The sequence below is a fragment of the Methylovirgula sp. 4M-Z18 genome (genome assembly GCF_037890675.1).
Classification (GTDB): domain Bacteria; phylum Pseudomonadota; class Alphaproteobacteria; order Rhizobiales; family Beijerinckiaceae; genus 4M-Z18.
This window is the reverse complement of sequence record NZ_CP149574.1, coordinates 2,648,331-2,879,016: the sequence shown is the minus strand read 5'-3', so window position 1 is coordinate 2,879,016 and position 230,686 is coordinate 2,648,331. Positions and strand designations below refer to the sequence as shown.

The window sequence follows — 230,686 nt, the reverse complement described above, 5'->3', positions numbered from 1 at the left end:
GAGAAGCCAGATGGCGCCTGCCGCCAAGACGAGATTGGGCAAGAAAATCAGCCGCCAGTTCAGATTGTCGGTGATATAGCCGCTCGCCAAGAGCCCGATGGCGCTCGACAGATAAAGGATCATGGAGACACGCATCAAAGAGGGGCTTCGCTGCGGCTTGGACAGCAGGAGATAGATGCTGGCGCGCCACCAGACATAGAGGCTGCCGCCGGCAAAACCCTGGATCGCGCGCCAGAACAGCAGGGTTGGAAGATCGGGCGCCAGGGCACAACCGATCGAGGCCGCCGCGAACACGACAATGCTGGCGAGCAGGAAGCGCTTGTAGCCGAAATGCCCCGCCATCCAGATCGACACGGGCACGCCGAGGAAGAGCGCGCCGCTGTAGACGGTCAGGATCCAGCTTGCCTCGTCTGTGGACAGTCCCAGCGTTCCGGCAATATCCGGCAAAATCAGGTTCATGCTGTCGCTGGTGTAGAACTCCATGCCGGTCGCGAGGCCAAGGCCGAACAGCAGCGCGGGCGCCGGCGCTGCGCTTTTCGTTGCGGGTGCCAATGCGACGTCGCTCACGCGGAATCCTTTCCGGGCACGCCATGATGTTTCGCGAGTGCGAGAAAATGATGCAACGTCTCGCGCGTCAGCGGACGATCCTCCACACTCAAGGGTCCGGCGCCGAAAATCAAGACCATCAGGAAGCCGCCGATCAGGCCGAGATTGGAGAGGAAGTGGTTGAGTTCCTCGACGAAATTCGTGCCGGAGAATTGCCAGAACGGATGGTAGAGCACCGTGACCGGAACGAGCAGCGCGCAGAGCATCAGGGCGCCAAGCCGCGCCTGGATGCCAAGCAGGACAGAAAGCCCCGCGCCAAGCTGAATCGCCACTGTCACGATATGCAGGACCGTGACCATCGGCAGGCCGCTCGCAGCAATCTCCTGCTGCCCCGCCGACCAATGCACGAGCTTGTCGACACCGCTGTAAAGAAAGGCCGGCGCAAGAAGGATGCGCGCCAGCAGCATCAGAACAGAGTGAAGCGAGACGATTGAGGTCGAGGTCCGCTGGTCCAACATTTCTTTTTCTCTTTCCTTTTTCGCTCAAGCATCTTCAACCGCCTGGAAATCTCCTGATCGTGTTCGTTAGGTCAGGAGGTGAAGAGCCGCGCGAATGGCATAGGCTATGGTTGCCACGCTCATGACCGAGGCAACATAGAGCCCCACGAACCAAAGCAGCTTGCTGTTCATGTTTCCCACCCTTTTTCAGGGATCTTGCCGCGGAACACGCGATAGGCGAAAGCCGAATAGCCGAGCACGACAGGTGTCACGACGACGGCGCCGACCAGCAAGAAGACATGGCTCAGCGTCGCGGACGCAGCGGCCCACAAGCTCAGCCTGAAAGGCACGATATCAGGAAAGATCGCGCAGCCGAGGCCGATCACTCCCAGCGCAAACAGACAAATTCCCGACGCGAAAGGCCCGGCGTCCGAGTCGCCGATCAAACTGATGAGTCCGCCCGCCACACCGAAAAACAACACGGCGATCAAAGTTAGCAGCAGATAATGATCCATCCATGTTGCGCGGATGCCGGGTTGAACGAATGCGGCGGCGACGCAGACAGCGATGGCAAGTGCAACGAAAACTGGCGTCGCCAAGCGTAGCGCGCGTTCCGCAAACTTTCGCAACTGGAACGTCGCCTTCAAATGCAGCCAGCCCGCGCCAAGCACCACATAACCGGCGAGCATGGCCAGCGCGGTGAGGAGGGCGAAGGGTTGGAAGACATCGAAGACGCTCCCCGTGAAACGTTCGTTATCGACGGAAACGCCGGCGATCAAGCCGCCGACGATGAGGCCCTGCATCATCGCCGCGAGGATCGAGCCAAGGCCGAAGGCCACGTCCCATACACGACGCCATTGAACGGTCTGAACCCGAAACTCGAACGAGACGCCGCGCAAGCCAAGCGCCAACAGCATGATGATCAAGGGCAAATAAAAGGCAGGCAGCAGAATGCCATAGGCGATTGGGAAACCCGCGAGCAAAGCGACGCCCGCCATGATCAGCCAGGTTTCGTTGCCATCCCATGTCGGGGTGATCGAATCGACCATCCGGTCACGGAGCTCTTCATCGGGTTGGACGAGCAATATCGCTCCGACACCAAGATCGAAGCCGTCGAGCAGGACATAGAGGGAGAGAGCAAACGCGGTGAAAAGAGCGGAGAGCAGCGGTAGATCCATCTTGGTTACTCCGCTGGTGATGAGGAACGAGTAACGGGACTGTTCATCACGGCAGGCTTCAAGGCGTGCTTGAGCGAGCCGGACGCCTCCGCTTGCGCCGGCGCGGCCTGCGGGCCGCGCCGGATCATCCGAAACGTGAAGATTAGGAACGCCGTCATGAACAACGCGTAGACGCATATGAAGGCGATCAGCGTCGAGAGCAGCACATTGGCCGGAACCGGCGACACGGCGTCCACGGTTCGCAGGAGTCCATAGATTACCCATGGCTGGCGGCCGGTTTCGGCAAGATACCAGCCGCCGAGCGTGGCGACGACTCCCGATGGTGTCATGATCACGAGCGCGCGCAAGAACCAGCGTGCCGTGAAGAGGCGGCCGCGCCAGCGCAGCCAGAGCGACGCGACGGCGAGGCTGAACATGATGATCGCGATGCCGTACATCACGCGAAAGCCGTAGAACACCCAACCCATTTGCGGCTGCCGATCAACCGGCGTGTTCTTCAATCCCGCGACACGGCCATACAAACTATGTGTGAGCCAGATGCTGCCGAGATAGGGAGTGCCGAGCGTGAAGACATTGCGCTGGTTCTGCTGATCGGGAACGATGAACCAATAGTAGGGCGCGGGCGATTGCGACTGTTCTTCCCAAAAGCCTTCTGCCGCCTGCATTTTAGAGGGTTGGACCTCCAGCATCTTGCCATAGAGAATATCGCCGAGGAAGACTTGGACCGCGATGAGAATGGTTGCAAAGGCCGTTCCCAGCGAAACGGTGCGACGGCCGAAGGCCACATGCTCGCCGCGTAGCAGATACCAGGCGCCGACGCCGGCAACGAGAAAGGAACCGGTGATATAGGCCGCGGCCAACATGTGGGGCAGGCGATAGAGCCAAGTTGGATTCACGACGACCTTCAGCCAATCGGTCACGATCACATGGCCGTTCTCGATGGTGATGCCGTCGGGCGTCTGCATCCAGCTGTTGGCCGAGAGGATCCAAGATGCCGACATCAAGGTTCCAAGCGCGACCATGCAGGTTGCGAGAAAATGCAGCTTGGGCCCGACCCGATGCAGACCGAAGAGCATGATTCCAAGGAAGCCGGCCTCCAGGAAAAACGATGTCAGGACTTCTAGGGCGATCATCGGGCCGATTGCCGGGCCGGCCATCTGCCCAAAATGCGCAAAGCCAAGTCCGAATTCGAACGACAACACAATGCCGGTGACGACACCGACGCCGAAGGCCATGGCGAAAATGCCAAGCCAGAAGCGATAGATTTGAAGATAGAGAGGGTCTTTCGTGCGGAGCCACAATCCCTCGATGATCGCCAGGAACATGGCGAGCCCGATCGAGATCGTCGGGAAGATGATGTGGAAACTCACTGTGAACCCGAATTGGATGCGGGCGAGGATGGTTGGGTCAAGAGTCATGATGCGGCATCCTCCGTCTGCGCGCGGCGGAAGATCATGACCGCGAGCACCACGAATAACAGGAGCGCGACGACTGACGTTGTCAGACCGAAAACGCCGACGATCGTGAAGAAAAAAGCGATCCCGATAAGTGTTGCAAGGATGCCGCCAAAGACATGATTCATTGCGTTTCCTTTAAGTCTGCGCGGGGCTCGTGTGCAGGTTGGGGACGTTGCTCCGACCTGCACGGAAAATACCGAAGGCGAGCATCGATCACACTGCCCAGCATGCACAACCGAGGGCGCCCCAGAAGGATTTTAGGTCGCTAACTGGGAGGGTGCTGGACCAGGCGGTGGCATGCTCATGGCCGTGAACGGTGCAACTGCGCGCGCAGCCGCATTGGCTCGCCATTTGCCGCCGCAGAGCCGATGTCTCGGACTTTTGGGCCTCGCCCCAAGCAGCATAGCCGCCGAACCGGCGGACCGGCGACCAGTCGGGCATCGCGGGCGGCGGCACCGGTTGATCGAGATCGGCAAATGGGCCAGCCGCATAGACGACCTTGCCGCCGACAATCGTCAGGTTCGACGTCGTGTCGGCGATGTCGCTCTCGGCACAGGCGAAAAAATCGCGATCGGGCACGATCACATCGGCGAACTGGCCGATCTCGATGCGACCCTTCTTACCTTCCTCGTTGGAGAACCATGTGACATTTTCCGTCCACATGCGCAGCGCCGTCTCGCGGTCGAGGCAATTGCGTTGCGGATAGAGGCGCAAGCCTCCCACCGTCCGCCCCGTGACGAGCCAGGCGAGCGACACCCATGGATTGTAGGATGCGACCCGCGTCGCATCGGTGCCGGCCGAGACCTTGACGCCCTTGTCGAGCATGCGAGCCACGGGCGGCGTCGCTTCCGCCGCGCCGATCCCATAGCGTTCGACGAAATATTCGCCCTGATAGGCCATGCGATGCTGCACGGCGATGCCGCCGCCGAGCGCCGCGATCCGGTCGATCGATTGATCGGAAATCGTTTCGGCATGGTCGAAGAACCAATTCAAACCCTGCAGCGGAATGTCCTGATTGACCTTTTCAAAAACATCCAGCGCGCGCGAGATGGTTTCGTCATAGGTCGAATGCAGACGCCACGGCCAGCGGTTCTCGGCCAGGATGCGCACCACCGCCTCGAGTTCGCCTTCCATTTCCGGCGGCATGTCGGGGCGCGCGACACGGAAATCCTCGAAATCGGCGGCGGAGAACACCAGCATTTCGCCGGCGCCATTGTGCCGGAAGTAATCGGTCCCCTGCTTGTATTTCGACGTCTTGGTCCAGTTGAGAAAATCTTCCTTCTCGCTCTTCGGTTTCTGGGTGAAAAGATTGTAGGCGAGGCGAATGGTCAGTTGGTCTTCGTCCGCGAGCTTTTGAATGACGGCATAATCATCCGGATAATTCTGGAATCCGCCGCCGGCATCGATCGCGCCGGTCACGCCAAGCCGGTTCAATTCGCGCATGAAATGCCGGGTCGAATTGACCTGGTAGTCGAACGGCAATTTGGGCCCTTTGGCGAGCGTCGCATAAAGAATGCCAGCATTGGGGTTGGCGAGCAGCAGCCCCGTCGGCTCGCCGTTCGCGTCGCGTACGATTTGGCCGCCGGGCGGCTCGGGCGTCGCCTTCGTGTAGCCCACGGCCCGCAAGGCCGCGCCGTTGAGGATGGCGCGGTCGTAGAGATGCAGCAGGAACACTGGCGTCTCCGGCGCCACCGCATTCAGCTCTTCGATCGTCGGCAAGCGCTTTTCGTCAAATTGGTGTTCGGTGAAGCCGCCGACGACGCGCACCCATTGCGGCGGGGGCGTGATCGCCACCTGTTGCTTCAGCATCGCCATGGCATCGGCCAGGGAGCGCACGCCATCCCAGCGCAATTCCATATTGAAATTGAGGCCGCCGCGGATGATGTGGAGATGATTGTCGATCAGCCCCGGCAACACGCGCCGGCCCTTGAGGTCGATGATTTTCGTCGTCTCGGCGGCGAGCGGCATGATCTCCCGCTCATGCCCGACGGCGACGAATTTGCCGTCTTTGATCGCGACTGCATTGGCGGTCGGATTGGCGCGGTCGAGCGTGGTGAAGAGGCCGTGATGCAGAATGAGGTCGGGGGCAGAAGCAGCGGTGCTCATGTGGACGTCTCCGAGGTTTTCGTCGATGCGGCCGCGTCGGTGTCCGCATGGCGGCCGGGCAACGGGCCGAAGATATGGGAGGCGGATTTCGCGTGCTGCCAGGCGAGCGTGAAGGCGGAACCCGCCAGCATCTGTTTCCCGACCGGGATGATCTGCTCGCCGACGAGAATGCCAAGCAGCCCTATCAGCGCGACGAGCGGCGGCGCGGGCGAGCGCACGTTGAGAAGGGAATAGATCACACCGACCAGCAGGCCGGCGCCGAGCGAAAACAAATACATCTTCATGGCGTTCGATCCCGGAAGTTCAGCGGTTCGACGCGGCGCGGCCTCCCGCAAGAAAAGGCCGCGCCGCGACGGATAAGCGATCAATGTCCTTCGGACGCACCGAACATGGTCTTGGCATAGGTGATGCCGAGGCCATAGGCACCGCCGTAGCGCCGGGCGATTCCGGTCGTCATGTCGTAAGTTGCCGTGCGCGCCCAATCGCGCTGGAGTTCGAGCAGATATTGCACCGACGTCATGGGCCGTGCGCCCGCCTGCACCATGCGGTCCATGGCGCGGTCATGCGCCTCGGTGGAGACGTCGCCGCATCCGTCCGCGATGACATAGACTTCGAAGCCCTGGTCGAGTGCCGACAAGGCGGGGCCGACGATGCAGACGCTCGTCCACAATCCGGCCAAGACGATGCGTTCCTTGCCGATTGAGTTCACCTTCGCGATGACGTTGGCATCTTCCCAGGTGTTCATCGACGTGCGATCGAGCATCTTCTGGTCGGGAAATGCTTCGGTGATTTCGCTGAACATCGGTCCGGAGAAGCTTTTTTCCGCGACCGTGGTCAGAATCGTGGAAACGCCGAAGCCGGCCGCGCCATGGGCGATCAGGCCCGCATTGTTGCGCAGCAGGACGGCATCGATCGATTTGGTCGCAAAGGCCATTTGCGATTGAAAGTCGATCATGATCAGCGTGTGATCGGTCGGAGAGAGTAAGAGTTTGCCTGGGGCGGCAGTTGCATGCGGCATGATGGTCACTCCTTTGACGTTGCATTCTCACAGCGCGTTGTTTCGCCCTGCGTACTTGGGATCGTGTGCTCTGCTCGTCGGAATAGAGTCGTGATGGCAGCAGGCTTTCATGCCACCTCCTTCGTCGGTCTATTGAGATAGCTATGGATCTGAGCGATGGCTGCGGCACCGTCGCCAACTGCGGCCGCGACTCGTTTGGTCGAGCCGGCGCGGACGTCGCCGATTGCAAAGACGCCCGGCATGCTGGTCTCGAGTGGCGAGGCCGAGCCGCCCGTCAGGATGAAGCCTTTGTCGTCAGTTGCAATTGAGCCGCAGAGCCAACGGGTGTGAGGCGTTGCGCCGATGAACAGGAACAGGTGATTGATCGCGTGCCGCGTGGTTACGCCGCTCGCGCGATCGCGCGCGACGGCACCGGCGAGTGTGTCGCCATCGCCGTCGAGATCCACAACATCCGTGCCGACATGAATCTCCACATTGGGCAGTGCCGCGATGCGGTCGATAAGGTAGTGCGACATCGTTTCCGATAGGGCCCGCCGGACGAACACGTGCAGCCGCTTCACATGCGGTGCCAGAAACACGATCGCTTGGCCCGCCGAATTGCCGCCGCCGACAAGAGCGACGTCCTTGCCGGTGCACAAGCGGGCTTCGATCGGGGATGCCCAATAGGAAATCCCGGCTCCCTCGAAATGCGCCAGACCGGGAATGGCGGGTCTTTGATAGGTGGCGCCCGAGGCGATCACGGCGGTGCGGGCGGCAATGGCCGAGCCGCCCGAAAGCGCGAGCGTCAGGCGGTCGTCGATCCGTTCGAGCCGCTCCACGCCGATCGGGATGGCGACTTCGGCCCCGAATTTAAGCGCCTGACTGAAGGCGCGGCCGGCGAGCGCCTGTCCGGATATGCCCGTGGGAAAGCCCAGATAATTTTCAATGCGCGCCGACGCGCCGGCTTGCCCGCCCATGGCGCGCTCGTCGAGAACGATCACCGAGAGGCCTTCCGAAGCGCCATAAACGGCCGCGGCCAACCCGGCCGGACCGGCGCCGACGATGGCGATGTCGTAAAGCTTCTGCGGATCGATCTTGGGGATGATGCCAAGACAAGCGGCCAATTCCCGCTCATGGGGGCGTTTCAGCAGCTTGCCGCTGGGGCAGACGACGAGCGGGAGGTCGACCGGCAGAAGCGCCAAGCGCTCAACGAGGCTGCGACCCTCATCATCGACTTTCGGGTCCATGACGAGATTGGGATAGCCGCTCCGGGTCAGGAAGCCTTGGAGGCGCAGAAGATGGGCGTCGTCCGGCGCGCCAATCAGAATCGTGCCCGAGCCGCCGTGTTCGATCAGTCTGACCCGGCGCAAAATAAGGGCGCGCATCACAATCTCGCCGACTTCCGCCGATCCGATCATCAGGGCGCGCAAATGCGGTGGATCGAAAGGAAGCAGAGTGGCGCCATCCGGGCCGGCTCGCGCCGAAGCGAGCGACGCGCGGCCATCGATCTGGCTGACTTCTCCGGTAAATTGTCCTGTCCGCTGGGTGGTGATCGGCGCTTCGGCGTCAAGCCCGTCCCGCCGCAGAACATCGAGCGAGCCCTCAAGCACAAGCCAAACCGGGACGCCCCGATCACCAGGAGCAAAGACCATTTCGCCCGCGGCAAAATGTTGCGGCGCGCCACTGGCGAAGGGACGTGCCGTTTCGACCTGACGTGGGGTGAGGGCAGGGAACATCTGATGCGCGCGCGCTTCGATACTGCGTGTCGCCCGATCGATCATGCGAAGAGCCTCCGCATCATCCGGAGTGTCGCACTAACTGCCTTGGCGCTCCTGCCGGCGGCCATTGCGAGACTTGCGCCAACGGGCCGGCTACGCTTTGAGCGTTGCAAGAGGACATCGAAATGGCTCAAGAGGCTTGTCACGCTATACCTACTGACGCGGTTGAGGCCTAATCTGACGATATGGGCTGCGTTCGGCTTGTAGATCTTCATCGCGACTTGGACAGAACCGCCATGAACGACATGGCGGACGCTGGCGTGCGATACGGCAAGTCAGAAAGGTACTCCGTCGCTCTGTGAATTTTAACCATTGAACGGGAGTCGCAATCGGGCGAAAATCCAAGACAATCCGGCCGATGTGGGCCTCAATGTGAGATCGAATGGCAGGAGCAGAGAGGACATTTGGCATGCTTGCGAGAACCGAGCCGCAACGCCGGGAAAGGCATAGGCGTTATGGCACGCCTCTGTCCCCTGTTCGGCACGGCAGCAGCGAGTGCGTCCCGTGGCTGAACTAAATGAAACACGCCCGCCGTCACGCGGGCTTCACCATATCACCACGATCATCGGCAACGTGCAGCGCACCGCAGATTTCTATGCCGATGTTCTGGGGCTGAAGCGGGTCAAGAAAACGGTCTGCTATGACGACCCAGGCAGTTACCATCTTTACTATGGAGATAACGTCGGGAAGCCGGGCACCATCATAAGTGCGCTGGCGTGGCAATGCGTCGCGAAGGGATTGGTCGGGGTCGGCGAAGTCGTGCAGACCGCCTTCCGTGTGCCGACAGGATCCTTCGATTGGTGGTCCGAGCAACTCGGGGCCGCGAACGTCGCCTGCAAGTTGGATCATTCTCCATTTGGGGAGCCAATGCTTTGCTTTGCCGATCCCGATGGGACGACGCTTGCCCTCATGGAGGCAAAGCAAGTTCGTGCAGAGGATACATGTGATGCCGTTCACACGGTGCTCGGCCTTAACGAGGTCGTTTTAAACGTCCGACGCGAGGACGCGACAATCGATATTCTTCAAGATGTATTGGGATTCAAACGCGTTGCGCATACCAAGGATTCGATCCGGTTTGCCGCCCACGACGGGCCTGGAGGCACCCTTACCCTGCGAACGATCGGGGCGTCATCGCGCGGCCGCCTTGGCGGGGGCACGATCAGACACGTGGCTTTCCGTGCCGCAGACATCGAAGATCAGTTGGCGATGGTACAGAAGCTCCAGCGGTTTTACGGAGTCGTCGCAACCGAGCCGATTGAGCGAACCTATCTGACCGCCGTAGGTTTTCGTGCTCCGTGCGGCGTTCTTTTTGAGATCGCGACTGACGGACCAGGATTCCTGATCGACGAGGCCCACAATTGCCTTGGCGACGACCTCAAGTTACCGGGGTTCCTCGAAGAACGCCGGCATGAATTGCAGAGCATCTTGCCTCCGCTCAACTAGCCGTTGCTATAAGGTTACTTTGTCGCAATGCCGGTCGGCGACTAAATTTGTTATGTCCCCATAAGCCACGATAAAAGTCTCTCCTCCCCGACTTGAATGAAGGTGGAAATTTTCGCTATTTTGTCTATGGTGCGAAACAGAGCTGCGAAGAGCATCCGACAATCAGTATGGAGGGGGTCCGATGATCGAAAACGGCGATGTCTCCTCCGAAGGCTTTTTTGGCCGTCGCCTCAGCAAACATCTTGGAATGGAAGGCGATTGTATCCTCAAGATCAATCGCAAGGGCAAGCTTGCGCTTGCGGTGACACGGCTGACCTGCTCGCGCTTCATTCGTGAACGAACCGCCGCGATTCCCTCGGAGCCTGCGTTCAGCATCCTCCATCAACTGGGAGATTTGGATCGGCATTCATGCTGGCTTGCAGGCAATAAAAGATATTCCGGATCATTCAGTGCCGGAACGGTGAGCGTCATCGACCTGCGTGACAATCCGCAATGCGAATTCAAAGGCCCGTTTGACGCCGTCCAGTATTACGTCCCGCGCCGCGCACTTGACGATTTCGCCTATGAGAATGATTCAAAGCCGATCTCCACGCTCAAGTGGCCTCGTGATCGTCGCGATCCTTATTTGTCAACGCTTTCAAGCATTCTCTTGAGCGCTCTGGAGGAGGAGAGGGCAAACAATCAGCTCTTCGTCGATCAGCTCGGGCTGAGCTTGCTTGCGCATTTTGCGCACACCTACGGGGATCTTCGTTCACGCGAGGGCGTTCAAGAGGGCGGACTGGCGCCATGGCAGGAGCGCCGCGCGAAGGAGATCATGCGTGTGCGCCTAGCCAGCAGCTTGACGATCGCCGATGTCGCCGCCGAATGCAAGCTGACGCCGAGTCATTTCGCTCGCTCCTTCCGGCGCAGTACGGGTGTCGCCCCACACGAATATCTGTCTCGGCTCCGGATCGAGGAAGCCAAGCGTCTGATGACGACCACTGAGCTGCCGCTGGCGGATATCGCGCTGATCTGTGGGTTCGGCGACCAGAGCTACTTCACGCGGGTTTTCTCCCGCAGCATGGGAACGAGCCCTGGCGCATGGCGCCGGGCTCGTTCTGAAGGGTGAGCGGCTGTATCGAAATCGTCAGGTCGGATGGATCATGTCGCGCGCGTAGGCCAAGCCGATGCCGTATCCGCCGGCATGAGCCTCCACGATTGCCCGCGCGCGGTCATAGGTCTCGTGGCGCGTCCAGTCTCGCTGCAATTCCAACAGGATCTGGATCCAGGATGTCGGCCGTGCTCCGGCCGCCTCCATGCGGCGGAGCGCGAGGTCATGGCCGACGGCGGTGAGACCACCGCAAGCGTCGCCGACCACATAGACCTCGAGTCCCTCTGCCAAGGCGGAGAGAACGGCGAAGCTGACGCACGCCTCGGTCAATAGCCCCGAGACGATGAGGCGGCGGCGCCCGGTCGCGAGGATCGCTTCGCGCGACTTGTCATCCTCCCAGACGTTCATGCTGCGACGGTCGATCGGCACGACGCCGGGCAGGGCTGCGCTAATCGCCGGCATGAGCGGTCCGCTGTAGACTTTCGTCGCGGACGTCGAGGCAATGACCGGGAGGCCGAAGGTCATGGCCGTCTTGGCCAGCGCGACCACATTGTTCAGTAGGACCTGCCGGCCAATCGATTCCACGCCGAAGGCAAGTCCGGCCTGCTGGTCGGCGAACAGGAGTACGCAGTCCTTTGGTTCAAGAAGATGCAAAGCGCCATCTGTCATTTTTGTCGCTCCGGTTGATACCAAAGGTCGCAAAGCGCGACCTTTAGACTGCTCTTCATTTTTCGCTATCGCCTCGAAAGCGAAAAATGAAGAAAGGAACCAACGCTCACTCTTCGTGACCGTTGGTATGAGCTTAAGAATTTACGAATTCGAGCAGATCCGCGTTGAGCTGGTCCGCATGGGTGGCGGCGGTCGCATGCGGAGCGCCTGGATAGACTTTGAGTTTGGCGGATTTGATCATCTCGGCCGCGAGCTTACCGGTGTATTGTAGCGGAACCACCTGATCGTCGTCGCCATGAATCACGAGGGTGGGGACGTCGATCTTGGCCATATCGGGACGGAAATCCGTTTCGGAGAATGCCGTCACGCAGTCGATCGTCGCCTTGATCGAGGCTTGCAAGCCGATTTGCAGTGTCTGCTTGAATATTCCTTGCGAAACGTTCGTGCCATGGTTCGTCCCGTAGAAGAGGGGGCTGAAATCGTCCAGGAATTGCGGACGATCCTTGGCGAGCCCGGCCTTGATTCCATCGAAGACCGATTTGTCGACCCCGTCGTGGTCCGCCGTCTTGACGAACAGCGGCGTGACCGCGCTCACCAATGCCAGTTTCGACACGCGCGAGGCGCCGTGACGCGCGATATAGCGCACGATATCGCCGCCACCCATCGAGAAGCCGACCAGGGTAATTTCTTCAAGTTTCAGATGGTTGATGAGCTCGGCGATATCATCCGCGAACGTATCGTAGTCGTAGCCTGCCCAGGGCTGGCTCGATCGGCCGAAGCCGCGGCGATCGAAAGCAAGCGTACGAAATCCGCGGCTGGCGAAAAACAGCATCTGGGCGTCCCACATGTCCGCGCTGAGCGGCCAGCCGTGGCTGAAGAGGATCGGTTTTCCGCTGCCCCAGTCCTTGAAGTAGAGTTCGGTACCGTCCCGCAGTTTCAACAGCGCCATCGATTACTCCTTTGGTGTGGAGGCGGACAGCGCTTGACGTCACATACGCTATCGGCCCAACAGTGCCGCGCCAAACTCAGGGATGAAATGTTCTTTGGCTTGGACGATTTCGTCGCTCTTTGTACGCCTCACGTTTCTCGGCAGGGGCCGTATGCAAGTCCAGGGCAAGGCGCAATTTTCATTGGAGATATTGTGGCAGCCGCATCGTCGCAGGGTCGCGTTCATCGCGGCTTCGTCCAAGCCGCGATGTACTTGTCCAAGCGCGTACGTTAGCGGGGATCATACACTCCCGTTGCACGGACCTGGGATGTCATTTGCGTCGGCCGGCGATCATCAATTCAAGGGGGTACTCAATGTCCAAACTCGATATGTTGACACCCGATAACAGCGCCATTGCGCTCATCGATTATCAGCCAGCTATGTATCAGGGCGTCCAGTCGCATGATCGGCTCGTGGTGTTCAACAACGTCCAGATTCTGGCAAAGGCCGCCAGGCTGTTCAAGATTCCGACTGTGCTGTCTACGGTTGCGAAAGATTCCTTCTCGGGACCATTCATGCCGGAAGTCGCAGGGCTGTATCCTGATCACGATATCATAGACCGTACCTCGATGAACTCGTGGCTCAATGCCGATTTCCGAAAGGCGGTTGCCGCCACCGGCCGCAAGAAGTTCGTACTTGGAGGTCTCTGGACGGAGGCCTGCGTGCTGTTTCCGGCGCTGGACATGCTCAAGGAAGGTTACGAAATCTATGTGGCAGCGGATGCCTGCGGCGATCTTTCGATGGAGGCGCACAATCGCGCCATGGACCGCTTGGTGCAGGCTGGTGCGGTTCCAATCACGTCGTGCCAATACGTGTTTGAGCTCCAGCAGGACTGGGCGCGTCAGGAAACTTACGAAGGCGTGATGGATCTCCTACGCGCTCACTCCCCGTATGGCATTCAAATCCGCTTCTCGAAGTGGGCTCTCGGCGAACACGCTTCTGAGGCCGGCATCAAAGCAGTGTGATTTGCCCGCACCAGCGTCTTTGAGATAAGCGCAATGAAAATCACTATTCTGTCCCTTGGTGCCGGTTTGACGATCGGGACTTCTCGCCGGCGAGCAGATCATTCCGCCCGCCGCGCATGTCGCAATCTTCTCGGATTCTGCCGAATCCATTTCGCAAAACCTCGGATGACGCCGCCGCGATGAGCCCAGCCAAGGCGTTCCAAACCATCCTGCTACTCATGATGATCGCCGTGGTGCTCGACGCGGTGGCGCGTCGTTTGCGCTTGCCCTCGGCATCGGTGCTGGTCCTTGCCGGCATCGTTCTGGCTTTCGTTCCAGGACTCCCCGATGTAGAATTCGATCCCGATTTCGTCATGGTCCTCTTTCTGCCACCGCTGCTGCTTTCGGGCGCGTACTTCACTGTGTGGCCGGATTTCCGGGCCAATCTCAGGATCATCCTGCAATTGGCCGTCGGCGCCGTCGTGGTGACAACGCTGCTCGTCGGTGTTGTCACCCACTTTTTCTTTCCGGCATTGCCCTGGGCCGCGTGTTTTGCACTTGGTGCGATCATTTCGCCGCCGGATGCTGTCGCCGCGCGGGCTGTGTTGGATCATCTGAATGTGCCGCCGCGCATCGCCGTTCTGCTGGAGGGCGAAAGCTTGATCAACGATGCCTCCGGCCTCGTTCTTTTTCGCTTTGCGGTCGCTGCAGCGCTGACCGGGACCTTTAGCGCCGGTGCGGCCGCGGGCAGTTTCGTCTATGTCTCGGTTGTAGGCGTCGGCATCGGCCTTGCGCTCGGTTGGATATGCGCTTCGGTCGCCGGACGGTTGACGGACGCACGGCTTACTGTGGTCTGGACGTTTTTATCCGCCTGGGCCGCTTACCTGCTCGCGGACAGTCTTCATCTGTCAGGCGTCCTTGCGACGGTTGCATGTGGGCTGGTCCTCGGACGTCTCCAACACCAGGCCATGAATGCCGCGGCTCGTGTCCAGGCCCGGGCGGTCTGGTCCGTCGTCACCTTTGTGATGGAAGCCTTGGTCTTTGTTCTCGTGGGGCTAGCGCTTCGTGGCGTTTTGCATCGGTTCGCGGCGGATTGGGGAACGCTGCTTTCGCTCCTCCCGATGGCGGCGGCCATCTTTGCCGTGCTCGTGCTTGCTCGCTTCGCATGGATTTTCCCGACAGCCTACATTCCAAGAGCACTGATCCCATCGCTCCGCGCGCGCGATCCGTATCCACCGGCTGCCGTTCCACTGGTGATGAGTTGGGCCGGGATGCGCGGGGTCGTCAGCCTCGCCGCCGCTCTGTCTTTGCCGGACCAATTTCCTGGCCGGGATATCATCCTGTTCGTGACCTTCTGCGTCGTTGCCGCCACCATCGTCGCGCTCGGGCTGACACTTGGTCCGGTGGCAAGGACGCTGGCAGGGAAGGAATTCTTGCTGCGCGGAGTGGAGACGCTGTCCGAAGAGGCCGTCCGCGTGGAAATCGCGCGCGCTGAGTTCGATGCCATCCGCATGCACTCGCTCGGAGCCAATGGGGAGCACGCTCATCCGCGGCTGGTCGAGCAGTATGGGCATCGTCTCTCGGCGGCCGAGGAGCATGCCCTCGCCAAGGAATCTCATGGGGAGCGAAGACTTCAGCACTACCGTGCCGTCTTGATCGCGGTGGAGGCCGGCCGCAGGAAGCTCTTGGAGCTCTTCAATTCCGGGCGCATCCACGACAGCGTCATGCATAGGCTCGAAGCTGAATTGGACCGGGAGGAACTTTTTGCCGCTCGGGTGGTCGAGGTGACGGAAAGTGCTTGACGATCTCCCACGGCAAGCACGTCCGTCATGCCACGGCAGCTTCGAGGTCCGGCAGAATGTCTTCGATCTCGGCGCGATGCGGTTCGAGGAAGCTCGGCAGCTTCAGGGCGCGCCCCAGAGTCGCCGCCGGCTCGTCGACCGTAAAGCCCGGGATGTCGGTCGCGATCTCGAATAGGATGCCGCCGGGTTCGCGAAAGTAGACCGACCGGAAATAGTTGCGGTCCATCTGTTCCGTCGGATGCAGCCCGTGATTGTGGATGAGCTTTTGCGCCATCTGGCTTTGTTCGGCGTCATCGGCCGCGCGGAACGCGATGTGGTGCACCGAACCGCTGCCTTGATATCCGCGCGGGAAGCTCCTCGACTCGTAGATGTCGACCACGCCTCCGTTGGCGTCGCCCGCCGCCTTGTAGCGGATCACCGAGCCTTCGCGTGTCGTCTCCGTGAAGCCGAAGACGTCTGTGAGGATGCCAGCGGTTTGATTGGCGTCGTCAAGCAGCAGCGTCACGCCGTGGAAGCCGCGGATCGCGTGTTCGACCGGCACCTCGCCGTTGCTCCAGGCAGGCTCGTTTTCCGCCTCTCGCACGCCGACGAGCGCCAGCGCCGTGCCATCCGGATCCGTGAAGGGCAGAACCGATTCCCCGAAACGCGTTTCGAGCGCGCCGTGACGAATGCCCTTTTCAGCAAAGCGCCGTGTCCAATATGCGAGCGAGTGCAAAGGCACGCGGAAGGCGGTTTGGTGGGTTTCGCCGATACCCTGATGGCCAGGGGAGACGCCCTCGCAAGGAAAGAAGGTCAGGATCGTGCCCGGCCGGCCGGTCTCGTCGCCGTAATAGAAATGATAGGTCGCCGGATCGTCGAAATTGACGGTCTTTTTGACGAGGCGCAGGCCAAGGTCGCGCGTATAGAAGCTGAAATTCGGGATGGGATCGGCCGCGATGGCAGTGATGTGATGAATTCCCGGCATCTCTTCCTCCATATCGAACGAGCGTTTTCGCTCGATGGATGAGATATTGATCGGATTTGTTCTAAGAACAATCACCTGTTTTATGTCAGGTCTGTCCGCGAATTGGAAACAATAGAAGCCTGCATGGACGCCGTGAAACCGTGGTCGCTATGCCAGCGATCATCCCGTTCGTGTCTGGCGTGCCGCGTCGGCAGTCTCCGGAAGCCGTATTACGCGCCTTGATCTCCGATCGGGCGATCATTCAAAAGTCGCACAAAACTGAAAAGACCACGTCTGCAGCCGCCTGATATGCCGCTTCGACTCTCGAAGGGAAGGCGATGAAGCTCAAGTCGATTCTGCTCGCACTGCTTGCCATCAGCGCGATGGGCGGAGCGGCGGCATTCCTTTATGCGTGGGAATCGCCCATTCCGCCGATCGACCCTCGGTCGGCCAGCGCTCCTGATCCGGCCATGGCCCGTCGTGGCGCCAGTCTTGCACTGCTCGGAGACTGCGCCACGTGCCATACCGCGCCAGGCGGTCAGCCCTATGCCGGCGGACTCGCGATGCCGACGCCCTTCGGAACGATCTATTCCACGAACATCACGCCCGATCCGGAGACGGGCATCGGGCAATGGTCGGCGCAGGCATTCATTCGCGCCCTTCGATCGGGCGTGGATCGCGAAGGCCGTCACCTTTATCCGGCATTCCCGTACGATCATTTTACGCGCGTTTCGGATGAAGATGCAAAGGCCCTGTATGCCTTCTTCATGTCGCTCGAACCCGTCAAGGCTTCGGCGCCGCGCAACGAATTTATGTTTCCCCTCAATATTCGTCTGACGCTCGCCGGATGGAAGCTGCTCTTTCTGCGCCAGGAGCGCTTCGTGCCCGATCCTGCGAAAGACGAGAAGTGGAACAGAGGAAAATATTTGGTCGACGGGCTCGGGCATTGCGGCGCCTGTCATTCGCCTCGCAATCTGCTGGGCGCGGAAAAGGCGTCGGCCAGCTTCCAAGGCGGCGAGGCCGAAGGTTGGCGCGCCTATGCGCTCGGTGGAAACTCGCAATCGCCGGTTCCCTGGGACGAGGGCACGTTGGCGGACTATCTCGCCCATGGCTTTCATCCTCTGCATGGAGTGGCAGGCGGTCCGATGGCGCCGGTCGTCGACAATCTCTCTTCGGTCGATCCGGCGGATGTGAGCGCAATGGCCCACTATCTTGCCTCGCTTGGCCAGAGCGCGGGGCGGAAGCATGTGCAGGTGCAGAGCGCATCTGGTCCCCGAAGTAGCCCGCAACTCGCGGGCGCTCAGGCCGCGACGCCGCAGCTCCCGTCCAATCCCGGCGGCGCAATCTATGCTGCCGTGTGCGCATCGTGTCACGCAGCGGGCAGGCCTCTGCCCCTAGGGGGCGTCAGGCTCGATCTTTCGACCGCGGTCGCGGGTGAGACGCCCACCAACTTGATCAGGATCGTGATGCAAGGGGTGCCTGCGCCCGGCGGCGGGTCTGCAGGTCCGATCATGCCGGGTTTTGGCGACGTTCTCAGCGATCAGCAGATCGTGGATCTCGCCGATTATCTGCGTACGCGGGTGGCAGGAAGGCCGCAGTGGGATGGGATCGCTTCAGCAATTGCGAAGGCAAGGGCCAAAAGCGACATGGCACTGGGAACTCAAGCACACAAGGTGCGGTGAAGTATCATGACAACGCTGAGCGTCAATGGCGAGAGCCGATCCATCAAGGCAAGTCCCGACACGCCGCTGCTTTACGTTCTTCGCGACGAATTCGGGCTGAATGCGGCAAAGTATGGTTGCGGACTCGGTCAGTGCGGGGCCTGCACCGTCATCGTCGATGGCAAGGCTGTCCTTTCGTGCGTCACGCCGGTACTGCTGCTGGAGGGGCGGACGATCACCACGCTCGAGGGCCTCGGAAGCCAGGATGCGCCCGGCCCGATGCAGCGTGCATTCATTGCCGAGCAAGCGGCGCAATGCGGCTATTGTATTCCCGGCATGATGATGCGCGCTCAAGCCTTGTTGGATCGCGATCCGCATGCCAGCGATGAGGCGATCAGGGCCGAACTCCAACCCCATCTGTGCCGGTGCGGAACGCATATGCGGATTTTGCGTGCGATCCGGCGTGCCGCGGAAGAGCTGAAGACCACGGCCGAAGCGAGGACAGGACAATGACCTTTGCCATTTCTCGCCGCAGCGCATTGATGGGCGCCGGCGCGCTCGTCGTTGCCTTCCGGTTGTCCCACGTAGATGCGCAGACCGAAACGGGGACCGGAGAAGGTGGCTCCAAGCATGGTCTTCCCGGCAGCCTCGACGATACGCCAAGGCTCGACGCCTGGATTCGTGTCGACGCCTCGGGGGCCGTCACGATTTTGACCGGCAAGGCCGAACTTGGCCAGGGTCTCAAGACGGCGCTTCTTCAAGTCGCGGCAGAGGAGCTCAAGGTGCCATTCGATCGGCTCTCGCTGGTCACGGCGGATACCGCGCGCACGCCCAATGAGGGCTACACCGCCGCAAGCCATTCGATGCAGGATTCCGGCACGGCGATCCGGCACGCGGCAGCGCAGGCGCGAGAAATCCTCCGCGACGAGGCGGCTCGAAGGCTCGGGGTCGATGCCAGGTTGCTGCAGGTCCGCAACGGACGGATCTTTGCGCCGAACGGCGTGCATCTCGGGTACGGAGAGTTGATTGGTGATCAACTGTTGTCCGTCGATGCCAGCCGGACGTCGCGTTTGACCGCGCCCGCGGATTTCACGGTGATGAACCGTCCCGTGCCGCGGATCGACATTCCGGCCAAGGTGACGGGGGCGAGCGCCTACGTGCAGGATCTTCGCCTTGAGGGCATGCTGCACGGCCGCGTGGTCCGCCCACCGAGTTATACCGCCACGTTACGCGACTGTGACACCGGATTGGCCGAGCGGATCAGCGGGATCGTCAAGATCGTGCGCGACGGCAACTTTCTCGGTGTGCTTGCGGACGGGGAGTGGGCCGCCGTTCAGGGCATGCGAACCCTTGCTGCTGCCACGACCTGGAACGAGCAGCAAGCCCTGCCGGACAGCGCGAACTTGCCCGCCGCGTTGATGAATCTGCCTTCGCGCGATACGACGATTCGTGACACCGGCAGGCCGGGCCAGCGCGGGATCGAGGTCGAGGGAACCTTCTCCAGACCGTATCTCACCCATGGTTCGATCGGACCGTCCTGCGCCATTGCGCAGTTCAAGGACGGGACACTCACGATATGGACCCATACACAAGGGGTCTTCTTTCTGCGCAATGCGATCGCCGGCATGTTGCGGATGCCGGTCGAAAGCGTCCGCTGCATCCATGCGGAAGGCGCCGGCTGCTACGGCCACAACGGCGCCGACGACGCGGCGGCCGATGCGGCATTGCTGGCGCTTGCGATACCTGGTCGGCCGGTCAGGGTCCAGGCGATGCGCGAGCAGGAGCACGCGTGGGATCCGTTCGGGCCGGGTATGGTGGTTAAGCTCAGGGCGACGGTTGGAGCGGATGGCGTAGTCGCGGATTGGCACCATGAGGTCTGGAGCCAGTCGCATATGATGCGCCCCGGTCCTCCGGGCACGTTAATCGCCGCGCGCTTGAAATCCGACGCCTCTCCGCCCGCACCACCTGTTGCGTTGGCCCAGCCGGAGGGCGGCGGCGACCGGAACGCGGTGCCGCTCTATGCACTCCCGAATTGCAAGGTGATCAGCCACTTCCTGCCCGACATGCCCTTGCGCGGCTCCTCCATGCGCTCCCTGGGCGGGTACCTCAATGTCCTCTCGATCGAGAGCGTTCTCGATGAATTGGCAATTCGCTCGGATCAAGATCCTGTGTCGTTTCGACTGCGGCACATGACAGATCCGCGTGCGCGTGACGTGATTGAAACGGCGGCATCGCGGTTCGGCTGGGCGGCGCGGGCCAAGTATTCGAAGAGTACGGGATTTGGGTTTGGTTTTGCCCGCTACAAGAATCTTGAGGCCTGGTGTGCCGTAGCGGTTGAGATCGATCTTGCGCGCCCAAGCGGCGTTGTTCGCGTCCGCCGTGTTGTGGCGGCCGTCGACACAGGGCAAGTCGTCAATCCGGATGGCATCCGCAATCAGGTGGAAGGGGGCATTCTACAGTCGATGAGCTGGACGCTTTTCGAGCGCGTGACGTTCGATCGGACTCGCGTGACTTCGGTGGATTGGTCGGCCTATCCGATCTTGCGATTCGATAGCGTTCCCGAGTCGATCGAAGTCCACATCATCGACCGGCCTGGAGATGCCTTCTACGGCGTCGCGGAGGCCGCACAAGGACCAGCGGGGGCAGCGATTGCAAATGCGATCAGGGATGCGGCCGGGGTTCGGATGCAAGATCTTCCATTCACGTCGGCCCGTATCAGGAAAGCGATCGGGGCATGATCCGAATCGGCTATCCGGCCGACGCGGTCTTTGCAGGTCATCTCGTGTCGCCTTAATTCTGCTGGCGAAGGGTCGCGACGTCGGCCGGCGTGACCCGTGCAGGTGCGCTGCCAAAGCGTGCGGTCACGTAGTTGGCGACCGCGGCGATCTCGGCGTCGGAATAGGAATGGCCAAAGCTTGGCATGTAAGGATGTGATGTTCCCCGCCTGCCGCCGCCGAGGATCATCTGAACTACGTTGGCGGCGCTCGGATCATTGACCGCCCGCACCCCGGTGAGTTGCGCTTCTCCGATGACGGCCCCAGCACCGGTCCAGGCGTGGCAGCTCAGGCAATTGCCCTCGAATATGCGCTTGCCAACTGGATTGTCGATTCCCGCAAGATCTGGCGTCGCTGCGGCCGGTCCTGCAAGTTTTGGCAGATCGCTCGCGACCGCCGGCACACTGCGCAGATAGGTCACGATTGCGGTAATGTCGGATTTCGTCAGACTCGACAGGCTGAGCTCAACCGCCTCTCCCATCGGACCGGACGCAACACCGCGTCCCTTGGCATGCGCCGTCGAGAGATAGGCGGCGAGTTCCTCCGCCGACCAATCGCCGATGCCGCTGACCTTATCTGTGCTGATGTTATACGCGTTCCAACCTTCGGCGACGCCGCCGGCGAATTTGCGGCGCTCGTCGAGCGCCTGCATCAGGTTGCGCGGCGTATGGCACTCGCCGCAATGACCGGCCGCCTCGACGAGATAGGCGCCGCGGTTCCATTCAGCGCTTTGCCCGTCCACCGGCCGGAACCGATGGTCGGGATTGAACAGGCCCGCCCAGATCGTCATCAGCCACCGCTGATTATAGGGAAACGCGAAGGTGTTGGCCTTGTTCGCTTGTTTCACCGGTTTCAATGAGAACAGATAGGCTTTGATCGCCAGCACATCTTCGTCGGTCAGCAGCGTGTAGGAGGGGTAAGGAAAGGCGGGATAGTAGCGCGAACCGTCCGGCGCGACACCGCGATGCACCGCGTTGAGGAAGTCGGCGTCGGCCCATTTGCCGATTCCGGTTTCCGGATCGGGCGTGAGGTTCGGCGTGTAGATGGTGCCGAACGGCAGCACGAAGGCACGCCCGCCGGCGAAGGGCGCTCCACCTTTGGCGGTGTGGCAGGCCTCGCAGTCCGCCATGCGGGCGATGTAGGCTCCCTTCGCCGCAGCATCAGCGCTGGCGAGTTCAGCTGGCGCGCCGGTCGGCGAGGTACCTTTGTAGGCGGCAAGTTCAATGGGCGTCCCCGCGGCGAAGGCATAGGGGCCCGGTTGGAATACCATCCAACCGACTACGCCGGCGACCGCCGCGCCCACGACAACCACGATCCCGAGAAGCGTGAGCAATATCGGTTTGATGCGCATGAGTCAGACCGCCTTCGCAATCAGTGTTGCATCGATCGGCATGCGCGTCAGTTGCACGCCCGTCGCCGCGAAGACGGCATTGGCGACCGCGGGTTGCACGATGACAGTACCAGGCTCGCCGATGCCGCCCGAGTTCTCGGTACTCGGCACAATATGCACCTCGATCTGCGGCATCTCGTCGATGCGCAGGATGCGGTAATCATTGAAGTTGCTTTGTTCGACACGTCCGCCGGCGAAGGTGATCTTGCCATGCAGCACCGCAGAGAGACCGAAGACGACCCCACCCTGGATCTGCGCGACGAGGATATCCGGGTTGATGACGTTGCCGACATCCGCCGCGACCACAACCCGGGTGACGCGCACATCGCCCTCGTCGTTCACCGCAACGTCGGCAATTGCGGCGAGATAGCTGCCAAAGGCGTTCATCAGCGCGAAGCCACGACCGCGCCGCGCGCCAAAGGGCGAGGCCGGCCCGGATGTCCCCCAACTCGCCTTTTCGGCAACAAGGTTCAGCACACCAAGGGCGCGAGGGCTCTTGTCCAATAGGCCGCGCCGGAACGCGAGGGGATCGGTGCCGGTTTTGCGCGCAATCAGATCCATGAAGGATTCGATGGAGAAGATGCTGCCGTTCGGACCGACGCCGCGCCAGAAGGCGACAGGCACGGCGCTCTCGTGGCGGATATATTCGACCAGCATATCGCCGACCGTGTAGGGAACTTCCGCCGCCCCGTCGACGGCATCAACGTCGACGCCATCCTGGAAGGCAGGCGGTAGCCAGCGCGCCATGATCGACCCGCCGGTCACGCGATGGTGCCAGGCAGTGATCTTGCCGTTCTCCACACGCGCCTTGAGGCGGTCGTGATAGATCGGGCGATAGAGCTGCTGGCGGATGTCCTCTTCGCGCGACCACACGACCTTCACGGGTCCTTCGACACGGGCGGCGATGCGAACGGCTTTGATCACGCCGTCGACTTCGAGCCGGCGGCCGAAACCGCCACCGATCATGTGGTTGTTGATCGTTACCTTCGCAGGATCGATGCCAAGCACCTTGGCAGCGCCCGCCTGCGCGAAGCCGGGCACCTGCGTGCCCGTCCAGACCTCGCAGGCGCCGTCATGCACATGCACGGTGCAATTCGTCATTTCCATCGGTGCATGCGCCAGGAAGGGAAATTCATAGGTCGCCTCGAACAGCGTTCCGTCCTTCAATCTGGCCGCGGCGTCGCCCTCCTTCTTGGCGATGGCGCCGGCGCCCTCGGACGCCTTCTCGATGTTTGCCCAGAGCTGCGCCTGATTGAGATCGTCATTCGCGCCGGGAGCCCATTCGATCGCGAGCGCGTCGAGCCCTCGCATCGCCGCCCAGGTGTTATCGGCGATGACGGCGACGAGATCGTCGAGCACCACCACTTGTCGCACGCCGGCGACGGTGAGGGCTTTCGACTGATCAACGGAGCCAACCTTGCCGGCGAGCACGGGGGAGGACATCAGCGTGGCAAACTTCATGCCCGGCCGCATCACGTCGATGCCGTAGACCGTCTTGCCGATCGCCTTGTCCGGCGTATCGATGCGATGCACCGGCTTGCCAATCAGGCGGAATTGCGAAGGATCCTTGAGCTTGACGGAACTGGGCGGCCGGAGCTCGGCGGCAGCATCCGCCAGTTCGCCGTAGCGGACTGATAGCCCGCTCGCCGGATCGGTGATGACGCCGTCTCGCGTTGTGAGACCGGCCGCATCGGTAAGCCATCCGACGGCCGCGGCTTGGAGTAGCATCGCGCGGGCGCCCGCAGCCGCCTTTCTCAGCGGGCCACTCCAGGCCATCGTCGTCGTCGATCCTCCCGTCGCCTGCACGACGAAAACCGGGCTGCCGTAATTGGCCTGATCGGGCGGCGCGTGCGCCACGATCACCTTGTCGAGACTGACATCGAGTTCCTCGGCGAGGCACTGCGTTTGCGACGTATAGACACCTTGGCCCATCTCGACTGCGGGCAGCGTGAAAGTCACCGTGTCATCGGGTGCGATGTGGATGAAGGCATTGAAACGAGCCCGTGTCGGCACCGGCTCGTCCGCGTGGGCTGACGCCAAAGGGAATTCGATTCCGATCAGCAGGCCGCCGGCGAGTGCGGCGCTGCCACGCAACAGATCGCGACGCGATGGTCCGATGGCGGGGAAGGTCGGATCAGGATTGCGCAGCATGTTTGATCCCTTCGCGGATGCGCACGTAAGTGCCGCAGCGGCAGAGATTGCCGGCCATCGCGGCGTCGATCGCGGCATCGTCCGGCTGCGGATTGGCGGCGAGCAGGGCGGAGGCGGACATGATCTGACCCGGCTGGCAATAGCCGCACTGGATCACCTCGAGCTCAAGCCAGGCCTTCTGGATTTTCGCGCCGGCGGGGGTTTGCCCGACACCCTCGATGGTCGTGATCGCGCGAGCGCCGACCGCACCGACTGGCAATTGGCACGAGCGCACCGCGGTGCCATCAACATGTACCGTGCATGCCCCGCACTGCGCGATGCCGCAGCCGAATTTGGTGCCGGTCATGCCGAGCACGTCGCGCAACACCCACAGCAGCGGCATCCCGTCGGGGACATCAACACTGCGGCTGACGCCGTTGATTGTAAGGTCCATCGCCGTTCCTTCCTCGCCGCCGGCCGCTGCGGCGTTCGTAAAACCGTTCGGACGATCAAGGCAGCACACAAACGGTAACATGCACGGCGTTGGTTCGTCTACAATCGGTCCGTTGATAAATTGTGTGGGACTCTAAACAGGCGAATATCTGACAAGAAGGTCAAAAAGACTGCTAGTTCGCGACATGGCTCACTTCGTCATACTGATAAGAGAGCTGACGATGAGCCCCCTTCAGAGAACCTCAAACACGTTATAGATTGGACCTTGCGGAAAACGGTGGCCCGTTCCGATCGCGAGGATGCCGTTAAGCCAGGCGAGATCCGCGTCGGCGGCCTCGAAGGTCGGTGCGATGCGGAAATAGTAGCTGGCCGGATCGACGATCTCGCCCCGCTTGAGGCGGTCGATCACATCGGCAGGGCCGTGGCGCACGCCGCGATAGGTCATCGTCACTAGCATTCCCCGATCCGTTTCGATGACGAGACGGACATCGAGCGTTAAGCTCCCGTCGGGTCGTTTCACCTGCCAATCATTGGCCTCATTGAGAACCTTGCCGCGGATCCGCTCACCGACGATCTCCCCGCCGGTGACGAAGCCGACCCGCCGGAAGCCGTTGGGCGTCGATCCGACAGTAACCACGGGCCGCACATCGAGCTGTATGGTGAAGAGATGACGTGTGCGGATCGTCGAAAGAGGCCCTTCATCGACCAGAGCTTTGGTGTCGCGGTCCATTGAGATCGTTCCTTCGGCTTGTGACCCTCTTCGGTACGTGATTGAACCGTGGCTTCCGGGTGGGACACAAGCACGGAGTTTGCATTTCCTAACCAGTCGGCCTTTGCTGGGAGGAAATGGACGGGCACCGAACCTGCGTCCCGTTCTCGCACACATCGGCATTGCAATTATTTTAAACATAAAGTATTTACGTTTGTGCATATGCCAATTGCCGCCGATGGCGCATAAGAAAAGTTCAGCAGGGAGTGCTTCGTGGTGAATAGGCCGTTGACAGTCAAGAAGTTGGTCTGTGCCGCAGCGACGGCTGCGACGCTTTTGGTCAGTGCGGGGGCTGCGTTTCCCACCTTGAAATTCGGTCGCAGGACTGCACCGGTGCGTGAGGAATTCCGCGAATAGAGGCCTACCATGTTTGATTTCAAAGCTTCCAAGGCTTGTTTCCATCTGCCCGAAGGCGTGATCTATCTCGACGGCAATTCCCTCGGCCCGCCGGTGCGCGCAACGGCAGAACGATTGTCCGCCGTGGTCAAGGAGGAGTGGGGTGAACAACTCATTCGCGCCTGGAACACCGCGGGCTGGATGCAGCGTCCCCGCGCCACGGGGGACAGGATTGCCCGGCTGGTCGGCGCACCGCAGGGAAGCGTCGTGATGGGCGATACGCTTTCGATCAAAGTTTTTCAGGCGCTCGCCGCTGGCCTTGCCCTCAATCCCGGGCGCAAAATCATTCTGTCCGACAACGGCAATTTTCCTTCGGACCTTTACATGGCCGAGGGGCTCGTCAGCCTGAAGGAGAACGGGTTTCAGTTAAAGGTGGTCGATCCAGAACAGGTCGAGGAGGCGATCGACGAGACGATTGCCGTGCTCATGCTGACGGAGGTCGACTATCGAACTGGACGTCTGCACGACATGGCCAAATTGACCGCCAAGGCGCATCGGCTCGGCGTGATCACCGTTTGGGATTTGGCGCATTCGGCCGGCGCGATCCCTGTCCATCTCGAGGCGAGCGGGGCCGATTTCGCGGTGGGCTGCACCTATAAATATTTGAACGGCGGGCCTGGCGCGCCAGCTTTCATCTATATCCGCCCCGATCTTGCCGACACGGCGCAGCCTGCGCTGGCCGGCTGGCTTGGCCATGCGAAACCGTTTGCCTTCGATTTGCACTATCGGCCCGGCACCGGCATCGAGCGGATGCGCGTCGGCACACCGCCGATCTTGGGTCTCGCGGCGCTGGATGCGTCGCTGGATATTTGGGACCAGGTCGACATGGGCGAGATCCGACAACGTTCGATCGTGTTGACCGAGCTCTTCATCAGAGAGTGCCTGACATACGTTCCCGGGCTCGAGCTGATGAGTCCGCGCGACCCGATGCAGCGAGGGTCGCAGGTTTCGCTCAGGCATCCCCAGGGCTACGAGATCATGCAGGCTTTGATCGACAACGGCGTGATCGGCGATTTCCGCGCGCCCGATGTTCTGCGGTTTGGGTTTGCGCCGCTCTATCTCGATGAGGACGACATTCGCAAAGCCGTTGCCATTCTTCGGAAAATTATTTCTCAGAAGATTTGGCAGGATCCAAAATACCAGGTGCGGAACGCCGTCACTTGAGCGGGCGCCGTCGGCGCCCGTACCGAAGCCGGAGTTCCCTTATGCAAGGAATGACTGAGGCATGGGCATTTCTGCCGCTTCGCCTGCGCCAGATTCGCCTCGTTCAAACGGTTTATTCTGATATATTTTAGGTATAAAATATCTTGTCCTCAGGGAGAGTTGGAATCGTGAGCAACGAAACGGATCACACGGCCTGGACCGGCGCGGAAATGTCGTTTGAACGGCGCATGTCCTACAGCGACTATTTGCGGCTGGAGCAGGTGCTGACGGCGCAGCAGCCTCTGTCTGACGCGCATGACGAGTTGCTGTTTATCATTCAGCATCAGACATCCGAATTGTGGATGAAGCTCGCGATCCATGAACTCGGCTCGGCGATCGAGGCGATCCGCAAGGATGATTTGCAGCCGGCGTTCAAGATGCTGACACGCGTGGCTAGGATTTTCGAGCAGCTCAACAATGCTTGGGATGTGCTGCGGACCATGACGCCGAGCGAATACACGCAATTTCGCGGGGCGCTCGGTCAATCGTCCGGGTTTCAATCATGGCAATACCGTGCGATCGAATTTATGGCGGGCAATCGCAATCTGGCGATGCTGGGGCCGCATGCGCACCAGCCGGACCTCATGGCAAAGCTCGACGCCATCCTGGCGGAGCCAAGTCTCTACGACGAATCCATAAAATTACTGGCTCGCAACGGTTTTGATGTCGGCGAAGAGGCGCATCGGCAGGATTGGCGGCAATCACGCCAGGAGAGCTCCAAGGTGCGAGCCGCCTGGAAAGCGGTCTATACCGCGCCCGCGACCCATTGGATGCTGTACGAGCTCGCCGAGAAGCTGGTTGATTTCGAGGATTATTTTCGTCGCTGGCGCTTCAATCACGTCACCACGGTGGAGCGCATCATCGGGTTGAAGCGTGGCACGGGCGGTACGGCAGGCGTTTCTTATTTGCGCAAAATGCTGGAGGTTGAACTCTTCCCGGAACTCTGGAATCTGAGAACGGAGCTATAGCTTCTGATCCGAAGTCACATGGAATAAAGGCCAAATGCGATGAGGTTGCCAGCCATCCGATAGGGAGCAGACCATTCACCGGAAAATGACGCACCTTCAAAATTTGGCATCGAACACTTTTTGGGCGATCAGCTCAAAAGCACGCGTGTCAAGGGATGCTCCGCATGCGCGAGGCCGTCGACGACGTTGAAATGATGGCGGTCAGGCTCGACAACCGCCATCGTTTGCGCGCCGAGACCTGTCCACACATTGGCGAGCAACGCATTCTGGCGCAGAAACTCGCTCCGTTCACTCCCGCCAACCCAAGCGATGAGACGGGTTCCAGTAACGGGATAGAGCAGCGCCGGGCTTTCCGCCAGCGCCTCCGGCTCGTCAATCTTGAGCGTGTTGTTCATGCTTGTCTTCATCAACGGTCTGAGATCGTGGAGACCCGAGATCGAGACGACAGTGCGAATGCGGCGCTGCAAAGCGGAGTCGAGCGGTGTCGTGGCCGATACCATCCGACTCGCCAAATGTCCGCCAGCGGAATGGCCGGTCAGCATGATCGGGCCGTTCACGAGTGCTGCCGCCTTCGAGATCGATGCTCCGATCTCGCGCACGATGTCAGAAATTCTGACGTCCGGGCAAAGCGTATAAGAAGGCATCGCGACCGCGTAGCCGCTATCGATGGGGCCGCGCGCTAGATGCGACCAGAAGCTCTTGTCCAGCGCCAGCCAATAGCCGCCATGGATGAAGATCACCAGGCCCTTCGGGGTTCCTTGCGGAAGGAACAGGTCAAGCCGATTCCGAGGCTTCTCGGCGTAGGCAATATCGAGCCTCCCGCGGTCAGCCGTGACGAGATTTTCGCGGTAGGTTTGGGCAGGTTCGACCCAGGCTGCCGGCCAGCGCTCGCCACCTGGAATGTTGATACCGTTAGCGTAGGCGTCGTCCCAGTCAGTGATATGACGTTCGAGCACGAAATACTCCGTTGAAGCCATGATTTATCGGCAAGCAATGGCTGTCGCGACCGCTCGCGTCAATGCCCCATTGTACTCCCATCTCGAAAGCCCGCGAGCTCCGCCTGGGCAAAATATGCGCTTGCCTTACGCAGGATCTCGTCAGCCTGCCGAAGCTCACGGTTTTCCCGCTCAAGAGCCTTCAGCTTCGCGGCCATGTCGGTTGGCATCCCGGCACGCTTGCCGGCATCAATCTCGACCTTCTTCACCCACTCGTTCAGCATCTGCGCCGTGCAGCCGATCTTCGCCGAGATCGAAATGATCGCCGCCCAACGTGAGGGATGCTCATGCTCGTGATCCAGAACCATCCGCACCGCGCGTTCGCGGACTTCAGGCGAGAATTTGTTCGTCGTCTTGCTCATGCAGGCTCCACCTTCTCGGGAGTTGGAGCCTCCAGCAATTCCGGGGCGGTTCAAACCCGGATTCGATCGTCTTTCCCTTGAACGTGTGACTCTTCAGGTCCCGGTTTGTGATGACGAGCTTGCCGTCAACCATCTCCCAATCAGTGGTGAAGCCATAGAGGTAGGCCCAGATCGCTGACTGGGTATAGGTCATCGACCCGAGTTCGCCCTCCGACGCCGGCTTGTGAAAAACGGCCCCAACCGTCATATGTGGGCCATTCCAAAGATCGCAGGCAAGTTAGTCCGCACTCGAGAATCCATAATGTGCGAACTGCCTGTCGCTATAGTACTTGCCCCAATAGCTATCATAGCGCGCCATCGCCTTGATGTCGGTTTTATTGAGAACGGCCCCGATCAAAGAGGCATGCACATTCGGTGCTGAATGTAGGGCATATTGCACAACATCGATCCTGGTGCTCCCCCATTCCACAACCAGGATGAAAGAATCGATGAGTGACGCGGCGGCACGAACGTCGACAAGAGGCGTGAGGGGAGGAAGATCGACGATGATGTAGTCATATGTTTCCCGTAGACGGCCGAACAATTTGCGCATCCCATCAGAGGAAAGGATTTCGCTGGTATGGTATGGCAGTTGTCCCTTGGCAGCTGGAAGGAAGTCCAGCTTTGTCTTCGGATCATGCCAGATGATCTCCTCAACGGAACGCGTGTCGTGAACGACATCAATGATACTCTGGCGGGCGTTCGGGACCAGGCCGGTGGAGAGCGACGGATTTCTCATGTCACAATCGACGATGACAACTCTTTTACCGCTGCCATGGCCGATAAGTTGTGCAAGCGACACTGCGATCGTCGTTTTACCTTCGTTTGGTAATGCCGAAGTGATTCCAATCACCTGACACATGGTGCCGGTTTGACGCATATCGATCGAAAGTTTGATTGCGCGAATAGCTTCGGCAAAGCGAGACCAAGGCATCGCAATAACGGTTCGTTGTCGACCAGGAAAGCGCAAGATGGTTCTTTGCGGAATGCGCCCGTCAACCTGATCGGGCTCACCCTCAGCCTTTGACTTGCGAAGTGCGGGCACCAGTGACAGGCATGGTGTGCCGAGCACTGCCGATATTTGCAGGGGGGTGCGAAAGACGCAATCCATGAGGTCTCTTAGGAGGGCGAGTCCGAGTCCAATACCAATTCCGCCGACCAGGCCAAGTATTGCGACGATGGCTGTTTTCGGCTTACTTTTGCTGAGCGGTGGGGATGCCGGCGAGATCACCCGCGTCTCTGAAACTGGAAACGATTCTTGCTGAACCGAACTCATGTAGCGCTGCAGGAAGGTGTTGTACACGGTGCGCAGTCCTTTCGCACGACTCTCCAGCCCGTGTATGGTGAGCTCGGCCGTATCTGTGGTGTGGCTTCGTGACACGGCATCCGTAAGCTGGTTTTCAATTTCCTGCTGTTTCTGCTTGGCGGCTTCAAATTCGTTTTTGCTCGTCGCCGCGAGCCTTTTCACCTCATCAATAATAGATGCTCGAGTGCTTCGAATTTTGGTCTCAAGCTCGATGACAGCTGAGTGGCTGGGCCCGAGCCGCGTTGACCATTCGCTTTCACGCCTCGTCAGTTCGAGATATTGCTGGCGAAGGGACGTGACGATCGGGCTGTTGAGGACGTCGGTATTGATAGAATCCAGAGCGTTAAGGGAGGGCGAATCCCCAGAATTGGCGCGCAGAACTGCTTCGTAGCGGTCCAGTTTCGCCGCAGCATCGGCGGTTTGTGCGCGGGCCGCGACCAACCGGTTATTGAGTTCCGTCATCTGTTGCTCTTCCATTGGCGTTCCGCTGGAGGAGACAATATTGTTCTGGTATTTGAAGGCGGTTACGGCGCGTTCAGCTTTTAACGCTTCGTCATCAAGATCCCACAGTCGCTGCTGCAGCCATCGCGCGGCGTCTCGATCGGCTTGTACTTTTGCATCTTGCTGATCGGCCATATAGGCGCTGGCAATTGCGTTGGCGATGTCTGCCGCTCTCGTTGGACTGCTGGAACTATAGCTGATCTCGATAACGTTGCTGAAACTGAGCCGTTTGGTCGTCAAGCGGCTTTGAAATGCTGCGACAACATCTTCGGGCGGTTGGTTCGCGGCATCCGAGAGCTCCTTGGTCGAAGGGGAGAAAATCCGCGCGCGAAGCTGTCCCCATAGCGAGGCGATGGATGGTCCGGATCCATTCAAATCTGGGTCGCTGGCGAGTTTGAGCTGGTCGATGACTGTAGCCGCAAGGGCTTTGGAGTTGATTATCTGAAGCTGGGTCTCAATTTGGCTGAGATCCAGCGCGGGTTCCGCGATGAGGGATTGCTGCTGGACGAACTCCGCTCGTTGGTTCGCAAGGAGGACTTGCACTTGAGCCGTATAGGTCGGCGGGACGATGCGCAGATAGGCGAAACATAGTGCCATCACCATTGCGAAGGAAATTAGAATGACGCCGAGTCGCCGGCGCATCACGCCGCGAGCGAAATTGAATAGGTCGCTGAAGCTTCTGCCCGCGGCTTGCATCTTCCCGGCGAAGCCACTCAGCGACTCAGGGAGGTTCTCCAGATTTTGCGCGTCGTTCTTGAACATAGATTTTCTACCTGAACATTTTTGATCCTGTCAGATCGCCGACCCTGCCCCGTACGTCGCATTTCAAGCGGCAGCTCGAGCTCCGGCCAGGAATTGGTAGATTTGAGAATTATATCTCAATATAAAAAATGCTCAAATTAAATAATGGTGGTATTTAAAATTGCAGAAAGAATTTGACGATTGATCGTCACGGCGCGAACTTATTACCATATTTTCCCTGCCGTCTTCCTCCTCTCCCGTGATGGGAACATTTGGTGTTCCAGTTTCTGGCCATCGAGATAAAGTCGCTCCATCGCAAATTAAAGCATTCGCAATTGAAAGTTAAATAAATTCATTGAAGCTGGCACGTTGCATGTCTACCACTTTGGGATTAAATTATTTTATTCTTATTTATGGCGCTGCACATGAATTAAATTCTTATTTTGGTAAGGAGATGGTTGGCGTGGCCGATCAAGCGAGACCGGAGCGACGACATCAGGATTTCCATACGTCCCGGGATGACGAGTCGTTGAGCGTTCGAGAACACGAGCTCCCGTATTCGTAGTGGCTCTTTGGGGCGGGGCGGCGGCGGAACTGGTTGTCAATCTTTAGAGGGCGATTTGGGACTTTTGTTCCGGATTCGCACGGGCGAACCAAAGGCCTTCGCACCGGCGGGAATGTCTCGATTGACCAACGAATTTGCGCCGATGATGGCTCTGTCCCCCACCGTCACGCCCATCTGAATGATCGTGTTGGGTCCAATATAAACACCGTCGGCAATGGTGGTGGGGGCATAGTCGACCGGTTTTTCTCCAAGAGAAATGGAGCGATTGACCGTGTGATGGGTATAGATTTGCGTGCCCGCGGAGATCGAACACCAATCGCCAACGCGCAGCCCTCCGCCAGAACCATCCAGGATGCAACCCGGGCCAATCCAGGTATTTCGACCGACCTTGACGTCGCCGAGCACGAGCACATTGTCATACATCGTCGTGCCCTCGCCAAAACCGTAGGCCGCGGCATTGTCGATCCGTTCGGTGAGAAGATCACCAATGGCCACCCGCCGATTGAACTGCTGTCTCTTGCGCATCGCGAGCAGCCGCAAAAACTCACGGGCGAGTCCCAGCCATTCGTCGACCTGTTCTGGAGATATATGGGGATGAGTATCTGATCGTGTCGAGGGCACGCTTGTTCTCCTTCAAGGCTGGCCATTTTATCTTAATATGCTCGTCATCAGCCATTGGATTTTAGAGGCAACTTGCGGGGACTCTCGAAGGAAACAACGCTCGGCCCCTCCTGCGTTGCGCCGCCGGTCGACCAGATATCCTCGCCCGCGCCGGCGAGCCCCCAACGCGACACATTAATCGGGGATGGGCGGGGAACTGCCCTTTTTCGACTTTTCCGTGTTATGGGGTGGAACTTTGGAAAAATAGGATGGGGCGGGTGCATCGGCGGCGTGGGAAGATCGTGAGCGTTTGCGGTGACTTGTGTCGAAGTTTCGTGAGTGTGGCAAAAATGCCATTGCCTAATCCCGCCCCGAATGGCTATCTGCTTCGCTAAACGAACGTTTGCGACGATTCTGTCGGTGCGGCTGGTTTTCCGGGGTTGGAGTTGATGCGAAGATTGACCGGCTTAGCGTGCGTGTTTTTTGCTGCCGCGTGTTTGGCAGGCTGCAGCACCCTCCCAAAAGCCGGCCCGAATGCCAAGACGATTATCGAACGCGGTGATAGCTCGACGTATGAGCATGGTGAACTGCCCCCCTACACTCTGATTGATATTTCCGGGGACGTTGTCGCAGCCCTTGCCCGACACCGGCCCAGCGGTTTCCGGGGCAGCTTCGGTATGAGCGGCCCCGCACCAGGAGGGCTGCTGGGGATCGGAGACACGGTACAGGTTTCGGTCTACGAATCCGCTCCTGGCGGATTGTTCAGCACCGGGGACGTCGGAACCGGGCTGGGGACGAAAAACGTGCAGCTGCCGCAGCAACAGATTGCGCGTGATGGAACCATAACCGTTCCTTTCGCAGGGCAAATTCAGGCAGCTGGCCGGGCACCAGCCGACGTCTCGAGCGCCATTGTCGCCGCGCTGTCCCGTAAAGCGATCGAACCTCAGGTTCTGGTGTCGCTCATAAAAAATAGCTCGAATACCGTGAGCGTATCGGGCGAAGTGCCGCTGAGCGGTGAGTTCCCCTTGTCGCTCAAAGGGGATCGCGTCGGGGATGTCATCGCGCAGGCGGGCGTGCCGAAAGTCCCCGCGCGGGGCGTCTTTGTGAGGCTGACCCGTGGCCGGCGATCGGCGACGATGCGGTTGTCGGACCTGCTTGAGCAGCCCTCCCAAGATATCTTCGTGCGACCTGGGGATCAGATCTTCCTGTACACCAATCCTGAGAGCTTCACCGTTCTCGGCGCCACAGGCAAAAATGCCGACGTGGAATTCGAAGGCAATCGGCTGACCCTGGCGCAAGCCGTCGGCAAAGCAGGAGGCCTTGACGATCAACGTTCGGATGCCGCCGGTGTATTCCTCTTCCGTTATGAAGATGCCTGCGCCTATGCCGACATTGAAAACCATCACGGCTGCGGAGCATCGGGCGCCCCGGTCCCCGTGGTTTATCGTCTTGATTTGAAAGATCCAAACAATCTCCTGGTTGCGCAGCGGTTCTATCTACGCGACAAAGACGTTCTTTATATTGCCGACGCCCAATCGATGGATGTGTTTAAATTCGCGCAGCTGCTCGGAACTGGCCTCGGGGTTGTGGGAGCCGGGGCGACCATCTCAGGAAGGTAGAATACGCCAAAGCCGTCTTCCAAATTGCATGGCCATTCAAACGGTCACGGCAAGAGAGCGTCTCTGGTTGGGAGAATGGTGCAGAACGGCGCCCCGCGATGCCAGAGAAACGATTTCGCAAAGTATTTAAATGCGCGCCAATTCGAGCTGAAGACGCTACACCTTCCAACCGAAGGTTTGGCAAGGATTTTATCCGCAATTTCAAGATTTATCGCGCGATTCGCGCTGCGCGGCCTCGGCTGTCCGGTTGTCCGCGGCCTCTTAATCGCGGAGGTGAATTAAATTTAATGCGAGATATGGGCTGATATCGCTTAAAACACTTTTGTTGTGCATGGAATGCCACCTCCCTCTTGATTATTCGGCGCAAAACGGCGATATTTTGTGAATTAAAAAAGATAGACATGAGGGCAGAGAGATTTGTAAGGACGGCATGTGGGCTAGGGCATTTGGGTATGGAGAATTAGGGATGTCCACGAAGAAGACTCAATTTGAATCCATGTCGCTCGACGAATTATGGGCATTGTACGAAGACATTTGTCTTGTGCTGTCGACGCGGATTAAGGCGGAGAGGCAGGAACTCGAGAAACGGCTCGCGGTTCTTGGCGGTGGTAGGATTGACATCAGCGAACCGAGTGATGCGCGGGCGCCCGAAAGTTCCAAGGCGAAGCGCAAATATCCTCAAGTGGTCCCTAAATACAGTAATCCACAGACATCTGAGACGTGGTCGGGCCGTGGCAAAGTCCCCCGCTGGATGGCGGACGCCATGAAAGCCGGCCGGAATATGGAGGAATTCCGCATTCGCGAGGCGGGGCCAAAGAGCGCAAAAAGATCCTGATTTCTCGTTGTCGGACTTTGTTGGGCGCGTGGTTTCTGTTTCGCGGTTGGGGGCGAAGATGTCTCCATATTAGGAGCGGACTACAAGAATAGCATATAGATATATTTAATTCGTGAATTTATCGGTAGCGTTGTTATGGAAGCACCCTTCCGTAAGGGGATCTATCAACGGACACTTGCCAATTCTGCCTCACTATTCAGAAGAAGCATCGCTTTTTTTAAATAAGGCGGAGCAATTGATGCTCATCTGCTGAAATGCGAGTGGCCTGGTCATGACCCGCAAGCGATTGGAGGAGCATGCGTTACCTCGCCAGAGATCAAGGACTGGTATTTCGGAAATATCCTGGATACCAATTCCGTTAAATCGTGGACAACGCTGTTAGGCTTCGCGAAATGCGCGGTCACCCGGAAAAAGCCAATATTTTGCCGAAAAAAACTCGCAAACAGGGGCGCCTCATGCGCGTCAACGCGGATGGTCGGCCGCCCGCACCTTCGTTATCGGCAGGCGGCGAACAGTCAAGTGGTCGGATCATGATGATATAAAATAGCCGCAGGAGGGTTAATTGCCGGTGGGGAAATCGGTCGGTCCATCGAATTGTACCGACAAGGCGACGCTGACGGGTGCGACGCCAGCATCCACGGCACCTCGCCTCCCGCTCAGGGCAGCGATTCAAATCCATTATAGGTCCAGGATCGGGGGAGCTGACAATCTCAAGATGCACGTCATAACGCACGAGAGACCCGCGCTTCTGGCGGCCCGTGAGAAGATCCCCGTGACTATACCCAACAGATATTTTGGTGATGCAGTGTCGGCAGCAGCGCACGGTGTCGCAAATTCGCCCGATTTCGCCGCACTCGGAGGGGGCGATTTTCTCACGTCGATCTTGCGACGGCGTGCACCGCAATTAAGCGCAGAGGCGACCAAAGCGGTCGACAGGATCCGTCTTGGAAAAGTCGGGCAAGATGACGTCGTAGCGATTGGAAATGCTCTGCCATCGTCGGCGATTTCGGAGTTGCTCGCATTGCAGCTCAGGGAATTTCCATTTTCTCAAGGCGAATGGCGCGAAAACGCATAGTGAAATTCTAATCCGATGAGGATCATCTTGAAAATGGCAAGATTCAACGGGGGGCGGCGACCATGATTAATTTAGGACGACACGAGCATGTGCCCTACGCTGATGACGGCGACGAATACCAAACAACAGATTTGAGACAATCCTCGCGATGGGGCTCGAAGCTTTGGAGTTTGTTTCGACATAAAACTCCTGCAACCAAATTGACCGAACAATGGTCATCTCTTCGCCAGCCCTCGGCGCAGGGCACAATTGGCGAACCTGGATCCGAAATATCGGCTTTCTTCACATCCTGCCGCAAGATTTTTTTGTGCCTCGCAGTCTTCAGCTGTCTGAGCAATATTTTGATGCTGACGGGCTCGTTTTTCATGCTCCAGGTTTACGACCGAGTACTGCCGGCACGGAGCGTCCCAACGCTCATGGCGCTCTTAATTCTGGCAATCGTACTTTATCTGTTTCAAGGCGGCTTGGACATCGTAAGAAGTCGGATGAGCGTTCGGATTGGTCGCTATTTTGACGAACAGCTTGGGTTGCGCGTGTTCGATGCGCTCGTTCGTCTACCGCTCAAAACGCGCGGTGACGGTGACGGCTTACAGCCGTTACGAGATTTAGATCAGATTCGCAGCTTTCTATCGGGCGGCGGCCCCTTGGCGTTTTTCGATTTGCCTTGGATGCCCATCTATCTGGGAATTTGCTTTCTTTTCCATTTTTGGATCGGGGTTACGGCGTCGATCGGCGCTTTGATTTTGGTTTCAATCGCTCTGGCAACGGAAATGAGAACGCGCAGGCCGACAAAGGCTTTTTCTCGCTTGGCGGTCTCTCGCAGTGCGCTCGCCCTTGAGGGGCGGCGCAATGCCGAAATTCTTCACGCAATGGGAATGCGTCAGCGTGCCGCGCAGCGTTGGCAGGACGTCAATTCGCGATATTTAGCGACATATGAGACGGTCAGCGATATCACGAGCGGATTGGGTGGTCTTTCAAAAACCTCTCGATCCTTTTTACAATCACTCGTCCTGGCTGTCGGCGCGATCCTAGTCATAAACCAAGAAGCGACCCCTGGCATCATCATTGCTGGATCAATTTTAACGGCCCGAGCCCTTGCTCCTGTGGAGGTGGCCATCGCGAACTGGAAAGGATTTGTTGCTCTGCGTCAGTCCATCGGGCGACTCGATCAATTGTTGAAGCTTCTCCCCCAGGACAAAGATCCCTTGCCACTCCCGGCTCCAACCCAAGCGCTTGTCGTGGAGCATCTAGGTGTTGTTGCTCCTAGCTCGGAAATATTGATCCTTAAAGATATCTCGTTTCGATTGCGCACCGGGGAGGCCGTCGGCGTCATCGGGCCGAGCGGCTCTGGCAAATCGACCCTCATGCGCGCGTTGGTTGGAGCTTGGCCAGCGTTTCACGGCAAAGTCAGGCTCGATAGCGCAGCGCTTGACCAATGGACGCCAAAAATGCTCGGCGCGCATATCGGCTATCTCCCCCAGCACGTAGAACTCGCTGAAGGCAGCATCGCCGCGAACATTGCCCGATTTGAACCGGGGGCGCCAACGGGCGCGGTGATCGAGGCCGCACGGGCTGCCGGAGTGCACGATCTCATTCTTTCGCTTTCCGACGGCTATAACACGCAGGTGGGAGAGTCGGGAGCTGTCCTTTCAGCCGGCCAACGCCAGCGCATTGGCTTGGCCAGGGCTTTCTACAAAAGGCCCTTCCTTGTGGTGCTCGATGAACCAACATCGAGCCTTGACGCTGAAGGTGAGGAGGCCGTCTCGAATGCGATCTTAAATGTGCGCCGATATGGCGGTATTGCGGTCGTGGCTTCGCATCGTCCCAAAGCTCTTGAAAGCGTCGATCACGTTCTGGCCCTCAGCGAGGGGCGGGTGCAGGCGTTCGGGCTTAAAAGCAAGGTCCTTGGCGAAGTGCTCAGGGCGCCGGCCGGACTCAACGTGGTAGCCGCAGACAGTACGGGAGGCTGGCGATGGAGCGCAAGATAACTCCGGCGCTGCGGTCCATTCGGCGACACATTTTTGTGGGCATGATGATGGTCGCTTTTGTGACGTTGGGCGTCGGCGGCTGGGCGGCGACGGCGCGCCTGTCGGGCGCCGTGATCGCGCAAGGTGTCGTCGTCGTCGATTCAAATGTGAAAAAAATTCAACATGTGACGGGCGGGATTGTCGGCGAATTGCACGTACGGGATGGAGACCGGGTCAACGCCGGAGATGTTCTAATACGCTTGGACGCAACTCAGACTTTAGCGACCGCAACAGTGGTCACGCAGAATCTAGACGAATTGCTTGCCCGCCAAGCGCGGCTGGAAGCCGAGCGTGATGACGCCGAGGAGATCGTATTCCCCGGTGCGCTCTTGGAACAGGCAACAGACAACAAGTCTGGGGCGGCTCATGCAATGGCTGCAGAACGTACGCTGTTTAACCTTCGTCGGCAGGCTATGGGCGGACAAAAGGCGCAACTCAAGGAACGCAGCGTCCAGTTGCAGGACGAAATAAATGGTTATCTTGGACAAGTGGATGCCAAGCAAAAGGAAGTCGGCCTGATTCATCAAGAGTTGGATGGTGTGCGCGTGCTCTGGCAGAAAAACCTCGCGCCGATCACCCGGTTGAACTCGCTTGAACGCGATGCGGCGCGGTTAGATGGCGAGCGAAGCCAATTGAACGGAGTGATCGCGCAAACCAAAGGCAAGATTTCGGAAATAGAGTTACAAATCATCCAGCTTGATCAGGATAGGAGGACCGAAGTTGGAAAGGACCTCATTGAGACACGATCGAATATCACGGAAATGACCGAGCGTAAGATCGCGGCGTTGGATCAACTCAATCACATTGACATCCGCGCGCCCCAATCTGGGCGTGTTCATGAACTTACCGTTCATACGGTGGGAGGCGTCATCACTCCGGGTGAACAGATCATGTTGATCGTGCCTGATACCGACACTTTGGCGGTCGAGACCAAAATTGCTCCTCCGGATATCGGCCATGTACATGTCGGACAGACCGCAACGATGCGGATCCTTGCGTTCAACCGGAAGACGACCCCCGAGGTCGACGGTGAGATCTCCATGGTTTCGGCAGATCTCAGCAATGATCAGAGAACTGGTGCAAGCTATTTCACCGTACGTATCCCAATAACGTCAGAGCAGATCGAGAAGGTGGGCTTGGGTAAGATCGTGCCTGGTATGCCGGTCGACGTTTATATCAAGACACCGGCCCGAACCGTGCTATCCTATCTCATGCGACCTTTGAAAGATCAGGCTCGGCGCGCCTTCAAGGATCCCTAAGCCTTCTGGGACGCTTAATCGATGTGCCCCTGGTGCTGCGCGGCACCTGGTCGCGCATACGGCGGATGTTCGAGAGGAGACTGACGCTCGATCTCATTAATCACTAACCAGCGGCTGGCTGCCGAAGCGAGATCGCTCAACTTGTGGACATGATTCACTTTACATTGTCGACTCATTGTTGAGTCGATCTCGTCAGACGGGTACGCCAACTCGTCGCACGCGCCGCTCGTCAGAACGACAGCAATTTGCTCGAGTCCACGAAATGCCAGATCAGTCAGCATATTTGTCCAAAGGGCACGATCATCGCCTTCCCCGGACCAAAGCCCTAGCAACACACTTGATCCATCATTCAGCAATCCCAATGCAAAATATGTCGGCCGAGCCCGCTGCCATTTCCACTCACGCGATGTGATCGGGAGACTTGCGAAGAGGGCAACTGGATAGGAAGGGCTCAGCGGCTTTTCATGCCATTCGTGCAACACACGAAATGCCGCATCAATGACATACGGTGTTAGGTCGCGGGTCAATCTCGACTCATACAGCTTGACGAGTATCTTTTTGATCTGTTGCGCTTTTGGCCAACCCACATACATGGCCAGGATGCGGTCGGTAAAACCATAAAAATGTCGCCGGTGATGAGGCAATAATAAAGACTCAAATCGGTTTGCTCGATCCCTCGGTACGCGGATGACGATCTTCGCGTCGTGGCGAGTCGGCATCGTACGCTTCCAATAGCCGTTTCGCATCTCACGTTGACCGGCCAGCGCGTTTAATTCGATATGATGACTGAGTTCAGCCTTTAACAACTCCTCGATCATTGTGATCTCGAGCTGCGCGCATGGCTTGGTCACGGCGAAAAGGGTTCGCCATTCATTTGACAGAAGCTGATCTGTCAACGTTGGAGCTACACTCGTCATCATCGCCATCCTTCGAGATGAGTTTATTAGCTGGGCGAGTTCCAGGCATAACGCGGGGTTGACTCTCTTTCTTTACGAAGCGTTTGCGTGGGAGGAGGGATGCCATCCCGGCGCGTGAGAATGACATGAGGACCGCCGAATGGGTGGACCAGAGACCAAGAGACGAGCGTCCCGATATGGGGCAGGCGCTTATCGGCGACGACGTGCTGCGTGACGTATCGAGCGTGATTGGCTACGTTGCGCAGGATAAACTGCGGCATCGATTGACGGCGCTCGCTCACAATGATTTGCCCGGCATCGAAGTTAAAAGGCATTTCGTCCCCTTAATATCTCCTGCGGAGTCTGCAACAGGATTGCGATATCGCGCCGAAGGCTCCAATTGTCGATGTACCAAAGATCGTATTCCACACGCCGTTCAATCGACGCGGATGTCGGCGTCGGCCCTCGGCATCCATGTATCTGTGCCCATCCGGTCAGTCCTGGTTTTACGCGCTGACGCGACGCATAATTGCGAACGATTTTGTCGAACTCGTTATCGTGTGCAATCGCATGGGGGCGTGGTCCAACGAGAGACATGCTTCCCTCAAGGACGTTGAAGAGTTGGGGTAGTTCATCAATACTCATTCTGCGCAGCCATTTCCCGACGCGGGTGACCCGACTGTCGGTGGGTTGCGCTTGGATGATCGACGATCCGTCCTCGAGGACGGTCATAGTGCGGAATTTGCAAATTGAAAAGTTTCGGCCATTAAAGCCGCAGCGCCGCTGCCTGAAGATGATCGGACCGGAAGAATCGAGTTTGATCGCTGCGGCGGTCAACAAGAGCAACGGCGACAACAGAAATAAAATAACGGCAGCGCCCACGATATCTACAATACGCTTGGCCATGCGCTCCAGTAGGCCGAGAGGACCGCGTTGAATCTCGATGCTGAACGCGCCGCAAAGATCACGCGTCGGGCGCCGTAACATACGGGAAATAGTGCCGACTGGGACAAGAACCACAGGAAACGGCACGATCCTCAATTCTGTGGCAAACGCCTGCATTTCAGGCCATCGACCCGCATCGGCTTCGACGACAATTGCCTCAATATTATCGCACCCCCGAACATTCTCCACGACGCGCGCGCAAAGCCGTTTGCGAAGACCATGCGGGGCGCCAGAAGGGGGCAAGCGAAAAACAGCCTGCACATGGAAGCCGCGGGCTCTCAGCGCCTGTAAGAGCCCCGCCTGCTCGGAGTGGGATTGGTCCGTAATCACGACAATATTGCCGCCGGCAAAGCGTCTACCTTTCAATGCCTTCTGGATAAACTTCTTGATGAAAATCCGCTGCGCAATGAGAGAGCCAAGGCCGGTCACGGCAAAGATCAGTGCTGCGCCGGAAAATTCGTGCGCGATGTTAAGTTCGGCAACGACGACAACAAGGAAACCGAATACCACGATCCATGTCGTACAAACCCACCGTATCTGGTTTCTCAGCACAGTGAGTTCGGTCGGCTGATACATGCCGCGCATTCTCAGCCAGGATACAATAAGCGCCGATACGACGGTCGCAGATCCCAATGCCTTGCCAAAATCGATATCGATCCCACCATAATAAATAAGCGTGGAAAATATGCTTATGGCGTGAATAATAATCACGTCGACACAGATCGCCAACGACCCGACGGACCGATATCGTACCGGCCACGGTCGTCGCGAGCGACCATGTGGCGCAAGGTCATAGATAGTGACCTGCTCCGAGGCCTTTGATGCTAGGCGCGGGTTGACCGAATGCATGGTTGACGAGCCACCGCCTCCGCTGATCATATTTAATTTTATAATAAATTAATTAAATATGGCAAGCTGAAAAATGGATTATTAAATAGGAGGCGTTGTGGCTGGAATCCGCCTTTTTTGTGTAAGAATAAGGACGGGGCGGGTCAGATAACGGTCCGCCCGATACGGTTTTGATGATCAGGGATTGGCGCCTCAATCGCTCACCGCGCTCGCCGCTGCTTTGGGCTCTATTAATGGTATTAGTTGAGGAACAATATAACTATATATGGACAAATTGGATGATTGTCCGCCCGCAGTTGAAAACTTGCACGTCCGCATAGTCGTCGACACGGAGAGGCTTGTTACACTCGGCTCCTGTTCGCATTTTAACGTTTGCTGGCTGAGATGTCGCGTGAGAATAAAAGGCGATGATAGCGCAATTTTATCAGCCATCGCAGCCGTGATGGGGCGTAAAGATAATACTTTGGGATGCGTGCACGACCTAAGCGCGGCTCAGGCCCAATCTCGGTCATGAGGCTGTGGATGGGCTGTGTGGAGCCGACGAATGCAACCTTCGTCGTATGCCGCGGCGTTCAAAAGATCAATTATCAATTAAATCAAAGGGATGACATAGAGTGGCCCGGAAAGCAGAATGCAAGGGTTAATTTAAATGTGGCAATTGACTTCCGTAATTTAATATAGGATTATTTTAATAATTTGAATTTGCGACCTGGTTCGAGGAGATCCCGCCGTGTTGCATCAAAACGTTCTTAATTTCGCCGTTTCCGATAACTCTCTGATCGCGGATACCATCGTCCAGCGCCTTCTTGGGCCGGAACCAGATCCGCAAGAACTCCGCTTGACCATCGGGGCGTTGCCCTCGAACGGCGATATATGGATGCCGGATGGCAGGGCTCGGCTCCGTGTTGGCCAAACCATTCGGGCCGCCCAATTGCGCGAACTGAAATTCAGACCCGCCCCTTCAGGGGCAGGTATTTGGTGTTCGCGGCTGACATTCTCGATCTCTGATTCTTCCGGAGCAATTCTATGTGCTGTCGCGAGCATCGCGATTGCGTTTGCCTGCCTGCGGCCTGCATCGAAGACGGGGGGGGCATCGATCGTTCCGCCATCCGCAGAGCCCATGTCCGATCATAGCGAAGCACCGGTTCGTTTCAGACTTCCCGCATCAGCTCTGAGCCGGCCAAACATCAAATCGTCGGCGACGCCCTCTGTCCTGGTGTTTCAAGAAGAGGCGGTACTGGGGCAAGGGCGGGCGCTCCCTGTTGACCGGTTGGCGTCACTGGTATTCGAGCCAGCCGCGGATTTGGCAAGTCAAGACGCAAATGGCGACGGTCGCATCGCAAGTGCCGCCGACAAATTAGCTTCCCCCGCCGGAACCAGTGCGCCGAACCATCTTAAGACATCCCATGGATCGTCCGAGTTGGTCACATCCGCGGTGAGCAGCGTGACATCGTCGGGTCAAGGTGACACGAGTTCGAGCTTGATTGCCTCGTCGGGGACAACCGTTGGCAGCGGACTCGCTCCAGTCTCGCAACTCGCCGGTATCAGCAATGCTTCCCTTGATTTGTCGGCGATCTCACAAACGACGGCTGCGAGCGGTAACACAACTCTCATCGCCCTCACGCCATCAAGCAGTGCCTCCCCGCAAACGATCAATTCGCCAACGACCGGCACCACGACGACCGGCACTGGGCAAACGCAGCCAGCAATAAATACGGCTAGCCTTGCGACAACGTCAGCACCACTAATCTCCAGGGTCACCTCCGCCGCGAGCGCGAGCAGTTCGGCAACGACGTCGAGCACGACCCCGAATGCGATCGTGTTGGAGAACGAGAAACCCGGAACGCCGCAAAGCGTCTGGCAGATCAATCCCGGTGACGATTCAACGCAAATTCAGGGATTTACCACGCAGATCAGCACCGATGTCGGTGGCACCGTTCAATTCAAGATCGATAACCTTACGGGCAATGCGAACTATCATATCGATATCTACCGGTTGGGGTATTACGGCGGTGATGGCGCTCGCTTAATTACAACTCTGCAGCATCAGGCTTCATCATCCGTCGTGCAACCCGCACCTTTGAAGAATGCCGCGACCGGAGAGGTCGATGCCGGCAACTGGAGCGTGACCGATTCGTGGAGCGTGCCGACCAACGCGGTGTCAGGCGTGTACTTCGCCAACGTCATTGATGGCACTCAGGTCTTTCAGATTCCGTTTGTGATCCGAAACGATGCCTCCCACAGTGCGATCGTATTTCAAACATCTGACGAGACGTGGCAGGCATATAATCCATGGGGCGGGGCCAATCTCTACGCAGGCAACGGACCAGGCATAAACGGCTCGGCCTATGCCGTCAGCTATAATCGTCCCATCACGACGCGCGACGGGGGCCTGTCGGGCACCTCGAACGACATGGTGTTCTCCGCAGAATACCCAGCCATATATTGGCTCGAGGAGAACGGGTACGACGTCTCATACATTTCCGGCATCGATGCGGCGACAAACGGCTCGCTCCTTCTGAATCATCAAGTCTATATGGACGTCGGTCACGACGAATACTGGACCGACAGCCAATTCAACAATGTTCAAGCCGCCGGACAGGCGGGCGTCAATCTGATGTTCCTGAGCGGTAACGAGGCATATTGGCAGACGAGGCTTGCGCCCAGCCTCGATTCCAGCGCCACAGCCAATCGGACCCTCGTTTCCTATAAAGATACACATGCCAACACGCTGATCGACCCGACTGGAACAGCAACGGGTACATTTATGGATGCTCGTTTTACCTCGACCGGAGGACTGTCGGGCACGCCGTCCAACGCCTTGACCGGGACGGTGTTTCAAGTCGACTCGGATCGTACCGATATCATCACGATTCCATACGATATGACTCAGTTGCGGTTTTGGCGGAACACGCCGATTGCCTCGACACAACCGGGACAAACCGCGTCGCTCGTACAAAATCTTCTTGGCTATGAATGGGATTCATCTCCCGACAACGGCTTCATGCCCGGGGGCTTGGTTGATCTGTCTTCGACGACATTGCAGGTCAGCACGGATCTTCTCGACTACGGCAATACGACCGGCAACGGTACTGCGACACACAATCTTGTCGAATTCCGTGATCCGGTGAGTGGTGCGCTTGTTTTCGGGGCAGGGACCGTCTTCTGGTCCTGGGGGCTTGCTTCCGACCACGATCAGAACACGGGGGCGCCGACCCCGACCGATCCGAATGTACAACAGGCCACGGTCAATGTCCTGGCGGACATGGGTGTCCAGCCGCAGACCTTGCAGGCGACCCTTGTCATTGCCTCTCAGACCACAAATCATACGCCACCCGTCTCGAAGATCACCAATGTTTCGGCCGCGAGTGTCGTTGAGGGGCAATCGATCACCGTAACTGGAACCTCCAGTGACGCCCTAGGTGTGATCGGGGGTGTTGAGGTATCCAGCGACAGCGGTAAAACATGGCATCCGGCGACGAGCGGTGTCGGCACTGCGACGGTTACTTGGACTTATACGTTCGATACTGCCGGGCCGGGGACTTTCAACATCGAGGCCCGCGCGGTCGACGATAGTTTAAACTTGGAAACGCCAAGCGCGGGTGTTTCTTATAAAGTGACGCCATCTACAAATCTGACGATCTTCAGCCCCTCAGATACGCCTGCTGTCGTCACCAACAGTGATCCGAACGCCGTGGAACTGGGGGTTAAGTTCGTCTCCTCCGCGTCGGGCTACATCACAGGCATAAGATTTTATAAAGGTCCTCAGAATACCGGAACGCATACAGGCGATCTCTGGAGCTCAACCGGGACGCTGCTCGCAAGCGCGACATTTACCAATGAGAGCGCGAGTGGCTGGCAGCAAGTGAACTTTACGACACCCGTGCATATCCAGGCGGGTGTTACATACATCGCGTCGTATCACACCAATACCGGCGAGTATTCCACGACGGACTACTATTTTGACAATGCGGGGCATAGCAATGGAGCTCTGACGGCAACCGGAAGTGGCCTCAACGGGGTCTATGCATACGGTGCCAATCCGATCTTCCCGAGCAACGTCTCGATTGTCAAAGGAGACAATTATTGGGTTGACGTTGTCTTCAACGATACGAGCCTTCAGCCGCAAGCCAACAATGTCGGCGGCTTTACCGTGACCGAAAACAATGTTCTGACGATTCAGGCGTCCGCCTTACTTTCTCACGACAGCGATCCGTCGGGATTGCCCTTCTCTATCACCAGCGTCAGCAATCCTGTGAATGGCACGGTAAGCTACAATTCGCAGAATCAAACGGTCACGTTCACGCCGAACCAGGGCTATGCAGGCGCCGCAAATTTCACCTACACGATTACCGATTCCAGTGGCGCCAGCGGCTCCGGCCAAGTGTCGCTCAACGTCGCTTATCCAGTCACGGCGCAGAGCTTGTTCGGGACGAACGACACGCCAAGTGTCATCAATTCGGGCGATTCCGGGCCGATCGAGCTTGGCGTCAAATTCACATCGTCTGCGAACGGAGTGGTGACGGGTATCCGTTTCTACAAGGGGGCCTCCAACACCGGCACGCATGTCGCTGACCTTTGGAGTTCGACCGGGACTTTACTCGCCACTGCAACCTTCACCGGCGAAAGCGCAAGCGGTTGGGAACAGGTCAATTTCTCGCAGCCTGTTGCGATAACTGCCGGTACGACCTACGTAGCCGCCTACCGGACAAGTGGAAACTACTCTGATAGTCCAAACTATTTCACCAGTGCGCTGACCAACGGCGAGTTGACAGCGACAGCGAGCACTAACGGTGTCTACGCTTATGGCAGTGGCGCAAACTTCCCGAGTAATTCATACAAGTCGACAAACTACTGGGTAGACGTTGTTTTCGACGGATCGGGCCGGCCGATCGCCAATGCCGACAGCGGCTTTGTGGTCAATCAGAACGGATCGATTTCGATCGCCGCCTCGACGCTGCTTTCGAACGACAGTGATACCTTTGGTCTCCCTATCTCGATCTCAAGCGTTAGCAACCCTATCAACGGAAGCGTGTCCTATTCATCCAGCAACCAGACGGTGACCTTCGTGCCGACTGCCGGCTATAACGGGACGGCCAGCTTTACCTATACAATCGCCGACACAAATGGTGCGACCGCTTCGGCCAATGTCTCGCTATTTGTCAATAATCCGGCCGAGGAGACACTGTTCAGCCTTAGCTCAACGCCAAGCACGTTGACGGTGAACGACCCCAATTCTGTTGAACTCGGGGTGAAGTTCACGGCGGACGCCAACGGAACGATCACGGGTCTGCGATTCTACAAGGGACCCGGAAACACGGGCCCCCATATCGCCGACCTCTGGAGTTCGAACGGGACATTGTTGGCGAGCGCGAGCTTCACCAGTGAAACGGCGAGCGGATGGCAGCAGGTCAATTTCTCGAGCCCAGTCGCGATTACCGCAGGCACGACTTATATCGCTTCCTACCATACGAGCGGCAATTACTCCGTCACATCCAATTACTTTGCTAACCCTGTTGTGAGCGGAGATCTGACCGCGCCGGCGAGCGGGAATGGCGTGTACGCCTACGGTACCGGCAGCGTATTTCCGAACGCCTCGTACAACGCAGGAAACTATTGGGTGGATGTGGTGTACGCGAAGGCTCCGCCGCTTCCAGTCGCCAATAACGACAGCGGTTTCGCAACCAACATGAATACCGCAACGACGATTTCCGCCTCGGCCCTGCTTGCCAACGACACCGATCCAAGCGGTCTGGCACTGTCTGTTACCGGTGTGAGCAACGCGAACAACGGAACAGTCAGCTACAACTCAACAAATCAGACCGTCACGTTTACGCCGAGTGCCAACTATACCGGTTCGGCAAGCTTCACCTATACGATCACCGATACCTCAGGACTTTCCGCCTCAGCAACGGCATCGTTAATGGTTTCGGATCCGACAACCGCGAGCCTTTTCAATCCCACCACGGCCCCCTCGGTGACGAGCGTCAACGATCCAAGCGCCGCAGAGCTTGGTGTGAAATTCCAGGCATCGTCAAATGGGCAGATCACCGGGCTCCGTTTCTATAAAGGGCCTCAGAATACTGGAACCCATGTTGCCGACGTGTGGAGTTCGAGTGGCACGTTATTGGCGAGTGCGACCTTTACAAACGAAACCCCGACTGGATGGCAGCAGGTCAATTTCACCACGCCCGTCTCTGTCACGGCGGGAACTACCTATGTCGCATCGTATCATACAAACAGCGGCGACTATTCTGCGAGCCCGAATTTGTTCGCGACGGCGCTCACGAGCGGCCCGCTGACTGCCCCATCGAACTCGAGCAGCGGTGGCAATGGCGTCTATGCTTATGGGAGTTCAAGTCTGTTTCCAACGAACAGCTACAACTCAACGAGTTATGGCGTGGACGTGGTTTTCAAGCCGCAGCTGGCAGCATAGGAGCAGAGAATGCACGCCGAACTCTATACCGATGGGGTCGAGGAAATCACGGTCGGAGGATCGATCGTACGTATCGATCTTGTCAGTCTTTCTCCGACAGAGCGCGACGCCAGCAACGCCCCGGTGCGCGTCTTTCGTCAACGCCTCATCTTTTCGGTTGAGGCATTCGCCAATTCCGTAGAGGTCATGCAGAATGCGCTGCAAAGCCTGGTGGATGCGGGCGTGGTACGACGCAACGCGCCGTCGGTGACCAATATCTCTGCGAGTGCTAAATCGGACGAGCTTCGCACAGCAATTCCCAACACCTCGCCACGGTCACCAAATGTCTCAAGCAATTTCCGTTGAAGCAGACCGCGTCGAAGACGCCGTGCCGCCGTCCGAGACCTCGGAGGGCCCGTCGGCGGCGGTCTCGGGTACGGCGCTGGATTGTCTATCGAAAGTGGCGGCCCATCATGGCGTCGATATGCCAGTCGAGCGCCTTCGGCACGCTTACGCGCTCGATGGCAGTGCTATTTCGGCAAAGCTTCTGTCACGCATGGCAAGAGACGCCGGCCTGCGCGCGCAAAAGACGCGTATCGATTGGAAAGCGCTGATTCGGCTTGACGAGGCCTATCCGGTGCTTGCCCAGCTGACCAACGGCAATTGGGTTGTCGTGCTAGGATCGGATGGCGTCGACGCCGTCAGCATCTTCGATCCGCTTGCCGTACGTCGTGATGAACCACTGATCGTTGACAGAAGCGCGTTTTGCACGCGATGGGGCGGCGAGGTCATATTGATCAAATGCGCGCAGCCCGCATTGAGCGATCGCAGACCTTTCGGACTCCGTTGGTTTGTGCCCGAACTGCTTCGGCAATGGCGCCTCTTCGCCGATGTTGCAGTTGCTGCCATCCTGCTCTACGCCCTTGGGCTCGGACTGCCGATTTTCTTCCAGCTCGTCATAGACAAGGTCTTGGTGCACGAGAGTTTTACCACGCTTTACGTGTTGACGGGTGGAGCTTCGGTCGTGCTCGCCTTCGACGCGATCTTCGGTTTCCTGCGTCGATATTTGCTTCTGTACGCGACCAATAAGGTGGATATCCGCGTCGCAACCAAGACATTCGGCCACTTGCTTGGCTTGCCGGTCACCTTCTTTGAGCACATATCTGCAGGCGTTCTGGTCAAGCATATGCAGCAGTCCGCTCGAATTCGAGAATTCCTGACCGGACGCTTGTTTCTCACGACGCTTGATACTTTATCGCTTGTCGTCTTCGTGCCGATCCTGGCCCTTTATAGCGTGAAGCTGACGTGTGTCGTGTTGGCTTTTACCGCCGCGAGTGGAGCAGTGGTCACTCTGCTAATGGGGCCATTTCGCCGCCGCCTATACGATCTCTACCAGGCAGAGGGCGCGCGACAGGCGCTCTTGGTCGAGAGCGTACACGGTATGCGCACCGTGAAATCGCTGGCGATGGAGCCGCGGCAGTGCAAAGTTTGGGACGATCGTTGCGCGCAGTCGGTTGCCATGCGTTTCGGGGTGGAGAAGATCTCCGCAGGCGCGCAAGCGATCACCGGATTTCTCGAAAAGATGATGACGCTTGGGATCATCGCCCTTGGTGCGCACTACGTATTCAGCGGGGACATGACGATAGGCGCTCTGGTTGCGTTCAACATGTTGGCCGCACGCGTCTCCGGCCCGCTTGTCCAACTCGTGACCATGGTGCACGAATATCAAGAAGTGGCGCTCTCGGTGAAAATGCTCGGCGAGGTGATGAACCAAAAGCCCGAGCGGGATGGGAATCGAGACGGGCTAATGCCCGCAATCGCGGGTAAGATCGAGTTCGAAAATGTCTCGTTCCGGTATGGACCTGAAGGTGCCCCGGCCCTGGATGATATATCCTTTTCGATCGCGCCGGGATCGATCGTCGGAATTGTGGGGCGAAGCGGCTCGGGTAAGACGACACTGACGCGGCTCATCTCAGGAATGTATCCGGTCCAGCAGGGCTTACTACGCATCGACGGCGTTGATTCTCGCGAACTCGATCTTGTCCATTTGCGGCGAAACCTCGGTTTGGTTCTACAGGACAATTTTCTGTTCCGCGGAACGGTTCGCGAAAATATTGCATGTGTGAAGCGTGATGCAACCTTTGCCGAGGTCGTGCGAGCAGCTCAACTCGCAGGAGCGGACGAGTTCATTGAACGCTTGCCGCGCGGGTTCGACACTCTGCTTGAGGAAAACGCATCAAATTTGTCCGGAGGACAGAGGCAGCGCCTGGCGATCGCCCGGGCGCTGATCGTGAACCCCAGAATCCTCATCTTGGACGAAGCCACGAGCGCCCTTGACTCCGAGAGCGAAATGATCATTCGGCGCAATCTGCGTCGGATGTCAGAAGGTCGAACAGTCATCATTGTCTCGCATCGCTTGTCAATGTTGGCCGACGCAAAGGAAATCCTGGTTATCGACCAGGGCAGGATTGTTGATGTGGATCGGCACGATCGGCTCTTGTCGAAGTGCACCATCTATCGGCATCTATGGACCCAGCAAACGAAGCAGATCGCATGACAAAGGCAGAGCGACCAAGCCCCCACGCGAAGGTTGACGATGGACCCCGCGGTCCGAAGATGGAAAGACGGCCGCGCGCATTGCGTGGACCCAGTGGACGGGCACGGCAGGCTCTTAGAGAGTTCCAATCGGATGCAAGCGAAATCGAGCAGCAAGCACCTCCGCTTTTGGCTCGTGCCACGCTCTATTGTGTTCTCGCCTTGATCGTCGTTGCGGTGACTTGGGCGACATGGGCACAGATTGACACGGTTGTGACAGCACCGGGGAAGTTGGTCACAACCAGGCCAAATCTTGTCGTCCAACCGCTCGAGACATCGGTCATTCGCGAAATCCACGTCAAAGTCGGAGACAGAGTGAATAAAGGGGACCTTCTTGCGACCCTCGACCCTACCTTTTCCCAGGCTGATTTGGATCAGCTGGAAAATCAGGTTGCCGCTTTCGATGCCGCAATTAGTCGTCTTAGGGCCGAACTTGGTGATCGCGAGTATGTCGTTGGTGAAAATGCCAAGCCTGACGAATTACTTCAGCGCAAGGTTTTTTTGCAACGTAAGTCAGCTTACGACGCTCAAGTGCAAAATTTCGATACCCAAATCGCGTCGGCGCAGGCCAACCTCAAAACCGCGCAGGATGAGCAGACAGTGTTGGCCCAGAGATTGGAGACTGTGAAAGCGATCGAGGAGATGCGCAGTACACTCATGGATCGGCAGGAGGGCTCGCGACTCAACTTATTGCTTTCGCGCGATGCCCGTCTTGACGTCGAAAACAATCTGGCTCGCGTTCGCGGGAGTATCGCCGACGACGAGCATCGCGTTGACAAGGCGCGCGCGGATCAAAAAGTGTTCGTAGAGGAGTTTCGGCGCACCGCATACCAGGAGTTGGTCGAAACCCTGGCCAAGCGAGATAGCGCAGCAGAAGATCTCAAAAAAGTTGAACTCCGTCGCCAACTTATCGTGTTGAAGGCTCCAGCCGATGCGGTCGTGCTGGAGATTGCTGATCGTACTGTCGGCTCGGTGGTGCGGGAAGCCGAAACGCTTTTCGTGCTGGTGCCGCGCGATGTGCCGCTGCAGGCCGAAGTCAATGTCGAGGGCAAGGACATTGGCCAACTCGCGGTCGACGAACCGGTGCGGATTAAATTCGAAGCCTTTCCATTCCAGAAGTATGGGACGGGCAAGGGGGTTGTGCGTGTGATCAGCCAGGATTCCTTTTCTCCGGATCCCAAGGTTGATCCGATGCATCGCACCACGGCTCCCTATTATCGTGTCGTGGTCGACTTAACCGACACAAAGCTCCGGCTGCCGCAGGATCGTGTTCAGCTGATTGCAGGCATGGCAGTCACCGCCGAAGTGAAAGTCGGTCGGCGCAGCGTGATGTCATATTTTCTCTACCCGCTACTTCGCGGGTTCGATGAGAGCATTCGCGAATATTAGTCGAGAAGCGGGAAATGGCGGTGGCCCCATGAAGATCCATTACAGCTTTGCCGCACGGCGTGCGATGGCGGCCAATGAGAATGCGCCCATGATGAATTCGCATCTCGTGAACTATGCCCTTAGGGGATTGGGGCAATGCTGGTTGCCAAACCGCGGCTGTTGGTCACATATCTACCACCTCGACGGCCGTGCGGCGCCGAATGAGTCGCAGCCCCCGAGCGATGTCTTCTACACACTTAATGTTTTGCTCGGGATGTCACGTGTTCCAGAACGCCCATCCGAAATCGACTTGTCCGAGGTGTTTTATCGTAACGTAGCTCGCTTATCGGAGCTCCCCGTGCCGAAATATGCGTTCGGCATGGCTCTTTGGGCCGGCGCTGAGCTCGGGCTGGATTTGCCTGCGCATGTCACAGGCGAAATAAGAAAGCTTCTATCGGATCCACTGCAATGGAACACACTCCGCGCGCAGGACCTTGGTATGCTGCTCACCGGTGTAGTCGCGCAGGATCGATGTGGGAACTGCGGGTGGATCGGATTTTCCTGGCCATTATTCCGATTTTTAAAAGAAAGTTTCCACAGCCCGTCAGGGTTGTTCTATGATGCGGCACTCGGTTCACGTCGGCGGTTTGCGTCTTTTGCGACCCAAGTCTACCTATCGATCGCGTGCTATCACTACGGCGCATCGATCGGCGACACAAGAGCCCTCCACATGGCGAATACGTGTGTGCGCAGGCTGCTGAAGCTGCAGGGCCCGCACGGCGAATGGCCATGGTTTTTCGATGCGGCAAGCGGCCGCGTGCTGGACTTTTACGAAATCTATTCCGTTCATCAATACGGCATGGCTCCGGCGCTGCTGGAGTGGGCGGAACGTTATGGGGTTCCAGGCGCCCATGACGCTCTCGTTCGCGGATTCCAATGGGTGCTGGGTGACAATCAACTCGGACGATCGATGCTCGTTCCAGAGCTCTCCTTGAGCATCCGTTCCCAAATTCGTCGGCACGAACTTACGACGAAAATTCCAAGGGTCATGCGCGCCCTGAAGAATGCTGCACTGAGGCGCTCATCTGGCCTGATCGACAGTTCCGGCATTGGACTTCGACTGGAATGTCGGAGCTATGAACTTGGCTGGATCTTATGGTCGTTCGGACGTCGCAGCGATCTGCCCGAACTTACCGCGCATCCGGCTTTCGCCGAGGCGCCGGGATGCAAAGAGAAGTTGCCTCACGCCGTTGCATCGGCCGCTATGAGCGTGCCTGAGCGGGTGGCTGCTTTACGTGAAGCGCGGCTAACCTGAGGATCGTGGCTGGGCAACCGACAGGGCGCTGGGCGCCGTGACGCGCAAACCGCGCCAGATTGCGCCGATTGCCTCCTCTTCGATCGGAATCGCCGGAAATGTTCTGAGAAACGCGCCGTAGTGTATCGGGCCCCAGGCAAATGTGCGCCCTGGCGCTACCGATTCCAGCTAACGGTCCGTCCTTTGCGTATCACGGATAGCATCGTCGTCGCGCGATGCATCCGGACGGCGCAGAGTACTGCGATTGCCTTGAGTCGGTTGGCGACGCCCTTGATCCGATCGCTGGTTAAAACAGTAATGGCGCCGGGTGCGGGAGAAACGAAGACGACGAGTGCTTGAGCGATCCACCGCAGGCGCCATCGGGGTTTGCCATCCGCCATATTTCTGTAATGGACGATTTGCCGGTCCCATTTTTGGTAAAGCTCTTGCAGTGATCGACGAGCCGGGTGAAAGACGATCATATCTTCAACATAGCGAAACGTGAATCCTGCGGCACGGGCGGCGCGGCCCCAATCCATGTCTTCTGCGACCTCAATCCCCGCAAAAGGTCCAACGGCTTCGAAATCGCGACGAAACATCGCCATATTTCCTGTCCCGGCATAGCCGTGTTGCTCAATATAAAGCTTGAAGCGATAGGCGAAGACACTTTCATAGGCCGCTATGGCGTTGAGCGGCCGCTGATCCGAGCCCCAGATCCGGACGTCGCCTCCAAGGATCGTACCCCGCGGATACGCTTCAAGCGCTTGGTGTATCGAGCGCAACCAATCGGGATGGGCCCGGCAATCGGCATCAATGAAGGCGAGGATTTCGCTCCTGACCGCTGCGGCGCCGGTGTTTCGAGCCGGACCAGGTCCGGGCCTAGGTTCGTGCAGCAACCGGACACCCTCGTGACGGGCGATGACGTCGACCGGTGGCGCCGTGGAGCCATTGTCGACCACGACGATATTGAATAGCTGGCGCGGCAGACTCTGCGCGTCCAAGCTACACAAACATGCCTCAAGCTGATCGGCTTGATTCAGATGCGGAATTATTACCGAAATCATGTTCTCATTTAATCCATAGATATTCTAACTGGCTGTTATTACGTGATAAATTTTTCATGTTTACCTCCTTCGGACGAGTTGATGAAAGAGTTTTTGCGGGTATAATTTAAATCATAATAATCTTGAAATTAAATATGCGCCCCGTATTATCGGATTATAAAATCAAATAACAAGTCCCCCAAATGCATGGGGTGCCGCAACATGAAACGTAGAGGTTGAAAAAATGCGTACGTCGTTTCTTGGGTGCCCCATCGACATTCTGACGATGAAGGAGACCGTCGAGCTTGCGCGCGAGGCGATGCGGAGCCGGCGACGCCTCCAGCACGTCGCCTTGAACGTTGCGAAACTGGTCAACATGCGGTCCGACCCGGTGTTGGCCAACGATGTTGTAAACAGCGATGTCATCGGCATCGATGGAATGGGCATTGTTTGGGGTGCGCAGGCGCTTGGGATGCCGGTGTCGAAGCGTGTAACGGGGGTTGATTTACTGACGGAGCTTCTCGCACTTTGCGCGCGCGATGGCTTCAAGCCGTATTTTCTGGGCGCGACGCCGGCAGCTTTGCGGCAAGCAGCGCAACAGGTTTCGAAAAAGTATCCGAATCTCGTTTTTGCAGGCCTCCGGGACGGGTATTTCACCCGGGAGGAGGAGGCGTTGGTTGTCCAAGACATACGCGCGAGCGAGGCAGATTGTCTTTTTATCGGCATGCCGACTCCCCGAAAGGAGCGCTTTCTGGCGGCCTACCGCGATGAGTTGGGTGTTCCTTTTGTGATGGGGGTCGGTGGCTCGTTCGATATTCTGAGCGGCAATGTGCGGCGTGCACCTTGGGTTTTGCAGCAGTGCGGGCTCGAATGGCTGTATCGAATCTACCAAGAGCCTCGACGCATGTGGTGGCGGTACGCCAAGACCAACACGATTTTTGTCGGCCTTATGACGCGAGCACTCCTCAGCCGACTCGCGGGGCCCAAGTTTCGCCCTGGTGGAGTTACGCCGCCTGACGCACACCGTATCGGAGGATGAGACATGCGTAAGCGCTTTCTCATCCTGTTGGGTACCCGTCCGGAGGCAATCAAATTGTTTCCGGTGATTCACCAACTTAAAGCAGAGCAGAAGGTTGATGTCACGGTCTGCGCGACTGCGCAGCACCGCGAGCTTCTGGATCAGGTGCTCAAGCTCGCAAAAGTGGTGCCGGACTTCGACCTTAATGTCATGACGGCAAACCAAACTTTGGATCATCTCACTGCGCGGCTTCTGGGTAGGATCGGCGAGGTCCTTGAGGAAGTGCAGCCGACGCGGGTGATCGTTCAAGGCGACACGGCGACGGCCGTGGCAGGTGCACTCGCGTCATACTACCACCGCGTCCCTGTCTCTCACGTAGAGGCGGGACTTCGAAGCGGCGATATTTACGCACCATGGCCGGAAGAAGTGAACCGCAAGATCGTTACTTCAATTGCGGATCAGCACTTTGCGCCGACCGAGCGCGCGGCACAGGCGCTGCGATCGGAAAATGTGTCAAACGAGCGAATCCATGTGACGGGAAATACTGTTGTCGACGCCTTGATCCTGACGAAAGCCATGGTCGAAGCGGATCCTCTCCTGTCGTCCCGCTGGGATGGCATAAAGAAACATTACGGGAACCGCAAGATCATCCTCGTGACATGTCATCGCCGTGAAAATTTCGGCAGCGGCGTCACCAATATTGTCAGCGCCTTGCGGACGATCCTTAACCGCGAAGATGTCGTTATCGTCTTGCCCACCCATCCAAATCCCAATGTTCGCGATGTCTTCGCCGCGCATTTGGCGAATCATCCACGTGCATTCCTCATTTCGCCGCAGGAATACACGGACTTTGTCAGCCTTCTTTCACTCTCCTACTTGGTCCTGACGGATTCAGGAGGTGTGCAGGAGGAGGCGCCGACATTTGGAAAACCCGTCCTCGTCATGCGTGAGACAACCGAACGCCCCGAAGGTGTGGAGGCAGGGACAGCTCGCCTGGTCGGAGCGGACTACGACAAGATCGTCGGTGAAACATGCCGTTTGCTTGATGACAATGAAACATACGCTGCGATGTCGCGCTCCCACAATCCCTTTGGTGACGGCCGCGCCAGCGAGCGGATAGTGAAAGTTCTACTCGATGCCTGACATCCAAAACATTACGATACTCGGGCTTGGCTACATTGGATTACCCACTGCAGCCTTGATTGCGAGCCGCGGACTGAAGGTGCTTGGCGTCGACACCAAGGAGGATGTCGTGAAGACGGTTGCCTCCGGGGCAATTCATATTTCTGAGCCCGATCTTGATGGTCTGGTCGCCAAGGTTGTGTCAAGCGGCGCACTGACCACCTCAACCGCGCCGCGACCCGCGGATGTGTTCATTATTGCTGTGCCAACGCCCATTGATGAGGACAACCGGCCCGACTTGTCGAGCGTGAATGCCGCCGTTGACAGTATCGTTGAGCTTTTGTCACCCGGGAATCTTGTTATTCTCGAATCGACATCACCGATAGGGACAACCGAGGCGATAGCAAAGAAGATCAGCGATCGGCGGCCCGAGCTGCAGGTTGGCATGAATGGCAAGGACAATAGCGCGGTGCACGTTGCCTATTGCCCGGAGCGCGTTTTGCCGGGGCAAATTCTGACCGAACTTATCAACAACGATCGTTGTATCGGCGGGATCACGCCCAGCTGCACGCGGATGGCTCAACGCTTTTATAAAATGTTCGTGCGCGGGGCATGTGTCGCGACCACGGCTCGCGCAGCAGAGCTAGTAAAACTGACGGAAAACGCATTTCGGGATACCAATATTGCGTTTGCCAACGAGCTGTCCCTGATCTGCGACAGATTCGACATCAACGTGTGGGAAGTCATCGATATCGCCAATCGCCACCCACGTGTGAACGTGCTTCGACCCGGACCAGGTGTGGGCGGTCACTGCATCGCGGTCGATCCGTGGTTCATTATTGATTCGGCGCCAGATCTCGCGCGTGTCATGCGGACGAGCCGCGAGGTCAATACGAATAAGACGGTGAGGATCATTGAGCGTGCCGAAGCGCTGATTGATGATCACCCTTACGCCAATATCGCCTGTTGTGGGTTGACGTTCAAAGCCAATATCGACGATCTGCGTGAAAGTCCTGCTATGGAGGTGGCATTACATCTTGCGACCAAATATGGAGAGCGTATCAAGGTCGTCGAGCCGAACTTGAAACGACTGCCCGACAAATTGGCGAAGCACGGGGTTGGCTTCATGACCATAGATGAGGCGCTCCACGCTTGCGAGATTGCGATCCTCCTCGTCGACCATGACGAGTTTAGGATGATTCCACTGGCGAGCCGCCGCCACCTAGATGTGATCGATACACGCGGAATTTGGCAGGACATGCCAGCGCGAACATAACGAACAAAAAGGTTGAGCGCCGCGCTACCTCGGGTCGCCCCATAGAAGAGACGAAGCCGAATGGTCGCGAAAGAAGAGAGGTAGGCACATGCAAAATGGGCTGATAGGCGTCGGCGTTGTCGGATATGGCTATTGGGGGCCAAACCTCGTCCGCAATTTCGTCAGCAATTCGTCGGCACGCGTTGTTCGTGTCAGTGATCTTGATACGGCAAAGTTGGCGGCGTGTCAGCGTCTTTACCCCGGAGTCGAGACGACACATCATTATGAAGATCTGCTCAAGGATTCCAAAATCGACGCAGTTGCCATCGCCACTCCAGTGCATACCCACTACGGACTCGCTCTTGCCGCGCTCAAAGCGGGAAAACATGTATTGGTTGAAAAGCCGTTGGCACAGGGCACGAATCTGGTGCGCCGTCTGATCGACGAAGCCGACCGACGCGGCTTAACCTTGATGGTCGACCATACCTTCTTGTATACACCCGCCGTTCAAAAGATCCAGAATCTCTTGTCCCGCGATGAACTTGGGGAGATCTACTATTACGACAGTACGCGCTCGAGTCTCGGCTTGTTCCAGAGCGACGTGAACGTGATTTGGGATCTCGCGGTCCACGATGTCGCTATTATCCAATACATCCTGGATGAACTTCCTGTGGCTGTTTCAGCGACAGGATCATCGCATGTGGCAGGTTCTCCTGAAAACATGGCACACATCACTCTGTTCTTTGAAAGTCGATGTGTGGCCCATGTGAATGTCAATTGGCTCTCTCCCATCAAGGTGCGGCAAACATTTATCGGGGGGAGCAAAAAGATGATTGTCTATAACGATCTCGAACCGACGGAAAAAATCAAGGTCTACGACAAAGGGATTACGCTAAACGCACCAGAAGAAAACGCGCATCAAATGCGTATCGGATACCGGGCGGGGGACATGTGGGCACCCCACATTTCAGCGACAGAGGCGCTTCAGATCGAAATTGAGCATTTCCTTGAATGTGTGAACACTGGGGCGACACCTATTTCAAGTGGCCTATCGGGGTTGTGGGTAACAGACGTGCTCGAGGCGGCCTGTCGTTCGATCGCCGATCATGGGCGGCCAGTGCAATTGAAGTTGAGGAAGCAGACGTTGAAGCGGGTGGCGGCCGTTGCCTAAATCGCTCGACGAGGGTTTCCGCAAAAACCCGTCTCTAGCTGTAGCGAAGTCGCAATGAAACCGGTGCCACGTTCCATCCTGTTCTCTGCCATCGAGCGCTACGTAAGCCTCGTCCTCTTTTTTGTGGGAACCGCCGTACTGGCCCGCTTGTTGACACCGGCCGAATTTGGCGTCTACGCAGTGATAAACGCTCTTACCTCCATCATCGCAGCATCGGCGCAGGAACTCGGCGGAGCGAATTACCTTATTCAGAAACAAGACTTGTCGCGCGCGAATATTCATACCACCTTTACCATTACCGTTGCTATTTCGGCATTTATCAGCGTGCTCCTACTTGCCGCGGCTCAGCCCTTGTCCCGGTTCTTCGGCCAAGAAGGATTGGCTTTCGGTGTCGTTGTGTCGGCGCTGAGCTTTTTGCTCCTGCCCGTTTCCAATACTATATCGGCCTTGTTTCGCCGAAATATGGAATTCCGCGAGCTCGCCGTCTGCAATCTCGTGGCGAACGCCTCTGGCATCGTTGTGTCGTGTGTGCTTGCGGCGTGCCACTTTAGTTACATGGCGCCGGTGTGGGGCGCCGTTACGAATACCGCGGCACTCGCAATCATGCTGCTCAGCAGATATGCATCATTTGACATCTTCCGGATATCGCTGGTGGACAGCCGCGAAATCATCAGCTTCGGACTCTACTCAAGCGCGATCAGTATCATCAATATGTTCTACAATCTTTCACCACAATTGTTTTTGGCGAGAGTGCTCGATTTCGCTTCGGTGGGGCTCTACAGTCGAGCCGTGAACCTGACGCAAGTGTTCGACAAGTTAATCACGCAAGTCGTAAATCCCGTACTTATGCCAGCGGTCGTCGCCCAGCGAAAAGTGGGCGCAGATCTTAAAGCGGTCTATCTCGAAACGATGCAGCTGCTTGCGGCGGTGCAATGGCCGTTCCTACTCTTTATTGCCGTGATGGCGCAACCGATTATATTCCTTTGGCTGGGGAGTGGGTGGTTGGAAATTGTGCCGATCGTCCGTCTCCTCTGTATCGCGAATACCGCTTTGTTCGCGGCCTGTTTAAGTTATCCAATGTTCGTCGCGACTGGAAACGTGCGCAGTGCTTTGGTGACCTCGTTGATTTCGCTGCCGCCTTCTCTTCTGGTCATTCTACTTGCGTCGTTTTTTGGCGTCCAGATGGTGGCGGCTTCGGCACTGGTGACGCTGCCGTTCCAGGCAGCCGTTGCAATCTACTATCTTGCGCGGCTTCTGAATATCAAGGTGAGTCAACTGGTCCATTCGCTCACCAAAAGTGTTGTTGTTACGATTTTGACCTCGGTCGGACCGGTCGTATGTGCCACGCTCGTGGATAACGGCACAATGACAGCCCTCCTGGGCTTGATATCGGCAAGCGTGAGTGCGGCCCTGTGTTGGGTCCTTGGGCTGATGCTCGCGGCGCATCCGCTCCTGCGCCGGCTAGGGGAGGCGGCCGAGAGTTTGGCGTTCGTGGTTCCTGGCGTGACTGCCGAACGCTGGGCTGCGTGGTTCCACTATGTGCAAAAGGATAGGTGGTAATATGCCAATAACGAAGGATGTTCGTCTTGGGAGCAACGTTAGGATCTTCCACCCGGATCTCGTCAATCTCTACGGCTGCGATATCGGAGACGAGACGAAAATTGGAACTTTCGTCGAAATTCAGAGCGGGGCGACAATTGGGGCACGCTGTAAAATATCGTCGCATAGTTTCATCTGCGAGGGGGTGATGATCGAGGACGAGGTTTTCATCGGTCACGGTGTCATGTTCACCAACGATCGATATCCAAGAGCGACAACGGTTGACGGGCGTCCGCAAAGTGCCGCCGATTGGACGCTTGAACGGACCCGTGTCGGTTGTAAGGCGTCAATTGGGTCCAACGCCACGATATTGTGCGGTATCACAATCGGTGCGGGAGCAACGGTCGGCGCCGGCGCCGTCGTAACGCGAGACGTGCCGCCGGGTGCTGTGGTCGCCGGCGTACCTGCACGCGTGTTGTCGCCTGGCCAGCAGCCAGGCCCTGCGCGCGCGAGGGAAGATTGCGACGATTTATCGTGATTGATACCGTAGAAAATATTTAATTCGCTGTTCTTAAAGCTTTTCAATAATTAATGTTTGTGATTAAATGTGGGTGTAAAAATTAAATAGATGCGCCGGCATTACGAGAAGGGCGAACGTCTTGATACCTCTCACGGATTTGAAGGCTCAATATCAGCAGATCAAGCCGAGGGTCGACGAGGCGATCTTGCGCGCCGTTGCCAGCACCCAATTTGTCCTGGGACCGGAGGTCGCGAGTTTTGAGGAGCGTTTTGCCGCCTATTGCAATGTCAGCCATTGCCGGGCGGTCAACAGCGGAACCTCAGCACTCCATCTGGCGTTGCTCGCCGCCGGAGTTGGCCCTGGTGATGAAGTCATTACGGTATCAATGACGTTCGTCGCAACGACCGCAGCGATACTCTATAGCGGTGCGAAGCCGGTTTTTGTCGACATTGATCCAGTGACCTGGACGATCAACCCGGCCAATATCGAGGCTGCGATCACGCTGCGGACGAGAGCCATCATGCCTGTGCACTTGCACGGGCTGATGGCAGACATGGATCCGATCATGGCGATCGCGGAGCGCCACGGACTGGTGGTGATCGAGGACGCGGCCCAGGCCCATGGGGCCGCATACAAAGGACGCGCGGCCGGATCGATCGGCGATCTGGGCTGCTTCAGCTTTTATCCAGGCAAAAACCTCGGAGCCTATGGGGAGGGCGGGGCTGTCGTCACCAATCGAGCGGACTTCGCGCGGAAAGTGTCGTTGCTGCGCGACTGGGGCCAAGAGACCAAATATAACCACGTCGTTCCGGGGTACAATTACCGAATGGACGGGATCCAGGGCGCCGTGCTCAACATAAAAATGGATTATATTGAGGAATGGACCGAAGCGCGTCGTGCCGTGGCAGCACGCTATGATGATTTGCTCGCAAAGCTGCCCTTTGTGCGGCCACAGCCGCCAGCCCATTGCCGCCATGTCTACCATGTCTACGCCATTGCTTTGTCGCATCGCAACGAGACATTGAGGCGATTGCAAGAGGCAGGGATAGGAGCGGCGATTCACTATCCCGTTCCGGTTCACCTCCAAAAGGCCTATGCGACCCTTGGCTATCGAGTGGGCGATCTGCCATTGACCGAGGCGCTGGCCCACCAATTCCTGTCTTTGCCGGTTTATGCCGAGCTTGCACCGGAGGACGTCGTCGAGGTCGTTACACAACTCGAAAAGATTGCGTTCGCTGATGCGGCTTAGATCTGGCCGCGATCACGGACAGTCTGGCAGCACGTGATTTCGGCAAAACCGAACGAGAGGAGAGCGTCTTGGCTGATCTTAAAGGAAAACGCATTCTCGTGACCGGAGGAGCCGGTTTTATAGGCTCACATATTGCTGATCTGTTGTGTGACGAGGGCTGCTCAGAAATCATCTGCCTCGACAATATGATCAGAGGCCGTGCGGAGAATCTTCAGCGCACCCTCGAGCGGGGACCCGTGCGGCTGGTGCAGGGCGATATTCGTGACAGGAAACTGATGGCGCAGCTTATCCGAACAGCCGATATCGTCTTTCACCAAGCGGCTTTGCGCATTACCCACTGCGCTGCCGAGCCGCGGGAGGCGATGGGGGTCATGGTCGATGCAACATTCGAGCTTCTAGAATTGTGCATCAAGTATGATATCGAGAAAGTCGTCGCAGCATCATCGGCTTCGGTATATGGGTTGGCGGAGGAGTTCCCGACGACGGAGCGACAAAACCCCTATGGCAACCGAACGCTGTATGGGGCAGCAAAGGCGTTTAATGAAGGTCTGTTGCGCTCCTTCAACGACATGTATGGCCTCGACTACGTAACCTTCCGATATTTTAACGTCTATGGCGACCGGATGGATATTCATGGCCGCTATACCGAAGTCCTCATCCGCTGGATGGAGCGTCTGGAAGCCGGGTTGCCGCCGATCATTTTCGGAGATGGTCAGCAAACAATGGATTTCGTTCACGTGCGCGATGTCGCGCGCGCCAATATTCTGGGGGCAAAATCCAAGGTAACGGACGAAGCGTTCAATATTGCCAGCGGGAAAGAGACGAGTTTGGCACAGCTCGCGACATTGCTCGCTTCGGCGATGGGTCATCGTGGGATGACGCCGGAATTTGCACCCGAACGGTCGGTCAATCCGGTGCCGCGCCGGTTGGCATCAACCGGAAAGGCGGAGCGCCTGTTAGGCTTTCGGGCGACGGTGCCACTCGAACAGGGACTCAAAGATCTCGTGAAATGGTGGCGCGCAAAACGCGGGTCGCTCCCTGCAACTTCCGAGAGGGAGGCGATCGCGCCGTGATTCCTATTGCTTTGCCATTGCTTGCGGCTGACGAAGCCGATGCTGCCCGCGAGGCGGTTTTGTCCGGTTGGGTGTCCCAAGGTCCCCAAGTGGCAGCATTCGAGCGGGATTTCGCCTCGTACATGGGCGCACATTACGCCTGCGCTGTTTCGAATTGCACCACGGCGCTGCATGTTGCCTTGGCTGCTCTCGGCATCGGCCCTGGCGATGAGGTCATCACGGTCAGTCACTCCTTTATCGCCACCGTCAACTGTATTCGCTATTGTGGAGCGATCCCGGTTCTCGTGGACATCGATCCCGCAACCTACAATATCGATCCGCAGCGGGTGGCGGAGGCGATCACGCCCCGCACGCGCGCAATTCTCGCAGTCCATCAAATGGGAATGCCGTGCGATCTTGCGGCTTTGGTTGCTCTTGCCGATCGGCACGCGATTGACTTGATCGAAGACGCCGCCTGCGCGGTCGGTAGTCAGATTTGCATAAACGGAACTTGGAAATTGGTCGGTAAGCCGCACGGACGGATCGCGTGCTTTTCCTTCCATCCACGCAAGGTGATTACGACCGGCGAGGGGGGAATGTTGACCACCGCCGACGCTGATCTGGATCACAAATTTCGACTTCTGCGCCAACACGGCATGAGCGTTCCAGATACCGTACGACATGGTTCATCGCAGGTGATCTTCGAAGACTATCTGATGGTGGGATATAATTATCGAATGACAGATATCCAGGCGGCGATCGGGCGGAAGCAACTCGAACGACTCTCTGATATTGTTTTGCGGCGCCGAGCGATTGCAGCACGCTACGCCGAACTTCTGGGCAACATAGAGGGTCTGCGCCTGCCGGAGGAACCGGAGTGGGCGCGATCGAATTGGCAAAGCTTTTGCGTACGACTCTCAGATCGCCTGGACCAAGGTCGCGTCATGCAAAATCTGCTGGATAAGGGGATTGCGACGCGGCGTGGCATCATGTGTGCACATCGCGAGCCAGCTTACGCGGGAAACAGACCGCGCCATGGCCTTCAACGCTCGGAACACGCGCAGGATCATTCGATCCTGTTGCCGATCTATGCGCAAATGAAGGAGGAGGATATTGAACGGGTTGCACAAGCGTTGCGGGACGAAATCTAAGTCATTCGCGGTGCGCGAAATGGGACGATGGTCGTGCGATGCCTGTGTTCCTGCACTCACAAAGCGTAGATCGACTTCAGATATAAATCCACCCGTCTGCAAAGGGCTGACAATGGCCAGATACCATGGCAGCTTTTTCTTTGCTGACGATCAGCTATTACGTGTCGTTCCACCAATTTGACCAGAAGCAAGAATGGTCGAGATTCGGCCGCGGGCGTTGCTATCATCACGGCTGGCGGTCCCAATCCATCTCTGAAACCTTCGGTGCAGCTTGTAGCCGGTCAGGAGGTGGACCGACCGTGCGCCGTCGATCAGCCGTTGACCGACGGAAGGTTTGTTGCGCATGGCCAACAGGTATGTCTCCTCCATCTTCTGAGCCGCATTGATGAGGCTGAAGCGCTCCTCGACCAACGTCCGGCCAAACAATCCCAGTGATCGGCGGTAGGCCGAAGAAGGAACGGTCGCTTCGAGAGCCGCGTGCAACGCCGCGACGCCGGCACCGCGCGAACCCGATCCGAGCCCGTACCAGCCCTGGCGAAGGAAGGTTGGCGCACTCTCCGGCGTCAGGAGTTCACTGAAACCCTCCTCGCCGATGACAATGAGTGGTTTGCCGAAAGCCATGCCGCGCAATGCCGAGCCGCCCTGGCCGATGACAATGTCGGCGGCAGCATAGCCGGGGCGGGGATCCGGCATCTCGCCCGCAAGTTCAATGATTTTACGCCCTGCAGCGACATTGACCTCGTTTGCGCGGGCCACGACTTGCCCTTTTGCTGGCCCATCACCGATAATCATCAGGCGAAAGGGGGCTCCGTTGAATGCCATTTGGCCAGCTGCGCTGCATGCACTCAGCAGCCCTTCGAGTTTGAGATCAGGGACCAGCCGGCACACCATGACGCCCAAGATGTCGTTCGGAGCAATCCCGTGTCCAATGCGAAACGCATACCCATCAACCGATGGATTATCCGCAAGCGTATCGACCGGCGGCTCAAGCAACGTGACCGATTGATATCCCGCCCTGGTCGCGGCGCTGCGGATCATCTCGGTGCCAACGGTCAACGGACTGCTGCGTGGCAGGAAAGAGACGACCGACATCGACATAACGGTTCCAACCAGAGCGGCATTGCCAAGAAGCCCCGCACCAAGAAACCCTTCAACGATGGGCGGCCATTCGTGCCCGTGCACTACGTCCACGGCTCGTCGTTTGACCACGTCGCGAAGCAGTCGAATGACATGCGGCGACGGGCGTGCCCGGTCGCGTGGAATTTCAATATGTTCGAGCCCGAGCGCCGCCACGCGCGCCACCAGGGGGCCGCGCTCCGAAACGACGATAACCTGGTGACCTCGGTCGCGCACAGCGCCGGCGATCTGCACGGCGTTGAGTTGCGAACCGCCGATTTCCATGGAATGCGGGTAAACGAGAACGTTCATGCGGGCACCGTTGCCAAAGATGCTTCTTGCTGCTTCGAGCGCTTGGCCTGCCAGTGCTCCAAGGGGACCCTTCGCTCGACACAGACCAGACAAAGTCTGGAAAACCCAACTATTTAAATAATAGTCAATTTTCAATGATAACGATTTAAAATGCAAATAAATTATTTTATATTGTTCCATTCAATAAGGAGCCCTTGGGCCAAGGGAAAAGCGCTATGCAGCTGGGTTTGAAAGCCAAAGACGTTCGGGCGGAATCGCTCCGTGTCTTGGTGGCGATCGCAAGCTACGGGACGTCGAACGATCGCTTTCTCGAGCGAATCATTCGCGAGTATCGCTCGATGTCGTTTGATATTGATATTGTGGTTCTGTCTAACATCTACAAATCCGCACCGGGTGTGGAATGTCTTGTTGGGCTGCCCGCCAAGAATCCGTGGTCGTTACCCTTCGGCCACAAGAAACTTTTTGTCGATCGGCGGGATGACTATGATCTGTTCATTTATTCGGAAGACGACATTCTGATCGCTGAGCCGAGTCTTCGGGCTTGGTTGGAGGTGACCACGAGCCTGGAAGAGGACGAAATAGCAGGCTTTCTACGCGTTGAGTTTGGAGGTGACGGCGCGCGAAGCTATCCCGATGTGCACGGGCATTTTCACTGGACCCCATTATCGGTCAGACGACGGGGCGACTATACACTTGCCCATTTCACCAACGAGCATGCCGCTTGCTACGTCTTGAGCCGAACGCAACTTAAGAAAGTACTGGAGTCTGGCGGATTCGATGTCGCTCCGCACGAGGGAAGATACGATCTGCTATGCACGGCCGCGACCGATCCTTATACCCAGTGCGGCTTAACAAAATTGATCCCCGTTTCGCACTTGGACCTATTCACGGTCCATCACATGTCCAACCGTTATGTGGGAAAGATGGGCGTGACAGCGGAGGAATTCAGCCACCAAACGAACGCCTTGTTGCATATCGCCGGGAACGGTTCTCAGGCCAAGCCGCTGCTTCCTACCGAGACACGGCTTTGGCGCGGTGCGTATTCAAAGGACTACTACGAGCCCGTGGACGAGCAGGTGACCGCGCGCATTCCCAAGACGGCACGGAACATCCTTTCCATTGGCTGCGCCGCCGGGGCGACCGAACGATGGATCGCGAAAGACAGGGGTCTGCATGTTGTCGCGATTCCCCTGGACCCGATCATTGCGGGTGGGGCAGAGGCCGACGGTGTCGAGATGATTTACGACGAGATCGCGTGCGTCGTGTCACGTTGCAATGAGCGCTTTGACTGCGTTCTTTGCCTGAACGTTTTGCATCTTGCGCCGAGGCCGCAACAGCTTCTCTCCTTATCGCATGCGCTGATGGATCCAAACGCGACGCTCATCGTCCAAACACCCAATATGATGTCGCTTCGGGCGCTTTGGCGCCGATTCAGAAACGGTTCGCGGCTGCCGCTGCTGAATGATTACAAATCCACTGGAATGCACTTCAGCTCGGCCAGAACCATTCGAAACTGGTGTGCCGAAGTGGGGTTCAGGGTTGACAAGGCGTTCGGAATTGCGACAGACCCTAAAGAGGGGAGAGACCTGATGACGTCAGGAATCGGCGGCTATCTACCTGCATCACTGTCACTTCCGCTCGCCGCTTCGATCATTGTTGAGGCGACACGCGTGGAGCAGGGGGCATGTCACGCCGCTTGAGACGACGGCAGATCCCGATGAGCCCATTCATGCGCGCCGCTCTCGCGATCATTGCAATCGCTGTTTGGGTCAGCACCGTTCCAGGCCCCGCCCCTTGGGCTGGCGACGCTGGTGAAGGTTCGCAACGCGCATTTCACAGTGCTCCGCAACATCCGGCACTTTTGGCAGGCTTTGTGGCGCGTCCCCCATGGCAGGTGGCAGGCGTTGACTATCCGGTCGGGGTTCCTCCGCAAGTCTTGCTCAAGGCCCCAAATGCGGAAAATCTTCCCAAGGGCACAGCATTGCGTCCCGAGGCAATTCACATCATCGGTCCGGATGTCACGCTCGATGGCTATGATCTCACCGATCTTACAGTCATGATCGACGACTCAGCATCCGGGACCGTAACCATTAAGAATTGTGGAGCGTCCAAAGGTGTTGTCATTAGAAGCACCGTCGATGCGACAGCTCAGGTCATTGTCAGCCACTGCACGCTGGACGGAGGAGGAATGGCGAGCGATCCCAATTTCCAGATCATCAAGGTGTGGTGTCCGCTAACCGTCACATATTCCTGGATCAAGAACGGGCCAGGGGGGATCCAGAGCAGTGCTTCCTTGATCGCGCGCTACAATCTCCTGGAAGGCTTCGCCTGGTCGCCTGGGGCACACGCCAACGCCATTTATATCCGGGGGACGCATAACAAGGCCGATCGCGCTATCATTGAATACAATACGATCTACTCACAATCAGCCCGAAACGAGGAGAACCTTCCCGTTGGGATCGGCGCCGCTATCGCTTTCTTTGGTGATGGCGGAAATTTCTACAACAGCACGGTCTCCCGCAACGTTGTCATCGCGGCACTGCCGGGCGCTGCCTCTTATCTCATTGGATTTTATGTGCCAACTCATGCGAGTGCAACGGGCGGCAAGATCACTTACAATTACTTGGCGTCGGTCAACGGGTTTAACCGCACGGACAGCGGCGCGTTTGGTGCATTCTATCCAAGGTCGCCAGGGTTGGAACAAGCAGACTACAGCGCCAACGTTGATATGAATACTGGGCGGACGATTGCGGGGCTGCAAAGTCACAAACGGACGACATCACCGTCCCGGTGATGTGCGGACTGATGAAAGTTGCAGTGCGCGATTTACCCCTTGTTCCCGGCAAGATTTTGCCTGAGTGACGTTTTTATCCCGAGACATAAGGCCCAATAAACCCACATATAATTCCAAAAATGGACAGTCAGGCCGATGAACATGAACATGAGCAGCATAACTGCGAAGCCAGTGTTCATTCGTTTGAGGAAGGCTGCATCATCAAGATCAGGCCGTATCTTACGTGTTGGCCAAATCGCAGCAAGATTGGTCAGAAATAGCCACACAATCATTGGGACCCCAAACCTGAGCGCAGAAGCCAACCACACGCTGTCGATGGTCGTGTCGAGGATGTCGTCGTTCAGGGGGCTGAACGCAAAACCGATGTATGGCGATTCGTGAATTCGCTCCAAAGCGGCATTCCAAATTAAATAACGAAAATAGCCGCTTTCGGGATCCCACGTCATATGTGTAATGATCCACCCGAGGGGCGCGTTCGTGGTCGCAACGATCAAACAGATGAACATGAATGTCGCGCCCCAGAACAAGGTCCAACGGCGAGAGACGGCGCTCAAGAACTGATCATAGAGGTACACGCCCAAAATCATGCACCACACCATCAGCGAAACTGAGGATAGTGACAGATAACTTCCAAATAAGCAGACGAGGAGAAAGAATGCCCGGCTGAGCGTACTCATGTTCGAATAGATGAATAGCGCCGAAGCCAAGGCGAAGAACGCACCAAGCAGGATCGGATGGTCGAGTGTCGCAGTCGCTCGTACGACACCCTCTCTATAATTTGCACCGGCGGGCACAATATTGACGAAGGATGCGAGCGAATTTTCGATGATCCACTGTCCCGAAATCCGATCGGCCAGTGCGCAGAAGAACAGAACAATGATAACGAACTTCAATACGTTAAGGAAATTTCGAAGAGCTGCTGGATGCCAAAGAAAAGCTCGGCCCACCATATAGGCTCCCAGAAACTCAAGACTTTCGCCCCCTGCGGCCGTGAAAAGTGCGTCGGTGCCCTTCGAGAACATAGCCGCCACCGGTATCCACACCGCGGTCGCGAGAGCAAAGAAATCGGCCCAGGAGGTGCGCTGACCGCTGAACAATAAATTGACAAGGGCCGGAATTAACAAAACGATCACGCATATGCGACCGGGAGTAAAATTGACTCCGGCGTCTATATGCAATTCTCGTGGCGGCAAAAGCACGGGGACTAGGGCGAGCCAGGCTACGATGGAATAGCGTGGGCCGAGTAGTGGGCTGTCAGTCGTTAATCCGGCTGTGGGCGGTAAAGTTAGCCCAGAACGATTTGTACTATTGATCACGACGGCGCCTCGCAGGCCGAAATCGGGCGTGAAAATATCGGGAGCGATTTAAAATATCACTATTGAATTTAAATTAATATACTCCAATCTCGTCGAGATACATATATTTCGGCGGATGCCTGCATATCCAAAAGTGGAAGTTGAGGCGCGGATTGGTCAGGGGGAAGCTCTGGCGGGTGACGCCTATTGAGTTCGCGCGGCGTATCGCCAATGAGGAGTAATGTCACGAATAGCGCCCCTGAGGCCGCCGTCACCGATCAAACCCAAATCGCGCCGAAGATATTCCCTTGTTCCTAGGCGCTGCCATTGTCGGTGCCGGACCACGTTCATAATCCGACCCGCATCGGCACGAACGCTTGTGCAGCGCCGTCTGGCCCGCGGTTGCCACTTTCCGGCGCGCACGTGAGCCCGTAGGAGGAAATTAATCCTTTCAAATAAATGGTCAAATAAAGAATTGCAATTATATATTGAGTTCCAGGGGATTTATTATTAGATTAAATGCGCCGCAAATGCCACGACGGTCGCCGCTTTGCGACCCTTTGAACGGCGGGAGAGGCCTCGATGTGAAGACGGTTCGGGAGGTCGGTCTGTGCGGAAATTGCTACTGATTGCACCAACGTGCGACGGCCAGGATGTGGGGGAGGCCTGGGTTGCATATCAGTGGGTCAAGCGGCTTGCTGTTCGTAACGATGTTACTCTCCTGACATACAATAAACGCAGCAAGCTCCCGGCATCAGTCCAGCTTCCGGGGCTGCGCGTTGTGGAGTGGACAGAACCGTCACTATTCAGCAGGGTAGAGCGATTCAATAGCCTGCTCAAGCCGGGTTATATTCCATTCTATATCAAAGCGCGCGGCTGGATTCGGCGCGCATTGGCCCAAGGTGAGAAATTTGATCTGGCCCATCAGATCCTTCCCGTTGCCATGCGTTACCCTTCCCCCCTCGCGGGATTGGGTCTTCGATATCTTATAGGGCCAGTGGGCGGAAGTCTTGATTCCCCAGAAGGGTTCAAAGGTGACCGCGACACGGCTCCCTGGTACGTCGGACTGCGTCGGCTTGATAGGCTGAGAATGCGGTTCGACCCATGGCTGCGGCAAACCTATACGGATGCGTCTTGCGTCGTTGGCATAGCGCCATATGTTCGGTCATTCCTATCAGGTCTACCCGTCCGCAGGTTTGAAATTCTAAGCGAAACGGGTCTCGAGGCGCTTCCTGACGCCGTCGATCGCTCAGGTCGCGTTGGCCCGCTCCGACTTCTTTATGTGGGCCGAGTTATCCGCACCAAGGGGATCCGTGACGCGATCAGGGCCATGGCGCTATTGAAAGATTTGCCTTTGGTGCTCGACGTTGTCGGGGACGGATTTGACCGGGCCATATGCGAAGATCTCGTGGCAAAACTGGGGCTCGCAGAACGCGTGATCTTTCATGGGCGCCTGGCACGCGCAGATGTCGATCGCTTCTATCAATCGGCCGACATTTTTGTCTTTCCAAGCTATCGCGAGCCTGGGGGGAATGCCGTCTTCGAGGCGATGGGCTGGGGCTTACCGATCGTGACCTGCGATCGCGGCGGGCCGGGGGCTGCTGTGGACGAGACAAGTGGGATACTTATAACGCCGGTAGACCCAAATCAGTTCGCGCATGCAATCTCAGACGCCATCCGGCATCTTGCCATGAATCGGGCACTCCGGCTGATGCTCGGTGATGGTGCGCGCCTTCGTGCCGCTACCGTTGCGCTTTGGACTCAAAAGGTCCGCCGCATGGAGGAACTCTACCTCAAGCTTTCGGACGAAGCGACATTGAGCGACGTCGAAGCCCAATCAAACAACTGCGATCTTGGGCTCAATGAACGTCAGAGGTTGCAATGATGAATGCATCGCAGATCGATGTCTCTGTCGTTATCGTCAATTGGAATACAATTGACCTGCTACGCGATTGCATCGACTCAGTTTATTCCACCATCAGCGATGTAAAATTTGAGATCGTCGTCATCGACAATGGCTCTACTGATGGCTCTGTCGCGATGGTGCGTCGTGAATTTCCTGACGTGATCCTCATCGCAAACACTCGGAATGTCGGATTTGCAGCAGCGAACAATCAGGGCTTCGCGATCGCATTGGGGCGTCATATCCTGCTGCTCAACAGCGACACGATTGTATTGGATGGGGCAATTCAAAAAACCGTGGCATATTCCGACGCTCATCCGGATACCGCGGCCCTTGGGTGCCGCGTCTTGAATCCCGATTTAAGTCTGCAGTGCAGCTGTTTTATGTTTCCATCGTTGCTGAACGCGTTTCTGTTCTCGACATACTTATACAAGCTGTTTCCAAAGAGCCGTTTCTTTGGGCGTGAACAAATGACGTGGTGGCCAAGAGACGATGCACGAGAGGTCGATGTCGTCACAGGGTGCTATATGCTGGTTCGACGGGAGGCGATTGACGAAGCCGGTGTGTTAGACGACGGATTCTTTATGTATGCAGAGGAGACAGATTGGTGCTATCGATTTCGGGCGAAGGGTTGGAAGAATCGATTCATGCCCGATGCGCAGATCATCCACTTTGGCGGAGCTAGCGCCGTTAAGCTCGGCGCCCGCCGCGCTCAAATCGCGAATGCATCGTTTGTGCGATATATGCGAAAGCATTGGTCGAAGCCCAAGGCGCTGGTTGGGATCTACATGCTTCTATTATTTTATGTCATCCGGCTGGCTGCACTGTTGCCCAAGCGCGTTGTAAGCGCAGATGAAGTCGATAAAAGAAAGATCGCAAATCATTGGGCCGGTCTCAAAGACATTTGCGCGCGCAGCATTCATGGCTAGTCCCATTGCTCTGTCCTGCCGTTTGGCCCGAAACACGCGGACAACAAAGCTCTGTTGGTGCGTGAGCCATCGCTGCGCCTCTGGTCGACACACGGAGCCATTGCCAGACACGTCCTGCCTACGTGGAAGTATACGTCGGCCGCTTTTGCGAAATTGCAAAATGCCCACTGGGAGAATGAAAAGTTTAGGCCGTCCACGATCGGCGTCGAGTGATTCGGGCAACCGGCAGATTGAACATACGTCGAACATTCTGGCTGATCGGTACAATCGCGCTCCAAATATTTGCTCAGTCGCGCTAATCGGGCGATGTGTCATCGGCCGCACGTAGCCTATTGATAAAGTGGTACTATAGTCGTGGAGCGGAGGGGAAATCTCGCTCTCTCATCCATCGTCCCGGATGGCGAAGCGAGGGCTCGCCTTGAAGAAACCAAAAAATCGCCCTAAAAACGCCGCCGCAAATGTCGCTATTGCCAACTTGACGGGTATTGTAGCGATCAGATTCCGCGCGGGTGCACTTTCGATAAAATTGATGAGTGTCGCTTGCGAAACACGCAACGAGCGGGGCCCGAATTGACTCAGGCAACCAATAGGTCGCCAAGGCGGTGGCACAAGCTGTTTGGAATGGGCGGTTTTTTCGGCATCACGTCGAGAAGCGGGACGGTCGCCGTGAAGAGTTCAAAATTCAGTATAGCATCCGTTGTCACATCGAGCGCGGACGAACCAAAAGCATTTATATCCCTTCAACGACTCGACAGTTGTGCCGATATAAGGGTCGCGCGCAGAGTGGAATATTTTCTGAGGCGTGTTGTGATGGGCGTTGGCGGTTGGCAAATTTTCACGGATCTTGCAGATTGCTACCTATGCGCGTCCAATGGGCGGAACGATACTTACCGCGTCGAAACATCAGCTTATTTCTTAAGTGACGCCTTCTCAGGCTGCGCGCGCTCTGCACGAAATGACGGCGGTACGATCCCACAAAAATGGAATATCCTTGGCTCGAAAGCCACAAGAAGCGAAGCGCGTGCTTCGCCAGCGTTTTCACACGTTGCTGGCAATCGTGCGCACGGAAGAAAACAAAAAGATATGATGAGCGCTTGCAGTTTTGCCCCAACCCAAGATCTCACTTAACGCAACGGAGGCGCCAATGTCGGTAAACACTGCTTACACTGATCCGCTCGGTTTGCCGAATGGTGATGGATCTATAGGAGCAGCCGGAGGTGTCCTGCAGGAGCCTGGTCTTCTGAACAATTATGCGAGCCGCCCGGCGTGGCAAGTTGCGGGCGTAGACTACGCTGTCGGCGTGACTCCCAACACAGTCCTCCAAACACCAACGGTGAATGACCTGCCGGCAGGAGTGACGTTAGGACAAGGTGTGATCTATGTCGACGGCAATAACGTTACACTGAACGGTTACGACCTGACGAACTACACGGTCATGGTCAACAGTGACGCAACTGGCACGGTCACGATCAGTAATTGTGCCGCGACCACCGGCGTGAATATCCGAAGCACGGTGGACGCGACCGCCAATTTGGTTGTCCAAAATTGCACGTTTGACGGCGGCGGGATGGCGTCAGATCCTAATTTTCAATTGATTAAGGTTTGGACACCACTCACTGTCGAATACAGCGTGATCAAGAATGCACCCGCCGCCATCTATGCGGGTGGCGGAGCCCCTTTGACTGTGCTTTACAACGAAATGGAAGGGTTCGCTTGGTCCCCTGGCGCGCATGCGAATGCGATCTACGTAACGGGCGGTAATAACCCGTCCGCCACGACCCTGATCGCTTACAACACCATATACAGTGGCGCGACGCAAAATGCCCAAGGATTTCCGATTGGGTTGGGCGCTGCGATCGCCTTTTTTGATGACGGCGGGAATTTCTATCACAGTACGGTGGCCAACAATACGGTGATCTCCGCTTTGCCGGGAGGTTCATCATATTTGATAGGCTTTTATGTCGGTTCAGGACATAGCGCGACAGGCGGTGTCGTTGAGAATAATTTCGTTGCATCCGTAAACGGCTTCAACAATGCAAATAGCGGTGCATACGGCGCATTTTATACCGGCTCGTCGGGTGTCGTTCAGGCAACCTATACTCATAATGTCGATATGAGTGACGGCTATCTCATTGCGGGAGACAATACCGAAACCCCGCTTGGCGCCGGTTCTCCCCCGATTGTTGGCGGTTCACCGTTGAGTCCGCCCGTGATCGGCGGATTTTCGCCAGATACGGGAATCGTTGGTGATCACATCACCAATGCCAATCAGCTGACTCTTACCGGGACGGCTGCAGCGAACAGCACGCTCGCAGTTTTTGATGGGACGACGCAGGTTGGCACAACAACGGCGGATGCAAACGGCCAGTGGACGTTCACCACCCAAACACTGAGCGATGGTAATCACCATCTGACCGCAACGGATACGACGGCGTCGGGAACCAGTGCGCCATCCGCAGACTTTGCAGTCACGATAGACACGCATGTCCCCGGCGCACCAACGATGATGGCCCAATCGCAGGACGGGTATGCCGTTGGCAGCACGACCACTCTTAAGGATATTGTCCTTCAGGGCACTGCCGAGGTGAACAGCACCGTTAATGTTTTCGATTCCGGCAAGCCCCTTGGCAGCGCGGTCGTGGATGGCACTGGTAAATGGAGTTTCGACACCGGCCAGCTCGCAAATGGACTTCACAACTTCACGGCGGCGGCGACCGATATCGCGGGCACGACCAGCGCGCCCAGTGCGACGCTCAGCGAAACCATCGGCGCGCCGAGTCATGATCCTCATAAGCTCATCATCAAAGGGATGGCTACCGCGGACAGTCATATTCAGATGTATGACGGCCAAACCTATATCGGTACAGTAACTGCGAGCGCTGATGGTCATTGGACGTTTGTCACGCCCTCTGTTCTGTCCGATGATATGCATACCTTCAGGGCTGATGATATCGGCGCCGGGGCACCAAGCTCGGCAAACGTGATTGTTGGCTCGACAGGCGGCAGTGTTCTGGCGGGTGTGTCGGGTAATGATTATTTCTTTGGGAGAGGCCATCCGGATACGTTCGTGTTTGCGCAAAACTTCGGACATGAATCGATCAAGGATTTCGTTCCGGCAGGCGCAACGCATGATGTTATCCAGTTTAGCGCCAGCGAGTTCGACAGCTTTGCTAGCGTGCTCTCGCATGCCGCGCAGGTTGGTCAGGACGTCACTATCGCAACAGCGAACGATGTACTTACCCTGAAGAATACTCAGCTCGGGGCGCTCAACAGCCATGACTTCCATTTTGCGTAAGATGAGACACGCCGGAAATATTGGGCACTGATATGGATGCATCGGACGAGATGCGTCGAAGAGCGATAGAGAACTCTCAGCATGCCCCGATACATTGGACGCGGGAAGTTGAGGATTGAGGTCGCAAGAGGACCTCTGACGCGCAATGTTGGGCAATTTTGCGCATTAAGTGCGCGATTCGAGCCACGCTGCGCATTCTTTCGCCTTACACCCATTGGAGGAATTGACCTCGCGTCACAATTTAGTCAACTTTTCTTACATTGAGTACCTCGTATGATCGGATGACAAGTCATGGCATCCTGCGAACCCATCGATCTGGCTGGCAAAATGAACGTGACATTCCTCCCGCGTGCAGATGGGGGATTGCGGGCCTTCTGTTTGGGGTTTCCAGATTTCGTCCTGTCCGACAGCGACCCAAATGAGGTCTTGGCTAATGTGAAGCCGCGACTCGCCGCATTGTTGACGGAGATATACGGCTGCCCGGTGGTCGTTCGCAGTAACCGGCGGAACCGTACGATACGGATTAGTGAGAAGTTCGTTTATCGAATCTGCGCCGCGAAGTCCGCCAGCTCCCGACAGGTATCTGCCAGACCCGAACAAGTTTCGGAAACTTTACCCGTACGCTCACGGGCGGAGCGGCATTCTATATTATCCTCGGGCCCAAAGAAGGCACTTCCGAGGTAGGGGGTCGAGGGGAAGAGCCCCCCGCCGCTTCTCGACTCCCGCCGATTTTCTCTGCGGCCTATCGCCAGATTTGGCCCGGGACCCCACATATTATCTGGTACTGAGATCCGCCTGCTGATTGGAACGAGCCACGGAAGTCGGTAAAGAGATCCACAAGGTTGAGTAGGGAAGGCGAAACTAGTTCGACCGAACAGGAAGTGTATGCGACAAGGCGCAGGTGTATAAACCCTCAAAATTACTGAGAGGTCGTGCCGATGGTCGGTATTTATCGACGCTTCGCTCTTAGACAATTAAGGCCTTCTCCATCAGCTTTGTCGGTTAAATTGCGCAGGGCGCTTATTTTAAACAATCCGCGCGGGTTGATTCTGAATATTTAAGCGGGCGGGGCCATCCCGCTTCATCCGGAAATCTATGACGTTTGATGAAGGTGCCGGGGTGGTCGGGTTAATCATTAATATTCGAGCTGGCGTCGAGTATTAAACAAAAAGTATATTTTACGGATATCGTTTTTCGTTTTAATATGAGGCATCATGTTATTTAATGCGCCGTGACAGGCGGAATATTGACGAGGAGGTGGAGGTGTTGGACGCCATCGACGTCATTATTGTAGGTGCGGGCCCCTACGGCTTGTCTTTGGCCAGCCATCTCCACGCCAAGGGCGTGCGCTTTCGCATCTTTGGCCGGCTCATGGAGTCCTGGAAAAGCCGCATGCCTCCTGGCATGTATTTGAAATCTCACGTGTGGTCCTCGAGCCTCAGCGACCCGGCCGAGAAGTATACGCTGGGCGCGTTTTGTAAGGAGATAAACTTCCCCCTCGCAGACTCGGATACGCCGCCGCTTGAACAATTTGTTGCCTACGCCGAGGCCTTCCAGCAGCGCGTCGTACCTAACGTTGAGGGTAAATTGCTGACGCATCTGAGAAGCGATCCAAAAGGATTTATTGCAGAATTCGATGACGGCGAACTGGTCTTGGCTAAGCAGGTCATTGTTGCGGTCGGCGTGCACCCGTTCAAACATGTTCCTCGCGCTCTCGGCGGGTTGCCGAAAGAAGTGGTGTCCCATAGTGGCGATTATGGCGCTTTGGGAGGGCTCGAAGGCCGGACTGTTGCGGTTATCGGCGCGGGAGCGTCCGCGACAGATTTAGCAGGCCTGTTGGTCGAAAAGGGTGCGTCCGTTTCACTCATCGCTCGGACCCAAGAACTCAAATTCGCGGAAAAGTCGCGACAGCGAAAATCGACTTTTCACCACGTGGCTTCCGTGATCAAGCCGATCATTCGGCCTGGCTCTGGGATAGGGTCGGGCTGGCTACTGAAATTTTGTGCCGACGCTCCAGGGCTATTTCATCTGCTTCCTCAGCGCTTGCGGACATATGTTGTCGGCTCGCAGCTCGGGCCGCTCGGTCACAGCGGTATGAAAGATCGCGTTATCGGGAAGTCGCAGCTTTTCCTGGGGCGCGAGTTGGAGCGTGCAGAATATCTCGACGGCAACGTGACACTGCATTTGAAATGCGCCGGCCGCCGAGAAATCGTCACAGCAAGTCACGTTATCGCCGCCACCGGTTACAAGATTGATTTACGTCGGCTTGAATTTCTTGACAAAAACCTGTTGTCGCGCGTCGCGACGGTAGAGGGCGCGCCTATTCTGTCGTCAAACTATGAGTCAACCACGCCGGGGCTTTATTTCATAGGACCTGTGGCCGCTAACGCGTTTGGTCCTGTGATGCGTTTCGTGTTCGGCGCCTCTCATCCGTCGCGCCGGCTCGCGGCGTATTTGGCGGAAAGTAAAGTTGCTTGGGCGGCATCGTCCACGGAAACGAAGCCGGCCATCACATCGCGAACCAAAACGGTTGAGCCTAAGGGCCTCACGATGGATCATGAGACGAGCAATGAAACAGCTATTGCCGGAACTTCTGGAGTCGACGCGACACAATCCTGATACGCACACGAGAGGCGAAGTTCTGCGCGTCTTGATTATATCGACCCGGTTCAAATTGCCCTATCGCGTCATGCGATGCGCTCAAGCCACTGGCGCCAAGGTTTTCGTGCTTGGCCGGCAAAACTCGCGTAAGTTAAAATATTCCAAATTTTGCGCGGAGTTTATCACGACCGATCGAGAGATAGATGGCCGGATGGATTTAGATCTGGCCCACGAGATTAACTTTCACTGTGCAAGGTTGAATATTGACCTGGTTTTGGCGGGAGACGCACCAAGCACGCGAAGCCTCATCCAGTTGCGAAGCGCGGTCAATACTCCATGTTTCCCCATGCCCACTCTGTCCGTGTTCGACGAATTGAATGATAAATGGCGCTTCGGCTTGCTGTGCAAGGATCTCGATATCGACTATCCAAAAAGTCAACTGTTTGCAAACGTCGGGGAGTTGCGTCAGGAGCTTAGTGGGCGCGAGGTTAATACGTCCTGGATGGCTAAGCCTCTCTCGATGGACGGAGGAATGGGATGTATCAAGCTCACGCCCGAAGAGTTCGAAGCGCAGTTCGCGCAGATTACCTACGAGCCGATCCTGCTTCAGGAATTTGTCGAAGGGGAGGACATCGGTGCAAGTGTTTTCTGTAAGGAAGGCGAAATTCTAGCATTTATCGCTCACAAATTTGAGCATGACACCTATTTTACATTTTATGATCACGACATATACCGCAGTCTCGCAGCGCTTATGACACGCACTAAGGCCAACGGCGTCTTTAATTTCGATATGCGTCGCACGTCCAAGGGGCGGGTGGTCTTTCTTGAATGCAACCCCAGATTTTATTTTAAAATGGCAATGTCCATGGTCGTGGGAGTCAATTTCGTGGCTTTTGGTTTGACAGACGGACAGAACGCCCGCTTGTCGCCGGGTTGGGGCGCCAAGATTGCACGATTTCCAAAAGCCTTCTTACTGCAAGCTGCATCGTTTCGGAAAATGGAGCGGGAGAGCTGGAATGCGCTGAAGTTTGTTCTCGCGGACCCGATTCCTTATGCGTTGGAGCTGCTGAAGCTCCAAGAATAGAGGAGATGTAGGTCTCGAGGGCGTGGGGCTTCAGGCCCAAATCCTTCTTCGACAAAGGCTCGCCCCGCAGTGCTCCGACCAACATTGCGTTCGGACTATGCCGCCGGTTCGATGCGCCAACTATGCATATTCTTCGAGCTTGGCCTCAGGCGAGCGTATCGCATTGGAGCCGTAACGCGGGTTCATCCTCGACCTGCCCATACTTGCGCGTTCCCGATATCCTGAGCCGCGGGTCGCTCAAGCCCAGGGCACTTGATCGAAAGGGGAGACGACCACCGGCTCCCTCATGCCGAATAGCGCCTACATCAAGACGCTCGACAGGTCGTTCCGCGATAAATGCCTGTACTTGCCGTGGTTCTCCCCGGTCCCCGAAGCAAGGCGGATCGAGGCCTGGAGACCGGAATACAATCATGGCCTTCCGAACACTGCTCTTGGTAATCTGACGCCGGCGGAATACCGTGCCGAATCAGAAACTTGCCCTGTCCCAATCGGGGTAGGCCGAGCCGAAAACGCCCCCTGTGGCTGCATCTGCATGATGCGAAAGAAAATCAACGTCTCAACCGTGCTCGCCGGTCAGAGGCTCGGTATCAAGGAAGTCGACGACGGCATTTGGCTCGTCAGCTTCATGCATTATGATCTGGGATATATCGATCTGGAACAGAAGACCTTGCAAACCATCGACAACCCGTTCGGCTCGAGGTTGTCACCCATGTCTTAGGTACAAACTGTGACCTATGTCTCAAGGTCGGACATTTGGGGTGATGGTAGCGGAGGAGGGACTCGAACCCCCGACACAAGGATTATGATTCCTCTGCTCTAGCCGGCTGAGCTACTCCGCCACACGCCACGACGCGGTGCGCGATGGGCAGCGGGGATATAGGCGGGCCGTCATATCGCTGTCAAGCGTTTCCACACGCCTTGATGATTCCTTCTTCCACAGCCTTGCCGGGGGAGAAGGGTTCAACCTTTCGGCCTAGTTTAGAAATCTTATAAACTATTGATTTTAAATATTTTTTTATTTGACGACACGCGCTTGCGGCGTGTACAGGCTTGGCCGCATGTGAGCCGCTAACCCGGCTCGGTAACTTGTAGTCGGCGCCCTTTCGGCGATCCGGCGGATCTTAAAAAAACCAAGGCGGGGCTTTGACCCCCGATTCTGGAGATTAGAATGGTCGACAAGATTTTTGACGTCACCGCGAAGCTGGCGATGAGCCGCCGCGAGATCCTGCAGCGGACGCTGCTGCTCGGCGGCGCGGCCGCCGCGTCCGCCCTGCCGATGGCCCATGCGCAGGCGGCGGACGAGACGCTCGTGCTCTACAGCGGCGAGCATCGCGAAACGACCGAACAGCTCGTGGCGGCCTTCACCAAGGCGAGCGGCGTCAAGGTCACGGTCCGCAACGGCTCAAGCTCGGAACTTGCGAGCCAGCTTGCCGAAGAGGGCGCCAATTCGCCGGCCGATCTGTTCTGGTCCGAGCAGAGCCCGAACATCGCCGCGCTCGCCGACAAGGGCCTGCTGGCGCCGGTCGATGCCGACACGCTGAACGCCGTCTATCCGAGCTTCAAGGCCGCCGACGGCACCTGGGTCGCTGGCAGCGCGCGCTACCGCGCCGTGCTTTACAACAAGAAGATGATTTCGGACGCCGATCTGCCGGTCCATATCCTGGATTACGCGGACGCGAAGTGGAAGGATAAGATCGCCTTCTGCGTCAAGGACGGCTTCATGGAGCAGGTGACGGCGCTGATGATCCTGGAAGGCAAGGACAAGGCGCTCGCCTGGCTCAAGGCGCTCAAGGACAACGGCCGTCAATATCCCGGCAACGGCGCGCTGGTGAAGGCAGTCGAAGCGGGCGAAATGGCGTTCGGCCTCACGAATAATTATTACTGGGACACGATGGCAAAGGAGCAGGGCGCCGACACACTCAACACGGCGCTGCATCTCGTCGCCAAGGGCGACTCGGGCGCGCTGGTTAATGTGACCGCCGCCGGCGTGTTGAAGAGCACGAAGAAGATGGAACTCGCGCAGAAATTCCTCGCCTATCTGGTGAGCGAAGAAGGGCAGAGCGCGGTCGTCGCCTCGATCGCGGAATATCCCGTGCGGCCCGGCGTGACCTCGCCGTTCAAGCTGCTGTCCTTGAGCGATTACGGCCAGTCCAAGGTGACGCCCGGCGATATCGGCGCCGCGACGGAAGCCTTCGCTTTGTCGCGCGAAGCCGGATTGGTGTGAGCGAGGCGGCTCCTCCTCGCAGGGGGAGGGGCCGTACGCTGGAGTTGCTTTCCTTCATTGCACGATGAATAAGGGATTAGGCCGTGTCATCGAGGTAAGGAAATGCCGGAAGCGATTATTCCCATGCCCCCGACTTGGAGAATAATCGCCGCATTTGTTGTGACACCATTCATCGCGACGCTTCCGTTGGCATGCCTTGCGCCTATGTATTTCGGTCTCCCAATGGGTGAGCGCGTCATACGAACAAACCTTTTGTACGCCGCGATTGGCGGCTATCCGCCTGCCATCATCCTTGGCGTTCCAATATTCCTTTGTTTAATGGGACGTGTAAGAGCGTCCGCGTTGAACTGTGCGGCTGCTGGAGCGGTTGTTGCTGGCATCCCGTGGCTCATCCTCATTCTCGGTTTGGGGGCCAATACGATCGAAAGTTCCACCGGGGACTACGTAACAGTCGAACACGGAGTCCGGACATTCTGGGGTTGGATCGAGCTTTTTGAAGTGAGCGGTGCTATCGCATCGGCCGGAGCCCTAGCGGGCGTCGTGTTCTGGATCATTGCAGCGGCGGGGGGGCGGACCGATGCGCAAGGCGCTTGATGACACGCGCAACTAGTTCACGTCCGCCAATCTGGCTCGCGTTCTGGGGCCTGATCCCAGCCGCGCTTGTGCTGCTGCCGGTCGGCTATGTCGCCGACCGGTCGTGGCAGGCCGGCTGGCACGAAATTGTCGACGAAGTGTTCCGGGCGCGCACGTTCGATCTTCTGGTCAACACGCTGACGCTGGCCTTCTCGGTCACGTTGGGCTGCGTCGTCCTCGGACTCGGCGCGGCCTGGTGCACCGAGCGGTGCGATCTGCCGTGGCGGCACGGCTGGCGGCGGGTCGCGGGCCTGCCGCTCGCTGTTCCCGCCTTTGTCGCGAGCTACGCCTGGTCGTCGCTGGGGCAGGTCTTCGAAGGTATGTTCGGCGCGATTCTCGTGCTGACCGTTGCTTGTCTGCCCCTCATCTATCTGCCGGCCGCCGCCGCCCTGCGTGGCATGGACCCGAGCTTCGAGGATGTCGCCCGCACCCTCGGCATCGGGCCGTGGCGCAGCTTTTGGCGCATCACCTTGCCGCAAGCCTTGCCGGCGCTCGGCGGCGGCGCGCTGCTCGTGATGTCGCACATGTTCGCCGAATTCGGCGCGCTCGCCTTCCTCCGCGTCAACACATTCACGACGGCGATCTTCGATCAATACGAATTGCAATTCGACAATGCGTCGGCGGCCATGCTGTCGGGCATTCTCATTCTGCTCTGCCTGCCCATCGTCTGGGCCGAGATGCTGTTGCGTGACAATTTGCGGCTCGCGCGCACCGGGCCCGGCAGCGCGCGGCGCCTGCCGGTCCGGCGGCTCGGGTGGGCGCGCTGGCCCATCTTCTTGCTCTTCGTCGCGGTGAGCATCGTCGCCTTCGGGGTGCCGCTCGTCACTTTGCTCAGCTGGCTGTTGCGCGGCGCCTCGGCCGGCATGGGCGTCGATACCCTGCTTCCGGCGGCGCTCGGCTCGCTCTCATTGGCCGTCCCGGGCGCGCTGCTGACGACGGTCCTGGCCGTGCCCCTGGTGCTGATGAGTACGCGCTATCGCGGCTGGCTGCCAGCGTTCGCCGACCGTCTGCCCTATGTCGTGCATGGCCTGCCGGGCATCGTCGTCGCGCTGGCGCTCGTTTATCTTGCGATCCATTATTGCGGCTTCATCTACCAGACGACGCCGCTGGTGCTGATCGCCTATGTCATCCTCTTCCTGCCGCAGGCGCAATCGGCGGTGAAAGCCTCGGTGGCGCTCGTGCCGCGGGAGCTCGAATATGTGGCGCGCAGCCTGGGCCGTAAGCCCGTGGCGGCTTTTTTTGCCGTGACCTTGCCGAATATCATGCCGGGCATCGGCTCGGCGCTGTCGCTCGTCGTGCTGCAATTGATGCGCGAATTGACCGCGACGCTGCTGCTCGCGCCCACCGGCGTCGTCACCCTCGCGACGGAATTCTGGTCCTATACGAACGACCGCGCCTATGCCGCCGCGGCACCTTTCGCCGTCGTGCTGGTGCTGGTGTCCGGCCTGCCGGTCTATTTCTTCACGCTCAAGTTTTCGCAGGTGCGCGATCGTTAGGTTGCCGTGGGAGCGATCACCAGAAACGGAACGCGTGCAGGCCGTGGATGACATATTGCGGCGGGATGCCGAGCGCACTGAGGGTGCGGATGACGCCGATCAGGAAATAGCCGCTGAGCACCGGCGATACAAAGAAAACCATGAAGACCAGGATCATCGCGCCTGATGCGAACGGCCGCAGGGCGGCGTCGACCCGGCGCGGCAAGAACGGTTCGATGATGCCATAGCCGTCAAAGCCCGGAATGGGCAGAAGGTTGAAAAAGATCGCCATGATCTGCAGATAGGCGAGATAAGCGAGCGCGCCCCAGAAGGCCGATGCGCCGAAAGATTGGGGCAGGCCGAGCCAGAAGGGCATGGCGAGGATGAGCGCGACCAGGAGATTGGCGAAGGGGCCTGCCGCCGAGACGGCGCTGTCCCACCATTTGCTGCGCAGATAACGGGTCTCGATGAAGACGCTGGCGCCCGGGAAAGCAAAGCCGCCGACGAGGAGAAACAGCAGCGGAAACAAGAGGCTGCGCAGCGGATCCATATAGTGGAGCGGATCGAGCTCGAGATAGCCTTTGGCAACGACGGTCTTGTCGCCGCCGATCAAGCCGATGAGGGCGTGGCCGAATTCATGCAGGCAGATCGAGACGATCCAGCCGACGATGACGAAGACGAAGACGAGCGGCGCGTTCGAAAACACGTCCATGTACAAAGCCGCGCCCACGACGATCAGCACCGTGAGCAGAAAGACGAAATTCAGGCTGACATGGGGTGTCGTTTGAACGGGGGGCTTGCGTAACGGAATGACATTCATCTTGGGCAGGCGCTCTCATTCAATTCGGCGCGGACTCGTTACCGCTTCTTCGCCACTCTCTTATCACTCTTTGGTTCGGGTGCAGAAGAGCGCCGGCGGGTAACGACCTTCTTTTTCTTGGGGGGCTTTTTCGCCGCGACTTTGGCCGCGCGCGCGGTGGGCGCTTCGCTTTGGGCCTGATTGGCCGCGTGATGGTCCGAGACCTTGAAGCGCTCGACGATCTCATGGACGGCGGCGTCGGTCAGAGTGGCGGGTTTTCCGACGCTCAGCGCGTGATGATAGATGCGCGCCAAGGTCTCGAGTTCCGCCGCGCGCCACATGGCTTGGCCCAGCGTGGCGCCGGTCGCCACCATGCCGTGATTGGCCAGCAGCACGCCCTGCCGGTCCTTGAGGCCGGCAAGGACGAGATCGGCCAATTGCTTGGTGCCGAAGGGCGCATAATTGGTGCACCGGACATCCGGTCCGCCGAACAGCGCGATCATGTAGTGGATCGCCGGGATGGGTTTGCGCAGGCAGGCGAGAATGGTCGCGTAAAGCGCGTCTGTGTGAACTATGGCACTGATATCGCTGCGGGCGCGGGCGATGTCGAGATGCATGCGCCATTCGCTCGTCGGCTTCATCGTGCCGTGCCAGGCGCCGTACTCCCCGGCGAGCGGCATGACGGCGATCATTTTGGGCTCGACCTTTTCGAGCGGGACGTCGGCCGGCGTGATGAGCAAATCGTCGAGCAGGCGGAGCGAAAGGCTGCCAACCGCACCCTGACTAAGGCCCAAACGTGCTATTGCCCGGCATTGCGTGACGATCTCGAGCCGGGCGTTTTGTTCTTTCATTCCGTTCATCCCCCGAAAAAAATCAAATGTCTTTATGGATTGGATGACAGTTTTATGACAATGGGATAAATGACCGCAGTACGCCCCGTGCGAATTTCGGTTTTGTCCGGTCGGACCCTGGGCTAGTCTCTCTTCCACCCACGTCTAAATATCCGTATCGGCGGGCGGATGTCGCCGCCGGCGGTGCGGGACCGCGCGACGGAGGCATGATTGGAAACGACCTTCTTTTTGAGCGGGTTGCTGCAAACCGTGGCCGACCGTGGCCGGGCGCTGGTGGGGCTGGCGCGCGAATCGGTCGCCTCGCCAGAGGTGATTCTGCGCCGCGCTGAACAGCTTGTGTCGGGGCGGGGCGAGGCGACGGGCGTTGCGCTCGCCGCCGATGTGCTGGCCGCTTATGGCAATCTCGATGCCGCCGGCAAGATGCGGGTTCTCACCGAATTCAACAGCCGCTTCGGGCCCGATCTCGCCCGGCTCACCATGGCGGCGACCGATTATCTGGCGGAGCCGGACCTCACGCGCGCCGGCGCGCTCAGCGCGGCGGCGGAGCCGCGGCGGCAGGAGCTGATCCGCCGGCTCAATCTCGCGCCCGGCGGGACGCCGGCCCTGGTGCGCATGCGCGAGGATGTGCAGGCGCAACTTGGCGAGCGGCCCGACCTCAAGGCCTTGGACGCGGATTTCGTGCATCTCTTTTCTTCCTGGTTCAATCGCGGCTTTCTTGTGCTGCGGCGTATTGACTGGTCGACCCCCGCCAATATCCTGGAAAAAATCATCCGCTATGAAGCCGTGCACGCGATCGAGAGCTGGGACGACCTGCGCCGCCGCCTGGAGCCGCCGGACCGGCGTCTCTATGGCTTCTTTCACCCGGCGCTGATCGACGAGCCGCTGATCTTCGTCGAAGTCGCACTCACTGACGAAATTCCAGCCGCGATCGCGCCGCTCCTGGCGCCGAAACGCGCGGAATTGCCGATGAACGAAGCGACCACCGCGGTCTTTTACTCGATCTCAAACGCGCAGCGCGGCCTGGCCGGCGTGTCCTTCGGCAATTTCCTGATCAAGCAGGTGGTCGAGGAGTTGAAGCGCGAATTGCCGAAGCTCGACACATTCGTCACCCTCTCGCCCGTGCCGGGTTTCGCGAAATGGCTCGAGACAGTGCGGAAGGGCGAAACGGACCTGCCGAAAGCCGACCGTCGCGCCCTGGCCCTAATGGACAAATCTGGCTGGCAGCAAAAATCCGGCGCGGTCGAGGCGGTCTCGCGCGTTCTGTTGCCGCTCGCCGCCCATTACTTCACCAAGGCGCGGGATGCCCGGGACCGGGTGATCGATCCCGTCGCGCGGTTCCACCTCGGCAACGGTGCGCGGCTGGAGCGGCTGAACATGCTTGGGGATATGTCCAAGAAAGGCCTGCAGCAGTCGCACGGCTTGATGGTCAATTATCTCTATGCGCTGGGCGATATCGAAAAGAATCACGAAGCCTATGCCAACAAGAATGAAGTCGTGACCGCGCCGGCCGTCCGCAAGCTGGCGCGCACGGCGTTCAAGAATAACTGACCAGGATCTTCATGTCGGACAATCTCTTCAATCTGATCGCATCGCGCACGGCTGACCCGCAGAAAATCTTCCTGACGACCCCCGAGGGCCGCGATCTCACTTATGGCGCGCTCTTCGCCCAGTCCGGTCGCTTCGCTAATGTGCTGAGCGCGCTCGGCGTGAAGACGGGGGATCGGGTTGCGGTGCAACTGGAAAAATCGCCCGAAGTGATCGCGCTTTACCTTGCCTGCCTGCGCACCGGCGCGGTGTTTCTGCCGCTCAACACCGCCTATACGCCGCATGAGGTCGATTATTTCGTCGGCGACGCCGAGCCCGCGCTGATCGTGTGTGATCCGACGAAGCGCGAGGCGATCGCGCCGCTGGCGGAAAAGTATCGTGTGCCCGCGCTCGAGACATTGGGAATCGCGCAGGACGGTTCGCTGGTCGAGACGGCGCACGACGCGAGTGCGGATTTCGCCACCGCGCCGCGGTCAAAGGACGATCTTGCCGCGATCCTCTACACGTCTGGCACCACGGGGCGGTCGAAGGGCGCGATGCTGAGCCACGCCAATCTCGCCTCCAACGCGCTGACGCTTATCGACGTCTGGCGCTTCACGAACAGCGACGTGCTGCTGCATGCGCTGCCGATCTACCACACCCATGGGCTGTTCGTGGCGACCAACATCGTGCTGCTCGCGCAGGCATCGATGTTTTTCTTCGGCAGGTTCGACGCCAAAGCGCTGCTGCAGGCGATGCCGCGAGCGACGAGCATGATGGGCGTGCCGACCTTCTACACGCGGCTCCTCGGCGAGCCGAGCCTGACGCAGGACGCGACGCGGCACATGCGCCTGTTCATCTCCGGTTCGGCGCCCTTGCTCGCCGAAACCCACCGCGAATGGGCGGCGCGCACCGGTCACGCCATTCTGGAGCGCTATGGCATGACCGAGACCAATATGAACACCTCGAACCCCTATGACGGCGACCGCATCGCCGGCACGGTGGGCTTGCCACTGCCGGACGTGGCGCTGCGGGTCGTCGAGCCGGAGACCGGAAAGCTGCTTCGCGCCAACGACATCGGCATGATCGAGGTGAAGGGCCCGAACGTGTTTCGCGGCTATTGGCGCATGCCGGAAAAGACGGCCGAGGAATTCCGCGCGGATGGATTTTTCATCACCGGCGATCTCGGCCTGATCGACGCGCGCGGCTATGTCCATATCGTCGGGCGCGGCAAGGATCTGATCATCTCGGGCGGTTTCAATGTCTATCCGAAGGAAATCGAAACCGAGATCGATGCCTTGCCGGGCGTGGTCGAGAGCGCCGTGATCGGCGTGCCGCACAAGGATTTCGGTGAGGGCGTGACGGCGGTCGTCGTGACGCGGCCGGACACCGCGCTCGACGAGGCCACGGTGATTGGCGCGCTGCAGGACCGTCTCGCCAAGTTCAAGCTGCCGAAACGCGTCATTTTCGTCGCCGACCTGCCGCGCAATGCCATGGGCAAGGTGCAGAAGAAGGTTCTGCGCGACGAATATCGGGAGATTTACGCGCAAGGCTGACGTCCCGGCGCTTCCTTCTCCCATGCTTTCCCGCGAGCGAAGGGCGGGCGCCGCGGCGTCGGCGCTTTTGGGCACGCGCCCACCCTGGTTATTTCACCCGCAATACTATATATGGGCCGTTGGTTTTTGCGTTTTTGCGCCCTAAATCCGGGGCCTTGCGTTTTGTTGAATGAGTGCATGATGACCGACCGCCCGCTGTTGAACTCTCTGGATATTGCCAGGCCGCCCGCCGAGACGCGGGTGGTCGTGGCTATGTCGGGCGGCGTGGATTCGTCGGTCGTGGCCGCGCTTCTCAAGCGCGAGGGCTATGACGTCGTCGGCGTCACCCTGCAGCTTTACGACCATGGCGCCGCCATCCACCGCAAGGGCGCGTGCTGCGCCGGCCAGGACATTCACGACGCCCGCGATGTCGCGGCGCGGCTCGGCATTCCGCATTACGTGCTCGATTACGAGAGCCGGTTCCGCGAGAAAGTGATCGACCGCTTCGCCGAGAGTTATGTCGCCGGCGAGACGCCGATCCCCTGCGTCGCGTGCAATCAACACATCAAGTTCCACGACCTGTTCGAGACGGCCAAGGATCTGGGCGCCGACGCCCTCGCCACGGGCCATTACATCGCCTCGCGGCCCGATGCGGACGGCCGGGCCCTGTATCGGGCGCTCGATGCCGGCCGCGACCAGAGCTATTTCCTGTTCGCGACCACGCGCGAGCAGCTCGACCTGTTGCGCTTCCCGCTCGGCGACATGCCGAAGGCCGAGGTGCGCGAGCTTGCGCGCGAGTTCGGCCTGACCGTCGCCGAGAAGGCCGACAGTCAGGACATCTGCTTCGTGCCCGCCGGCAAATATACCGACATCATCGAGCGCCTGCGCCCCGGCGCGGCCGAGGCGGGCGAGATCGTGCATGTCGACGGCCGGGTGCTCGGCACCCATGCCGGCATCATTCATTACACGATCGGCCAGCGGAAAGGCCTCGGCATCGCGACCGGCGAGCCCTTGTTCGTCATCCGTCTCGACGCGGTGCAGAAGCGCGTGATCGTCGGACCGCGCGAGGCACTCGAAACGCGGCGGATCGACTTGCGCGAAATCAATTGGATTGGCCCCGGCGAGATCGAGGCTATTGCGGCGCAAGGCCTCGACATTGCCGTGCGCGTGCGCTCGACTCGAGCGCCGGTGCCGGCGACCCTGCACCGCGACGGATCGGCGCTCTATGTCGAACTCGCTCAGGGCGAGGAGGGCGTGTCGCCGGGCCAGGCCTGCGTATTCTACGAGTCGGCCGAGCCGCGCGCCCGCGTCCTCGGCGGCGGCTTTATCCGCGCCACGCAGCCGGTTCTGACGGGCGCGGCGCCCGGCTTGCGCGTCAGCGCCTGATCTGATGACGTCCAGCGGCGCGCCGGCGCCCACTATCTTCGAGCGCATGAAGACATTCGTCATCAATGTGGAGACGAGTGTCGCGCGGCGCGAGTTCATGATGCGCCAATGCGCGGCGGCCGGGCTCGACGCGACCATCGTCAAGGCCGTCACGCCTGCGACATTGCCGGCGCACCCCTACCGTTACGCCGCGCGCCGTGCCGAGATCTATGCCGGGCGGCCGCTGATGCCGACCGAGATCGCCTGCGCCGCGAGCCACATGCGCCTGTGGCAGCAATTGCTCGACGACCCAGACGTCGACCGCTATTTCATTCTGGAAGACGACGTCCGCATCGAGCCCGGCATCCGCGATATCGTCGCGCGGCTCGATCCCCATGCGCCCTCGCGCATCGTCAAATTGAGCGGCATGAACGAGCGGCCGATGAAGCGCGTGGAGGCGGTTGACGACGCGCATGGGCTCTACCGCATGGCCTATGGTCCGCTCGACGCGGGCGCCTATGTGATCGACAAGCCGGCCGCCAAAAGGCTGCTCGCCTATTGCGCCAAATTGGCGATGCCGATCGATGTGCTGATGGATCGCTGCTACATTCACGGCGTGCCGATCTATTCGGTCATTCCCTATCCGGCGAAGGGGATGGGCGTGTTCGATGCCAACCGGCCCGATTACGATCCGACCGATCCGCTGACCACCAGCATCGGCGTACGACCGGTGAAATACAGCCAGAGCACATCGCGCGTGTGGCGCCTCATGCGCAGTGCGGTTAAGATTCCGGCTTCGCTGCTGAAACGCTGGGCCGCATTGACGTTGCGGTTCCGGCACTGATCAGACCGTCTCAAGCCTTGACGAAATCCGGATAAAACCGCGTCATCACCCGGTTGCCATATGCGGCGAGATTGGCGTGGGCCACGGCCGCGCGCTGGGCACCGGCATCGAAGGTCTTGCATTGCGTGCTGAGTACGAAGGCGCCGACCGTCGCGTCGGCGCCGCAAGGCTCCGTGCCGCCGATCCAATCCTTGTCACCCAGGATCGTTGCGAGCGCATCGATATCCCGGCAGGCGAGTTCTGAAATTTCCGCGTCGGAATGGCGTCCCATGCCCTGGTTATAGAGCGCCGTGCGCACCCGCTTGCGGATCATCGCCATGACCGGCGGGCGTACCAAGGCGGGAATCGTCTTGAAGAATTGCGCCGGGCCATTGGCAAAATTCTGCTCCTTCATCCAGCGGTCGTAGACGATCGCGAAGTAAAGGTGCTCTTCGCACATTTTCTCGACCGCCCAGGCGAGTGCCTTCTGCTCCGTGCTCAAGGTCTTGTCGAAGTCGATGCCATAGGTCTTTTCCAGATAGAAGCGGATGAAGGTAGAATCCGGGATCAGCCTGCCGTTGTCCGAAATGTAGGGCATTTTGCCCTTGGGCCCCATTTTGTTCGGCTTGGTCGGTTTGCGCTCATAGGCGAGGCCACTCAGCTGCAGCAGAAGGTCCGCCTTCATGACGAAGGGGCTTGGGTCGGGCAGGCCAAAAGCCGGGCCAAATGTGTGAAGCGTGATCATGCCGTCGATCCCTCCGAAACGCCGCCCTCGGGCATATCTTGCCACTGCCACGATCCTGACAGATGCTGTCAGCACAATGAGCTTATACCAAAGGTCGCGAGAAGCGACCTTTGGACCGCTCTTCATTTTTCGCTATCGCCTTGAAAAGGCGAAAAATGAAGAAAGGAACCAACGGTCACTCTTCGTGACCGTTGGTATTAATTCAAGCGATCGTTGTGGCCAAGGAACTTAGAAACGTGCGGCGCGCGGAACGGCTTTTCAATCTCGTGGAATATTTGCGGCGGCACCGCCGGCCGGTGACGGCCGAGGCGATGGCCGAGGACATGCAGGTGTCGCTGCGTACGGTCTACCGCGACATGCAGGCGCTCAGCGTCAATGGCGTGCCGGTGCGCGGTGAGGCGGGCATCGGCTATGTGCTCGATCCCGGCTTCGATCTGCCGCCGCTGATGTTCTCGGTCGACGAAATCGAGGCGATTATTCTGGGCATGCAATTCGTCGCGGAACGCGGCGATCCGCGCCTTGCGACGTCGGCCGACAGCGTCATCGCCAAGCTGACCGCGGTGGTGCCGGAAAAATTGAAGCCGCTCATCGCCGACGGCGCCTTCTTCGCGCCGGATTTCGGCAAAAGGCAGGCGGCGCTGATCGATGAAAGCCTTGTGCGCCAAGCGATTCGCGAAGAGCGCAAAGTGCAGATCCGCTACACCGACCAGGCGGGCGAGGAAACCACCCGCGCGATTTGGCCCTTCGCGCTCGCCTATCTCGACCGCGTGCGCATGGTTGCGGCGTGGTGCGAGTTGCGCAACGATATTCGGCATTTCCGCACCGATCGGATTTTGGAAATGAGCGAATTGCGCGAACGTTATCCGCGCCGCCGCACAGCCTTGCTGCGCGATTGGAAACGGATCATGTCCGACAGCGGGGGGTGAATTCGCGCACCGTATCGTGCGGCCGCAATATTTGGAGGTCGCGACAAATTTGAAGCAATCTATACTATTCTATAGTTAAAAAATCGTTCATTTTTGTGTCAAAACTATTGTCGCAGAATTAAGAAAACTTCATTTGTATTAAGGCGTTTCGGCGCGCATATCTGAGGCATCTCAAGGACCGATTAGATGCTTCAAGCCATGTCTTCCGCTCAAGCTTTCGATGCGAGCGCTCCATGCCGTGTTTCTGCCGAGCGGCGCAACAGCCTTGAAGCGATCTTCCTGCATTCGAGCTTTCGCGCCTCCAGCACCTGGGTGTGGTCGCGGTTTCGCCGCATGGACGATGTGCTTGCCTACCATGAAATCTTCCACGAGATTCTCGCCACTCTGACACGGGCCAATTGCGCCGAACTGACGGCGCGCACGTGGCATTCGAAACATCCCGATGGCGCGCCGTATTTTGAGGAGTTCGAACCGCTCATTCAGAGCGAAGGCGGTGTCGCCCATTTTACGCCCGCCATGGCATTCGAGAACTTCGTGCCGCAGGGCGGCTTTACCGGGTCTTTGACGTCGGACGAGAGGACTTACGTGCGCATGCTGATCGATCACGCGCAGAATCTTGCTAGAACGCCGGTGCTAGCTGATACGCGCAGCCTGGGCCGCGTGATCGCGATCAAGGCTGATTTTCCCGGGTTGCATATCGTGCTGTACCGCAACCTCTTCCAGCAATGGTGCTCATACAGCGAGCAATTGGCCCATCACAATCCATACTTCATGGAGACGATCAAGCGCACGATCGAGAGCAGTCCGGAGGACCGCTTTTTCAAGCTGCTGCGCCAGATATTTCCGCTTGGCAGGCCGTCGCTCACCGACGCCAATTATTTCTATTGTTTCGTTCTCCTGCATCTCTACCTCTATGCCCAGGTGGCCGAAGCCGCCGACATGGTGATCGATGTGAATGCGCTGGAGTGCGACCGCTCCTATCGCCGTGCGGTCGAGGGGCAGATCGTCGACAAATCCGGCGTGAACATCGATTTTGCCGATGTGAAGAAATCCATCGCCTTCTCGTTCACGCCGCTCGGTTCAGTGGAATCGGTTTCGACGCGTCTGAGCGCAATGGTCGACGACATCCTTGCGCACGCACCGTCTGCGGCGGGGCGCGCTTTCGTGCAGAAGGCGCTTGGCGAACTGCTCGACGAATATGAGCGCTACATGTTCTACGCCGGCGCGCTCGCGAACTATGCCGCGCCCGACGGCATGTTGGCGCAGGAATTCGACAACGAGTGGCAGCAGTTGAATCGCGAGATGCAGTCGGTGTTGCAATCGACATCCTGGCGCGTGACCGCGCCGCTACGCGGCGTGAAAAACTGGCTCCGCGCATGAAGGGCTTGGGCCGCAGGCGTAAGTATCGCACTGCATGAAGGCCCCGATGTCATCCCGGGCTTGAGCCATGGCTGTCAGAGAACATTTGCGCGATGATCGCGGACAATAGGGCTTTTACGACACGATCAGCGGTGCCACACTCGCCCCGCTCCCTGACTTCACCCGGTTGCCGTCAATTGTGAGCCGCCCTTGCGCGACAAGCTGCAGCGCCAGCGGATAGATCTTGTGCTCTTGCTCAAGGACGCGCTTGCCGAGACTGTCCGGCGTATCCTCGTCGAGCACCGGCACCGCGGCCTGGGCGATGATCGGGCCTTCGTCCATCGCTGGCACGACGAAATGCACGGTGCAGCCGTGAATCTTCACGCCGTCCTGCAGCGCGCGCTCATGCGTGTGCAGACCTCTGTAAGCCGGCAGCAGGGCAGGGTGGATGTTGATCATGCGGTTCTGCCAGCGCGCGACGAAACCGGCGGTGAGCAGGCGCATGAAACCGGCGAGGCAGATGAGCTCGATCCGATGCACGTCGAGCAGCGCTTGCACGGAAGCCTCGAAAGCTTCGCGCCCAGCGTAGATCTTGTGATCGACGGCGGCGGTCGCGATGCCATGGTCGGCCGCGAAGCGCAAGCCCGCCGCATCCGGCCGGTTCGACAGAACGAGCGCGATCTCGGCCGGAAAGTCCGGCGCGCGCGCCGCCAGAATCAGCGATTGCATATTCGAGCCGCGGCCCGAGATGAAGACGGCGGTGCGCAGGCGTTGGGTCATCGAATGCCGCGAATGGTTGGAATGATCGGAGTTGCCTTAGGTCGTTTTAAAGCGCAAGCGCACCCTCGTAAGTCACTTGCGCGCCGTCAGTCACGGTGACGCGGCCGAGCCGCGCCGGCGCTTCGCCGGCCTGCCGCAGGGCAGCCTCCACCTCATTGGCCTTGCCCGCTTCGGCGACGACGATCATGCCGATGCCGCAATTGAACGTGCGCAGCATTTCATGCATGGCGACGCCGCCGGTTTGTGCCAGCCAGCAGAAGACGGGCGGAACGGTTATGGCGTTGAGATCGAGCGCGACGCCGCGTCCCTCGGGCAACACGCGCGGGATATTGTCGGGGAAGCCGCCGCCGGTGATATGGGCGAGCGCGACGATGCCATCGGTCGCTTTGAGGGCCTGTAGCAGAGACTTTACATAGATCCGCGTCGGCTCCAGCAGCGCCTCGGCCAGGGTCTTGCCGGGCGCGAAGGGGGCTGGGTCACGCCAGCCGAGGCCGGAGAGCGCGACGATCTTACGCACCAGCGAGAAGCCATTGGAATGCACGCCCGACGAGGGCAGGCCGAACACCACGTCGCCCGCGGCAACCTCACCCTTCGGCAGCAGCTTGCCGCGCTCTGCCGCGCCGACCGAAAAGCCGGCAAGATCGTAATCTTTTTCGGCGTAAAGGCCGGGCATTTCCGCGGTCTCGCCGCCGATCAGGGCACAGCCCGCCTGCCGGCAGCCCTCGGCAATGCCGCGGACGATATCGACGCCGGCCTTGGGCTCCAATTTGCCGGTGGCGTAATAATCCAGAAAGAACAGCGGTTCTGCACCCTGAACGACGAGGTCGTTCACGCACATGGCGACGAGATCGATGCCGACCGTGTGGTGAATGCCGCTGTCGATCGCGATCTTGACCTTGGTGCCGACCCCGTCATTGGCGGCGACCAGGATCGGATCGGTAAAGCCGGCGGCCTTGAGATCGAACAGGCCGCCGAATCCGCCGATTTCCGCATCCGCACCGGGCCGGCGCGTCGCGCGCACCAGCGGTTTGATCTGATCGACCATGGTATTGCCCGCGTCGATGTCGACGCCGGCGTCGGCATAGGTCAGGCGGTTTTTCTTGGGTTCGGAGGCAGACATGGGGGAACCTTTCTGGCCTTGCGATGTGCAATAAACGTAACGCTCTGGCAAGTGAATCCGGGGAAAACCGTTATGCCGCGCTTTCGCACAGGAGAAAGGGAGCACGATGTGCAGGGCAAAAAGCCGCAATTTTGCATACTATTTAACCGAATCGGCTCCATATAGAGCCGGTTAACTCTCAATTTATGCGTCCGCATGACCCTTTACGCCCTGTTTTCGGCTCTCCCCAATCTCATCACGCTCGGGCGCCTCGTCCTGGTGCCGCTGATCGTCGACATGATCGTCGCGCAGCGCTGGGTCGAAGCCTTCGCCATTTTCCTGATCGCAGGCATCTCGGATGGGGTCGACGGGTTCCTGGCCAAGCGCTTCGATCTGCGCACCGAACTCGGCGCCTATCTCGATCCGGTGGCCGACAAAGCGCTGCTTGTCTCCATCTATGTGACCCTGGCGGTGATCGGCGTGCTGCCGCCGTGGATCGCGATTCTGGCTGTGTCGCGCGATGTCATGATCGTCGGGGCTGTGGTCATCTCCTGGCTGCTTGACCAGCCGGTGCAGATCCGCCCGCTCATCGTCTCCAAGCTGAACACCACGGCACAAATCGTCTTTGCGGCGTCGGTCCTGGCGGCCAAGGCCTTCGGTATTGATCTTGGGGCCTGGTTCGATTGGTCGATCTATACGGTCGCGGCTTTGACAGTGGCTTCCGCCGGTGTCTATTTTGCGCAATGGCTTAAACACATGGGGGTGATGTGACGGCGGCGGTACATCCCGAGACGATCTGGTCGGTCCGCGCGGCGTCCAGCGCCGATTTCCCGGCGATGCGGGAGGTTCTGTCGGCCGCCTGGTGGGCGACTTACGAGCCGGTGTTCGGCGAGCGGGTCGTCGGCGACATGGTCGACGCGCTCGGCTCGCACGATCTTGCCGGCCTGCTGCCGCACAAATCTGACATCGCGCTCGTCATTGAAGGCGAACCGGGGATCGTCGGCACGGTCATCTATCGCGAACGGCCGCCGCTCGCCTATCTCTGGGGCATGTATGTTCATCCGTCTTTTCAACGGCTTGGCCTCGGATCGCAGCTGATCGAACGGGTGTGCGCCGACGTCGTCGGCTGCCGCCGGCTGGAATTGCACGTGCTGAAGACCAGCACCCATGCCTATCGCTTCTACCGCAAACTGGGCTTCCGGGATTTGCGCTTTTCCTTCGTCGACATGATCCCGGCCTGCCGCGCCGAAACGATCGTGATGAGCCGCGATCTGAAGGGAGACGTGGCTTGATGCGGGCGATACCGCGCCTCAGCGTCCGCGGGCGCTTCGTTTAATCTATTGATTTTACATCCGATATTTGCCGCTCTTGCGCCTGTCATGAGACATTGGGATAGGAAGCGGATATTTCAATAAGGATTGCGCCGCATGATTAGCCAGCGTCAGATCATCTTCTGGCTCACCGCACTCGGGATCGCGGTGTTGCTGGTCTATATTCTGCACGGAGTGCTGACCCCCTTTGCCGCGGGCCTCGTGCTCGGCTATCTGCTCGATCCGATCGTGACGCGGCTGCAGAGGCTCGGCCTGAACCGTCTCGGCGCGACCCTGGTGATGCTGCTGCTGTTCACCATCGTCGTCGTCCTGGCGTTCATTCTCGTGCTGCCGATCCTCGCCCATCAGCTGTCCGCTTTCATCGACCGCATGCCGGATTATGCCGTGCGCCTGCAAGCGCTCGCCTCCAACGAGGGCGGCAAACTGACCGATCTCCTGGGCGGCGAGTTTCTGAAGAAGTTCGGTTTCGCCAATGCGATTTCGCCGGATGAGATACAGCGCTACATCGGCGATTTCACCAGCCAGGCGGCCAAATGGCTCGGCGCCTTCGCGACCTCGCTCGTCACCGGCGGCGCGGCGGTGGTCGGGTTGATCTCGCTGTTCATCGTGACCCCGGTCGTCGCCTTCTACATCCTGCTCGACTGGGATCACATGATCAAGACCATCGACGATTGCCTGCCGCGCGACCACCGCGCGACGATTCATCAATTGTGCAACGATATCAACACCGCCCTGTCTGGCTTCATCCGCGGGCAATCGCTGGTCTGCTTGTTCTTAGGCCTGTGGTACGGCATCGGCTTCTCGGTCATCGGCTTGAATTTCGGTTTCCTGATCGGCGTATCCGCCGGCGTTCTGAGTTTCGTGCCCTATGTCGGCTCGCTGACGGCCCTGCTGCTCGGCTCCGCCGTCGCCATCGTCCAGGGCTGGCCGGATTGGACCTTGTTGCTCTTGGCGTTGGCCGTCGTCGGCAGTGGCCAATTTCTCGAAGGCAATGTGCTGTCGCCGAAATTCGTCGGCGATGCCGTCGGCCTGCATCCGGTCTGGCTGATGTTCGCGCTTTTCGCCTTCGGGTCGCTGCTCGGCTTTACCGGCCTCCTGATCGCGGTACCGCTCGCGGCGACCATTGGCGTGTTGATCCGTTTCGCCGTCTCGCGCTATCTTGAAAGCCCCGTCTATCGCGGGCATTCCGGCAGCCATGACCCAGCTCACCTTTGATTTGCCGATTGAACCGCGCTTCGGCCTCGAGGATTTTCTGCGCTCCCAATCGAATGAGGCCGCGCTCGATATGATCTTGCGCTGGCCCGATTGGGCGGCGCGCGTCCTGTTGCTGGTGGGGCCGGGCGGATCGGGCAAGACCCATCTTGCCCATATCTGGGCGTTGCGCGCCCACGCTGAACGGACGGCTGCCGCCACGCTGGCCGAAGCGGATCTGCCGCGCCTGATCGCGCCCGGCGCCGTGCTGATCGAGGATGCCGACAGGATCGGCGCGGCCGAGGCGGAACTGTTCCATCTGCTCAACCTGGCCAAGGAGCACGACACATTCGTGCTGGTGACCGCCCGTTCGCGGCCCGACCATTGGGGCTTGCGTACCGCCGATCTTCTCTCCCGCCTGCGGCAGGCGCCTGCGGTGGAATTGCATGAGCCCGACGAGGCCTTGATGCGAGCCGTGCTGGTCAAACTGTTCGACGACAGACAATTGAGTGTCGATACGCCGGTGGTCGATTATGTCGCGCTTCGCATCGCGCGCTCGCTCGATGCCGCCCGCGCCGTCATCGATGCCCTCGACAAGGAAGCGCTCACGCGCGGCCGCGCGATCACCCGGCCGATGGCGGCAGAGGTGCTGCGTCGGCTCGATGCGGCGGAAGCGATGCACGAATCCTAACAGTCGGAGGCCGATGCCGCCGAATAAAAGTTGGTCACAATTCCGATCTAAGTTTGCGTCGCAGTTGCATAGAGCTGTATGCTGTCAGTCCGCTGTCACAATGTTATACTAGTGTCATATAGGTACATGACTACAGCGTCTTTCCAAGGAGATGGCAGTGAACGAGTTGGTGAAACACGACACCCTTGATCTCGATGCCGATAAGCAGATGGCGCCGGATCCGTTTGCATCGCCGCAACGCTTCATCAACCGCGAATTGTCGTGGCTGGAATTCAACCGGCGCGTGCTTGAGGAGGCCTCCAACCGCAGCCATCCGTTGCTGGAACAGCTCCGCTTCCTGTCGATTTCGGCCAACAATCTCGACGAATTTTTCATGGTGCGCGTCGCGGGCTTGCGCGCGCAGGTGCGCGACAATGTGCAGACGCCATCCGAAGACGGCCTGTCGCCGGCGGAGCAGCTCGTGCGCATCGGCGAGCGTGTGCAGATTCTCGCGAACGACCAGCAGCAGCGTTGGGGCGAATTGCGCCAGGTCCTGCACAGCAACGGCATCGTCCTCGTCGAGCCGCGCGACTTGAGCAAGGCCGAACAGGAATGGTTGAAGGACCATTTCCTGCTCAATATTTTCCCGATCCTGACGCCGCTCGCCGTCGATCCGGCGCATCCGTTCCCGTTCATCCCGAATCTCGGTTTCAGTCTGGCGCTTGAACTCGTCCATTCGAGCGATGGACGGCGGATGAATGCACTCGTGCGCTTGCCGACCAAGATCGACCGTTTCGTGAAACTGCCGGATGCGTTCGGCACGGGCGGCGGGCGCTTCGTCGCGCTCGAAACGCTGATCCTGATGTTCGTCAACAAGCTCTTCCCGGGCTATGACATGCGCGGCTCCGGCGCGTTCCGCATCATTCGCGACAGCGATATCGAGGTGGAGGAAGAGGCGGAAGATCTCGTGCTGCAGTTCGAGACGGCCTTGAAGCGCCGCCGCCGCGGCACGGTGATCCGCCTCGAAGTGGATGCGAATATGCCGGAAGCCTTGCGTGGATTCGTCGCCGAAGAACTCGAAGTTTTGGCCGACGAAATCTTCCTTGTCGAAGGCATGCTGGCGTTGAACGAATTATCCTATCTCGTCGGCCTCGACCGGCCGGAGCTGAAATTCAAGCCCTACAATCCGCGTTTCCCCGAACGTGTGCGCGACAACGGCGGCTCGTGTTTTGCCGCGATCCGGCAAAAGGATCTCGTCGTGCACCATCCGTATGAATCGTTCGACGTGGTGGTGCAGTTTTTGGCGCAGGCCGCGCGCGATCCCAATGTGGTCGCGATCAAGCAGACGCTTTACCGCACGTCGAGCGACAGTCCGATCATCCGCGCCCTGATCGAGGCGGCGGAGGCGGGCAAGTCCGTGACGGCGCTGGTCGAACTCAAGGCACGCTTCGACGAAGAGGCCAATATCCGCTGGGCGCGCGATTTGGAGCGCGCCGGCGCGCAGGTGGTCTTCGGCTTCATCGAGCTGAAGACGCATGGCAAATTGTCGATGGCGGTGCGGCGCGAGGGTGCGGGGCTCGTCACCTATTGCCATGTCGGCACCGGCAATTATCATCCGCAGACCGCGCGCATTTACACCGATATTTCGTTCTTCACCGCCGATCCCTCGATCGGACGCGATGTCGCGCGCATCTTCAATTTCATCACCGGCTATGCCGAGCCGCAGGAATTGGAGAATATGGCGGTGTCGCCGATCTCGCTGAAGCAGCGCCTGCTCGACCATATTGCCGAAGAGACCAAATTCGCCAAGGCGAACAAGCCGGCGGCGATCTGGCTGAAATGCAATTCGCTGGTCGATCCGGAAATCATCGATGCGCTTTATGTCGCCAGCAATGCTGGCGTCAAAATCGAGCTCGTCGTGCGCGGCATCTGCTGTTTGCGCCCGGGCGTGCCGGGTCTCTCGGAAAACATCCGCGCCAAATCGATCATCGGCCGGTTCCTGGAGCATTCGCGCATCTATTGTTTCGGCGCGGGTTATGGCCTGCCGCATGCCAAGTCGCGCGTGTACATTTCCTCGGCCGATCTGATGCCACGCAATTTGGACCGCCGTGTCGAAACGCTGCTGCCGATCCTGAATCCGACTGTGCACGAGCAGGTTCTCGAGCAGATCATGGTCGCCAATATGATCGATAATCAGCAAAGCTACCGCGTGCTACCGGATGGCGGGTCGGAGCGCATTACGCCGGCCGATGGCGAAGAGCCGTTCAACGCGCATTCCTATTTCATGACCAACCCGAGCCTGTCGGGGCGCGGCAAATCGCTGAAGGAATCGAGCCCGAAGAGCCTGTCGAAGCGCTCGGTGGCGAAGGGGTGAGCTTGGCGGAAAGCCGTAGCCTATAACAAGGCCACACTTTCATCCCAGGCTTGAACCGGGATCGAGAGTCGCGCGACGGATGAATCATCTTGGGTGCTGTGAGACAGCCCCTTCTCGCAAGGATGGCGCGGTGGTCTTGGATCCCGGGTCAAGCCCGGGATGACAATCGCGGGTGTCACAAAGAGTCCGAGGTAAGGGCGATTGGTATCAGAAGATTTTCTCGATCAGCCGGCGAATCCGGATGATATCCGCGAAGCGCATCTTTGGCTTACGGGACGTGAGCCGAAAGCGTCCTTGGCCCGTGAAATTTCGCGCGACGCGAAGCCTACCCGTCGCGATCTGCGCGCAAAACTCCTGCGCACGAAAGCCGCTGTCCATGCGGCGCTCGCCGCGCGCTTCGGGGAGGCAAAATGGGTTGCCGCCGAAGTGCTCGATGGCAAGATCCTGTGGCTCAATCTGTGCGACCGCCATGTGTCGATGGGTGCCTTGAGTGGCATGTGGGAAGAGACGGAGACGCAATTCCTGCGCCGCATGCTGCGGCTGGGACATGTGTTCGTCGATGTCGGCGCCAATATCGGTTGGTTCTCGCTCGTCGCAGCCGAATGCGTCGGACGGCAAGGCCGCGTCCATGCCTTCGAACCGCAGCAACGTATCTCCGCCTATCTCGCGCGCACCGTTGCGGCCAATGACCTCAATGACATCATCACGACATACGATTGTGCGCTCTCCGATCGCGCCGGCACGCAGCGAATCGTGTGGGACCGGCACGGCGCCAATATGGGCCGCGCCTGGCTCGCAAGCGCCGGCGACGAGGCGCGCACCACGCTGAACGAGGTCACGCTCGCGACACTCGATGCGCTTCTGCCCGACGCGCATGTGGATGTGATGAAAATCGATACCGAGGGCGCCGAATTGCTGGTGCTGCGCGGCGCGGCAACGACAATTGCCCGCTGCCGGCCGCTGATCATGCTCGAAATCGTCGCGCCATTGTTGCAAAAAGTCTCGAATGCAACGCCCGACGCGCTGCATTCGTTCTTTTCCAAGCAAAATTATCGCGCTTTTGTCTTTGATGACGCAGGAACGCTTGTTCCCTTGCAGGATTCCGCCGTGCCGACGCGTTCGGATGCGAATGCGGTCTTCGTTCCGGCCGAGCGCGCGGATTTGCTACAGACATAATGCGCCATTCCATCGTTTATCCATAATGAAATGCGCAGCGGCCCTTGCTCGTGACTGATTCGATGCGGTAAATAGCCGCGTTTTTATCAACATGAGCCTCACGTGGCAGCACGCACAAAAAAAAGCAGTTCCGTAAAACCGCAGATCCACAAGCCCTCGCGGCTGACCCATCACGAGGCGCCGGGCCGGCTCAATGTGGGTAAGCCGGTGGCGATCATTGATGTGGGCTCCAACTCGGTCCGTCTCGTCGCCTATGAAGGCCTCACGCGCTCGCCGACGCCGATCTTCAACGAGAAGGTACTGTGCGGCCTCGGCAAGGGGCTCGCGACATCCGGCAAATTGCCGAAAGACAGTATGGAGAAGGCGTTGAACGCGCTGCGGCGGTTCCGCGTCCTGTGCGAGACGCTCGGCTGCGACGACGTGCATATGCTCGCGACCGCCGCCGCGCGCGACGCCAAGAACGGCAAGGAATTTTTGCAAGCGGCGGAAGCCGCCGCCGGCGTGAAAGCGGAATTGCTTTCGGGCGCGCGGGAAGCGCATTTGTCGGCGCTTGGCGTCGTCTCCTCGATCTGGCGCGCGGACGGGGTCGTCGGCGATTTGGGCGGCGGCTCGCTGGAGCTGATCGACGTGAAGGGGCACAAGCTCGGGCGCGGCGTCACTTTGCCGCTCGGTGGCCTCGCACTCGCCGACGCTTCGGGCGGGTCGGTGGAAAAGGCCCAGCGCATCGCCCGTTCCGCCTTCGCCAAAGCCATCCCGCTGGAAAGATTGCGCGGCCGCACGTTCTACGCGGTCGGCGGCACGTGGCGCGCGCTTGGCCGGCTGCACATGATGCAGCGCAATTATCCGCTGCATGTGATGCAAAATTACGTGATTCCGGCCGAGGATGCGGCCGATTTCGCCTCGCTGGTGGAGCGCGTCAGCGCCGATCAGCTCATTGCGATCGAATCGGTTAACTCCGCCCGCCGGCCGCTGCTTGCTTATGGTGCGGTCGTGCTCGAGGAGCTGATTCGCAAGGCCAAGCCGAAGGAAGTGGTGATTTCGGCCAATGGCGTGCGCGAAGGCTTGCTGTACGAGCGTCTGAAGGAGCCGGAGCGCCATCAGGATCCGCTGATTTCCGGCGCACGGGAGCTCAACATCCTGCGCTCGCGCTCGCCGCAACATGGCGAGGATCTGTGCCATTGGACCGATTCGTTCATGCGCTCCTTGCCGTTCTCGGAGACGCCGGACGAAAAGCGCCTGCGCCACGCCGCCTGCCTGCTCGCCGATATCGGCTGGCGCGCCCATCCCGATTATCGCGGCGAACAATCGATCAACATCATCGCCAACGCGGACTTCACCGGGGTCGATCATCCGGGCCGCGCCTTTCTCGCGCTCACCACGGCCTATCGGCATATGGGGTTGGAGAACGATATCAATCCACGCTTCCGCAGCCTGCTCTCGGCGCGGCAATTGGATCGCTCGCGCATCATCGGCGCGGCGATGCGCGTCGCCTATATCATCTCTGCCGCCATGCCCCATATCCTGCCGCGCACGCCGATGAAATCACTGCACGGCCGCAGGCTCGTCCTCACCTTGCCGCAGGAGTTGCGCGATCTCGCCAACGAGCGCCTGAACAATCGCCTGAAGCAATTGGCGCGGGTGATCGGCGACGAGTCTGAGGTCAAGATCGTGTGAGAGGTTGGCAAGGCCGGTTAAAGCAACGATAGTACGGCCGACAGCGACGGTTGCGCGCCCTCGCATCCTCATTCTCCAACCTGCGGCGGGACGTGACCGGCGAAGCGATCATCTATTGGCTGCTCAACCTGTTCTTTGACACGGTCGGGCAATTGTCGTTCAAGGCTGCCTCGAGCTCGGCGGATCATCTCGATGGTTGGGCGCATTGGAAGCTGCTGCTCCGCAGCCCGTGGCTGTGGCTCGGCATCGCCTCCTTCGTGCTGGAGTTCGTGTTCTGGCTGTCGTTTCTCTCGCTCGTGCCGTTGGCGATGGGCCTGTTCGTCGGCTGCGCCAATATGATCGGCGTGATGATCGGCGGGCGGCTTTTGTTCGGTGAGACGATCACGCCGCAGCGCGCGGGCGCCATCGGCCTCATCGCCGTCGGCGTCATGCTCGTCGGGTGGGGAGGGCAGGCATGAGAAAGTTCTTTCTCATCGGCTTCTTCGCACTCGTCGTCTTCGATACGATGGGGCAGGTCGGCTTCAAATTGACCGGCGAGGCGAGTGGGCCCATCCGCTTCAGCCTGGATTGGTTTGGCCTCGTGCTGAGGCAGCCCACGTTCTGGATGATTGTCGCGGCCTATCTCCTCGCCTTCTTCACCTATATGAGCCTGCTCAAGGAGGCGCCGATCGGGCCGTTGTTCGCCGCGTCGCATCTCGAATTGGTGACGGTCAGTTTCATTTCGATCTATCTGTTTCACGAAACGCTCGGGACCATGCAGTTTCTGGGCTGCGGCTTGATCGTCGCCGGGGTCGTCATCCTTGGGCTGACTGAAAAGCCGGACAATTCATGAAGCGCGAACTGCCGCCCACGGCCGGCGTGCCGCCGCATTTGCGCGACTTGTTCGCGCGGCCGCGGCAGGCCTTCACCGCCTGGGTGGCGCAGCGGCTGCGCACGCCGGAGGTCATCCTGACCACATCCGGTTCGGCCGCCCTGGTCATCGCCTTCGAATATCTGAAAACCCTGTCCGCCCGCCGCACGGTGATTTTGCCGGCCTATACCTGCCCGCTGGTCGCCTTCGCCGTCGCGAGGGCGGGATTGAAGGTCGCGGTCTGCGACACATTGGCGGACCGATTCGATCTCGACCTCGATCAACTTCGCCACGTCGCGAATGATGACACGCTCGCGCTCATCCCGACCCATTTCGGCGGCCATGTCACGCAGGTTTCGGAGCTATGCGCCTGGCGCGACACCCATGCGGCGGAAACCTTCGTCATCGAGGATGCGGCCCAGGCCTTTGGCGCGAGCGCACAAGGCGCGCCGGTCGGCTTTGCCGGCGATATCGGCTTGTTCAGCTTCGCCGCCGGCAAGGGGCTGACTCTGTATGAAGGCGGCTGCCTCGTCAGCCCGTCGGCGCGGCATCGGCAGGCATTGGCGGCGCTGGCGGCACGCCTGCAGCCTGTCGACAAGCGCATGGAGGCGCGGCGGATCGCCGAGCTGATCGGCTATTACCTGTTCTACACTCCGGCCACCTTGCCTTACGTCTACGGCTGGCCGCGCCGGCGCAAATTGGCGCGCGGTGATGTCATCGGCGCGCTCGGCGACGATTTGTCCGACATTCCGATGCACCAGGTCGGTGCCTGGCGCCAGCGCGTCGCGGCCTGCGCCTCGGAACGCTACGAAGCCAGCCGTGCCATGGCGCGCGGCGCGGCGCAGCGGCTTAAGCAAGCGCTGCAAGCGGTTTCAGCCATCAAGGTCCACACGCCGGAGGAGGGGGATGAGACGGCCGCAACCTTCCTCTTCGTCACCTGCGCCGACAAGGCGATGGCGGAGCGGATTTTCTTTCATGAGGACGCGCAGGCGCTCGGCGTTTCCAAACTCTTCGCGCTGACCTTGACGGATTATCCGGCGCTGAAGGGTATCGTGCCAGACATGCCCGTCCCGCAGGCGGCAGCCCTGGTTGAACGCACGCTAACGATCACCACCACGCCCTTTCTGACCGACGAGCATGTTGAGCGGATCGTGCGGTTGTTTCAGAGCGGATAAAGGGGGTCCGCTGCCGTGGGATCTGACGGCTCCGGGTAAGGATCTGGACCGCGAGCTTTTAGCTCGCAAGCGCCGGTACGGCGCTATCGCGCCATTGCGAACCGCGCTCGCGCGGGTTCGCAACATCTTGAATGTTCAACTCGTGCAAGCCCGAGTTGAATGCGAGCCAAGAGCCCGTAGTCCAGCGATGCTGCTGTCCTTTCGGCTCAAGCCGCGTCCTCGCCCTGGTGCTCCTGCCATTGCAACGTCACGACCTTGCCGCGTTCCACCGTGAGCGCCAGGCGTCCGTGCTTGAGTTCCAGCGCCGCCTGGCCGAACAGCTCGCGGCGCCAGCCCTTGAGCGCCGGCACGTCGGCGTCGTCGCTTTGCGCGATGTCTTCGAGATCGTCGGTCGTTGCGATCATCTTGGCGGCGACGCCATGCTTATCGGCGACCTGCCGCAGCAGCACCTTCAGCAATTCAACGGTCGCGCCCGTCGCATTGTTGCGCCGCTCCCGCTCGATCTTCGGCAAGCTCTTCGGATCGATCGCCAGCGCCCGGTGGATTGCCTCCAGAATATCGGTGCCCGTCTTGGAGCGCTCCATACCGCGCGGAAAGGCGCGCAGCGCGCCCAAAGCCTCTTCCGTTTGCGGCGCGGCCAGCGCGATTTCCACCAGAATGTCGTCCTTCAAAATGCGGGAGCGCGGCACGTCGCGGCTCTGCGCCTCGGACTCGCGCCAGGCGGCGAGTTCCATGAACATCGCCAGATCGCGCGGGCGGCGGATGCGGTTGCGGAACCGTTCCCAGGCTTTTTCCGGATGCTGTTCGTAGGTTGCCGGCGAGGTCAGGGTCCGCATCTCGTCGACCAGCCAGCCCATGCGGCCAGTCTTCTGCAATTGCCCGAGCAGCGCCACATAGATGTCGCGCAAATGGGTGACGTCCTTGATGGCGTAGCTGATCTGCGCCTCGGACAACGGCCTCCGCGACCAGTCGGTAAAGCGCGAGCTCTTGTCCAGGCTGACGTGACAGATCGTCTGAGCGAGTTCGCCATAGGACACTTGTTCGCCAAATCCGCAGACCGAGGCGGCGACCTGCGTGTCGAACAGCGGCGCCGGAATGATCTTCGCCAAATTCCAGATGATCTCCAGATCCTGCCGCGCCGCATGGAACACTTTCACCACGTTGCGGTTGGCCATCAGCGCGAAAAACGGGGCGAGATCGAGGCCTTCGGCCAATGTGTCGACCGCGACGGCCTCCGCATCGGAGGCAAGCTGGATGACGCAGACCTTCGGCCAAAAGGTCGTTTCGCGCAAAAATTCCGTATCGACGGTGACGAAGGCGTGGCCCGCCAGCCGGTCGCAAACCGCGGCGAGGTCTTGGGTGGTGGTGATCATGGTCATAGGGGAGGGCCTATAACGCAACGAAACGCGGCTGGCGAGCCTGAAAAATCCACCGGATTTGCTGATAAATCGGGCAATTTCGGCCACAGTGCCGTTCGCTTGGGTCTGTTGCCCCATAACCGGTCTGTCCGGCGGGCGCGCTTCGCCACGTGGACAAACGCGTTTATTCCTTTGATAACATTTGGAAAAAGGCGGACACCGCCGGTCGTGCCGGGACAAACCAGGAGGTCGGTTGATGCTGTCTATTGATTGGCCGAAAGGGCGACCTCGACCCGGCGGCGCGTCTTTGTCGAGGCAATGTGGAAATTGTTTGCCTGGTCTGTGTCGCGGGATCGCTGCCGAAACTTGGGCTTAGAACCATAGAACGCGAACGCCGCGGCCGTCGCAGGGCAAGTCGGCGATCGCACCAATTTTTCCGTCGAGAGCAATCAACTCAACACGATTGCGTTGTAAATCATGTGAAGGATGACTGCCGGAGCAAGAGAACCGGTTCGTTTGAAAATAATAGCGTTGGCAATGCCGACTGCGCCCACAGGTATCCATGATAGCGCCGGATGATAGATCGCGAAAAAAGCGGCACTACCGAGAATCGCGCGCCACCCGCCCCATTCCTTGTCGAGCGCACGAAACAGCAGTCCTCGGAAGAGATACTCCTCCGCAAAAGGCGCGAAGAATACGCCCACGAATACATAGGCCATGCGAAGATGCGGAATTTCGGCGGCGCGCTTTTGTGCTTCGGCCAATATGTCGGCGGTAAAGGGGATGTGTTGCAGCACATCCAAATAACCAAGCGCCGCGAGGCCCAAAACCGATCCTAGTAGAGCGCCGATCATGATTCCCAGAGCAGATTGCGCCGTCAGGATTGTCCACCGAATATGCGCCGGGGCGCGGTTATCTTTCGGCCAGAACCAGATGTCACGTTGCGCTATACCGCGCTTACTCAAAAACCGACCCATCGCAAGCGCGACACTTACAGACGAAACGCCATAACCGAAGGCCAAAGCCACGCCTGAGCCGTCATGACCAAGAAACACGACGAACATCGCCGCAATCATGGCGCCTATTTCCACCAGCGCGCTGATCGCAATCATCGCATGCATCAGCGTCGGTGGCTGAGGCAGTTTCTCCGACCAGGGATCGTAGAGAAATGGCAAGCGTGCGCGGAAGTTTTGCCACATCGCCGCCGCCGTCAGATAGGAATAGACGATTCCAGCTACCGCTATCACCCATTGCTGCGTGAAGACGCCAACGGCAAAGCTGAATGTTCCTAGCATCGTCGCCATCTGGCGCCCCGTCGGGGTCTTGGTTATCTCGCCGGATTCGGGAGTCACCTTTGCGAGCGTCACAGCTTTTTGGGCTTGGCTGCGGGCGAAGAAAAACCATCCTAAACCTGCTAGGCCAACCTGCCAGCTATTGGCTGGATAGAGCCAAGCGGCATAGAAAAGGAAAGGGAGGACAACGCACGAGGCAATCATGCTCCAGAGGCGCGCTTTGGCCTGCAGGAGGCTCTCGAGCCCACGTGGCCAAGTGAGAGCGACCCAGAGCGCAGTACCGTCGGAAGCCAACGACTTCGGTCCCAGAACCATCAGAAAATACGCGCCAAAGATAGCGGCTCCCCCGCACAACATGTTCCAGGAATTCGCCGCAGAACTGATGAGCCCACGCATATTGAAGAGCTGCACGGCAGCCATGCTCAAGGGAATCAAAAAAGCTTGGATGATCGCGCCGCGGTCGCGCATCAGCCACATCAACTCTTTGCTGTAGGCAGGGTCCTTGCCAAAAAAGGCGAACTTGGCCGCATTTGACCGAGACGGAATACCGGCGGCGTCAAAATTCCCAGCCAAGCCCTTACGCGCGCCCCAAACGCCAAAGCCGACCGCGGCGCCGATGGTGATGATCGCCGCGATCCAACACGCGATGATGCCAGCAATGAAAGACAGACTTCCGTCTGATCGGACCCCAAGGAAAAGACCGAGCCATGGCCACGAAACGGTGGCAAGCGGCGACAAGAATTGCGCCACGGGTATCGCATTGTGCGTCACAGCGCTCAGCGCCGGGAAGGCTAAAAGGGCCCAAGAGCCAAACCAGCTCATAAGGCCGATGATCCCGCCACGCGTGCGCGGTGCAAAGTGCAACATGACCGCTATTTCCAAAGCCTTGCCGAGGCAGGCCGTCGCAATGGTCAAAGGAACGCCGATCAACGGCACTGCCGCAATTCCGACCGACCATCCGTAGGCCATTCCAAACAGAATTCCTGGAACCACCGGGGCACTGTAATAAGCAGGATTGGACGCCATTGCGGCGAGCATCTCTGCCAAGAAAACCGCCCCTGGTGGCACAGGGTGGCTCAGCAACCATTCCCAAGCCGGATGCCGACGACGCTGCGTGTCAAGCTCCATGCCCTCGCCTTGAAAAACGAGCATCGTTGCCCAGAAAATGAGCGCGAGCGAACCGAGCATGGCGGCTATTCGACCGGATGCGCCAAGCGACACGATTCCTTGCGCCGCGTTTCGCTCGTCGATTAAGTCTGCGCTGCCGTGCGCGCGCACAGTGGCGCTGAGTTTGGCCACTGTCACAGTTTCGTTCACGCCAAAATCCCGCGCGAGGCTGGCAGCCTCGGTTCGATAATCCTGCGCCAAGGATTTATCGATATCGTTCAATTTTGAGGACGCGTCTGGCGTGCGCTTTTCGGCATTGCGCACTTCGGCAAGGAACCAGCTCTCGACAACAACTTTGCCCTTTTGCTCAGCTTCAAGGCGCTGCCCGATCGATACGCCACCTAACACAACATATGCCGCGCTGATGTTTATTCCCGCAAAGATAATCACGGGCACGAGATAAAGAATTCCGGACCAATCATCGGATTGCTTCTTTGTTCGCTGCCGAAAAAGCTGCTGCTGGCGGCTCCGTCTGCCCAAGGATCGGACATAAGATATACGCAAGAGCAGGATTAGAGTTGCCCAAAAGCCAGGCTTTCTGGAGACGATGTCGTTCATGACCGTGCCTGGTGCTGCGTCAGCTTGAGAAAAACGTCTTCAAGGCTCGCGCCGCGATAACGGTGTTGCAAATCCTCTAGTAGCCCGCTGGCAACAACGGAGCCCGCATTGATAATCACGACGTGAGAGCATAAGCGTGCGACATGATCCATCAAATGGGTGGAAAACAGCACAGTCGTACCAGCACGCACCTGTTCATCGATGATTTCATAAAAAAGATTTGTCGATTCAACATCAAGGCCGTTGGTCGGCTCGTCCAAGACCAATAGTTTTGGGCCGTGTAGTAATGCCAATAGCAAGCCGAGCTTCTTCTTCATGCCACGCGAATAGTCTTCGGCGAAATTATCGAGATCATCGGCAAGGCGTAGTCGGGCAATGTCGGGAGCGATGCGCGCCATTGCCGCTTTCACATTCAGGCCATGCATCGCCGCGCTCAAATGAAGCGTTTCCCGACCCGAAAGATAGGAATAGAAAATCGGCTCGTCGGGCAAAAAACCGATGAGCCGTTTGACTTCGACGCGATCTTCGAACGAATCCAGGCCATCAATGGTGATCTTGCCCGAGGTGGGCTTCAGGATTCCCATCAGCAGCCGAAACAAAGTCGTTTTGCCTGCGCCGTTAGGACCCAGCAATCCGCAAATTTGACCGGCGGGAACAGTGAAGGAGATCTCTTTCAAGGCAATTTTCTGCCCGAAAGCTTTCGACGCTCCATCTATCCGGACAAGGTCACGTGACATTGTTCTGAGGTGGCCCGATAAATCTTCGTCGTTTCGCAAAAGCTGCATCCTTTGAGGATAAGGTTTCTACGGCAAACTAAACGACGGCAGGCCGATCATCGTCCCAGTGTAAAATGCAATTTCAAACTGACCCGATCGTCGACTCCATATAGCAAATGGCTCTGGAACATATAAAGAACACGCTGAAATATTTTCATTTCCAATACGATCGGAGGTAGGGGCAAAAGGGCAGAGCATCTGTGATGCGCGGAAGTGGATTGGGCGGGACGGGCGAGAGCTCAAAGCCGAGCGGTCCGCCGCAATACTAAAAATCGGGAGCAAACTGACAGAGAAATTTTGCAATATATATCAATATATTATGTCTTATTTGCTAATTGTATACAAACGAATTGAAAGCGCGCGTCGTGCAGGGCGGTGCAAAATCTTGACAATGCGCGGGGCCCATGCGCTTGTCCGGGGCCAAACTCAGGAAAATTTTGAAAGAGTCGAGACTATCCATGCACCGTTACCGTTCGCATACTTGTGGCGCTTTGCGCGAGGCCGATGCCGGCCAGGACGTTCGTCTGTCCGGCTGGTGCCATCGTATCCGGGACCATGGCGGTGTGCTGTTCATCGATTTGCGCGACCATTACGGCATGACGCAATGCGTGGTCGATCCGGATTCGCCCGCCTTCAAGATGGCCGAGACCCTGCGCGCCGAATGGGTGGTGAAATTCGACGGCAAGGCCCGCTTCCGCCCGGCCGGGACTGAGAACAAGGACATGCCGACCGGCATGATCGAAGTCTATGTGCGCGAGATCGAGGTGCTCGGCCCGGCGGCAGAATTGCCGCTGCCGGTTTTTGGCGATCAGGATTATCCGGAAGAGACGCGCCTCAAATACCGTTTCATCGACCTGCGCCGCGAGCGTATCCACAACAACATCATGCTGCGTGGCAAGGTCGTCAACTCCCTGCGCCAGCGCATGATGGCGGCGGGCTTCAATGAGTTCCAGACCCCGATTCTGACCGCATCGTCGCCCGAAGGCGCGCGCGACTTCCTGGTGCCCTCGCGCATCCATCCCGGCACGTTCTACGCCCTGCCGCAGGCGCCGCAGCAATATAAGCAATTGCTGATGATGGCCGGCTTCGACCGCTATTTCCAGATCGCGCCGTGCTTTCGCGATGAGGATCCGCGCGCCGACCGCTTGCCGGGCGAATTCTACCAGCTTGATGTCGAAATGAGCTTCGTCGAGCAGGATGACGTGTTCGCGGCAATGGAACCGGTGATCACCGGCGTGTTCGAGGAATTCGCCCAGGGCAAACCGGTCACCAAGAACTGGCCGCGCATTCCCTATGCCGAAGCCATGCGCAAATACGGTTCCGACAAGCCGGATCTACGCAACCCGCTTATCATGCAGGACGTGTCGGAACATTTCCGCGGCTCGAATTTCAAGGTCTTCGCGCGGATGCTCGAGGTCGAGAAGAACGAGATCTGGGCGCTTCCCGCACCGACCGGCGGCAGCCGCACTTTCTGCGACCGTATGAATTCCTGGGCGCAGAGCGAGGGCCAACCGGGCCTGGGCTATATCATGTGGCGCGATGAAAACGGGGCGACCGTGGGCGCGGGGCCGATCGCCAACAATATCGGGCCGGAGCGCACCGAGGCGATCCGCGCCGCGTTGGGCCTGAAGGCCGGTGACGCGGCCTTCTTCTGCGCGGGTGATCCGGAAAAGTTCGTGAAATTTGCCGGCATGGCGCGCCTCAAAGTCGGCGACGAATTGAAGCTCACCGACAAGGACCGGTTCGAGTTCGCCTGGATCGTCGATTTCCCGATGTTCGAGTGGAACGAGGACGACAAGAAGGTCGATTTCTCGCACAACCCGTTCTCGATGCCGCAGGGCGGGCTCGAGGCGCTGCAGAAGCAGGATCCGCTGACCATCAAGGCGTTCCAGTACGATATTGCCTGCAACGGTTTCGAGATCGCGTCGGGCGGTATCCGCAACCATAAGCCCGAGGCGATGGTCAAAGCCTTCGAAATCGCCGGTTATGGCGAAGAGACTGTAGTCGAGCGCTTCGGCGGGATGTACCGGGCGTTCCAATACGGCGCACCGCCGCACGGCGGCATGGCGGCCGGTGTCGACCGCATCATCATGTTGCTCGCCGGCGAGCAGAACTTGCGCGAAGTGGCGCTGTTCCCCATGAACCAGCGTGCCGAGGACATTCTGATGGGCGCCCCCAGCGCGGCGACGCCCAAGCAGTTGCGCGAATTGCACATTCGCCTCAACCTGCAGGAGAAGTAATCAGGAGCGCGGGCGTCTCGTCCGCATTCTTGAACCTGTAAAATGTCTGGTTTTTTAGAGGGCGAGACGCCCGCGCTCCCAGGGTTCCATGCAAACAGTCGCCTGCATCAAATGGGGCACCGCATTCCCCGCCGAGTATGTGAACCGCCTGTATCGCGGCGTGATGCGGCACGTGATGCGCCCCACCGAGTTCGTGAGTTTCACCGATGACGCGACGGGCCTCGATCCCGGCATCAAGGTCCTCCCAATCCCGCCGATCGATCTGCCGGCGACCGGCCTGCGCGAAGGCCCTTGGCGCAAGCTCGCCCTCTGGTCGCGCGATATCGGTGTCGAAGGCGATATACTTTTCCTCGATCTCGATGTGGTGGTCACCGGCCCGCTCGACGATTTCTTCGATTACGAGCGGGGTAAATTGTGCATCATCCGGAACTGGACCCAGCTCAATGACGGCATGGGCAATTCCTCGGTCATGCGCTATCCGGCGGGCGGTGCACCGCATCTCGTCGACGATTTCGAAAAGGACGCCGTGCGCATGTCCTTTCGCTACGTCAACGAGCAGATGTATCTGACGAAGGAATCGCGGCTGCCCATCGCCTTTTGGCCGGCGCATTGGTGTCAGAGCTTCAAGCACGATCTCCTGCCGCGCTTTCCCCTCAACTGGTTCCGCGACGTGCGCCTGCCGCCGGAGGCCCGTATTGTCGTGTTCACCGGCCCGCCCCGCCCGCACGAGGCGCAGGACGGCAAATGGCCTACAAAATGGTATAAAAGGCATTATAAGAGAGTGCGTCCCGTAACCTGGATGAAAGATCACTGGGTGTGAGTATCGGTTTTGGCATCTTATCCTGGCGCGGCTACGCGAGCCTGAATGCTGCGCTGGAGACCTACCGGGATGCCCAGCTCTTCGACCTCTTCGATCGCACTTTGTTGTTCCTGCCGCAGATGGAAGAGGCCGGCATCGACATCGCCGACCGGTTCAATCTCGATTATGCGGGCGCGCCCAACAATCTCGGCATCCTGGGCGGCTTCAAGGCTCTGGCGCAGACGTTGGAGACCGACGTGCTGGTGCTCGCCGAGAACGATTACATGCTGATCGAGCCGCGCGAAGAGGTGACGAAGCAATTGAGCGTCGCGCGCCGCCATATCGAGGCGGGCACCGCCCATGTCTGGCGCCTGCGCCACCGTTGGTTGCCCGGCCAGACCTGGAACATCGAGAGGGCGCAGAAATATTGGCCTAAGCCCGATGCGTCCGCCGCGCAGCAGCGCACGGCGCAGTGGCGGCGGCTGTTGCGGCCGATGAAGGCCCGGCGCCTCATCGGCTGGAACGTCTTTCTCGACGAGGCGGCCGACGAGCGCTTTCCCGAATATATCCGCCGCACCCAGGAGGGCGATCTCCTAGTCTCGTCGCATTGCCTGCCCTGGGCAAACAATATTTTCATGATCCGGCGGGATTTCTTCCTGAACACGATCATCCCCGCCGCCGAAGCGGCGCAAGGCGGCCGCCTGATCAACGGCCACCCGACCATCGAGACCGAGCTCAACCGCGGCTGGTGGCGCAGGCAGGATTTCTGGATCGGCGTCGGGAAGGGGCTGTTCACCCACGGACGGTTGGGCGACCGGGGGTATTGAGACGCAGGGGCATCTGCCGCCGGTTACGCGCCAGGCCTGAAGCACCCCGTTTCTTTGGCAGAATCGCGCCTCTTAAAAACCGTTGTAACCCCGCAGGGTTATGCACCGTTCTTCCAGTATGTGAAAAATATTATTTGAGATTGTTGCGTACGGCCGCTCGCTCGTGAGAGATGAAGAACCTGGCGCCGGCGAATGGGGAGGAACCGAATGGCTTCGAATATGTCGGAAGATCTACGTAAGGGCGCGCTCGTTTATCATCGCCTGCCCAAGCCCGGCAAATTGGAGATCCAGGCAACCAAACCCCTCGGCAACCAGCGCGACCTGGCGCTTGCCTATTCGCCCGGCGTCGCGGCCGCCTGCGAAGCCATTGTGGAGGATGCCGACCAGGCCGGCGAGTTCACCATCCGGCAAAATCTCGTCGCCGTGCTCTCGAATGGAACGGCGGTTCTGGGCTTAGGCAATATTGGGCCGCTCGCCTCGAAGCCGGTCATGGAAGGCAAGGCGGTTCTGTTCAAGAAATTCGCCGGCATCGACGTATTCGATATCGAAGTCGCGCAGAACGATGTCGACAAGCTCGTTGACGTGATCTGCGCGCTCGAACCCACGTTCGGCGGCATCAATCTCGAGGACATCAAGGCGCCGGAATGTTTCGAGGTGGAAAAGCGCTGCCGCGAGCGCATGAAGATTCCGGTGTTTCATGACGATCAGCACGGCACCGCCATTATCGTCGGCGCAGCGGTCACCAACGGCCTCGAATTCACCGGCAAGAAAATCGACGAGATCAAGGTCGTCGCGTCGGGCGCGGGGGCGGCCGCGCTCGCCTGTCTGAACCTGCTCGTCTCGCTCGGCGTGAAACGCGAGAACGTGTGGGTGAGCGATCTCGAAGGCGTCGTCTACAAGGGCCGCGAGAAGCTGATGGACCCGTACAAGTCCATCTATGCGCAGGAGACCAGCGCCCGCACTTTGGCCGAAGTGATCGAAGGCGCCGACGTGTTCCTCGGCCTTTCGGCGGCCGGCGTGCTGAAGCCCGAGATGGTCAAGACAATGGCCAAATCGCCGCTCATTCTGGCGCTCGCCAATCCAACGCCGGAAATCATGCCGGAGGAGGCGCTGGCCGTGCGGCCCGACGCCATGATCTGCACCGGGCGCTCCGATTATCCGAACCAGGTCAACAACGTTCTGTGCTTCCCCTATATTTTCCGCGGCGCGCTCGACGTGCATGCGACCGCGATCAACGAGGAAATGAAACATGCGGCGGTGCGTGCGATCGCGCAGCTGTCGCATGAGACGCCGTCCGACGTCGTCGCCAAGGCCTATGGCGGCGAAGTACGGACGTTCGGCCCTGAATCCCTGATCCCGTCGCCATTCGATCCGCGCCTCATCCTGCGCGTCGCGCCGGCCGTGGCGAAAGCGGCGATGGACTCGGGCGTCGCGAAAAAGCCGATCGAGGATTTCAGGGCTTACGAGGACTCGCTGTCGCGCTTCGTCTTCCGCTCCGGCTTCATCATGAAGCCGCTGTTCGCGGCGGCCAAGGACGACCCCAAACGCGTCATCTACGCGGACGGCGAGGAAGAGCGCGTGCTGCGCGCCACCCAGGTGGTCCTCGAAGAGGGGCTCGCCAAGCCCATTCTCATCGGCCGCCCGAGCGTGGTCGAGACGCGGATCAAACGCTTCGGCCTTTCGATCCAGCCGGGCCGCGATTTTGAACTCGTCAATCCCGATGACGATCCGCGCTTTCGCGATTACGTGCAGGAATATACGGAAGCCGCCGGCCGGGCCGGCATCACGCCGCAAGCCGCGCGCCAGCTGGTGCGCACCAATCCGACAGTGATTGCCGCGCTTGCCGTGCGCCGCGGCGATGCGGATGCGATGATCTGCGGTCTCGAAGGGCGCTTCCGCTCGCGGTTGCGCTATATCAAGGACATTATCGGCGTCGCGCCCGGTGCGCATGATTTCTCGGCGATGAGCCTGCTGATCACCGCCCGAGGTGCGTTTTTCATCACCGACACCCACATCAACGAAAATCCGACTGCGGAAGAAGTTGCCGAGACTACCGTGCTCTGTGCCGAACATGTCGCGCGTTTCGGCATGAAGCCGAAAATCGCGCTCGTGTCGCATTCCGATTTCGGCGAAATGGATTCACCCTCGGCGCGGAAAATGCGCGAGGCTCTCAGGCTCATCCGCGAGGCAGCGCCGGATCTCGAGGTCGACGGCGAAATGCAGGCCGACACGGCCATGTCGCAGGCGCTGCGCGATCAGCTCATGCCGCATTCGACATTGAAGGGCGAAGCCAACGTCCTGGTGATGTCGGATCTCGACGCCGCGAACACGGCGTTCCACCTCACCAAGGTGGTTGCGGACGCATTGCCGGTCGGCCCGATCCTGATCGGCGTCGCCAAGCCAGCGCATGTGCTCACCCCGTCGGTCACGGCGCGCGGCATCGTCAATATGACAGCGATCGCGGTCGCCGAGGCGCAGGCCGCCCGTTGACAAAAGTCCCGTCATGCCGGCGCAGGGCCGGCATGACGATCATGCCGCTTATTCGTTGGCGGTCAGGTGCAACTCGAGCTTGTCCAGAATGTCGCTCGGATCTTGGGCGTTGTAGAAATCGCTTATGCCGAGCCCGACATCCGATGTCGCAGAGAGATGCAGCGACTTTGGATGGGCGATGAAACTCTCCACGGCCTGGAGGATTTCCGGCAAGTTCTTGTGGCCGCTTAAGACCGATGAGATCGCCATATCGACCGCGCTCGTCCATTCCTTGCGGACCGCAGCCTCGGTCTGATGGCTGTCCTCCACGGTCTTGGCGAGAAGCCGCTCGAATATGCCGTCATTCACGACTTTCACGTCGGCGGCTTTGATCGTCGCGCCCAATCCGGCGACCATGAAATCGGTGACGCCACCCTGGAAGAGATCGCGCCCGACATTCTCGATTGTCAGTGTTGCGTTATAGGAGCCAACGTCGGCGCTGTTGGCGGAGAGTTCTTTGATTTTGAGAATCTGCGTGGCTTCGTCCCAGGCGGCGTCGAGTTTCGCCGACCAATCCAGCCGCTCGTAGCCAAGGTCGATCAGCGGTTGAAAGCCAGGCTGCGAGCTATCGCTCGGCAAAGGCATCGCGAAATGGTCCAGGATCGCAGTCAGTTGCGTGGGGGCGCCGAGGATGTAATGCGAACCATCGAGTTCGAGACGCCCCAGCGACATTTTGATGCGGTCGCCGTGATCGAGATTGCCCTTGTGATCGGTGGAGACCATATCCACATCGACACCGGCGATCACGAATTGGTCGAGCGTCGGCAAGAAGCTGCGGACATCCAGATCCTTCAAATCGTCGGGTACGGCCGCAGCGAATTTCTTGAATGCATCCAGCGTGGATTTCGCGTCGAGGCCGCGAATACCGAAAGAGCCGATCTTGAAATATCCGTCGTCGCCATGCCGCAGTTCCAAGTTCTCATACACATATTCGTCGATGCGTCCGGCAACGAGGCCGCCGAACGCGAAATGGCCAAGTTTCACGGCGATCGCCTTGCCGTTGTCGGTGCCGTCAAAGCTGAGATCATGCAGATCGACGCGCCCGTATTCGACGCTCTCGATGAGATCGGCGATGTTCTTGAAGGTTGCCGCGAGTTGGGCTGGCTCCGGATTGGAGACTTTCAGTTGTCGCGACAGAGTTCTCATCAGCTCGGCGTAGGGAAGGAGAAACGGCCGCGCCTTGATGGGGCCGCTTTCGATGGAGCCGAGCGAAAACGCGCCTTCGCCACCCATCTCGATCTTGAGTCCCGCATCGGAAAAATTTTCGATCAATGTCGTCAGGGGTTCGTCGGGATCTTTGCGCGCTTCTGTTAGAAAGCGTAAGTAAGCGCCGGCATTCACGCCTTTGGCGGTCATGGTGCCGAACGTGCCGCTGATCGGCTTGTTCGCTCTGGTCTGGCCGTTCACATTTGCGCCGGACGCGGAGACGGTTGCGATGCGTCCTTGCTCGATATCGGCCAAGGAGACGTCCTTGACCGTGATCTTCACAGTTTCCGACGCCTCGCCCGAGACGGGCGGCACGTCGATCTCCTCAATGTCGACTTCGGGGATGACGAGCGTTCCATGATCGAGCTTGGCGAGCCGGTCCTGCAGCGGGGTCGTATTGTCCGCCGCGACGAGCGCCGCCAAATCCGCGTCGGTCAGTGCCGTGCCTGTGAGCGTCGCGCTTGGAATCGTGATCTTTGCGCCTTGGACCTGATAGGCGAGATTCTTGACGCTGACGCTGCTTTGGGCGGCGGCGCCGCTTGTGAAGTTTGCGCAGCATGCCAAGAGCATGGCCGCAAAAGTCGCTTCACCGAACGCCTTGCGGCAAGACCCAATGCTCATCGATTCGCTCCTTCACCGCCCGCGGCGCAACGTGCTACTGCCAATCGTTCGAGCCAAGCAGGAAAATATGACAAATGAACCGCCATATGCGTGCCGGCGGCGGTTCATGATAGCCCGCGCCGAAGCTTTGAGGAACGATCTTGCCGTCGGAGCAACTATGCAATCGCGTTTATCGCGCCCAGAAGTTCGGGCTCTTGTTCGTTACAGCGAGAAGCTGGTGCCGCAGCCGCAGGATGCGGTGGCGTTGGGATTGTGAATCTTGAACGATTGGCCGATGAGATCGTCGACGAAATCGATTTCCGACCCCTTCATATATTCGATCGAGACGGGATCGATGATCACGACCGCGCCGTCGCGCTCCAGCGTCAAATCCTCGTCATCCTTGCTCTGCACGATATCGAAGGCGTATTGAAACCCGGAACAGCCGCCGCCGTTGACTGCCACGCGTAGCATCGTGCCGGCTTGCTCCTTGCTCAGGATTTTCGCGATGCGCTGGGCCGCGCGCGCGCTGAGCGTGACCGGGGGGAGAAGGGCGGCGTCATTCATATTTTGTCCTGGCGTATTTTGTCTTGGCGGCGTTGATCAAAGGCGGCAAAAATTGCTACCTGGGCACAAGATAGGTCGAATGGTGTCAGGCTTCAATCCGGCGGGGTGGGAAAGGGACAATATGGCGGTATTTCCCAATGAGCTTGCACCTTATGCCGCTGACGCGTCGGCGGCGCGCGGCCGCCTCATTGCCGAGCCAGCCTCGCCGACCCGGACCGAATTTCAGCGCGACCGTGACCGCATCATCCACACGACGGCCTTTCGCCGCCTCGCCCACAAGACCCAGGTGTTCGTGGCGGAAGAGGGGGACCATTTCCGCACAAGGCTGACCCATACGATCGAAGTGGCGCAGATCTCGCGCGCCTTGGCCCGCTCGCTCCAGCTCGACGGTGATCTCGCCGAGGCGCTGGCCCTTGCCCACGACCTTGGCCACACCTGTTTCGGCCACACCGGCGAAGACGCATTGCAAGAGTGCATGGCGGATTACGGCGGCTTCGACCACAATGCGCAGGCCCTGCGCATTGTGATCGATCTGGAGCGGCGCTATGCCGCCTTCGACGGGCTCAATCTGACCTGGGAGACCCTGGAGGGGCTCGTCAAGCATAATGGGCCTCTGCTCACGGCCGGCGGCACGCCGACGGAGCGCTACCGCACACGCGGCGTGCCCGAGCCGATCCTGGCCTATGACCGTGTCCGCCAGCTCGATCTTGCGACCTATGCCAGCGCCGAGGCCCAGGCCGCCGCGATCGCCGACGATATTGCCTACAATACCCATGACCTCGACGACGGGTTGCGGGCCGGATTGTTCCGCCTCGCGGATTTGAAAGAGGTGCCTTATCTCGCGGCGCTCCTGGCCGAAATCGAGGCGTTGCATCCAGGCTTGCTCGAGTTGCGCGTCGTGAACGAGTTGCAGCGCCGGCTGATCACGCGCTTCGTCGAGGATGTGATTAGGACGACGCAGGAAAAGCTCGCCAAGCTGGCGCCCGAAAGCGTCGAAGCCATCCGCCACGCGGGCGAGACCATGGTAACCTTTTCGCCGGCCATGGCGGCGACGGAACGATCGATCAAAACCTTCCTGTTCGCGCGGATGTATCGTAATCCGGAAGTCATGCGGGTGCGCGCCAAAGCTGATCAGATCGTGCGGGATCTGTTCCGCCTCTTTCAAAAGCATCCCGAGAAGATGCCGGGCGAATGGCGGCGGCAAGCCTTGAACCAAAGCGAGGAGCGGCGCCGCGCCCGAACGATCGCCGACTATATTGCCGGAATGACCGACCGCTACGCGCTCGCCGAGCACAAGAAACTGATCGGCGACATCGAGGATTTGCGGTAGCGACATACCTCGCCGCCCGGCAATTTGGGTGCTTTCGCTGGCGGTAAAGCTTGCGCCCGCACCGATTTTCCCTATACGTCCACGCCTCAAACTCGTTCATAGGCGCTTTCATGTCCCCACGTCTTCGCATCGCTCCCTCGCCCACGGGCGAACCCCATGTCGGCACGGCCTATACGGCCCTGTTCAACATTCTGCTGGCGCGCAAGCTTGGCGGCGAGATGATCCTGCGGATCGAGGACACCGACCAGAGCCGCAGCACGCCGGATTCCGAGCGCAAGGTGATGGAGGCGCTGAACTGGCTCGGCCTCAACTGGACGGAAGGGCCGGACAAGGGCGGCGCCTATGGGCCCTACCGGCAGAGCGAGCGGCGCGACATTTACGCGCCTTACGTCGAAGAGCTTCTCGATAACGGCCACGCCTTCAAATGCTTCTGCTCGCGCGAGCGGCTGGAGACGATGCGCAAGGCGCAGCAGGCCAAGGGCCAGCAGCCGAAATACGACGGCCATTGCCTGTCGCTGACGGCCGAAGAGGTCCGCGCGAAGGAAGCCGAAGGCGAAGTGCCGGTGGTGCGGATGAAGATCCCGACGAATGGCGCCTGCGCCTTCGAGGACGGGATCTATGGCGCTGTGAGCATCCCCTGGGATACGATCGACATGCAGGTGATCCTGAAGGCCGACGGCATGCCGACCTATCACCTCGCCAATGTGGTCGACGATCATTTGATGAAGATCACCCACGTCGCGCGCGGTGAGGAATGGCTGTCCTCGGTGCCGAAACATATTCTACTCTACCAATATTTCGGCTGGCAGGCGCCGCAATTCATTCACCTGCCGCTGCTGCGCAATCTCGATCGCAGCAAATTGTCGAAGCGCCGCAATCCGACCTCGATCTCCTATTTCAGCACCGCAGGGTATCTGCCCGAAGCGCTGGTGAATTTCCTCGGCCTCGGCTTCGTCTCGATTGCCGAAGGCGAGGAGCTGATGACGCTCGACGAGCTTAGCAACCGGTTCGAACTCAGCGCGCTCTCGAAGGCCGGCGCGGTGTTCGATCTGCAGAAGCTCGATTGGCTGAACGGCCGGTGGATTCGCGAAAAGCTTGGGGCGCAGGACTTTGCCGCGCGGATGCACGAATGGTCCGACATCAACAATCGCCTGCTGGGCGGGCTCGCTTTGGCGCAGGCGCGCTGCGTGAAGCTGAGCGATGTGCCGATGCTGATCGCGTTTCTGCTCAGCGACAAGCTCGATCTGACGCGCGAGCATTTCGCGGCTACCAAGACCGGCGTCGAGGAGAGCCTGGCCATTCTCGAAGCCGTCGCACCGACCGTCGAGACTTTGGGCGAATGGGACAAGACGGCGATCGAGGCCGAGATCCGCCGCATCAGCGACGAGACGGGCCGCAAGATTCGTATCATGGTGGCGCCGCTCTATCTCGCCATCACCGGCAGCACGAAATCCCTGCCGCTGTTCGACTCGATGGAGCTGCTCGGCCGCTCGATGGTGCGCCAGCGCCTGCGCCACAGTATTGCCTTGCTCAAGGGGTGAGTGGCCGGGGCGGTGCCGCGTATGAGTCTCCGCCCGAGTCTGCAGAACTCACACGAAACGAACTGCCTTGCCCGTCCTAGCACGGGCTCAAGGCGATCCAGTTTTTCTCCGCCGTCTTGCGCGACAAGAAATAAAAATACGGTTCGATCGAATATCCAAGCCGGCGGAAGACGTTCCTATGGTGCAGATAAATTCGCAACGCATCCTGCGGCAGGATCAATTCGCGCCATAGACCCGGGCGCCCTTGCCAGCCATGGTGGTTCGGCAACGCCTGCATTTTGGGCAGGCTCGCATGGTCGAGCCAAGCGCGGGACGCTCCGATATCCTCGCCCAAATAGCGCGCGACTTGCAGCACGGTGCGTTCGATGTCCGCCACGCCGTCTTCATAGCGGAGTTTGAGGGCGCTCGGCTCATGCCACCATTGATAGCTTACGGCCAGCAGATTTTCGGCCTCGAAACTGAGGGCATAATGGAGAAAATCGGGCGAGCAGGGTGCTTTCCCGCGCAAGGCACCGGGAAGGCCCGCGTTTCCCTCGAGCCAGCGCTCCGTCATCGGCTCATATCTGACGAAACTCGTAACCGACACGAGAATGTCGAGCGGGTGTCGCGCCAGCGTGATCACCTTGAACTCGTGCGAGTGAAGCCATTTCTGGTAATTTGGCTCGCGGTACCAATGAACCTGTAGAATACACCTGTCCGGAAGTGGTTGCGCGATATCAAGATAATTGTGCGCCGAAAGCTCGACCAGATTCATGGCCGCGCTTAGAGTCGATCGAATCCACGTGTTGCCGCACCGCGGCGAACTGACGATGGCGATGCGCAGCTTATTATTGCCCACCACTCGTTCCCCACAAGGCCGAACGTACGAATGCATTAATGGAATATATTCCTGCGCAATCCGACAGCATGGCTGTCGGTGAAAGTCGTCGCTTGGTTCTTCATGCGTGGGCTCTTTCGCTATCCGGCCCCGTGATTTCGTCGTTCCCCATAAGCAGGGCGTCTTTCTTGTATGTTTCTTGGCGTGTTGTCAGTCATGACCTGTATGTGTGAGGTTTGCCGCCTGGGAAAGTTACAGTTTTGTAACGGGGGCGATTTTCCCGCCGGCGATGCGCGGATGCAACAGCAGGGCGCGGCAAATGGTGCGGCCCTTTGACGCCACCGCCGATATGGTTTACGCGGCGTGGCGAAAGCTTGAGGTCTAACTTTATGAACATATTCGCCGATTTCCAAGCCCGCGTCGCCGCCATCCTGCAGACCATCGTTGCCGCCGGCAATTTGCCCCAGGAGCTCGATCTCGCGCGCTTCGTGGTCGAGCCGCCGCGTGATGCAAGTCATGGCGATCTCGCCTGCAATGCCGCCATGGTCTATGCCAAGGAAGCAAAGGCGCATTACGCCAACCCGCGGCAGTTGGCCGTGGAGATCTGCGCCCATCTCGCTGAAGATCCGGACGTGCAGGAGGCGGAGGTTGCGGGCCCGGGCTTCATCAATATCAGGCTGAAGCCGGCGGTCTGGTTCAAGGTGCTGCAGGACGTGCTGCGGGACCCGGCAAACTTTGGCCGCGGCGCGCCGGTCGCCGGGAGTTGGCCGGTCAATGTGGAATATGTCTCGGCCAATCCGACCGGCCCGATGCATGTCGGCCACGGCCGCGGCGCGGTGTTCGGCGACGCTTTGGCCAATCTTCTCGCCTTCGCCGGCTATGAGGTGACGCGGGAATATTACATCAACGATGCGGGGGCCCAGGTCGATGTGCTCGCGCGCTCGGCGTTCCTGCGCTACCGCGAGGCTCTGGGCGAGGATATCGGCGAAATTCCGGAAGGGCTCTATCCCGGTGACTATCTGAAGCCGGTCGGGGCGGCGCTGGCGCAAAAATACGGCGCGGGCCTGAAGGCGAAGCCCGAGAGGGAGTGGCTGCAGGTCGTCCGCGACGCGGCCATCGCTGGCATGATGGAGATGATCCGCACCGATCTTGCGACCCTCGCGATCACCCATGAGGTGTTTTTCTCCGAACGTTCGCTGACCGTGAAAGACGGCGATACGGATGCCGTGATGAAGGCGATCGAGGATTTGCGCGCGAGGGGGCTAATCTACGAAGGCCGCCTGCCGCCGCCAAAAGGGGCGCTGCCGGACGATTGGGAGGACCGCGAACAGACCTTGTTCCGCTCGACGCAGTTCGGCGACGACGTGGATCGGCCGCTCATGAAGTCGGACGGCTCCTATACCTATTTCGCCTCCGACATCGCCTATCACAAATCAAAGTTCGACCGCGGCTTCCGAACGCTCATCGACGTCTGGGGCGCCGACCATGGCGGCTATGTCAAGCGCATGAGCGCTGCGGTGAAAGCCATTTCCGGCGGCGCCGCGGAGCTCGACGTGAAGCTTTGCCAGCTCGTCAAGCTGATGCGGGCGGGCGAACCGGTGAAAATGTCGAAGCGCTCCGGCGACTTCGTCACCTTGCGCGAAGTGGTCGACGAGGTCGGCCGCGATGCAGTGCGGTTCATGATGCTGTTCCGCAAGAATGATGCGCCGCTCGAGTTCGATCTAGCCAAGGTGATCGAGCAGTCCAAGGACAATCCGGTCTTCTATGTGCAATATGCCCATGCGAGGACGAAAAGCGTGATACGCAAGGCACTTAGCGACTTTCCGGGCGCGGATTTCTCAGCCGCTGCGCTGGCCCATGCGGACCTGTCGCTTTTGGACGACGAGGGGGAAATCGGCCTCGTCAAACTGCTCGCGCAATACCCGCGTCTGGTCGCCGCGGCGGCCGCGGCGCACGAGCCGCACCGGGTCGCATTCTACCTCTACGACCTCGCAAGCGCGTTCCATTCCCATTACAATCGCAGTAAAGATCTGCCGCAATTACGCTTTATTAAGGAAAACAATAGAGATTTATCGAGCGCTAGGTTGGCATTGGTTTTATCGTTAACATCCGTCCTGGCGTCGGGGCTGACAATTCTCGGTGTTAGCGCTCCGGACGAGATGCGATAATCCCTCGCGTCGCGTCTGGAGGCTTCGCTCGAAGCGAAGTGACCCGTAAGCTCTTGGACGCGAGGTTTATACGATGAGTGAGGCATTCAACCGGCAACGCCACGAGATCAATCTGGATGCGTTCGAGCGCAGCCTGCGCGAGGAGCCGGTCCAGGCCAAGCCGGCCGAAGATCCGCTCGCGGAACTCGCCCGTCTCGTCGGTCGCGACGATCCGTTTAAAGCCGTCTTCGACACTGGCACACTGAGCCGGCAGGAACCGGCGATGGAGGGGTTGTTTCCGGCTTCGTCGTCAGAAAGCGAAACCGAATACACTCCAACCCCGTACGCTTTGCGCGGCCAGGCGGCGAGATCGTGGACCTCTTACGAGGAGGACCAGCCGCAGCGGCAGGAGCCGCAGATGTCGGCGCGGCCCGTCAGCGACCCGTGGGACGATGAGGCGCCCGAGGCCGCTCCGGTCATGCCCCCTCGTGCGGCCGCGAACTCGCGCAAAGGCCTTTATGCGCTGATGGGCGGCGCGGCGATTGCCGTTCTTGCCGTCGGCGGGCTTTTCGCCATGAAGAGCGGCGGCGTGACCAGCGTCGGCGGCGTGCCCTTCATCAAGGCCTCGGACGAACCGACCAAGATCCAGCCACAAGTGGCGGTAGCGTCCGCGGATGGCGATGGCCAGAACATCTCGATTCTCGACCATTCGAGCGATCACGCCAACGTGCCGACCAAGGTCGTCAACAATGAAGAGCAGCCGATCGATTTGAGCCATGCGGCGCAGCCCGCTACGCCGCATCCGATCCCGTCCGAACCGAAGAAGGTGCGCACCGTTTCTGTCCGTCCGGATGGCTCGATCATTGGCGCGCCTCCGCCGGTGCCGGCTGCACCGCGGACGACGGCACAGGTTCAGCCGGCCGCCGTTCCCGCTGCGACGGAGACGTCGGCTCCCCAGGCGCCTGCTGCTCCGCGTCAATTCATGCCGATCGGTCCTGGCGTCATAGCCATCCCGCAGCAGGCGTCTGCGACGCCGGCGGCGGCGGCCCCCGAGGTCCAGCCGCACCCGCAAAATGTGCAGCCGGCGCAATCGACCGCGACGCCGAAGGCGGCCGCGCGACCGACACCCATCGTCAAGCTGGCTTCGGCCGCAGCGACGCCCACGACCGGTGGACCTTTGGATCTGGCGCCGAAGGCCAAGCCCGCGGTGCAAACCCGGACCGCGGTGGCTAGCGCTGAGACGCCCGAACCGGCCACCACCGGCGCAACCGGCAATTATGCCGTGCAATTGGCGGCCGAAGGCAGCGAACAGGATGCGAAAGTCAAATCCGCACGGCTCGCCGCGCAATTCGGCAGCGCGCTCGGCGGGCGTCACCTCAGCATCCGCCAGGCAGCCGCGGGCGGCAAGACGGTTTACCGTGTCCGCGTCGCCGGCATGAGCAAGGAAGAGGCCGTCTCCACCTGCGAGAAGCTGAAAGCCAGCGGCGGCGCCTGCTTCATCGCCAAGGACTGAACGCCACCAGCGCGTGGATACGATGGCGCGGTCGCTCCCGCGCCATTTTTTTGCGACAGGATATTGTAAATGGCATCCAGGGCTTTCATTTGCGGCGTGACCGGACATGAGATGACGTCTGACGAGAAGGCGTTCATCCGCGAGAGCCAGCCTTGGGGCCTCATTCTCTTCAAGCGCAATGTCGACACGCCCGATCAGGTAAAACGTCTGACCGATACGTTTCGCGAGATTGTCGGGCGGGACGCGCCCGTGCTGATCGATCAGGAAGGCGGCCGGGTGCAGCGGATGGGTCCGCCCCATTGGCCCACCTATCCTGCGGCCGCCCGTTTCTTCGCCCTCAAAGGCGACATCTGGGGCAAGCGCGAGGCGGTGCGGCTGGCCGCGCGGCTCATGGCGCACGATCTTTTGCAATGCGGTATCAATGTCGATTGCATGCCGGTGCTCGACGTCCAGACGGCCGGCACCCATAGTGCGATCGGTGACCGCACCTATGCGCCGGACGGCGAAACGGTGGGGATCTTGGGCCGGGCCGCAGCGGAAGGGCTGCTGGCCGGTAACGTGCTGCCGGTCATGAAACATATTCCCGGCCATGGCCGCGCAACCGTCGATTCGCACATGGAATTGCCCGTCGTCATCGCCAAGGTGGCCGAACTGGCGGGGAGCGATTTTCTCCCCTTCCGGATGCTGAATGATTTGCCCGCGGCGATGACCGCCCATGTGGTCTATACGGCCATCGACAAGACAAATCCGGCGACCACATCGCGCAAGGTGCTCCGCACCATCGTGCGCGGCGAGATTGGGTTCGGCGGGCTGATCCTGTCGGACGATATGTCGATGCACGCCCTGACCGGCCCGTTCCGCGCGCGGGGCGAGGCCGCGTTGAAGGCGGGCTGTGATATTGCGTTGCATTGCAACGGGAATTTGGCGGAAGCAAGCGGAGTGGCCGAGGCTGCGCCGCTGCTCAAAGGTGAGAGTTTGCGTCGGGCCGAGGCCGCTTTGGCACGGATTCGCCACGCGGCGGAGCCGATAGATCCTGTGGACGGCCATGCCCGGCTCAAATCTCTCCTTGCCAACCAGAATTAGAGGGATCACATTCCGCTCCCTCTAGGGATAGTATGTCCCAATCAGATGGAGAGTGATTCGGTGGCGCGTGAACTGCCGTTTGAAAGCAGTGCCGAAGTCGATCGCGGGGACAGCGAACCGGCGTTCCTGGTCGATGTTGACGGATTCGAAGGTCCGCTCGACCTGCTGCTGGAACTTGCCCGCCGCCAGAAGGTCGATCTGCAGAAGATCTCCATCCTCTCCCTTGCCGAGCAATATTTGAATTTCGTCGAAGCTGCGCGCCGCGTGCGCCTCGAATTGGCCGCCGACTATCTCGTGATGGCCGCCTGGCTGGCCTATCTGAAGTCCAGGCTGCTGATCCCTTCGCAGACGAAGGGCGAGGAGCCGGAGGCGGCCGATCTTGCCGCCGCTCTTGCCTTCCGCCTGCGCCGCCTCGAGGCGATGCGCGAGGCTGCCAACAAGCTCGTCAATCTGCCGCGCCTCGGACGCGATGTCTTCGGTCGCGGCGCGCCGGAGCAGATGTCGGTCAACCTGACCAACAATTGGCAGGCGACCTTGTTCGATCTTCTGTCAGCCTATGCCCGGCAGCGGCAGAAGGCGGCTCTGTCCCACGTGACCTTGAAGAAACGGGCGGTCTGGTCGCTCGCCGAAGCGCGCGAGACCCTGGAGCGCCTCGCCGGCATGGCGATCGAATGGACGACCATGGACGATTATCTGCTGGAATATTGCGTCACGGCGGAAATGCGCCGCACCGTGCGGGCCTCGGCGTTTTCGGCGTCGCTCGAATTGGTGCGCGAAGGCCATATCGAGATTCGCCAGGACAAGGTGTTCGCGCCGATCTGGGTGCGCAGGAAGCCGATCGATACGACCGCGCCGCAGGCCGCCGCGGCCGAATAGGTGAGAATTATTAAATGGTTGAGCCGATTAATCTTTTTGACCCGGGCGCAGCCGAGCCGGTTGGCGTGCCGGACGAGCATGGGCCGGAAGCCGAAGCCTTCCGCGAGGCGATACGCATTGCCGAGGCGCTTCTGTTCGCCGCCTCCGAGCCGCTGGCCGAGGAGGTGATTGCGAGCCGCATCCAGGATGGCCTCAATGTGGAGGCCGTGTGCCGCGCGCTGCAGAAGGAATATGCGCCACGCGGCGTCAATCTCATCCGCATCATGCGCAAATGGACATTCCGCACCGCGGTCGATCTCGCCTACCTGCTGTCGCGCGACGTGGAGGAGCCAAAGAAGCTGTCCCGCGCGGCGCTCGAGACCTTGGCGATCATCGCCTACCACCAGCCTGTGACCCGCGCGGAAATCGAAGACGTGCGCGGCGTCGCTATCTCCAAAGGCACGCTCGACCATCTCCTGGAAACCGGCTGGGTCCGCCTGCGCGGGCGCCGCAAGAACGCGGTCGGGCGGCCGATCACCTATGGCACGACCGAGGAATTCCTGGCCCACTTCGGGCTGGAGCAGATCGGCGATCTGCCGGGGCTCGAAGAGCTCAAGGGCGCCGGCCTGCTCGACGGCCGCCTGCCGCCCGGCTTCGGCGTCCCGGCGCCGCGCGACGATTCGGCGCTGACGGAAGACGAGGAACCGCTCGAGGGCGCGCTGTTCGACGAATTTGCCGAGCCGGAGGCAGAGGGGGAACAGCCGGCGGCGGAAGTGTCCGTGCCGACGGGCGATGCGCCTGCGGCAGAGTTGCCGCAGGACGAGTCGATCCGATCTGAGCCGGCGAAAGATCATATTGACGAAGAGCCGGATCATCCGCAGGACTGATCAGGCCTTGCCCCTCCCGAAGGGCAGAGAACTTTTAAAGAGCCGCGCTTGTCCCAAGCCCAGACCATCCAGCCTCATAATCCTTGGGGACAGCGCGGTACGGCTGGCGCCGTCATCGCGTCCGAACTCGCCTTCAAGAATGTGGTGCAGATTTTCGGCCAGGTGCGCGCCCTTGACGGCGTGACGCTCAATATCTGGCCGGGCGAAATCGTCTGCCTGCTCGGCCATTCCGGCTGCGGCAAGACCACGCTGCTGCGCCTGGCCGCCGGGATCGAGCGGCCGACGGCGGGTTCAATCTTTCTCGACACGGTCGAAGTGTCAGGCCCTGGCCGCCATGTGCCGCCGGAAGAGCGCGGCATCGGCCTGATGTTTCAGGATTACGCGCTCTTTCCCCATCTCACGATCCTGCAAAATGCCAAGTTCGGCCTGGTGCGGATGGCGAAATCCGAGGCCGAAGCGACCGCCAGGCGGGCTTTGACCCGCGTCGGCCTCGCCAAACACATGGAGGCCTATCCGCATATGCTGTCGGGCGGCGAGCAGCAGCGGGCCGCGCTGGCCAGGGCCCTGGCACCGCGCCCTGGCATCCTGTTAATGGACGAGCCTTTTTCCAATCTCGACGGCCGCATGCGCGACGAGGTGCGGGACGGCACGATCACGCTGCTCAAGGAAATTCGTGGCACGGCGGTGATCGTGACCCACGATCCGGAGGAAGCGCTGCGGGTGGCTGACCGGATCATTCTCATGCGGGCCGGGCGGATCATTCAGGAGGGCACGGGCGAGGAGCTCTACCGGCGGCCGGCGAATATCTTCGCCGCTCGTTTCTTTTGCGAACTCAACGAGGTACCCGGAATCGGACGCGGCAAGGTGGTCGAGACCGCGCTAGGGCATTTTGCGGCCCCGCCGGCCTTGGGGTTTGGCGAGCCGGCCATTGTCGGCATTCGCCCACAGGCCTTGCGCCTAAGCGCGCCCGCCGAAGGCCTGGAGGCCCGGGTGCTCAGTCATCGCTTCCTCGGCGAGACGATAGGGCTTGACTTGGCGATGCCAGGTCTTGAAAACCCCTTGCGCGTCCGCTTGCCTTTGCGCGACGCGGCCAGCCTCGGTCACATTCACGTGGGTCAGACGCTTTCGGTGCAGTTTGACCAGGCGGATGTCCTTGTTTTTGCCGCCAACGGGGCATAGGGTCAATTGAAACAGGCATTCTAAAGGAATGCGCGTTGAGAGTTGGAGAGGATAGTTTCGATGGGTGGTTTGTCACTTTGGCACTGGTTGCTTTTGGGCGGCGTGGTGCTGATCCTATTCGGCGGCAAAGGTAAGATCTCCGACGTGATGGGCGACTTTGCGAAGGGAATCAAAAGCTTCAAGAAAGGCCTTGCCGATGATCCGGCGGATGACCAGCCGAAGACCATTCAAAAGGCTGGTGATCCAGCTATGAACAAGAATCCGGATAACAGCCAGGTCTAAAGGTGCTGTGCCGTCCGCTTGGACCTCCGGGGCGCCGGCTTTAGGCATTTGGGTTCATGTTCGACATTGATTTCACGAAACTCCTGATTTTCGGGATCGTCGCTTTAGTGGCTATTCCGCCGAAGGATTTGCCGCGCGTGATGCGCCAGGCCGGCCAGTTCATCGGCCGGATGCGCCGGATGGCGAGCGAATTTCAAACCCAGTTCATGGACGCCATGAACGAGGCGGAAGTGGCCGACCTCAAGAAGGAACTGGCTGAGATCAACGACGCGTCCACCGCCGAGATCAAGCGCTTGACCGAGACCGTCAAGGACCAGTCCGGCGTCCAGGACGTGACAAGCGCCGTCAGCGAGGCCAAAACGGCGGTCGGAGAAATCGAGCGTCAGGATCTGACGGTCAATCCGCCCGCAGCGCCGCATGAGCTGGCCCCCGCGCAACACACTCCTGGGCAAAGCTGATGACCGACGCCGATATCGACGCCTCAAAAGCCCCGCTGATGGACCATTTGATCGAGCTGCGCGGGCGGCTGATCAAATCGCTGATCGCCTTCTTCGTGGCGTTCATCGTCTGCTATTATTTTTCGAGTAACATTTACGGCATCCTGACCCGTCCCTTCGCCAACGAGGTCGGGCCGCAGAATGCCGAAATGATCGCCACCGGTCTGTGGGAGCAATTCCTCACCAATGTGCGGCTGTCCGCTTTCTGCGGCATTCTGATCGCCTTTCCGATCGTCGCCACGCAAATCTACATGTTCGTCGCGCCGGGCCTGTACAAGCACGAGAAGAACGCGTTTCTGCCCTATCTGATTGCGACGCCGATCTTTTTCATTCTCGGTGTGCTGCTGGTCTATTTCGTCGTCCTGCCCTTCGTGATCCATTTCGGCTCGATGCTGTCGAAGTCGGCGTCGCAGGACGGGGTGCAGATCAAATTGACCCCCAAGGTCAGCGATTATCTGTCCGATTTCATGAAGTTGATTTTCGGCTTCGGCATCGCGTTCCAGCTTCCGGTGGCGCTGACCCTGCTCGGCCAAGTGGGCATCGTCTCGTCCGAGTTCCTGGCAAAGCAACGGCGCTATGCTTATGTGGCCATCACGGGCGCCGCCGCTTTCCTGACCCCGCCCGATCCGCTGTCGATGTGCGTGCTGATGGCGCCGCTGTTCGCGCTCTATGAAGGGTCGATTCTGTCGGTGCGGTGGGTGGAAAACAAACGGCAGAAGGCCGAGTCCTCCCAGTAATTGCGATTCATCCGCTTTCTCGCTAGGAAAGCCGACGTTTCCGCCTGCATCGAATGTGAAAGATTCGCCCTCATGTATGACATCAAATGGATTCGCGATAACGCGGAGGCTTTCGATCAGGGCTTGGCGCGTCGCGGCCTCGAGCCCCTTTCTTCCGAGTTGATTAAACTCGACGAGAGACGCAAATCGGCTATCGCCGAATCGCAGGGGCATAGGAGTTTCGCAAACAACGCGTCCCAACAAATCGGTCTGGCCATTGCGCAGAAGGATACGGCGAAAGCTGGGGAGCTGAAGGCCGAAGTCAGCCAACGGAAAGCCCTTATGGGCGAACTCGAGGTGAAAGAGAAGGAGGCTATCAAGGAGCTGAACGAGGCGTTGAGTGCCATTCCCAACCTGCCGTTCCCCGACGTGCCAGAGGGGAAAGACGAGAACGACAATGTCGAGGTGCGCCGCTTTGGCGAGGCGCCGAAATTTCAGGATTCCTTCACGCCGAAAGAGCATTTCGACATCGGCGAGGCGTTCGGCCTGATGGATTTCGAGGCCGCGGTGCGGCTGTCGGGCGCGCGCTTCGTCGTGATGAAGGGCGCGCTCGCACGGATGGAGCGCGCGCTCACCCAGTTCATGCTCGACCTGCACACCGGCGAACACGGCTATATGGAGGTCAATCCGCCGCTGCTCGTCAAGGACGCAGCAATGTTCGGCACCGCGCAATTGCCGAAATTCCGCGACGACCAATTCCGGGTCGAGCCGGATTTCTGGCTCATCCCGACGGCGGAAGTCTCGCTCACCAACCTGGTGCGCGAACAGATTGTGGCGGAAGACGAATTGCCGCTGCGGCTCACCGCCGGAACGGCCTGTTTCCGTGCAGAGGCAGGGTCCGCGGGGCGCGATACCCGCGGCATCATTCGCCAGCATCAGTTCACCAAGGTGGAACTCGTCTCGATCACTGCGCCTGAACAATCGCGCGCGGAGCATGAGCGGATGACGCAATGCGCGGAGGCCGTGTTGCAGAAGCTCGGCCTGCATTTCCGCACCGTCGCGCTCTGCGCGGGCGACATGGGCTTCAGTTCGCACAAGACCTACGACATCGAAGTGTGGCTGCCGGGGCAGGGTAAGTTCCGCGAGATTTCGTCTTGTTCTGTCTGCGGTGATTTCCAGGCCCGGCGGATGAACGCCCGCGTGCGCGGCGCTGACGGCAAGTTGCGCTTCGTCCATACGCTCAACGGCTCGGGCGTCGCTGTCGGCCGCGCCTTGGTCGCGGTGCTGGAGAATTATCAGAATCCAGATGGATCGGTGACGATCCCCGAGGTGTTGCTGCCGTATATGGGCGGCCTCACAAAGATCGAAATGGCGAAGGCCTAAAGTACCGCCGGCCCTCGACGCGGGTGGCGCCGAGGGCCGGACATTCGTCCGTTGCGTCAGTGTCAAATATTTGCGTTCCTGTATCGCAGCGACGCCGCGCGATTCCAAAAAGTTTAGTCGAGAGACATAATGCGTATTCTGCTCACCAACGACGACGGCATCCATGCCCCCGGCCTCAAGGTTCTGGAGCGCATCGCCGCGGCGCTTTCGGACGATGTCTATGTGGTTGCGCCCGAGACCGATCAGTCGGGGGTCGCGCATTCGCTGTCGCTGAACGATCCGCTTCGCCTGCGCCAGATTTCCGCCCGGCATTACGCCGTCAAAGGCACGCCGACCGATTGCGTCCTGATGGGGGTGCGCCACGTTCTGAAGGGGGCTAAGCCCGACCTCATTCTGTCCGGCGTCAATCGCGGCCATAATGTCGCGGAGGATGTGACCTATTCCGGCACCATCGCCGGCGCCATGGAAGGAACGCTCCTGGGCATCCCATCCATCGCCCTGTCGCAGTCGGGCCACAAGGCGAAGGAGATGCATTGGACCTGCGCCGAACAGCATGGGCCGGCGGTCATCCGCAAGGTGCTGGCGACGGGCGTGCCCGACAATGTGCTGGTCAACGTGAATTTTCCGGCCTGTCCGCCGCAGGATGTGAAAGGGGTCGCGATCACGCTGCAAGGGCGGCGCGACGCGAATATCCTGGGCATCGAGGAACGGATCGACGGGCGTGGCAACCCGTATTTCTGGTTGGTCTACCAACCAAGTACCGTCGCGCCGGCCATGGGCACAGATATCGAAGCGCTGGCCGCGCATAAAATCTCCGTCACGCCCTTGCGGCTCGATTTGACCGACGAGCCGAGCGTCACGAGCTTCGCACGGGCTTTCGCATGATCCAAGCGCAGGCGACCGCAGAGTTTCTCATGCATCTGCGGTCGCACGGTGTGCGCGATCTTACCGTTCTGCGGGCGATGGAGACGGTTCCGCGCCAGCTTTTCGCGCCGCACCGCTATGCCGATCTGGCCTGGCGTGACGTCGCCCTCCCGATCGCCTGCGGACAGACCATGTCGGAGCCGCTGCTCGTCGCCCGGATGATGGAAGCCTTGCAGGTCGAGCCGCATCATCGTGTGCTCGAAATTGGTGCCGGCACCGGCTACGCCACCGCGATTCTGGCTCGCCTCGCCGCGGAGGTCGTGTCGCTCGAACGGTTCCAGAGCCTGGCGGTCGAGGCTACTGCCCGGCTCGAGAAATTGGGCCTGCGCAATGCCGGCGTCGCCTGGGCCGACGGCTGCGCCTTGCCCCGGGCGATCGGCAATTTCGACCGCATCGTCATCCACGCGGCCATGGTGGACGTGCCCAAACATTTCTCGTCGCTGCTGATGCTCGGGGGTGCCATCGTCCTGCCCCTCGACGATCCGGCGTCGGCCACGGGAAGCGCCAAAGGCGTGCAGTATCTCGTGCGTCTAGCACGTCAGGACGAGGCCTGGAGCCAGACGCGCATCTGCCGCTCGCGCTTCGCCCCGATCATGGCCGGGGTGTCGCGCACGCTCTAGATTGTATCGACCACTTTAGGCCTTCATGAGCTGTGGCAAGTCTGTGGTCGCAATGGGGGAATTGCCGCCACAATCTTAATTTCAAACACGCTTTCGTCATCATCGATAAGACTCCCTTAACCCAAATGCGTTTTTAATCGGCCTATCGATTTTGGGTTCACTGGGTAGGTCGCGTGATGACTGATTCGTTCCTTCGAAATGGGCCGCGTTTGGCCGCCCGCTTTGCCTGCGCCGGGCTTATGGGCGTGTTACTCGCGGGCTGCTCTTCCGACGCGACCCGTTTCTCTGATGCCTTCAGCAATCCGTTCGCATCGCGCAGCGACGATCAGCAGCCGCAGCGCACGGCGCAGGCCGCGCCCGTTCACAAGGTGCAGGCCCAGCCGCTCCCCGCGCCGGTGCAGACGAGCGCCCTTCCAGCGAGCGCCGAGACGACGAGTGCGATCGGCCCGCAAGGCGGATCGGCGGCCGGATGGACAGCCGCCGGCGGCAGCCCGATCGTTGTCGGCCAGGGTGAGAGCGTGAATGTTCTGTCGCAGCGTTACGGCGTGCCGACAGCCGCATTGCTGCAGGTCAATGGCTTCTCGAGTGCCACGCAGGTCAAGCCCGGTACCCGTCTCGTCATCCCGGTCTACAATGCTGGCGCCAGCGCGCCGGCGCCGCGTGTTGCCGCGACCGTGGCTGCACCCAAGGTGGCCGTGACTGAGCCGCGAGTGGCCGTGGCGGCGCCGAAGGTTGCTGTGGCCGAGCCGCGGGTCGCGGTGGCCGCGCCGAAAGTCGCCATCAAGGTCGCGGCCCCTGCTGCGCAGGTGCGACCGGGCGTAGCCGTGGCCAAGGCACATGTGGTTGCTCCAGCCCCTGCCGTGAACACGCGGATCGCCGTCGCAGCTCCGAAAGTCGCGGTCAAAACGCCCGCCGTCGCGGTTCCGGTGGTCGCCGTGCGGACCCAGGCGCCTGCCGCCGTCGTCAAAACGCCGAGGGTTGCCGTCGCCCAACCACAGGTTGGGGTGCGGGTCGCCGCTCCGGCAGCCGTCGCCGCGGCGCAACCACAGCCGGCAGCGCCCAGCGCCGACACAACCGCGGCGATCAAGCCTGTTCCAGCGGCAAGCGCGCAAGGGACGGATGAATCCAAGCCAGAATTCCGCATGCCCGCGCCGGGCCGCGTGATCGAGGGCTTCAAGGCCGGTTCCAACGACGGCATCAACATTGCTGTTCCCGAGGGCACGCCCGTCAAGGCGGCGGAAGCCGGCACGGTCATCTATGCCGGCAGCGAACTCAAGGGCTACGGCAATCTCGTGCTGATCCGCCATCCCAACGGCTACACAACCGCTTACGCCAACAACGGCGAACTCGACGTGAAGCGCGGCGATACGGTCAAGCGCGGCCAGATGATCGCGAAATCCGGCCAGACCGGTAACGTCGCGTCGCCGCAATTGCACTTCGAATTGCGCAAGGGCTCACAGCCGGTCGATCCGTCCGGCTATATCGCGGGCATGTAAGGCGGGTTCAAAAAGAACAATCGCCCGGCTTCCGCGAGACACGTAAACCGGGAGATCGAAGAGGCGGCGGGTCCAAGGAAGGGCCTGCCGCTTTCTTTATGGGTGCATCAAATGCGGCGGCGTTCGGTCGGGTTGGCGTTATAGCACGAAGGGGATCAGAGCCCGCACCTTGCGTCGATAGTCAGTATAAGTTGCACCGAACGTTTCGGTCATCCACCGTTCTTCGAGGGTCAGTTTCCGCCAGAAGGCCAACCCGATCATCAGCACGGCGAGGATGCCGCGCCACTCGCCAACGGCCAGAGCCGAGCCGGCGAAAGCTACGAGAAGGCCGGTGTAAATCGGATGGCGGACGAACTGATAAGGACCGGACGTTACGAGCTCATGCTCCTGCTTCACGGTGACGGTGCCGCTCCAATTGCGCCCAAGACTGCGGCGCGCCCACACCGTAAAGACGAGACCGGTGACAACAAGCAGCGGTGCAAGCCAATGGAGAAACGGTGCGTTTGGAACGAAACGCATATCCAGGCCCAGAATGGACATATGGGGCGCGCTCAGAAGAATCACCGCGACCAGGATCGGAATGCCATGGCTGAGGCGCGCCGCGCGCGATTCGACGCGCGCGTTGGCCTTTACATCCTGGGCCGACCACCACCAATAAATGAGCCAGGCGCTCCAGAGAAATGGTATCGCTCGCAGCCACAAAGTCACCGAAAGGCCTCCTAGCTGCTTATGGCGCCGCCGCCAGGTTAAATGGTCATTTCAACCTAGCGGATCATCCCGTGGTTGGGAACGCCGTGCCTTGAAGCGCGGGCAGGATGCCCGCGCTCGTTAGGACGCCGCCACGATGGTCAAGGCCGCGACGAGGCGGTCGACTTCGGCTTCAGTGGTATATACGGCCGGGGCGACGCGGATGCACTGGCCAGCGGCGACGCCGGCGCGGCGGACCGTGAGCACCTTGAACTCGTCCCGGAGCCGCGCGACGAGGGCGTTATTGTCGTCCTTGCTGGTCTTGCCCTTGATCCGGAAAGAGGTGATGCCGGCGTGCATGGTCGGATCATTTGGTGTCAGCACCTCGATGGCGCTGATGCCGGCGACGCGCTCGACCCAATAATTGCGCAGATAGGTGACGCGGGCGTTTTTGGCGGCGACGCCGATCGACTCGTGCAGCTCGATCGCAGCCGGCAGGGTGAGCGCGGCACCGAAGTTGAGCGTGCCCGTGTGGATGCGCGAACGGATATCGTCGAGCGGCCAGTCCTTGTTGCCCATATGGATATCGATGTCAGCGAGGCGCCCCTTGCCGATATAGAAGCAGCCGAGGCCGACCGGCGCACCGATCCATTTGTGCAGGTTGAAACCGATGAAATCGACACCGAGGTCGGTCACGTCGAACGGCAGCTGGCCCCAGCTATGTGCGGCGTCGAGGATGATATCGACGCCCTTGGCGCGGGCCATCGCTGCGATGTCCCGCACCGGCATGACCAGCCCGGTGCGATGCGACACATGGGTGACGAGCAGGAGCTTGGCGTTGGGTGTTTCTTCCAGCACCTTGCGATAGGTCTCCAGCACCGCCTCGCGCGTGGCCGGCTCGGGGATGGCGAAGGTCTTAACAGTGACGCCGCGGCGGGTCGCGAGCGCGTCCATGGCATATTGCATGGAATCGTAGTCGAGGTCGGCATAGAGCACGGCGTCACCGGGCTTGAGCTTGTTGTAGCCGGCGATCAGCGTCTGCAGTGCTTCGGTGGCGCCGCGGGTGAGGGCGATGTCCTCGTGCGCGACACCGAGGGCGGTGGCGACACGGGCGCGAGCGGCGTCGAAATCATCATCGAAGGACTTGCGGGCATAGACTGTGTTCTGCCGATTCACGCGCTGGATGTTCTCGACATAGGTCTCCAGCACCGGGCGGGCCATGATGCCCCAATAGCCGTTTTCGAGATTTGCGATGGAGCGGTCGACGTCATAGAGGTCGCGCACCGCAGACCAGAAACCGGCATCGGTGGCGAGCTTGCCCTGGTCCGGCGCGGGCAGGGCGACGCTCTCGACCGCCTCCGCCGACCGTGCGGCCATTGCCATTGCGGTAGTCAGCAGCCCACTGATGAGGAAGTTGCGACGCTGAATCATGATAGTCCCCCCGGAAATGATGCGAGCAAAAGCTCACCGGCGTGGCTAACGTCGCGGTGTGACGGGAAAATGAAGGGAGAGGAAGTTGAAGGGTTGTCTCGCTCTCACATCGCACTATCGTGGCACGGTCTCCACAACCTAGCTGCGCAACGTCTTGCCCTGCCGCCCGGCGAGGTCCTGGATGAATTGCCAGGCGGTGCGGCCGGAGCGGCTGCCGCGCGTGGTCGACCATTCGAGCGCTTCGGCATCGATCTGCGCTTGCTCGCCGGTCAATCCGAAATGGTCGGCATAGCCATGCACCATGGCGAGATATTCGTCCTGGCTGCATTTGTGAAAGCCGAGCCACAGGCCGAAACGGTCCGACAGCGAGACTTTTTCCTCCACCGCTTCGCCGGGATTGATGGCGGTCGAGCGCTCGTTCTCCATCATGTCGCGCGGCAGCAGGTGGCGGCGGTTGGACGTGGCATAGAACAGGACATTATCCGGCCGCCCCTCGATGCCGCCTTCGAGCACGGCTTTGAGCGACTTATAGGAGGTGTCGTCCGAGTCGAACGAGAGATCGTCGCAAAAAACGATGAAAGCGTAGGGCGCCGGGCGCAAAAGCCCCATCAACACGGGCAGGCTCTCGATATCCTCGCGGTGAATTTCGACGAGCTTGAGCCGCTGGGCCCCGTCGACATGGGCGTTGATCTCGGCATGCACCGCCTTGACGAGCGAGGATTTGCCCATGCCGCGCGCGCCCCACAGCAGGGCATTGTTCGCCGGCAAGCCGCGGGCGAAACGGGCGGTATTATCCGCAAGCTGGTCGCGCACCCGATCGATGCCGCGCAAAAGCCCCATCTCGACCCGGTTGACCTTGGCGACCGGCTGCAGCGCGGACGGATTGGCGTGCCAGACGAAGGCGTCGGCGCTTTCGAAATCCGGTTGAAGGTTGTGAGCGGGCGCGAGGCGCTCGAGGGCGTCGGCGATACGGACGAGGACGGCGGTTCGATCGATGTCAGTCATGGTCGCAAGAGTCGAGAAAGGAAGGTCTTTTCCATAGCGAACCGCCGCCGCAGCGTCCATGCGGCCAGAGGGCAGAGCAGCAATCACCTTTTGCTGGGGCCGTCGCGACCACGGACTGGCCAAATTCCGACCTCATTGCGCCATGATTTCCAGGGAAAGCTCTGCGCCGCTGAATGTTGATGTGAGGGGTGCCCGTGCTGCGCAAATTATTGGTTTTCGGCTTAGCCGCCGTCCTGGTCTGCCTCGGCCTTATCGTTGGCGCCTGGGCCTATATTGCCGGTACGACCGACAGCCGCATTACCGCGTCGGTGGATGCGGTCGAACCGGCCGAGGCCGGCCTTGTGTTGGGGACCGCACGCCTCATTCACGGCCGCTTCCTCAATCCGTTTTTCTCCAGCCGCATCGCAGCGGCCACGGATCTCTATGCCAGCGGCAAGGTCAAATATCTGATCGTCAGCGGGAATCGGGAGGACAGCGGCCCTTACGCCGGCATCTATGACGAGGCCGCCGATATGAAGGACGCGCTCGTCATGGCCGGCGTGCCGGCCGAGAAGATCTACCGTGACGACGCCGGTTTTCGTACCTTGGATTCGGTTTTGCGGGCCAAATCGGTTTTCGGGCAGGATAAGGTCGTGGTCGTTTCGCAGCGCTTCCATCTCGAGCGCGCCTTGTTTCTCGCCGAGGCGCATGGTCTGAATTTTCAAGGCTTTGCCGCCAAGGATCCGACGCAGATGCCGCTGCAACACGTGACGCTGCGCGAGGCTTTCGCGCGCCCGTGGGCGGTTCTCGACGTGCTGATCGGCCGCGCGCCGCGGATCGCGGGCAAGGCGGTCGCGCTCGGGATCGACCCTGCGCGGTGAGGGGCGCGCATCCATCCGCCATATTTCGTTGCTTTCGCCTTCGCGCTCGCTATAGTCCGCGCGATTTTCGCGGCCTTTCGGCCGAGTTCGAGGAGTTTGGTTGATGGACGGGGGAATTGGTTTTCTGGTGCCGATGGCCGCGATGCTGGTCATCATGTATTTCCTGATCTTGCGGCCGCAGCAGAAGCGCGCCAAGGAGCAGCAGGAAATGCTGAAGGCCATCCGTCGCGGCGATACGGTCGTTTCCACTGGCGGCCTGATCGGCAAAGTAACGAAAGCGACCGACGACAATGAAATCGAGGTCGAGATCGCGCCGAACGTGCGGGTGCGGCTGGTGCGGCAGCAGGTGGCCGAGGTTCGCGCCAAGGGCGAGCCGGTGAAAGACAAGGACCAATAGTTTTCGCGCGCCGCGCCTTCACACAAATTTATTCGAGTAGAAACCGACAATCATGCAGCGTTACGCTCCCTGGAAAATCATTTCGATCTTCGCACTGATCCTGGCCGCCTTTTTGCTGATCATTCCCAGCCTGGTGGGCAAGGACAGCGTCACCAGGCTGCAGAGCCATCTGCCCTCATGGGTGCCGGCGCGGCAGATCGTGCTGGGGCTCGATTTGCAGGGCGGCGCGCATCTGCTGTTGGAGATCGACCGGACCGACGTGCTTAAAAGCATGGTGCTCAATCTGCGAGACCAGGTCCGCGGCGTCTTGACCGAGGAGAAGGTGCGGCCCCCGGCCGTTACCCAGATTACACGCGGTTGGCAGGCGCGTGTTCCTGACCCCGATCAGCGGGCGCGCGTTTTGTCGAAATTGAATGCGTTGGCCGCTCCGACGGGGGGCCTTGCGGCGGGCGGGGGCAGCCCGACCTATGACGTCAAGGATGTCGGCGATGGTTCGATTCAGGTCACCGTAACCGATGCGGGGGTGAATGATCGCGTGCGTCATGCCATCGCGCCGTCGATCGAAGTCCTGAAACGCCGTGTCGATGCGCTCGGCACGACGGAGCCGAACGTGCAGCAGCAGGGTGACGACCGCATTCTGGTCGAAGTGCCCGGCCTGCAGGACACGACGCAGCTCAAGGAATTGCTGCAAGGCACGGCGAAAATGGTGTTCCGCCTCGTCGCGCAACCGGGCGCGGATCCGAGCGAATATGACGTTCTGCCCTCGACGGAAGGCGGCACCGTCAATGTCGAGAAAAGCGTGATGGTGGACGGCGAAGATCTGATCGATGCGCAACCGAGCATCGGCCAGGACGGCAATCCGGTCATCAATTTCAAGTTCAACATTCGCGGCGGCCAGAAATTCGCTGCCGTGACGGCGGACAATGTCGGCCGGCAATTCGCCGTCGTGCTTGATAATAAAGTGATCACCTATCCGGTGATCCGCACGCCCATTCTCGGCGGTTCCGGCGAAATCTCCGGTCACTTCACCTCCGAATCCGCCAACAATCTCGCGATTCAGCTCCGCGCCGGTGCGCTTCCGGCCAAATTGTCGATCGTCGAAGAGCGCACGGTCGGGCCGGGCCTCGGCGAAGATTCGATCAATGCGGGCAAGAAGGCCGCCTATGTCGGCGCCGCGCTGGTGGTGATCTATATGCTCATCACCTACGGCATTTTCGGCGTGTTCGCGAATATCGCGCTGGCGATCCATATCTCCTTCATCTTCGCATCCTTTGTTCTGCTCGGCTCCACGCTGACGCTGCCCGGCATCGCCGGCATCGTGATGACGATCGGCATGGCGGTCGACGCGAACGTGCTGATCTACGAGCGTATCCGCGAAGAAAATCATGCCGGCCGCTCGATCATCGCGTCCCTCGATGCCGGCTTCACCCGTGCCTTCGCGACCATCGTCGACTCCAACGCGACCATGATGGTGGTGGCGCTCATCTTGCTGTTCCTCGGCTCTGGCCCGGTCAAGGGCTTCGCCTGGTCGCTGATCTTCGGCATCATGACCTCCATCATCACCGCCGTGACCATGACGCGCATGATGATCGCGCTCTGGTATGCCTATGCGCGGCCGAAGAAGCTGCCGATCTGACGGGACAAGGATTTTACATATGAAACTTCTTCGTCTCGCTCCCGAGAATCTGAAATTCGGCTTCATGCGTTTCCGGCGCTTGAGCTATCCGATGTCGGCGCTGCTTTCGATCATCTCCGTCGTGCTGTTTTTGACGGTGGGCATGAATTACGGCATCGATTTTTCCGGCGGCACGCTTCTTGAGATGCGCGCCAAATCGGGCGACGCAGATATTGCCGCGATCCGCAATACTGTCGATCATCTTGGCCTTGGCACAATGGAAGTGCAGGGCTTCGGCACGCCGTCCGACGTCTCCATCAGATTCGGGACGCCGCCCGCGGGAATCAGCGCCGATCAGGCTGGTGCCAAAGTGAAGGAAGCCCTCGGCGCGCAGTATGATGTGCGCCGCGAGGAATCGGTCGGCCCGCGCGTCTCCGGAGAACTCGTGCAGCAGGGCACGCTTGGTGTCGTCGTGTCCATTCTCGCCGTGCTCGCCTATCTGTGGTTCCGCTTCGAATGGCAGTTCGCGGTTGGTGCGATCATCGCCACTATGCACGATCTGCTGCTCACTGTCGGATTCTTCTGCGTCACCAAGCTCGAATTCAACTCGACATCGATTGCGGCCATTCTCACCATCGTCGGCTATTCGCTGAACGAGACGGTCGTGGTGCTCGACCGCATTCGCGAAATGATGCGCAAATATAAGAAAATGCCGACCGACGACTTGATCGACACATCGGTCAACGCGGTGGTGCCGCGCACGATCATGACGGCGACGACAGTGTTCCTCGCGCTGCTCGCACTCGTGATCTTCGGTGGCGAGGTGATCCGTTCCTTCTCGCTGGCGATGATGTGGGGTATTTTCGTCGCGACCTATTCGTCGATCTTCATCTGCTCGCCGATGCTGATCTATCTCGGCCTGCGCAACGACGGCAGCGGCCCAGGCGAAGCGCCGAAACGGCCGGGACAAACTTAAGCTGGGAGGCTCTTATGCTTACTCCCAAATACGACGGTTTCGTTCCCGGCAAACATCCCATCGACGCCTATGGCGCGATGGGGTTTCGTTTCGCCAATATGTCGCATCAAGGGTCGATTCTGTGCCTGCCGTCCGGTATCTATCGCTGGGACGCTCAGACGGCCGCGGATATCAAGACCAGCACATTGGCGGCGGTGTTCGCTGAGACCGCGCCAATCGATCTTCTCTTGGTCGGCACGGGGCTCGAATTGGTGCCATTGCCCGAGGCCTTGCGCTGGCGTTTGCGCGACAAAGGCATTTCCGGCGATCCCATGCCTACCGGTGCGGCGGCTCGGACCTATAATATCCTCTTGAACGAAAATCGCCGTGTGGCCGCGGCTTTGATTGCCGTGCCTTAAAGAGGAACGGATGGGGAAACATGACGCTGACCACCTGAAAGCGGCCTATGCGGCTTGCGACGCCAGCTTGCGCGAGCAGGACCGCGACCGTTGGCTCTCCTGCCTGTTCGCGCCGGAAGATCTGCGCCCCTATCTGCACGCGCTCTACGCGTTCAATCTGGAAATCGCGCGCGTGCGCGAAGTGGTGAGCGACCCGTTCCCCGGTGAGGTGCGCCTGCAATGGTGGCGCGATGTGATCGAGGGCGCGGGGCGCGGCGACGTGCAGGCTTCGCCACTTGCCTATGCCTTCACCGATACGATGGCCACATGCCGCCTGCCGCAACAGCCTCTGCTCAACCTGATCGAGGCGCGGACCTTCGATCTTTATGACGACATCATGCCGACCTTGCATGATCTGGAAGGCTATTGCGGCGAAACCTCGTCGGCCCTCATTCAGCTTGCGACGCTGATCCTCGCGCGCGGCGCCGATCCGAAATGCGCCGATTGCGCCGGCCACGCGGGCGTCGCCTATGCGCTCACCGGTCTGCTGCGCGCCTTTCCGTGGCATTGCACGCGCGGTCAGATCTTCATGCCGGGCGATATCCTCGCGCGCCACGGCGTCACGCGCGATAGGCTGCTCGCCGGGCCGGCCGGCGCCGCCATTCGCGCGGTCTTTGCCGAGATGCGCGGGCAAGCGCGCCGGCATCTGGCGGAAACGCGGGCGCGGGTGAAATCCGTTGCGCCGCAGGTCGCGTCGGCCTTCTTTCCGATCGCGCTGGTCGAGCCCTTGCTTTTGCGCATGGAGCGCGCAGGCTATGATCCCTACAAGAGCGTGATCGACCTGCCGCAATGGCAACGCCAATGGATCATGTGGAAGACATCGCGCAAGGCGGCGAGGGAATAGGGTTAATGTGCCAACTCTCCCTTCGTCCGCAGCTCTGCTGCGGACGAAGGGATCATTGCATCACCCGAATCTATATTCCGTCACTTGTTCGTAAGTCTCGCCCGGGCGCAGCTCCGTGTTGGTGAAATGCCGGTGGTTGGGGCTGTCGGGAAAGTGCTGCGGCTCAAGGCAAATGCCGCAATTGGCGCCATACAGCGCGCCGTCGAGGCCGGGCACGGGGGCCTTGAATTTGACAGCGTCATAGAATTGCAGATGCGGTTCGGTGGTGAAGACTTGCATCGTCATGCCGGTCGCGGGGCCGTGCAGGGTCGCACCATGGACGGGTACATTGGCGGGATGGGGCACTTCGCGCAGCACGAAGCCGATGTCGTATTTCACGCCGTCCGCATGGCGGACGCGGCGCGGCTGGCGGAAGTCGAACACGGTGTCGGCGACGCCGCGGATTTCCCCGGTGGGAATGCAATCTGCATCGAGCGGCGTGTAGAAATCGCCGGCGATGACGAGTTCGTGGTCGAGCGAACTTGGCACCGGGCCATTGCCGAAGCCAGGCGGCAGGTCGAGATGAAAATAGCTGTGGCTGGCAAAATTGATCACCGTCGGTGCGTCGCTCGATGCGGTGATTTCGATCCGCAGCGTTGCTGGTTCCACCATGCGATAGGTCACACTCACGTCGAGCGCGCCGGGAAAGCCCGCATCACCGTCGCGTGAGTGCAGTTCGAGCGTGACGGAAGATTCGTCGTGATCGGCCAGCGTCCACGGGCGCTTGCCGAACGCTTCGCCCTTGCCGCCGCCATGCGACGTGTGCTTGCCATCCTGGTTGCGGGTCAGCGTGTAGGTCTTGCCGTCCAGCGTGAACGTGCCGTTGGCGATGCGGTTGGCATACCGCCCGGCGATGGCGCCCGCATGCGCCGAATAGCCGATATAATCTTCGATCGTATTGAAGCCGACGACGACGCGCTGCGGCCCCTTGGCTGTCGGTACGAGAAGATCGCGCACGACGGCACCCCAGGTGAGGATTTTCGCTTCGGCGCCCGCCTCGCAGCGGATCGCGATCTCCTGAATGTCGACGCCGTCAACTTGGCCGAAAACCCGCACGCTCATCGCAACACCTCACGCCCATTCTGACCAATGGCCGTTATCATAGATGCGCCAGGCCTTCATCCCGGCCTTGGCGATCACCAGGCGGCCCGATTTCGCCATGGCGACGAGATGCTTGAACATCAGCGGATGGCGCCAGGCGAGCGGTTTGGACGGATCGCAGACGGCGCGGTACTCGTCCGAATCCGGATCCTCGATCAGGATGGTGCCGACCCGGTCGGGCCGCAATGTCACTGGAAGCGAGCGCTCGCGCTGCCATTCGCAGACAAAATCGCGGCACACTTGCGGCCGGTCCTGATAGATCTTGCAGCCGCCGGTATGGATGCAGTTCACGCACCATTCGCCCATGGGCTTGTTGAAATATTCGATCTCGAGCGATTTGCAGCACATGGTGCATGTACCGCAATCTTTGCCGGGAATGGAGGCCATGAAGAAGATACCGAATGAGAATCAAGAGCTGCGTAAGCATCGTTTATAGCACGGTCGGCCGATCAGGCCCATTGCTCCGCTGGATCGGGAGGGTGTCTGGTTGGATTTTCCGATGTGGGGAGAGCCGCGTGCCTGTCTGCCATCGACCCTAGTCCGGCGCGGCACCTATCGGCGGCCCGCCGGGCGGTCGGTGTAGAAACGTAATCGACGCATAAGCGCCGAACCACGAACCGAGCGCTGCAAAGGCGACATAGACCCAGTTCTCAGTGTAGCTAATGACGGCATAAGACGACAGCAGATACCAAACGCTGCTCCAAGTGGCGGCAGGCACGCGCTTGCGCGCTACCACCGCCGAGGTGAACATGACATAGACCGCATCGGTGGCGGCGGTCGCCAGCAGGACTGCGCCGGCGGTAATGGGATCTATGGCGGCCATCGCAATTCCTCCGAAATCGGGCACCTGTTGGAGAATCAAGGCATAATCGCTGGCCGACAGCGGCGCCATATCAAGGGGCGCTGCTCGCTCCACTATTCTTCGACCAGCGCCATCCCCTCTCCACCGCTTCCATGCGGCAGAAGAGCCCCCCGTCACACGGCTGTCATGCTATGCTCATATTCGGCCCGGCCATCGAATAAATCGAGGGGCTCGCTCATGGCAGGAATTGGCCGTTTCATTCAGCGCACGACCGAGGAGGGGTTGAAGACAGCCGTTCACCGGCACAAGCCTTTGTCGCGGCGCGGTCTCCAAGAACGGTTGTTCACGCTCGCCTTTCGCCAGCTCGTCTATCCTCAGATCTGGGAAGACCCGAATGTCGACCGGGAGGCGCTGCAATTGAAGTCCGGCGAGCGGCTGATCGCCATTGCTTCGGGCGGCTGCAATGCTTTGTCCTATCTGATCGACGATCCGAAAGAGGTCCTTGCAGTCGATCTCAACGGGGCGCATATCGCGCTCAACCGCCTCAAGATCGCGGGACTGGAGTGGCTCGATCAGGGCGAGTTTTTCCGTTTCTTCGGCCGGGCCGAGAGCCGCGCCAATATTGCTGTCTACGACGAGAAACTGCGGCCGCGTCTCGATCCCGCCTCACGCGCTTATTGGGACGGACGCGACCTTTCCGGCCGCCGCCGTATCGACGCCTTCGCCCGCAATTTCTATCGGCATGGATTGCTGGGCCGCTTCATCGGCGCCGGCCACGCGGTCGCGAAACTTTACGGCGCGCGGCTCGACACGGTCCTGCAAGCCGATTCGCTCGCCGAACAGCGCCAGGCGTTCGAGAACGAGATTGCACCCTTGTTCGAAAAGCGTTTCGTGCGCTGGCTGGCGCGGCGCCCGTCCGCGCTCTATGGGCTCGGCATTCCACCCGCCCAATATACCGCACTGGCTTCTGACGGTCCCGACGGCATTGCCAGCGTGCTCAAGCGTCGCGTCGAGCGGCTCGCCTGCGACTTTCCTGTCAGAGAGAATTATTTCGCCTGGCAGGCCTTCGGGCGGCGCTACGCGGGGGCGGCTGCGCCGAGCGTGCCGCCCTATCTCGAGGCGGCGCATTTCCCCGCGCTGCGCGAGCGTGCGAGCCGGATCACCCTGCGCCATATCTCCTTCACCGAACGGCTGCAGCGCGAGCAGGCGCGGAGCCTCGACGCCTATGTGCTGCTCGATGCGCAGGATTGGATGAACGACGCGACGCTGACGGCGTTGTGGAGTGAAATCGCGCGCACCGCCAAGCCGGGTGCGCGCGTCATTTTCCGCACCGCAGCGGACGAGCGTTTGCTGCCGGGACGCGTTCCGGACGAAATCCTCTCGTTGTTCCGCTACGACGCCGGGCGCTCGCAGGAATTGGGTGCGAAGGATCGTTCGTCGATCTACGGCGCCTTCCATCTGTATCAGCGCCATGACGCCTGACGCTGCCGGAACCGCCGACGCGGCGAGGCTGATGGATCGGATGTACCGCCATCAGCGGCACATCTACGATTTCACGCGCAAGTTCTACCTGCTGGGGCGCGATGAATTGATCCGCGACCTCGCACCGCCCACCGGGGCGCGCGTGCTGGAAATCGGCTGCGGGACAGGCCGCAACCTTATCCGCGCGGGCCGCCATTATGGCGCGGTGCAGTTCTATGGGCTCGACGTCTCCGCCGAAATGCTCGCGACGGCGCGCGCGGAAATCGCGCGCGCTGGATTGGGAGCGCGCGTCACCGTTGTGCAAGCCGACGCGACTGCCTTCGACGCCGAAGCTCTGTTCGGCGTTGCGCATTTCGAGCGGGTGTTCATCTCCTATGCGCTGTCGATGATCCCGCCGTGGCGCGAGGTGCTGCCGCGCGCCGCAGCGGCGCTGGCTCCTGGCGGTTCCTTGCAGATCGTTGACTTCGGCGATTGCGGCGAATTGCCGGGCGCCTTTCGCGGCGCGCTCAAGGCTTGGCTCGCCGCTTTCGGCGTTCATCCTCGCGAGAATTTGCAGACCGACCTCGACACATTTGCGAAGGAATATGGGCTTTCGGCCGAGTTTCGCCCGCTGTTCCGCCGTTATGCTTTCCTTGCGCGTCTGAGCGCTTAAGCGGCGCGTAGCTCGATCAAGTCCCATTTATTGCCATAGAGATCGGCAAAGACCGCGACAATGCCATAGGGCTCATGCCGCGGCTCTTCGAGGAACCTGACGCCGCGCGCCTTGTATAGCGCATGGTCACGTTCAAAGTCGTCCGTCTGCAGGAACAGCAACACGCGCCCGCCGGCCTGATTGCCGATGGCGGCGATCTGCGCGTCGCCCTGTGCTTTGGCGAGAAGCAAGCCGGTTTCGCTCGCGCCCGCGGGGCACACGACGACCCATCTTTTGTCGTCGCCGAGTTGCGCGTCCTCGCGCAGGAGAAAGCCAAGCTTTTGCGTGTAATAGGCGATCGCCTCGTCATAGTCGCGCACGACAAGGGTCATCAGGACGATCTTTTGCGTCATGTCATTCCAAACATTTTCAGAGTTGAAACATAGACCGTCATTGCGAGCGCAGCGAAGCAATCCATCCACCCATCAACGATTTCGCCACCATGGTGACAAGAGTGACATCTAGTAGCGAGAGAGATCATCACCGACCTCGGTTCGAGGATGGATTGCTTCGCTACGCTCGCAATGACGGCTTCGAGTGAAAGTAGTGCCCTTAGTATCAGCCATATCAAATACTCAACCAATCTTCGTCGTCCAATAGACATTCGTTCTGTAGCGGACGTCCACCACGTCGTGGCCCGCAAGGTCCGGTTCGCTCGCGATGATCGCTGCGATCTGCGCCTGCACGTGGGCTTTCTCATCGGCCGGCAGCGCCGCAATGAAGCTGACCGACATGAAACGATTGAGGATCACATCCTCCGGCGCGCCCGTATGGCTGTGCAGGAATTGCTCTTCGTGCAACTGTCCGAAACCGTCGTGGGGAAAGGCCTCTTTCCACGCGCCGGTATGATAGCGCGGCGCATCGCCTTCATGCGCGTTGACGATTTCGGTGAGCTTCGCCATCCAGGGCACCCGCTCGTCGCGCGCGTTCCAAACCAGGCCGAGCTTGCCTCCGGGCTTGAGTACACGGTGGATTTCGTCAAGCGCTGCCTTGGTCGCGAACCAGTGAAAGGCTTGGGCGCAGGCGATCGCATCGGCGGAATTGTCGGCAAGCGGAATGGATGTCGCCGTTCCCTGCCGCGCCTCCACATCGGCAAAATCCGTGACGAGCCGCGCGCGCATTTCCGGCACCGGCTCGATGGCAATGACATGCGCGCCGGTCTCACGCTGCCGCGCCGTGAACTTACCGGTGCCTGCGCCGAGGTCGACGACAATCTTGCCAGGCCCGAGGCCGAGCCGATCGCGCAGCCAGTTCCCGACCCCGGTTGGATAATCCGGCCGGCCGCGCGCATATTGCTCGGCCGTTTGCGCAAAGCCATGGGCTGCGGCCTGATGAATGGCAAAGGCGGTCTTTTCCATCGAATGCTCCTTCGGTCGGCGAGAGACTCCGGACCGCGCCGTCATACCCTGCCTGGGGCGGTCATATTGCGAAAATGTGACCGTGCCCTTGACAGTTCCTCGCCTCAATGCCAGTCCGACCGCCAATTTTTGCATTGGGAGGATCCCGTGAGCGTCGCATTCGTATTTCCGGGGCAGGGCAGTCAGGCAGTCGGCATGGGCAAGGCTTTGGGCGAGGCTTTTGCGCCTGCGCGGGCGGTTTATGCCGAAGTGGATGCGGCGCTGGACCAGAATCTGTCCCATCTGATGTTCGAGGGGCCTGAGGCCGAACTGACCCTCACCGCGAATGCCCAGCCGGCGCTGATGGCGGTCAGCCTTGCCGTCGTGCGGGTGCTCGAGGCCGAAGCCGGGCTCGACCTCGCCCGGGACGCCAAATTCGTGGCCGGCCATTCGCTCGGCGAATATTCCGCCCTTGCGGCGGCCGGCGCGCTGTCGATCGCCGATACCGCGCGCCTCCTGCGCATCCGCGGCGATGCGATGCAGCAGGCCGTGCCGGTGGGCGTCGGCGCCATGGCGGCTTTGCTCGGGCTCGATTTCGATGCCGCCGCCGCGGTGGCGCAAGAGGCCGCGCAGGGCGAGGTGTGCCAGGCCGCCAACGACAATGGCGGCGGGCAGGTCGTGATCTCCGGCGCGAAGGCGGCGGTCGAGCGGGCCATGGAGCTTGCCAAAGCGAAGGGCGCCAAGCGCGCGCTTTTGCTGCCCGTGTCCGCGCCCTTCCATTGCGCCCTCATGCAGCCCGCCGCCGACGCCATGGCGGAGGCGCTGGCGAAGGTGGAGATCCAGGTGCCGCGCGTGCCGGTCGTAGCCAATGTACTTGCCGCCCCGGTGACCGATCCCGCGCAGATCCGCAACCGCCTCGTCGAGCAGGTCACGGGCACCGTGCGCTGGCGCGAGAGCGTCGCCTATATGGCTGGGCAGGGCGTGACCCAGTTCGTCGAGCTTGGCGCCGGCAAGGTCCTGTCGGGGCTGGTGAAGCGGATCGCCGACGGCGCAACCGGCCAAGCGATCGGCACGCCGGCGGATGTCGTCGCCTGGCAGGCGGACCATGGCTGAGAGTACATCAGCGGCCGGGCAGGGCGATACGCCGCTCGGCTTCGCATTCGCCGCGGCCGCCTATATTTTCTGGGGGTTCCTGCCCTTCTATATGAAATGGGTGGCCCATATTCCGGCTACCGAAGTCGTCGCGCATCGGATCGTGTGGTCCTTGCCGATCGCGGCGGCCGTTCTGCTGGCGACCGGCCGCTTTGCCGATCTGCGGCACGTTTTTCGCTCTCCGCGCACCCTCGGCATGGCCATGGTCACGGCCGCCTTGCTGTCGGTCAATTGGGGGCTCTATGTCTGGGCCGTCGGGGTTGGGCGCGTGCTCGATGCGGCGCTCGGCTATTACATCAATCCGTTGATCACGGTCGCCCTCGGCGCCTTTCTCTTGGGCGAGCGGTTGAACCGGTTTCAGCTCGCGGCGATGGCCCTGGCGGGGATCGGCGTCGCCATTATGACATTGGCGGCCGGCGGACTGCCCTTGGTTTCCATCGGCCTTGCCTTGTCCTGGGCGCTCTATTCCCTCTCGCGCAAGACCTTGCCGATCGATTCGTCGCAAGGCTTTTTCCTCGAAGCTTTGCTGTTGACGCTGCCGTCGCTCGTCTGGATCGCGTGGGTCGAACATAGCGGCGCGGGCCATTTCGGCGACACCGGCACGGGCGATATCGCGCTTCTCCTCGGTCTTGGCTTCGTGACCGCGGTGCCGCTGCTGGTGTTCGCGAAAGGCGCCAAGCTGCTTCGGCTTTCGACCATCGGCATCATGCAATATATCGCGCCCGGCCTCGTGTTCCTGATCGCCGTGTTTTGGTTCCACGAACCTTTTGGTCTTTATAAAGCCGTGGCGTTCGGTTTTATTTGGCTGAGCGTTTTCTTGTTTTCCTACGGCATCTTCGCCAAATCGCGGCGCGGACAACGACCTATGGCTCTCGCCAATCAAAAGGAAGGATAATTGCGGCATGTTCGATCTTAGCGGTAAGACTGCGCTGGTCACCGGCGCGACGGGCGGACTGGGCGGGGCCATCGCCCGCGCCCTGCACGCTCAAGGCGCGACGGTGACGATCTCGGGAACGCGCAAAGAGGCGCTCGATCAATTGGCGAGCGAACTCGGCGAACGGGTCCACAGCGTCCCCTGCAACCTTGCCGACAAGACCGAGGTCGAGGCCCTGTTGCCGGCGGCCGAAGCGGCAATGGGATCGCTCGATATCCTGGTGAACAATGCCGGCATCACGCGCGACGGCTTGTTCATGCGCATGAAGGACGAGGATTGGGAGACGGTGCTGAACGTCAACCTGACCTCCGCGTTCCGGCTGTCACGCGCCGCCCTGAAAGGCATGATGAAACGCCGCTACGGCCGCATCATCGGCATCACCTCGGTCGTCGGCGTCATGGGCAATCCGGGCCAGGGCAACTACGCTGCGTCGAAGGCCGGCATGATCGGCATGACCAAGTCGCTCGCCGCCGAAGTCGCCGTGCGCGGCATTACGGTGAACTGCATCGCGCCGGGATTCATTGCGAGCCCGATGACCGACGCACTCAACGACAAGCAGAAGGAAGCGATCCTGACAAAAGTGCCCGCCGGACGGCTGGGGCACGGGGATGAGATCGGCGCCGCGGTCGTTTATCTCGCCAGCAGCGAGGCCGGCTACGTGACTGGCCAGACCTTGCATGTCAACGGCGGCATGGCAATGATTTGAGGCAATTGGACGCGGGGGAAGCCGTCCCCCCGTCCTCTCGCTTTCGCTTATCAACTATGTTACCAACTCAAACAAGCCAGTTGCCTTGCGGCGGACTTTCTGCCATCAGGGCGCAAGCTGGCACGGAATTCGAGAGGACCAACCTCTTCGCGAGCCGACTTTGGTATTAAATGGGGATTTTGACGATGAGTGATATCGCCGATCGCGTGAAGAAGATCGTTGTGGAACACCTGGGCGTGGATGCCGACAAAGTTGTCGACAACGCCAATTTCATCGATGATCTGGGCGCGGATTCGCTCGATATCGTTGAGCTTGTGATGGCTTTCGAAGAGGAATTCGGCGTCGAGATTCCGGATGACCAGGCTGAGACCATCACGACGGTGGGCGATGCGATCAAGTTCCTCGAAAAGAACGCCAAGGCCTAAGCTCGCCTTCGAGTTTCCTTTTTTATGATGGAATTTCTCAGGGCTGGTGCAAACCGGCCCTGATCGCGTTTGAATTTGGAAGCCGGCCTGCGCCCCGATTTGGGGTAGGGTCCGTAGAAGAACCGAAGGCGGAGTCGGGATGAGAAGAGTCGTCGTCACAGGTATGGGAATGGTGACGCCGCTGGGCGGCAACTTGGAGACGACCTGGCGTCGCTTGTTGGCCGGCGAAAGCGGAACCCAGCGAATCGACCGCTTCGAGGTCTCCGATTTGCCATGCCAGATCGCGTGCCAGGTGCCACGCGGCGACGGGACGGACGGCACGTTCAATCCCGATCTTGCCATGGAGCCGAAAGAGCAGCGCAAGGTCGACGAGTTCATCACCTTCGCCATGTCAGCCGCCAAGGAAGCGCTCGAAGACGCTGGCTGGCAGCCCAAGACCTATGAAGATCAGATCGTGTCGGGCGTGCTGATCGGCTCGGGCATCGGCGGCCTCGGTGGTATCGCTGATGCGGCGCTCTTGATGCAGGCTAAAGGCCCGCGCCGCATTTCGCCGTTCTTTATTCCCGGCCGCCTGATCAATCTCGCCAGCGGCTACGTGTCGATCGCGCACGGGTTGAAAGGTCCTAACCATTCGGTGGTGACGGCCTGTTCCACCGGTGCGCACGCGATTGGCGATGCGGCGCGACTCATCGCCCTGGGTGATGCAGACGTGATGGTCGCCGGCGGCGCGGAATCGCCGATCCAGCGGCTTGGCGTCGCCGGTTTTTCCGCCTGCCGCGCTCTGTCGACCAATTTCAACGATTCGCCGAAAAAGGCGTCGCGGCCCTATGACAAGGATCGCGACGGGTTCGTGATGGGCGAAGGCGCCGGCTGCGTCGTGCTGGAGGAATACGAGCATGCCAAGGCGCGCGGCGCCAAGATTTATGGCGAATGGGTGGGCTATGGCCTCTCGGGCGATGCCTATCACATCACCGCCCCGTCCGAGGACGGCGACGGCGCATTCCGGTGCATGAGCATGGCCCTGAAGCGGGCCGGGCTGGCGCCGTCCGATATCGATTATATCAATTCGCACGGCACTTCGACGCCGCTCGGCGACGAGATCGAACTGGGCGCCGTGCAACGGCTGGTCGGCGATCATGCCGGCAAGCTGAAGATGTCGTCGACGAAATCCGCGATCGGCCATCTTTTGGGTGCGGCTGGCGCTGTCGAAGCGATTTTCTCGCTGCTCGCAATGCGCGACCAAATTGTGCCACCGACGCTCAATCTGGACAATCCGTCGGTCTCGACCGAGATCGACCTCGTTCCGCACAAGGCCAAGAAATGCCATATTGATGTGGCTCTTTCCAATTCCTTCGGCTTCGGCGGCACGAATGCGTCCTTGATCTTCCGTCGCCTCTAAACGGGGTGGTTTAGAGTCAAGGTTAATTTCAGCTCCGGTGCTAAGAAAGCCTCTTAATGGGCTGTTGTTGCTAGACTTTTACTCTCGATGCCAGCGCAGCGAAAATAAGTGGGAGCGATGCAGTACCGCGTGCTGTTTCGCTCGAGACGTAGCGCCAGCGCCCGAGATGGAATAAGTGTTCCGCAGCGGGTAAGGATGGGTTAACGTCAACTTTCTGGTTTCTGGCTGTTTTGCCACGGTGGACGGTGTTTTCCATGGTCGATCCGACCCCTAACGAATCGCAAGAGTCCGGCGAGCCATCGGCGGCAAAATCGGGTCCGCGTTTCTTCGGTCGCCGCGAGGCGCCGAAGAGTCCGAGTGAAGCGCTGCAGCCGCAGTCGGCGCCGCCGCCGCCGGGCCCGCCGTTACGGGCGCGGCGCTGGCCGATGCTGTCGGCCCTTAGCGGCGGTCTGACCTTCGTCTTGATCGCTATCGTCGCCCTGGTGCTAGGCTACGGATTCGCCAATAAAATTGCCCGCGAGCCGGGCCCCTTGCCGGCGGACAAGATCGTTTTCATTCCGCCACACACCGATTTCCCTGACATTCTGGACCAGCTCGAAACTGAGGGCGTGACTGACAATACGCTCATGCTGAATGCCCTGCTGACGATGGAGGGCAATCGTAGTAAAGTCCGGGCCGGTGAGTATTTGTTCAAAGCCAATGTCAGCATGCGCGAGGTCATGGACATTCTGGTGGCCGGCAAGCAGGTCGCGCATAAGATCACCATTCCGGAAGGCCTGACCAGCGAGCAGATCGTCCAGCGCCTGAAGGACGATACGGAACTCGAGGGCGACGTCAAGGATGTGCCGAAGGAAGGCAGCCTGTTGCCGGAAACCTATAGTTTCGTGCGCGGCACCCAGCGCGGCGAAATTTTGCGTCAGATGCAGGAGGCGGAGAAGAAGGCCACGGTGCAGATCTGGGCGAAACACGATCCCAATCTGCCGATCCTGAAAACGCCATATGAGATGGTGACTTTGGCCTCGATCGTCGAAAAGGAGACGGGCAAGGCGGACGAGCGCCCGCATGTGGCGAGCGTCTTCCTCAACCGCCTCGACAAGCGCATGCGCCTGCAATCCGACCCAACGATCGTGTACGGCATCGTCGGCGGCAAGGGATCGCTCGGCCGCGGTATCACGCGGGCCGAAATCGACCAGCCGACCGCTTACAACACCTATGCGATCGACGGTTTGCCGCCAGGCCCCATTTGCAACCCCGGCAAGGCGGCGATGGAGGCGGTCGCGAATCCGTCCAGGAGCAAGGACCTCTATTTTGTCGCGGACGGAACCGGCGGACATGTCTTTGCCGAGACGCTCGACCAGCACGTGAAGAACGTGCAGCACTGGCGACAGATCGAGAAGGACGTGAAGGACCGCGCGCTGCCCGATGCCGACAAGTTTATGACACCGCCGGTGCCGGGGCAGCGCACCGAGCTTGAGCACGACCTGACCGCGCCGAATGGCAATGTTACCGCCTATGCCGCGCAGCGCGCCGATCCGGTCGCGCAGAACGATGCCCAGGCAGCGATCGCCCATGCAGCGCCGGTCGCGGCGCTGCCCATGACGGCGCAGGCAACTGTGCCGCCGTCCGCGCAGAAAGGGAAAAGCACCAAGTCGGCTGCGCCGCCGCAGAATTTTTCCATCGGCCCCCGGATCGAAGATTTGAATTTGAACATTCGAGGCGCGACCGACCAGGACGAAGACGCGGATGCCGCCAAACCGCAGCCGGCGCTGGCTGCGCAGACCGCCGATCCGCCGCCGCCTTTCCCGATATCGCCGGAACGGCTTGCCGAGATTCGCGCGCGCGCCGCGCAATATGGTCTCACAACTCCGCCGCCGCAAAATGTGCTGCAGCTCAATCCGCAGCGGTCAGCGCAGCCGGCCGGTACGGCGCAAGCGGCTCAATTCGGTAGCAGCAAATACAAGGTCACAGATGTTTCCGAAGGAACGCCCCTCGATCCGCTGCTGAACAAGGGCTACGATCTCACCACCGCGAAAACCGTGCCGCCGCTGCACTGATCTTGCGGCGCACCGGGTCCAATCCGAACTCTTTTCCGACGAATGCTGATGGCGTCCATATCGAATCCTGAAGGGCTTGTGGCGAGTATGACCGGATTCGCGCGAATCTCAGGCCATGTCGGCAATTGGACTTGGGCTTGGGAGCTCAAGACCGTGAATGCCAAGGGCCTCGATCTACGCCTGCGGATGCCAACCGGTTTCGATGCGATCGACGGCGACGTGCGGGCGCGGCTGGCCAAAAGCGTCGCGCGCGGTTCCTGTTACGCGACGCTAAGCGCGCAACGCGAAGCGCCGAGTCCGACGGTCCGGGTAAACACCGATGTTCTCGCCAAGCTCATTGAGATTCTGCACCCGATCGCGCTCCAGCGCGGCCTTGAAGGACCCTCGCTCGATGGGCTTCTCGCGATCCGCGGCGTGGTCGAGATGAATGAGGATGCGCCGGCGGAAGCCGAGACTGAGGTTAGCCAAGCGATTCTGGCCGGCCTCGACCGCGCCGCCGGCGATCTTGCGCAGATGCGTCGCCGCGAAGGCGAGGCGCTCAGCCAGATTTTGCAGCATCGCCTCGACCGGATCGCGCTGCTCACCAACAAGGCCGAACATGCGCCGGCCCGCGCGCCCGAGGCCGTCAAGGCGCGTCTTGTGGCCTCAGTCGCGGCCCTGATCGACACCAATTCCGCTCTCGACGTCAACCGGCTGCACCAGGAAGCCATGCTGCTTGCGGCGAAGGCGGATATTCGCGAGGAATTGGACCGCCTGAAGACCCACGTTCAGGCATCACGCGATTTGCTGATCGCGGGCGGCCCGATCGGCCGCCGCCTCGATTTTCTAGCGCAAGAATTCGGCCGCGAGGCCAATACGCTTTGTTCTAAGGCGAATGATGTCAGTCTGACCGCGATAGGGCTTGACCTGAAGGCCGAGATCGAACAATTCCGCGAGCAGATCCAGAATATCGAGTGATTTCATGCCATTTTCCAGCAACGCCAATCACATTCGCCGCCGCGGTCTGATGCTGATCCTGTCCTCGCCCTCCGGCGCCGGCAAGACGACGCTGACGCGGATGCTGTTGCAGGACAAGTTGATCGATCTGACCTTGTCGGTTTCCGTCACGACGCGGGCGCGCCGGTCGTCGGAAATCGACGGCATCCATTATCATTTCATTTCGCGTCCCGAGTTCGACCGACGCCGCGATGCCGGCGATTTGCTGGAATGGGCCGAGGTGCACGGCAATTGCTACGGCTCGCCGCGCGGCCCCGTGGAGGCCGTGCTGCAAGAGGGCCGGGATGTTCTGTTCGATATCGATTATCAAGGCACGCAGCAGGTGCGCGAGAAGGCGCCAGACGATGTGGTGACCGTGTTCATCCTGCCGCCGTCGATGCGCGAGCTGAAGGCCCGTCTCATTCGCCGGGCGGAGGATGCGCCCGAGACGATCGCGAAGCGGCTCACCAACGCCCGCAACGAAATCCAGCGCTGGACCTCCTACGATTATGTGCTCGTCAACGACGACCTGCAGCGCACCTTGGGCGACGTGCTGACCATTTTGAAAGCTGAGCGCTTGAGGCGGAATCGGCAGGAAAACGGCGTGAAACAATTCGTGCAAGGTCTGTTGAGCGAAGAGTAGCTCACCGGCTTCGCAGAATGACCAACTGCTGCGCGAGGCGCACGAAGCCTGCGACATCCACTTCTTCCGCGCGTTTCGTTCCGTCGATCCCTGCGGCGTTGAGAAGTTCGAGCGCCTCAACGCCCAATCCTTTCAGGGATTGGCGCAACATCTTGCGGCGCTGATGGAAGGCGGCTTGCGTGACGGCCGAGAGAATCTCGATTCTGCACGGCAAAGGATCGGTGCGGGGCAGGAGTTCGACGACTGATGACACGACCTTCGGCGGCGGCGTGAACGCGCTCGGCGGAACGTCGAAAAGAATCCGCGCCTTGGTGAGACAGCCGCACAGCACGCCGAGGCGCCCGTAATCGACGCGCTGTTCGGGCGTCGCGACGATACGTTCCGCAACCTCGCGCTGAAACATCAGGGTCAGCTTGTCGTACCAAGGCGGCCAAACCGGACTTTCCAGCCACTGGACCAGCAGAGCGGTGCCGATATTGTAGGGGAGGTTGGCGCAGATTTGTTTGCGGCCCGCAACGCCGGCGACCAGTTGCGCGAGATCCGTTGCGAGCGCGTCGCCGGCGACAATCTCCAACCGATCGGGATAGTGAGCCGCAATTTCGCTAAGCGCCGCAAGGCAGCGCTCGTCGCGCTCGACTGCGATGACTTCACGCGCGCCCGCCGCCAGCAAGGCGCGCGTGAGGCCTCCCGGTCCTGGGCCGATTTCGACCACCGTCACATCGTCGAGCGGCCCCGCGGCGCGCGCGATGCGGGACGTCAAGTTGAGATCGAACAGGAAGTTTTGCCCCAGCGACTTTTTCGGCTCCAGCCCATGCGCCCGCACGACCTCGCGAAGCGGCGGCAGCGTGTCGATCATCGCGCAACGGCGAGGTAGGAGGAACGTCGGCACAAAGAGGCACTCGCGACTTTTTGCGCCTCGCTTCGACCGGAGAAAGCCGGTGAACCGCTCCCCGAACTCGCTCGGCCAATCATGGGATTAATGGGCCGACGCAATGCCATCCAATGTCTCGTTCGTATCCGACCCGATGGATTGCTTGAACTTGACGTCGCCCAAGGTCCGCAATTCCAGATTCACCAAGAAGACCTGATTGTGCGTCTTGGTGCCCGAGCCCGGATCGGAGAGAGCGTTGATGTATTGGAGGCTGAACGTCGTGCAATCATCCTGATAGCCGACCATGGCATTGAAATCGCCGACTGTGAAAAGCGGGTAATTCGGATAGAGCAGATTGGTCGAAGGATTGACCGTGTTGTTGTAAAGGTGGCGACCAAGGTCGAACATCACGCCGCCCGACACGTAATAATGATCGGTGAGATTGTAGCGGCTGTTGAGCGCCCAGCCCTCGCGTCGGAACGGGTAACCGAGATCCGGCTGCGCGCCATAGCGGGCATATTGCGTCGAGAAGCTCAGCGCCTTGTAATTGATGGACCAAGACGCATCGAGCGCATTGGGGGCGAACGTATCCTTGTCCCAACGGACGCGGCCGATGAAGGATGTCGAAATATTGTAGAAGGTCGGCGGCGAAAATGCCAGGCGCGACACGTAGTCGGACCGGGAGCCGTTCAGGCCGGAATCGAGGCCGGTATTGTAGACATCGGCTTGATCGTAGGAATTCTTGCCGGCCACCTGATAGGACTGACCGAACAAGGCGTTCAGATAGCCGCCTTTGCCGAAGGTCGCGGTGTATTGCGCACCAACATTGGCGCGTATGCCGCCTTCGATCCGGTCATAGCCGGAGAATTTATTGTAATCGAATAGGTTCGTGTCGTCGAAGGTGAGGCTTTGCGCGTCCTCGTTCGGAATGTTGCGCAACGACGGCGAGTTCGGGCGCACGATGATCTGGCCGATCGGTTCGATCGTCTGTGTGCCCCAATCGCTCTTGGAAATCCACGGATAGCGATATTCCAGCCCGACGCCGCCCATGGCGCGCGCTTCCGACGTATTCGCCGCCGAGAAATAATTGCCCGAAAGCTGATAGGAGTTTGAGATCGGCTGGCCGGAGCTGTTGAAGGCTTGGAAGCTGCTGTTCGTATTCAGCTCCGTCGAAATGCCGTCAACGCGGCCAAACACGAAGGGCGTCCAGACCTCGCCGAGCGAGTCGGTATATTTTTCCTTCCACTCCAGCGAACCGGACACGCGCGAATAATTGCCGCCGACCCCATTCAGCAAACAGGATCCGACCTTGTATTGCTGGCAGACCGAATAGCTCTGATAGGGCGTGAGCGTCGTTTGATAGGATGCGAGCGTGCGGTTGATATTGACCGCGTTCATGTCGGCGGTGATTTGGCCGCCGATCGCACCAAGCGTGTCGCCAAATCGTTCTTTCGTCACATCGATCGACTTGTTGTAGTCGAGCAGGGGGCCGACGGTCGGTTGTTGTTTTTGAATGTCGCTGGAGGTCAGGCCGATGATGGAATAGGCACGCAGGTCGAGATAACCGCGATCGCCCTGGCCCGTGAGATAGGCGGTCGACACCGATTCCTTGAAGTAATCGTGTGCGATGCTCTCGCTGTTAAGCTTGTAGTCTTGGATATAGTACCGGTCGGAGAGTAGGGTCGCGTCCCAACCATACTTCCACTTGTCCGATATGTAGAAGAGGCCGGTCGTCTCGAGCGAGCCGCGATAGTCGCGGTTTGTCACTGGCGCGCCGTTCGCGGGCGCATCGGCGGAGGCAAAAGCGCTTGGCTCGGCTTGCTTGATGCCCGAAACGCGCACCGTGTAGGAGCCATTCGACAGGCGGTGCCGCCACTCGACTTCGCCCAGGAAGCCCTGTTTCGAGAGCACGGAACCCGTGAGGGTCAGATCGTAATTCGGCGCGAGGTTCCAGAAGTAAGGAATGCCGACGCCGACGCCGAGCGGGGTCGAATAGTAATAGTGCGGCGCCAGAAAGCCGGATTTCTTGGAGACGGTCGAGTCGGGGGCCGATAGAAAAGGCATCCATACGACCGGTACGCCGAGCAGATCGACGGTCGCGTTCTCGTAATAGACCATCTGCTCTTCGTTTTTGTGCGTGATGCGAACCGCGCGCACCTGCCACAGCGGCGGCCGTTCGGGATGCTCGGCGCAGGGCTCGCAAGCCGTGTAGGTCGCGTGATCGAACACCGTCGTCTCGCCGTCGGTGCGCTCGGCATGCGGCGCGGACATACGGGTTTTGTCCGAGGTGATCGAGCGCAGCGACTCAATGAACCCGTCCCTGAAATTGTCCGTGAGATCGAAGTGATCGCCGTAAGAGACGGTGCCGTCGGCTTCCGTCATCTTGGCATTGCCTTCGGCGTAGACGCGCTTGGTGTTGCGGTCGTAAATCACCTTATCGGCTTCGAGCGTGCGGCCTTGATAATACAGGCGGACATTGCCGATAGCGGTGACTTTGCCAGTATCCTTGTCGTAGTCGAGTTCGTTCGCTTCGAGCGCAAGACGGTCCTGTTTACCGTCTTTCTGCGGGGTGGCCCTTTGCGATACTTCGTCGGATAGAGTCTGAGCGTTCGCCGGCGTCAGTGCCGGCGCGAGCAACATTGCCGCGGCAGTGAAACCGGCAAGCAACAGCCTCCGCTGGACCGTGGGCGCCAGCAGATTCCGCAAAGCCGGGGCATTCTTACGCAACCCCATTCACCCGTCCTCCAGGTGCAACAAATACAGAGACCCCAGCATCACGCCCACAATTGCGGGCGACCATGCCGCCGCGATGGGAGACATGAAGCCCGCCGTGCCGAGATCACCTACCAGTTTCGTAGCGACATAAAGCACAAACCCAGCGCCAACGCCACTCGCCACGCTTCTTGCTACACCACCCATTCTAAAAAATCTTAAAGAAAAGGATGCAGCGATAAGAACCATTGCAGCAAAAAGTAAAGGCGTCGCAAGAAGCACTTGATAACGCATAAGATACCCTGTCGCGTCCAATCCTGCAATTTCCATTCGGCGGGCAAGCTCGGGCAAGTCCCAAAATGACACAGTGTCGGGCGCGACAAAGGATTGCGTGACCTGTTCCGGGGTCAGATCGGACGCAAGATCGTAGGCGTCGACGGCTCGCGGTTCCTCGCCGGGCGCGAGGATCCGGGCCTTGTCCAAGGTCCAGAAGCCGGACTGCAAGGTCGCGCGGTCGGCGTCGACGCGTTCCTGAAAGGAGTTGTGGTCGTCGTAGACGAAGACGCTGACGGGTGCGAGAACAGAGCCGCCGTCGCTCGCCCGCTCGGCACGAATGATCGCCTGGCCGTCCACACTTTTTTGGCGCACCCAGAGCGCCGTATCGTGGTCGGCGAGGCCGGTGTTGCCGAAAATCCGCGTTTCGATTCGGTCGGCGCGCTGCTTCAGCGTCGCGGCCAACGGATTGTAGAGGGTGACCGAAACGATCCCGAGAATCAGCGCGATCAAGAGCGGCGGCATCAGAAATTGCCAAACCGACACGCCGGACGCGCGCGCGACGATCAGCTCCAACTTGCGGGTCAGCGCGATGAAGGCCCAAATCGCGCCGAACAAAAAGGCGAAGGGCAAAATTTGTTCGGCCACCGACGGGACGCGCAGCAGTGAGAGAAACGCCATGAACGGCGCGGTGGCTTGCGGCGTGTCGCCGGCGCGACGCAGCAGCTCGACGAAGTCCAAAAGATAGATGAGGCTGAAAATTCCGCCGAAAACCGACAGAATCGTGCGCAGAAAACGGTCGCCGATATAGACCCCGAGACGCCGTCCGATCATCACGCCAGCTCCTCCTGCAACCGCAGAGGCCTGGGCCTATGAAAATAGGAGCGCAGGGCCGGCATGAAGGAATAGGCGAGCGCGACGATGACTGCGGTCACCGGGATGCCGACGACCAAAATCGACATGCCCGCGAGTTTAACCAGGAGCGTGGAGGCGGCAAGGCCGGAGACGCGAATCACCGCGACCAGACCGATGGCCGAGGCGATCGCGACGCCGCGGCCTTGCCGGGTGGTCTTGGCGTGTCCCAAGGCGGCAAAGCCGACGAGGCCGAAAACGAAGGCGTAAAGCGGATTGACGAAGCGCTCGTAAAGCTCGGCGCGGTACCGCCCCTTGAGCTTGCGGACGTTGGGGCTCGCCATATTCAGGTGAAAAAGCCCGTAGGTGGTCATTTCCGCCGGTTTGACGGCCGAGGGGTCCGAGTCCTTATCGTCCTTGGGGCCGAATTGGGCGAGGTCGATGGCGTAGGATTTGAACTGAACGATGGCTGCGTCCGGATCGCCCTGTTTTTGCCGCTGGATGCTGCCCCGTTCAAGATCGAGCAAATTGACCCCATCGCCAGTGACCGCCTCGCCCCGCTCGGCGAGATAGGTATTGACTTGCGTCGCGTCGCGCCGGTCTTGCATGAAAACGCCGAGCAGGGCGCCATCCGGTGCGCGCTCGCGGAAATGAAAGACGAAACCGTCCTCGAGAGCCGTGAACACGCCGGGGCGCACGACGCGCGTCAGGAAGTCCGACCGCACGATCGCGAGCAGCGTGCGGGTCTCGCGCAAGCTCCAGGGAAGAATGTCGAGCGACAGGCTGGCGACGAGGGCCGAAACCAGCAGCATGACGGCGAGAAAGGGCCTGATCAGCCGGGACGGCGACTGGCCCGCGGCGCTCATCACGATCAGCTCGCTGTCCGTGTTCGAGCGATCCAACGTCACGATCACGGCTACGAACAGGGCGAAGGGTGCGATGTAAAGCACCAACTGTGGGATGGTCAAACCGGTGATGGAGAAGAACATCACGATCGACTGGCCTTGCGTCGTCAGAAGATTAAAAAATCGCAATGAAACCGCGATCCAGATGACGGCCGTGAGCGCGAAGAGACAGGCCAGAAAAGCCGTCAGTAGGGATTTGAAGAGATAACGCTCGACGAGACTCATACGATTCCATTCGTTGCTAGGGAATTCCTAGGCAATTTCCAATAGTTACCTCTTCTCGCCCCGGTCACGGCATTTAGCGCCGGACCGTGCGGAATACAAGTCGGCACCGAATGTTGCGGTGCAGAATCTGGTCAGACGCCCCTCTCATAATCCAATATCACCATCTAGGCCAAGTTTGGGCAAAGTTGAAAATGCTCTGTTCATACATTCCTGCGTAAATGCCGCCCTCCCATCTCGTTCTTGCGTTGGGCGTGTGCATTTTTCGTGATAGTGCAGGCCCTGGAGTCGATTGGGTGTTTTGCGCGGAGTCTTGAATGACAAAATTTGTGAAGACCACGTTCGCGGCGGTGTCATCGCCGGGTCAGGAGCGGAAAGAACGTGGCACGCTTGTCGTTTTTGCCGATCCGGACCTGCGTCTTGGTGGCGCCACCGCGGAGTTGATGGGGCCGGCGGCGGAGCTTATCGCCAAATCGGCGGCGGTCGCGAAATTCAAGGGCAAGAACGGCACGGCGGTCACGGTTCTCGCCCCCGCCGATTTGGATTTCGACCGGTTGATCGTCATCGGCACGGGCCCGGCGAAAGATTTTGCGGGACTTGATTTTGTCACCCTCGGCGGCGCAGTGATGGGAAAATTGCCGCAGGGCGCCACCGCGACGGTTCTGTTCGATTTCGCCGAGACCCTCGAGAATCCGGCCGCTGCCGCGGCCGATTTCGCCCTCGGCCTGCATCTTCGCGGCTACCGCTTCGACCTTTATAAAACGACAAAGAAGGACGACGGCGAAAGCAAGGGGCCTGCCCATGTGACGATCGGCGTTGCCGATCCGGCAGCGGCGCGCCGCGCGTATAAATCGCGCCAGGCCATCGCCGAGGGCGTGGATCTTGCCCGCGATCTCGTGAACGAACCGCCGAATGTGTTGAATCCGGAAGAATTCGCCCGCCGGGCGGAGAAGCTCCAGGAGATCGGCGTCGAGGTCGATATTCTCGATGAAAAGGCCATGCGCAAGCTCGGCATGCGGGCTTTGCTCGGCGTGGGGCAAGGCTCCCATTATGAGAGCCGCGTGGCGATCATGCGCTGGCATGGCGGCGGCGCGAAGGACAAGCCCATCGCCTTTATCGGCAAGGGCGTCTGTTTCGATACGGGCGGTATCTCGATCAAGCCGGCCGCCGGCATGGAGGACATGAAGGGCGATATGGCCGGCGCAGCCTGCGTCACGGGCCTGATGCATACGCTCGCCATGCGTAAAGCAAAGGTCAATGCGATCGGCGCCATCGGCATCGTCGAAAATATGCCGGACGGCAAGGCGCAGCGGCCTGGCGACATCGTGACGTCAATGTCCGGCCAAACGATCGAGATCATCAACACGGATGCCGAGGGCCGCCTGGTTCTCGCCGACGTGCTTTGGTACGTTCAGGACAAGTTCAAACCCGAATTCATGATCGATCTTGCCACCCTGACCGGCGCAATCCTGGTGGCGCTCGGGCAGGAGCATGCGGGCCTGTTCTCCAACAATGACTTGCTGGCGGAGCGGCTCGCCGCGGCCGGCAAGGCGACGGGCGAGGCGGTCTGGCGCATGCCGCTTGGCGCAGCTTACGACAAGCTGATCGATTCCAAATTCGCCGATATGAAAAACACCGGCGGCCGGTTCGGCGGTTCGATCACCGCCGCGCAATTCTTGCAGCGTTTCGTGAACGATACGCCTTGGGCGCATCTCGATATCGCCGGCAGCGGCATGAACTCGCTTGCCAATGATGTCAATCAATCCTGGGGCTCGGGCTGGGGCGTGCGCCTTCTGAATCGTTTGGTGGCGGATCATTATGAAAAGTAAAATCATCTCTCTTCTGGCGGCGGCGGTCGCCTGCGCGGTGTCGGCTGCGCCGGTGCATGCCAAGGGCATTGCGTGCGACGGTTTCATCCAAACCTTCACCACGTCGCTCGGCGACTTGAGTGTCTCCTTCAGCCGTGCGCTCGTCGTGCATAGCGGGCAGGGCGGCAACAAGGGCGTCGAATCCTATGTCGTCGTTGGCAGTCAGGAAGTCGATGCGACGCTCGATTGCAAGGGCAACGAGATGGTGCGGTTCGAGGCGCGCGTCGCGACGCCTGCGAAAGCGCGGCTGCTCGACCAATATCAGCGCTACCTGACGGCGTCGCTGCAAAGCGCCTTCAATTGGGATCCGACGAAGGCCCAATCGGTGCTCAAACCGTTGGAGCAGGACGTCGCTGAATATCTGCGCGCCTCGATCGAGCGCGGCGACGTGTACAATGCCGGCCGTGACGAAGTTCACCCCGGCGGCGGCATGATCGTCGGCATGTTTTGGACGCCGACCGACCGCAGTTTTGTGATCTCGGCTCCGGGCGCTGATTAAGGACGAGCGATGGAGATTTGGTTCTATCACCTCCAGCGGCATCCGCTGGAGCGCGTGTTACCGAATCTTCTCGAAAAATCTCTTGAGCGCGGCTGGCGCGCCGTCGTGCAGGCGACGAGCGAGGAGCGCCTGAACGCGCTCGACCATCTGTTGTGGACCTATGCGGACGAGAGCTTTCTCGCCCACGGGCTTGCGCGCGACGGCGATGCCACGATGCAGCCGGTCTATCTGACCCTCGGTGCCGAAAATCCTAATGGGGCGAAGATCCGCATTTTCGTCGAGGCAGCCAATGTGCAGGATGTCGTTGCAGCGGATGCCTCGGCCTACGAACGTGCGATTCTGATGTTCGATGGCAACGATCCCGATCAGCTCGGCAATGCCCGGGCACAATGGAAGGCGCTCAAAGACGCCGGATTCGCTGTCGCCTATTGGCAGCAAGGCGAAAACGGCCGCTGGGAGAAAAAGGCATGAGCAACGCGACGCTCGAACCGCAGATGGTTGAGTTCATCCGCGAGACCGAGAGCTTTTATCCGGCCGACAGTGCCGGCCGGCCGATCGCCGAGCAGCGCCGCCTCTACGATGCCTATGCGGCGCATATGACGCCGCCGCGCCCGCCTGGGGTAACGTCGCAGGATCGACATCTCGCCCTGCCGGGCCGCTCGATCGACGTGCGCCTAACGCGCGATGCGGCCAGTGGTGCAAAAGGTGTGATCGTCTATCTGCACGGCGGCGGCTTTGTCCTTGGCGGCCTCGACAGCCATGAGATCGTGACCGCGCATTTGGCCGCGCGCACCGGCGCGACCGTCGTCACCGTCGATTATCGTCTGGCGCCCGAGCATACTTTCCCCGCGGCCTTCGAAGATGCGCGCGATGCGGTGCAATGGGTGCGGGCCGAATGGCCGCAGCGCAAGATCGTCGCAATCGGCGACAGCGCGGGCGGCAATCTTTGCACTGCCGTGGCGACCCATTTGCGCGACACGGGCGCAAAGCAGCTTGACGGCATGGTCTTGTTTTATCCAACCCTTGCCCCCGACCCGATGCCGCCCGCGTGCGACGACCATGCCCAGGCGCCGATGCTCACGCTGGCCGATGTGCTGTGGTACAAGGAAGCGTATCTCTCAGGCGCGGCGCCAACGCCTTATTCCTCGCCTTTGCTCGCCACGCGCTACGACGGCTTGCCGCCGACGCTCCTGCTCCCGGTCGAAATCGACCCTCTGCGCGATGACGCGACGACGTTGCACGCGCGCATAAAGGCCGCGGGGGGAACGTCCGAATTGGTCGTCGGCAAGGGCTTGCTGCACGGCGCGCTGCGCGCTTTGGGGCGTAGCCCCGGAATAGATGCGCTGATGCAGCGGGCGGTCGATTTTGCGCTGGCGCATTTGATTTAAACACAAAACTCAAATCCCGCGGCGCCGCATGCGGCGCCGCGGGAAAACTAACTTAGCTCTTGAGCCAGGCCTTTTCGGCGAGGCGGCCGTTGTCGAGGTCGAAGCCGAAGTGCGGTGTGTGTCCGCCGACCTTGTTGTTGTGCGCGTCGAGCCAATCGCGGAAAGCCGGGATCAGTGAGCCGCCTTCGTTGTGCACCATTTCCTGCATCGCCCAGATGTACTTTTTGCGCTTGGCCTCGTCGAGTTCGCTGCGCGCGTCTGCGAGCAATTTGTCGAAGGCCGGCCGGTTCCAGTGGGTCTCGTTCCAGGGCGCATCGGACTTGTACGCGACGCCGAACATCTGCGTGGCGGCGGGCCGCCCACCCCAGTAGCTCGTCACGAACGCGCCCTTGAGCCAGACATTTTCCCAGAAGCCGTCGGCGGATTCTTTCTTCACATCGATCTTGATGTCGGCCTTGGACGCCGATGCCTGGAACAAAGTCGCCATATCGACCGCGCCGCTGAACGCGGCATCGGACGCTTGCAGCACAATGCTCGGATCGGTGAGGCCTGCCTTCTTGAAGTAGAACTTCGCTTTTTCCGGATCGTATTTGGTCTGCGGCAATTCGGTGTTGAAATAGGGATCGCTCTTCGGAATCGGATGATCGTTGCCGACCGAACCGTAGCCGCTGAACATGGCCTTGAGAATCTGCTCGCGGTCGATCGCGTGTTTCAACGCCTGCCGAATGTCGGCATTGTCGAACGGCGGCCGGTCGATCATCATCGTGATGATGCTGTGATACCCGCCGGCGGCCTGGACGATCTGCAGGTTGGGCGATTTCTTGAGCAGGGCGATGGCTTTCGGATCGACGCGGTTGATCACATCGACCTGGCCGGAAACGAGCGCGTTGATGCGGGCACTCGAGTCGTTGATAACCGTTGCCTCGAGCCCGTCGAGATAGCCGCGGTCCTTCTTCCAGAAGTTCGGATTTTTGAGCAGCGAAACGCGCACGCCGGGATCGTATTTGTTGAGCTTGAACGCGCCCGTGCCCACGGGATTGGCCCAATCGGTGAAGCCGTTCGGCACCATGAGCATATGATAGTCGCTCAGGACGTATGCAAAGTCCGCGTCCGGCGAAGAAAGCGAAACCTGGATCTGATTGGGGCCGAGCTTTTTGACGTCGGAGACGGCCTTCATCGGTCCGGCCGCGCCGGATTTGGTGTCGCCGCGATGCAGGTTCAGAGAATAGATCGCGTCGTCCGCGTCGAAGGTCTTGCCGTTGGTGAAGGTGACACCTTTGCGCAGGTTGAAAACCCAGTCGGTCGCGCCGGGCTTGGCTTCGAAAGTTTCGGCGAGTTCCGGAATCAATTTGTTGTCGGGGCCGTTTTCGACCAAGCCGTTGTAGAGCGCGAAGCCCGCAAAAAGCGCGACCGAGTCCGTGTACGAAGCTGGGTTCAAACTGTCGGTCGTGCTGCCGCCGCCGATACCGGCCTTCAGCGTGCCGCCCTTCTTGGGCGTCTCGTCGGCATGGGCTTCGACGCTGGCGACCATCGCGGCAATCGCCGCCGTGCTGGCGCCCAGAGCTGCGGAGCGGCCGACGAATTCGCGCCGCGAAATCTTGCCGGCCATATGTTGCAGCTTCCAATATTCCATTTCTGACATGTCTCGATCCCCTCCGTCATGATCCGCCGAAAACGCCGGCGGCCACACACACTTCGCTCACTCCACGAAGCGCGTACGAAAGACTAGATCGCGCTCGGTGACTTAGCTAGTGGTGAACAGTTTTTTTGCGCAGCTGAAAATTGGATTGGATAGCTCATCGCATAGCTGATCGTCCGCGCCGGCCCGTTGCCAACGGAGCAATTGCCGATGCAGTATCGCGCGCTTTTTCATTCGTGTTTGGATTGAGGGTGGGAGATGAGCGGACGGCCTTTCAAGGTCCTTGAGAACGAGTGGATCGTCTTGCGCGACGGCACAAGGCTGGCGGCGCGGATGTGGATGCCCGACGGCGCGGATGCCGATCCGGTGCCGGCGGTTCTCGAATTCTTGCCCTACCGCAAGCGCGATGGGACATCGGTGCGCGACGAATCGACCTATCCGTCTTTTGCGGCGGCGGGCATCGCCGGCGTGCGCGTGGACATCCGCGGCTCGGGTGAATCGGATGGTGTCATCGATGGCGAATATACCCCGCTCGAACTTGCCAACGCCTGCGAAGTGATTGCGTGGATTGCCGCGCAGAGCTGGTCGAATGGCGCGGTCGGGATGATGGGCATCTCCTGGGGCGGGTTCAATTGCCTGCAAGTCGCGGCGTTGCGGCCGCCGGCGCTCAAGGCGGTGATTTCGATCGCTTCGACGGTCGACCGCTACAACGACGACATTCATTACAAGAACGGCTGCCACCTGTCGGCGCAATTGTCCTGGGCCGCGACCATGCTGGCGTATCAGTCGCGCGCGCCCGATCCGGTGCTGGTCGGCGATCGTTGGCGCGACATGTGGATGGAGCGACTCGCCAACGAGCCGTTCTTCATGGAGGAATGGCTTGCCCATCAGCGGCGCGACGATTTCTGGCGGCATGGCTCGATCTGCGACGATTTTTCCGCCGTCGAAGTTCCGGCGCTCGTCATCGCCGGTTGGGCGGACGGCTATCGCAACACGCCGCTGCGCGCGGTCGAAGGGCTGGGCGAGAAGGCGAAAGCGATCATCGGGCCCTGGATTCACAAGTACCCGCATTTTGCTTGGCCGAAGCCGCGCGCCGACTTCTTGAACGAAGCGATCCGGTGGTGGAACCGCTGGCTGCGTGGCGAGGAGAACGGCGCGGACGAGCTGCCGCAAGTTCGTGCCTACGTGCTTGACGCGGTGAAGCCCGCGGCCTGGCGCGATTTCGATCCTGGATTTTGGGTGGCCAAGCAACATTGGCAAAAGCCGCAGTTTCAGGCGTTTCATGCGGACGAATCTGGGGGACTGCGTGCAGGCGCGCGCGCCGGGAACACCGCCGCGCGCGACGTCTATCTCAAATCGCCGCTCGATACCGGCACCGCGTCGGGCGAGTATTTCACGTTGAAGCCGGATGCGGAAATGGCGGGCGATCAGCGCATCGACGATGCGGGGTCGCTGGTCTTCCAGTCGCCGCGGCTCGACGAGGCGCTCGATTGCCTCGGCCAGGCGGTGTTGGAGATCACCGTTTCCTGCGACGCGCCATGGGCGAATTTGGCGGCCCGTCTCGTCGACATTCACCAAGACGGGACCGCGACACGGGTTGCCTTCGGCGTCCTTAACCTCGCACATCGCAACGGCAATGCCGCGCCGGAGCGCCTGGACGGCAAGGCCAAGGTGACCCTGGTGCTCGATGCATGCGGCTACCGCTTCGCCAAGGGACATCGGATTCGCCTGGCTCTTTCCACCGCCTATTGGCCGATGATCCTGCCGCCGCCATTCGATCCAGGCCTCACGCTCGACCAGGCGAGCCTGGAGCTTCGGCTGCCATTACTTGGGGCGTTTGAGGCGCTCGACATGCCGCAGCCGGCCAATCCCAATCCGCTGCCGATCTACAAGAACCTCAAGCAGAGCGAGACGCGGCGCAAGGTCATCCGTGATCTGAACGCGCACCGGACGGATTATTGTATCTACGAAGATACCGGGCTCAATGAACATCCCGAGACGGGCCTCGCGGCGCGGCAGGTTCGTGACGAAGTTTGGTCGATTTCGCCGGACGACCCGTTGTCCATGACGGGGCGGTCGAGCTGGATCTGCGAGATGCAAAGACCGGGTTGGTCGGTGCGGAGCGAGAGTACGGCGAGCATCTCCTGTACCGAGACCCATTGGCGCATCAGCGCCACGGTCCGCGCCTATGAGGGCGAGGCGGAAGTCTTCTGCAAGGACTTCAGCAGCGAAGTGCCGCGCGACTTCATGTGACGTAAGTTCAGGCGGACGAAAAAGTCCGCCTGAACTTTTCGGCTCAAACGCCCTGGCGTTGCAGCCAATATTCGAGCAGACCGACTTGCCAGAGTTTCGAGGCGCCGGCCGGCGTCAGTTGGGTGAGCGGGTTGTCGAGAAGGTTCTGTACCGCCGACGCGTTGAAAATGCCGCGCTTGCGAATGTTGTCGATCGACAGCACACCGCGCAACATCGACAGCGTTCTGCCCTGCACCTGGTTCAAGGCCGGAACCGGGAAATAGCCCTTGGGGCGATCGACGACAGCCTTCGGTAGAAGCTTGCGGCCGAGGCGCTTCAGGATCGCCTTGCCGCCATCCGCCATTTTGTACCCGAGCGGCATGCTCGCGGCGAGGTCGACCACCTTGTCGTCGAGGAACGGCACGCGCGCCTCGAGCCCGGCGGCCATCGTCATATTGTCGACGCGGCTGAGCGGCCCGTTCGCCATCGCGAAGGTGCTCTCGTAGGCCAGGAGATTGTCGATCGGATGGGGCGAGCCGTTCGCCGTCGCAAGGCTTTCGAGGAACGTGCCGGAATGTTCGTTGCTGTGGAAATGCGGCGAGACGAGACGCTTGTATTCCCCATAGCTGCGATCGGCGACCGTGTCGGCGATCGTTTGCGCCGACCGCTGGGCCGGTCCAGGCGGTTCCTGCTCCAGCTTCTCGAACCAATGGTAGCCGGCGAAGATCTCGTCGGCGCCCTGGCCCGAGAGCGCGACTTTCACGTGTTTTGCAACCTCGTGCGACAGGAGATAAAAGCCGATATTGTCGTGGCTCACCATCGGCTCCGACATCGCGCTCACGCAATCGGCAAGCGCTTCGTTCAAATCCGTATTGGGTACGAAAATCTGCGTGTGATCCGTGCCGAAATGCTCGGCCACCAGATCGGAATAAACGAATTCGTCGCCCGACTGGCCGTTCACCTCCTCGAAACCGATGGCGAAGGTCTTCAGGTCCGCGCTGTTGCGCTGCGCCGCGAGCGCAACGAGCAAGGACGAGTCGAGGCCGCCCGAGAGCAGGATGCCGGTCGGCACGTCTGCCGCGAGCTGGCGCTGCGTTGCCTTGGACAAGGTTTCCTCGGTGGCGGCGAGCCAATCCTTGACGGTGAGCGTGTGATCGGCCCGTTCCTCGTTGATCTGCAGGCGCCAATAGGTTTCTTCGTGCCGCGTGCCGTCGGGATCGATGGTCAAAATCGTCGCCGGCGGCAGTTTGCGGATGCCGGCGAGCAGGGTCAGCGGTTCAGGCACTGCGTGAAAGGTCAAATAATAATACAGGGCGTCGCGGTCGATCGACGTGTCGATCCCCTTGAATTGCAGCAACGCCGGCAGCGACGACGCAAATTCGAACGTGTCGGCTTTCTTGGTGTAGTACAGTGGCTTGATGCCCATGCGGTCGCGCGCCAAGACGAGCTTTTCGGTTTCCCAATCCCAGATGGCGAAGGCGAACATGCCGTTGAAACGTCGGATGCAGGCCTTGCCCCAGGCGTGAAAGGCTTTCAACACGACTTCGGTATCGCTGTCGGAAACGAAAACGTAACCGAGCCCTTCGAGTTCGCGCCGCAATTCGAGGAAGTTGTAAATTTCGCCGTTGAAGGTGAGGGCGAGGCCCAAGCCATGATCGACCATGGGCTGCGCCGCCCGCTCGCTGAGATCGAAAATCTTAAGCCGCCGGTGGGCGAGCGCCATATTGTTGATGCTGAAGATGCCGCGGGCATCGGGGCCGCGCGAGCGTTGATGCAGGCTCACACGTTCTAAATCTGCTGGCGACGCGTCTTGCGCGCCAAATTGATACTGGCCGGCAATTCCGCACACAGTAACCTCCAATTTTGGCTGGGAGAAATGAACCTACGGCCGCAAGACCTCTCTGCGTATGGACTATCGAACATCGTATTCTTGCTTCGAAGCGTCGATCGTAGGGTTAGCGGATCGGGGCTGCAGGCAGCCTCATCACAAGCACCCGCCAAGGCGGCAGTGCAAACATTCGCATAGCATTCCCACCGATGCCGTGCGTCGCGAGGGATATGGATCAGGCCTCAAGAAGGAAATACCCCCGTTTTTAGGCCATTTCTTGCCAATTCGCGACGAGTGGGAACCGCGAATACAATCCATGTGCCCTTTTTGTAGACAGCAAATTGGGCGTCAATCGGGCAAGGCGCGCGATTTTTGGAAAATTATATTATTGCAATACGATTCAATAAGGCGGTTGCATGTATCGAAATCTTTAGAAAGCGTTAGGAAACGCCCTCTAGTTCAGCGCTGACCAGCAGCCATTCCTCTTCCGCGGCCGCCAGCGCCTTGTCGAGTTCGGCGCGCTGACGCGAGAGTTCCGCTGCTTTTGCCGGCTCTTTGACGAAGGTTTCCGGCTCCGCCAGCGCCGCGTCGATCTTGCCCCGCAGCGTCTCGAATTTCGCGATCCGCTCTTCCAGCGCGGCGAGCTTGCGGCGGAGCGCACCTAATTCCCTATTCGACAAGACATTGTCCCGGCGCGCCGTCTCGTCCGGCTCTGCGTTGCGCCCGGCCTCCGGTTTCGTCTTTCTGCCATTGCCGGCGGGTTCGGACTTGCTCAGGACGATCTTTTTGTAATCGTCCATGTCGCCGTCGAAGGGCTTGCAGGTGCCGCCCGCCACCAGCCACAGGCGGTCGGCGCAGGCATCAAGCAGATAGCGGTCGTGCGAAACGAGGATGATCGCACCCTGATAGGCGTTGATCGCCTCGATTAGGGCAGAGCGGCTATCGATGTCGAGGTGGTTGGTCGGTTCGTCCATGATCAGCAATTGCGGCCCGTGGAAGGTCGCGAGGCCCATCAGCAGCCGGGCTTTTTCGCCGCCCGAAAGCTGGGTGATCGGCGTGTCTGCCTTCTGGCCCTGAAATCCCATCTGCGCCGCCCGGGTGCGGATGCGCGCCTCGCTCTGATCCTTCATCAGTGGCGCGATATGGCTGTAGGGCGTGCCGGAGGTGTCGAGATCGTCGATCTGGTGCTGGGCGAAAAAGCCGACATCGAGCTTCGTCGCGCGGACGATCTTGCCGCCCATCGCCTCAAGGCGGCCGGCGATCAATTTGGCGAGCGTTGATTTGCCGTTGCCGTTGGAGCCCAGAAGGCCGATCCGGTCGTCATCCGAAATGAACAGATTGAGATGGGACAGGACCTTGCGCTCGCCATAGCCGGCGCTTGCGCCGTCCATCGTGACGATGGGCGGCGAGAGCGGCTTGGCCGGCGAGGGGAAGTGGAACGGCAGCACGTCCTGATCGACGATGAGATCGATATTCTCCATCTTGGCGAGCATCTTGACGCGCGATTGCGCCTGCCGGGCCTTGGAGGCTTTCGCCTTGAAACGGTCGACGAAATCCTGCAGGTGCTTGCGGTGATCGTCCTGCTTCTTTTTCGCCTTGACCAGGAGCGCCTGCTGTTCGGCGCGCAGTTGGGCGAACTGGGTATAATTGCCGCGCCACAGGGTGAGGCGGCCCTGATCGAGATGCAGGATGTGGTCGCACACCGCGTCGAGCAGGTCGCGATCATGCGAGATCACCAGAACGGTCGCCGGATAATGGGCCAGATAATCGATGAGCCAGAGCGTGCCTTCGAGATCGAGGTAATTGGTCGGTTCGTCGAGCAGCAGCAGGTCGGGCGCCGAGAACAGCACCGCGGCGAGGGCGACACGCATACGCCAGCCGCCCGAAAATTCCGACAGGCTGCGCTGCTGCGCGTCATGATCGAAGCCGAGACCGTCCAGGATGGCGGCCGCGCGGGCCGGCGCGGAATGGGCATCGATATCGACGAGGCGCAATTGGATCTCGGAAATCCGGTGCGGATCCTTGGCCGTCTCGGCTTCCGCCAGCAGCGCCTTGCGCTCCTTGTCGGCATCGAGGACGAAGGAGATCAGGGTCTGCGGGCCGCCGGGCGCTTCCTGCTCGACCCGGCCGAGACGCAGGCCCTTGGGCGGTGTCGCTTCGCCACTCTCGGGCGACAGGTCACCGGAAATCATGTTGAACAACGTGGTCTTGCCGGCACCGTTCCGGCCGACAAACCCCACGCGGGCTCGGGCGGGAATGGCGGCGGAGGCCTTGTCGAACAACAGGCGCGGCCCGAGTCGGTAGGTGATGTCGGAGAGGATCAGCATGAGCGAGCTTTTGACGCGCCGGGCCGCGGAAGGCAAGGCCTTGGTGCAGGCGGGGAGGCGCGACGGGATAGGTGGTCGGGTTTCTTCTCCTCAGGTCTCGCGCGAAATGCGTAATTCGGCCGGTGAAGTGTTGAATTTTTACATTAATAAGTTTGTTTAAGATATTAATTCTGTGTATTTTTGTATGCTATTCTAGTACTGTTGTTCAATGGGCGGGGAGGGACAACGCCCGCTGAGGATTTGGCCATCGGCCCAGCCGTCGCGATCGTTCCTCTGGCGCTGACCAAGCTCATCGGCGCCGCCGTCCGTCACGCCGAAGGGACGGACGCCCTGGAACTTCACCAAAACGATGGCGCTCGCGGCTTTCGGCCGCCCCTTTGCTTGCGATCTTGCCGATGCGCAGCTATATAGCCGCACCCTTTCCGGTCCGAACGTTCGTTCGGCCTTTTGCTCCAACCAATGGATCCTGCATGACCACTCAGCGCACGTTCTCGATCATCAAGCCCGACGCCACCCGCCGCAATCTGACCGGCGCGATCAATGCCAAGATCGAGGCGGCAGGCCTGCGCGTCGTGGCGCAGAAGCGGGTTCACATGACCCGCACCCAGGCCGAAACCTTCTACGCCGTGCACAAAGAGCGCCCGTTCTTCGGTGAGCTGGTGGAGCAGATGAGCGCTGCGCCGGTCGTGGTCCAGGTTCTCGAAGGCGAGAACGCTATTGCCCGCTATCGCGAGGTGATGGGCGCGACCAATCCGGAGAAGGCCGACGCCGGGACGATCCGCAAGGAATTCGCGCTCAACATGGGCGAAAACTCCGTCCATGGTTCGGACGCGCCCGAGACCGCCGCGGTCGAAATCGCGCAGTGGTTCGCTGGCAACGAGATCGTCGGCTAAGGCTGATACCGTTTCGTGGTATAGAACCGCCGTCCGCATTGCGGGCGGCGTTTTTTATGGAAGGCGCAGTGCGTTTTCCATAGATTGCGAGCGTGTGGGTGGAGGGGCGCTTGAGCTGAGATGCTGAGGGCATCGGTTGGCTATATTTTTGTCCGCGCCGCATAAGCCGGTTTAGCTCAGCGGCCATATGCATCACGGCCGCATTCCGGAATACAACAATAACATAGCGAGTTAGAACTCATCAGAAACTTCAATTGGTCTTCTCAGACGAAAACTGATCAGGATAATATATCAGGAAGAGTTGAGGCTCGCATGAACGTCCAAGCCAAGATCACCCGCCGCCCGTCGGTCTGCCCGCACGATTGCCCTTCGGCCTGTTCGCTCGAGGTCGAGGTCATCGACGGCCAGCGGATCGGGCGGGTGCATGGCGCCGAGGATCAGACTTATACGGCGGGTGTGATCTGCGCCAAAGTGGCTCGCTATGCGGAGCGTATCCACCATCCGGACCGCCTATTGTACCCGATGAAGCGCATTGGGCCGAAAGGCTCGGGCCAATTCGAGCGGATCGGTTGGGACGAGGCGATGGCTACCATTGCCGAGCGGTTCCATGCGGCCGAGCGCGACTTCGGGGCGGAATCTGTCTGGCCTTATTATTATGCCGGCACGATGGGCCGAGTGATGCGCGATGGCATCAACCGCCTGACCCACGTGAAGAAATATTCGCGGTTCTTCGGCACGATCTGCGTTAATGGCGCGTGGCCCGGCTATATCGCCGGAACGGGCTTTTTGCGCGGGCCGGATCCGCGCGAAATGGCGAAGTCCGATTGCGTGGTCATCTGGGGCACCAATGCGGTGGCAACCCAGGTCAATGTGATGACCCACGCCACAAGGGCCCGCAAGGAGCGGGGCGCCAGGATCGTCGTGATCGACGTCTATGAGACGCCGACCATGAAGCAGGCCGACCTGAAGTTGATTCTGCGGCCCGGCACCGATGGCGCGCTCGCCTGCGCGGTCATGCACGTGCTGTTTCGCGACGGGCTCGCGGATTGGGATTATCTTGAGAAATTCACCGACGCACCGCGCGAACTGCAGCAGCACCTCACCACGCGAGACCCACAATGGGCATCGGCGATCACCGGCCTGAGCGTTGACGAGATCGAGGCGTTCGCCACGCTGGTCGGGACGACCAAGAAGACGTTCTTCCGCCTCGGCTACGGATTTTCGCGGCAGCGCAATGGCGTCGTGAACATGCATGCGGCAAGCTGCGTCGCCGCGGTGACGGGCGCCTGGCAGCATGAGGGCGGCGGCGCCTTTCACAGCAACAGTGGCATCTTCCATTGGCGGACGAGCCTGAACGAGGGGCTCGATCGATTGGACCGTTCGGTCCGCATGCTCGACCAGTCGCGCATCGGCGCGATCCTGACCGGGGATCCGGGGGCGCTGAAAGGCGGGCCGCCGGTCAAGGCCATGCTGATCCAGAACACCAATCCGGTCTCGGTCGCGCCCGATCAGACGCTGGTGAAACAGGGCTTCGCCCGCGAGGATCTCTTCGTCGCCGTGCATGAGCAATTCATGACCGACACGGCGAAAATGGCGGATATCGTCTTGCCGGCGACCATGTTCCTCGAGCATGACGACATTTATTCCGGCGGCGGTCACCAGCACATTGCCTTCGGCGGCAAGCTAATCGACGCACCGGCCGAATGCCGCAGCAACCACGAGGTCATTTGCGATCTGGCCCAACGGGTCGGCGCGAGCCATCCGGGCTTTGACATGAGCCCGCGCGAGATTGTCGATGAGACGCTGCAGAAGTCTGGTTGGGGCACGCTTGCCAACCTCGAAGCCTCCAAATGGATCGATTGTCAGCCGAAATTCGAGCAGGCCCATTATCTGACCGGGTTCGGCTGGCCGGACGGCAAATTCCGTTTCAAGCCGGTCTGGGCCAAGGTTCCCTTCAGCAACGACGGCCTGATGGGGCCATGGCAAGAGATGCCGACGCTGCCCGACCATTGGGCGGTGAACGAAGCGGCGACCGAAGCCTATCCGTTCAAACTGACGACATCGCCGGCGCGCAATTTCCTCAACAGCACGTTCACCGAAACGCCCACGTCGTTGCGGCAAGAGCGGCGCCCGGATGTGATGGTTCATCCGGACGATGCAGCGGCGCTCGGCATCGGCGACGGCGATCGCGTCATTCTCGCCAACCGGCGCGGCGAAGTGCGCCTGCACGCCAAATTCTTCGCCGGACTGCCGCGCGGCGTGCTGGTTGCGGAAGGAATATGGCCGAACGCGGCCTATGAAGATGGCCGCGGCATCAATACCTTGACGGGGAGCGACCCGATCGCGCCCTTCGGCGGCGCGGCGTTCCATGACATCCATGTCGCCCTTCGCAGGGAGTCAAACTGAAGACATATTCGATTGACATTACAATATTACAAGACTTCACGGGGCGTCGGCTGGAGTGATTGGCGTGGATGTTGATGTGTGCACGACAAAGATTCGAGCGTGCGGAACTGCGCACTTTGTCAGGCGGCTGGAAAAAGATTTGTAGAGACGAGTTTCAATGGCAATGATCTCATACGCGCAAAATCACGAAGACATCCTTTTGTGGCGCGCGCTCAAACATATCGACGCGGGCTTTTATGTCGATGTGGGGGCCAACGATCCGCAAGAAGATTCGGTCACGAAGCTATTTTATGACCGCGGCTGGCGCGGCATCAACATCGAGCCCGTGTCCGAGTATTTCACCCGCCTTCAATCGGAGCGGCCGCGCGACATCAATCTGCAGGTTGCGGTGGGGGCGGAGGACGGTTCAGGTTCATTTTATGAGACGAAGACACGCGGCTGGGCGACGTCGGATCGCACGATCGGCGAAGAGTATGTGCAAAAGGGCGAAGCCCTGAAAGTCGAGGTCGAAAGGCGGAGCCTCGATTCCATCTTTGGACAATGTAATCCGCCGGCGATTCACTTTCTGAAAATCGATGTCGAAGGGGCCGAAAAGGAGGTTCTTGCCGGGCTCGATTTTCAGCGCTTTCGCCCGTGGATCATCGTGGTCGAAGCGCTCGATCCCATCGACCACCGGGACCGGTCGCAAGAATGGGAGGCCGCCATTCTCGCAGGCGGCTACGACAAGGTCTATTTCGATGGGCTCAACCGGTATTATTTGGCCGCCGAGCATTCTGATTTGCGTCCCGCCTTTGCCGCGCAGCCAAATGTCCTGGACGGGTTCCGCCGGGCATCGGAGGTTTGGCAAGAAGAGGCCTTGATCAAGCATCACGCGGTCATCCAGGCGCAAGCGGATGCGCTGGCGCAAGCCGAACGCCAGCTTGCGGAAGCGGAAGCGAAACATGCCCGCGAGAGCGAGCAACAGGCCAAGAGCCGCGATGACGCTCTGCGTCGCGCGACGCGTTATGCGGAGCAGGTCAGAGAGTTGCGCCGCACGATTCTGGCGCGGGATGTGGCATTGGCGCAGATGCAGCAGCGGGCGAACGAGGCCGAGGCGAATTACCAAGGCGTCTTGTCGTCAAATTTTTGGCGCGCGACTGCGCCGTTGCGCCGCCTCGTCGAAACATCTCCGCCGGGCACGCGTCTTTATGCGCGGCGCGGCGTGAAAGCGGCCTGGTGGGCCGTGACGCCGTGGCGGATTCCCGCGCGCCTCCGCTTCATCCAGGAGCGTAACGCTGCCGAAACGAAGCTGCGCGCGGATCAGGAAAAATCGCGCCCGATCGCGGCGCGTCCCGATACGGTCGACGTCGAGATTCTGCCGGCGGAGCCCTATGCTACGCCGCGGCCCAAGGGCAAGCGAACGCTCTACGTTTTTGTCGATCACACGGTGCGCTGCGACGTCAATACCGGCATTCAACGGGTGGCGCGCGGGCTCGCTGCCGGGCTGATGCAAATCGGGGAGCGGGTCCGCTTCGTGAAGTGGGATTGGGCGTTGCAGCGTTGCGTTTTTCTTGACCAGGACGAGCGCGATGACTTTGCCCGCTGGAACGGCCCCGAAGTCACCGGCGATGAGGACGATATTTACCCGCCCGCCGGAGCGCCAGCCGTTCCCGTGCCGCGAACGAGCTATGGCGCCAACAATTGGTTGATCGTGCCGGAAGTGACGCACATGACGCCGCATCCGCAACCCTTAACCGACAGGCTCATTCAGTGGGCGCGCACGTTTGGATTGCGCTCGAGCTTTGTCTTTCACGACGCCATTCCGCTGCGCCGGCTCGAACTTGAACACGTGGCAGGCATCCATCGCAAATACATGCAGGATTTGCGGAAGGCGGATGTGATCTGGCCCAACTCCGATTGGTCGAAGGCCGATCTGCTGAGCTTTTGGGCGACGCGCGGCGATGAGGCCGATCAGGTCATTCCCGAAGTGACGACATTTCCTTTGCCGGGCGGCTCGTCGCGCCGTGCCCGCATCACCGAGATCGCGCCGAGCGATCCGCTTATTTTGAGCGTCGGATCGATCGAGCCACGCAAGAATCAGCTGGCGCTGGTTCGCGCCTTCCAAACCTATCGGCGCGCGCATCCTGAGAGCCCCTGGCGTTTGCAACTCGTCGGCAATCTGCATCCGGATGTGCATGCAGAAATCATGCGGGCGCAGGCCGAGGATGCGGCGATCAGCTATCTGGGGCATATTTCGGATGAAGAACTGGACCATCTTTACCGGACTTGCGCCTTCACCGCCTTTCCGTCGCTGGAAGAGGGCTTCGGTCTGCCGATTCTCGAAAGCCTCTGGTATGCGAAACCTTGTGTCTGCGCGGATTTCGGTGCCATGGCGGAAGTCGCCCGCGAGGGCGGCTGCCTGATGGTCGATGTGCGTGACGAGGCGCGGCTGCACGATGCGCTCGTTTCCTTGATCGACACGCCGGAACTGCGCCACAAGCTGGAGGTCGCCGCGATCACCCGTCCCATTTCATCTTGGGCCGACTATGCGCGATTGGCGAGTGCGCGGCTCGATCGCGAGGAGCATCCGCTCGCGGCGCTCGGCCCCATCTATTTTTGGATGGACGGCACCGTCGATTTCCCGAAGAACACGGGCATTCAGCGTGTTGCACGACAATTGGCGCGCAATCTCATGGATTTGGGCGCCAAGGTCATCGCGGTCAAATGGGACAAAAAAGCGGGCCAATTGCAGCCGGTTTCCGACGAAGAATATGAATTTTTGGCGCACTGGAACGGACCGGCGCCAGAGCAATGGCATGAATGGATCGAGCCGGAACCGCGCGACAGCCGAGGCTGGTTCATCATGCCGGAGTTGCCGTTGCATCTCAGTACGATGGAGCAGGAGCACGTTCTCACCTATGTGCATGATCACGGATTGAAGGCGATGGCGGTGTTCTATGACGCCATTCCCTGGAAGATGCGAGAGATTTACCCCGAGCATTTCTCGCGGGCCCATTACGAATATATGGGTGTCCTCAGCGGTTATGATCTGCTTCTGTCGATTTCGGATTTCAGCCGGCGCGATTTCATCCATGATCTGGCGACGATGTCCGGACGGTCGCAGAAGGCGCGCGAGACCATCAAAGTAGCGGTTCTTCCCGGCGAGTTTGCCGAAAGCGAACGCGTGACGACGATTCATGCGAAACCCGCCGGCGCGCCTTTGACGATCCTGAGTGTCGGGACGGTCGAGCATCGCAAAAATCATCTTGCGATGATTGAAGCCTTTCTTGCGGCAAAGAGTAGCAGCAATGTGCCGATGACCCTCGTCATTGCCGGCCGTGACTGCGTTCCCGAACTCACCGAAAAGATCACGCATATCGTCGCGCGCGAACCGTCGATCGTCTGGGAGATGCATGCGGACGATGTGCGCTTGCGCGAGCTTTACGATGAGTGCGACTACACAATCTATCCATCGGTGGAAGAAGGGTTTGGCTTACCCATTCTCGAGAGTCTATGGTTTGGCAAACCATGTGTCTGCGCCGATTTCGGCGCCATGGTCGAGGTCGCGCGCTCCGGCGGATGCCTGACCGTCGATGTGCGCAATCCGCATGCGATTGCCGATGCCATCCACAAGATGAGTGACGACGTTTATCGCAAGCGGCTTGCCGAAGAGGCCGTCACCCTGCATTTTAAGTCGTGGCGCGAATATAGCGAAGAGGTCATCGTGCGGCTCGCCCAATTCACGCCGAGAGGGTTCTTGGACGAAATCCCGCTCGATGGCGCTGAGATCGAGCGCCGCGCGAGGGAAATGCGCGTTTAAAGCAAATTGTTTTCTGGCGGAATCGTACTGGACCGTGAGCTACAAGTACGTGGTCCGGCTCCCAACATTGCCGATATGCTTCCCTTTAAAGTCACCACGACCTAATAGTCCACGACATAGACTTTTATGATCGTGCCGGCCTCGTCGAAGGTGACGATTTCCTCGCCGCGGCGCTGGATAGGCTCTCCGGTGCTTGTATCGGTGGCGGTGAGCGTCCAGATCGCGCGAGCGGCGCGTGGATCCATCTGTTCGATCTTCTCGTCAGTCGCGGTCTGATCCGCAAACCGTTCGAAATAAGATTTAAAGGACGACATGACGGAGGCTCGTCCATATAGCGAGCCGATCCCATCCGAATGATAGACGACATTGGCGGCGAAGAAGCCGTCGACCATCTCGAAATCGAGCGCATTGATCGCCGCGTGATACGCGGCAGTCAAAGCGACGGGATCGATGGTCATCTCGCGCTCCGACACGAAATCGCGCGGAATGCGCGCTTTGTTCAGTTCCGTGATGCTCACCCATTCCCGCGCCCAGGCAGACGGCGTGAAACGGCTCCGGCTTAGCTGCCGGAGCATTTGTAATCGACGTTGGCGGTGCTGTCCTTGAACGGATCAGTCAGGACGTCTGAATATTGTCCCATCAGCAGCCGCTGCTTGGGCAGGAGATTCTGCCGAAACGCCCGGCTCAAGGTCGCTATGAAGCGTCCGCGCGGCGTCAATAGTACGCAGCCGTTCTTGATTTCGATCGTGCCGGATTCCAATTGTTCGGTCAGCCGCACGTCGACCAACCGGTCCTCCACCATATATTCCTTGGTGAAAACATCGGCGAAGCGGTTTTCCAGAATCCCGCCGCCGCGCTGCTGCAGCTTTTCGAGAATGTAGAAGGAGAGTGAGCGGTCGATGACGGTCGGTACGGAAATGGCAAAGCAATAGCCGAGCAGGAGCCAGATGGCGACGAACAGCGTCTTTTCAAACCCGTTGTAGGTTTTGAAATGTGGGAGCAGCGCGGTGAGGGCGCATGTGATGAAGGCGGCGATGAATCCGTCGAGAATGGCGCTATAGAAGACGACATTCACTTTGAAGAAGAGGACGTGAATGACGTAGGTCGCCAGGAGAATGAGTGTGAAGAGCACCAGGAGGAGGAGCGCTTTCAGAAGCTTCATGTACTGAACACCAATTTCTTATTGCCAATGTAGCTGCAAGCCACCTGCAGCGCCGTCTGGAGAACAAAGCCGATTTCGACACTGTAATGTGCGCGATCGACCACAAGGAAATAAACGAGCGAGCACAGGCAGGCGATCACACCGTACAAAGTCAGGAAACGCATCGCTTGCTCGCCCCAAGGCGCGTGCGCGCCCTCGAAGACGAAATAGCGCGAGCCGATGAAGGAGACCGCGATGCCGAACACGTTGGCGATGAAGCCGGCGACCCAAACGGATTGAACGCCAAGAACGAGCAAATTGAATTTCAACACGCCGTAATTGACCCCCGCCGCGAACAGGCCGTTGATGATGTACCTGCCTATCCGTGCGATTTCGGCACGCTTTGCATCATCGGACATCGGTTTGTCTCTGCATCATGGTGTCAACGTTACCGATGCGACGAAATCCTGATAGGCTCCCTCTTTAACGATCAAGTCGTTCCGGTTCGCTCCCGTCTGCATCAGCGTCATGAGCGCCAAAGTGCCGGTCTGCAAGAACACCAGCACCAGAAGACCGACGGAGAGCGATGCCCAGCCCGGTGTCGCGTATCCCAGCAGCTTGAGGAGCAGCGTGAGCGCGCCGCCGAAGATCGACAATCCGCCGATGAAGGCGCAAGCGATGCCGACGCGCACCAGCACGTCTTCGGCGAAAACCATCAGCCCGCGCAGACCGTGCAGGACGAGGCCGACAAAGTTCATTTTGCTGCGGCCGGCATAGCGGGCCCCACGATCGAGCGGGCAAAAGCTCACCCGCAATTTCGAGGCGAGGACCGCGCCGGCCACGTGGATCCAAGTTTCGCTCATCGCCGCAAGCCGCTGGACGCTGCGCGCGCGCAGGGCCATGAAATTGCCGAAGCTGATTTCGCGTCCGGAGAGGAGATGGAAAATGCGTTTATAGATTGCGTAGAAGGCTTTGAACCGCAGCGATTCGACGCGGCTCTTGCGGCGCGCGACGACCACGTCTACGTGATCCGCGTCGATAGCCCGAAGCAGCGCCTCGATCGAGGCGGGAACGTCTTCGCCATCGGAATCCATGACGACGGCAAATTGATCGTCGCGCATATGCTTGGCCGCATAGCTCAGGCCGATGGCGATTGCCTTTTGATGACCGACATTGCGCCGCAGCGAGATCAGCGAGCCGGCGAACCCGTTCTTGGCCAGGTGGTCGATCGTCAACGGCTGGCGCACCGAGCCATCGTCGATGGCAACCACATAGACCGTATCGCCGAACAATCGGTGGAGCTCCGCGAAGAGCTTTCCCGAGGCTTCGAAATCCTCGTAAACCGGCGTGATGATGACCAGCTTATGAGCGTCCGCATTGATCACGCGACGATGCTCCGGAAATAGTCGATGGTCCGCTTCAGACCGTTCTCCAGCTCGACCGTCGGTTGCCACTGCAGGAGTTTCTGCGCCTGCGTAATGTCGGGCTGGCGCTGTTTCGGATCGTCCTGGGGCAGGGGCAGGCGAATGATTTTTGACTTGCTGCCGATGAGACGGATGACATGTTCGGCAAGCGCGAGAATGGTGAACTCGCCGGGATTGCCGATGTTGATCGGGCCGGTGGTCTCCTCCGGGCTTTCCATCAGCCGGATCATGCCCTCGATCAGGTCGTCGACGTAGCAGAAACTGCGCGTCTGCGAACCGTCGCCGTAGATCGTGATGTCTTCGCCACGCAGCGCCTGCACGATGAAATTGCTCACCACGCGGCCGTCGTTCGGATGCATGCGCGGACCGTAGGTGTTGAAGATGCGCATGACCTTGATCTGCAGCCGATGCTGCCGCCAATAGTCGAAAAACAGCGTTTCGGCGCAGCGCTTGCCTTCGTCGTAGCAGGAGCGGATGCCGATCGGGTTGACCTTGCCCCAATAGCTTTCGTGCTGGGGATGCACTTCCGGGTCGCCATAGACCTCAGAGGTCGAGGCTTGCAAAATGCGCGCCTTCACCCTTTTAGCGAGGCCGAGCATGTTGATCGCGCCGTGCACGCTGGTTTTCGTCGTCTGCACGGGATCGTATTGATAGTGCACCGGCGAGGCGGGGCAGGCGAGATTGTAGATCTGATCGACCTCCACGTAGAGCGGGAAGGTCACATCGTGCCGCATGAGTTCGAAATGCGGGTGGCTCAACAAATGTGCGATATTATTCTTGCTGCCGGTGAAATAATTGTCGACGCACAACACGTCGTGTCCGGCCGCGATCAGGCGTTCGCACAGGTGCGAGCCGAGAAAGCCGGCGCCTCCCGTCACCAATATGCGTTTCATTGCACCCCCCGACCAATGGCAAAATATTCGATCCCGGCCTCTTGAACCACTTTAGGCTCGTAGAGATTGCGGCCGTCAAAGATCATCGGAGTTTTGAGGCTGCTTTTGATGGCGTCGAAATCCGGACTGCGGAATTCTTTCCATTCCGTCGCGATAATCAGCGCATCGGCGTCATTCAGCGCGCCCATGGGGGTATCGGCATAGCGCAGACGCGCCTCATCGCGATAAATGCGCTGCGTTTCGTGCATTGCCACCGGATCGTAAGCGGTGACCGTGGCGCCCATGGCAAATAGATCTTCGATCAATGCGCGGCTCGGCGCTTCGCGCATGTCGTCGGTATTGGGCTTGAAGGCGAGCCCCCACAGCGCGAAATGCTTGCCGCGCAAATCGCCGAATTTGCGCTTGAGTTTCCGCGCCAGCACATGCTTTTGCAGGTCGTTGGCCTCTTCCACCGCCGCCAGCACCTTGAGATCGATGCCGCCGTCGTCCTTGGCCGTCTTGATCAAGGCTTTGACGTCCTTGGGAAAGCACGATCCGCCATAGCCGCAGCCGGGATAAAGGAAGTGGTAGCCGATGCGTGGATCCGAACCGATGCCCTGGCGCACGAGTTCGATGTCGGCACCCAGCACTTCGGCGAGATTGGCAAGCTCGTTCATGAAGCTGATGCGGGTCGCCAGCATCGCATTGGCGGCATATTTGATGAGCTCAGCGCTCCTGACATCCGTCACGATGATGCGTTCGTGGTTGCGCTGGAACGGCGCATAAAGCGCGCGCATGAGCTGGCTCGAACGCTCGTCCTCGGCACCGATGACGATCCGGTTGGGACGCATGAAATCTTCGACCGCCGCGCCTTCCTTGAGGAATTCGGGGTTCGAGACGACGCTGAACGGCACGCTCGCGCCGCGCTTCTGCAATTCGTCCGCCACCGCGGCACGGACTTTGTCGCCGGTGCCGACCGGAACGGTGCTCTTGTCGACGATGACTTTATAATCGGTCATCAGGCGCCCGATATTCCGGGCGGCGCCGAGCACATATTGCAGGTCGGCCGAACCGTCCTCGTCGGGCGGGGTTCCTACCGCGACGAACTGAATGGTGCCGTGCCGCACGGCCTCCGCCACATCGGTCGTAAACTTCAGGCGGCCGGCTACCACGTTACGCTTGACCATTTCCTGCAGCCCGGGCTCGTAAATCGGAATGCCGCCCGCTTGCAGAATGCCGATTTTCTCCGGATTGACGTCGAGACACAACACGTCGTTGCCGACGTCAGCTAGGCAGGTGCCGCTCACCAGGCCGACATAGCCCGTACCAATGATCGTGATCCGCACAGACCCTCCAGAAGAAATTACAGACCAGTAAGATTGTGAGCTGGCATACACGCTGGCGCCGGACTTGAAAAGCGCTGCCGGGAAAGATCAGATATTCAGTCGGCGAATTGGCGTGGTGGCTTTAAAGCTACCGGGGCTGCGACGGCAGCGCCCGGTCCGATGGTCGGAATTTCTCGTCCTGCCCGCTGCCGGATGCGGGCACCTTTCCGTATCAGCCGGCGAGCGCCGCTTTCACTAGGCCGCTCACTTTGGCGAAATCCATCCGGCCGGTATATTTCGCGCGCAAAGCCGCGATCACCTTGCCCATGTCCTTCATGCTGGCGGCGCCGGTTTCCGCGATCGCGGCCTTGATCGCGGCTTCCGTCTCCGCCGGGCCCAGTTCCTCGGGGAGGAATGCCTTGATGATGGCGATTTCCGCCTTTTCCTTATCCGCGAGATCCTGGCGGCCGGCCTTTTCGTACATGTCGAGCGATTCGCCGCGGCTTTTCACCAGCTTTTGCAACAGGGCGAGTTCTTCCTCCGCCGACACCGTCTTGCCTTCGGCCCGCAGTTCGATGTCGCGGTTTTTCAGGGCCGAAGTCACCATCCGCAGGGTCTCGACCTTGAGCTTGTCACCAGCCTTCATCGCGTCCTTCAGGGAGGCCATTATTTGTTCACGCATATCAATTCCTCAATCTTTCGGCTTGCCCGATCGGTTTTGCCACCATATTTTGCGGCCCAAATGACCCGGCGCCGAGCCGGAAACAGGATGTAAAGCCACCATGACTGCCATTCAAGCTAAACCCGCGCCCGCGTGGGAAGAAACCACCGCGACCGCGGTTCTCGTTCTGTCCGATGGGACGGTTCTGGAAGGACGCGGGATCGGCGCGACCGGGCAGGCCGTGGGCGAAGTCTGTTTCAATACCGCTATGACGGGTTATGAGGAAATACTGACCGATCCGTCCTATGCGGGGCAGATCATCACCTTCACCTTCCCGCATATCGGCAACGTCGGCACCAATGAGGAAGACATCGAAACGGTGAATATGGCCGCGGCGTCCGGAGTGCGCGGTTGCATCCTGCAGGCGGACATCACCAATCCGTCGAACTTCCGCGCGACGCGGCACCTCGATCAATGGCTCAAGGCGCGCGGCATCATCGGTCTGGCCGGTCTCGATACCAGGGCATTGACCGCGCGGATCCGCGAAAAGGGCATGCCCAATGCGGTGATCGCCCACGCGCCGGACGGCCAATTCCACATGGCGGCGCTCAAGCAGGAAGCGGCGGCTTGGCCCGGCATCGACGGCATGGATCTCGTGCCCGACGTCACGACGGCCCAGCGTTATGGTTGGGATGAGGCGACCTGGCATCTGGGGCAGGGGTATGGCGGAGCCGGCGAGGCGAAGCATCATGTGGTCGCCATCGATTACGGTGTGAAGCGGAATATTTTGCGGCTTCTGACCGCTGCCGGCTGCAAGGTCACGGTCGTTCCGGCAACGGCCAGCGCGGGCGAGATTCTGGCGCTGCAGCCGGATGGCGTGTTTCTGTCGAACGGGCCAGGCGATCCGGCGGAGACCGGCAAATATGCTGTACCGGTCATTCAAACCCTGCTGGAGCGCAAGGTGCCGACCTTCGGCATCTGTCTCGGCCACCAGATGATGGCTCTCGCCGTCGGCGCGAAGACCCTGAAAATGCACCAGGGACACCACGGCGCCAATCATCCGGTTAAGGATTTCACCACCGACAAGGTCGAGATTGTGTCGATGAACCACGGCTTCGCGGTGAACCGCGAGACCTTGCCGGCCAATGCGACCGAAACCCATGTGTCGCTCTTCGACGGCTCCAATTGCGGCATCGCCCTGACCGACCGCCCGGCCTTTTCGGTGCAGCATCACCCGGAGGCGAGTCCCGGCCCGCAGGACAGCCATTATTTGTTCTTGCGCTTCGTCAAGATGATGGAAGCGGCCAAGGCGGGTTAAGCCTCTTCCGGGCCTAGCCAAGGCGTTCGCAGTCGCTATCATCCGCGCGCCCCTCAACGTCCGGAGTTTCGCATGTCCGCTGCTGCCTTCACGCTCGCGCTCGATGCCAAAGCCGCCCTGGGCGAAAGCCCTGTCTGGTCGGTGCGCGAAGAGGCGCTCTATTTCCTCGATATCAAGGGCAAGGCGTTGCACCGGTTCGATCCGGCGACGCGCGATCATCGTATCGTGCCGTTGGATGAGGAGACGGGCTGCGTCGGCCTCGTGAAAGGCGGCGGCTTCGTCGCCGGCATGCGCTCCGGCATTTACCTGCTCAATGCGCAAGGCGCGGTGACCGTGCGGCTCGCCGACAATCCGGAAAACCATGAGACGAACCGGTTCAACGACGGCCGCGTCGATCCGGCTGGGCGGCTCATTCTCGGCACGCTGGACGAAATCAAGGCCGGCGGGACGGCACATCTCTATCGCTACGACCGCCACGGCTTGAAGCCCGTGGTCGACGGGCTGCTCACCTCGAACGGCGTTGCCTTCTCGCCCGACGGGCGCTTCATGTACCATTCCGATACGCCGCGTTTCACCATCTGGCGCTATGCTTACGATCCGGCTTCGGGCAATCTCTCGGATCGCCAGGTCTTCGCGCAATGGCAGGCGACGGGCACTGATCGCGGGCGCCCGGACGGCGCCGCCGTCGACAGCGAAGGCTGTTATTGGTCGGCGCTGTACGAGGGCGCGCGCGTGCGGCGCTTTGCGTCCGACGGCACGATTCTCGCCGAATATCCGTTGCCGGCTCAATGCCCGACCATGGTGGCCTTCGGCGGATCGGATCTACGCACGCTGTTCGTCACGACCGCCAGCGCCGGGCGCCCGGCCGAAGAATTGACGGCTCTGCCCTATTCGGGGGGCCTCTTCGCGATGCAAGTGGATGTCCCGGGCCGGCCGGAACCCTTGTTCGATCCGGAGATCTAACGCTCGCTCTACGGCGTCGCCGGAATGAGCTTTCCGGTGAACAGGACAGGGCCGGTGACTTGGCCGGTCTTGGACCCTCCCTCCGGTTCAAGGCTCACGGCGAGTGTCGCGCTCTCGACCGTCGCATCGTCGTAGGACGCAAGCGCCTTGCCCGATTTGATGCCGGCAGTCTCGATCACGCCAAGGGATCGCGGCGCGCCGATCTTGTCCGAAACGAGCCAGAGTTCGTAGCTCTTGCCAGGCTGCGGCGGTGCGGCCACCGGCCGCACCGACAAAGTGCGATGCGTGAGATCGACGCTCACGAGAAAGGCGGGCGAGAGCGAATCCTTTTGCAGCACAGCGACGAAATTGCCCGGCGCGGGCGCTTGCCAGAGGCGCTGTACTCCGACCGCCACGAGCAACATCGCCGCGACTGCAGCCGTCGCGATAGCAGCGGCACGCCAGCGTTGCAGGCGGCGGGTGAGGTTTACGATCGCCTCGTCACGGGACGGCAGGCCGTCGATGCGGCGCAGGATCTTGGCGAAGAGCGCGTCCGAGGGCGTTTGCGGCGCAATGGTTTCATTCAACGGGTGCAAACGATTCTCCCAGTAAAGAATGGCGCGATCGAGTTCGGGATCGTGCAGGCGTTGTGCGGCGATCCGGCTCCGCTCGGCGGCGTTCAGCGTCCCGAGAACATATTCGGCGGCGAGGCCGTCTTTATCGTCGAGGTCACTCATGCGGCGAGGCACCCTTTCAATTGGGCGAGGCTGCGATGGAGCCAGGTTTTGATCGTGGCCGTCGGCCGGTTGAACCGTGCCGCCAATGCCTCGCGCGTCATGCCGCGATAATAGGCGAGAAGCACCATCTCCCGCTTGTCGTCTTCAAGACCATTGAGGCACGAGAGAAGCCGTTTCAGTTCGTCGCTCTGTTCCATCGTCTCGAGTGGATGCGGTAGGTTCGCCGCGATCTCTTCCATTTCGGAGCCGTTTTCGACGATGCCGATTTGCCGCCTCCGCGCGTCGTCGAGCGCGCGGTTGCGGGCGATCGCGGCCATCCAAGCGATCGGCGAGGCCTTGGCCGCGTCGTAATCGCCGGCACGCTCCCATATCTTCACATAGACTTCCTGCAGGCATTCTTCGGCGAGGTCGCGGCGCGCCAGAATGTGCCAGCAAATGCCCATGAGTTTCGCCGAGGTTGCTTTGTACAGGACAGCGAATGCCGCGCGATCCTGCCGCGCCGTGCGCGCGAGAAGATCGATCAGGTGATCGGAACTGCGAAGTGTCAGGTCCACGTCAAGCGTATCCGAGATGCTGCATGATCAAGAACGCATGATCCGCGTTCTGGCAATATGGCCGGCGGAGCGCGTCTCGCGCTGCGCCGGCCGGATGTGAAGGAGTCTTACGGCATCAGCACTTTGTCGATCACGTGGATCACGCCGTTCGACTGAATAACATTGGCGATGGTGATATGCGCAACATCGCCCTTGGCATCGGTGACGGCAAGATGCGATTTGCCCATGCGCGTAATCGTCAGCTCTTCGCCTTCGACGGTCTTGAGCATCGCCTTGCCGCCACCTTCATCGACGCGCTGCGCCAGATCTTGCGCCGTATAGGCGCCGGGGACGACGTGATAGGTCAGGACCTGCGTCAATGTCGCCTTGTTCTCGGGCTGCAGCAGCATCGACACGGTCCCCTTGGGCAGGGCGTCGAACGCGTGATTGACCGGCGCGAAAACCGTAAACGGTCCGGGGCTCGCCAGCGTATCGACCAGGCCGGCCGCTTTCACCGCCGCAACTAATGTCGTGTGATCCTTGGAATTGACCGCATTTTCGACGATGTTCCGGGACGGATACATCGGCGCGCCGCCGACCATCACCGTGGCGGCGTGAGCGGCCGGGGCAAGGCCGAGCATGGCGCCGCTCAGGAAGGCGTTCAGGGCGAGGACGGCGATTTTGCGTTTGAAACTCATGACATCTCTCCGTGTACATTGTGTCGGGCGTCGAGCCCGGCTCGAAGAACCGGGATGCCAACAGCTACGGAGCGACAGGCGGGGAGTTTCAAAAGGGTCGATCACGAACGCGTGATCATCCGGGCGCTGCGCCAGTGGAGATCGTCGAGACTCGTGTTGCCGTCAGGGGACGAGATTGGATTCCGCATCTAGCATTTCGCCAATTCAGCTGGCGAAATGTACAATTTATTGCGCCAAATTGTCACAAATCTAGCTTTCTGTCGAATATCGTACGGGCTAAACTAGTTTCGTTCCAGACGGGGGTGCAGGATGAGTTCGTTTGCCGCTGCCGATTTTGTGCGTGTCGAAGACGAGTTGGGCGCGCATAATTATCATCCGCTCGATGTGGTTCTGACCAAAGGCGAGGGCGTCTGGGTTACGGATGTCGACGGCAATCGCTATCTTGATTGTCTTGCCGCCTATTCGGCCGTCAACCAGGGGCACAGTCATCCGAAGATTCGCGCCGCGATGATCGAGCAGGCGCAGAAGATCACGCTGACGTCGCGCGCCTTCCGCAACGATCAGCTCGCGCATTTTTACAGCGAACTCGCGGCCCTGACCGGCTCGCATAAGATTCTGCCGATGAATTCCGGCGCCGAAGCGGTCGAAACTGCGATCAAGGCGGTGCGCAAATGGGGCTACGAGGTCAAGGGCGTGCCCGAGGGCCAAGCGGAAATCATCGTCTGCGCCGATAATTTCCACGGCCGCACCTTGGGGATCGTCGGCTTTTCCTCGGATCCGGACTCGCGCGGCGGCTTCGGCCCTTTCGCGCCGGGTTTCGTCATGGTGCCGTTCGGCGATCTCAAAGCGTTCGAGGCGGCGATCACACCGCAGACGGTCGCCATGCTCGTCGAGCCGATCCAGGGCGAGGCGGGCGTCATTCTGCCGCCACCTGGCTATTTCGCCGCCGTGCGCCGGATCTGCACCGAGCGGAACATCGTGCTGATCCTCGACGAAATTCAGACCGGCCTCGGCCGCACCGGCAAGCTGTTGGCCGAAGCGCATGAAGGGATCGAGGCCGATGTCACGCTGATCGGCAAGGCATTGTCGGGCGGCTTCTATCCGGTCTCGGCGGTTCTTTCGAACACCGAAGTGCTCGGGGTACTGCAGCCGGGCCAGCACGGCTCGACCTTTGGCGGCAACCCGCTGGCCTGCGCCATCGCCCGCGCGGCGCTGCGCGTGCTCGTCGAGGAGGGCATGGTCGAGAATGCCGCCAAGATGGGCGCGTATTTCCTCGAAGGATTGCGCAACTTGCGGTCCAACATCGTCCGCGAGGCGCGCGGGCGCGGCCTGATGCTGGCGGTCGAATTGCATGCCGAGGCCGGCGGCGCCCGGGGCTTCGTCGAGACATTGGCGGGCCGGGGCATTCTGGCTAAAGACACGCATGGCCACACGATTCGCTTTTCGCCGCCCCTTGTCATCACCCGAGATGAAGTGGATTGGGCATTGGAGCGGATCGGCGCGGTCGTGAAATAGAACTGTCATCTCTTAAGCGCATTTTGCGTTCTTTCAGAACCGGAAAATGCTCTAACTTTTTGTTTTGTCGCATTTTCTTAGTCGAAAAGTCGAACAACTTTTCTGGAAAATGCTCTAGCCATACGAAGAGCCAACCAGGGCGGACCACATGAGCGAACCTTCTCCGATCGACAATGCCTTCACTGGCCCGATGCTGGGCGGAGCGGAGGAGCCGACCTATGCGGGCGCTCTGTCCTTCATGCGCCGCCGCTTTACCAAGTCGCTCGACGGTGTCGATGTCGCGATCTGGGGTGTCCCGTTCGACGGTGCGACCTCGAATCGTCCGGGCACCCGCTTCGGGCCGGCGGCGATTCGGCGCGCGTCGCCGATTTTCGATGGCGATCCGCAATATCCGTCGTTCAAGGATCCTTTCGCCCACATGGCGGTGATCGATTATGGCGATTGCGTTTTGCCGCGCGGCGTCTCGCAGGAAGTGCCGAAAGCCATTCAGCGGCAGGCAAGCGACATTCTGAGCCGCGATGTCCATCTCATCTCGCTTGGCGGCGATCATTTCATCACCCTGCCGCTGCTGCGCGCGCATGTCGCCAAGCACGGGCCTCTGGCTGTGGTGCAGATTGATGCGCATCAGGACACGTGGGACGATGGCCCGGACGCAATTACCCACGGCAGTTTCATGAATATCGCGGCTAATGAAGGGTTGATCGATGCCAAGCGATCCATTCAGGTCGGCATCCGCACCGTGGCGCCGCGCGATTGCGGCTTCAAAGTCGTCCATGCCATGGAGTGCGCCGAACTCGGGCCGCAAGCGATTGCCGGTCTGATCCGCGAGCGGGTCGGGTCAGGCCCCTGCTACTTGACGTTCGATATCGATGGCCTTGATCCGGCTTTCGCGCCGGGCACAGGCACGCCCGTCGCGGGCGGTCTCTCCTCAGCGCAAGCACTCGGCGCGCTGTGGCAATTGCGGGATCTCGATTGGCGGGGGATGGATGTGGTGGAAGTCTCGCCGCCCTATGACCATGCCGACATGACGGCGATCGCCGCCGCCAGCGTGGTCCAGCGCTATTTGCAGATCTTGGCCGAGAAACGCGCGCACTGACGCGCGCGTGGCTCAGCTTCCAACGCCCTTATTGGCAAATGCGAACCTGGCGCCAAACGCCGTTCACGCGTTCTTGCGCGACGTGGCATTGCGGTTGCGGCTGCACGACCACAGGCTGTTCAGCTTGCTGTTCCGGCACCACATAATTGACCGTGGTCGGCTGGTTGGCGTGCGTGACGACGGCCCCGGTCATCAGCCCGCCCACGCCGGCAGTCACGATCCAGGCCGCGATAATCGCCGGATTGGCGGAAGCGGGGGCCGGAATCGACAATGTTCCCAAGCTCAAGGCTGCGGCGGATACGGCCGCAATAATGTGACGTCGCATGGCGTCCTCCTTTCAAAGCTGCCTCGGAGCATTCGGCACGCTCAAATATTCGCGTCTAAAAATCTGAGATTTGCCGACGCTTTCCGGGAGTGTGAGAAGCTATAATTTACATACGTGATCATAAGATGTGGGAATTATGGTCATATCTGGGTATTTTTGCTTCGCGCTTTGCCAAGGATTTAGGGATCATTACGCTCGTCTTTATGAAACATTACGAAATATATTTTGATGTTAACCAATCTATACGACTTCTAATGGGAAGTGGCGCAGATTTGTCGGCGGACATCATCGTATGACCTTGCGAGAGCGTTTGCGCCGATGTGCGCGCCCTATTGCTGCTCGGGAAGTTTCCACCCGTCGGCAAAATCCTGTGCCTTGAGCCAGTCGAGGAGCCTTGCTCGGAACTGCCGCCAATTCACATCGTCCTCCGACGGCAGCGCCGGAAGATCGGGGGTCGCCGGCCATGCGCCGATGTCAGCGAAAAAGTCACGATAGATCGCGGGAATATCGTCGCGCCCGTTCCAGGGGGCGATTTCCCATGGTTTGGGACGGGTCACAAAATGCCGGACGATCGGGTCCAGCAGCGTCTCAAGATCAAGGGCAAAGAAGTCGCCCATGAAATTGTAACGGGGCGACAGAAGCGCAAATCTGCCTTTCACAACGGCGTTGAGGCCGTCCTGCTCCAGGAAGCTGCACGCCGCCGGATGGTCGAGAACGTAGCGCAATGCCGCGTCGCCGATCCCTTGCGCGACCCATGCGCGGCGGTCGATCACCGTGACGCCATTGTTGAAGTACGGCGTTTGCGGAGCAAGGCCGAGTTTCGCCCGATGCAGGGCAAAATTGCGTGCGAGGGCGCCGCCACCGAATTGCTTGAGGAAGATCATGTCGCAGGCGGCCGCGAGCGGAAAACCGCGTAGATCCAGATCGCGCAAGGCGGCCAGGCCGCCGGCGCCGACGAGAATATCGGCATCAAGCGACACGATCCGCGTGATCGCTGCGGGCAACACGCGATCGAGAAACAGCCGGCGATACACCGCCGGGGAAAACCCGTCGGTCGGCGCGCCGCGACTCATGTCGTCGAGATCGACCGAAATGAGATTGATGCCGTCGCGCAAATGCATGCCGGGCGGCGCCTCGCCCGCGCGGCAGATCACAAAGATGTCAAGGCCATCGCCATCCGGCTGCCGCCGGATCGAGTGTGCGGCGCATAAAGCCGGCAGAAAATAGGCGGCATCCGTGGTAATGCAAAACGCCGAAGTCATAACGCTGGGCGAGAATCAGAATTTCGCTGCATTTGGCCCTCATCTCTTCTCGATCTGGCCGTTTCGGTGTAGACGAACAGACCCATTCATCTGAGGCAAGGAAAATCGCATGTCACGCTTTCGTGTTGCCGCCCTTTCGGGCGTGGCTTTAGCCGTCGTCCTGATGGCGGGCGTTGATCATCACGGCACGGTGTTCGTCAGTGCCGCCCAGGCTCAGACGGCCAATGTCGCGCTGGATAATGTGACCATCAAGGGTAAGGACAACGATACGACTGTCACGTATAAACATATCGAATTCCAGAACACCAATTTGAGCCAAGACGACGTGACGAAATTGTTCTCGAGCGATACCAAGCCCGAGGATAGGGCGCCGCTTCTGGCAAAATTGCAGGCGTCGAAAATCCTTATTCCCGAGACGACGATCGACGGCAAGGATGGCAAGACCATCGTCCATGATTTCATCGCCAGCAATGTCGACAAGGGCGTCATCGCAAATCTGACGATCGCGGGCGCTGACGGCTCGGGTTCCGACGGCTTCGCGTTGAAGGCACAGCCGCTGACGGCCGAAGGCGTCGACCTTGCCAGCATCCTTGCGGCCACGACCCATCAGGCCAAGGCCGGCAGCGGTCTGGCGATCCGCAAGTTGTCCTGGGGCGGGGCGGACATCACGGCCGCGCAGAAGGATGTTACCGCCAAGACGCCGGGCGGCAACATGCTCAATGTCAAGATCGGCCAAGTCGACATGGCCAACACGGTCGACGGCGCAGTGTTCCGCTCCGGCCAATTGACGGTAGCGAGCGTCGTTCTGACGCCGCCGAAAGACGATCCGGGCGCGCAGCAGATGAGCAAGTTCGGCTATGACAAGATTGAGTTCTCGCTGAAGACCGCCGAATCCTACGATCCTGCGACCAAAAAGCTCTCAATCGACGAGTTGACTGTCAGCGGCCCGAACGCCGGCACGCTCAGCCTGAAGGCCAATCTCGGCAATATCGATCATTTCCTGTTCGACGGTGACGAAGACACCCGCAAGCTGGCGCTGGCCTCGGGCGATTTCTCGGACCTGACGCTGAACTTCGTCAACAACGGCCTCTTTGACAAAGCGATCGTTTTTGCCGCGCAGCAGCAGGGTAAATCGCCGGACGATTTGAAGAAGCAATTGGGCACCATGGCGCAGAAAATGCTGCCGATGATGATGGGCGGCTCGCCCGACGCCGTGAAACTGGGCCAGGCGCTCAGCACGTTTATCGCGCAACCGAAATCGCTCAACGTCTCGATCAAGGCAAAGGAAGGTGCATTGCCTTTCGCCGAGATCGCCCAGAGCGGCAATCCGATGGATGTGCTCAATCGGGTCGATTTGAACGCAGCCGCCAACCAGTAAGAGGCGGGCGGAACGGACATTGAGTGGATGCCGCGCGTTTCTTTTTTCAGGAATGCGCGGCATCTTGACAGGGGGCGCTGCACGCGCCATGTAGCGCGGATGATGACGTCCAGCACGAATTCTTTGCCGACCCGACGCCGCACCTCGCAGAAGCGCGCGCGACGATAGCCGTTGAGTCTTTTCAACGCATGTCATCACCGCGCCATGGAGCGCGGTTTTTTTATGTCCCAGCATAGGATTCGACCATGACCAAGAAAATCTTCATTGACGGCGAAGCGGGCACCACGGGCCTGGGCATTCGCGACCGGCTTGCCGACATGCCCGGCGTCGAAGTGCGGAGCATCGCACCGGAATTGCGCAAGGACGCCGCCGCCAAGGCCGCGCTGATGGCCGAGGTGGATCTCGTCATTCTCTGTTTGCCCGATGCTGCGGCCAAGGAGACTGTCGCCGCCGTGACGGCCATGGGCGACAAGGCCCCCAAAGTGCTTGACGCTTCGACCGCGCACCGGGTTGCGCCGGGCTGGGTGTTCGGTTTCCCGGAACTCACGGCCGGCCAGGACCAGGCGATCGCCGCGGCGCAATTTGTCGCCAATCCTGGCTGCTACGCCACCGGCGCCATCGCCTTGCTGCGGCCGCTGGTCGATACGGGATTGGTTCCGGCCGACCAGCCCCTGACGATCAATGCGGTTTCCGGTTATTCCGGCGGCGGCAAGACGATGATCGAGGCCTATGAGGCTCGGACCGCGCCGGATTTCGAACTCTACGCGCTTGGCCTTGAGCACAAGCACATTCCCGAGATCATCGCCTATTCCAAGCTGGTCAGGCGGCCGATCTTCGTTCCTTCGGTCGGCGATTTCCGGCAAGGCATGCTGGTGAGCATTCCCCTGCATTTGAGCGCGCTGCCGAGTAACGTGTCAGCCGCCGATCTCGAAGCGGCTCTGGCCGCCCATTACAAGGGCAGCGAATACGTGCATGTCGTGCCGACGAACGGCGAGACCAAGCTTGAGCCGCAATCGCTCAACGACACCAACAACATGGAATTGCGGGTCTTCGGCCAGCCGGCGCATGGCCAGGCGGTTCTCATCGCCAAGCTCGACAATCTCGGCAAGGGCGCGTCCGGCGCAGCAGTGCAAAACTTGCGGTTGATGCTCGGGCTGTAAAATCAACCGCATAAACTTAACCCCAAACCGGGGCGATCCGGTTTGGGGCCGCGTTTCGTACACCTCAACCCTTTTTAAAGGCCACGACCCTCTGGGCCTGGCTGCCGAGGCCCTGGATGCCGAGTGACACCGTGTCGCCCGCCTTGAGATAGCGCGGCGGCTTCATGCCGAGGCCGACGCCCGGCGGCGTACCGGTGGTGATGACATCGCCCGGTTGCAGAATCATGAAATGCGAAATGTAGGAGACCAGCTGCTTGACGTTGAAGATCATCGTCTTCGTCGAGCCGGTCTGCATGCGCTCGCCGTTGACGTCGAGCCACATGTCCAGGTTCTGGGCGTTCTTGATTTCATCGAGCGTCACCAGCCAGGGGCCGAGTGGGCCGAAGGTCGGGCAGCCCTTGCCCTTCATCCATTGGCCGCCACGCTCGATCTGAAATTCGCGTTCGGACACGTCGTGGCAAACACACAGGCCGGCGACATATTTCAGGGCGTCGCGTTCGGCGACATAGGAAGCCTGCGAGCCGATGACGATCGCGAGTTCCACCTCCCAATCGGTCTTTTTCGATCCCTTAGGCAGCATCACGTCGTCATTCGGGCCTTGAATACAGCTCGGGGCCTTGTTGAACAGAATCGGTTCCTTTGGAATCGGCGCGCCGGTTTCGGCGGCATGGTCGGCGAAATTCAGGCCGACGGCGATGAAATTGCCGACATCGCCGACGCAGGCGCCGATCCGCGGGTTGCCGCGCACGAGCGGCAGCTTCGCCGGCTTGGCCTTGGCGATCTTGGCGAGACTCTTGGGGCTTAAGGCCGGTCCGGCAATATCGTCCACCAGATGGCTGATGTCGCGAATCTTACCCTCGGCGTCGATCAGGCCAGGCTTTTCCTTGCCAAGTTTTCCATAGCGCACGAGTTTCATGATGGCCTCCCAAGCCTGTGCTTTCGATTTTCCTCTAATGCTAGCATTTCGTCGCGGGCGCAAGGGTGGGGGACGAAATTGAGTCGGATCGGCGCTGATGGGGTGCGGCACAGCTGTTGCCAGACCGTTTGAGGGCAAATGGAGTGTGTTGCAAAAGTCACGGACGGGCGAAATGTGATGAAATTCGTCCGAAATCGCCACAATCAAGCCGCAAGTTTTTTCGCCTCTCGATGAGATAGTTTTGATGTAAACAATATGTTTGTCGGCCAGTTCTGAGCAAATTTTGAAAAATATCGATCATATATGCGCATTTTGAGTAAATTTCCGCTCATTCCAGCGTCAGTATCGCGAGCGCGCCGCGGTTTGGACGGGTTGCGCTGCCCTCCCGCTCAGGTTTACAACTTTGTCATCAATGCGGCGAAGCGTCGCCTGGGTGAGGAAATGGCCATCTGAATTTGGGCCAATAAGAACGAGGGTACTATGGCCGGATCTTTTAAGTCCTTTCTTTTGGTGGGTGCCGGGACGATTGCTCTGGCAGTGGCCGCAAGCTCGGCGCAGGCGGGCAGTTTTGGGCTGCATGAACAGGGCGCGGCCGGCACGGGCGTTAGCTATGCTGGTGTGGCGGCCGGCAGTGCCGGTCTTTCGTCGATGTTCTGGAACCCTGCGACGATTACCGACAATCCCGGGCTGCAAAGCTCGATATCCCTGAGCGGCATTTTTCCCTACGCCAGCGTGACACCCTCGGCGAAAACCGTGAGCGGACTTGGCCCGGGCGCATCGACGGCAGGCTCGAATGTTGCCAGAGACGGCTACCTCCCCGCGTCCTATTCCAGCTATCAGTTCAATGATTCGTTCTGGTTTGGCCTGGCGACGAATACGCCCTTCGGCCTCACCACCAAGGGAGGGCCGAATTGGGCGGGTCAATTGTATGGCCGCACTTCGAAGGTCCGCTCCGAGGATTTTTCGCCGACCATTGGTTGGAAGATCAACGATATGATCTCGGTGGCCGTGGGCCTGCAGATCGAGCGTTTTTCAGTCCGTCTGACCCAGGCCCTTGGCACCACCTACGGTGCGCCGAGCGTCGATTTGAACGGTCATAGCTGGGGGGTAGGAGCCACCGCCGGCGTGACCCTCAAGCCGTTTGACGGCACCGAAATCGGTATCGGTTATCGCAGTCAGGTGAAGCAGGATCTCAAGGGCTCGATCAAGGGCTTTCCGTTTTTCCTGATCGGCGCCCCGGTCGGAATCGCCGACGCCAGCGTCAAGAGCAACGTGACTTTGCCGGATGAGGTAACGCTCGGCCTGCGGCAACGGATCACCAACGATTTCACCGCACTGGCCGGTTTCGATTGGACGCACTGGAAGCTGTTCAATTCGTTCCCGGTGACCATCGCCAACTCGCAGTTTGCCAGCGTGCCCAATGGCACCACGCTGACCACGCTCGGCTTCAGATATAACAATAGCTGGCTTGCTTCGATCGGCGGCGAATACCGGTGGAACGACCAGCTCAAGCTGCGGGCCGGCCTGGGCTATGAAAAATCGCCGATCGACGATGCAGTGCGCAGCGTACGCCTGCCCGACGTCGATCGCCTTTGGACATCGATCGGCGCTTCCTATGCCGTCAACAACAAGCTGTCGCTGGACGTGTCCTATGCCCACGCGTTCAAGGCGGGGGGCGCAAAGATCAATATCGGCCCAGGCAACCCGGCCTATTTGATCACCTTCTTGCCGACGTTCCAGGGCGAGACGAAGGCCCATCTCGATATCGTCGCGGTTGGCTTGACCTATCGCTGGGATGATCCGAAGGTCGTCACCGGCGTGGCGCCCAAGACGGCGAAATATTGAGGTGACGCATCGATCGGCGCGTCCGACTTAACTCGGATGCGCATGAAAAACCCGGGCTTGGCCCGGGTTTTGTTTTGATAAAATGCGTGAAGGATCGGTTCTAAGCCCTGACTCGGACATATGTTCCGGGTGCATCGGCCAAAGGCTTGAGCTTGCCTTCCCCCGGCGTCCGCGGCGCGACTTTCTCCGGCGCTTGGCCGGTCACCCACTCGATCCAATCGACCCACCACGTGCCGGGATGTTCGCTCGCCTGTTTCATCCACTCGCCGAATTCGCCGGCGGGCTGCGGTCCGATCCAATATTGATATTTCGGTTTTCCGACCGGGTTCACGACGCCGGCGATGTGGCCTGATCCCGCCAGCACGTAACGCACCGGACCGCCGAAATATTGCGCGCCGATGAACACGGACTTCGCCGGAGCGATGTGATCTTCCTTGGTGGCGAGATCGTAGATCGGAATCGTGACCTTGCCCAAATCCAGCGTGTGTCCGCCCATCACCATGCGGCCGCGCGTGAGATTGTTCTCAAGATAGCAATTGCGCAAATAGAAGGAATGGTTGGCCTCGGTCATCCGCGTCGAATCGGAGTTCCAGGTCAGGAGATCGAAGGCGCCCGGCACGCGGCCCTTCAGGTAATTGTTCACGAAATAGGACCAGATCAACTCGTTCGGCCGGAGCATGTTAAAGGCATTCGCCATCTTCGAGCCGTCGAGATAGCCCTTTTCGGCCATCCGCCCTTCGATCGCCCGGATCTGGTCTTCATCCACGAAGACTTTCAGCTCGCCCGGATCGCGAAAATCCACCTGGGTCGTAAACAATGTCGCACTGGAAATGCGCTTGTCGCCGACATCGGCCATATAGGCGAGGGTCGCTGCGAGCAGGGTGCCGCCGACGCAATAGCCGATAGCTGTGATGTCGGTTTCGCCGGTCGCGTCCTCGATCGCATCGACGGCCGCGAAAATCCCTTCCTGCATATAGGAATCGAAACTCTTGCGCCGATGCCGCTCGTCGGGATTGACCCAGGAGACCACGAAGACCGTCAACCCTTGCGCGACCGCCCAGCGGATAAAGCTCTTTTCCGGATTGAGATCGAGAATATAGAACTTGTTGATCCACGGCGGCACGATCAGCAGTGGCCGCTTGTAGACGCTTTCGGTCGTCGGGGCATATTGAATGAGCTCGATGAGATCATTGCGGAAGACCACCTTGCCGGGCGTGACCGCCATATTGACGCCGAGCTCGAATTTCGAACCGTCGCTCTGGGTGATCTTCAGGCTGCCGCGGCCTGCGTCGATATCCTGCGCCATCTGCTGCAGGCCGCGCACCAGATTCTCGCCATTCTCGCGCAGGGTCTCGCGCAGCAATTCCGGATTGGTGAGTGGGAAGTTCGATGGCGAGAGGGCGCTGGCGAATTGCCGCACCCAGAAATGCGCCTTGTTCTTGGTGTGCGGGTCGAGGTCGGACGCGCTCTGGACCATTCGGTCCGCCCAGGAACTGGTGACTTGATAGGCCTGGCGCAGGAAGTCGAAATAGAGATTTTGCGTCCATTCCGGATCGGCGAAGCGTTTGTCGGCGGGCTTGGCCTCGGGCGCAGGCGCCAGCAATTCGCCGGTCATGCGTCGCAGGGCGTAGCTCCACAGATCGATGAAGGAATTTTGCAAGTCGGCCTGGGCCTGCAACGAGCGCTGCGGGTCCGAATGCCAATATTCGAAGACCTGGCCGATGCTCTTCGCCGCTTCGGCAAAATCCTCGGTGAGCTGCGAATTGGACGTTTCGCCGCTCTGGTGCGGTTTGACGGCCGCCGCCAGGACCCGGCCGCCTTCCTCGAAAAAGCGCGCGACATTGCGGCCGAGCGCCTCGTAATCCGGCAGCGGCGTGCCTTGTTCGGCCGTCTTCGGGGCTTCTTTTTCAGGCTTTGGCGCGGTCGCCTCCGGCTTTTTCTCCGCTACAGCGATGGGCGGCGGGGATGCCGGCTCGGGCGGTGGTGCGGGCTGCGGGGCAGGGGCGGCAGGTTGGGGCTGCGGGGCAGCGGTGACAGCAGGCTCGGTCTTGACGGTCTTCGCCCGGCGCACCCGAGGCTTTGCCGGTGTGGCCTCAACTTTCACGTCTCGTCCGGTGGTTGCCGCTTTGGGGACGGCGGCTTTGCCGGCCTTTGTTGCTTTTGCGCTGGTTGTTTCGCGTGCCATACTGCGTTCCCTACAGCGTTTCCCGCGGCTTCCGTGACCGCTTTCTATCTATCTTAGACTAGGCTAAAGGTCATGCAAGCCTTCGGGCGGCATAATCGGCCCGGCATGATTTATTCCGCTGTTCGTTCATGATTGAACGGAATTGAGGCCACAACGGCGGCGAGTGGGACGGATAAGGGACAATTGGATGCGGCGGAACGGGTGCGGATGGACGATGCGGAATCTGGCGCGGCTGAGCTTGTTTTGTGTGCTCGCCGGACTGGCCGGGTGCTCGCACCCGCCGGAGAAATACGAGCCCGATGCGCCGGCCAACGTGCTGAACGGTCCCGCGCGGGCCGTCGGCTGGCTGCCGGACCCGGTGCAGCCCAAGGACTTCGTTGTCGCCGGCCGGCCGAGCGAAGTGCAATATATGCCCGTCGGCATCAAGCCGCCGGATCATCCGGTCAAGCCGCTGAAAGGCGACCAGGTCAAGCAGCTCGAACAGAGCCTCGATGCGGCGCGCGCCGCGCAGGAAAAGGCGCAAGGCATCGACCCCAACCCGCCACCCGCGAAGAAGGGGCCGAAAAAGCCGCAGCCGGACGTCCCGCCGCAAACGCCGGCGACCGGGCAATAATCGAGCGCAGCCGCGCTGTTTTCGCCCACTGTGCAAGACCCCGTGGGGGCCGCGCGGTCAGCCCGCGATAATTTCTGTTCCCACGACGCGGCTGCGAATGATACATCAGCATCAGGCGTTTGCGGCACTTCCGCCGTCCGCCGGTTTCGAGGAAAAAGGATCATGTCGGATTTTCACAGCGTGAAGCGGTTGCCCCCTTATGTGTTTGAGCAGGTGAACCGGCTCAAGGCGGCAGCGCGCAACGCCGGCGCCGACATCATCGACCTTGGCATGGGCAATCCGGATCTCGCGACGCCCAAGCATATTACCGACAAGCTGATCGAAACGGTCGGCAAGCCGCGCACGGACCGCTATTCGGCCTCCAAAGGCATTCCCGGCCTGCGCCGTGCGCAAGCCAGTTATTATGCCCGCCGCTTCGGCGTGAAGCTGAACCCGGACACCCAGGTCGTCGCGACGCTCGGCTCGAAGGAAGGCTTCGCCAATATGGCGCAGGCGATCACGGCGCCGGGCGACGTGGTGCTGGTGCCGAATCCGTCCTACCCGATTCATGCGTTCGGCTTCCTCATGGCCGGGGGGGTGATCCGCTCGGTGCCGTGTGATCCGACGCCGTCGTTCTTCACGGCGCTCGAGCGGGCGGTTGTCCATTCGATTCCAAAGCCCATCGCCGTCGTCGTCTGCTATCCGTCGAATCCGACGGCGATGGTCGCTTCGCTCGACTTCTACAAGGACCTCGTCGCTTTCGCGAAGAAACACGAACTCTTCGTGCTGTCCGATCTCGCCTATGCTGAACTTTATTTCAACGACGAGCCGCCGCCATCCGTGCTGCAGGTGAACGGCGCCTTCGATGTGACCGTGGAATTCACCTCCATGTCGAAGACGTTTTCCATGGCCGGCTGGCGCATGGGCTTTGCGGTCGGCAACGAGCGCCTGCTCGCCGCTTTGGCACGGGTGAAATCCTATCTCGATTACGGCGCTTACACGCCGATCCAGGTGGCGGCGGCCGCGGCGCTGAACGGCCCGGACGATTGCATCAAGGAAATGCGTGCGACCTACAAGCGACGGCGCGACGTGATGGTGGAGAGCTTCGCGCAAGCCGGCTGGGAAATCCCCGCGCCGCAGGCCTCGATGTTCGCATGGGTGCCGGTGCCGGAAAAATTCCGCCATCTCGGCAGCCTCGAATTTTCGAAACTGCTCATCGAGAAGGCCGACGTGGCGGTTGCGCCGGGCATCGGCTTTGGCGAGCACGGTGACGATTATGTGCGCCTCGCGTTGGTCGAAAACGAACAGCGCATTCGCCAGGCAGCGCGCGGCATCCGCCGTTTCTTCGATACGGCCGACGATCGGCTGCACAATATCGTGCAGATGAAGAAGGGCGCGTGAGAATCCTTGTCTGCTGAGGACATTTGTACAACGATCCAGCGCGCCCTTCTCCCAGAGGGAGAAGGTGGCACGCGTAGCGTGACGGATGAGGGGCCTTGGGTTCATCATTGGCCACTCATTTGTAGCGGCTAATCTCGCAAGGAAGCCCGCTCGTCCGACCGGCTTCGCCGGCCACCTTCTCTCTCTGGGAGAAGGGCACGCTGGATCGTCTGATCTGTATTGGAATCTTATAAGCTGTTGGATCGATAAGCCATGCGCGCTCGTCTACGAACAATTTTCCGCGCCGCCGCGCGTGCAGACTGTCGCTGACCCCGCACCGGCGCCGGACGGCGTCGTGATCGAGGTCAAGGCGACGGGACTGTGCCGCAGCGATTGGCACGGCTGGGTCGGGCATGATGCCGACATCGTCGTGCCGCATGTGCCGGGGCACGAATTTGCCGGCGTGATTGCTGCGGTTGGCAAGCAGGTGCGTTTGTGGCGGCCGGGCGACCGCGTCACCATGCCCTTCGTCGCGGGATGCGGGGCGTGCGCGGAATGTCATGCCGGGCACCAGCAGGTGTGCGATCATCAGTTCCAGCCAGGCTTCACCCATTGGGGCTCGTTCGCGCAATATGTGGCGGTCGAGCGGGCCGATTTGAATCTGGTGCGGCTTGCCGACGAGATGGATTTTGCGACGGCCGCAAGCCTCGGCTGCCGTTTCGCGACCGGTTTCCGCGCGGTGATCGATCAAGGCAAAGTGTCGGCGGGACAATGGGTCGCAGTGCACGGCTGCGGCGGTGTCGGCCTGTCGGCGATCATGATCGCCGCGGCGGCGGGCGCGAATGTCATCGCCATCGACATCGATGACGATAAGCTCGCGTTTGCGCGCACGATCGGCGCCTGCGCGAGCGTGAATGCCAAACAAACGCTGGATGTCGTTGCTGCCGTGATGGATCTTTCGCGCGGCGGTGCGCATGTCTCGATCGATGCGCTCGGTTCGCCGGTGACGTGCTTCAATTCCGTCAGCAATTTGCGCAAGCGCGGCAAGCATGTGCAGATCGGCCTGATGCTCGGCGATCACGCCAATTCCGCCGTGCCGATGGCAAAAGTTATTGGGCGCGAACTCGAGATTCTCGGCAGCCATGGCATGCAGGCCTATCGCTATGATGCCATGCTGAGCATGATCGCCGCGCGCAAATTGGCCCCTGAAAAATTGGTCGGCCGCAAAATTGCCCTCGATGAGTCCGGTGCGGCCCTGATGGCGATGGACGCGTTCCAGGGCACCGGCGTCACGGTCATCAGCGCGTTCTAGCCGCGGCCGCTCCGCCGATGCGAAACATAAAATGGCCATAGCGCGCCATCACACTTGGCTTTCGTCGCAGCTGTTTTGAACGCTGAATCGCCCATGTCGCTTCGCTTCGTCCTCGCCATTCTGCTTATGCTACCAGCCTCCGCCGGTTGGGCCGCTTCGCGCTGCAAGGCCCATCACCGGCCGTGTGCGCCGCAACAGCAGACGACCGCGTTCCCCGTAACGGCAAAAGCCAGCAAACCCGACGCGCCGACCAATTGGGGCGGCGGCTATGGCGGACTGAGCGGCGGCGTTCTGAACAGCCAGACCACGACGAAGCCATGATAAGCGCCCGATGGCGGTCGCTCGGTGACGGCGGCAGGCAAAAGGTCGTGCTCACGCGCGTTGCGGCCGGTTGGCATGCGGTTGGTGAAGTGGGCGGCGTGCACCCTTTGGCATTCGATTTGGCCTGCGATTCCGATTGGTGCGTCCGCACCCTGATCGTGACGTTGGATGGCGGCGCCGCGGTGCGCTTGACCGCCGATGGCAAGGGCCTCTGGCGGTCGGAAGGCAAGCCTCTATCGCATCTCGATGGCTGTATCGATGCGGACCTCGTCGTGACGCCCGTCACCAACACGCTGCCGATCCGCCGTTTGCAACTCGCAAAGGGAATGCGCCGCGAGATTCGCGTTGCTTATATCACCATCCCCGACATCACGATTTACGCTGCGCCCCAGGCCTATACATGTCTCGAGCCGGACAAGCGCTATCGCTACGAAAGCCTCGATCATCCATTCGCGGCCGAGTTCGATGTCGATGCGCATGGATTGGTGCGCGATTATCCTGGCCTGTTCGAGCGGCTGGACGACGATTAATCAACGCGCGACGACGATTACGAAAGACATTGTGCCGCAGTCGAAAATTCCATTCATCATACTGGCGCCGGAACAGCGCGCGCGTTCCGGTTCGATCCTGCGAATCGCTCGCGATAGGCCGCCGGCGTCACATTGAGCAGGCGCAAGAATGCGCGGCGCATGGTCTCTTCCGAGCCGAAGCCGCAGCGGGCCGCGACCCGCTTGACGGCGAGGTCTTGCTCCAGCATGAACCGCGCCGATTCCACGCGAATCCGTTCGACGCCGCGGGCAGGCGTCTCCCCGGTCATTTGCCGGTAGTGCCGCATGAAGCTGCGCTCGCTCATCTTCGCGGCGCAGGCGAGTGCGCCGATCGACAGATCGTCATCGAGATGGTCGGCGATCCAGGCGTGCAGCGCCGCGAAAGGCGCGGCCTCCTGCTGCAACGCGAGCGCCGCGCTAAATTGCGCCTGGCCGCCCGGACGCTTCAGAAACACCACCAATTGGCGCGCGACGGCCAGCGCACGCGCGTGGCCGAGATCGGCCTCGACCAGGGCAAGCGCGAGATCGATGCCCGCCGTGACGCCGGCGGATGTCCAGATATTCTCTGCGCGCACGAAAATCGGATCGGGATCAAGCCGCACGTCCGGAAAGCGCGCGGCGAATTCGGCACAGTGGCGCCAATGGGTCACCGCCGGTTTGCCGTCCAGCAATCCCGCCGCGCCGAGCAGGAAGGCGCCCGTGCAGACGGACGCCGTGCGCCGTGCGGTCTTTGCCCGCGTGCGGAGCCAGCGCAGCATTTCGTCCTGCGCGCAGAGGCGGTGAACACCAAAGCCACCGGCGACAATGAACGTATCGACTGGGGCATCCGGCACGGGAAGCGGGTGCGCGACGAGGGGCAGCTGCGCCGAACTGGTGACGACCGGCTCCGGCGCCACGACCACCGGATCGTACGGCTGCGCCTCGCCGCGCTCCTTAGCGAGCATATTGGCAGAGGCGAACACCTGCAGCGGTCCCGCAACGTCCAGGAGCTGAACGTCGGGGAAGGCCAGGATCTCCACCCGGCGAGGATTTGGCGGAAAACGAGGGATCTTTAGCATAATCGCCAAAACTAGCGACGCTATAGTGCCAAAGTCAATGGATGCTAGCCGATGGAGAAATGGCGCATGACGGTCCATGTGGGTTTTCTGATCTTTCCGAATGTGCAGCAGCTCGATCTCACCGGGCCCTATGAAGTATTTGCCTCGACGCCCGGGGTGAGCGTGCATCTTGTCTGGAAGGATTCGGTGCCGGTCACGGCATCGACGGGGCTTGTTTTCATGCCCACCGCCACATTCGCCGATTGCCCGCAACTCGATGTGATCTGCGTTCCGGGCGGCGCCGGCGTGAATGCGTTGCTGCAGGACGAAGAGGCGCTCGCTTTCGTGCGCCGGCAGGCGGCGGGAGCGCGCTATGTCACGTCGGTCTGCACCGGATCGCTCGTGCTCGGCGCGGCCGGACTGCTCAGCGGCAAGCGCGCTTCAAGCCATTGGAATGCGCGCGACTTGCTCGCGCATTTTGGCGCGACTCCGGTCAATGCGCGCGTCGTACGCGACGGCGCGACGATCACGGCCGGCGGCGTGACCGCGGGAATCGATTTCGGCCTCACGGTCATCGCCGAATTGTTTGGCGACGCGGCGGCGCAAGCGGTGCAATTGCATCTGGAATATGCGCCGCAGCCGCCCTTCGAGTCAGGCACGCCCGAGACCGCGCCGACCGAGGTGCTGGCCGCCGTAAAGGCAAAACTCGCGCCGGGCCGCAAGGCGCGAGAAAACATTATTGCGACGCTCGCCGCCAAATGAGGATGCATGTTGGAGCTACATCCCAATTGCGGGTGTTGTGACAATGATCTGCCGCCGCAGGCGGCAGAAGAGCACGCGCGCGAGGGGGCGAGATTTTTGCAATTGCATTGACTCTATTCCACCTGATGTGCGGTCAAAGTCCGTGCAGCTAAGCCGGGCCGTCATTCATATTAGGGGAACAGGTGAAGATAGCGGAACAAGTGAAGATAGCGCGCAAAAGCGAACAGGATCACCACGGCAGAAATTGCCGCGCAGATTTGCGATAGCTCCAGCAAACGTTGGTTGAGCGGTGGCAGTCTCGATGCGGCGACCTCGGCGTTATAGGCCTGCATGATTGCCGCATCGTTAGCTTGCGCTTGCGCGGCATTGGCCGGGGGAGGCAATGCCGCCACGCGTGTCAGAAGAAAATTGTAAAGCTCCTTGGCAAATACAAAACCGGAATAATTTTTGGCCGCGTCGGCGACGAAGGCGATGGCGCCGAGAACAGCGGCGATGAGCAGAGCGTGCTTATTGTGATCGTAAAAATCCTTAAGTGGCGGCTTATCCGCCATCAAGGCTGTGTAGAACAAGCCAAAACTGCCAACCCAAATATATTTGGCGGTATCGGACATGCGCCCGGCGAAGGTACGCGCATCGGCGAAATTGCTATCGACGGCTTTTTGAACGACTGAATCTGTCATGTCAGCGTCCCGCTTGATCGTTTCCGCGCTTCACAGGGGCGAGAACGATGAACTCCGCATCGCTAAGCGCAGTATGTATTTGCGAGTCTCCACTCGTAACCCGGAGTTCGCGGCGCGGTACGACAAAAAACGTGCCTGGCGGCACGGTCACCACGGGCTGCGATCCGCTCGTGCCTGCGCCTGCTCCGGCAAGCTGCTTCTGAATGTCTTCCAGCAATTTCTCGATTTTGGATAAGCGATCCTTGACCTCGTCCATGTCGCTCATGGCCAGCCTCCTCAAAGGTCGTAAGCCTCTGTCCATAGTGTGCGACAGAGCCGTCGATGTGGTTGTGGCGAAAATCACTTGCCGCACACTTTCTTTGTAGATGCGGCGTCGCGCAAAAGCTCAGGCCAGAATCTCCCGATGTCTTACTTCCCATCCGAAAAACGGCTCTATACGCCGAACTTTAGCCGTGTAGCTTAGGCGGGAACGACTTACCGGCATGAAAGGCTTTTCATGAAGCTCCAATTCGGCGGCATCGGTGAAGCATTTTCGGATCAGAATTTCCGGCTCTATTCGATTGGCGCGATCGTCTCGTGGCTGTGCTTTCTGGTGCAGATCGTGGCCGTCTCCTGGACGACGTGGGAGCTGACCCATTCCACGTGGTGGCTGGCGATCATCGCCGTGCTGGACGTGCTGCCCAATCTCCTGTGCCTGCCGTTCGGCGGCGTGCTGGCGGACCGAATGGATCGTGTCAGGATTTTGCAGGTCACGTATTTTCTTGCGCTGCTGCAGGCGCTTGCGCTGGCCGTGCTCGCGGCTTCAGGCCTGCTGACAATTGCCGCCCTTGCCGTTCTGTCGTTCCTCCATGGCCTGATCCATAGTTTTTCAATGCCCGGCCTCTACGGTCTGCTGCCGCGTTTCATCGCACGCGAGCGCCTCTCCTCCGCGATTGCGGTCGCGGCGGCCTATTCGCAAGTCGCGATTTTCGCCGGGCCGGCCTTGGCCGGTTGGATCATGGCGCATTTCGGCGCCGCGACGGCATTCGCCACCAATGTGGCGGGCTATGCGTTTTATTTATGCACCTTGTCGATGATGCGCACGCCGGCAGACTATCAGGCGCCTAAGCCCTCTGGCCGCTCGGTGTGGGGCGATATGGTGGATGGTTTTGCTTATATCGTCAGCCATCGCGGCATTCTCGCCTTCATGGTGGTTATCCTGCTCGGCAATGCGCTGAATGCCGCGATGCGCCAGATGCTGCCGGCCTATGCGGCGCAAGAGCTTGGCATGGGTGTCGAGGGCATGACCGATCTGCTCGCCGCCGCGGGCTTCGGCGCGACGCTTTCCGCGCTGTGGCTCGCCTATGGTGGCGCGCGGAGCGCAACGCCCACGCGGGTTCTTTGGGCCTTCCTCGCCTACAGCACGATGATCGCCGGGCTCGCGCTGGTGCATGGCCTGATCCTCGCGCTCGTCATGATGTTGCTGTCCGGGCTGGCGGGGGAGATCCGGCAGACAGGCACCGTGTCGCTGTTGCAGCTCGCGGTGGACAACGATCAGCGCGGCCGGGTGATGAGCTTGCAATATATGCTGCAGCGCCTGGCGGCCGGCATTGGCGCCTATCTCGTCGGCACGAGCGCCGAAGGCGCCAGCGTCAGGCTGCCGTTGCTGGCTCTTGCCGGGTTGGCGGCGCTCGTCGGCTTGGCCTTGCTCTTCGGCCGCAGGGGCATAGCGGGTGCTTTCGCCGCAGTTCCGCATTGATTTTTTACAGAGTTGAACATATAGCGAGCATCTGCGCGGCTCAGTGTTTTCACTGGTGCGCGGCAGATCGGTCGCCTGTGAAATTTTTTGAAAACAAACTAATAGGCGAATTTATTTAAATAAATCAAATATTTATAAATGTTCTCCGCAGGGCAGGGGAGCGCGGTGCCGCAATTTTGGTCATCGCCGCACGAGCCCAAATGCCTTTTCTTGATCCGCCCAACCAAATAAGGCTACAAGCGCGCTTCGCGGGCGGGCCGTCTTGGCCTCCGGGGCGGTCGGTTGGTTCTCTTCAACGTCAGGCGTTTTTCATGGTTCAGCCACTTCGTGTCGGCATCGCTGGTCTCGGGACAGTCGGTGCGTCGGTTATCCGTCTTTTGCAGCGTCAGTCGAATGCCCTGACCATTCGCACCGGGCGGCAGATCGTCGTGACAGGGGTCTCGGCCCGCAATCGTGCAGCGGACCGTGGCGTGGATTTGAACGGCATAAGCTGGTTCGACGATCCGGTCGCGCTGGCGGGCTCGCCCGACATCGACCTCTTCGTCGAGCTGGTCGGCGGCGACGAGGGCTCCGCGCGCCTGTCGGTGGAGGCGGCGCTCGCCGCCGGCAAGCCGGTGGTGACGGCCAACAAGGCGCTGCTCGCGAAGCACGGTTTGTCGCTCGCCAAAATGGCCGAGAACAAGCACGTCGCGCTTGCCTATGAAGCCTCTGTCGCCGGCGGCATTCCGATCGTCAAGACTTTGCGCGAGGGCCTTGCCGGCAATTCGATCGAGCGCGTCTACGGCATTTTGAACGGCACCTGCAATTACATCCTCTCGCGCATGGAGGCGGAAGGCCTGTCGTTCGAGGATTGCCTCAGGGAGGCGCAGCGCCTCGGCTATGCCGAGGCCGACCCGACTTTCGACATCGGCGGCTTCGACACCGCGCACAAGCTGGCCATCCTTACCTCGCTGGCCTTCGGGACGATCATCGATGCCGATGCCATTCATGTCGAAGGCATCGAGTCGATCACGCTCGCCGATCTGAAGGCGGCGGAAGAGCTCGGCTATCGCATCAAATTGCTCGGCGTGGCGCAGCGCACGAAAAAAGGCATCGAGCAGCGTGTGCATCCGACCATGGTGCCTCTGTCCTCCGCCATCGCCCAAGTGATGGGCGTGACCAATGCCGTGACGATCGATGCCGACGCGGTGAAAGAATTGACCCTCGTCGGCCCCGGCGCCGGCGGCGAGGCGACCGCCTCGGCGGTCGTCGCCGATATCGCCGATATTGCCAAGGGCATCCGCTCGGCGCCGCTTGGCCTGCCGGTCTTCGAACTGGAGCAGGCAGCGCGCATTCCGATGCAGCGGCACGAGGGCGGCTATTATATCCGCCTGAGCGTGCAGGACAGGCCCGGCGCCATGGCGGCCATTGCCACGCGCATGGCACAGCGGCAGATCTCGCTCGAAAGCATCATGCAGAAGCATGCGCCGGGCGTGAAGCAGACGGCGAACGGCGAAGTGCCGGTGGTGCTGATCACCCATGCGACCACCGAGACATTGATTCGCGAAGCGCTCGACGAGGTCGTCACGGACGGCTATATCGCCGAGAAACCGCAGGTCATTCGGATCGAGCGGGAGTAAGGCGCTCTTAAGACGCGCCCGGAGGAAACCGGTCGATGGCTGATCTCGTCATCCAGGAAGAAAAAATCATCGAGCGCATTTTGACCATGGAACTCGTGCGCGTCACCGAACGGGCGGCGGTTTCATCCGCCCGTTGGCGCGGCCGCGGCGATGAAAAGGCCGCGGACCAAGCGGCGGTCGATGCAATGCGCCGCGAATTGAACCGCCTGCCGATCGACGGCACGATCGTGATCGGCGAGGGGGAGCGCGACGAGACGCCGATGCTGTTCATCGGCGAGAAGGTCGGCACCCGCACCGGGCCGCGCGTCGATATTGCGGTCGATCCGCTCGAAGGCACGACGCTCTGCGCCAAGGACATGCCCGGTTCCATCGCCGTGATGGCGATGGCGGAGGCGGGCAGTTTGCTGAATGCGCCGGATGTCTACATGCAGAAAATCGCAATCGGACCCGGCTATCCGGCCGGCGTCGTCGATCTTGATGCCTCGCCGGAAGACAATATTAACGCGCTGGCGCGCGCCAAGGGCGTGAAGGTGCGCGACATTGGCGTCCTGATCATGGATCGGCCGCGCCACCAGGACCTTATCGCCGCGTGCCGGCGTGCCGGTGCCTCGATCAGGCTTATCTCCGACGGCGATGTTGCCGGCGTCATCTTCACCACCCAGCCGGAAAAGACCGGCGTCGATCTCTATCTTGGTTCGGGCGGCGCGGCGGAAGGCGTGCTGGCGGCGGGCGCGGTGCGCTGCGTCGGCGGCCAGATGCAGGGCCGGCTGATCCTGGACACCCCATCCAAGGTCGAGCGCGCCCGCAAGATGGGCGTGACCGATCCGCGCAAGAAATACGATATGAACGAACTCGCGTCGGGCGACGTGATCGTCTGCGCCACCGGCGTGACCGACGGCCCGCTGCTGTCCGGCGTGCGCTTCAACAGCAACAATGTGATTGAAACCGAGACGGTGATTTACCGTTCGGTCACGGGCACGGTGCGCAAGATTCACGCCGAGCACCGCGAGATGGCGAAATTCCGCTTGGATTGAGAAGGCTGACCCCGATGATCATACGTGCCGTAACGCCCGCCGACCGCGCCCAATGGGAGCCTCTGTGGCAAGGCTATCTGACGTTCTACAAGACGTCTGTACGCCCCGAAGTCACGGAGACGACCTGGGCGCGTTTCTTCAACGGCCTCGAGCCGATGCACGCCTTTGTCGCCGAGGACAAGGGCGAACTCGTCGGCCTGGTGCATTACCTCTATCATCGCAACACCTGGATGATCGAGCCGGTGTGCTATCTGCAGGATCTGTTCACCCGCGACGATCAGCGCGGCACGGGCGTCGGCCGCGCCTTGATCGAAGCCGTCTACGGGGCGGCCAAGGCGGCGGGTGCGGGCCGGGTCTATTGGATGACGCACGAGACCAATCTTCCGGCGCAGGCGCTTTACGATACGCTGGCTGACAAACCCGGCTTCATTCAATATCGCAAGGCGCTTGGATGAGGTCTTGATTTCATGTCCGAGCGCAAGCCCCTTCTCGGTGTCGATCAATCGGTGTCGCAGCGCGCATGGCGGGACCGGCTCGATATCGAAGGCGCGGCGCAGGCCATGGCACTCGCGCAAGGTCATGGTCTCTCCGACATCTTGGCGCGTGTGCTCGTCGGGCGCGGCGTGACGATGGAGACGGTTGAGGATTGGCTCGATCCGTCGCTGCGCAATCTCATGCCAGATCCGGACGTGCTGACGGATATGCAACCGGCCGTCGCGCGGCTGGCGCAGGCGGCGCAAAAGGGCGAGACGGTCGCCGTATTCGGCGACTATGATGTCGATGGCGCCACGGCGACCGCATTGCTTGCCAATTTCCTCAACGCCTGCGGCTGCAATACCATCATCCACATCCCCGACCGGATCTTCGAAGGCTATGGTCCCAACAGCGACGCCATAGCGTCGTTGCACGCGCGCGGCGCCACGCTACTCGTCACGGTCGATTGCGGTACCACCAGCTTCGAACCCTTGGCGGCGGCGCGGCTGCTCGGTCTCGACGCGATCGTGCTCGATCATCATCAGGCGCCGGAAGTGCTTCCCGAGGCGGTCGCGATCGTCAATCCGAACCGGCAGGACGATCTGTCGCAGCTCGGCTATCTGTGCGCGGCGGGCGTCGTCTTCATGACGTTGGTGGGGTTGAATCGCGCCCTGCGCGACAGCGGCTTTTGGACCGCGCAATATCCGGCTCCGGCCTTGCTCTCCGATCTCGATCTCGTCGCGCTCGGCACCGTCGCCGATGTCGTGCCGCTGATCGGTCTCAACCGCGCCTTCGTGACACGCGGCCTGCAGGTCATGAAGGCGCGCGGGCGTATCGGGCTCACGGCGCTCATGGATGCCGCGGGTGCGCATGGCCCGGCGCGGCCGTATCATCTCGGCTTTTTGGTCGGGCCGCGTATCAATGCTGGCGGCCGGATCGGCGACGCGGCGCTCGGCGCCAGACTACTGATGACTGACGATCCGGTGGAGGCGGGCCGGGTTGCCGCCGAGCTCGACCGGCTCAATCGTGAACGGCAAGCGATCGAAGTGGCGACTTTGGAAGAGGCCGATGCGATGGCCAGCCAATGTGGCGATGAGGCCGTATTGATGGTCGGGTCGGACGCCTGGCATCCGGGCGTTGTCGGCCTTGTCGCCAGCCGGCTCAAGGACCGTTACCGCCGCCCGGCCTTTGCCATCTCCTTTACCGGCGACATCGGCACGGGCTCCGGCCGCTCGATTGCCGGCGTCGATCTTGGCCGCGCCGTGCGCGCGGCGGTCGAGACCGGATTGCTCGTGAAGGGCGGCGGCCATGCCATGGCCGCCGGCCTGACGGTGGAACGTGGCAAACTCGAGTCCCTTCGTGCCTATCTGAGCGAGGCGCTCGGCGCCGATGTGACACGGGCCCGGGCGGAGGAGGCGCTGCGCATCGACGGCATGCTGACCGCAACCGCCGCGCAGGCTGCCCTGGTAAAGGATGTGGAGCGCGCCGGCCCATTCGGCACAGGCAATTCGGAGCCGATTTTCGCCTTTGCCGATCAACGTATGATCGACGTTGGCGAGGTGGGGCAGGGCCATATTCGGGTGCGCACCATAGGCCTGGACGGCGGTCGGCTGCAGGCCATTGCCTTTCGCGCGGCCGCAAGTCCGCTCGGGCAGGCGCTGCTCGCCGGGCGCGGGACCGCGATGCACCTCGCCGGGACGTTGTCGATCGACCATTGGGGCGGGCAGGAACGGGTGCAATTGCGGATTCTCGATGCGGCGCCGGCCGGTCGGCGCCAAGCCTGACGTGGCAGCGAGTCGGCAAAGGGGTACAATCGTTTCTGGGGAATTTTGTTTCCTTGTGGCCTTTTTGGCCTTGCCATGACCGGGAAGCGCCATTATAGGTCCGCCTTGTGCTTCGCAGCGCCGTGTCGGCGCGAAGTATCCGCGCCCATCGTCTAGCGGTCTAGGACGTCGCCCTTTCACGGCGAAAACAGGGGTTCGAGTCCCCTTGGGCGCGCCAATGAAATCAAGCGCTTAGCTCGAAATCTTCCCGAACTTGTAAAATAGATGTGAAATACAACACTGCGCGTTGCTGTGGAGCCTTGCGGATTTTCACGGACAATTTGCGTCGCTGCATCATCACGAATCGGCAATTGATTTAAGCCGGGCAGCGCATCAGCCAGAGCCCGGCTTGATCAGCCCGGCCGGCGCTTGAGCATTCTTCTGTAACTGCACAGACCCGATCCCTGTTGGATTGCGCAAACTGGATCATGCAGATGACAAACCGCGAGTCAGCGGCCATCGGGAAGTGGTAGTTCCCCGAGTTCGGAAGGAGCAGGACGCGAATTAAGAATGGTGCCGATAAAAACTACTACTGTGAGAAGCGCCAATATCGAACGGGCGTGCCGTTGTCGGGCACAGGTCGCTCTTCAGCCAATCGCGGCGGCCGAAGACCTTGCGAAAGTATCAAACTCATATCGTCAATTAGCGGACGGGCCTCCGCAAAAGTACCGTGGTTAAGACCGAACATCTCCTCCCCGAGCGAACTAACGTCCAATGTATCAAGACCTTGAATGACGATTGGTCCGTCGGGCGGTACATCCCCAGCCCTGGGAATATTGCCAGCAAGCTTCATCGAAGCTTCCAATGCACGGTCATTTGATGACGCGTAGAGCGTAAGGCCACTAAATGTTTTGCCAAGCAACGGGATCTCCGCCTTAAATTGATCACGATCAACATCCGGTGCCGCGAGAATAAGCTGTCCCATGGCGCCCGGGAGTTGACGCGCGTTAGCAAGGGCATCGAGCACCAGAAACGAGCCCATACTGTGCGCAATTATATGAACCTTTGTGATCCCGTGCTTCTCTCTGAGGTTGTCTAGCAATTGCATAAAAGCTTCCCGTGCGACCAGTGCGCTGTTGCGATCATATTCATAGTCAGCAATCTCGCCTCGCGACGCCCAAGAGAACAGCACCGGCAAGCCTTTATATTGTAGATCCCAAGTGATTTGCGCAATTCGCAACACGCCATCTTCAAACGAATTATTAAATCCATGGACGAATATCACCGCATCCTTCGGACCTACAGAATCGATTAAATCGTCCCATTGTTCTGACGTAAGCGGCTGCACGCTGCGTATAAGAAAATGCTTATTTGGATCGGGCGCCTGTCGAATGAGGTCAAATCCGAATACAGAAAGGCCCCCTGGAAGTTCGAGCCGGCCAATCTTGTGGTCCTCAGGAATCCGAATTCGAGCTCGACCAAACTCCAATTGTGAATTTCGTTCGCCCGTATAAGCGGCGTGGCCAGGTACAGAATCTGACTTGTTCGGCGCCCGAACTGTTGCGTAGAGAATATCGACAATTCTCGGATCCGAAGAATGGTCAATTTCGGAAATTTCCTTCGTCGCCTCCACTACGTCCGAAGCATTGACAGGTGTAAATGGATCTAGATTTGAGGCCGTAGTTGGATTAAAATTAGTTGCTTTATTTGGCCAATTATTCGATATATCTACAAGTCGACACAAAACGTCTTTCGGTAACTTCTTGCCTAATTCTTCGCATCCTGTGTCGCTCTCCGTGCTACGTATCGACAAAGAACCACCAACTAAATCAAACCTGTTATCGTAAACCCAGGCAAATCCCTTAGACAGTATTTTCATTTGGGATAAAAGCGTTGTTTCTACGCCAAGATAGTATTTTGGTGAGTTTAGCCTAACACGCGTCTGATCGATAATTCTAGGTTCTGTGGAGACAATTTGTGCCGAAAGATCCAGCATGGTGCGAGCGTCTTCACTTATTACATCCCCGCCCATTGTAACACCGGAATCGCCCGACGCATTTGGCAAACCTGTGACTATAGCCCAATGAAATGGCGCTTGTTCCGGCGAGTCGATTCGCAAGCTTTCAACATGGATTGTAGTTGGAATTCTTTGTAAGATTTGTTCTTTTAGCACGCCGACCTTGGTCGCTCTGGCAACGCCTTCAACAGAAAATTGTGATGCATTTATTTCGACGCGCCCCAACTGCATGTCCGAAAGAACCGATATAGCTAGTACCATTAGAGAACTGGGACGGCCCTCGGCCTTATTAATATCGTCGGCATTGATGATCGTGGTTCCGGCTCGCGCGGCCAAGCTTTGTAACTCGTTGATGCCGCTGAACGATCCTTTAAGATAAATTCCTGTTGGAAGACGCCAAGCAATTAGGGTCTGTGACCCCTCAGTTTGGGCCACAGCAGGGCAAGGCAGCAGACTCAGAAAACACACCGCTGCGATCGATCTTACGGAGCGCCAGGTGATCAATTTGGATAGCCAAGCCCAAATCATGCAGCCCTCCTCAATAGGTTCAGAAGGGAGTGCGACCTTCCTCGGCGCATGCTACCATGAGCAACATAGCTTCAAGTGTGGATATTATCACTTGTGGCCTGACGCCTTACGGGTGACATAAGCACTGTGTTAGCATGTCCGTCTCTTCGAACATGCTTGGGTTTGAACATATCTCAACAGGTCACCTCATATTGGATGTAACCCGTTTGGGACGCCGCTCACACCCGAACATCGTTGGCGCCGATCCGAAGTAAGACCGATGACGGTTTTGTCAGATAGGGCCGTAGCAGGTCGGCGGGGTCCGGCTCGATGTTGGCAAGCCAACGATGCGCCGCGACGGATGCGAAGCCATCTGCGGCGTCACACATTAGGGCGCCTTACGTGACCAAGAATTTTGTTAGGCGCGCAATTAGCCCCGCCATCAAGAAATACCCTAACAGAGTTTCGGTCGCTGCAATTATTCGGCTGGCATGCGAGCTTGGAATGATATCGCCGTGCCTTTCCATCGCCAAGCCTTTGCCGGCCGCGTACGCGAGGCGAACACCTCGCCATGCTTGAAAGCTGTCCTCGGCTGTCGCCCGCGGGTGAAGACGATGGGGGCAGAGGGACGACTAATAGCCCTCGTCGTCTGCGTCGAAATCAAAGGGTGCTTTGAGATCGCGGAGGCGGCGCTGTGCCGACTCATACTCATCCGGCCGGAACCGCCCATCCTTGCAGGCAGTCTCCAATTGCTCAATTTCGGCAACCCGGGCGTTGAACTGCTCAGTGGTCTCGCCAAGGCGAACGCCGTCAGTTTGCGTGAAGAAGAAGAATCTTTCTAGGCCCACTTGCGCCTCCTGTGCTTGCATCTCATTTGAGTAGCTTAACAGGCTGATCCGGCTGCGATTGTGAGTGAGTGAACACTGGCACTCCTCCTAAAGTATGAGCCCAGGAATCGCTTCCGAGGCCCAAAGTTGTCTTGAGGTTTCTTTGCATCGTGCCGTGGAGCGTTGCTGAGCTTCACCGACAATTCGCGCCGCCGGAAAATCGGCGTTTCTGTAGATCGGAAGCAGGCCGATCGCATTTGGACGTATTGACGTCTCAGGCACACAACCGAAAGGCAAAATGGACGAAATCGGGAAATTGGAGGCGCTTTCGATACTGCTCCGTTCTCGCTCTCGTTTCCTCTGAGAAATCATTATTTTTACGGTTTTCCGCCCGCGACCGAAGCGGCGAAAATTTGACAAATATGGATGCAGAACATATAATGAACATTCGTTTTGGCTAGGAATTACAAATGCATGAGTCAGCGGGCGGATGCGCGCGCGACGCCTGCCAGCCGGAGGCGGCACAGGCCGAGTCGGAGACGTTCGAGGACGGGATCGATCGCGCGAGGGATCAACAACCACCTGCCCACTTCGATTGCAAAACCATCAAATATCGGCTGGCGGCGGGACCTGCGCGAGAACGATTGGTAAGCATACGAAATTTTTTTGGGATCAAACTAATAGGGCTAATATATATTATTATTCAATATGTTACATGGATGCTTAGGTTGAGACGGAGCAATTCAAAGTGGTTTAGAGCGGTCGGCGGCCTGTCTTTGTCCATGAAAATTCTCAAGGATCTCTTCGAACCCGAAGTGCTTGCCGCCTGCCGCTCAGCCTTTCGGGACCCCGCCGCGCAGCGTGCCATCTGCGAAGATTACAGAGCCGCGGCATTCGAAGACCGTGAACTCGATGCTGCCGATCCGAAGGCGGGGAGAATATTGTCGTGTCCTGTTTCAGTCCTATGGCCGATACGAGAGAATGCTGGAGGCCCGACGCCGCTCGACGTCTTGCGCCGCTGGGCTGACGATGTCAGCGGCTGCGCGGTCGAGAGCGGCCACCTTCTGCCCGAGTTTTCGTCTGCTGCCCGTCATCGAGCATCTTCTGCCGTTTCTGCCCCGCACGACCGCCTGAGAGGCCACAACCGCGTGGCGTGGCATGCGGCACCTCAAATTTTCGCGCTCGCCCAACGCCTTGTGCCTGGCGGGCCCTTTACGATCCGCCTGGCCTCCCTTAAACTACGCCTAGGTTTTGCCAATGGGCTTGCCTACGGGGGTTCTTTAGTTAATTGAAAACATGCTAAAAAAGAATGCAGCCTCGCCCCTTAACGGCAGAAGCAGGGGGCGGGCCCCTTGAGGTTGGCCAAATTGCAAGCTTGGGCGGGATGCCGCTCGAAATGTTCGCGGCAAAGCGAGTGAGTTTACACGGTCTGGAAGTAAGATGACCTCTGAGCGTTTGGCACAAACCGCATCCGGCAAAGAAGATGGCGAGTCGGGGGAGGGCCACGCGAAGGGTGGCGATCGAACAACGGCACGGGCCAATTTGCTCGTCCTGCTGGTCGAAGACGATCCGCGCGACGCAAAGCTCATGGCCGAGTATCTGGGCCGGTCGCGCTATTTCGCCGCGCAGATCGAACATGTGACGGATATTCGCACGGCTTTGCAACACCTCGCCGCGACCCATTACGATCTGATGATTCTCGACTATTGGGTCGGAACGGATTCGTCGCTGACGCTGCTGCGTCGCGGCTCGTCCGACACGTGGCATATTCCCGCGCTGGTGGTTTCCTCGGTCGAGGCTGCGGATGTCCAGGGCATGGGCCTGTCCGCGGGCGCGCTGGGCTTCCTGCACAAGAACGATCTGTCGCCGTCGACGCTTGATGCCGTCATCCGCACGGTGTTCCACATGCGCGACGCGGCGCTGGAATTGCGCCGCTCGCTGGCCGAGCAAGCGCGCGGCAAGACGCAGCTTGCCGAGGCGATGAGCGAGATGACCCATGAAGTGTTGACGACCTTGAGCGCGGTGCACGGCTTCGGTGAATTGCTCTCCGCCGGCACCTCGGACCAGCCGATCGCGTTGAACGATCCGACGCAATTCGTCGCGCAGATCAAGGAACGTTCGCAAAAGCTCGATACGTTGTTGCGACGTTTCATCGAGATCGAGGCCAAGGCCCATGTGGCGCCGGATTTATATTTCGAACGGGCCAATCTCGTCGACATCGTGAAATCGGTGGTGATGACGATGGCGGAGAAATGCCGCCAGCGGTCGCAAGGCATTTCGGTCCGCGTTGCGCCGGGTGATTTCGAAGCGGAAATCGATAAGGTCGCGGTCTTTCAGATGCTGCTCAACACGGTGAACAATGCGCACCGTTATGCCGATGCCGGAACCACGATCGAGATCGTGGTGCGCGACATGGGATCGAGCGTGCGAGTCAATGTCGCCGATCAGGGCGCGGGCATGACCGATGAGGAAATTGCGCAAGCCTCGCATCATGATGCGCAAAAGAAATTGCCGGCCGATCTTTTGGCGACCGGACATGGGCTCGGCCTCTTGGTCGCGACATCGATCGCGCAACTGCATGGCGGTGAACTGGCGATCGTCAGTCAGAAGGATTGGGGCACGACGATTACGATCGAATTGCCCAAGGTGCGGCCTACGATCAATTAGCTCGCGCAAGAGGCAGAGTGAAGCGCACTCGCAGGCCTTCACGCCAGTCGGTGTCGATCCAGATTCTGCCGGCGTGCATTTCGATGATGCGCTGACACACGGGTAAGCCAGCGCCGACGCCGGAAATCGTCGGATCGCTGTTCAGGCGCTGAAAGAGCGCAAAGGCTTTCGGCGCGCTCGCCGGATCGATGCCGCGGCCGTTATCGGTCACGGCAATATCCGCCACGCCGTCAAGCACCGTTGCCTGAATATGGATGCGTGGCGGCGCAGCACTGCGGTATTTTAGGGAATTTTGCATCAGATTTTGAAAGACGAGCGCCAGAAGCGCCTCGTCGCCATGCACGGCCGGCAGCGCGCCGACGGCGATTTCCGCCTGCGCGGCAGCGATATCCGAGCGCAAGTTGGATTTGGCGATCTCGAACGCGTCTTCAAGCCGGATGTCCGAGAAGCTCGCCTCTTGCTGGGCGATGCGCATGTAGCGCAGCAATGTCACGATCATCGCCTGCATACGCGCTGCGCCGGCCGCGATCTCGTGCAGAAAATCGAGCCGCCGCTCGTCGAGGCCGTGGCCGTCTTCCGCGATTAAATCGGCGAACCGCCTGATTTGCCTCACCGGTGCTTGAAGGTCATGCGACATGGCGAGAGAGAAGCGCTTGAGATCGGTATTCGCGATGCTCAAGGATTGCGCCTGCTCGGCAAGTTGGCGTTGTTGCAGGGCGATCTGATCTTGGGCGATGCGTTGTTCACGCCGGGTCTGATTGAGCGAGACCAGCAAATCATGCCGCTCGCCGACATCATACGAGACGACCATGAGATGGTCGTGGTCTTGCCAAACGAAGCGCAAGTCGAGCCGCCGGACAGTGCCTTCGATGACAAGGCCAAGATCTGGCAGGGTGATCGTCGTGCCGGGCGTCTGCGCCGCCTCGCGAATGCTCGCTTCAAAGCCCATCATGAGAGGCGCTTCAAACAGATTGCTGCCTTCCTCCGGCGCCCAAAGGCTGAGCGTGCCGACGCGGTGGATGACAATACCGTTGCCGTCGACGTCGCAAAATCCAAACACGTTAGCAGCGATCAGCCGGCTCGCGGCATTCGAGATCTGCAGCGCCTCTTCCAAGGGGAGATCAGGGGTCATGCGCGCCGCCGGATCGTTCGGCCGAGCGTGCGAAAGAGCTGCATCACGTTCTGGCCGGTTTTCGCGCTGGTGAGGGCGAGATCGTCCGCGCTCAGGCCATCGACGGTAAAGCGCGGCGCGGGATCGTCGAGGAGATCGATCTTGTTGACGATGACTTTCGCCGGGCGGCCAGGAAACCGGCTGGCAAAGGTTTCCGCGAGCCCGCCGGCTTTGGTTAAGGAGTCCGGGCGTGTCGCATCGGAAACGATCAGGGCGGCCGCTGCGCCAACCACATAGACGCTGGAAAAAATCTGCTGACCGAAATCGCCGTCCGTATCCCACAAGACAAAGCGGAATGGTGCCTCGCCATCTTCCAGATCGAGATCGTGAGTCATGATATCGACGCCGATCGTCGTTTTATAATTCGCGTCGAAATGGTCGAAGATAAAACGGCGCGCGAGCGAGCTTTTGCCGACGCCAATATCCCCCAGCAGCAGAACCTTGGCGCTCGCGATCATTGGGTCGGCTCGCCCACATAGGTCGGCTCGAAGGTCGCGCGCCGGTTGGCCGCCGCGGCTCCGTCGCGGATGGGCTCGAGCGTCGATCGCGTGACGGTGGCGATATGGCTTTGATCGACACCGCGCTTGGTGAGTTCTGCCGCCACGACGGTGGCACGCTGGACGCCGAGACTCCGATTGAGGACGGCCGAGCCGGTTTCGTCGGCGTGGCTGATGATGCGGATGCTCAAGCCGGTCGATTTGAGAAAATCGGCCAGCTGATCGAGTTTGGTGCTCAAACCCGGCCGGTCGATAATGGTCGCTTCACCCTTCGGGAAGAAGATCGCGAAGCCCTGGACGAGACGCCCCAATTTCGCCTCGGGTGTATCGAGCAGGGCATTCGCCTCTTCGGTCGCTTGCTCGACCGCCGCGAGCTTGTCGTTGATGGCGCCGATCTGTGTGAGGCGGACACTATGCTGGTCGAGTTCGCTCTGCAGCGCTTTCGTGTCGCTCGCGATCTGTGCACGCACATCGGTGAGGGCCTGGGTGATGGTGCCGCCGAGTTTGTTGTCGGAGGCTTGGATATCGGCGCTCAGATCGGTTCGCAACTGGGCGTTCAATGTGCCGAGAGAGGTCCGCGCGGCCGCAATCTCGTCCTGCAAATCCTTGACTGATTTGCCCAGCGTTGCAACTTCCTGCGCTGTCGCAATCGTTTCGACATTCGTGTCGAGCGTATAGGGGGCGGCGGCGCTGCTGAGCGCCTGCGTGATCTCGTCGGCGCCTTGCACGTTCGGCAAGATCCCGCGCACATGTACGACCGCGCGCTTGTGATCGAAACGGACCTGTAGCGGGAAAGCGGCGAGGCGCGGATCGTGGGCCAAAGTTGCATCGTAGGCAGCGTTCACCTGACGTTCGGTCCGCCAATGCTGAACGACGTGCCAAAGACGCCATGCGCCAAAGCCAAGCAAAGCGATGAGGAGGCCGGCCAACGCGTAGGAGGCGATTCCATTCGACTTCTGCGCACCGCGCTTGGGTAAGATTGTGTCTGCCAGAAGTCCGAGCTTGTCGGTGGTAATCAGCTCGTCCCGGTCATGCCGTTCGAGCAAGTCGACAAGCGCCGTATCGATAGCCCGTTCGTCCTCGCCGCGCGTGGGGCCGATCACCTGGGCGGCGGCGATCATGCGTGCCGAGGGACGCAAGAAAATCCGGCTGCCACCGACATCGAGATTGCGCAGTTCGCCGCTGTTGGCGGCAAAGACATTGCCGGCGAAGTCGGTGATCGCCGCGATGAGGCCGCTGACCAGCTCGGGATTTTCACTCGCCTTGCCGTCCCGGTGCCAATCGGCGATCAGATGCCCCGAGCCACGCTCCAAAAGGATGATGCGGTCGATCGAGGCAAGGCTCGCCTCGGCGAGGGCGAGCGCGCTCATCGGCTGCCCGGTCAGGATCGACTTGACGCGCAACTGCCATGATTGCACCGACAGCAGTGCATCGACCTTTTCGTTCAAGGTCGTGATGAGTTCGCGAAAGGCATTGGCGACGGCAGCGGAAACGAGGCGTCCGGTGATCGGATAGAGCGCTTCGACCATCATGTCCTTGGAATTCTTGATTTCGCTGCGGATGGCGGCGACGACAAGCGGCGCGATGGCTGTCGCAAGTTCCTTGTGCCGATCGACTTCGGCCCGCCTGAGGGCCCCGGCCAGGACTTCCGCCGTGGCATTCTCCAAACGGTCAGGCGAACCGACTCGTCGGTCGATCGCTTCTAAACGCTCCTCAACAGTTTGCAGCTTTTCTTCGCCGTCGCCGAGGAGGAGCCTCCTGAGCCGGTCAATGTCGGTTTTTTCGGCGGGGCGTATATCCGTATCCGCCATGTTTCATTACGAGCCAGAATGCCCGTTACCCATTTTCTGGACGGTCGCGCCAAGTTGCGAAATCGCCGCGCCAATGTCGGAAATTGCGGAAAGACGGCGGTTCTCCGTATCGCGCGCAAGCTCGGCGAGCATGTTCTCGACACTGTTGAAGCGCGCCGTCATTTCCTTGTGCAGCGCCTCGAGACGGGCTTCCATCTTACTATCGAGATCGCGCAAACGCGTGTCGGTCGTACGCTTTTCATGACCGAACAAAAGTTCGCGAACCTGGTCGATGGTCTGATCCATGGCGACCGACGGTTCATGGTCTTGGGGGACGGTTTTGACGGACTCGCTGCTACGCGCCATGACTTTGCCCTTAACGTTCATAACCAAGGCTCCCAAAGCCTTTTGGAGAGGCTTTTCTTGGAGTATCTCTTTTGAACCGTTTTTTAATATTTGTCACGGGGCTAAGGGCCTAATTTACTTTGTGAACTTGCTTCCGATCTGGAGTTATCGTTAACGATTGTGGTTAATCTTGCCGCCTGCGCCGCTCCGGCTGACCTCAAGCAAGGCGCGCGAGGAATTGGCCGAGGAGCAGGAGCCCTTGCGGCCAGAAGCCAAGATCGATGTCGTTGCCCATGTGGCCGAGCGCGCCGGCATCGGCAAAATCCGAGCCCCAGGCGACCGCGAAGGCCTGGGCGCGGCCGAAATCGACGAAAGGATCGTTGCGGCTGGCGACGACCAGCGAGGGGAAGGGGAGGGGTGTCAGCAGCATGGGCGCAAAGCCTTTGACTGGCGCATCGGGAAGCGAGTCTCGCGCATCGCGGTCGCCCGGCCCGACCAGAAAAGCACCCTTGATGTTGCGCGTATCGGCATCGTGGGACCAGCGCATGACGAGGGCGGTGCTCAGGCTGTGGGCAATGAAAATGACCGGTTTGGTCGTCTTGGTGAGATAATCGTCGAGCTTGGCCGCCCAGGCCGTATAGACCGGGCGCTCCCATTCGTCCTGCACCACCCGGATGCTGCTCGGAAAGGCGTTGTGCCAATGGCTCTGCCAATGCGCCGGACCGGAATCGCCGCGGCCGGGCAGGATCAGAAAATCGTACAGCTGGAGCGCATCTTGCATAGAGAAAGTCCATTATGAAGAGCGTTGCGTTTCTTTTTGGGGCGAGCGCGGCTCGCGGCACTCAGCTAGCCGATCAGCCGCGAATACTCGATCTTGGGGC

General features: G+C 59.9%; 195 protein-coding genes, 2 tRNA genes and 1 pseudogene (2 of these 198 only partly in view). 120 read left to right on the top strand and 78 right to left on the bottom strand.

The annotated features are described in order from the left end of the window. The 9 genes from V9T28_RS13265 to V9T28_RS13225 all read right to left on the bottom strand — a co-directional run. Positions 1-567, bottom strand: partial view of a DHA2 family efflux MFS transporter permease subunit gene (locus V9T28_RS13265; RefSeq protein WP_199499984.1) — the 5' end (the start) only. The gene continues 1,008 nt to the left of window position 1, outside the view; only the first 567 of its 1,575 coding nucleotides appear in the window; the start codon lies at positions 565-567; its stop codon lies off the left edge, out of view. Beyond that, a complete protein-coding gene (locus V9T28_RS13260; protein ID WP_116399402.1) occupies positions 564-1,064 on the bottom strand; it encodes a DoxX family protein in 501 nt (166 codons plus the stop codon). Before V9T28_RS13260 ends, V9T28_RS13265 begins: the two co-directional genes overlap by 4 nt. Before the next feature lie 167 nt (positions 1,065-1,231). Then, a complete protein-coding gene (gene cydB / locus V9T28_RS13255) occupies positions 1,232-2,221 on the bottom strand; it encodes a cytochrome d ubiquinol oxidase subunit II (RefSeq protein WP_158554716.1) in 990 nt (329 codons plus the stop codon). A gap of 5 nt (positions 2,222-2,226) precedes the next feature. Continuing rightward, positions 2,227-3,639: a cytochrome ubiquinol oxidase subunit I gene (locus V9T28_RS13250; protein ID WP_116399400.1), complete on the bottom strand. Its 1,413-nt coding sequence runs from the start codon at positions 3,637-3,639 to the stop codon at positions 2,227-2,229. Next, positions 3,636-3,803: a hypothetical protein gene (locus V9T28_RS13245; protein WP_158554715.1), complete on the bottom strand. Its 168-nt coding sequence runs from the start codon at positions 3,801-3,803 to the stop codon at positions 3,636-3,638. The genes V9T28_RS13250 and V9T28_RS13245 overlap by 4 nt, the downstream gene beginning before the upstream one ends. Positions 3,804-3,891: 88 nt before the next feature. Next, entirely contained in the window at positions 3,892-5,784 is a 1,893-nt protein-coding gene (locus V9T28_RS13240) for an amidohydrolase (RefSeq protein WP_116399399.1), read from the bottom strand. After that, positions 5,781-6,068 (bottom strand): XapX domain-containing protein, encoded by a 288-nt coding sequence (locus tag V9T28_RS13235; protein WP_116399856.1) that lies wholly within the window; start codon positions 6,066-6,068, stop codon positions 5,781-5,783. The genes V9T28_RS13240 and V9T28_RS13235 overlap by 4 nt, the downstream gene beginning before the upstream one ends. Before the next feature lie 80 nt (positions 6,069-6,148). Further along, positions 6,149-6,802: a hydrolase gene (locus V9T28_RS13230; RefSeq protein WP_116399855.1), complete on the bottom strand. Its 654-nt coding sequence runs from the start codon at positions 6,800-6,802 to the stop codon at positions 6,149-6,151. A gap of 107 nt (positions 6,803-6,909) precedes the next feature. Continuing rightward, positions 6,910-8,562: a cyclic nucleotide-binding domain-containing thioredoxin-disulfide reductase gene (locus V9T28_RS13225; RefSeq protein WP_116399398.1), complete on the bottom strand. Its 1,653-nt coding sequence runs from the start codon at positions 8,560-8,562 to the stop codon at positions 6,910-6,912. A gap of 501 nt (positions 8,563-9,063) precedes the next feature. On the opposite strand from V9T28_RS13225, the gene V9T28_RS13220 reads away from it, so the two are divergent. Then, positions 9,064-10,002 carry a ring-cleaving dioxygenase gene (locus V9T28_RS13220; RefSeq protein ID WP_199499982.1) on the top strand — a complete coding sequence of 313 codons (939 nt, stop codon included), beginning with the start codon at positions 9,064-9,066 and terminating at the stop codon, positions 10,000-10,002. 181 nt (positions 10,003-10,183) lie between these two features. Beyond that, entirely contained in the window at positions 10,184-11,110 is a 927-nt protein-coding gene (locus V9T28_RS13215; protein WP_116399396.1) for a helix-turn-helix domain-containing protein, read from the top strand. Between the two features lie 18 nt (positions 11,111-11,128). Here V9T28_RS13215 and V9T28_RS13210 read toward each other — a convergent pair whose 3' ends face one another. Together V9T28_RS13210 and V9T28_RS13205 are read right to left on the bottom strand one after the other, a co-directional pair. Next, positions 11,129-11,761, bottom strand: a complete 633-nt coding sequence (locus V9T28_RS13210; protein ID WP_116399395.1) for a hydrolase — start codon at positions 11,759-11,761, stop codon at positions 11,129-11,131. Positions 11,762-11,894: 133 nt separating this feature from the next. Next, positions 11,895-12,710: an alpha/beta fold hydrolase gene (locus tag V9T28_RS13205; protein WP_116399394.1), complete on the bottom strand. Its 816-nt coding sequence runs from the start codon at positions 12,708-12,710 to the stop codon at positions 11,895-11,897. A gap of 353 nt (positions 12,711-13,063) precedes the next feature. Between V9T28_RS13205 and V9T28_RS13200 the strand changes: the two genes are divergently transcribed. Both V9T28_RS13200 and V9T28_RS13195 read left to right on the top strand, forming a co-directional pair. Further along, positions 13,064-13,714: a hydrolase gene (locus V9T28_RS13200; RefSeq protein WP_116399393.1), complete on the top strand. Its 651-nt coding sequence runs from the start codon at positions 13,064-13,066 to the stop codon at positions 13,712-13,714. A gap of 179 nt (positions 13,715-13,893) precedes the next feature. Next, a complete protein-coding gene (locus tag V9T28_RS13195; protein WP_116399854.1) occupies positions 13,894-15,495 on the top strand; it encodes a Na+/H+ antiporter in 1,602 nt (533 codons plus the stop codon). 25 nt (positions 15,496-15,520) lie between these two features. Here V9T28_RS13195 and V9T28_RS13190 read toward each other — a convergent pair whose 3' ends face one another. Beyond that, positions 15,521-16,459, bottom strand: a complete 939-nt coding sequence (locus tag V9T28_RS13190) for a ring-cleaving dioxygenase (RefSeq protein WP_116399853.1) — start codon at positions 16,457-16,459, stop codon at positions 15,521-15,523. Positions 16,460-16,776: 317 nt separating this feature from the next. Between V9T28_RS13190 and V9T28_RS13185 the strand changes: the two genes are divergently transcribed. The 3 genes from V9T28_RS13185 to V9T28_RS13175 are packed head-to-tail and all read left to right on the top strand — an operon-like array spanning position 16,777 to position 20,837. Beyond that, positions 16,777-18,120: a c-type cytochrome gene (locus V9T28_RS13185; RefSeq protein ID WP_116399392.1), complete on the top strand. Its 1,344-nt coding sequence runs from the start codon at positions 16,777-16,779 to the stop codon at positions 18,118-18,120. A 6-nt stretch (positions 18,121-18,126) separates the two neighbouring features. Further along, positions 18,127-18,612: a (2Fe-2S)-binding protein gene (locus V9T28_RS13180; RefSeq protein ID WP_116399391.1), complete on the top strand. Its 486-nt coding sequence runs from the start codon at positions 18,127-18,129 to the stop codon at positions 18,610-18,612. Continuing rightward, on the top strand, positions 18,609-20,837 hold the full coding sequence (locus tag V9T28_RS13175) for a xanthine dehydrogenase family protein molybdopterin-binding subunit (protein WP_116399390.1): 2,229 nt from the start codon (positions 18,609-18,611) through the stop codon (positions 20,835-20,837). The genes V9T28_RS13180 and V9T28_RS13175 overlap by 4 nt, the downstream gene beginning before the upstream one ends. A gap of 52 nt (positions 20,838-20,889) precedes the next feature. Here V9T28_RS13175 and V9T28_RS13170 read toward each other — a convergent pair whose 3' ends face one another. The 4 genes from V9T28_RS13170 to V9T28_RS13155 all read right to left on the bottom strand — a co-directional run bounded on the left by V9T28_RS13170 (position 20,890) and on the right by V9T28_RS13155 (position 25,576). Continuing rightward, positions 20,890-22,224, bottom strand: a complete 1,335-nt coding sequence (locus V9T28_RS13170; RefSeq protein WP_116399389.1) for a cytochrome c — start codon at positions 22,222-22,224, stop codon at positions 20,890-20,892. A gap of 3 nt (positions 22,225-22,227) precedes the next feature. After that, positions 22,228-24,414, bottom strand: a complete 2,187-nt coding sequence (locus tag V9T28_RS13165; RefSeq protein WP_116399388.1) for a xanthine dehydrogenase family protein molybdopterin-binding subunit — start codon at positions 24,412-24,414, stop codon at positions 22,228-22,230. Further along, the gene (locus tag V9T28_RS13160; protein ID WP_199499979.1) at positions 24,398-24,847 is read right to left on the bottom strand and encodes a (2Fe-2S)-binding protein; all 450 of its coding nucleotides are present in this window, start codon (positions 24,845-24,847) and stop codon (positions 24,398-24,400) included. The genes V9T28_RS13165 and V9T28_RS13160 overlap by 17 nt, the downstream gene beginning before the upstream one ends. A 231-nt stretch (positions 24,848-25,078) precedes the next feature. Then, complete coding sequence (locus tag V9T28_RS13155) at positions 25,079-25,576, bottom strand: DUF3237 domain-containing protein (protein ID WP_116399386.1); 498 nt, start codon at positions 25,574-25,576, stop codon at positions 25,079-25,081. A gap of 405 nt (positions 25,577-25,981) precedes the next feature. On the opposite strand from V9T28_RS13155, the gene kynU reads away from it, so the two are divergent. Continuing rightward, positions 25,982-27,175 (top strand): kynureninase, encoded by a 1,194-nt coding sequence (kynU, locus tag V9T28_RS13150; RefSeq protein WP_116399385.1) that lies wholly within the window; start codon positions 25,982-25,984, stop codon positions 27,173-27,175. A gap of 209 nt (positions 27,176-27,384) precedes the next feature. Next, positions 27,385-28,182: a tryptophan 2,3-dioxygenase gene (gene kynA / locus V9T28_RS13145; protein ID WP_116399852.1), complete on the top strand. Its 798-nt coding sequence runs from the start codon at positions 27,385-27,387 to the stop codon at positions 28,180-28,182. Positions 28,183-28,310: 128 nt separating this feature from the next. On the opposite strand, the gene V9T28_RS13140 is transcribed toward kynA, so the two are convergent. The 4 genes and pseudogenes from V9T28_RS13140 to V9T28_RS13125 form a co-directional block, all read right to left on the bottom strand. Further along, the gene (locus V9T28_RS13140) at positions 28,311-29,138 is read right to left on the bottom strand and encodes an alpha/beta hydrolase (RefSeq protein ID WP_116399851.1); all 828 of its coding nucleotides are present in this window, start codon (positions 29,136-29,138) and stop codon (positions 28,311-28,313) included. A gap of 93 nt (positions 29,139-29,231) precedes the next feature. Continuing rightward, positions 29,232-29,539, bottom strand: a pseudogene (locus V9T28_RS13135) (transposase); the annotation flags it as partial. A 277-nt stretch (positions 29,540-29,816) separates the two neighbouring features. Continuing rightward, a complete protein-coding gene (locus tag V9T28_RS13130; RefSeq protein WP_116399383.1) occupies positions 29,817-32,147 on the bottom strand; it encodes an AAA family ATPase in 2,331 nt (776 codons plus the stop codon). Between the two features lie 580 nt (positions 32,148-32,727). Further along, positions 32,728-33,312 carry an acyltransferase gene (locus V9T28_RS13125; protein WP_245423915.1) on the bottom strand — a complete coding sequence of 195 codons (585 nt, stop codon included), beginning with the start codon at positions 33,310-33,312 and terminating at the stop codon, positions 32,728-32,730. Between the two features lie 437 nt (positions 33,313-33,749). Between V9T28_RS13125 and V9T28_RS13120 the strand changes: the two genes are divergently transcribed. From V9T28_RS13120 to V9T28_RS13100, 5 genes are all read left to right on the top strand, one after another. Then, positions 33,750-34,910, top strand: coding sequence for a polysaccharide biosynthesis/export family protein (locus V9T28_RS13120; protein ID WP_158554714.1), 1,161 nt, complete (start codon positions 33,750-33,752; stop codon positions 34,908-34,910). Between the two features lie 466 nt (positions 34,911-35,376). Then, on the top strand, positions 35,377-35,745 hold the full coding sequence (locus tag V9T28_RS13115; RefSeq protein WP_116399379.1) for an H-NS histone family protein: 369 nt from the start codon (positions 35,377-35,379) through the stop codon (positions 35,743-35,745). A gap of 772 nt (positions 35,746-36,517) precedes the next feature. Continuing rightward, positions 36,518-36,820, top strand: a complete 303-nt coding sequence (locus V9T28_RS13110; protein ID WP_147306393.1) for a hypothetical protein — start codon at positions 36,518-36,520, stop codon at positions 36,818-36,820. A gap of 62 nt (positions 36,821-36,882) precedes the next feature. After that, a complete protein-coding gene (locus tag V9T28_RS13105; RefSeq protein WP_116399377.1) occupies positions 36,883-38,808 on the top strand; it encodes a type I secretion system permease/ATPase in 1,926 nt (641 codons plus the stop codon). Continuing rightward, positions 38,793-40,106 (top strand): HlyD family type I secretion periplasmic adaptor subunit, encoded by a 1,314-nt coding sequence (locus V9T28_RS13100; RefSeq protein WP_116399376.1) that lies wholly within the window; start codon positions 38,793-38,795, stop codon positions 40,104-40,106. The genes V9T28_RS13105 and V9T28_RS13100 overlap by 16 nt, the downstream gene beginning before the upstream one ends. 14 nt (positions 40,107-40,120) lie before the next feature. Here V9T28_RS13100 and V9T28_RS13095 read toward each other — a convergent pair whose 3' ends face one another. Then, positions 40,121-41,023 carry a transposase gene (locus tag V9T28_RS13095; protein WP_158554713.1) on the bottom strand — a complete coding sequence of 301 codons (903 nt, stop codon included), beginning with the start codon at positions 41,021-41,023 and terminating at the stop codon, positions 40,121-40,123. A 303-nt stretch (positions 41,024-41,326) separates the two neighbouring features. Continuing rightward, on the bottom strand, positions 41,327-42,658 hold the full coding sequence (locus V9T28_RS13090; RefSeq protein ID WP_245423913.1) for an exopolysaccharide biosynthesis polyprenyl glycosylphosphotransferase: 1,332 nt from the start codon (positions 42,656-42,658) through the stop codon (positions 41,327-41,329). An 868-nt stretch (positions 42,659-43,526) separates the two neighbouring features. Here V9T28_RS13090 and V9T28_RS13085 point away from each other — a divergent pair. The 5 genes from V9T28_RS13085 to V9T28_RS13065 all read left to right on the top strand — a co-directional run bounded on the left by V9T28_RS13085 (position 43,527) and on the right by V9T28_RS13065 (position 54,489). After that, complete coding sequence (locus V9T28_RS13085; protein WP_245423911.1) at positions 43,527-49,232, top strand: DUF4082 domain-containing protein; 5,706 nt, start codon at positions 43,527-43,529, stop codon at positions 49,230-49,232. Between the two features lie 9 nt (positions 49,233-49,241). Next, positions 49,242-49,577, top strand: a complete 336-nt coding sequence (locus tag V9T28_RS13080; protein ID WP_116399371.1) for a hypothetical protein — start codon at positions 49,242-49,244, stop codon at positions 49,575-49,577. A 118-nt stretch (positions 49,578-49,695) separates the two neighbouring features. Continuing rightward, positions 49,696-51,768, top strand: coding sequence for a peptidase domain-containing ABC transporter (locus V9T28_RS13075; protein ID WP_245424004.1), 2,073 nt, complete (start codon positions 49,696-49,698; stop codon positions 51,766-51,768). Continuing rightward, positions 51,765-53,195, top strand: a complete 1,431-nt coding sequence (locus V9T28_RS13070; RefSeq protein WP_116399369.1) for an HlyD family type I secretion periplasmic adaptor subunit — start codon at positions 51,765-51,767, stop codon at positions 53,193-53,195. Before V9T28_RS13075 ends, V9T28_RS13070 begins: the two co-directional genes overlap by 4 nt. A gap of 28 nt (positions 53,196-53,223) precedes the next feature. After that, a complete protein-coding gene (locus V9T28_RS13065) occupies positions 53,224-54,489 on the top strand; it encodes a hypothetical protein (RefSeq protein ID WP_199499977.1) in 1,266 nt (421 codons plus the stop codon). A gap of 155 nt (positions 54,490-54,644) precedes the next feature. Here V9T28_RS13065 and V9T28_RS13060 read toward each other — a convergent pair whose 3' ends face one another. Then, positions 54,645-55,532, bottom strand: coding sequence for a glycosyltransferase (locus V9T28_RS13060; protein ID WP_116399368.1), 888 nt, complete (start codon positions 55,530-55,532; stop codon positions 54,645-54,647). A gap of 223 nt (positions 55,533-55,755) precedes the next feature. Between V9T28_RS13060 and V9T28_RS13055 the strand changes: the two genes are divergently transcribed. The 9 genes from V9T28_RS13055 to V9T28_RS13015 all read left to right on the top strand — a co-directional run bounded on the left by V9T28_RS13055 (position 55,756) and on the right by V9T28_RS13015 (position 65,588). Further along, the gene (locus V9T28_RS13055; RefSeq protein WP_116399367.1) at positions 55,756-56,550 is read left to right on the top strand and encodes a WecB/TagA/CpsF family glycosyltransferase; all 795 of its coding nucleotides are present in this window, start codon (positions 55,756-55,758) and stop codon (positions 56,548-56,550) included. 3 nt (positions 56,551-56,553) lie between these two features. Then, the gene (gene wecB / locus V9T28_RS13050) at positions 56,554-57,672 is read left to right on the top strand and encodes a non-hydrolyzing UDP-N-acetylglucosamine 2-epimerase (RefSeq protein WP_116399366.1); all 1,119 of its coding nucleotides are present in this window, start codon (positions 56,554-56,556) and stop codon (positions 57,670-57,672) included. Continuing rightward, positions 57,665-58,927 carry a UDP-N-acetyl-D-mannosamine dehydrogenase gene (gene wecC, locus V9T28_RS13045; protein ID WP_116399365.1) on the top strand — a complete coding sequence of 421 codons (1,263 nt, stop codon included), beginning with the start codon at positions 57,665-57,667 and terminating at the stop codon, positions 58,925-58,927. The genes wecB and wecC overlap by 8 nt, the downstream gene beginning before the upstream one ends. 100 nt (positions 58,928-59,027) lie before the next feature. Further along, entirely contained in the window at positions 59,028-60,077 is a 1,050-nt protein-coding gene (locus tag V9T28_RS13040) for a Gfo/Idh/MocA family protein (protein ID WP_199500037.1), read from the top strand. 54 nt (positions 60,078-60,131) lie between these two features. Beyond that, positions 60,132-61,637 (top strand): oligosaccharide flippase family protein, encoded by a 1,506-nt coding sequence (locus tag V9T28_RS13035; RefSeq protein ID WP_116399363.1) that lies wholly within the window; start codon positions 60,132-60,134, stop codon positions 61,635-61,637. A 1-nt stretch (position 61,638) separates the two neighbouring features. Then, a complete protein-coding gene (locus V9T28_RS13030) occupies positions 61,639-62,154 on the top strand; it encodes an acyltransferase (protein WP_116399362.1) in 516 nt (171 codons plus the stop codon). Between the two features lie 121 nt (positions 62,155-62,275). Beyond that, the gene (locus V9T28_RS13025; protein WP_116399361.1) at positions 62,276-63,385 is read left to right on the top strand and encodes a DegT/DnrJ/EryC1/StrS family aminotransferase; all 1,110 of its coding nucleotides are present in this window, start codon (positions 62,276-62,278) and stop codon (positions 63,383-63,385) included. A gap of 68 nt (positions 63,386-63,453) precedes the next feature. Further along, positions 63,454-64,458, top strand: a complete 1,005-nt coding sequence (locus V9T28_RS13020) for an SDR family NAD(P)-dependent oxidoreductase (protein ID WP_116399360.1) — start codon at positions 63,454-63,456, stop codon at positions 64,456-64,458. Further along, the gene (locus V9T28_RS13015; protein WP_116399359.1) at positions 64,395-65,588 is read left to right on the top strand and encodes a DegT/DnrJ/EryC1/StrS family aminotransferase; all 1,194 of its coding nucleotides are present in this window, start codon (positions 64,395-64,397) and stop codon (positions 65,586-65,588) included. The genes V9T28_RS13020 and V9T28_RS13015 overlap by 64 nt, the downstream gene beginning before the upstream one ends. Before the next feature lie 150 nt (positions 65,589-65,738). On the opposite strand, the gene V9T28_RS13010 is transcribed toward V9T28_RS13015, so the two are convergent. After that, positions 65,739-67,196, bottom strand: coding sequence for a glycosyltransferase (locus V9T28_RS13010; protein WP_245423909.1), 1,458 nt, complete (start codon positions 67,194-67,196; stop codon positions 65,739-65,741). A 35-nt stretch (positions 67,197-67,231) separates the two neighbouring features. On the opposite strand from V9T28_RS13010, the gene V9T28_RS13005 reads away from it, so the two are divergent. Continuing rightward, positions 67,232-68,716 carry a class I SAM-dependent methyltransferase gene (locus V9T28_RS13005; RefSeq protein ID WP_116399357.1) on the top strand — a complete coding sequence of 495 codons (1,485 nt, stop codon included), beginning with the start codon at positions 67,232-67,234 and terminating at the stop codon, positions 68,714-68,716. A gap of 17 nt (positions 68,717-68,733) precedes the next feature. Continuing rightward, positions 68,734-69,810 carry a hypothetical protein gene (locus V9T28_RS13000; RefSeq protein WP_116399356.1) on the top strand — a complete coding sequence of 359 codons (1,077 nt, stop codon included), beginning with the start codon at positions 68,734-68,736 and terminating at the stop codon, positions 69,808-69,810. Between the two features lie 32 nt (positions 69,811-69,842). On the opposite strand, the gene V9T28_RS12995 is transcribed toward V9T28_RS13000, so the two are convergent. Then, entirely contained in the window at positions 69,843-70,943 is a 1,101-nt protein-coding gene (locus tag V9T28_RS12995) for a hypothetical protein (protein WP_147306391.1), read from the bottom strand. A gap of 772 nt (positions 70,944-71,715) precedes the next feature. Between V9T28_RS12995 and V9T28_RS12990 the strand changes: the two genes are divergently transcribed. The 6 genes from V9T28_RS12990 to V9T28_RS12965 all read left to right on the top strand — a co-directional run bounded on the left by V9T28_RS12990 (position 71,716) and on the right by V9T28_RS12965 (position 81,635). Then, a complete protein-coding gene (locus V9T28_RS12990) occupies positions 71,716-72,990 on the top strand; it encodes a glycosyltransferase family 4 protein (protein ID WP_116399354.1) in 1,275 nt (424 codons plus the stop codon). After that, a complete protein-coding gene (locus tag V9T28_RS12985) occupies positions 72,987-73,937 on the top strand; it encodes a glycosyltransferase family 2 protein (protein ID WP_116399353.1) in 951 nt (316 codons plus the stop codon). The genes V9T28_RS12990 and V9T28_RS12985 overlap by 4 nt, the downstream gene beginning before the upstream one ends. A 1,144-nt stretch (positions 73,938-75,081) precedes the next feature. Further along, complete coding sequence (locus V9T28_RS12980; protein WP_116399352.1) at positions 75,082-77,232, top strand: Ig-like domain-containing protein; 2,151 nt, start codon at positions 75,082-75,084, stop codon at positions 77,230-77,232. A gap of 1,266 nt (positions 77,233-78,498) precedes the next feature. Beyond that, entirely contained in the window at positions 78,499-79,851 is a 1,353-nt protein-coding gene (locus V9T28_RS12975; RefSeq protein ID WP_158554712.1) for an NAD(P)-binding domain-containing protein, read from the top strand. Next, positions 79,802-80,917: an ATP-grasp domain-containing protein gene (locus V9T28_RS12970; RefSeq protein ID WP_147306390.1), complete on the top strand. Its 1,116-nt coding sequence runs from the start codon at positions 79,802-79,804 to the stop codon at positions 80,915-80,917. Before V9T28_RS12975 ends, V9T28_RS12970 begins: the two co-directional genes overlap by 50 nt. A gap of 286 nt (positions 80,918-81,203) precedes the next feature. Beyond that, positions 81,204-81,635: an integrase core domain-containing protein gene (locus V9T28_RS12965; RefSeq protein ID WP_116399349.1), complete on the top strand. Its 432-nt coding sequence runs from the start codon at positions 81,204-81,206 to the stop codon at positions 81,633-81,635. 44 nt (positions 81,636-81,679) lie between these two features. Here V9T28_RS12965 and V9T28_RS12960 read toward each other — a convergent pair. Continuing rightward, positions 81,680-81,756 (bottom strand) — tRNA-Met (locus V9T28_RS12960). Positions 81,757-82,085: 329 nt separating this feature from the next. Between V9T28_RS12960 and V9T28_RS12955 the strand changes: the two genes are divergently transcribed. From V9T28_RS12955 to V9T28_RS12945, 3 genes are all read left to right on the top strand, one after another. Further along, a complete protein-coding gene (locus V9T28_RS12955) occupies positions 82,086-83,141 on the top strand; it encodes an extracellular solute-binding protein (protein ID WP_245423907.1) in 1,056 nt (351 codons plus the stop codon). A gap of 102 nt (positions 83,142-83,243) precedes the next feature. Further along, positions 83,244-83,735 carry a hypothetical protein gene (locus tag V9T28_RS12950; protein ID WP_116399348.1) on the top strand — a complete coding sequence of 164 codons (492 nt, stop codon included), beginning with the start codon at positions 83,244-83,246 and terminating at the stop codon, positions 83,733-83,735. Further along, positions 83,735-85,270: an ABC transporter permease gene (locus V9T28_RS12945; protein ID WP_116399347.1), complete on the top strand. Its 1,536-nt coding sequence runs from the start codon at positions 83,735-83,737 to the stop codon at positions 85,268-85,270. Before V9T28_RS12950 ends, V9T28_RS12945 begins: the two co-directional genes overlap by 1 nt. A gap of 16 nt (positions 85,271-85,286) precedes the next feature. On the opposite strand, the gene V9T28_RS12940 is transcribed toward V9T28_RS12945, so the two are convergent. Continuing rightward, a complete protein-coding gene (locus tag V9T28_RS12940; RefSeq protein ID WP_116399346.1) occupies positions 85,287-86,069 on the bottom strand; it encodes a site-2 protease family protein in 783 nt (260 codons plus the stop codon). A gap of 38 nt (positions 86,070-86,107) precedes the next feature. Continuing rightward, positions 86,108-86,899, bottom strand: a complete 792-nt coding sequence (locus V9T28_RS12935) for a class II aldolase/adducin family protein (protein ID WP_116399345.1) — start codon at positions 86,897-86,899, stop codon at positions 86,108-86,110. A gap of 210 nt (positions 86,900-87,109) precedes the next feature. On the opposite strand from V9T28_RS12935, the gene V9T28_RS12930 reads away from it, so the two are divergent. The 4 genes from V9T28_RS12930 to V9T28_RS12915 all read left to right on the top strand — a co-directional run bounded on the left by V9T28_RS12930 (position 87,110) and on the right by V9T28_RS12915 (position 92,167). Further along, a complete protein-coding gene (locus tag V9T28_RS12930; RefSeq protein WP_116399344.1) occupies positions 87,110-88,447 on the top strand; it encodes a malonyl-CoA decarboxylase in 1,338 nt (445 codons plus the stop codon). A gap of 11 nt (positions 88,448-88,458) precedes the next feature. Beyond that, positions 88,459-89,979 (top strand): malonate--CoA ligase, encoded by a 1,521-nt coding sequence (locus V9T28_RS12925; RefSeq protein ID WP_116399343.1) that lies wholly within the window; start codon positions 88,459-88,461, stop codon positions 89,977-89,979. A gap of 180 nt (positions 89,980-90,159) precedes the next feature. Further along, entirely contained in the window at positions 90,160-91,344 is a 1,185-nt protein-coding gene (mnmA, locus tag V9T28_RS12920) for a tRNA 2-thiouridine(34) synthase MnmA (protein WP_116399849.1), read from the top strand. A gap of 4 nt (positions 91,345-91,348) precedes the next feature. Continuing rightward, on the top strand, positions 91,349-92,167 hold the full coding sequence (locus V9T28_RS12915) for a glycosyltransferase family 25 protein (protein ID WP_116399342.1): 819 nt from the start codon (positions 91,349-91,351) through the stop codon (positions 92,165-92,167). Between the two features lie 10 nt (positions 92,168-92,177). On the opposite strand, the gene V9T28_RS12910 is transcribed toward V9T28_RS12915, so the two are convergent. Next, positions 92,178-92,891, bottom strand: coding sequence for a glutathione S-transferase family protein (locus tag V9T28_RS12910; RefSeq protein ID WP_116399341.1), 714 nt, complete (start codon positions 92,889-92,891; stop codon positions 92,178-92,180). A gap of 236 nt (positions 92,892-93,127) precedes the next feature. On the opposite strand from V9T28_RS12910, the gene V9T28_RS12905 reads away from it, so the two are divergent. Both V9T28_RS12905 and V9T28_RS12900 read left to right on the top strand, forming a co-directional pair. After that, positions 93,128-93,817 (top strand): helix-turn-helix transcriptional regulator, encoded by a 690-nt coding sequence (locus V9T28_RS12905; protein WP_116399340.1) that lies wholly within the window; start codon positions 93,128-93,130, stop codon positions 93,815-93,817. Positions 93,818-94,015: 198 nt separating this feature from the next. Beyond that, positions 94,016-95,197 (top strand): hypothetical protein, encoded by a 1,182-nt coding sequence (locus V9T28_RS12900; protein WP_210210407.1) that lies wholly within the window; start codon positions 94,016-94,018, stop codon positions 95,195-95,197. Positions 95,198-95,311: 114 nt separating this feature from the next. Here V9T28_RS12900 and purN read toward each other — a convergent pair whose 3' ends face one another. Together purN and purM are read right to left on the bottom strand one after the other, a co-directional pair. Then, the gene (gene purN / locus V9T28_RS12895; RefSeq protein WP_116399338.1) at positions 95,312-95,956 is read right to left on the bottom strand and encodes a phosphoribosylglycinamide formyltransferase; all 645 of its coding nucleotides are present in this window, start codon (positions 95,954-95,956) and stop codon (positions 95,312-95,314) included. 46 nt (positions 95,957-96,002) lie between these two features. Next, positions 96,003-97,076, bottom strand: coding sequence for a phosphoribosylformylglycinamidine cyclo-ligase (gene purM / locus V9T28_RS12890; RefSeq protein ID WP_116399337.1), 1,074 nt, complete (start codon positions 97,074-97,076; stop codon positions 96,003-96,005). A gap of 195 nt (positions 97,077-97,271) precedes the next feature. Between purM and V9T28_RS12885 the strand changes: the two genes are divergently transcribed. The 10 genes from V9T28_RS12885 to V9T28_RS12840 all read left to right on the top strand — a co-directional run bounded on the left by V9T28_RS12885 (position 97,272) and on the right by V9T28_RS12840 (position 107,496). Further along, positions 97,272-97,826 carry a CDP-alcohol phosphatidyltransferase family protein gene (locus V9T28_RS12885; RefSeq protein WP_116399336.1) on the top strand — a complete coding sequence of 185 codons (555 nt, stop codon included), beginning with the start codon at positions 97,272-97,274 and terminating at the stop codon, positions 97,824-97,826. Next, positions 97,823-98,347, top strand: a complete 525-nt coding sequence (locus V9T28_RS12880; protein ID WP_116399335.1) for a GNAT family N-acetyltransferase — start codon at positions 97,823-97,825, stop codon at positions 98,345-98,347. The genes V9T28_RS12885 and V9T28_RS12880 overlap by 4 nt, the downstream gene beginning before the upstream one ends. Positions 98,348-98,482: 135 nt before the next feature. After that, on the top strand, positions 98,483-99,601 hold the full coding sequence (locus V9T28_RS12875; RefSeq protein ID WP_116399334.1) for an AI-2E family transporter: 1,119 nt from the start codon (positions 98,483-98,485) through the stop codon (positions 99,599-99,601). Further along, positions 99,582-100,268, top strand: coding sequence for a DnaA ATPase domain-containing protein (locus tag V9T28_RS12870; protein ID WP_199499975.1), 687 nt, complete (start codon positions 99,582-99,584; stop codon positions 100,266-100,268). The genes V9T28_RS12875 and V9T28_RS12870 overlap by 20 nt, the downstream gene beginning before the upstream one ends. 208 nt (positions 100,269-100,476) lie before the next feature. Continuing rightward, positions 100,477-102,621, top strand: coding sequence for an RNA degradosome polyphosphate kinase (locus V9T28_RS12865; protein ID WP_245424000.1), 2,145 nt, complete (start codon positions 100,477-100,479; stop codon positions 102,619-102,621). Between the two features lie 294 nt (positions 102,622-102,915). Then, the gene (locus tag V9T28_RS12860; RefSeq protein WP_147306389.1) at positions 102,916-103,797 is read left to right on the top strand and encodes an FkbM family methyltransferase; all 882 of its coding nucleotides are present in this window, start codon (positions 102,916-102,918) and stop codon (positions 103,795-103,797) included. A gap of 144 nt (positions 103,798-103,941) precedes the next feature. After that, entirely contained in the window at positions 103,942-105,471 is a 1,530-nt protein-coding gene (gene ppx / locus V9T28_RS12855; RefSeq protein ID WP_445242169.1) for an exopolyphosphatase, read from the top strand. A gap of 50 nt (positions 105,472-105,521) precedes the next feature. Continuing rightward, positions 105,522-105,929: a hypothetical protein gene (locus tag V9T28_RS12850; protein WP_245423905.1), complete on the top strand. Its 408-nt coding sequence runs from the start codon at positions 105,522-105,524 to the stop codon at positions 105,927-105,929. Continuing rightward, positions 105,926-106,303 carry an EamA family transporter gene (locus V9T28_RS12845; RefSeq protein WP_116399330.1) on the top strand — a complete coding sequence of 126 codons (378 nt, stop codon included), beginning with the start codon at positions 105,926-105,928 and terminating at the stop codon, positions 106,301-106,303. Before V9T28_RS12850 ends, V9T28_RS12845 begins: the two co-directional genes overlap by 4 nt. Continuing rightward, positions 106,300-107,496 carry a DegT/DnrJ/EryC1/StrS family aminotransferase gene (locus tag V9T28_RS12840; RefSeq protein ID WP_116399329.1) on the top strand — a complete coding sequence of 399 codons (1,197 nt, stop codon included), beginning with the start codon at positions 106,300-106,302 and terminating at the stop codon, positions 107,494-107,496. The genes V9T28_RS12845 and V9T28_RS12840 overlap by 4 nt, the downstream gene beginning before the upstream one ends. A gap of 206 nt (positions 107,497-107,702) precedes the next feature. Here V9T28_RS12840 and rnd read toward each other — a convergent pair whose 3' ends face one another. The 3 genes from rnd to V9T28_RS12825 form a co-directional block, all read right to left on the bottom strand. After that, positions 107,703-108,875, bottom strand: coding sequence for a ribonuclease D (gene rnd / locus V9T28_RS12835; protein ID WP_116399846.1), 1,173 nt, complete (start codon positions 108,873-108,875; stop codon positions 107,703-107,705). A gap of 428 nt (positions 108,876-109,303) precedes the next feature. Then, a complete protein-coding gene (locus tag V9T28_RS12830) occupies positions 109,304-111,871 on the bottom strand; it encodes a CPBP family intramembrane glutamic endopeptidase (protein WP_116399327.1) in 2,568 nt (855 codons plus the stop codon). Next, positions 111,868-112,548 carry an ABC transporter ATP-binding protein gene (locus V9T28_RS12825; protein WP_210210406.1) on the bottom strand — a complete coding sequence of 227 codons (681 nt, stop codon included), beginning with the start codon at positions 112,546-112,548 and terminating at the stop codon, positions 111,868-111,870. The genes V9T28_RS12830 and V9T28_RS12825 overlap by 4 nt, the downstream gene beginning before the upstream one ends. A 557-nt stretch (positions 112,549-113,105) precedes the next feature. On the opposite strand from V9T28_RS12825, the gene aspS reads away from it, so the two are divergent. From aspS to V9T28_RS12805, 4 genes are all read left to right on the top strand, one after another. After that, a complete protein-coding gene (gene aspS / locus V9T28_RS12820; RefSeq protein ID WP_116399325.1) occupies positions 113,106-114,887 on the top strand; it encodes an aspartate--tRNA ligase in 1,782 nt (593 codons plus the stop codon). A gap of 88 nt (positions 114,888-114,975) precedes the next feature. Then, a complete protein-coding gene (locus V9T28_RS12815; RefSeq protein ID WP_116399324.1) occupies positions 114,976-115,707 on the top strand; it encodes a hypothetical protein in 732 nt (243 codons plus the stop codon). After that, positions 115,704-116,513 carry a hypothetical protein gene (locus tag V9T28_RS12810; protein WP_116399323.1) on the top strand — a complete coding sequence of 270 codons (810 nt, stop codon included), beginning with the start codon at positions 115,704-115,706 and terminating at the stop codon, positions 116,511-116,513. The genes V9T28_RS12815 and V9T28_RS12810 overlap by 4 nt, the downstream gene beginning before the upstream one ends. A 207-nt stretch (positions 116,514-116,720) precedes the next feature. Next, positions 116,721-119,003, top strand: a complete 2,283-nt coding sequence (locus V9T28_RS12805; protein WP_116399322.1) for an NADP-dependent malic enzyme — start codon at positions 116,721-116,723, stop codon at positions 119,001-119,003. 48 nt (positions 119,004-119,051) lie between these two features. Here the strand turns inward: V9T28_RS12805 and V9T28_RS12800 are convergent, their stop codons facing one another. Both V9T28_RS12800 and erpA read right to left on the bottom strand, forming a co-directional pair. Beyond that, positions 119,052-120,869, bottom strand: a complete 1,818-nt coding sequence (locus V9T28_RS12800) for a hypothetical protein (protein WP_116399321.1) — start codon at positions 120,867-120,869, stop codon at positions 119,052-119,054. A gap of 201 nt (positions 120,870-121,070) precedes the next feature. Beyond that, positions 121,071-121,415 (bottom strand): iron-sulfur cluster insertion protein ErpA, encoded by a 345-nt coding sequence (gene erpA / locus V9T28_RS12795; protein WP_116399320.1) that lies wholly within the window; start codon positions 121,413-121,415, stop codon positions 121,071-121,073. A 121-nt stretch (positions 121,416-121,536) separates the two neighbouring features. On the opposite strand from erpA, the gene V9T28_RS12790 reads away from it, so the two are divergent. Further along, positions 121,537-122,745: a deoxyguanosinetriphosphate triphosphohydrolase gene (locus tag V9T28_RS12790; protein WP_116399319.1), complete on the top strand. Its 1,209-nt coding sequence runs from the start codon at positions 121,537-121,539 to the stop codon at positions 122,743-122,745. Between the two features lie 110 nt (positions 122,746-122,855). Continuing rightward, on the top strand, positions 122,856-124,286 hold the full coding sequence (gene gltX, locus V9T28_RS12785) for a glutamate--tRNA ligase (protein ID WP_116399318.1): 1,431 nt from the start codon (positions 122,856-122,858) through the stop codon (positions 124,284-124,286). A gap of 76 nt (positions 124,287-124,362) precedes the next feature. On the opposite strand, the gene V9T28_RS12780 is transcribed toward gltX, so the two are convergent. Then, complete coding sequence (locus V9T28_RS12780) at positions 124,363-125,124, bottom strand: sulfotransferase domain-containing protein (protein ID WP_158554710.1); 762 nt, start codon at positions 125,122-125,124, stop codon at positions 124,363-124,365. Positions 125,125-125,492: 368 nt separating this feature from the next. Between V9T28_RS12780 and argS the strand changes: the two genes are divergently transcribed. The 13 genes from argS (at position 125,493) to V9T28_RS12715 (ending at position 138,685) form a co-directional block, all read left to right on the top strand. Further along, the gene (gene argS / locus V9T28_RS12775) at positions 125,493-127,271 is read left to right on the top strand and encodes an arginine--tRNA ligase (protein WP_116399316.1); all 1,779 of its coding nucleotides are present in this window, start codon (positions 125,493-125,495) and stop codon (positions 127,269-127,271) included. 73 nt (positions 127,272-127,344) lie between these two features. After that, positions 127,345-128,763, top strand: coding sequence for an SPOR domain-containing protein (locus V9T28_RS12770; protein WP_116399315.1), 1,419 nt, complete (start codon positions 127,345-127,347; stop codon positions 128,761-128,763). 69 nt (positions 128,764-128,832) lie between these two features. Next, the gene (gene nagZ / locus V9T28_RS12765; protein WP_116399314.1) at positions 128,833-129,846 is read left to right on the top strand and encodes a beta-N-acetylhexosaminidase; all 1,014 of its coding nucleotides are present in this window, start codon (positions 128,833-128,835) and stop codon (positions 129,844-129,846) included. Between the two features lie 60 nt (positions 129,847-129,906). Then, on the top strand, positions 129,907-130,722 hold the full coding sequence (locus tag V9T28_RS12760; protein WP_116399313.1) for a segregation and condensation protein A: 816 nt from the start codon (positions 129,907-129,909) through the stop codon (positions 130,720-130,722). A gap of 14 nt (positions 130,723-130,736) precedes the next feature. Further along, on the top strand, positions 130,737-131,588 hold the full coding sequence (gene scpB / locus V9T28_RS12755; protein ID WP_116399312.1) for an SMC-Scp complex subunit ScpB: 852 nt from the start codon (positions 130,737-130,739) through the stop codon (positions 131,586-131,588). Between the two features lie 48 nt (positions 131,589-131,636). Further along, complete coding sequence (locus V9T28_RS12750; protein ID WP_116399311.1) at positions 131,637-132,767, top strand: ABC transporter ATP-binding protein; 1,131 nt, start codon at positions 131,637-131,639, stop codon at positions 132,765-132,767. Between the two features lie 60 nt (positions 132,768-132,827). Next, positions 132,828-133,049 (top strand): twin-arginine translocase TatA/TatE family subunit, encoded by a 222-nt coding sequence (locus tag V9T28_RS12745; protein WP_116399310.1) that lies wholly within the window; start codon positions 132,828-132,830, stop codon positions 133,047-133,049. A 56-nt stretch (positions 133,050-133,105) separates the two neighbouring features. Then, complete coding sequence (gene tatB, locus V9T28_RS12740) at positions 133,106-133,507, top strand: Sec-independent protein translocase protein TatB (RefSeq protein WP_116399309.1); 402 nt, start codon at positions 133,106-133,108, stop codon at positions 133,505-133,507. After that, a complete protein-coding gene (gene tatC, locus V9T28_RS12735) occupies positions 133,507-134,283 on the top strand; it encodes a twin-arginine translocase subunit TatC (RefSeq protein ID WP_116399308.1) in 777 nt (258 codons plus the stop codon). The genes tatB and tatC overlap by 1 nt, the downstream gene beginning before the upstream one ends. A gap of 72 nt (positions 134,284-134,355) precedes the next feature. Further along, positions 134,356-135,645 carry a serine--tRNA ligase gene (gene serS, locus V9T28_RS12730; protein ID WP_116399307.1) on the top strand — a complete coding sequence of 430 codons (1,290 nt, stop codon included), beginning with the start codon at positions 134,356-134,358 and terminating at the stop codon, positions 135,643-135,645. Between the two features lie 129 nt (positions 135,646-135,774). Continuing rightward, complete coding sequence (gene surE / locus V9T28_RS12725; protein WP_116399306.1) at positions 135,775-136,530, top strand: 5'/3'-nucleotidase SurE; 756 nt, start codon at positions 135,775-135,777, stop codon at positions 136,528-136,530. Then, a complete protein-coding gene (locus V9T28_RS12720) occupies positions 136,527-137,189 on the top strand; it encodes a protein-L-isoaspartate(D-aspartate) O-methyltransferase (protein ID WP_116399305.1) in 663 nt (220 codons plus the stop codon). Before surE ends, V9T28_RS12720 begins: the two co-directional genes overlap by 4 nt. Before the next feature lie 176 nt (positions 137,190-137,365). Further along, entirely contained in the window at positions 137,366-138,685 is a 1,320-nt protein-coding gene (locus V9T28_RS12715) for a peptidoglycan DD-metalloendopeptidase family protein (RefSeq protein ID WP_116399304.1), read from the top strand. Between the two features lie 138 nt (positions 138,686-138,823). Here V9T28_RS12715 and V9T28_RS12710 read toward each other — a convergent pair whose 3' ends face one another. The 3 genes from V9T28_RS12710 to V9T28_RS12700 all read right to left on the bottom strand — a co-directional run bounded on the left by V9T28_RS12710 (position 138,824) and on the right by V9T28_RS12700 (position 141,808). Further along, complete coding sequence (locus V9T28_RS12710) at positions 138,824-139,393, bottom strand: methyltransferase family protein (RefSeq protein WP_116399303.1); 570 nt, start codon at positions 139,391-139,393, stop codon at positions 138,824-138,826. A 120-nt stretch (positions 139,394-139,513) separates the two neighbouring features. After that, entirely contained in the window at positions 139,514-140,803 is a 1,290-nt protein-coding gene (locus V9T28_RS12705; RefSeq protein WP_116399302.1) for an aminotransferase class V-fold PLP-dependent enzyme, read from the bottom strand. A 138-nt stretch (positions 140,804-140,941) separates the two neighbouring features. Beyond that, on the bottom strand, positions 140,942-141,808 hold the full coding sequence (locus V9T28_RS12700; protein WP_116399845.1) for an ATP-binding protein: 867 nt from the start codon (positions 141,806-141,808) through the stop codon (positions 140,942-140,944). Positions 141,809-142,002: 194 nt separating this feature from the next. Between V9T28_RS12700 and V9T28_RS12695 the strand changes: the two genes are divergently transcribed. The 6 genes from V9T28_RS12695 to V9T28_RS12670 all read left to right on the top strand — a co-directional run bounded on the left by V9T28_RS12695 (position 142,003) and on the right by V9T28_RS12670 (position 146,937). Next, entirely contained in the window at positions 142,003-142,668 is a 666-nt protein-coding gene (locus V9T28_RS12695) for a SanA/YdcF family protein (RefSeq protein ID WP_158554709.1), read from the top strand. 103 nt (positions 142,669-142,771) lie between these two features. Further along, entirely contained in the window at positions 142,772-143,065 is a 294-nt protein-coding gene (gene yajC / locus V9T28_RS12690; RefSeq protein WP_116399300.1) for a preprotein translocase subunit YajC, read from the top strand. Positions 143,066-143,117: 52 nt separating this feature from the next. Then, positions 143,118-144,701: a protein translocase subunit SecD gene (secD, locus tag V9T28_RS12685; protein ID WP_116399299.1), complete on the top strand. Its 1,584-nt coding sequence runs from the start codon at positions 143,118-143,120 to the stop codon at positions 144,699-144,701. 19 nt (positions 144,702-144,720) lie between these two features. Continuing rightward, positions 144,721-145,656, top strand: a complete 936-nt coding sequence (secF, locus tag V9T28_RS12680; protein WP_116399298.1) for a protein translocase subunit SecF — start codon at positions 144,721-144,723, stop codon at positions 145,654-145,656. Positions 145,657-145,670: 14 nt separating this feature from the next. Further along, on the top strand, positions 145,671-146,054 hold the full coding sequence (locus V9T28_RS12675) for an Mth938-like domain-containing protein (RefSeq protein ID WP_116399297.1): 384 nt from the start codon (positions 145,671-145,673) through the stop codon (positions 146,052-146,054). A gap of 10 nt (positions 146,055-146,064) precedes the next feature. Continuing rightward, positions 146,065-146,937: a phytoene/squalene synthase family protein gene (locus V9T28_RS12670; RefSeq protein ID WP_116399296.1), complete on the top strand. Its 873-nt coding sequence runs from the start codon at positions 146,065-146,067 to the stop codon at positions 146,935-146,937. A 60-nt stretch (positions 146,938-146,997) separates the two neighbouring features. On the opposite strand, the gene V9T28_RS12665 is transcribed toward V9T28_RS12670, so the two are convergent. The 3 genes from V9T28_RS12665 to V9T28_RS12655 form a co-directional block, all read right to left on the bottom strand. After that, a complete protein-coding gene (locus V9T28_RS12665; RefSeq protein WP_116399295.1) occupies positions 146,998-148,038 on the bottom strand; it encodes an aldose epimerase family protein in 1,041 nt (346 codons plus the stop codon). A 9-nt stretch (positions 148,039-148,047) separates the two neighbouring features. Continuing rightward, positions 148,048-148,464, bottom strand: coding sequence for a hypothetical protein (locus V9T28_RS12660; RefSeq protein WP_116399294.1), 417 nt, complete (start codon positions 148,462-148,464; stop codon positions 148,048-148,050). A 148-nt stretch (positions 148,465-148,612) separates the two neighbouring features. Beyond that, positions 148,613-148,900 (bottom strand): hypothetical protein, encoded by a 288-nt coding sequence (locus tag V9T28_RS12655; RefSeq protein WP_116399844.1) that lies wholly within the window; start codon positions 148,898-148,900, stop codon positions 148,613-148,615. Positions 148,901-149,116: 216 nt separating this feature from the next. Between V9T28_RS12655 and V9T28_RS12650 the strand changes: the two genes are divergently transcribed. Both V9T28_RS12650 and V9T28_RS12645 read left to right on the top strand, forming a co-directional pair. Continuing rightward, the gene (locus V9T28_RS12650; RefSeq protein ID WP_116399293.1) at positions 149,117-150,361 is read left to right on the top strand and encodes a DUF3419 family protein; all 1,245 of its coding nucleotides are present in this window, start codon (positions 149,117-149,119) and stop codon (positions 150,359-150,361) included. Continuing rightward, entirely contained in the window at positions 150,351-151,013 is a 663-nt protein-coding gene (locus tag V9T28_RS12645; protein WP_116399292.1) for a class I SAM-dependent methyltransferase, read from the top strand. The genes V9T28_RS12650 and V9T28_RS12645 overlap by 11 nt, the downstream gene beginning before the upstream one ends. On the opposite strand, the gene V9T28_RS12640 is transcribed toward V9T28_RS12645, so the two are convergent. Both V9T28_RS12640 and V9T28_RS12635 read right to left on the bottom strand, forming a co-directional pair. Beyond that, positions 151,010-151,405 (bottom strand): VOC family protein, encoded by a 396-nt coding sequence (locus tag V9T28_RS12640; RefSeq protein ID WP_116399291.1) that lies wholly within the window; start codon positions 151,403-151,405, stop codon positions 151,010-151,012. The genes V9T28_RS12645 and V9T28_RS12640 overlap by 4 nt on opposite strands. 222 nt (positions 151,406-151,627) lie before the next feature. Continuing rightward, positions 151,628-152,410, bottom strand: a complete 783-nt coding sequence (locus V9T28_RS12635; protein ID WP_116399290.1) for a class I SAM-dependent methyltransferase — start codon at positions 152,408-152,410, stop codon at positions 151,628-151,630. 147 nt (positions 152,411-152,557) lie between these two features. Here V9T28_RS12635 and fabD point away from each other — a divergent pair, with 147 nt between their 5' ends. The 8 genes from fabD (at position 152,558) to gmk (ending at position 160,677) form a co-directional block, all read left to right on the top strand. Next, entirely contained in the window at positions 152,558-153,502 is a 945-nt protein-coding gene (gene fabD, locus V9T28_RS12630; RefSeq protein WP_116399289.1) for an ACP S-malonyltransferase, read from the top strand. Beyond that, positions 153,471-154,436 (top strand): EamA family transporter RarD, encoded by a 966-nt coding sequence (rarD, locus tag V9T28_RS12625; protein WP_116399288.1) that lies wholly within the window; start codon positions 153,471-153,473, stop codon positions 154,434-154,436. The genes fabD and rarD overlap by 32 nt, the downstream gene beginning before the upstream one ends. Positions 154,437-154,443: 7 nt before the next feature. After that, positions 154,444-155,181, top strand: coding sequence for a 3-oxoacyl-[acyl-carrier-protein] reductase (gene fabG, locus V9T28_RS12620; RefSeq protein ID WP_116399287.1), 738 nt, complete (start codon positions 154,444-154,446; stop codon positions 155,179-155,181). Positions 155,182-155,366: 185 nt separating this feature from the next. Beyond that, a complete protein-coding gene (locus V9T28_RS12615) occupies positions 155,367-155,606 on the top strand; it encodes an acyl carrier protein (protein ID WP_116399843.1) in 240 nt (79 codons plus the stop codon). A gap of 139 nt (positions 155,607-155,745) precedes the next feature. Beyond that, a complete protein-coding gene (gene fabF / locus V9T28_RS12610; RefSeq protein ID WP_116399286.1) occupies positions 155,746-157,005 on the top strand; it encodes a beta-ketoacyl-ACP synthase II in 1,260 nt (419 codons plus the stop codon). A gap of 254 nt (positions 157,006-157,259) precedes the next feature. Continuing rightward, complete coding sequence (gene mltG, locus V9T28_RS12605) at positions 157,260-159,059, top strand: endolytic transglycosylase MltG (RefSeq protein WP_245423900.1); 1,800 nt, start codon at positions 157,260-157,262, stop codon at positions 159,057-159,059. Positions 159,060-159,146: 87 nt separating this feature from the next. Continuing rightward, positions 159,147-160,016 carry a YicC/YloC family endoribonuclease gene (locus V9T28_RS12600; RefSeq protein WP_245423899.1) on the top strand — a complete coding sequence of 290 codons (870 nt, stop codon included), beginning with the start codon at positions 159,147-159,149 and terminating at the stop codon, positions 160,014-160,016. A 4-nt stretch (positions 160,017-160,020) separates the two neighbouring features. Beyond that, complete coding sequence (gene gmk, locus V9T28_RS12595) at positions 160,021-160,677, top strand: guanylate kinase (protein WP_199499972.1); 657 nt, start codon at positions 160,021-160,023, stop codon at positions 160,675-160,677. Position 160,678: 1 nt separating this feature from the next. Here gmk and rsmA read toward each other — a convergent pair whose 3' ends face one another. The 4 genes from rsmA to lptF all read right to left on the bottom strand — a co-directional run bounded on the left by rsmA (position 160,679) and on the right by lptF (position 166,515). Beyond that, positions 160,679-161,533: a 16S rRNA (adenine(1518)-N(6)/adenine(1519)-N(6))-dimethyltransferase RsmA gene (gene rsmA / locus V9T28_RS12590; protein ID WP_116399284.1), complete on the bottom strand. Its 855-nt coding sequence runs from the start codon at positions 161,531-161,533 to the stop codon at positions 160,679-160,681. 120 nt (positions 161,534-161,653) lie between these two features. Further along, positions 161,654-164,281, bottom strand: a complete 2,628-nt coding sequence (locus V9T28_RS12585; RefSeq protein ID WP_245423897.1) for an LPS-assembly protein LptD — start codon at positions 164,279-164,281, stop codon at positions 161,654-161,656. Then, positions 164,282-165,367, bottom strand: coding sequence for an LPS export ABC transporter permease LptG (gene lptG / locus V9T28_RS12580; RefSeq protein ID WP_116399283.1), 1,086 nt, complete (start codon positions 165,365-165,367; stop codon positions 164,282-164,284). Continuing rightward, the gene (gene lptF, locus V9T28_RS12575) at positions 165,367-166,515 is read right to left on the bottom strand and encodes an LPS export ABC transporter permease LptF (protein ID WP_116399282.1); all 1,149 of its coding nucleotides are present in this window, start codon (positions 166,513-166,515) and stop codon (positions 165,367-165,369) included. Before lptF ends, lptG begins: the two co-directional genes overlap by 1 nt. 314 nt (positions 166,516-166,829) lie before the next feature. Between lptF and V9T28_RS12570 the strand changes: the two genes are divergently transcribed. From V9T28_RS12570 to V9T28_RS12555, 4 genes are read left to right on the top strand one after another with little or no spacing between them, the layout of a single operon-like run. Then, a complete protein-coding gene (locus V9T28_RS12570) occupies positions 166,830-168,341 on the top strand; it encodes a leucyl aminopeptidase (RefSeq protein WP_116399281.1) in 1,512 nt (503 codons plus the stop codon). Continuing rightward, on the top strand, positions 168,331-168,879 hold the full coding sequence (locus V9T28_RS12565) for a hypothetical protein (protein ID WP_116399280.1): 549 nt from the start codon (positions 168,331-168,333) through the stop codon (positions 168,877-168,879). Before V9T28_RS12570 ends, V9T28_RS12565 begins: the two co-directional genes overlap by 11 nt. 9 nt (positions 168,880-168,888) lie before the next feature. Continuing rightward, positions 168,889-169,350 carry a DNA polymerase III subunit chi gene (locus V9T28_RS12560; protein ID WP_116399279.1) on the top strand — a complete coding sequence of 154 codons (462 nt, stop codon included), beginning with the start codon at positions 168,889-168,891 and terminating at the stop codon, positions 169,348-169,350. After that, positions 169,347-170,267 carry an alpha/beta hydrolase gene (locus tag V9T28_RS12555; protein ID WP_116399278.1) on the top strand — a complete coding sequence of 307 codons (921 nt, stop codon included), beginning with the start codon at positions 169,347-169,349 and terminating at the stop codon, positions 170,265-170,267. The genes V9T28_RS12560 and V9T28_RS12555 overlap by 4 nt, the downstream gene beginning before the upstream one ends. Positions 170,268-170,319: 52 nt before the next feature. On the opposite strand, the gene V9T28_RS12550 is transcribed toward V9T28_RS12555, so the two are convergent. After that, positions 170,320-171,909, bottom strand: coding sequence for an ABC transporter substrate-binding protein (locus V9T28_RS12550; protein ID WP_116399277.1), 1,590 nt, complete (start codon positions 171,907-171,909; stop codon positions 170,320-170,322). 255 nt (positions 171,910-172,164) lie between these two features. On the opposite strand from V9T28_RS12550, the gene V9T28_RS12545 reads away from it, so the two are divergent. After that, positions 172,165-174,159, top strand: a complete 1,995-nt coding sequence (locus V9T28_RS12545) for a CocE/NonD family hydrolase (RefSeq protein WP_116399276.1) — start codon at positions 172,165-172,167, stop codon at positions 174,157-174,159. Between the two features lie 43 nt (positions 174,160-174,202). On the opposite strand, the gene V9T28_RS12540 is transcribed toward V9T28_RS12545, so the two are convergent. Continuing rightward, on the bottom strand, positions 174,203-175,987 hold the full coding sequence (locus tag V9T28_RS12540; RefSeq protein ID WP_116399275.1) for an N-acetylglutaminylglutamine amidotransferase: 1,785 nt from the start codon (positions 175,985-175,987) through the stop codon (positions 174,203-174,205). A gap of 419 nt (positions 175,988-176,406) precedes the next feature. Next, positions 176,407-178,293 carry an ABC-F family ATP-binding cassette domain-containing protein gene (locus V9T28_RS12535; protein WP_116399274.1) on the bottom strand — a complete coding sequence of 629 codons (1,887 nt, stop codon included), beginning with the start codon at positions 178,291-178,293 and terminating at the stop codon, positions 176,407-176,409. Here V9T28_RS12535 and V9T28_RS12530 point away from each other — a divergent pair. From V9T28_RS12530 to V9T28_RS12515, 4 genes are all read left to right on the top strand, one after another. Beyond that, positions 178,292-178,453 carry a hypothetical protein gene (locus V9T28_RS12530; RefSeq protein ID WP_158554708.1) on the top strand — a complete coding sequence of 54 codons (162 nt, stop codon included), beginning with the start codon at positions 178,292-178,294 and terminating at the stop codon, positions 178,451-178,453. The two genes, V9T28_RS12535 and V9T28_RS12530, sit on opposite strands and share 2 nt — an antisense overlap. A 310-nt stretch (positions 178,454-178,763) precedes the next feature. Next, positions 178,764-179,186 (top strand): nucleoside-diphosphate kinase, encoded by a 423-nt coding sequence (ndk, locus tag V9T28_RS12525; protein WP_116399272.1) that lies wholly within the window; start codon positions 178,764-178,766, stop codon positions 179,184-179,186. Between the two features lie 312 nt (positions 179,187-179,498). Continuing rightward, a complete protein-coding gene (locus V9T28_RS12520; RefSeq protein ID WP_116399271.1) occupies positions 179,499-181,592 on the top strand; it encodes a molybdopterin-containing oxidoreductase family protein in 2,094 nt (697 codons plus the stop codon). Positions 181,593-181,749: 157 nt separating this feature from the next. Continuing rightward, entirely contained in the window at positions 181,750-185,391 is a 3,642-nt protein-coding gene (locus tag V9T28_RS12515; RefSeq protein ID WP_116399270.1) for an FkbM family methyltransferase, read from the top strand. 101 nt (positions 185,392-185,492) lie between these two features. Here the strand turns inward: V9T28_RS12515 and V9T28_RS12510 are convergent, their stop codons facing one another. From V9T28_RS12510 to V9T28_RS12480, 7 genes are all read right to left on the bottom strand, one after another. Beyond that, complete coding sequence (locus V9T28_RS12510) at positions 185,493-185,909, bottom strand: nuclear transport factor 2 family protein (RefSeq protein WP_245423895.1); 417 nt, start codon at positions 185,907-185,909, stop codon at positions 185,493-185,495. A 41-nt stretch (positions 185,910-185,950) separates the two neighbouring features. After that, positions 185,951-186,553 carry a hypothetical protein gene (locus tag V9T28_RS12505; protein ID WP_116399269.1) on the bottom strand — a complete coding sequence of 201 codons (603 nt, stop codon included), beginning with the start codon at positions 186,551-186,553 and terminating at the stop codon, positions 185,951-185,953. Next, positions 186,550-186,951: a GtrA family protein gene (locus V9T28_RS12500; protein WP_116399268.1), complete on the bottom strand. Its 402-nt coding sequence runs from the start codon at positions 186,949-186,951 to the stop codon at positions 186,550-186,552. Before V9T28_RS12500 ends, V9T28_RS12505 begins: the two co-directional genes overlap by 4 nt. Before the next feature lie 15 nt (positions 186,952-186,966). Continuing rightward, complete coding sequence (locus V9T28_RS12495) at positions 186,967-187,917, bottom strand: glycosyltransferase (RefSeq protein WP_199499971.1); 951 nt, start codon at positions 187,915-187,917, stop codon at positions 186,967-186,969. Then, positions 187,914-188,849 carry a UDP-glucuronic acid decarboxylase family protein gene (locus V9T28_RS12490; RefSeq protein ID WP_116399267.1) on the bottom strand — a complete coding sequence of 312 codons (936 nt, stop codon included), beginning with the start codon at positions 188,847-188,849 and terminating at the stop codon, positions 187,914-187,916. The genes V9T28_RS12495 and V9T28_RS12490 overlap by 4 nt, the downstream gene beginning before the upstream one ends. Further along, the gene (locus V9T28_RS12485) at positions 188,846-190,174 is read right to left on the bottom strand and encodes a UDP-glucose dehydrogenase family protein (protein ID WP_116399266.1); all 1,329 of its coding nucleotides are present in this window, start codon (positions 190,172-190,174) and stop codon (positions 188,846-188,848) included. Before V9T28_RS12485 ends, V9T28_RS12490 begins: the two co-directional genes overlap by 4 nt. 211 nt (positions 190,175-190,385) lie before the next feature. Continuing rightward, a complete protein-coding gene (locus V9T28_RS12480) occupies positions 190,386-190,835 on the bottom strand; it encodes a GatB/YqeY domain-containing protein (RefSeq protein ID WP_116399265.1) in 450 nt (149 codons plus the stop codon). Between the two features lie 100 nt (positions 190,836-190,935). Here V9T28_RS12480 and carA point away from each other — a divergent pair, with 100 nt between their 5' ends. Both carA and V9T28_RS12470 read left to right on the top strand, forming a co-directional pair. Then, positions 190,936-192,132, top strand: coding sequence for a glutamine-hydrolyzing carbamoyl-phosphate synthase small subunit (gene carA / locus V9T28_RS12475; RefSeq protein WP_116399264.1), 1,197 nt, complete (start codon positions 190,936-190,938; stop codon positions 192,130-192,132). Between the two features lie 72 nt (positions 192,133-192,204). Continuing rightward, complete coding sequence (locus tag V9T28_RS12470) at positions 192,205-193,095, top strand: SMP-30/gluconolactonase/LRE family protein (RefSeq protein WP_116399263.1); 891 nt, start codon at positions 192,205-192,207, stop codon at positions 193,093-193,095. 8 nt (positions 193,096-193,103) lie between these two features. On the opposite strand, the gene V9T28_RS12465 is transcribed toward V9T28_RS12470, so the two are convergent. The 3 genes from V9T28_RS12465 to V9T28_RS12455 all read right to left on the bottom strand — a co-directional run bounded on the left by V9T28_RS12465 (position 193,104) and on the right by V9T28_RS12455 (position 195,042). Beyond that, positions 193,104-193,811: an anti-sigma factor gene (locus tag V9T28_RS12465; protein ID WP_116399262.1), complete on the bottom strand. Its 708-nt coding sequence runs from the start codon at positions 193,809-193,811 to the stop codon at positions 193,104-193,106. Beyond that, on the bottom strand, positions 193,808-194,365 hold the full coding sequence (locus V9T28_RS12460) for a sigma-70 family RNA polymerase sigma factor (protein WP_245423893.1): 558 nt from the start codon (positions 194,363-194,365) through the stop codon (positions 193,808-193,810). The genes V9T28_RS12465 and V9T28_RS12460 overlap by 4 nt, the downstream gene beginning before the upstream one ends. A gap of 107 nt (positions 194,366-194,472) precedes the next feature. Then, complete coding sequence (locus V9T28_RS12455) at positions 194,473-195,042, bottom strand: fasciclin domain-containing protein (RefSeq protein WP_199499969.1); 570 nt, start codon at positions 195,040-195,042, stop codon at positions 194,473-194,475. 309 nt (positions 195,043-195,351) lie between these two features. On the opposite strand from V9T28_RS12455, the gene rocD reads away from it, so the two are divergent. Continuing rightward, entirely contained in the window at positions 195,352-196,557 is a 1,206-nt protein-coding gene (rocD, locus tag V9T28_RS12450; RefSeq protein WP_116399261.1) for an ornithine--oxo-acid transaminase, read from the top strand. 148 nt (positions 196,558-196,705) lie between these two features. Next, positions 196,706-197,653 carry an agmatinase gene (gene speB / locus V9T28_RS12445; RefSeq protein ID WP_116399260.1) on the top strand — a complete coding sequence of 316 codons (948 nt, stop codon included), beginning with the start codon at positions 196,706-196,708 and terminating at the stop codon, positions 197,651-197,653. 28 nt (positions 197,654-197,681) lie between these two features. Here speB and V9T28_RS12440 read toward each other — a convergent pair whose 3' ends face one another. Further along, on the bottom strand, positions 197,682-197,978 hold the full coding sequence (locus tag V9T28_RS12440; protein WP_116399259.1) for a hypothetical protein: 297 nt from the start codon (positions 197,976-197,978) through the stop codon (positions 197,682-197,684). A 329-nt stretch (positions 197,979-198,307) separates the two neighbouring features. Continuing rightward, the gene (locus tag V9T28_RS12435) at positions 198,308-199,240 is read right to left on the bottom strand and encodes a glycosyltransferase family 8 protein (RefSeq protein ID WP_116399258.1); all 933 of its coding nucleotides are present in this window, start codon (positions 199,238-199,240) and stop codon (positions 198,308-198,310) included. A 109-nt stretch (positions 199,241-199,349) separates the two neighbouring features. Between V9T28_RS12435 and V9T28_RS12430 the strand changes: the two genes are divergently transcribed. Both V9T28_RS12430 and argC read left to right on the top strand, forming a co-directional pair. Further along, positions 199,350-200,618, top strand: coding sequence for a hypothetical protein (locus V9T28_RS12430; RefSeq protein ID WP_116399257.1), 1,269 nt, complete (start codon positions 199,350-199,352; stop codon positions 200,616-200,618). A gap of 245 nt (positions 200,619-200,863) precedes the next feature. Next, positions 200,864-201,778, top strand: coding sequence for an N-acetyl-gamma-glutamyl-phosphate reductase (gene argC, locus V9T28_RS12425; RefSeq protein ID WP_116399256.1), 915 nt, complete (start codon positions 200,864-200,866; stop codon positions 201,776-201,778). Positions 201,779-201,842: 64 nt separating this feature from the next. Here argC and V9T28_RS12420 read toward each other — a convergent pair whose 3' ends face one another. Continuing rightward, entirely contained in the window at positions 201,843-202,694 is an 852-nt protein-coding gene (locus tag V9T28_RS12420) for a fumarylacetoacetate hydrolase family protein (RefSeq protein ID WP_116399255.1), read from the bottom strand. A 480-nt stretch (positions 202,695-203,174) separates the two neighbouring features. Between V9T28_RS12420 and V9T28_RS12415 the strand changes: the two genes are divergently transcribed. Beyond that, positions 203,175-204,539 (top strand): OmpP1/FadL family transporter, encoded by a 1,365-nt coding sequence (locus tag V9T28_RS12415; RefSeq protein WP_116399254.1) that lies wholly within the window; start codon positions 203,175-203,177, stop codon positions 204,537-204,539. 100 nt (positions 204,540-204,639) lie between these two features. On the opposite strand, the gene V9T28_RS12410 is transcribed toward V9T28_RS12415, so the two are convergent. Then, on the bottom strand, positions 204,640-206,724 hold the full coding sequence (locus tag V9T28_RS12410) for a PHA/PHB synthase family protein (protein ID WP_199499968.1): 2,085 nt from the start codon (positions 206,722-206,724) through the stop codon (positions 204,640-204,642). A gap of 214 nt (positions 206,725-206,938) precedes the next feature. On the opposite strand from V9T28_RS12410, the gene V9T28_RS12405 reads away from it, so the two are divergent. The 5 genes from V9T28_RS12405 (at position 206,939) to V9T28_RS12385 (ending at position 210,859) form a co-directional block, all read left to right on the top strand. After that, positions 206,939-207,337: a hypothetical protein gene (locus V9T28_RS12405; protein WP_116399253.1), complete on the top strand. Its 399-nt coding sequence runs from the start codon at positions 206,939-206,941 to the stop codon at positions 207,335-207,337. A 162-nt stretch (positions 207,338-207,499) separates the two neighbouring features. Beyond that, positions 207,500-208,717 carry an LL-diaminopimelate aminotransferase gene (locus V9T28_RS12400; RefSeq protein ID WP_116399252.1) on the top strand — a complete coding sequence of 406 codons (1,218 nt, stop codon included), beginning with the start codon at positions 207,500-207,502 and terminating at the stop codon, positions 208,715-208,717. Between the two features lie 241 nt (positions 208,718-208,958). Then, on the top strand, positions 208,959-210,008 hold the full coding sequence (locus V9T28_RS12395) for a zinc-dependent alcohol dehydrogenase family protein (RefSeq protein WP_245423996.1): 1,050 nt from the start codon (positions 208,959-208,961) through the stop codon (positions 210,006-210,008). A gap of 93 nt (positions 210,009-210,101) precedes the next feature. Next, entirely contained in the window at positions 210,102-210,329 is a 228-nt protein-coding gene (locus tag V9T28_RS12390; protein ID WP_147306388.1) for a hypothetical protein, read from the top strand. Next, positions 210,326-210,859, top strand: a complete 534-nt coding sequence (locus V9T28_RS12385) for a putative glycolipid-binding domain-containing protein (protein WP_116399249.1) — start codon at positions 210,326-210,328, stop codon at positions 210,857-210,859. The genes V9T28_RS12390 and V9T28_RS12385 overlap by 4 nt, the downstream gene beginning before the upstream one ends. Positions 210,860-210,915: 56 nt before the next feature. Here the strand turns inward: V9T28_RS12385 and V9T28_RS12380 are convergent, their stop codons facing one another. After that, a complete protein-coding gene (locus tag V9T28_RS12380) occupies positions 210,916-211,935 on the bottom strand; it encodes a GlxA family transcriptional regulator (protein WP_116399248.1) in 1,020 nt (339 codons plus the stop codon). A gap of 66 nt (positions 211,936-212,001) precedes the next feature. Between V9T28_RS12380 and V9T28_RS12375 the strand changes: the two genes are divergently transcribed. After that, a complete protein-coding gene (locus V9T28_RS12375) occupies positions 212,002-212,676 on the top strand; it encodes a DJ-1/PfpI family protein (protein WP_116399247.1) in 675 nt (224 codons plus the stop codon). A 170-nt stretch (positions 212,677-212,846) separates the two neighbouring features. On the opposite strand, the gene V9T28_RS12370 is transcribed toward V9T28_RS12375, so the two are convergent. Both V9T28_RS12370 and V9T28_RS12365 read right to left on the bottom strand, forming a co-directional pair. Continuing rightward, positions 212,847-213,356 carry a hypothetical protein gene (locus V9T28_RS12370; RefSeq protein ID WP_116399246.1) on the bottom strand — a complete coding sequence of 170 codons (510 nt, stop codon included), beginning with the start codon at positions 213,354-213,356 and terminating at the stop codon, positions 212,847-212,849. A 1-nt stretch (position 213,357) separates the two neighbouring features. Beyond that, complete coding sequence (locus tag V9T28_RS12365; RefSeq protein WP_116399245.1) at positions 213,358-213,621, bottom strand: hypothetical protein; 264 nt, start codon at positions 213,619-213,621, stop codon at positions 213,358-213,360. 231 nt (positions 213,622-213,852) lie between these two features. On the opposite strand from V9T28_RS12365, the gene V9T28_RS12360 reads away from it, so the two are divergent. From V9T28_RS12360 to V9T28_RS12335, 6 genes are all read left to right on the top strand, one after another. Further along, on the top strand, positions 213,853-215,094 hold the full coding sequence (locus tag V9T28_RS12360; RefSeq protein ID WP_116399244.1) for an MFS transporter: 1,242 nt from the start codon (positions 213,853-213,855) through the stop codon (positions 215,092-215,094). 311 nt (positions 215,095-215,405) lie between these two features. Next, complete coding sequence (locus V9T28_RS12355) at positions 215,406-216,713, top strand: homoserine dehydrogenase (RefSeq protein WP_116399243.1); 1,308 nt, start codon at positions 215,406-215,408, stop codon at positions 216,711-216,713. A gap of 35 nt (positions 216,714-216,748) precedes the next feature. Continuing rightward, positions 216,749-217,747 carry a class II fructose-bisphosphatase gene (glpX, locus tag V9T28_RS12350; protein ID WP_116399242.1) on the top strand — a complete coding sequence of 333 codons (999 nt, stop codon included), beginning with the start codon at positions 216,749-216,751 and terminating at the stop codon, positions 217,745-217,747. 14 nt (positions 217,748-217,761) lie between these two features. Then, positions 217,762-218,202 carry a GNAT family N-acetyltransferase gene (locus V9T28_RS12345; RefSeq protein ID WP_116399241.1) on the top strand — a complete coding sequence of 147 codons (441 nt, stop codon included), beginning with the start codon at positions 217,762-217,764 and terminating at the stop codon, positions 218,200-218,202. 12 nt (positions 218,203-218,214) lie between these two features. Beyond that, the gene (gene recJ, locus V9T28_RS12340; RefSeq protein WP_116399240.1) at positions 218,215-220,005 is read left to right on the top strand and encodes a single-stranded-DNA-specific exonuclease RecJ; all 1,791 of its coding nucleotides are present in this window, start codon (positions 218,215-218,217) and stop codon (positions 220,003-220,005) included. Positions 220,006-220,146: 141 nt separating this feature from the next. Then, a tRNA-Glu gene (locus V9T28_RS12335) sits at positions 220,147-220,222 on the top strand. 351 nt (positions 220,223-220,573) lie between these two features. On the opposite strand, the gene V9T28_RS12330 is transcribed toward V9T28_RS12335, so the two are convergent. The 3 genes from V9T28_RS12330 to V9T28_RS12320 all read right to left on the bottom strand — a co-directional run bounded on the left by V9T28_RS12330 (position 220,574) and on the right by V9T28_RS12320 (position 223,377). After that, positions 220,574-222,529: an alpha/beta hydrolase gene (locus V9T28_RS12330; protein WP_116399239.1), complete on the bottom strand. Its 1,956-nt coding sequence runs from the start codon at positions 222,527-222,529 to the stop codon at positions 220,574-220,576. Positions 222,530-222,747: 218 nt separating this feature from the next. Beyond that, complete coding sequence (locus V9T28_RS12325; RefSeq protein WP_158554707.1) at positions 222,748-222,897, bottom strand: hypothetical protein; 150 nt, start codon at positions 222,895-222,897, stop codon at positions 222,748-222,750. Positions 222,898-223,140: 243 nt separating this feature from the next. Then, on the bottom strand, positions 223,141-223,377 hold the full coding sequence (locus V9T28_RS12320) for a hypothetical protein (RefSeq protein WP_116399238.1): 237 nt from the start codon (positions 223,375-223,377) through the stop codon (positions 223,141-223,143). Positions 223,378-223,805: 428 nt separating this feature from the next. Here V9T28_RS12320 and V9T28_RS12315 point away from each other — a divergent pair, with 428 nt between their 5' ends. Both V9T28_RS12315 and V9T28_RS12310 read left to right on the top strand, forming a co-directional pair. Continuing rightward, the gene (locus V9T28_RS12315; RefSeq protein WP_116399237.1) at positions 223,806-224,627 is read left to right on the top strand and encodes a hypothetical protein; all 822 of its coding nucleotides are present in this window, start codon (positions 223,806-223,808) and stop codon (positions 224,625-224,627) included. A 148-nt stretch (positions 224,628-224,775) separates the two neighbouring features. Next, positions 224,776-226,002 carry an ATP-binding response regulator gene (locus tag V9T28_RS12310; protein WP_116399236.1) on the top strand — a complete coding sequence of 409 codons (1,227 nt, stop codon included), beginning with the start codon at positions 224,776-224,778 and terminating at the stop codon, positions 226,000-226,002. Here the strand turns inward: V9T28_RS12310 and V9T28_RS12305 are convergent. From V9T28_RS12305 to V9T28_RS12280, 6 genes are all read right to left on the bottom strand, one after another. Next, positions 225,995-227,134, bottom strand: coding sequence for a sensor histidine kinase (locus tag V9T28_RS12305; protein WP_116399235.1), 1,140 nt, complete (start codon positions 227,132-227,134; stop codon positions 225,995-225,997). The two genes, V9T28_RS12310 and V9T28_RS12305, sit on opposite strands and share 8 nt — an antisense overlap. Further along, a complete protein-coding gene (locus V9T28_RS12300; protein ID WP_245423891.1) occupies positions 227,131-227,631 on the bottom strand; it encodes a Rab family GTPase in 501 nt (166 codons plus the stop codon). The genes V9T28_RS12305 and V9T28_RS12300 overlap by 4 nt, the downstream gene beginning before the upstream one ends. Further along, entirely contained in the window at positions 227,628-229,481 is a 1,854-nt protein-coding gene (locus tag V9T28_RS12295) for an OmpA family protein (protein WP_116399234.1), read from the bottom strand. Before V9T28_RS12295 ends, V9T28_RS12300 begins: the two co-directional genes overlap by 4 nt. A gap of 6 nt (positions 229,482-229,487) precedes the next feature. Next, a complete protein-coding gene (locus tag V9T28_RS12290; protein WP_116399233.1) occupies positions 229,488-229,847 on the bottom strand; it encodes a hypothetical protein in 360 nt (119 codons plus the stop codon). 175 nt (positions 229,848-230,022) lie between these two features. Beyond that, positions 230,023-230,586: an RBBP9/YdeN family alpha/beta hydrolase gene (locus tag V9T28_RS12285; RefSeq protein WP_116399232.1), complete on the bottom strand. Its 564-nt coding sequence runs from the start codon at positions 230,584-230,586 to the stop codon at positions 230,023-230,025. A gap of 65 nt (positions 230,587-230,651) precedes the next feature. Further along, on the bottom strand, positions 230,652-230,686 hold the 3' end of the coding sequence (locus tag V9T28_RS12280) for a CoA-binding protein (RefSeq protein WP_116399231.1). The gene runs 394 nt beyond the window's last position; the window shows 35 of its 429 coding nt (coding positions 395-429); its start codon lies beyond the right edge, outside the window; the stop codon is at positions 230,652-230,654.

Excerpts from the sequence above, each read along its gene's own strand:
- V9T28_RS13260 (WP_116399402.1), bottom strand. The coding sequence starts at position 1,064 with ATGTTGGACCAGCGGACCTCGACCTCAATCGTCTCGCTTCACTCTGTT.
- cydB (WP_158554716.1), bottom strand. The coding sequence starts at position 2,221 with ATGGATCTACCGCTGCTCTCCGCTCTTTTCACCGCGTTTGCTCTCTCC.
- V9T28_RS13250 (WP_116399400.1), bottom strand. The coding sequence starts at position 3,639 with ATGACTCTTGACCCAACCATCCTCGCCCGCATCCAATTCGGGTTCACA.
- V9T28_RS13245 (WP_158554715.1), bottom strand. The coding sequence starts at position 3,803 with ATGAATCATGTCTTTGGCGGCATCCTTGCAACACTTATCGGGATCGCT.
- V9T28_RS13240 (WP_116399399.1), bottom strand. The coding sequence starts at position 5,784 with ATGAGCACCGCTGCTTCTGCCCCCGACCTCATTCTGCATCACGGCCTC.
- V9T28_RS13235 (WP_116399856.1), bottom strand. The coding sequence starts at position 6,068 with ATGAAGATGTATTTGTTTTCGCTCGGCGCCGGCCTGCTGGTCGGTGTG.
- V9T28_RS13230 (WP_116399855.1), bottom strand. The coding sequence starts at position 6,802 with ATGCCGCATGCAACTGCCGCCCCAGGCAAACTCTTACTCTCTCCGACC.
- V9T28_RS13225 (WP_116399398.1), bottom strand. The coding sequence starts at position 8,562 with ATGATCGATCGGGCGACACGCAGTATCGAAGCGCGCGCGCATCAGATG.
- V9T28_RS13215 (WP_116399396.1), top strand. The coding sequence starts at position 10,184 with ATGATCGAAAACGGCGATGTCTCCTCCGAAGGCTTTTTTGGCCGTCGC.
- V9T28_RS13210 (WP_116399395.1), bottom strand. The coding sequence starts at position 11,761 with ATGACAGATGGCGCTTTGCATCTTCTTGAACCAAAGGACTGCGTACTC.
- V9T28_RS13205 (WP_116399394.1), bottom strand. The coding sequence starts at position 12,710 with ATGGCGCTGTTGAAACTGCGGGACGGTACCGAACTCTACTTCAAGGAC.
- V9T28_RS13200 (WP_116399393.1), top strand. The coding sequence starts at position 13,064 with ATGTCCAAACTCGATATGTTGACACCCGATAACAGCGCCATTGCGCTC.
- V9T28_RS13195 (WP_116399854.1), top strand. The coding sequence starts at position 13,894 with ATGAGCCCAGCCAAGGCGTTCCAAACCATCCTGCTACTCATGATGATC.
- V9T28_RS13190 (WP_116399853.1), bottom strand. The coding sequence starts at position 16,459 with ATGCCGGGAATTCATCACATCACTGCCATCGCGGCCGATCCCATCCCG.
- V9T28_RS13185 (WP_116399392.1), top strand. The coding sequence starts at position 16,777 with ATGAAGCTCAAGTCGATTCTGCTCGCACTGCTTGCCATCAGCGCGATG.
- V9T28_RS13180 (WP_116399391.1), top strand. The coding sequence starts at position 18,127 with ATGACAACGCTGAGCGTCAATGGCGAGAGCCGATCCATCAAGGCAAGT.
- V9T28_RS13175 (WP_116399390.1), top strand. The coding sequence starts at position 18,609 with ATGACCTTTGCCATTTCTCGCCGCAGCGCATTGATGGGCGCCGGCGCG.
- V9T28_RS13170 (WP_116399389.1), bottom strand. The coding sequence starts at position 22,224 with ATGCGCATCAAACCGATATTGCTCACGCTTCTCGGGATCGTGGTTGTC.
- V9T28_RS13165 (WP_116399388.1), bottom strand. The coding sequence starts at position 24,414 with ATGCTGCGCAATCCTGATCCGACCTTCCCCGCCATCGGACCATCGCGT.
- V9T28_RS13160 (WP_199499979.1), bottom strand. The coding sequence starts at position 24,847 with ATGGACCTTACAATCAACGGCGTCAGCCGCAGTGTTGATGTCCCCGAC.
- V9T28_RS13155 (WP_116399386.1), bottom strand. The coding sequence starts at position 25,576 with ATGGACCGCGACACCAAAGCTCTGGTCGATGAAGGGCCTCTTTCGACG.
- kynU (WP_116399385.1), top strand. The coding sequence starts at position 25,982 with ATGTTTGATTTCAAAGCTTCCAAGGCTTGTTTCCATCTGCCCGAAGGC.
- kynA (WP_116399852.1), top strand. The coding sequence starts at position 27,385 with ATGTCGTTTGAACGGCGCATGTCCTACAGCGACTATTTGCGGCTGGAG.
- V9T28_RS13130 (WP_116399383.1), bottom strand. The coding sequence starts at position 32,147 with ATGTTCAAGAACGACGCGCAAAATCTGGAGAACCTCCCTGAGTCGCTG.
- V9T28_RS13115 (WP_116399379.1), top strand. The coding sequence starts at position 35,377 with ATGTCCACGAAGAAGACTCAATTTGAATCCATGTCGCTCGACGAATTA.
- V9T28_RS13105 (WP_116399377.1), top strand. The coding sequence starts at position 36,883 with ATGATTAATTTAGGACGACACGAGCATGTGCCCTACGCTGATGACGGC.
- V9T28_RS13100 (WP_116399376.1), top strand. The coding sequence starts at position 38,793 with ATGGAGCGCAAGATAACTCCGGCGCTGCGGTCCATTCGGCGACACATT.
- V9T28_RS13095 (WP_158554713.1), bottom strand. The coding sequence starts at position 41,023 with ATGACGAGTGTAGCTCCAACGTTGACAGATCAGCTTCTGTCAAATGAA.
- V9T28_RS13080 (WP_116399371.1), top strand. The coding sequence starts at position 49,242 with ATGCACGCCGAACTCTATACCGATGGGGTCGAGGAAATCACGGTCGGA.
- V9T28_RS13075 (WP_245424004.1), top strand. The coding sequence starts at position 49,696 with ATGCCAGTCGAGCGCCTTCGGCACGCTTACGCGCTCGATGGCAGTGCT.
- V9T28_RS13070 (WP_116399369.1), top strand. The coding sequence starts at position 51,765 with ATGACAAAGGCAGAGCGACCAAGCCCCCACGCGAAGGTTGACGATGGA.
- V9T28_RS13065 (WP_199499977.1), top strand. The coding sequence starts at position 53,224 with ATGAAGATCCATTACAGCTTTGCCGCACGGCGTGCGATGGCGGCCAAT.
- V9T28_RS13060 (WP_116399368.1), bottom strand. The coding sequence starts at position 55,532 with ATGATTTCGGTAATAATTCCGCATCTGAATCAAGCCGATCAGCTTGAG.
- V9T28_RS13055 (WP_116399367.1), top strand. The coding sequence starts at position 55,756 with ATGCGTACGTCGTTTCTTGGGTGCCCCATCGACATTCTGACGATGAAG.
- wecB (WP_116399366.1), top strand. The coding sequence starts at position 56,554 with ATGCGTAAGCGCTTTCTCATCCTGTTGGGTACCCGTCCGGAGGCAATC.
- wecC (WP_116399365.1), top strand. The coding sequence starts at position 57,665 with ATGCCTGACATCCAAAACATTACGATACTCGGGCTTGGCTACATTGGA.
- V9T28_RS13035 (WP_116399363.1), top strand. The coding sequence starts at position 60,132 with ATGAAACCGGTGCCACGTTCCATCCTGTTCTCTGCCATCGAGCGCTAC.
- V9T28_RS13030 (WP_116399362.1), top strand. The coding sequence starts at position 61,639 with ATGCCAATAACGAAGGATGTTCGTCTTGGGAGCAACGTTAGGATCTTC.
- V9T28_RS13015 (WP_116399359.1), top strand. The coding sequence starts at position 64,395 with ATGGTGGCGCGCAAAACGCGGGTCGCTCCCTGCAACTTCCGAGAGGGA.
- V9T28_RS13010 (WP_245423909.1), bottom strand. The coding sequence starts at position 67,196 with ATGGAACAATATAAAATAATTTATTTGCATTTTAAATCGTTATCATTG.
- V9T28_RS13005 (WP_116399357.1), top strand. The coding sequence starts at position 67,232 with ATGCAGCTGGGTTTGAAAGCCAAAGACGTTCGGGCGGAATCGCTCCGT.
- V9T28_RS13000 (WP_116399356.1), top strand. The coding sequence starts at position 68,734 with ATGAGCCCATTCATGCGCGCCGCTCTCGCGATCATTGCAATCGCTGTT.
- V9T28_RS12985 (WP_116399353.1), top strand. The coding sequence starts at position 72,987 with ATGATGAATGCATCGCAGATCGATGTCTCTGTCGTTATCGTCAATTGG.
- V9T28_RS12980 (WP_116399352.1), top strand. The coding sequence starts at position 75,082 with ATGTCGGTAAACACTGCTTACACTGATCCGCTCGGTTTGCCGAATGGT.
- V9T28_RS12970 (WP_147306390.1), top strand. The coding sequence starts at position 79,802 with ATGAAACAGCTATTGCCGGAACTTCTGGAGTCGACGCGACACAATCCT.
- V9T28_RS12965 (WP_116399349.1), top strand. The coding sequence starts at position 81,204 with ATGCCGAATAGCGCCTACATCAAGACGCTCGACAGGTCGTTCCGCGAT.
- V9T28_RS12955 (WP_245423907.1), top strand. The coding sequence starts at position 82,086 with ATGGTCGACAAGATTTTTGACGTCACCGCGAAGCTGGCGATGAGCCGC.
- V9T28_RS12950 (WP_116399348.1), top strand. The coding sequence starts at position 83,244 with ATGCCGGAAGCGATTATTCCCATGCCCCCGACTTGGAGAATAATCGCC.
- V9T28_RS12945 (WP_116399347.1), top strand. The coding sequence starts at position 83,735 with ATGACACGCGCAACTAGTTCACGTCCGCCAATCTGGCTCGCGTTCTGG.
- V9T28_RS12940 (WP_116399346.1), bottom strand. The coding sequence starts at position 86,069 with ATGAATGTCATTCCGTTACGCAAGCCCCCCGTTCAAACGACACCCCAT.
- V9T28_RS12935 (WP_116399345.1), bottom strand. The coding sequence starts at position 86,899 with ATGAAAGAACAAAACGCCCGGCTCGAGATCGTCACGCAATGCCGGGCA.
- V9T28_RS12925 (WP_116399343.1), top strand. The coding sequence starts at position 88,459 with ATGTCGGACAATCTCTTCAATCTGATCGCATCGCGCACGGCTGACCCG.
- mnmA (WP_116399849.1), top strand. The coding sequence starts at position 90,160 with ATGACCGACCGCCCGCTGTTGAACTCTCTGGATATTGCCAGGCCGCCC.
- V9T28_RS12915 (WP_116399342.1), top strand. The coding sequence starts at position 91,349 with ATGACGTCCAGCGGCGCGCCGGCGCCCACTATCTTCGAGCGCATGAAG.
- V9T28_RS12910 (WP_116399341.1), bottom strand. The coding sequence starts at position 92,891 with ATGATCACGCTTCACACATTTGGCCCGGCTTTTGGCCTGCCCGACCCA.
- V9T28_RS12900 (WP_210210407.1), top strand. The coding sequence starts at position 94,016 with ATGTCTTCCGCTCAAGCTTTCGATGCGAGCGCTCCATGCCGTGTTTCT.
- purN (WP_116399338.1), bottom strand. The coding sequence starts at position 95,956 with ATGACCCAACGCCTGCGCACCGCCGTCTTCATCTCGGGCCGCGGCTCG.
- purM (WP_116399337.1), bottom strand. The coding sequence starts at position 97,076 with ATGTCTGCCTCCGAACCCAAGAAAAACCGCCTGACCTATGCCGACGCC.
- V9T28_RS12885 (WP_116399336.1), top strand. The coding sequence starts at position 97,272 with ATGACCCTTTACGCCCTGTTTTCGGCTCTCCCCAATCTCATCACGCTC.
- V9T28_RS12875 (WP_116399334.1), top strand. The coding sequence starts at position 98,483 with ATGATTAGCCAGCGTCAGATCATCTTCTGGCTCACCGCACTCGGGATC.
- V9T28_RS12870 (WP_199499975.1), top strand. The coding sequence starts at position 99,582 with ATGACCCAGCTCACCTTTGATTTGCCGATTGAACCGCGCTTCGGCCTC.
- V9T28_RS12865 (WP_245424000.1), top strand. The coding sequence starts at position 100,477 with ATGGCGCCGGATCCGTTTGCATCGCCGCAACGCTTCATCAACCGCGAA.
- V9T28_RS12845 (WP_116399330.1), top strand. The coding sequence starts at position 105,926 with ATGAGAAAGTTCTTTCTCATCGGCTTCTTCGCACTCGTCGTCTTCGAT.
- V9T28_RS12840 (WP_116399329.1), top strand. The coding sequence starts at position 106,300 with ATGAAGCGCGAACTGCCGCCCACGGCCGGCGTGCCGCCGCATTTGCGC.
- rnd (WP_116399846.1), bottom strand. The coding sequence starts at position 108,875 with ATGACCATGATCACCACCACCCAAGACCTCGCCGCGGTTTGCGACCGG.
- V9T28_RS12830 (WP_116399327.1), bottom strand. The coding sequence starts at position 111,871 with ATGAACGACATCGTCTCCAGAAAGCCTGGCTTTTGGGCAACTCTAATC.
- aspS (WP_116399325.1), top strand. The coding sequence starts at position 113,106 with ATGCACCGTTACCGTTCGCATACTTGTGGCGCTTTGCGCGAGGCCGAT.
- V9T28_RS12815 (WP_116399324.1), top strand. The coding sequence starts at position 114,976 with ATGCAAACAGTCGCCTGCATCAAATGGGGCACCGCATTCCCCGCCGAG.
- V9T28_RS12805 (WP_116399322.1), top strand. The coding sequence starts at position 116,721 with ATGGCTTCGAATATGTCGGAAGATCTACGTAAGGGCGCGCTCGTTTAT.
- V9T28_RS12800 (WP_116399321.1), bottom strand. The coding sequence starts at position 120,869 with ATGAGCATTGGGTCTTGCCGCAAGGCGTTCGGTGAAGCGACTTTTGCG.
- erpA (WP_116399320.1), bottom strand. The coding sequence starts at position 121,415 with ATGAATGACGCCGCCCTTCTCCCCCCGGTCACGCTCAGCGCGCGCGCG.
- V9T28_RS12790 (WP_116399319.1), top strand. The coding sequence starts at position 121,537 with ATGGCGGTATTTCCCAATGAGCTTGCACCTTATGCCGCTGACGCGTCG.
- gltX (WP_116399318.1), top strand. The coding sequence starts at position 122,856 with ATGTCCCCACGTCTTCGCATCGCTCCCTCGCCCACGGGCGAACCCCAT.
- argS (WP_116399316.1), top strand. The coding sequence starts at position 125,493 with ATGAACATATTCGCCGATTTCCAAGCCCGCGTCGCCGCCATCCTGCAG.
- V9T28_RS12770 (WP_116399315.1), top strand. The coding sequence starts at position 127,345 with ATGAGTGAGGCATTCAACCGGCAACGCCACGAGATCAATCTGGATGCG.
- nagZ (WP_116399314.1), top strand. The coding sequence starts at position 128,833 with ATGGCATCCAGGGCTTTCATTTGCGGCGTGACCGGACATGAGATGACG.
- scpB (WP_116399312.1), top strand. The coding sequence starts at position 130,737 with ATGGTTGAGCCGATTAATCTTTTTGACCCGGGCGCAGCCGAGCCGGTT.
- V9T28_RS12745 (WP_116399310.1), top strand. The coding sequence starts at position 132,828 with ATGGGTGGTTTGTCACTTTGGCACTGGTTGCTTTTGGGCGGCGTGGTG.
- tatB (WP_116399309.1), top strand. The coding sequence starts at position 133,106 with ATGTTCGACATTGATTTCACGAAACTCCTGATTTTCGGGATCGTCGCT.
- tatC (WP_116399308.1), top strand. The coding sequence starts at position 133,507 with ATGACCGACGCCGATATCGACGCCTCAAAAGCCCCGCTGATGGACCAT.
- serS (WP_116399307.1), top strand. The coding sequence starts at position 134,356 with ATGTATGACATCAAATGGATTCGCGATAACGCGGAGGCTTTCGATCAG.
- surE (WP_116399306.1), top strand. The coding sequence starts at position 135,775 with ATGCGTATTCTGCTCACCAACGACGACGGCATCCATGCCCCCGGCCTC.
- V9T28_RS12720 (WP_116399305.1), top strand. The coding sequence starts at position 136,527 with ATGATCCAAGCGCAGGCGACCGCAGAGTTTCTCATGCATCTGCGGTCG.
- V9T28_RS12715 (WP_116399304.1), top strand. The coding sequence starts at position 137,366 with ATGACTGATTCGTTCCTTCGAAATGGGCCGCGTTTGGCCGCCCGCTTT.
- V9T28_RS12705 (WP_116399302.1), bottom strand. The coding sequence starts at position 140,803 with ATGATTCAGCGTCGCAACTTCCTCATCAGTGGGCTGCTGACTACCGCA.
- V9T28_RS12700 (WP_116399845.1), bottom strand. The coding sequence starts at position 141,808 with ATGACTGACATCGATCGAACCGCCGTCCTCGTCCGTATCGCCGACGCC.
- yajC (WP_116399300.1), top strand. The coding sequence starts at position 142,772 with ATGGACGGGGGAATTGGTTTTCTGGTGCCGATGGCCGCGATGCTGGTC.
- secD (WP_116399299.1), top strand. The coding sequence starts at position 143,118 with ATGCAGCGTTACGCTCCCTGGAAAATCATTTCGATCTTCGCACTGATC.
- secF (WP_116399298.1), top strand. The coding sequence starts at position 144,721 with ATGAAACTTCTTCGTCTCGCTCCCGAGAATCTGAAATTCGGCTTCATG.
- V9T28_RS12675 (WP_116399297.1), top strand. The coding sequence starts at position 145,671 with ATGCTTACTCCCAAATACGACGGTTTCGTTCCCGGCAAACATCCCATC.
- V9T28_RS12670 (WP_116399296.1), top strand. The coding sequence starts at position 146,065 with ATGGGGAAACATGACGCTGACCACCTGAAAGCGGCCTATGCGGCTTGC.
- V9T28_RS12665 (WP_116399295.1), bottom strand. The coding sequence starts at position 148,038 with ATGAGCGTGCGGGTTTTCGGCCAAGTTGACGGCGTCGACATTCAGGAG.
- V9T28_RS12660 (WP_116399294.1), bottom strand. The coding sequence starts at position 148,464 with ATGGCCTCCATTCCCGGCAAAGATTGCGGTACATGCACCATGTGCTGC.
- V9T28_RS12655 (WP_116399844.1), bottom strand. The coding sequence starts at position 148,900 with ATGGCCGCCATAGATCCCATTACCGCCGGCGCAGTCCTGCTGGCGACC.
- V9T28_RS12650 (WP_116399293.1), top strand. The coding sequence starts at position 149,117 with ATGGCAGGAATTGGCCGTTTCATTCAGCGCACGACCGAGGAGGGGTTG.
- V9T28_RS12645 (WP_116399292.1), top strand. The coding sequence starts at position 150,351 with ATGACGCCTGACGCTGCCGGAACCGCCGACGCGGCGAGGCTGATGGAT.
- V9T28_RS12640 (WP_116399291.1), bottom strand. The coding sequence starts at position 151,405 with ATGACGCAAAAGATCGTCCTGATGACCCTTGTCGTGCGCGACTATGAC.
- V9T28_RS12635 (WP_116399290.1), bottom strand. The coding sequence starts at position 152,410 with ATGGAAAAGACCGCCTTTGCCATTCATCAGGCCGCAGCCCATGGCTTT.
- rarD (WP_116399288.1), top strand. The coding sequence starts at position 153,471 with ATGTCGTCGCCTGGCAGGCGGACCATGGCTGAGAGTACATCAGCGGCC.
- fabG (WP_116399287.1), top strand. The coding sequence starts at position 154,444 with ATGTTCGATCTTAGCGGTAAGACTGCGCTGGTCACCGGCGCGACGGGC.
- V9T28_RS12615 (WP_116399843.1), top strand. The coding sequence starts at position 155,367 with ATGAGTGATATCGCCGATCGCGTGAAGAAGATCGTTGTGGAACACCTG.
- fabF (WP_116399286.1), top strand. The coding sequence starts at position 155,746 with ATGAGAAGAGTCGTCGTCACAGGTATGGGAATGGTGACGCCGCTGGGC.
- mltG (WP_245423900.1), top strand. The coding sequence starts at position 157,260 with ATGGTCGATCCGACCCCTAACGAATCGCAAGAGTCCGGCGAGCCATCG.
- V9T28_RS12600 (WP_245423899.1), top strand. The coding sequence starts at position 159,147 with ATGACCGGATTCGCGCGAATCTCAGGCCATGTCGGCAATTGGACTTGG.
- gmk (WP_199499972.1), top strand. The coding sequence starts at position 160,021 with ATGCCATTTTCCAGCAACGCCAATCACATTCGCCGCCGCGGTCTGATG.
- rsmA (WP_116399284.1), bottom strand. The coding sequence starts at position 161,533 with ATGATCGACACGCTGCCGCCGCTTCGCGAGGTCGTGCGGGCGCATGGG.
- V9T28_RS12585 (WP_245423897.1), bottom strand. The coding sequence starts at position 164,281 with ATGGGGTTGCGTAAGAATGCCCCGGCTTTGCGGAATCTGCTGGCGCCC.
- lptG (WP_116399283.1), bottom strand. The coding sequence starts at position 165,367 with ATGATCGGACGGCGTCTCGGGGTCTATATCGGCGACCGTTTTCTGCGC.
- lptF (WP_116399282.1), bottom strand. The coding sequence starts at position 166,515 with ATGAGTCTCGTCGAGCGTTATCTCTTCAAATCCCTACTGACGGCTTTT.
- V9T28_RS12570 (WP_116399281.1), top strand. The coding sequence starts at position 166,830 with ATGACAAAATTTGTGAAGACCACGTTCGCGGCGGTGTCATCGCCGGGT.
- V9T28_RS12565 (WP_116399280.1), top strand. The coding sequence starts at position 168,331 with ATGAAAAGTAAAATCATCTCTCTTCTGGCGGCGGCGGTCGCCTGCGCG.
- V9T28_RS12560 (WP_116399279.1), top strand. The coding sequence starts at position 168,889 with ATGGAGATTTGGTTCTATCACCTCCAGCGGCATCCGCTGGAGCGCGTG.
- V9T28_RS12555 (WP_116399278.1), top strand. The coding sequence starts at position 169,347 with ATGAGCAACGCGACGCTCGAACCGCAGATGGTTGAGTTCATCCGCGAG.
- V9T28_RS12550 (WP_116399277.1), bottom strand. The coding sequence starts at position 171,909 with ATGTCAGAAATGGAATATTGGAAGCTGCAACATATGGCCGGCAAGATT.
- V9T28_RS12545 (WP_116399276.1), top strand. The coding sequence starts at position 172,165 with ATGAGCGGACGGCCTTTCAAGGTCCTTGAGAACGAGTGGATCGTCTTG.
- V9T28_RS12530 (WP_158554708.1), top strand. The coding sequence starts at position 178,292 with ATGAGCGAGCTTTTGACGCGCCGGGCCGCGGAAGGCAAGGCCTTGGTG.
- V9T28_RS12535 (WP_116399274.1), bottom strand. The coding sequence starts at position 178,293 with ATGCTGATCCTCTCCGACATCACCTACCGACTCGGGCCGCGCCTGTTG.
- ndk (WP_116399272.1), top strand. The coding sequence starts at position 178,764 with ATGACCACTCAGCGCACGTTCTCGATCATCAAGCCCGACGCCACCCGC.
- V9T28_RS12520 (WP_116399271.1), top strand. The coding sequence starts at position 179,499 with ATGAACGTCCAAGCCAAGATCACCCGCCGCCCGTCGGTCTGCCCGCAC.
- V9T28_RS12515 (WP_116399270.1), top strand. The coding sequence starts at position 181,750 with ATGGCAATGATCTCATACGCGCAAAATCACGAAGACATCCTTTTGTGG.
- V9T28_RS12505 (WP_116399269.1), bottom strand. The coding sequence starts at position 186,553 with ATGAAGCTTCTGAAAGCGCTCCTCCTCCTGGTGCTCTTCACACTCATT.
- V9T28_RS12500 (WP_116399268.1), bottom strand. The coding sequence starts at position 186,951 with ATGTCCGATGATGCAAAGCGTGCCGAAATCGCACGGATAGGCAGGTAC.
- V9T28_RS12490 (WP_116399267.1), bottom strand. The coding sequence starts at position 188,849 with ATGAAACGCATATTGGTGACGGGAGGCGCCGGCTTTCTCGGCTCGCAC.
- V9T28_RS12480 (WP_116399265.1), bottom strand. The coding sequence starts at position 190,835 with ATGCGTGAACAAATAATGGCCTCCCTGAAGGACGCGATGAAGGCTGGT.
- carA (WP_116399264.1), top strand. The coding sequence starts at position 190,936 with ATGACTGCCATTCAAGCTAAACCCGCGCCCGCGTGGGAAGAAACCACC.
- V9T28_RS12470 (WP_116399263.1), top strand. The coding sequence starts at position 192,205 with ATGTCCGCTGCTGCCTTCACGCTCGCGCTCGATGCCAAAGCCGCCCTG.
- V9T28_RS12465 (WP_116399262.1), bottom strand. The coding sequence starts at position 193,811 with ATGAGTGACCTCGACGATAAAGACGGCCTCGCCGCCGAATATGTTCTC.
- V9T28_RS12455 (WP_199499969.1), bottom strand. The coding sequence starts at position 195,042 with ATGAGTTTCAAACGCAAAATCGCCGTCCTCGCCCTGAACGCCTTCCTG.
- rocD (WP_116399261.1), top strand. The coding sequence starts at position 195,352 with ATGAGTTCGTTTGCCGCTGCCGATTTTGTGCGTGTCGAAGACGAGTTG.
- speB (WP_116399260.1), top strand. The coding sequence starts at position 196,706 with ATGAGCGAACCTTCTCCGATCGACAATGCCTTCACTGGCCCGATGCTG.
- V9T28_RS12440 (WP_116399259.1), bottom strand. The coding sequence starts at position 197,978 with ATGCGACGTCACATTATTGCGGCCGTATCCGCCGCAGCCTTGAGCTTG.
- V9T28_RS12435 (WP_116399258.1), bottom strand. The coding sequence starts at position 199,240 with ATGACTTCGGCGTTTTGCATTACCACGGATGCCGCCTATTTTCTGCCG.
- V9T28_RS12430 (WP_116399257.1), top strand. The coding sequence starts at position 199,350 with ATGTCACGCTTTCGTGTTGCCGCCCTTTCGGGCGTGGCTTTAGCCGTC.
- argC (WP_116399256.1), top strand. The coding sequence starts at position 200,864 with ATGACCAAGAAAATCTTCATTGACGGCGAAGCGGGCACCACGGGCCTG.
- V9T28_RS12420 (WP_116399255.1), bottom strand. The coding sequence starts at position 202,694 with ATGAAACTCGTGCGCTATGGAAAACTTGGCAAGGAAAAGCCTGGCCTG.
- V9T28_RS12415 (WP_116399254.1), top strand. The coding sequence starts at position 203,175 with ATGGCCGGATCTTTTAAGTCCTTTCTTTTGGTGGGTGCCGGGACGATT.
- V9T28_RS12410 (WP_199499968.1), bottom strand. The coding sequence starts at position 206,724 with ATGGCACGCGAAACAACCAGCGCAAAAGCAACAAAGGCCGGCAAAGCC.
- V9T28_RS12405 (WP_116399253.1), top strand. The coding sequence starts at position 206,939 with ATGCGGAATCTGGCGCGGCTGAGCTTGTTTTGTGTGCTCGCCGGACTG.
- V9T28_RS12400 (WP_116399252.1), top strand. The coding sequence starts at position 207,500 with ATGTCGGATTTTCACAGCGTGAAGCGGTTGCCCCCTTATGTGTTTGAG.
- V9T28_RS12390 (WP_147306388.1), top strand. The coding sequence starts at position 210,102 with ATGTCGCTTCGCTTCGTCCTCGCCATTCTGCTTATGCTACCAGCCTCC.
- V9T28_RS12385 (WP_116399249.1), top strand. The coding sequence starts at position 210,326 with ATGATAAGCGCCCGATGGCGGTCGCTCGGTGACGGCGGCAGGCAAAAG.
- V9T28_RS12380 (WP_116399248.1), bottom strand. The coding sequence starts at position 211,935 with ATGCTAAAGATCCCTCGTTTTCCGCCAAATCCTCGCCGGGTGGAGATC.
- V9T28_RS12375 (WP_116399247.1), top strand. The coding sequence starts at position 212,002 with ATGACGGTCCATGTGGGTTTTCTGATCTTTCCGAATGTGCAGCAGCTC.
- V9T28_RS12370 (WP_116399246.1), bottom strand. The coding sequence starts at position 213,356 with ATGACAGATTCAGTCGTTCAAAAAGCCGTCGATAGCAATTTCGCCGAT.
- V9T28_RS12365 (WP_116399245.1), bottom strand. The coding sequence starts at position 213,621 with ATGAGCGACATGGACGAGGTCAAGGATCGCTTATCCAAAATCGAGAAA.
- V9T28_RS12360 (WP_116399244.1), top strand. The coding sequence starts at position 213,853 with ATGAAGCTCCAATTCGGCGGCATCGGTGAAGCATTTTCGGATCAGAAT.
- V9T28_RS12355 (WP_116399243.1), top strand. The coding sequence starts at position 215,406 with ATGGTTCAGCCACTTCGTGTCGGCATCGCTGGTCTCGGGACAGTCGGT.
- glpX (WP_116399242.1), top strand. The coding sequence starts at position 216,749 with ATGGCTGATCTCGTCATCCAGGAAGAAAAAATCATCGAGCGCATTTTG.
- V9T28_RS12345 (WP_116399241.1), top strand. The coding sequence starts at position 217,762 with ATGATCATACGTGCCGTAACGCCCGCCGACCGCGCCCAATGGGAGCCT.
- recJ (WP_116399240.1), top strand. The coding sequence starts at position 218,215 with ATGTCCGAGCGCAAGCCCCTTCTCGGTGTCGATCAATCGGTGTCGCAG.
- V9T28_RS12330 (WP_116399239.1), bottom strand. The coding sequence starts at position 222,529 with ATGATTTGGGCTTGGCTATCCAAATTGATCACCTGGCGCTCCGTAAGA.
- V9T28_RS12325 (WP_158554707.1), bottom strand. The coding sequence starts at position 222,897 with ATGTGTGACGCCGCAGATGGCTTCGCATCCGTCGCGGCGCATCGTTGG.
- V9T28_RS12320 (WP_116399238.1), bottom strand. The coding sequence starts at position 223,377 with ATGCAAGCACAGGAGGCGCAAGTGGGCCTAGAAAGATTCTTCTTCTTC.
- V9T28_RS12315 (WP_116399237.1), top strand. The coding sequence starts at position 223,806 with ATGCATGAGTCAGCGGGCGGATGCGCGCGCGACGCCTGCCAGCCGGAG.
- V9T28_RS12310 (WP_116399236.1), top strand. The coding sequence starts at position 224,776 with ATGACCTCTGAGCGTTTGGCACAAACCGCATCCGGCAAAGAAGATGGC.
- V9T28_RS12305 (WP_116399235.1), bottom strand. The coding sequence starts at position 227,134 with ATGACCCCTGATCTCCCCTTGGAAGAGGCGCTGCAGATCTCGAATGCC.
- V9T28_RS12300 (WP_245423891.1), bottom strand. The coding sequence starts at position 227,631 with ATGATCGCGAGCGCCAAGGTTCTGCTGCTGGGGGATATTGGCGTCGGC.
- V9T28_RS12295 (WP_116399234.1), bottom strand. The coding sequence starts at position 229,481 with ATGGCGGATACGGATATACGCCCCGCCGAAAAAACCGACATTGACCGG.
- V9T28_RS12290 (WP_116399233.1), bottom strand. The coding sequence starts at position 229,847 with ATGAACGTTAAGGGCAAAGTCATGGCGCGTAGCAGCGAGTCCGTCAAA.
- V9T28_RS12285 (WP_116399232.1), bottom strand. The coding sequence starts at position 230,586 with ATGCAAGATGCGCTCCAGCTGTACGATTTTCTGATCCTGCCCGGCCGC.